A 230686-nucleotide genomic window follows, 5' to 3' on the forward strand; every position below is an offset into this window, starting at 1 on the left:
TCTCAATACTATTTGAGTGATATGTCGTTGTACCGTGAAAAACATTCATAGGATTTGACCAAATTTCTTGAGGTACAATCTCTAAATTAATATTGTCGAATTGATATGGGATTTGTTTCATAATTTATTTTTCCGTTACAAGCTGTAATAAAAATGTTTCCTAATTCAGTTAAGATTAACTCACCTTTTTTAAAATATAAAATATCTTGTCTCATTGTTGCGGGCAAGGATTGCAAATCCGCGCTATCGAACGTGAAGATATATCCGCGCGATCTTGGTTAAAGAGTTTCCAATATATTGCCAATTGAATATTTTTCCATTCTGTTAAATATTACTAGTCACAAGATTTATTATTTCTTCAATTGTTTGTTTTTTTACAGTTTTTTTTTCTTCTTTTTTAGGACTAAATTTTGACCAAACTTCTTTCAAAATTGGATTTTGTTTAGCAAAATTCGTTATTATCATTTTATAGCTGGAACCATCAACATTTCTACTTCTCGCACAACATATAATAATATCAATGTTAATTTGAATAAAAATGCTTAATTGTGCTTTCAAATCTTCAGCTACGTCACCCGCGCTAACTATTCCTATGGTTTTTCCTTTGATTTTTATGACAGCATTAAAATCAATTAAATCTCCAGTTTCATTGTCATAAGTTAAACTGTTTTTGGTGACGTCTTTATTGTTGAATTTATGCTTTATTTCAGAAATTTTTAATAATTCACTATAAACCAATCCTGTAGTTGTAGTTTTTCCTGAATTTCTTTCGCCTCGAATTAATATTATTTTTGCCATTATATTTTTTCTTTTATTTGGTAAATACTGAAATGAGCTAGTTTTATATAAAAACAAACATCGTCTTTATTTTAAATTAACAACCAAGTAAAAACACCTGATTTTATTGAAATTAGTTTTACCAAAAATAAAACCTTTCACTTCAACAATTTTAAGGAAATCCATAAAAGCAAATTAAAACTCCAAAAGTCCTAGCCCTGATAGAAGCGGTATCCTTTTACTGGCTTCTTTTCCCAGAAAAAGATACAAGCGGATAGCAGGAAACAGCTTCTAAAAATCATTACAATTCCACTAAATATTGAACGTAATTTACCTAAAAAATAACCACTAGAATTTTCCACAAAAATTTTGTAATTTTGCCGTCCAATAAAAGGAATTAGAAAATGTTAGATAGACTTCAATATGTAAAGCAGCGTTTCGATGAGATTTCGGATTTGATTATTCAGCCGGATGTTATTTCTGATCAAAAACGTTACAAGTCGCTTAACCAGGAATATAAAGGCATAAAAGCGCTTGTTGAAAAGAGAGAAGAATACATTATAGTTTTAGCAAACATCGACGAAGCAAACGAAATCATTGCTGACGGAAGCGATGCTGAAATGGTAGAAATGGCCAAAATGCAGTTGGATGAAGCAAAAGAACGTTTGCCGGAACTGGAGGAGGAAATCAAATTTATGCTGATTCCTAAAGATCCAGAAGATGCGAAAAACGTTATGGTGGAGATCCGCGCCGGAACGGGTGGGGACGAAGCGAGTATTTTTGCTGGTGACTTGTTTAGAATGTATACAAAATACTGCGAAACAATGGGATGGAGAACCTCTGTTGTTGATATGAACGAAGGAACTTCTGGAGGTTTCAAAGAGGTTATTTTTGAAGTTACAGGAGAAGATGTTTACGGAACTCTGAAATTTGAAGCAGGTGTTCACCGTGTACAGCGTGTTCCGCAAACAGAAACTCAGGGACGTGTACATACATCGGCTGCAACGGTTATGGTTTTGCCAGAAGCTGAGGAGTTTGATGTTCAGGTAGATATGAACGATGTTCGTGTAGATTTCTTCTGTTCGTCTGGACCTGGAGGACAGTCGGTAAATACAACGAAATCGGCTGTACGTTTAACGCACATTCCAACTGGATTAGTTGCGCAGTGTCAGGATGAGAAATCACAGCACAAGAATAAAGATAAAGCTTTAATGGTATTGCGTTCTCGTTTATACGAAATGGAATTGGCTAAAAAGCAGGAAGAAGATGCTAAAAAACGTAGTTCTCAGGTAAGTTCTGGAGACCGTTCGGCTAAAATTCGTACGTACAACTATGCACAAGGCCGTGTAACGGATCACCGTGTTGGTTTAACGCTTTACGATTTAGGAAACATCATGAACGGTGATATTCAGAAAATCGTTTCTGAACTTCAGCTGGTTAATAACATGGAGAAATTGAAGGAAGCTTCGGAAGTGTATTAATCTGAGGTTCTGAGATACTAAGATGCTAAGGTTCTAAGATTTTTCTTTGAACATAAATTATATTTAAAGCCGGACATTTGTTCGGCTTTTTTTTAATGAAAATTTAATATCTGTAAAAGTGAGAGTTTTACAGGTTCTTTTTAAAATAATAACGCTAAATTAAGACCAATACTACAATAATAATCTTGCGGAGTAGGATTTATAATACTGTTGGTAAAGATTAGAATTTCAGTGTTTTATGGTTTTGGTATCTCACAAAAAATAAGTTTTTTATTGGCTTTTTTTACCTCATATTTGTGTGTCTTAATCAGGAAAAGACAAATATGCTAATCAACCAATTCAAACTATTTTATGAAGAGAACTTTACTTTTATGCATCCTTTTTGGGAGCTTTTTTTACTGTCAGGGTCAGTCCTACTTTGGGTTTCGGGATGATAATTATGCCGGAATACAAGGCGTTTTGTTTAATCCGTCGTCAATTGTAGATTCTAAGTACAGAGCTGACGTTACCGTTTTTTCGGCAAGCGGTACACTTCAAAACGATTTATACGGCGTAAATATCATGGACGCTTTAGACGGCAGTTACGATCTGGCAAAAGATGCCAGTAAAAACTTTAAATCAAACAACAGAGGAAATTTTAATGTCGATATTCTAGGTCCTTCGTTTATGCTGAATATTACGCCGGAGCATAGTATTGGGCTTTATTCGCGCGTGCGAAGCATAACCAATCTTGTTGGGGTAAACGGAGAACTTATTGATGAGGTAAATAAAGAAACAGATGTTTCAAACAGTTTTTTATTTTCGGGCGGAAATCCAAATGGTATAACCAATTCCTGGGCAGAAATTGGCGCGAGCTACGGAACGGTATTGTTAGACCGCGACGATCATTTTATTAAAGGCGGTATTACGGTAAAGTATGTAATGGCAGGAGTAAACGGTTATATTAACGGAAGTGATTTAAGCGTGGCTTTTACCAAAAATAATGCTGATCCAGCTTTGAGTCAGTACACTTCGACTGGAACGCTGAAAACGGCTGCAAGTTATGATTATGAAAACGGAAAAGATCCTAAGTTTGATATGACATCGGCTGGTGTGGGTGTCGATTTGGGTTTTACTTATGAATATCGTACCAATTGTCATACTTGTATGGGAAACCGATATAAATTTAAAGTTGCGGCATCGGTAACCGATATTGGAAAAATCAATTATAAAGATCTTACTGAAAACACTTATAACTTAACCGGAAGCGTAAGTCAGGCGGATATAGATGATGCCGATGATATTTTCGAATTCTTTGATTCTAATTACACTAAAATTTCATCAAGAAAAGGAGTGAAAGCAAATTTACCAACGGCTCTGCACACTAATTTTGACTGGAATATTGACCAAAAGTTTTATTTAAATCTAAGCACAGACTTTAGTTTGGTTGATGCTAAAAAAGTCAACGGAACTGCCATTGCTAATTCGGTTACTTTTACGCCCAGATATGAAACAAGACAATTTAGTTTTTATATTCCGGTAACGTATATGGAATACAGCGGTACTCAGGTAGGAACAGGCTTTAGAGCTGGCCCGTTGTTTATTGGTTCAGGGTCTCTTGTTTCGAATTTATTTTCAAACAAATCTAAAGCTTGTAATATTTACGTAGGTTTAAAACTTCCTATTTATCAGGATTACAGATAGGTTTTTTTTAAAGGTACTGAGGTTCTAAGGTTCTGAGGGATTAAGTAACTATAAGTCTAAAATAAAAACTTAGTCCCTCAGAACCTTAGAACCTCAGAACCTAAAAAAAAAAGAGATTGTTTCACTTGTGCGAAACAATCTCTTTTTGGTTTGAGATTTTACTTAGAAACTCTGCATCTAAGAACCTTAGTAACTTAGTAGCTTAGCATCTTAGCCCTCAGAACCTTAAAATATAATGAAGTATTAACTGTTTAATCGTTTGTTAAATCAGAAACGTATAAACGAGTTAGATACCGAAAAATACTCGTGTGTATTCGAAACATTTATATAGATTAGAGTACATGTACACACCGTTTTTTAATACTATGTGGCTTAATTTTTCCATGATGTAAAATTTAAGTTTAACAATTACTCTCTAGATGGTTCATATTGTAATGATTCTTCTTCATCTTCAGAAGCATCATTTGAAGATTCGCTTGGTTTTGAAACCATATTGGTAACAATAAGCTGTACGATTGATCCTAAGATTCCTTTAAACATCGAATCGCCTTTACCCACAATAAATCGTTTGGCAACATAACCAATGGCAATACTAATGGCAGATTGTGCCAGGTGGCTTTTAAAACCAACAGTTTCGTTGATTTCTTCAACCGTATTCCTGATTAGGTTAATAGGCTTTAAATTCTCTTTAAGATCGTCTATATGGTCTTTAATCGCGCACCATTCTGTATCCTGGCGGTCTTCTAACAGTTTTATTCTCTGATTTAATTCATCAATAGTGTAAATAGGCTCCATAATAGTCTGGTTAGTTATTAATTGGTTTTAAATCAGTTTTTATTTTTCTTTTAGAATGCTCGATATAATCGAATTTCCAATAGGAGTTTTTATAAGCCTGTGATGCGATTTGTGCACTATAATGGCAACAATTAAATAGAAAAGCGCCATGATAAAAAAGCCGAAATAATATTCTCCCAGTTCTTTCCCTATCCATAAACTTAAACCAATATTAAGGAATAAGGTAAAAAATGCAACAACAATACCGACTGCTACCTTTGATGCTAATGATGATACACCATCAGCAACTGAACATACGGTTTTAAGTTTTAGTAATTCTAAACTTGTTTTTGTATAGTTTTCAGCTTTTTCATAAAGATTCAAATTCTCGTTTGTTGTTGCATTTGGTTCCATGATATTGGTATTTATGGTTTGAAAAAATCACTTTGTATTTTAGTAGTTCGATTTTACAGTTTTAGCTTCATCTTTAACTGTATTGAAATCATCTTTTACCTGATTGAATTTTGCTTTTCCTTCTTCGATGATTTCTTTACCATTTGAAGTGATTGTGCTTACAATACCATCAAATTTAGTTTTGATATTATCTCCGTAATCTTTCGATTTATCTTTGATTTTTTTTCTTGTGTTTGAACCTTTATCTGGTGCGAATAATACTCCTAATAATGCTCCTGCTGCAGCCGCTGCTGCAAAACCTAAAATTGTGCTAGATGCTTTCATAATATTTGATTTTTAATAGATTAATATATTTATTTAATGTTGATTCGATTTTTTAAACTTCTCGTCCTTTGATTAGTCTTAGTAATACTGCAATTATGGCAATTACCAGCAGAATGTGAATAATACTTCCAAAACTGTAAACAAAGAATCCAAGAGCCCACAGAATAACAAGTATCACTGCGATGGTATACAATAAGTTTGACATGGTTTTTTATTTAGTGGGTTAGTAATTCAGTTTTTTTTAGTTTAGCTTATACGAAAGGTATATTGACAAGTTGCTGTTTTTTGCATCTGGAACAGTATAAGTAGTTCCTAAAACAGTTCTTTCTTTTCCAACAGTAGTAAGACCGTAGTTATAACGTACTCCAATGCTTATTGGGTCAAAATCTACACCTACACCGGCAGCAATACCAGCATCAAATTTGTTAAGATCGTCTCTGTCAATTTCCTGATCAAAACTAACATCACCGTCTCCGGTTACTTTAGAGCTTACCAGGTAAGAAGCATATCCACCGGCATGAATATTAAAGTTTTTAGTAATGTTAACTCTTACTAAAAGAGGAACTTCGATGTAATTTAATTTGAATTTAGTCGATCCGCTTGCAAAAGCATTGTTGTATTCAAATTCAGCACCTTTTGTTGTAAATAAAACCTCTGGCTGAATGGCAACAAAATCAGAAATTGGTAATGTTGCATAAACACCGGCATTAAATCCGTATAAGATATTATTGTCATCTACATCATCACCGCTTCCGTATAGATTAGACATATTAAATCCTCCTTTTACACCAAACTCGGTATTTACATTATTGTCCTGAGCGTGCAGCATTCCAAATGAAGCTGAGATAAAAAGTGTTAAGGCGCATAAAAAATTTGTTTGCATTTTCATAATAAAATAATTTAGTTAGTAATCTGGGCTTTTAAATAATTCTCTTTTTTAATTTTTTTTAATTTTATTTTTGATTTGTGCTTCGGTTTCCCTTAGTAAATCAAACTGTTCAGGTAAATACTTCAATACTAATTTTAAAATTATTTTATCGTTGGTTTCTTTCGAAACGTTTTCTAATAACTTAATCTGCTCTTCGAGGCATTTTTTCATTGAATTCAAATAAACCCGATCAAAATTTGACGAATTAGCGGTAATCAATTCGTAAGTATCTCTTCTGTGTGATGCATTTATTTCAGAAATGATAAGCAGTTTTTTGTTTGCTAATTCTGTTATTTCCTGCAGCAGGCGATTTTGATTGTTTTCGATTTTTTTACCTAAAATCACTATTGAATTTTCTGAACTTTTTTGTTGTGCAATTTGACTTTTTGAAATAATAGTTTTTCCAATATTTGCCGTTTCAATAAAAAAGAAGGCTATTGTTTCTTCTTCTTCATTTTTTGTAAAAGCTTCGTTTTTCTTAAATGTATTTTCTATCGAATTATTTTTTTTGCATGATGAAACACAAATTATAATTAATAAAAAGAGTACTTTGAAGATTACTTTTAGTACGGGTCTTGCTTTCATTATTACTTCATAAAGTATTACATTACAAAGATGCTAACGAATGAAACATTTTGCTTTACAGCATAAAAAAGAAACGTTATATAATTCCCATAAAGAATTTATATAACGTTTTAAGATGTAGTGTTTTAAGGGCTTTCCGCAGTTTAATCAGGAAGAAATATGGTAAAAACCGATCCTTTTTCCGGTTCACTATCGGCCATAATATAGCCTTTATGGTTGTCTACGATTTTCTTACAAATCGCCAGTCCAATTCCGGTTCCCGGATAATCAGTTTTAGAATGCAGACGCTGAAACAAAATAAAGATCGTTTCCTTAAACTGAGGATCAAATCCCATTCCGTTGTCTGTAAAAGTTATTTTATGAAACTTCTTAATATTCTGGTCTAAAATTTCCGGATAATCTTCGGCATTTACTTTTACACTGTCAATAGAAATGGCAGGTATAGTATTAGGTTTGCTGTATTTTAATGAATTTCCAATCAGGTTGATGAAAAGCTGTTCTATTTGATACGGAATAACCGAAAGCTTAGGAAGTTTTGTTGCCATGATTACGGCGCTTTTTTCTTCGATAATTTCTGTTAGTTCAGATTCTGCATTTTCCAGTAATTCATTTAAATTGGTTTTAATGAATTCCTTTTTCGTGGTATTGGTTCTCGAAAACAAAAGTAAATCATCAATCAGCACACGCATTCTTTTTGCCGAAACTTCAATTTTTGAAATGTAATCTCTTGCACTTTGTGACATAACTGCTTTATCGGCATCAGAAACTCTTGAAATAAAAGTCTGAATTTTTCTAAGCGGTTCCTGTAAATCATGACTCGCAACGTGGTTAAAAGAAGCCAGTTCTTTATTGCTTTTTTCAAGTTCTTTATTACGTTCCTGCAATTCGATATTCAACAAATGTTCATCAGTAATATCAAAATTGATTCCCAGTAAAATTTTACTTCCCTGCTGATCTGTCAATAATTTCCCTGTTGATTTAAAATATCTGATTTGATGATTAGGAAGCAGTATTTTATAATACACAAACGGAAGCTGTCTGTTATTGATTATTCCTTCAATGGAATTTGAAACTGTTTCTTTATCATCCGGATGAACAAAATCTAAAAAAGTTTCTTTTACAGGAACAAATGCTCCCGGTTCATGACCCAGTAAACGAAATTGATTGTCTGAATAATCGATTTTATTGGCGTCTAAATCCCATTGCCAGGTACTGAATTTACCAATCGCTTCCGATTCGGCAATTAATCCGTTTGAAATTAAAAGTTTTTTATTGAAGACTTTTAAACGCTGGAAATCTTTACTGATTTGTCTGTAAGCCAGTAAAATAAAAAATAATGCGGTTAAGAATAAGGAAATCGAAAATAACGGACTTAATGAAATTTCGTCATCATAAATTTTAAGCCTGTTTTTAAGATACGTTTTTTCGATATCGTTCATTTCGTCTACTTTAAAACGAATGTTTTCCATCAAAATTCGTCCCCCAAACATATGATTGTCTAGTTTTCGTTTATCATATGTTTTGGGATCGCTGTATTTTAGGCAATTTTCAAAAGAAACAAAACGCTGGATAATGAGTTTAAATAACTTTCGAAGATTTTCCTGCTGTACGGGATTGTCAGCAGTTAGTTTTTTTAATGTTATAAACGACGTATTTACTTTGTCTCTCGAATAAATATACGGAGTTAAAAAACGTGCGTTTCGTGTAATAATATAACCTCTCTGACCGGTTTCAGCATCTTTTATTGCCGACATTAAACGTTCGAGCTGAATGTTTATTTCGTAAGTATGCATAACCAGCTTACTCGATTCGTTCAAGTCCTGATTATGTTTATAGGCAATAGAAGAAAGAAATAACAGAATGAAAACTGCGATTACAAAAATAACTCTCAAAGAGTTTGAAGAATTAAAATTTGGTATCCATTTCATTGGTATACTATTATTTTTATTTTAGTCGGAGCAAGAAATTATCACGGTTTAAACCAGAAGTGTGATAGTGCCAGTTTACGGTCACGACTTCATTAATTATTTTTTTAAGCGTATTAAAATCGCTTGGCTTTTTGATATAAATATTAGCTCCCTGAATAAAGGTGTCTTCAATATCTTCCTCAGATGAAGAAGTAGAGTAAATTGCAATAATTATATTTTTAAGATGCTCCGTTTTTTTTATTTCAATTAAACATTCTTTACCGGTTTTCTTTGGCATATTTAAATCCAGAAACAAAATATCCGGCAGTTTATTGTCAGAATTCATTAAATGATCCATTAACTGCATTCCATCGTGAACAAATTCTACGTTGGTTTGTATTTTAATTTCTTCAAAAGCATCCTTAAAAAAAAGACGATCGTCTTCATCATCATCAGCCAGTAATATATTTAATGCGTTTTTTTGCATTTTAGTGTGGTATTTGGGTTTTTATTTTAAATTTTCTCTTCGTTTCTTAATTATTCTCTGAAATGCCGACGGCGTGATTCCGGTCGTATTTTTAAATTGTGTACTTAAATGTGCAACACTAGAATAATTTAGTAAGAATGCGATTTCAGTTAAACTCATTTCGTTGATAATAATTAATTGTTTTGCTCTCTCGATTTTCTGTAAAATGATGAAATTTTCGATGGAAGAATAGGTAACTTCTGAAAACACATTCGATAAATAACCATAACTATGGTTTAGTTTTTCGGCAAGAAATACAGAACTTTTGTAATTGTTGCTGTCTTCCATAAAAACAAGTTCGATTATGGCGTCTTTTATTTTTTGAACTAATACACTTTTCTGATTTTCAACTATTTCAAATCCACAGGGACTTAGATTATTTTTTAAAGTTTCGAGTGCTTCAGCATCAATATTATCATCAATTTCAATTTCTCCAAAACCCAGACTGGTAAAATTTATATTATTTTGTTCCAGATTTTGTTTTAGATAAAGTGAGCAAATGGTGTTAATGTCAAACTTTATAAATAGTTTCATTTTATAGAAAATTTTGGTTAAAGATAATTAATTTATTTGTGGTTACCGCGTTTAATGTTTTTAAAATATATGTTAAACAGAATAGAAAATACTTATTTTTTCAAAAAAATACCGTCTAATATTTTGTTACTAGACGGTATTTCCCTGATTGAGTCATAAGAACTACAAATCTGATAGAATCTGATGAAATTCCTCTTTCGTTTTTCCCAGTTTTTGCTGAAGTCTTCCGTACATTTCGTCTTCTTTTCCTTCAGCAAACATTAAATCATCATCTGTCAGTTCAGCATATTTTTGCTTAAGTTTTCCTTTTAACTCATTCCAGTTTCCTTTTATCTCTGTAGTATTCATGATCGTGTTTTTTGTTTGTTATTAATAATAATGTAAAATTGCAATTTGTATTTTGATTACGTTTTACATCAATTTTCACTAACGCTGCATAATTCACATTTTGTTATTTTTTATACCTGATAACGGCGTAAAACCCATGCCATTTTTTCGTGTTCCTGTAATAAACCCGTAACAAAATCAGCAGAACCTGCATCGTTTGTTTCATTTTCAAAAACCGGAATATAGTCTCTAAATTCAGTAACCAGCTGCTCGTGGTTTTTTAAAAGTTCTTCCAGCATATGTTTTTGTGAAGCATATTCTTTTGGAGATTCTTTAAGAGTCGAATTTTCGATAAACTCTTTCATTGTGCCAATAGTTTTTTCGCCAAGCTGGCTGATTCTTTCGGCAACTTCATCAATATTTGCTTCTAAAATTCGGTATTGATCTTCAAACAATTTATGTAATTCCATAAAGCTGTTTCCGGAAATATTCCAGTGAAACTTTCTCGTTTTTACATAAAGTGTCATTTCGTTAGATAAAATAGTGGCTAATATGGCAGAACTCTTTTTTAAGTTAGCGGCAGATATTCCGATATTTGGAGTCATAATTGTGTTTTTTTGGGTTCATATCAAAATTATAAATACAAAAAAGTTTTTTTCTTACACAATTTTTGAAAGATGTTACATCAATTCTATGTTTCCGTAAAGTTTAATGATTTCAATATTGTAGTTTTGCCGCCAGTTCAAACTCAAAACTCAAATTTTAATGAAAAAACAATTACTTATTTTATTCTTATTTATTACCTCTTTACAAGCCGATGCACAATCCTATATGGGATATTTTCATGACAATTACGCAGGAGTTCAGAGTGTACTTTTTAACCCGGCTTCTATTGCCGATTCTCGTTTTAAAACAGATATTAATTTGTTTTCTATAAGTGGTTCTGTTCAGAACGATTTATACGGTGTAAAACTTTTTGATGTTTACAAAGACGGATATGATTTTGACACGCAGTCAAAAATGAGTCCAAAGAATGCTAACAACGGTCTGGTAAATTTTGATATTATGGGACCGTCGTTTATGTTTAACATTGCGCCAAAACACACTTTGGCAGTATTTACAAGAGCAAGATCAATTGCTAATGTAAACAAACTTAACGGGTTTCTTGTAGATCAGGTAAAAGACGGTTTAGACCAGTCGAGTAACTTTAATTACAATTTAGGAAGTCCAAACGCAGCAGCAAATGCGTGGGGAGAAGTTGGTATTTCTTATGCAGCAGTTCTATACCAAAACAACCAGCATTTTTTAAAAGGAGGTTTAACTGCAAAATATCTTCAGGGCGGCGCAAATGCTTATGTTAAAGGAAATAATGTAAGTGTGGCTTATCTTGAAAATAAGGCAAATCCTAAAGCAGGATCTTTAATTTCAACTGGAGAAATTTCGGTAGGAGGAAGCCAGGATTGGGAAAATAATGAAGATTATGATTTTGATGCAGCTTCACGCGGATTTGGTTTTGATTTTGGTTTGGTTTATGAATGGAGACCAGATTACGAAAAGTATGATGTTAGAAATGCAAAACCTGCAGATAACAACTTTAGAGATCTAAACAAATACAAATTACGTTTCGGGTTATCTGTAACTGATATTGGTTCTATCAACTACAAGAACTCAAAAATTGATACTTATAATGTAAATGGAGTTGTTACGCAGCAAATGATTGATGATGCTGATGATTTATATGAATTCTTAAACGATCATTACACTAAAGTTTCAAGCTCAAAAGGTGTAAAAACAAACTTGCCAACAGCTATTCATGCTGATGTTGACTGGAATATGCACAATAAATTCTATTTGAATCTTAACGGAGATATCAGCATGGTATCTGAAAATAAATTAAATTCATACGGAATTGCAGACAGAGTTACCTTAACGCCTCGTTACGAAAGCAGATGGTTTAGTTTTTATGTACCGGTGACGTACATGGAATACAGCGGTATGCAGGCAGGAGCAGGTTTACGTGCTGGAGTCTTCTTCATTGGTTCTGGATCTATTTTGAGCAATTTAGCTTCTAAAGATTCAAAAGGAGCAGATTTTCACTTAGGAATGAAAATTCCGGTTTACGAAAAACAATTTAAAGATACAGACGGAGACGGGGTAATTGACAAACAAGATGCTTGTAGAAAAGTTGCGGGTCCTGTAGAAAATAATGGATGCCCTTGGCCGGATACTGATAAAGACGGTGTTTTTGACAAAGACGATGCTTGCCCGGATGCAGCAGGTCCAAAAGAAAACAAAGGATGTCCGTGGAAAGATTCTGACGGAGATAGTTTATTAGACAATGTAGATGCATGTCCGGCCGTTGCAGGTCCTGTAGAAAATAAAGGATGTCCATGGCCTGATACAGACGGCGACGGAATTTTAGACAAAGATGATGCATGCCCTAATGAAGCAGGATTGGCAGAAAACAAAGGCTGTCCGAGTTTAGATGCTGATAAAGATGGTGTTTTAGACAAAGATGATGACTGCCCATTAGTATACGGACCAGCAGATAATAAAGGCTGTCCTAAAGTTACCAAAGAAACATTGGCACAATTGAAAATGGAAGCAAAATCAATTTTCTTTACAACAGGAAAAGCGACTTTGAGCGATGCTAAAATGGGAGAAACGTCTGGAAGATTAGACGCTATTAAAGAAATCCTGAAAAACTATCCAAATGCTAAATTTGCTATTAACGGACACACAGATAATGTAGGTAATGCAAAAGTAAACCAGAAATTGTCTGAGCAGAGAGCAAAAGTAGTAATGGATCTTTTAATAGAAAAAGGAGTAAATCCTGCTAACTTAACTTCAAAAGGTTACGGAGCTTCAAAACCAGTAAAATCAAATAAAACAGCTTCTGGCAGAGCAGAAAACAGAAGAACAGAAATTGTTTATTTAGGCAATTTATAATCTGTACATAATATATACCCAAAAAGCCATTCTTAATTGAGTGGCTTTTTTTATTTTTGCATACTTTTTAAAAAGAATTATTTCTTTGAAACAGAAGTTCTAAAAAAATAATATGACAACACAACAACTACACGAACAAATTCTTCAAAAAAAATCATTTTTATGCGTTGGCTTAGATCCTGATTTAAGCAAAATTCCAGCCCATTTATTAGAAACCGAAGATCCTATTTTCGAATTCAACAAAGCTATAATCGATGCTACTCACGATTTAACAGTTGGCTACAAACCTAATACAGCTTTCTTTGAAGCTTATGGAATAAAAGGATGGATGTCTCTGCAAAAAACGATCAATTACATCAACGAAAATTATCCTGATATTTTTACGATTGCCGATGCAAAACGCGGTGATATTGGAAATACTTCAAGTATGTATGCAAAAGCTTTTTTTGAAGATTTAAATTTTGACAGTGTAACCGTTGCTCCTTATATGGGAAAAGATTCTGTTGAACCTTTTCTTGCTTTCGAAAACAAACATACCATAATGTTGGCACTGACTTCTAACGAAGGCGCTTTCGATTTTCAGACTTTAAATACAAACGGAACAGAATTATACAAACAAGTTTTGGAAACTTCTAAAACTTGGAAAAACAGCCAAAATTTAATGTATGTAGTGGGTGCTACAAAAGCAGAATATTTTGCTGACATAAGAAAAATTGTTCCGGACAGTTTTTTATTAGTTCCGGGAATTGGCGCTCAGGGCGGAAGTTTGTCTGAAGTATGCAAATATGGAATGAATGATAAAATTGGACTTTTAGTAAATTCTGCGAGAGCTATTATCTACGCTTCAAAAGGTACTGACTTTGCTGAAAAGGCTAGGGAAGAAGCTTTGAAAGTACAGCAGGAAATGGCTGAGATTATTGGTTTAAAGTTTCAGGTTTAAAGTTTCAAGTTTACTTTGAACATAATTTAACCGCAAAGTTCGCTAAGATTTACGCCATGAACGCAGAGTTATTTTCTTTGCGTGCCTTTGCGAAAAACCTTTGCGAACTTTGCGGTTAAATACACAACAATAACTTTAAACGTAAAACCTGAAACAAATAAAAAATGAAACAGTTAAAAGATCAAATAGGAAACGTTCATTCTTTTGAAACTGCTCCAAAACGAATTATTTCGCTTGTTCCTTCCCAAACCGAATTATTATATGATTTAGGCTTAGAAGAGAAAATCATCGGAATTACGAAGTTTTGCGTTCATCCGTTTCATTTTAAATCTACCAAAAAGATTGTAGGCGGAACGAAGAAAATTCACTTCGAAAAAATAAAACTTCTTGAACCGGATATTATTATTTGCAATAAAGAAGAAAACACAGAAGAAATTGTAAACCAATTAAAGGAAATTTGTCCGGTTTGGGTTACGAATATTGTTTCTATAGAAGATAATTTTCAGATGATTTCAGATTTCGGCCAGTTGTTCAATTGCAGAACTGAAGCCCAAAAATGGAATGATAAACTGACTTTCGCCTTGAGCGATTTCAAAAAATACATTCAGGATATTGAAATCAAAAAGGCAGCTTATTTTATTTGGAAAGATCCGTATATGGTTGCAGGAAATGATACTTATATAAATGAATTATTAAAGCTGAATCATTTTAAAAATATCTACGAAGATAAAGGACGTTATCCTGAAATTGAACTCAAAAAATTGCGTTTAGAAGGTGATCCTGATATTGTTTTTCTTTCGTCAGAACCGTATCCTTTTAAAGAAGAAGATGCTTTTGAAATAGGAAGATTTACGCATCACGCCAAAACCATTTTCGTCGATGGTGAAATGTTTTCCTGGCACGGCAGCCGATTGTTAAAGGCTTTCTCGTATTTTAAATTACTTCACGAGAGACTAAAAAATTAATTAAATGAATTTCTAAACTCTAAAGGAGAAACTGTGGTTTTACTTTTAAAAAGCTTATTAAAAGATTGCGGATATTCAAAACCTAATTTATAAGCAGTTTCACTTACACTCAGGGTAGTTGTGGTAAGAAGTTCTTTGGCCTTTTCAATAATTTTATTGTGAATATGATGCTGTGTACTTTGTCCGGTAAGTGAACGCAGCATATCGCTGAGATAATTTGGCGTAACATTTAATTGTTCTGAAATATACGCGACAGTTGGTAATCCTAATTTCTCAACTTTGTCACTTTCAAAATATTCAGAAAGAAGAATTTCCAGCTTATTTAAAAGAGTATTGTTTGCATTTTTTCGGGTAATAAACTGTCGGTTATAAAAACGATTGCAATAATTAAGAAGCAGTTCAATATGCGAAATCATTACATCTTGGCTGAAAGCATCAATAGAAGACAGATATTCTTGTTCGATATTCTGCATAATTCCTGTAATCATTGTTTCTTCTTTTTCTGAAAGATGCAAAGCTTCATTAACAGCATAAGAAAAATAACCGTACTCTTTTATTTTTTTTGACAAAGCATAATTCTGAATAAAATCAGGATGAATTACTAACATTGAGCCATATACAGAAGAATCCATTGGCACTTCTGTCGAAATAATCTGGCCCGGCCCCATAAATGTCATGACTCCTTCATCAAAATCATAATAATTTTGGCCGTATCTCATTTTTCCCTTAAATCCTCTTTTGATCGAAATCGTATAGAAGTTATAAATCACACTCTTTAGATTATTATCAAAATGACAACTTATGTCTCTCAGATTTACAAAACTTACCAAAGGATGATCTGGTTTTGGAATTCGTAATAATTGATGTAATTCTGAAATAGAGGTAATGTTATACGGAGTATGATCTTCTTTCTTCATGGCTTTAGGTTTAATACAGGAAAAGCTGTCATAAAGATAACTTTTCCTGTAGATTTTTTTTCTGATTTTTTATAGATTAACAGATTTCATTCCAGATTCATCATAACGATTTCCGGTAATTGTTCCAAGAGGAATAATGTTTTCTAATCTGTTCAATTCTTCAGTAGTCAGGACAAGCTGAGCGGCCTCGATATTTTGCTCTACATATTTTACTCGCTTTGTACCTGGAATGGCTAAAAATCCTTTAGAGGCAACCCATGCCAAAGCCAATTGCGAAGCAGTAATTTTTCTTTCGTCGGCGATAAGTTTTATTTCATTCAAAAGTTCAATGTTTTTATAAAATTGTTCTCCTTGAAAACGAGGAATTGTTCGTCTAAAATCATTTTCGGCTAAGTCTTGCGGATGTTGTATTTCTCCCGAAATAAAGCCTCTTCCCAAAGGTGAATAAGCTACTACACCAATTTGAAGTTCTTCTAATGTTTTTATAATTCCGTCTTCTTCAATGCTTCTTTCAAAAAGGGAATATTCACTTTGAACTGCCGTTAGAGGGTGAATGTTGTGTGCTTTTCTAATGGTTTCAGAAGAAACTTCAGAAAGACCAATATAACCAACCTTTCCTTCTTTTACCAAATCAGACATTGCTTGAACTGTTTCTTCTATTGGAGTATTAGGATCAACACGGTGCAGGTAATATAAATCGATATAATCTGTTCCAAGATTTTTAAGAGAACGTTCTACGGCTTTTTTTACATATTCTTTTTTGCCATTAAACTGCCAGGTAAGTTCTTCATTGTCATTAATCTCAAAACCAAATTTTGTAGCAATGATGTAAGCGTCACGATTTCCTTTTATAGCTTTAGAAATCAATCTTTCATTTGCCAGCGGACCATACAAATCTGCTGTATCTAAAAAATTACCCCCTAATTCAAGTGAGCGATGTATTGTTTGTATAGATTCAGTTTCGTCTGCTTTACCATAAATATCATTTCCTGCAATCTGACTCATTCCCATGCAGCCTAAACCAATATTGGGCACAACAAGTCCCTGATTTCCTAAATTAACTTTTTTGATAGTACTCATAATTACTGTTTTAATTTTAAATCAAAATTGATTTAGCAAAGATCCATCAGTATTGCTTTTATAAAGTATCTAAATCTCGTGTAGTTGTATCCAAAATGAGCCAATGTTTAAAAGATTGTGTTTTTTACCGCAAAGAGCGCAATCCCGATAGCTATCGGGAACGCAAAGTTCGCAAAGTTTTTTACACAAAGCTTTGCGAACTTTGCGTTTTATACTAAACCTCTTGAGTAAAAAAGCTTTGCGCTCTTTGCGTTAAAATATGCTCAAAGTAAAGCAACCTGAAACAAAGAAAACATGAAACCTGAAACTAAACTTATATAAAAAAAGAATGCCGACATCTCGAAGACGCCGGCATTATTTAACTAACCAAAACCAAAATAATAAATAACCAGTTTATTACATTACAAATGTCCGACATATATCAATCTTATGCTGTTAAGATCTTGTTATTACTTTGTTGGATATAAGTTAATGTTGAAAAGATTGATTTTTTTTACCGCAAAGAGCGCAATCCCGATAGCTATCGGGAACGCAAAGTTCACAAAGTTTTTAAGGCAAAGCTCTGCGAACTTTGCGTTTACACAAAACCTCTTGAGTAAAAAAACTTTGCGTTCTTTGCGTTTTATACAAAAACTCTAAAGTAAAAAAACTTTGCGCTCTTTGCGGTAAAATATGCTCACAGTAAAGCAGCCTGAAACAAAGAAAACATGAAACTAAACTTATATAAAAAAAGAATGCCGGCATCTCGAAGACGCCGGCATCATTTAACTAACCAAAACCAAAATAATAAATAACCAGTTTATTACATTACAAATGTCCGACATATATCAATCTTATGCTGTTAAGGTTTTGTTATTACTTTGTTGACCATAAGTTAAGATTTTTGGTTTTAGAAAGATGGCGCATTTTGACCTTGAAGTAATTCCAGAAAGAAGAATGCATAATGTATGGTGTTCATGAAGTAAATGCTTTTAATGACTCTGGATTGGCAATTGCAGCCAGATAAAAAGGTGCAAAGGTTCTGAGATGCTAAGGGACTAAGTTTCAGAATTATTTAAATAATAAACCCGAAAGGTTTTTAAAACCTGTCGGGTTTGCTTTTTATATTGAATTAGCTTAGAGGGACGTTTAAAGAAAACCTTAGAAACTTAGTATCTTAGAACCTCGGCAGCTTAAGAAAAAACAACTGTCTTATTACTGTAAACCATAGTTTTTCTTTCTGAATGTAATTTTATAGCTCTTGCCAGAACAATGCGTTCTAAGTCACGGCCTTTCATGATAAAATCTTCAACAGAGTGAATATGAGAAACTCTGGCAATATCCTGTTCAATAATCGGACCTTCGTCTAATTCTTCGGTTACGTAGTGGCTTGTTGCCCCAATAATTTTTACTCCGCGTTTAAAAGCTGAGTGATAGGGTTTAGCGCCCGGAAAAGCAGGTAAAAATGAATGGTGGATATTGATAATTCTATTTTCATAAAGTTCAATCAATTTTGGTGTAATAATCTGCATATAGCGCGCCAGAACAATAAAGTTGATTTCATATCGCTTTAATAGTTCAATTTGTTTGGCTTCGCCTTCTTCCTTATTGTCTTTTGTAAAAGGCACACAATGAAACGGAATATCAAAACGTTCTGCAATCGATCTTAAATCATTGTGGTTGCTAATGATAACCGGAATTTCTACGTTTAATTCGCCCGCGCTGTATCTTCCTAAAATATCAAACAAGCAATGATCGTATTTAGAAACAAACAAAGCCATTTTTGGTTTTTGTTCCTGATTGTACAAATCCCATGACATATTAAAATCAGCAGCCAGGGTTTTATCAAATTCTTCTTTTAAGCTTTCAATGGTAATTTTATGATTGGCGAATTCGCATTCCAATCGCATAAAAAATACATTTTGCTCCACATCAACGTGCTGGTCGATGTACGTAATATTTCCTTCTACTCTTGCAATAAAAGTCGTCACTGCAGCAATAATACCTTTTTGGTCTTTACAGTGAATAAGAATGGTTATTTTTTGCATTTTTGGTTATTGATTAATCGGTTAATCGTTGATTTGTTTAACCGTTTAATTGTTAATCATAAAATCCGATTACACAATTAAACGATTAAACAGTTAAACAACAAAAACTATTTTCCGTCCTGCATTGCAAAAACGCTTTTTAATAAAGGCGTTGTTCTTGCACTGATATTGTTACGGATTTCTTTTTCTTCAACAGCAATCATTTTAAAAACACCAGATAAAGCCTGAGTTGTTGTGTAATCAGTTAAATCTGGATTTACTTTTTTAACTAATGGAATTGTGTTGTATTTGTTTATGATTTTTGTCCAGACTACATCTGCACCTACTTTTTCAAATGAACTTTTAATTACCGGATTAAATTTTCCGTATAAAGCAGTTGTGGTGCTTCCTTGTAAATAAGTTGTTGCAGCACTGTCGTTTCCTAATAAGATATTTTTAGCATCTGTAAACGACATATTTTTTACAGCCGAAACAAATATTGGAGTTGCTTCTTTTACCGCATCTTCGGCAGCGCGGTTCAGCATTTTAATTCCTTCATCAGCAAGAGAACTCAAACCTACTTTACGTAAAGTGGCATCAACTTTTTGTAATTCTTCCGGCATTAAAATCTTTACAGCTTCATTTTTATAAAAGCCGTCTACAGCTGTTAATTTACTCACTTGTACAGTAATTCCTTTGTTAAGGGCTTCTTTTAGTCCAGAAGCAATATCAACGCCTCCAACTCCCGGAATCTGAGATGAAAGCTGAGGTAATTGATTTAGAGTTTGTTGTACCTGCGCACAAGAAGTAAGTGAAAATGTTACGGCTAATAGTAAAATCTTTTTCATTAGTAGGGGATTTGTTTAAGTTTCAAAAATACTACTTATTCAAAAACAAAGCCACAATTTTATTTAAAGCGAACTAACATTTTGTTGTAAACTTAACATCACAAGTTTTAGCCGCTTAGAATTTCAATTTCTTGACAACTTATCTAGGGCCAAGCCATTCGAATAGTATAATCCCAATACGTTTTGCTTGAAATGTATTCAGGCTGTAACTGCATTATTGGTCTATTAGCAGCATCAAAATATCGAACACGAATAATTTTTTCTTTCGAATCATCTTTCATTTTGATATTTCCTTCGGCATCATCAATTAGTTTCTTTTTCTTTAAGTACAAATCAGGTTTTTCAATTGTGAATTCTGTTACGGCTTCTCCTTTTAGTTTTAGATTACAGCCAATTAAATCGCCATTGCTGTCAAGAGATTCAATTCTTCTTAAATAATTATTTTCATAATAATAGATTTCAAAAGCAATGCTGCATACTCCTTTTTGAAGTTTGTTATCAGACAATCTAAAACGAAGTATTTGATTTTTTTGATTTGTAAATTCAATAGAACCATTTCCCTGAGCATCCACATCGTTGCGCAAAACTCTTACAGGTTTTGAGAATTGTTTAATTTGATCAATATAAACTTGGTAATTTCCCGCAGATTGTGCAAATGAAGAAACGCACAGGAAAAGCCCGGCTAATAAAAAGAAAAGGGATTTCATGAGATTTTGATGATTTTTTCGAATTGATAATTTAATCAACTTTCTGTAACGTCCCTAGCAATAGCGGCCAATTTATCTGCCGAGTATAGAATTTTCTGTCGCATTTCACCTTCATGTTTGTATGCACAGCTTTCTATAGAGCTATATAAATCAATAAAGACATTGGCCAGATTTAGAGGGACAGATTTACTCTCTTGAATTATTGGCTTTAGATCACTTAATAATGAACATGTTTTTTCGAATTTGTTTTTATCAAAACCTTTGTTGCTACATGTTGTTTCGTTAAAGTCTAAGAAAGCCTCAATAAATGATTCATATTTATTCATACACAATTTTAAAATCTATTTCTGCAGTAAATCTATTTCTTCTTCGGTTTTTTCAATGTAAACAGTTAGTTCACTGTATTTCCATTTTCCTCTTTTTTCTGCTGTAACAAATAAAGTTCCTTTTCCTTTTGGGCCCTTCAGCGGAATTTGTAAATCGCATTCGCCTGTACTATTGCTTGTGCTGATATTGCCAGAAACCATTCCGTCAGTTTCTATTGGACTTCCCAGTTTTTCAATTACTAGTTTATTGTTTTGAGCTGCTGCCATAGATTCTTTATAAGCATCAGAATCTTTCATCATTGAAGTAACGCCAAAAAATATTCCGGCAATGAAAAGGCCAAAAAGAGTAAGAAGACCTAAACATCCGGTTGGAACGAACCATTTCCAGTTTCTGTCCCACCAATTTTTTTGAGGCTGATGATCGTTTTGCATAGTTAAAAAGGCTTAGTTTAGAAAATTTTATAAGCCCGAAATATACAATTATTCTTCTTAATCTTAGAAGTTAATTATCTGATAAAAAAAGATTTTAATTGTATTTTAAAAATTCTATATCAGGATTGTAAGCGGGCTTATTCTGGTTTAATTCATCAAGAATAGCCTCTGTGTAATCTTTTCCGCCTTTTATTAAATAATACAAAGATTTCACGACATAGACTGGCCCTAATGGGAACATTTTCCAGCTGACGGTTAAATTTAAAAAGAAGTGTTTTAAGGCATATTTAAACGTATTTTCTTCGGGACGAACAAAATAAATATTAGAACGTTTAAATTTTTTAAAAAGTTTTGAAATAGTATTCGGAAAAACTACAAATCGTCCGCCCTGTTGTACTAATACGTTTATTTCAAACATTGTTAGACCTTCTGTATTATTGGTTTTCATGGCTAAAATTTTTGCAAAGTTCTAAAAAAGTAAACCATTTTTTTGCTCCTAAAAGTTTTAAAAATAATAAATTAAGGTTAATTTTTAGGAGAAAAAAAATCGGAAACCCAACTAAATGAGTTCCCGATTTATTCTGTATTCTGAATAAATTAATTGGCCGTAAGAGCAGTCTGCGGAGTTAACTCAGCATCTTTTTCATAAACATCCTGAAAGAAACCAATTTCACCGTTTTCATTTACCAAAGAGGTAAAATAAGTGATATAGATTGGCACTTTTTTAGAAAGTTTAAAACTGCTTTCTACTTTACCTTCCATAGCTTTATCAATTTTTGCCTGAGTCCATTCAGGATAATCTTTCAGCATGGCAACGGCTAATTCTTTTGCCATTTTTACGTTAATACAACCGTGGCTGAAAGTTCTTTTTTCGAAATCGAATAAAGTTTTAGATGGCGTATCGTGCATGTAAATATCGTCTGAGTTTGGAAACATAAATTTAACCAAACCTAAAGAGTTATCCGGACCTGGTTTTTGTCTTACCTGACCATTTACCATTTCCATATTTTTTTCTGCAAGGTAATTTGGATCTGCAGCGATTTTAGATCTTAACTCATTTTGAACAATACTCTGCGGTACTGTCCAGTACGGACTAAAAACGATTCTGTCAATCTGCCCGTTAAAAATGGTAGTTTTAGTTAAAGGAGAACCAACAAAAACGCTTGATGTTAATTCTATTTTTCCGTTTTTAACATAGATCAATTCATACGAAGGCACATTTACCAGAACATATTCGTCATTGTTGACTAATTCTGGAGAAATAGCACGTATTCTTTCCATGTTTAGCATTAAAGTTTTTACTTTATCCGAAACCGGAATATTCATTTCTTTAATATGTTCTTCAGCTAAAATATAATTTGGTTTAAAACCGTTACGAACTTTGTATTTCATAACGCCGTCCATTAGTTCACGATCATAAAAATCGCTTTTAGAATCTTGTTTTAAATCGCCCAATAAATACAAACGGGTTCTAACCTGTGCGATAGTAGGTGAAACAGCATCAGGTCGCAAATCTTTATAAGGAGTTTCGGCTACAATAGGTTTCCATTTACTTGATTTTTCAAGTTTTTTGTATTGTTTTAAAACACCTTGCAGTTTGTAATATTGGTCATAAAGATTACCATCGTCTTCAACTTTTGCAGTAGCTTCTTCAATTGTACTGTAGTTTAAAAAATCTTTCAGCATGGCATCATAAGGCAATTTTTTCTTATCTGAATTGCTTTTTTTGGCGTATAGAACATACAAGGAGCTTAAAAGCATATCAGCATCAGTTTTAGAAATGTTATTTTCTGATGAAGAATCAAAAAGCTGGTCGATTTCTTTTTGGTATGGAATAACCAAATCATTTGTTTTTTTTGCTTTTTCATACAATACAGAACCAAATTCGTTGATTTCGTCTTCATCAAACCAAATAGTTCCCAGAGTTCTGTTTTTGTATAATGACATTACTTCAGATTTATACTTTTTTAAATCAGTATATTTTTTGAAGAATTCATTTGAAACGCTTTCTTTTACAGCATCATTATCAGAATTGTAAAAGATTGAGGTGTTAGATGTATGCTCTTTAGTATCGGTGCTTTCATATTTACTAAAAGATACGACGCTAAAACTTAGAGCTAAAATAATGCTTAGTGAATATAAAGTTTTCATTTTCATTTAAATTTTTACGTTACTACTTAGATTTCAAGTTTTGGGTAAAAATCTGGGGCCTTTTCTACATTGCTAAATTACTTTAGGAAGCGGCGAAACATGTTTATTGATTTTATTTAAATGTTGCGAAATTGCCATGTCTTTAAGCTTTCTTTAACTATATCAGCTAGTTAGCGAAATTGTTACCCTATAAGTCAACGAAATCGATATATTTTGGAAAACATAAATAGAGAAGTATAAACAAATATTAAAATATTTTGTAAATTGGTCGCTTAAAATTATCATATTCATAAAATGGAACAGCAAATACCATATATTCCTAAAAATAAAGTAAGAATTGTCACAGCAGCTTCGCTTTTTGACGGACATGATGCAGCCATTAATATCATGCGCCGTATCATTCAGTCAACAGGTGTAGAGGTAATACATTTGGGGCATGACCGAAGTGTAGAAGAAGTTGTAAATACCGCAATTCAGGAAGATGCCAATGCAATTGCAATGACCTCTTACCAAGGCGGACACAATGAATACTTTAAATATATGTATGATCTGCTTCGCGAAAAAGGAGCGGGACATATTAAAATCTTCGGAGGCGGAGGCGGTGTAATTCTGCCAAGCGAAATCGAAGAATTACATGAATATGGTATTACAAGAATTTATTCTCCAGATGACGGACGTTCTTTAGGACTTCAGGGAATGATTAATGATTTAGTACAGCGTGCTGATTTTCCTATTGGAGATAAACTAAACGGAGAAATTGATCATATCGAAAATAAAATTCCAACAGCAATTGCACGTTTGATTTCTTCTGCAGAGAATTTTCCTGAAATTGCAAAACCTGTTTTTGATAAAATTCACGAAAGCAATGCGAGTTCTAAAATTCCGGTTTTGGGAATTACAGGAACAGGAGGAGCAGGGAAATCATCTTTGGTGGACGAATTGGTTCGCCGTTTTTTAATTGATTTTCCAGAAAAAACAATCGGATTAGTTTCTGTCGATCCTTCAAAAAGAAAAACGGGAGGAGCGCTTTTAGGAGACAGAATCCGTATGAATGCCATAAATAATCCTCGTGTATATATGCGTTCGCTGGCGACACGTCAGTCAAATTTGGCTTTATCTAAATATGTAGCTGAGGCGATTCAGGTTTTAAAAGCCGCAAAATACGATTTGATTATTCTGGAAACTTCAGGAATTGGTCAGTCTGATACCGAAATTATGGATCATTCTGATGTATCCTTATATGTAATGACACCAGAATTTGGAGCAGCAACGCAATTGGAAAAAATCGACATGCTTGATTTTGCCGATTTAGTAGCTTTAAATAAATTTGATAAACGCGGCGCACTTGACGCCCTGCGCGATGTAAAAAAACAATATCAGAGAAACCATAATCTTTGGGATAAAAATCCTGATGAAATGCCGGTTTTCGGAACGATTGCTTCGCAGTTTAACGATCCTGGAATGAACACGCTTTATAAAGCGATTATGGATAAAGTGGTTGAAAAAACCGATTCTGATTTGAAATCGACTTTTGAAATCACTAAAGAAATGAGCGAGAAAATCTTCGTAATTCCGCCGGGAAGAACGCGTTATTTATCTGAAATTGCAGAGAATAACAGATCTTATGACGAAATAGCACTTTCGCAGCAAAAAGTAGCACAGAAATTATACGGAATTTTCAAAACCATAGAATCGGTTTCTGGGAAAGTTCCGCAAATTAATAAAGCTGGAATTGACGATTCCACAGTTTTACCAAGCGGAATTGCTGAACATGACGAGAACAGAATCTTTTTAAATCTTTTACTGAATCAATTCGATAAAGTAAAAATGGACTTAGATCCATACAATTGGGAAATTATCCTGAATTGGGATGAAAAAGTAGCGAAATATAAAAATCCGGTTTACTCGTTTAAAGTTCGTGATAAAGAAATCAAGATTGCAACGCATTCTGAAAGTTTATCGCATTTACAGATTCCGAAAATTGCTTTGCCTAAATATGAAGGTTGGGGCGATATCTTGCGTTGGAATTTACAGGAAAATGTTCCTGGCGAATTTCCGTTTGCCTCGGGATTATATCCGTTTAAACGCGAAGGCGAAGATCCGTCGAGAATGTTTGCGGGCGAGGGCGGACCAGAAAGAACCAACAAACGTTTTCATTATGTAAGTGCAGGAATGCCTGCAAAACGTCTTTCGACCGCTTTTGACAGTGTAACTTTATACGGAAACGATCCAGATTTACGTCCGGATATTTACGGAAAAATTGGAAATGCGGGAGTTTCAATCTGCTGTCTGAATGATGCTAAAAAACTATATTCAGGTTTCGATTTGGTTCATGCTTTAACTTCGGTAAGTATGACCATTAATGGGCCTGCGCCAATGCTGCTAGGTTTCTTTATGAATGCCGCAATCGATCAGCAATGTGAGATTTACATCAAAGCCAACGAATTAGAAAAAGAAGTTGAAGCCAAAATCAACCAATTATACAAAGAAAAAGGAATCGAAAGACCGAAATACCAAGGCGAACTTCCTGCTGGTAACAACGGTTTAGGATTAATGCTTTTGGGTGTTACCGGAGATCAGGTTTTACCTCAGGAAGTGTATAATGATATAAAAGCCAAAACGTTATCGCAAGTTCGTGGAACGGTTCAGGCCGATATTTTAAAAGAAGATCAGGCGCAGAATACTTGTATTTTTTCAACCGAATTTGCTTTGCGATTAATGGGCGACGTTCAGGAATATTTTATTACTAAAAACGTTCGTAATTTCTATTCGGTTTCGATTTCAGGATATCATATTGCCGAGGCGGGAGCAAATCCAATTACGCAATTGGCATTTACGCTTTCAAATGGTTTCACTTACGTGGAATATTATTTGAGCCGAGGCATGAACATCAACGATTTTGGTCCGAATTTATCGTTTTTCTTCTCCAACGGAGTAGATCCAGAATATTCGGTTATTGGTCGTGTGGCACGTAAAATTTGGGCAAAAGCCATGAAAAATAAATACGGAGCCAACGAAAGAGCACAAATGCTGAAATATCATATTCAGACATCTGGACGTTCGTTACACGCGCAGGAAATTGATTTCAACGATATTAGAACAACTTTACAGGCTTTGTATGCGATTTACGATAACTGTAATTCATTGCATACCAATGCTTACGACGAAGCGATTACAACGCCAACAGAAGAATCTGTACGTCGTGCTATGGCAATTCAGCTGATTATCAATAAAGAATTAGGTTTGGCGAAAAACGAAAACCCAATTCAAGGTTCATTCATCATCGAAGAACTGACTGATTTAGTTGAAGCTGCGGTTCTTCAGGAATTCGACAGAATTACAGAAAGGGGAGGAGTTCTTGGCGCAATGGAGACCATGTACCAGCGTTCTAAAATTCAGGAAGAAAGTTTGTATTACGAAACTTTAAAACACAACGGCGATTTCCCAATTGTAGGTGTAAATACGTTCCTGAGTTCAAAAGGTTCGCCAACCGTAATTCCGGCTGAGGTTATTCGTGCAACCGAAGAGGAAAAACAATATCAAATTACAATGCTGGATAATCTGCATCAATTTCACGAAGCAAAAGTAAACGAGCATTTAAATACGTTACAGCAAGCCGCTATTAAAAACGAAAACTTATTCGATCATTTAATGGAAGCGACAAAGGTTTGTTCTTTAGGTCAGATTACTTCGGCGTTGTTTGAGGTTGGTGGGCAGTATAGAAGGAATATGTAATTTTTTTGATTTTTAATGATATGGAAAACCTCTCAAGATTTTGGGAGGTTTTTTTTTGGTCTCATATTTTTATAATCTGATTTTATTTGTTGGTAATTACGGAAAACCGTAATTTTTTAGTTAAAAAAAAATAATTATTTTAAATTATTTGTGTTTTTATTGATAATTTAATTGTTTGTCTGCGCATTAAATAGTATGTTTGATTTTAATAATCACAGAAATACTTTTATATATTAAATTATGAGTACAAAACTTGATCAATTATATTCTCTAAGAAAGAATTTTACAATTATTGGATTAACAGGAAGAACAGGTAGTGGTTGTTCAGATTTAGCATTAGCATTATCAAAAAGATTTGATGAAATTAAAACTATCAGAGATCCTAATGATATTGACGAATCTGTTTTTCAAAAAAAGTACGAAATAACTTATAATTATACTAAAGAAAATTGGAAACAATATAAAATCATTGAATATAAAAAGGTTATTTTTTTATTGTTATTACCCTTATTGTACAAGAATTCTAAAAATAAACATTTATTCGATTATTACAGATATTTTCTTGCTAAAGAAACTTCAGTAGAAAAGATTACATCGGTTAAAGATCAAATAAAAAACTTGATAGTAGAAAACGATAATTTAATTAAACAAATTGATGAAGTAGGTGATTTAACTAAAGTTCGCATCAAGAAAAAACTAACATTACTAAATCGAGTATTTTGGGGACCAGATTTTAATAAATTAGCAGACAAGGTAAATGATATACTTATCAAAGAAGGATTCATAGAAAGAATTATGTTGCTACATCATACAGCTAATAATTTAAGAAAATCAGGAAAACCATTTAAAACTTATAAATCCGATCCAACAAATATTTATACAATAGCAAAAGTTATTAATAGAATAATAAAAGCTACTAAACAAGAATCTTTAAACGATGAATGCCATATAGTTATTGATTCATTAAGAAATTCTTTAGAAATAAATTTTTTCAAGGAACGTTTTTCTGCGTTTTATTTAATCGCAGTAAAAAATGACGCAAGAAAAACCAAACTTATTGATTTGTATGGAAAAGATAAGACAAATACTATTGATAGATTGTTACAAATTGATGAAGTTGAATATAAATGTACTGATTATCAAAAAGGTATATTTTATACCCCCGATGTTCAAAATTGTATACAAATTGCAGATTTTCATATAAATAATAATATTTTGCAATCAGATATAACTTCTAAGATTGATAATTTTAGAAGTATGTTTAGTTTTTTTTCAATTGAGGAACAATTGATGAAATTACAAGCATTGATTCAACAACCTGGAATAATTACTCCAGATCCTACAGAAAGAATTATGCAAATTGCCTTTACAGCTAAATTAAATTCGGGATGTATCTCTCGACAGGTTGGAGCTGTTGTTACTGATGATGAGTTTTCAACTAAAGCAATTGGTTGGAATGATGTTCCTAAAGGTTCTATTCCTTGCTCAGTGAGAAATGTAAAAGAAATTTCAAATAATGATAAAGAGTTTGGTTTTACTAAGTTTGAGCTTGGAGTAGGTTTAAAAGAAACTGAACAAATAAATACAGAGCAAGCTGATAATTTGTTAGATAATGAATCTAAAAAGTTCAATGAATATATTAAAAAGAATTATAATGAAGAAACATTGCCGACTGAAAAATTAGGTGGAAGAAATTGCCCATATTGTTTTAAACAAGCGTACAATAGTTTTTCAGGAGAAAAAAATCAGGTTCATACAAGGTCATTGCACGCAGAAGAAAATGCAATGATGCAGATATCAAGAAGTGGAGGGCAAGGTTTGAAAAATGGATTTTTATTTACGACGGCAAGCCCTTGTGAGTTATGCGCAAAAAAAGCTTATCAATTAGGAGTAACAACAATATATTATATAGATCCATATCCAGGTATATCTCGGAATCATATCTTAAAAAGTAACTCTAAAACGGATCCTAAAATGATTTTATTTTCTGGAGCAGTTGGAAAGTCTTATCATAAACTGTATGAACCATTTTTATCGCAAAAAGATGAATTAGCATTATTGACTGATTTTAAATTAGAATCTCCTCAAAATGTAAAAGTGAAATCTTTAAAAGCCATTTTAAAGGAAAAATTTGCAGATAAAAAAGATTTAGCAGAAAAATTAGATGAGATGTTAGGAAGCGATGAAAAGGCTTTTGATAATCTCATGCAAATTATTGAAAAAGGTTTAGAATGACCCCATAATAAAAAATAAAAGTGCCTAACCCTCGCTAACGTTCCGCTCGTGAGCGCAAAGAAATGCACGAGCGAGACGCTCGCGCCAGCGGAAGATAACATTGTCGAGTTTCTTGCGCAGATTTCTCCTTCGTCGAAATGACAATATTGGGGTTATAATTCTGTAAAGAGTTCCGAAGAAACAAAGCATATTGTAGGGATGGATTTTAATCCATCCAAGACAAAGAAATTCCGTAACCAAAATGCATTAGCATAAGCAACAAAAATCCAATTGTCAAATATAGCCCGTGGTTTCAACCACGGGTACACAATACGAGCAAGACAAATATTACGTTCCCGTGGTTGAAACCACGGGCTATGTTTATATCGTTTTGAAATAACAAAAAAGAAAATCATTCTCCGGCAATTTCTCCAACATACCCCAAAAACTCCATTTCGTCTAAAGGAAATAGTTGCAGAACAGTTTCTAAAATAAGGCTTACGTTTATAGATTGGTTTTTCTTTTCGGGAACGTTGTGCATATCATGATCGAGAGCGAGAATGCAGAGTTTTAGCATATCGGTTATAATGCAGCCGAGTTCAAAATGGTTTTGAATTTTAATTTGAGCCAAATATTCGTTTGAGTTGTCAGTTCTGAGTTTTAGGGTTTTGAAATAAAGAGTAGTTAAGCGTTTTAGGTTTTTTACAATTTCAGATTCATTTGTTTCCATAAGGCGTATATTTAGTTTTGTTTGATAATTAGTTTACGATTTGGCTTTTATAAAATTATTATAAGAAAAATTGTACTTTTGTTTTGGTTCGGCGAAGGAAGAAATAGATTTTTATGTAACCTATCAATTTTATGTGTTTGGTACACGATTAAATATGTTTTTTACATCTCGCAGATTCTTACACTAAATTATTATCTTTGAATTATGAGCACACTAACAAAACCAAATCATATAGGGCGAAAAATAAGCCGTATTCGTGAACTTCGTAATATGAAGCAGGAAGCTTTGGCGCAGGCTTTAGGAACAAATCAGCAGGCGATTTCAATTTTAGAAAATAGTGAAACGATTGATGAAGATAAACTTATCGCAATTGCAAAAGCACTTGGTGTGACAGCAGAAGCAATTAAAAACTTTTCAGAGGAAGGTATGATTAATTATTTTAATACTTTTAATGAAGCTGTATCAGATAGTAGTTTTGGAAGTATTCATAATAACAAATGTACTTTCAATCCATTAGATAAATTAATGGAATCTGTAGAAGAAAATAAAAAGCTTTACGAGCGTTTGCTTCAGGCAGAAAAAGATAAAATAGAATATTTAGAGAAATTACTAAATCAGAAATAGTAAATCTTTTTAAGAATATAGAAAACCTCTCAGAAATGGGAGGTTTTTATTTTTGATAGAGAGTTAAAGAATAAAATTCTATACAGTTTGTCATTTCGACGAAGGAGAAATCTTCGTAAGTAACTCCGCAGCGAAGAGTTCAATCTTTGTCGAGCTTCTTACGGAGATTTCTCCTTCGTCGAAATGACAATATTGGGGGTTATACAGTTCTAAGGAAGTTCCGAAGGAACGATGCATATTGTAGAGATGGATTTTAATCCATCATAAATAAAAAAAAGCAGCTCCATCTTATAGAGCTGCTTTTCTAATTTTTTTGTGGGGCAAAAAAAGTGGTTAACGACGAAATCCTGGACTATGGTTTACAGTTTCGTCTAATTTTACAGTTTTTGCCTTTTTAGCAGCAACTTTAATCTCGTGTTTCGCAACTTTGTCGTTTGCTGTTACTTCAAGTAAATAAGTTCCGGCAGGAAAACCTTCCAGGCTTATTGTTTTTGAAACTTCTAATTTGTTTGCTGCAGATTCTCCCGCATAAAGTAAGTTGTGGTTTTCGTCGTAGATAGAAAAAGATGATTTTTCAACTGTGTCTAAAGTAAAGCTGACTACTTTTCCGTTTCCAGTTTGAATGTTTAAAATGTAATCGCCTTTTCCATCAATGGCGTAAGTAAATACTGTTGCTAAAAAAAAGGCAGCAACTAAACCTGTCTTGGTAAATTTTGTCATGTTTTTTTTAAATTATTATTTTTATTACTTAATGTGGAACGGTCAAAACTACAAATAGAATTTTAATTTTTTATCAAAAAAACTGTCTTTTTTGAGGTTTAAAATGCTGAATTAAAACCTTTTCTGTGTTTTGTCTACGCTATGTACGTAAATACGGGACTTGCGGTTTTATCTTTTTTAAAATTATTTTTTAACAAAAAAAAGCGGCTTTAATAATTATTAAGAATAATTTTTCAAAAAAGTTAAAGTGAGTTTTTTTCTTCGGTTAAAAGCATAAAAAAACAGCTCAATAACCACAAAGAGCTGTTTTTAAAACAATCACAGTTTTAACTTTACTAACTATCTAACCTTATTTATACTTTATGAGAAGTATAACTTTTTTAGCGCACTGCTACGCTTGTATTTTTAGCAGCATATCCTGCTTTATAAACTGTCGAAATTGCTTTTGCAGATAAAACTGTAGCATCATCTGTAATTTTAATTTCGTGTCTAACTTTTTTTACATTGTCTTCTGCCTCTAAAAAGTAAGTTCCTTCCGGAAATTCTTCTAAGCTGAAGGTTCTTAATATTCCATCTTTACCTGAAGCAGTTTCAGAATAAATTAGAGATCCGTCTTTGTCGTAAATTGCAAGGTTTGCTTTTTGTACTCTGTTAAGAGCAAATGTTATAAGCTTTCCGTTTGCTTTTATTACATGAAGATTAAAATCTTCGTTCCCATCAATTGCATACGTACTTCCTGTAAAAAGTACAGCACATACTAAACTCAATTTTAAAATCTTTTTCATAGTTCTTAGTTTTTAAATTATTAGTTTAATTCTCTGATGTAAAATTACTTAAGGACTACAAAAAAAGTATCTGCTCTATTTTCCAATTTCGATGCTGTATTCTCATTTACGAAACCGTTATAGGTTAAAATTTGAATTATATTTATCGTTTTGGTTAATTCGGTTATTATTTTTCAACGTTTTTGCAAAAATGTAAATTTACCTTTATCTTACAATTTCGTAATATTTGATGTAAAAAACAGGTTGTTTTATTAATTGATTTTTACCGAAAAGTAAAGCACAAAAAAAAACAGCTCAATAACCACAAAGAGCTGTTTCTAAAACTTTCGTTTTTAAACTTTACTAACTATCTAACCTCATTTTTATACTGTATGCGAGTATAAATTTTTACAACGCATGAGTGCGTTTATATTGTTTGCAGAAATCTGCTTATTAAAGTGCTTTTGAAGACAAAACAGAAGTTTCGTTTGTAATTTTAATTTCGTGTCTTGCTTTTTTATTGTTGTTTTCGATTTCAAGGAAATAAGTTCCTTCTGGAAATTCTTCTAAACTGAAAGTTCTTAAAATACCTTCTTTTCCAGAAGCATTTTCAGAATAAATTAAACTTCCGTTTTTGTCATATATGCTAATGCTTGCTTTTTGAACCTGGTTTAAAGCAAAAGTGATCATTTTACCATTTGCTTTCATAACGTGCATATTAAAAACGTTACCTCCGTCTATTGCATAAGTACTTAATCCTGATAAAAGTACAGCACATACTAAACTCAATTTTAAATTCTTTTTCATACTATTTTATTTTAATGTTTTTATCTCTAATTCTCTGATGTAAAATTACTTTAGATGTATGTGTTTTTTATCATCTCTATTTTCCAATTTCTATGCTGTATTCTCATTTACGAAACCGTTATAGGTTAAAATTTGAATTATCTTTATCGTTTTCGTTAATTCAGTTGTTATTTTTCAAGGTTTTTAGATAAAGGTTCTGAGGATCTAAGTTTCTAAGATTCTAAGTTTTTTAAAATCTGAAACAAGAAAATAAAGCCGAGGTTTCAATTGCCGGAAACGTAATATAAATCACAATGCAGTATTCTAATCTTTGTCTCTGTGGTAAAAAAAAAACACAGGGAGTATTTGAAATTGGATTTATTTAAATGAGGAGTGTGTTATTTTCAATATTAGCGCAGTCAAAAGAAATATAGCCAGCGGTTTTAACCGGTGGAACACATATAATAAGAATGTAGATTTTGTATTTGAAAAACAATGAGAATTATAGATATCTGCAAAAAATCCAAAATTCAGAAAAGTTTAGAGCAAAAAAAAAAACAGCCCAATAACCACAAAGAGCTGTTTTAAAACTTACGTTTTTAACTTTACTAACTATCTAACCTTAGTTTTATACTTATGAGAAGTATAACTTGTTTAGCGTACTGCTACGCTTGTATTTTTTTCAGTTGTTTTGTAAACTGATGATATTGCTTTTGAAGATAAAGTTGTAACTTCATTATTTACGTTGATTTCGTATCTTACTTTTTTAGCATTGTCTTCAACTTCTAAAAAGTAAACTCCATCAGGAAAATCCTGTAAGTTGAAAGTTCTTAAAATTCCATCTTTACCTGAAGCAATTTCAGAATAGAATAATGTACCTTCTTTATCGTATATAGCCAATTTTGCTCTTTGTACTTGATTAAGACCAAAAGTGATATTTTTTCCGTTTTTTAATACATGAAGATTAAAGTCCTCATTTCCATCAATCGCATAAGTACTGAAACCTGATAAAAGCACCGCACATACTAAACTTAATTTTACAATCTTTTTCATAGTATTTGTTTTTAAAATTATATCTCTAATTCTCTGATGTAAAATTACTATGACTGTATTGTTTTTATATCAACTCTATTTTCCAATTTATGTGCTATATTCTCATTTACGAAACCGTTATAGGTTAAAATTTGATTTTTTTTAGGTGTTTTTGTTAATTCAGCTATTATTTTTCAAATATTTTTAAATGTTAAGTTTTTTAAAAACTTCTAATATTCTTACAGAAATAATAAATGTCTATAAAAATGGTCGATTTAATACGATATATTAAAAAAATCAGGAAAAAAAATATTGGTCGTTTAAAAAACGGGCATTTTGCGATTGATTAAAGTTTGTCTTTTTGCTTATTATGATGAAAAATTCTCATTTGCGAAACCGTTGTAGGTTAATTTTTAAATTATATTAGGTATTTTTGTTAAATTTGCTATTATTTTTTAAAAGGATTTTATCATGAAAACAATTGCCCCAGCTCTTGAAGTGATAACTAACTCATATGGAAGTTCTTTTACCTACACGAAACACGCCGAAAAGACCAATAGCAAAGCTCATTTATGGCATTATCATCCTGAGATTGAGTTGGTTTATATAAACGGCGGGGCAGGAAAAAGACAAATAGGAAGCCATGTTTCCTATTACACAAATGGTAGTTTGATCTTGATAGGCTCTAATTTGCCGCACTGCGGTTTTACGAATGAACAAACGGGAAACGTAAACGAAACGGTTATTCATATTAAACCTGAGTTTTTGGGGAATGGCTTTTTTGGAGTACCGGAAATGAGAAAGATTCAAAATGTTTTGAGTCAGTCAAAAGGCGGAATTGCTTTTGGAGGCGAAACAAAAAAACAAATTGGAAAGAAAATAGAAATGATGGAGCATCAGCTTCCGTTCGAACGTCTGCTTACACTTTTGAGTATTCTGGATGAGTTAGATTCGTCTGAAGAATACACAATGCTGAATGCAGATGGTTTTGCAATGGAGCTTCAAACTCAGGATAACGATCGTATGAATGTTGTTTTTAATTATGTAAAAGATAATTTTCAGCAGTCTATCGCTATCGACGAAGTTTCGAGTCTGGTAAGTATGACAACTCCTTCGTTTTGTCGTTATTTTAAAAAAATATCTAATAAAACATTTACTGAATTTGTAAACGAATACCGTTTGGTACATGCTTCAAAACTTTTGGCCGAAAAACCAATAAGTATTAACGAGGTTTGCTACGAAAGCGGTTTTAATAATTTCAGCCACTTTAGTAAATCGTTTAAACAATATACCGGAAAAAGCGCGTCGCAATACCGCCACGAACACAAAATTATAATTAGTTAGTATTTTTTGAAGGTTAAAATTTAAAAGCCTCGAATTCATGAATTTAATTCTTGAATTCGAGGCTTTTTTTTGAAGTAAAAGAAAAATCATTTCAATCTGTCTAATCTGTGGCAAAAAAATCAGAGGCTTTGTTCTTAGAAAATCAGTGAGATTTTTCATATAGTTATTCGGAAAAAAGTATATTTACATTCCTTTTAATCGAAAAAAAAACTATCAAAAATGAAAAACCTTAAAATTTTACTATTCGCCGTTTTTCTGTGTCTTTCGTCAATGTCATACGCAGCAAAAGTAGACACTTTGCAAATTGCAAGTGCAGCCATGAGTAAAACTTACAAAGCTGCAGTTGTTTTGCCAAATTCTTATTCTAAAGGTAAAACCGCTTTTCCGGTAATGTATTTGCTTCACGGGGCATACGGACACTTTAGTGATTGGCTGAAAAATACGCCCAACAAAAAACTCGTTCAAAATTTATCAGATCAATACAATCTTATTATTGTAATGCCAGAAGGCGAGACCTTTAGTTTTTATCTGGATAGTCCGGTAAACAAAGAGAGTCAGTTTGAAACTTTTATTACACAGGAAGTAATTCAAAAAGTAGATAAAACCTACCGAACAATAAGTAATAGAAACGGAAGAGTAATTACAGGTTTATCGATGGGAGGGCATGGTGCTTTGTATCTTTCGACCAGACATCCTGATTTATTTTGCGCGGCAGGAAGTATGAGCGGTGCAGTAGATATGGGTACAATGCTTAATCGTGAATCATCGGCTCAGGTTGTAAAATTAATGCAGCCGGTTTTTGGGGATAAAAGTGATAGTTCTGAAATGTACGCACAGCATGCTGTTATGGGAATGCTCGATAAAATAAAAGCAAACAAACTGCCTTTAGTTATAGATTGCGGTGTAGACGATTTCCTGATAGAACCAAACAGAGAATTACACCGCCGATTAGTATATAATAAAGTAGAACATGATTATACTGAACGTCCGGGTGCGCATACTTGGGACTACTGGGAAAATTCACTGCCATATCACGTTTTGTTCTTCAATAAAATTTTGCTTAAAAATCAAGTAGTTACTAAGAAATAGGTAAAAAATATCGAATTTTTAAACCTTAAGATTTTTTTTGGTTTGATTTTTGGAATACCTTTATAGTACAAACCTTAAAAAAGATAATATTATGAAAAAGATACTTACACTATTCGCAGTTGTTGGGTTAATTGCATTTACAAGCTGTGAAGGGCCGGAAGGGCCTCCGGGACCTCCGGGAGATAATTCTTTATCGCCTGAGGCATTTGAAATTAAAAATGTAAATTTAGGTAGAGTTGCAGATAATGAGTATAATTTAAAAAGTACTTTTCAATTTGAAGTTGGAGGTAATTTATATGACGACGAAACTGTTTTAATTTATAGATTGACAGGTGTTATTAATTCTAATACTCCGGTTTGGCAATTGTTGCCTAGAACAATTTATCTTAGTGATGGCAATGAGTTAGATTATGATTATGATTTCAGTAAAATTGATTTTATTATTACTGCTCGAGGAACTTATAATTTGCTTAGCAAGCCTGAATATATTCAAAATCAAACTTTTAGAGTTGTTATTATTCCTTCTAATTTAGCTAAAACAATAAATACAAATAACTTTTCAGAAGTGATGTCGGCAGCTAATTTAAAAGAGAGTCAAATTCAAGATATTAAATTGTAATTATCATTTTGATTATAAAAAAAAAGGAAATCGTAAGATTTCCTTTTTTTTATACCTAATATATTAGAACTATTAATGCTGATCTAAATCAGAATCAGTTAATACTTTTTCTTTTCCGAATTTAAGCGAAACCAGGATTCCTACTAAAAGTGAAAGTGCAATAAATCCTAAAGATGCCCATTCTGGAACGTGTATCCAATCGTGTAAAAGCATTTTTAAACCAACAAAAGCTAAAATAGCAACTAAACTGTATTCTAAATAACTGAATTTTGCCAGCATATTTGCCAGGAAAAAATACATAGAACGCAATCCAAGAATAGCAAAAATATTAGAACTGAATACTAAAAACGGATCTTTAGTAATAGCAAGAATTGCAGGAACGCTGTCTACAGCAAATAAAACGTCCATTACCTCAATTACAATCAAAGCTACGAAAAGCGGGGTAGCGGCTTTTTTTCCTTTTTCGGTTAAAATGAAAAATTTCTCACCATCCATTTCTGATGTAATAGGAATAATTTTTCCTAAAGCTTTGTAAACAAAAGAGTCTTTTGGGTGAAAGTCTTCTTCTTCGCCGGAAAATAACATTTTTACGGCTGTAAATATTAAGAAGATTCCAAAGATATAAGTAGTCCACGCAAACTTATTAATAAGCATTACTCCGAAGAAAATCATTAATCCGCGGAATACAATTGCGCCCAGAATTCCCCAGAATAAAACACGGTGCTGGTACTTTTGCGGAATTTTAAACGATGCAAAAATAATGGCAATTACAAAAATGTTATCGACACTTAAGGATAACTCGATTAAATAACCGGTAATAAACTTCATTGAAGCTACTGCAGGTTTTAAAGCGTCAGGATTTTCAATATAATCTGTGGTGTAAAGCCAATAAATTACTCCTGAAAAAAGAAAGGATAAAGTAACCCAAATTAAGGTCCATTTGCTGGCTTCTTTGGTGCTTATAATATGCGGTGTTTTGTTAAATACACCTAAATCTAAAGCAAGAATAAAAACTACGGCTAGCAAAAAGAGAGTCCAGACTATCATGTTGATTTTTTTAAATGATTTACAAAGATAAGTTTTGATGTTTAACTTAAAAATTAAATTTAGTCCTAAAATTAAGGAATATTTGTTATTTGTAAAATGTTAATTATTATAGAGTTATGAGGTTTTTGTGTATGTAAAATTCAAAATGTTTTTAAAACCCGCAGAGTTTAATGCATAAAAAATGCCAGCAGTAATGCCGGCATTTTTAGAATATATTGTAAGCTTTGAATTATAGAGCTGATTTAACAGTTTTGATAATTCTTGCAGCAATTTTGTAAGGGTCTCCGTTTGAAGCTGGTCTTCTGTCTTCCAACCATCCTTTCCATCCTTTTTGAACAGTCATTAAAGGAATTCTGATAGAACATCCTCTGTCTGAAACTCCATAAGAGAAATCGTGGATAGAAGCAGTTTCGTGTTTACCAGTTAAACGTTGGTCATTGTAAGCTCCGTAAACTGCGATGTGCTCAGCAGTAACAGGACGGAAAGCTTCACAAATTCTTTCGTAAGTAGCTTGGTCTCCACATGTTCTTAATACTTCGTTAGAGAAGTTAGCGTGCATTCCAGAACCATTCCAGTCTGTATCTCCGAGAGGTTTTGGGTGATATTCAATATAGTAACCATATTTCTCAGTTAAACGGTCTAATAAGTAACGAGCAACCCAGATTTCGTCTCCTGCTTTTTTAGCTCCTTTAGCGAATAATTGGAATTCCCATTGTCCGCAGGCAACCTCTTGGTTGATTCCTTCAAAGTTGATTCCTGCAGCGATACATAAATCAGCGTGTTCTTCAACTAATTTTCTACCGTGAGTGTTTTTTCCACCTACTGAACAGTAGTACATCCCTTGTGGAGCAGGGTATCCTCCAACTGGGAAACCAAGTGGAAGCTGTGTTTTAGTATCCATGATGAAATACTCTTGTTCGAAACCAAACCAAAAATCATCATTATCATCATCAATTGTGGCTCTTCCGTTAGATGGGTGCGGAGTTCCATCAGCATACATAACTTCAGACATTACTAACCATCCGTTAATACGAGTTGGATCTGGATAGATTGCAACTGGAACTAATAAACAGTCAGAAGATCCACCTTCAGCTTGTTTTGTTGACGAACCGTCAAATGACCAATTTCCAAGTTCTTCTAATGTTCCTTTGAAATTTTCGTGCTCTTCAACTTTAGTTTTACTTCTAAGATTTTGAGTTGGTTCATATCCGTCTAACCAAATGTACTCTAACTTAATTTTAGCCATAATAATATAAATTTATTTTTTTTGTTTTTTCGCTGGGTCAAATATAGATTTATTTTTTTAGTCCTAAAAATTAGGGGGCTATTTTGTTTTACGAAGTACTATTTTTTTGAGAAGCGCAATTTTGATAGGGGTATATTTTAAAAAAAGTAATTTTTAACACTATAAAAAAATAAATTCGTAAAAATATGGTGTTGTTTTTGAATTTTAGGGTTAAGAAATTATGAAAAAATGTTTATTTAATGAATAATATTGAGGTTTTTTGTTATATTTCTTTACATCATCTTTATTATTCTTTAAAAAAAGCTTCATCTGTTGAAAAATCCTCGTATAAAAATCTCGAATTTAAGTTTAAAACAGGGTTATTTATTGTTTATATTTGTCGATCATTTTTCAATGAAAATTATTACGAATTTTTAAAATTATAGACATGTCAACATTACGTTTCCAAGCGCTAAAAGAAGCTTCTACCAGAAAGCCGGTGCATTTTGAAGAAATTGATAGAAAATCTAATCTTTTTGGTTCAAATGTGTTTAATGAAAAAGCAATGAAGCAGTATTTAACTTCTGATGCTTTAAAAGGAGTAAGAGATGCCATTCAACATGGAACGAAGATAGAACGAAAACTGGCAGATTATATCGCCATGGGAATGAAAGAATGGGCATTATCAAAAGGTGTTACACATTATACACACTGGTTTCAGCCGCTTACAGGAACAACAGCAGAAAAACATGATGCTTTTTTTGAAACGTCTTATGACGGCAATGAGTCTGTAGAAAAATTTGGCGGTGCACAATTAGTACAGCAGGAACCAGATGCATCTAGTTTCCCAAATGGTGGAATTAGAAATACATTTGAAGCAAGAGGTTATACAGCCTGGGATCCAACTTCGCCTGCTTTTATATATGGTACAACTTTATGTATTCCAACTGTATTCATTGCTTATACAGGTGAAGCTTTAGATAATAAAATACCTTTATTAAGAGCATTATCTGCAATTGACGAAGCTGCTACAGAAGTTTGTAAATATTTTGACAAAAACGTAAAAAAAGTAACGGCAACTTTAGGATGGGAGCAGGAATATTTCTTGATTGACAAAGCTTTGGCAAATTCTCGCCCTGACTTAATGATGACAGGAAGAACTTTATTAGGTCATACTTCTGCAAAAGGACAGCAGTTAGACGATCACTATTTTGGATCTATCCCAACCCGCGCGCTTACTTATATGAGAGATTTAGAGCAGGAATGTATGTTATTGGGAATTCCGGTAAAAACGCGTCATAATGAGGTTGCGCCAAATCAGTTTGAGTTAGCACCAATTTTTGAAGAAACCAATCTTGCTGTAGATCATAACTCTTTATTAATGGATGTAATGCAGAGAGTAGCAGAACGTCACGATTTTAAAGTATTATTTCACGAAAAACCATTTAAAGGAGTAAACGGTTCTGGAAAACACAATAACTGGTCATTGGCAACAGATACAGGAGTTAATTTATTGAGTCCGAGCAAAACGCCAATGAGCAATTTACAGTTTTTGACTTTCTTTATAAATACTATAAAAGCCGTAAACGACAACGAAACTTTATTAAGAGCTTCTATCGCAACGGCAAGCAACGACCACAGGTTAGGAGCAAACGAAGCACCGCCGGCAATTATGTCTGTGTTTATTGGAGCTCAATTGACTAAGGTTTTATCTGAATTAGAAAGTGTAACAACAGGAAAACTTTCTCCAGAAGAAAAAACAGATCTTAAATTAAACGTTGTTGGGAAAATTCCAGACGTATTATTAGACAATACAGATCGTAACAGAACTTCGCCTTTTGCTTTTACAGGAAATAAATTTGAGTTTAGAGCTGTAGGTTCAAATTCAAACTGTTCAAACGCAATGACCACTTTAAATGCGATTGTAGCAAAACAATTAATAGACTTTAAAAATGAAGTAGAGAACCTAATCGAGTCGAAAGACATGAAAAAGGACGATGCTATTTTTAATGTTTTAAGAGAATACATCAAACAATCTAAAAAAATCCTTTTTGAAGGAGACGGTTACAGCGAAGCTTGGGAAAAAGAAGCAGCAAAAAGAGGTTTAAGCAACTTTAAAACTACTCCGGAAGCTATTAAGGCTAAAGTTTCAAAACAAGCTTTGGAGTTATTTGCTGAACTTGGAATTTTTAACCACGTTGAAGCCGAAGCCCGCTACGAAATTGAATTGGAAGAATACACAAAGAAAATCCAGATTGAAGGAAGAGTTCTAGGAGATATTGCCAGAAATCATGTAATTCCAACAGCAATTCGTTATCAGAATACTTTAATTGAAAATGTAAAAGGTTTAAAAGAAATCTTTGGAAAAGAATTTGAAACCATTGCAAAAGAGCAGATTACTTTAATAAAAGAAATTTCAGGTCATATTGAAGGAATCAATTCTAAAGTATTGGCAATGACTAATGAAAGAAAAAAAGCAAACCAATTGACTGATGCTCAAAAAATGGCCGAAGCATATTGCAATAAAGTAAAACCTTATTTTGATGAAATTCGTAATCACTGCGATAAATTAGAATTATTAGTTGATGACGAAAGCTGGACACTAACAAAATATAGAGAATTACTGTTCACGAAATAAGTTTATGTACTTAGAAATGTTAAAAACCTGTCTCGATAAAGACAGGTTTTTTTTATGATAAAATGAAAAATTGGTCTAATTGATACTCATTTTAATAAATGTTAACCCTTAAATGTAAATAAATTGTAATAATAAAGTAATTTCCTACTTAAATTTTTCATCGTTTTAGTAGTTCATCGAGATAGTTTTACATTTCATCGAAAAGAAGTTAAGTAATTGGAAAATAGCTAATTCTACATGAATTGTTTATCAATAAGTTTTCTAATTTTGGTCAAGAGAAAAGGAAATAAAGATTCAATTTTTGTTTTCAAATGAAGATGTAAAGCCCCCAGACTTTCCCCCAAATCAAAACCTGCATAATAAGTTGTATTAATAACCAATTAAATATATTTATTATGAAAAAAGTAATTTTAAGCATCTCAGCGATGCTGTTTGTGGGAGTAGCGGCAATCGCTCAAGGTAACACTTCATCAGTGAACCAGATCGGAAATTCTGACACCGGTATTGTGAATCAAAACGGACAAACAAATGATTCTAAAATTGACCAGTTAGGAGATTCAAACAAATCAGAAGTTTATCAGGGAATTCAACCGGCAACTTACAATGCAGTAAGCAATAAAGCTGATGTAAAACAAGACGGTAACAGCAATGGAGCATTTATTTCTCAAAGCAACCATGACAACCAAGCTTATCAAACTCAAAAAGGAAACAGCAACTCTGCTACAATCTGGCAAGATCAAATTGTTAATGCACCAAGCTCAACTGGTGGATTTGACAAAGCCTGGCAGACACAAACTGGTAACAACAACACTGCAACTGTAGATCAAGGTACTACTGGTAACGAAAAACCAACGGGAGCTCCTTTTACAGCTGCTCAAATTGGACATGTTAATGGTGTAGCTGTTCCGGTTGGTCCTCACAGCAAAAATGAGGCTACTCAAACTCAAAAAGGAGATAATAACGTAGCTTATGCCAGTCAAGGTGGTGTTTCTAATAAATCATGGCAGACACAAACTTCTCCTAGCGGTACTACTGCAGCAAACAAAAATGTTTCAAACCACTATCAATATGGTGATGAAAACCAAGCTACATCTGTACAAAACGGTACTAAGTTAACTGAAAACACATTACAGATTGGAAACAAAAATACAGCAACTGTAACTCAAACTGGTGCAGCACACAGCAGTATTGCTTTCTCTAAAGGAAACATGAACGTGATCACTGTTACTCAAAGCAACTAAGGGTTAAAATGTAAATGTGATAGTCGTAGAACGACTATCACATTTTTTAATTTTAAATGTATCAAGATGAAAACTTTCATTCTCTCTATACTATTATTAATTCTTTATTGTCCTGCCTTTTACGGCCAGAATAATAAAGAAGACAATTCACAATTCAGCCATTACAGTTCCTCACTTTTTAATTCAAAAGAAACCGCAATGAGCGTAGTTTCGGTTTTAGATAAAAAGGAACAAAATGAGCTAAATTCAAAAATCCAGCCTGGGGTTCAAATTCAGCAGATTGGAGATTTAAACAAAGTAAAAGCCAATTTACAATCAAATGAAACCAAAGTTTCTGTTGACCAAAAAGGGAATGTAAACGAATTGCTTTTGGATAAAAAAGCCAAAACGATTACACAAAATGTGGTTCAAAAAGGAAACAATAATACAATTTCTGATTTTACATTAAACACAAATTATAATGTAAATATGGAAATGATTCAAAAAGGCGATAATCAAAACATTCAAAATATTGGAACCAATTCCCTTTCAAAAAACATGAAAATTACACAAACAGGAAATGGAGCTTCAATAATTCTTATTAATAAATAAATTGAAACATGCGTTTTTTAAACAGACATACTATAACCTTAATCCTTTTTTATACTACTATGACTTTCTTCGGACAAGTGCCGCAGGATAAAATAAAAGCTAAAATTGAAGTAGAAAATATTGAAGGAAATGTAAAAATTACTGGTACAGCCGAGAATCTCACCGATGTTATGAGAAGTGCGGCATACAGGTTGTCTGTTATAAAAAATAATAATAAAAGTAATAATCAGTCAAATAATGACCAGGTTGGAATATTTACCCTGCAGCCAAATGAAATACAAAAACTGTCAACCTCTCAAATCAATCTTCTTGAAGATGATGAAGTAATTGTACTGCTTTTGTTTTATGACGAAAACAAGCAGATAATTGCGAAAGACCGCGTGGTTTTGGGTGAAGAAAAAAAAAAGAAGATCCAATAATTCTTCCTGCTGACGGATTTGTTTTACGGGGAATTATTACAGATGATACCAAAACCAAAATGGGAAAAGATTTTTATGACAGGTATTATTACAAGTACAATGATATTGGAATCAACGCTGATAAAATAGTCACAATAGGTGAAGAATATAGTTTTGCGAGAAACACCGCTATAACCGTTTCTATAGACAACGAAGTTATATACGAGTTTCTGGCCAGACCAGACGACGAATTCTTAGACGCTGTTGCAGAAGAATCTGTAAATGCAACCTTCACTTATTTGAAAGAAAAAGAAAAAGAGCGCAAATATTTCACTCAGTATTAATTTTATTATTAACGACATGAAATTTATAACCATCCTCGCAGTATTCCTGCTTATTTCTCCATTTATAAATGCGCAGGCCTTAGTTTATAAACCTGTAAATCCTGCATTTGGCGGAGACACTTTTAATTATCAATGGCTTTTGAGCAGTGCCGAGGCTCAAAATAAGCAAAAGGATAAAACAGCCGAAACAAAAGAACAAACAGATTTAGAACGGTTTAAAGCCAATTTAAATTCGCAGCTCCTAAGTCAGATTTCGAGTACGCTTTATAAACAGCAATTTGGCACTGACGGTATTAAAGAAGGTTCTTATACCTTCGGAAGTTATTCTGTCGACGTTTATCCATCAGCAGATGGACTCACACTTAATATTTTAGATACCAATACCGGCGAACAAACTCAGGTAATCATCCCAAATCAATAACATGAGATTACATTACTACTTATTTATTCTGATCGCATTTCTTTTTGCGGGCTGCGGTGCTTATTACAATCAGCCGACGGGAGTACAAAAAGCAATTTTGGGAGAAAGCACTCCTGCGACATCTTTATTAAAAGACCTGCCAAAACCAAAAGAGCAGGTTGTAGTTGGGGTTTATAAATTCCGTGACCAAACAGGACAATATAAACCACAGGAAAACGGAAGCAGTTTTAGTACAGCCGTAACCCAGGGAGCAACTTCAATTTTAATAAAAGCTTTAGAAGATTCAAAATGGTTTATCCCAATTGAACGCGAAAACATTGGAAACCTGCTTCAGGAACGAAACCTTATTCGTGCCACAAGACAGGAATATGTAAAAAATGCCAATCCAAACGAACCACAGTTAACCCCATTATTATATGCCGGAGTTTTGCTCGAAGGAGGTATCGTTTCATACGATTCTAATATTATTACCGGAGGTTTTGGCGCTAGATATTTTGGTGCCGGAGCATCTGTAAAATACCGTCAGGATCGTGTTACCATTTATTTAAGGATGATTTCAACATCAAACGGAAAAATTTTAAAATCGGTTTATATCTCGAAAACCATTTTATCGCAGGCAATTGATGAAAGTTTGTTTCGATATGTAAATTTTAAAAGACTTTTAGAAGTTGAAACAGGTTATACAACAAATGAGCCCGTACACATGGCGGTTACCGAAGCCATAGAAAAAGCTGTAGAATCTTTAGTCTTAGAAGGACTTCAGAATAATATTTGGGAAGCAGATGCACCAAAATGGCAGGTCGATAATTTGATAAAAGCTTATAATGAAGAAAATAAAACTGCCGATGTAACAGGACTTTATGGAAGAGTTTTAGAAAACAGAAGAGGCAAATATGCTATAGAAGTTTCAGGAGGAGCTGCTTTAATGGACGGAGATTATCGTGATCCGCTTTTAAGGCCTTTTGGACGCGGTGCACTAAAATTCTTTTTAACACCTTCCTTTAATATAAGTGCTTCTACAAATGTTGTAAATCTGGCCAACAAAAATTTGCTCGATGTAGGATATATAACATACGATCTTAATCTGGAATGGATTTTACTTCCAAAAGACCGATTAACACCGTATTTATATGGAGGAGGCGGACTTGCGATGAATCGGAAATTTGAAAACACATACGGAAAACTGCAGTATGGAGCAGGACTCGAATATTTGGTTTCAGACCAAATTGGACTAAAATTATTTGCTGAACAAAACATCAACTTTAGTGATAATGTCGATTATATAAAAGCCGGAACCAGAGACGATTATTATTACAAGTTTGGTTTTGGACTTACTTATTATTTTGGTAAAAAGAAGAACAAGTAAGGAGATCAAATCTGAAATATAAAATGAAATTTAAATTTAAAAAAAAGGAATAATGAAGTATTTATACAAAATAGCAAGTGTACTTTTTTTATTGTTTTTGGTTTCGTGCAGTGAAGAAAAAATAGGAGAGTCGGAGTTTGGAACCGTTACCGGAAAAGTAGTTTCGGCAGATACTTTTGAGCCGATGGAAAACGTAAAAATATTATCCAGCCCAACATCAAGTACCGTATTTACAGATGAAAGCGGAAAATTTACAGTTTCAAATGTAAAAGTGGGCGAATATTCTTTTCAGGCTCAAAAAGACGGATATGTTGCAAAATTTGAAGCCGTAACTATTACAGCAAATAATACATCTGAAATTGTTTTTGAACTCAGTAAATCGACGGCAAATAATAAACCGCCAACAGTTCCGGTATTAGTCAGTCCAATTGATAACAGTACAGCACAAGCTGTTTCGCTGGATTTAACCTGGACTGCGACAGATCCTAATAATGATGTGCTGACCTTTAAAGTAACGCTTAGAAATGACAGTAACAGCGATGTAAAAATTTTTGAAAATATAAAAGAGAAAAAACTAACCTTAACAGATCTTTTATTCGGAACAAAATATTACTGGCAGGTTGAGGTTAATGACGGTATAAATACACCTGTTTTAAGTACTATCAGCGCTTTTACAACTTTACAATTTCCAACAACACGTTATTTGTTTGTAAAAAAGATAAGTGATAACAATGTAATTTTTGCCGCAGATGACACCGGAAAACAATACCAGTTAACCAGTACTGATAAAAATTCCTGGCGTCCGAGGAGAAATAATCAGGCGCAAAAAATCGCTTTTATTGCCACAAACGGTTCGCAAAATGATATTTACACGATGAATTTTGATGGAACAGGAATAAAAAAAGTAACCAGTTCAGTGCCAATTGCAGGTTTCAACTCAGATTATATAGGTTATTCGTGGAATGCTTCGGGAAGTGAATTTATTTATCCGAGTTTTGATAAACTGTACAGAATTAACAGTGATGGAAGTGGTTTAACCAAAATATTCCAAACTCCAAACGGCAAATTTATATCAGAATGCGACTGGAGTGCCGACGGAACTAAAATTGCATTAAAAGTAAATGATGCCAATGGTTATAATGCAGAGGTGTATGTTATTGATACTTCGGGTACGATAACAGCTTCAATACTTTCCGGACAACCAGGCGCAGTTGGCGGTTTAAATTTCTCTGTTACCGGATTAAAATTAATTTACACCAGAGATGTAACCGGTTTTGAAAATTCGACTTACCGCCAGCTGGATACCAGAATTTTTGAATATAGTTTTGTAACATCATCGTCTTATCAAATTGTAACCGAGAAAATTTCGGGGACCAACGATCTCGATGTACGATATGCTCCAAACGAATCAGAATTAATTTTTACCAATACATCAAATGATGGTATTTCGGCAAAAAATATTCTAAAAACCAGTATAGGAGTTGCAAATTCCAGAGTTGTATTATTCTCCGGAACTTCAATGCCAGACTGGGAATAAAGAGAAAATTCCATAATAACCAACATAATTTAATCGGAGAAAATCGGCAGTATTCAAAATCTGCCGATTTTTTTATGAATCATACAGACGAATCAATCGAAGAATTTAAAAAAAGGGATTATCTTTGCAGCACATCAACACAAACTAATTTTCATGAGTTCAGATTCTAGCAAAAGATATGCACAAAGAGGTGTTTCGGCATCAAAAGAAGACGTACATAACGCTATAAAAAATATTGACAAAGGTTTATTTCCGCAGGCATTCTGTAAAATTGTTCCAGATTATTTAACTCAGGACAATGAGCACTGCTTAATTATGCATGCTGACGGAGCGGGTACAAAATCATCTTTAGCTTATATGTACTGGAAAGAAACCGGAGATCTTTCGGTTTGGAAAGGAATTGCTCAGGATGCCTTAATCATGAATATTGACGATTTATTATGTGTTGGCGCAACAGATAATATCTTGCTTTCTTCAACTATTGGAAGAAATAAAAACTTAATTCCTGCTGAAGTTATCTCAGCAATAATTAACGGAACAGAGGAATTAATAAACGAATTAAAATCATTTGGTGTAACGATTCATTCAACAGGAGGAGAAACTGCTGACGTTGGAGATGTTGTTCGTACCATTATTGTAGATTCAACTGTTACCGCTCGTATGAAACGTGCAGATGTTGTAGACAATGCTAATATTCAGGCTGGAGATGTAATTGTTGGTTTGGCTTCTTTTGGTCAGGCTTCTTATGAAAAAGGATATAACGGAGGAATGGGTAGTAACGGATTAACTTCTGCCCGTCATGATGTTTTTGGCAAATATTTAGCAAAAAAATACCCTGAAAGTTACGATGCTGCTGTTCCGGAAGAATTAATTTATTCAGGACAAGTAAACTTGACAGATGAAGTTGAAAACAGTCCAATAAACGCAGGTCAGCTGGTACTTTCACCAACAAGAACTTACGCACCAATTATCAAGAAAATTTTAGACAAATACACACCAAGTGAGATTCATGGAATGGTGCATTGCAGCGGTGGTGCGCAGACTAAAATTTTACATTTCGTAAAAGACTTACACGTTATAAAAGACAATTTATTTCCGGTGCCGCCATTGTTCAAGTTAATTCAGGAACAATCAAAAACAGATTGGAAAGAAATGTATCAGGTTTTTAACTGCGGTCACAGAATGGAGCTTTACGTTCCGGAAAATATCGCACAGGATATTATCGAAATTTCAAAATCATTCAATGTTGATGCACAAATAGTAGGTAGAGTAGAAGCTTCAGATTCTAAAAAACTAACGATTACCAGCGAATACGGAACATTCGAATATTAATTTTTAAAGTTACAAAGGTTCAAAGGTTCAAAGGTTTAGAGTTGCAAAGACTTTGAAACTTTTAAAATAATTATTAAATTTAGAGATGCATAATTGTGCATCTCTATGTTTTTTTAACACATTATATTATGTACGAATTACTTTTCTGGAAATATCTGGACGAAATTTACCTGAACAATCAGGAAGTTTATGAAGCGCTTGTAGAAAAACAAGAAGTTGAAGGTCTTGCAGTACTTCAAATTGAAGTAATCGTAAACAGAATTAATTCTGTCTTTTCAGATTGGGAAAGAGTTGACGATAACAGCTGGAAAAATCCAAAAGGAAAAGGCGCATTTCAAGTTATTACAACACCGCAGAGTATAAAAATTGACTGCTACGGAACAGAAGGTAAAACCATGAATAAATTAGTAGATATCATGGAAGAATTTAAATGTCCGCTTTACGATCCGCAGGTTCCGGAACGTTATGATGAAATGAGTGAATAAGTTTTCTTAAAGATTTTCAAAAAATATAAGCCATGTCAAAATCAAATTTCAGTTTTTCAGATAACGTAATTTTAGAAGACGATTTTGTTTTATTACGTCCAATTCAGGAATCAGATGTTGAAAATCTTTTAGAAATTTCGATCAACGAACCAGAAACCTGGAAATATTCCTTAGTGGGTGCTGACGGAAAAGAAAATTTGATCCATTATATTCAATTGGCAGTTAAGGCAAGAGAAAACCAAAAAGAATTTCCGTTTATAGTTTTCGATAAAAAATCCCAAAAATACGCTGGTTCAACACGATTTTACGATATCAACCTTGAATTCAAAACTTTACAGTTAGGATATACCTGGTACGGATCTGCGTTTAGAGGAACCGGACTAAACAAACACTGCAAATATCTATTACTACAATTTGCTTTCGAAACCCTTGGAATGGAACGAGTAGAATTCCGCGCCGATAATAATAACGAACGAAGCATTGCCGCAATGAAAAGCATTGGCTGTAAAGTAGAAGGCGTTTTAAGAAGCCACATGCCAACCGCAAACGGCGATGTCCGTCGTGATTCTATTGTTTTAAGCATTCTAAAGAACGAATGGTTCAACGAAGTAAAAGAAAATTTAAAAAATAAGCTTTAACAGAACCATAGGTTCGACCCATTTTACAAGGCTACAATATGAACCGTTCCTACGGAACTCCGTAATGTGAAACATCGATTTTTTTGAACGGATTAATCCCGATAGCTATCGGGAGTTGCTGCAATATTTACTATTCCTACGGAATTCTTCAATTGGAATTCATAATTCACCATTAACAATTAACCATTAACCATTAACCATAACCATTAACAATAACCATTAACCATTAACAATTAACAATTAACAATTAATTCTTATCCGTCTTTCAATAACAAATTTTGTTCTTTTCTTAATTTGATCAGTAATTGATCGATATTTAATTTAATCTTTTGCGGTAAAGAGCTCCAATTTGCATCTTTTTTAAAACTTCTGCAATAGTCCAAATCACATTCTACAGCACGAATAACATATTTTTTGTTATTGTAAATTGTAATAATTTTTACTCTCCTAATTTCTCCATATTCCGTTTTTGTTCCGTAAACAATTACCGGATCAATATAACCATCGCCGTCAATATCTTTAGTGCTGCAGTATTTTGTCCAAAACCAGATATTAGTTTCTTTAGGTTCATAATCTTCAAGCAGATCATTTATTCTCCATTTTTCTAAAAAACCACCATGATCATTCATGACACAAATCGCCTGAATTTTAGTATTCAAAGTATCTTTTTTCGAAATATTTTTTTGATTTTCGGTTAAAATCAAATTCGTAACGCCGCCTTTATCGCTGTATTCAAAAGCTCGATAAATAGGAAAATCGGCAATCTCATTAAGTTCTCTTTGAGTGATTTGCTCTTTTGACAGTTTATAACTTTCAGTTTTTTGAGAAAAAGTAAATACAGAGTATAAGAGAAACAAAAACAGCGTTATTTTTTTCATTTGGGCATTTATTAGAACAATCAAAGATATTCAAATGTAAATTAGTTTAAAATTTAAATTTTTAAAAGGACTAATTTTATTGTAATTTTCTAGACTTAAAAAACTTAATAAAACCACATGAATATTCTGCTGCAATCTAATTTTCGTTTTATAATTGGAGTTTTACTATTTTCCTTTTCAGTAAACTGTAACGCGCAAAAAAAGACAGAAAATAAAAATTTAATTCAATATGTTGATCCAATGATTGGAACGGCAAAAATGGGACATACTTATCCTGGTGCAACAGTTCCGTTTGGCAGTGTGCAGTTAAGTCCGGAAACCGATACCATTGCTTACAGTTTAAACGGAAAATACAACGGGGAAGTTTATAAATACTGCGCCGGATATCAATATGAAGATAAAACTATTGTTGGATTCAGCCACACTCATTTTAGCGGAACTGGACATTCCGATTTAGGAGATTTTCTAATTATGCCAACCACAGGAAAACTGCAATTGAATCCGGGTGTGGCATCAAAACCGTTGTCTGGTTATAGATCAGCATTTTCTCATTCTACAGAAAAAGCAGAACCGGCTTATTACAGCGTTCTTCTGGAAGATCATAATATTAAAGCAGAACTTACTGCCACAACCAGAGTTGGAATGCATCAATATACTTTTCCAAAATCTAATGAAGCACATATCATTTTAGATTTAACTTCAGGAATTTACAACTACGATAAAAAGAATGTTTGGACTTTTGTGCGTGTAGAAAACGATACTCTGATTACAGGCTATCGCCAAACAAACGGCTGGGCAAGAACCAGAACGGTTTATTTTGCTATGGCATTTAGCAAACCAATAAAAAGCTACGGACAGGCCGCGCAGGAAAAAAGCGTTTACAGAGGTTTTTGGGGAAGATTTGATCAAACAAAAAATTTCCCTGAAATGGCAGGACAAAACCTGAAACTGTTTTTTGATTTTGATACCAATGAAGGTGAAAAAATTAAAATTAAAATGGCTTTATCGCCTGTAAGTTCTGCAGGAGCTTTAGAAAACATGAAAAAAGAAACTCCAAACTGGGATTTTGAACAAGTTAAAAAACAAAGTCAGGAAGTATGGAACAAAGAATTGAATAAAATTCAGGTTGAAACCATTCAAAAAGAAGATTTGGTAAACTTTTATACCGCAATGTATCATGCTTTTCTCGGTCCGACAGAATACATGGATTTAGACCGAAATTATAAAGGTTTGGATATGAATGTTCATAAAGCTGAAAGCTTTACCAATTATACCAGTTATTCACTTTGGGATACTTATAGAGCATTACATCCATTTTTCAATATTGTACAGCCTAAACGAAATGCCGATATGGTAAGTTCAATGCTGGCACATTCTGATCAAAGCGTACATAAAATGCTGCCAATTTGGTCACATTATGCTAACGAAAACTGGTGTATGATTGGGTATCATTCGGTTTCGGTTGTGGCAGATGCAATCGTAAAAGGTAATGTTAGTTTTGATGCCGAAAAAGCACTTCAGGCTTGTGTTAATACTGCAAAAGTACCTTATTATGACGGATTAGAATATTATATGAAAAAAGGATATGTTCCTGAAGATAAAAATGGTTCATCTGTTTCTAAAACCTTAGAATATGCTTATGACGACTGGGCAATTGCACAGGCAGCAAAGAAATTGGGCAAAACAGACGTTTATAACGAATTTATCGAAAGATCTAAAAATTATAAAAACGTTTACGATGAGAAAACCGGATTTATGCGTCCTAAATTAAATGACGGGACTTTTAAAAAAGAATTTGATCCGCTTGATACACACGGACAGGGATTTATTGAAGGAAACTCATGGAATTACAGTTTGTATGTACCGCAGGATCCGGCTGATATGATTAAAATGATGGGAGGAAATGAGAAATTTAAAATTCGTTTAGATTCACTTTTCAATATGCATTTACCAGATAAGTATTTCGAAAATACAGAAGATATTACAAGAGAAGGAATTATTGGAAATTATGTTCATGGAAACGAACCTTCGCATCATGTTGTTTATTTATACAACTGGACAGATTCGCCTTGGAAAGCGCAAGATAAAATAAGAATGATTTTGAAAAAAATGTATCGAAATGGCGCTGACGGTTTAGGCGGAAATGACGATTTCGGACAAATGAGTGCTTGGTATATTTTTAGCAGTTTAGGATTTTATCCAGTTGCTCCAGGTTCTGATGAATATGCACTGGGAAGTCCGTTGCTGAAAAATGCCGTTATGAATTTAGAAAACGGAAAAACTTTTGAAGTGGAAACTGTAAATCAATCTGATAAAAATGTATTTTTGAGTAAAGTTCTGCTGAACGGAAAACAATTGGAAAAACCATTTTTAAAACATGCCGATGTTATGAATGGCGGGAAAATTACGTTTTATATGAGTTCAAAACCCAATAAGAAACAATACTCAAATTAACTTCGTTCTAGACCTGACAGGTTTTAAAAACCTGTCAGGTCTAAGTTTGTCAGGTTCAGTCAGACAGTGCAATAGTAAAATTTGAGAAAATTTGTGCAATTCGCGGCGGAACAACAAAAAAACTTCCCGAAATTTGCACTTCAATAAAGATAATCAAATATGAAAATAAATTTAAAATCAGGAATTGATAAACTGCTTTTCGGAATGAAGCAGAACGATGTTACAGCTGTTTTAGGAAAACCTGATAAAAACTATAAAGATGAAGATGACAATGTGATTTTTGTATACAATGCACATAAAATCAGATTGACATTTTATGAAGAAGAAGATTTGAAATTAGGCTATCTTGTGGCTTCGAGCAATGATCTGGAAGTTTTCGGATTTAAATTAATTGGAAGAAAAATTGCCGATGTTAAAAAAGATTTTGCTGCAAAAGGAATCACAAAATACAATCAGGAAACTTTTGATACTTTCGAAAACTATTTCAATGAAGACAACTGGTTTATTCTTCAAACAGAATTTGATGAGGTTGTAAAATTTGAAATAGGAGCAATCATCAACAATAAAGATGAATTTGACTGGAAATTCCCTGTGAAGAAATAAACTATTTTTTGTCAGGCTGAGCCAAGTCGAAGCCCAACCCAATGCGATTTAACTTGCGAAGGCTTCGACTTCGCTCAGCCTGACAACCTTAACAAAGTTCCAGCATAAAAAAAACCGACAATCACTTGTCGGTTTTTTTATGGGTTAAAAAAGATTATCCTTTTAACCATGCATTTTTAATTTTGTCTTTTGAAGCATCAGTTGCTTTAAAAGTTTCAGTTTCTTCAAACGGAAGTTTAACGGTTCCTTTTATGGTTTCTTCTTTACCGCCGCGTTTTACTTTTAAAGTAATAGGATCATTTTCTTTCCAGTTTTCACTTTCAGTAATAAGATCATAAATGTTTTCTAAAGAATATGCTTTATTGTTTACTGCTAAAATTTTATCGCCTCCTTTTAAGTTAAGATTTTTAAAGAATGCACTTGGTTCAATATCAGAACGAACAGCAATTTCTTTTGTTTGTTTATCAATTGTGATGTATGGAGTTTGACCTTTTAAGAAAATTGGACCTGCCTTTTTTTCTTTTGATTTTGTTACTCCTGCTTTAGCCAGATAAAAATCGTAAGGAATTGGTGTAGTTCCTGCTACATATTTGTTTAGGAATTCGCCCACTTCAGGATAAGTTAAAGACGTTATTTTAGCAAAAAGCTCATCATCATTAAATGGTTTGTTAACGCCATATTCTTCAGAAAGTTTGTGCATTAAATCAAGAATTCCTCTTTCTCCATTGCTTTTTTCTCTAATGATAATATCAATACACATACCTATTAAAGCACCTTTTTGATATACATTTAAGTATTGATCTTTATACGGCTGCTCTAATACATTTTTACTCATTACAGTAAATGACATAGTATCGTCTAAAGTTTTTGCCTGCTCAATTTTATCAGCAATACGAGAGTAGAACTCAGCTTCATCAATTAATCCCTGATTAATTTGGAAAAGGTTGGCAAAATATTCTGTTACACCTTCATACATCCATAAATGTTCTGACATTTTTGGTGCGTTATAATCAAAATACTGAATTTCTTTTGAGTGAATGGTTAATGGAGTTACAATATGAAAGAATTCGTGAGAAACCACATCTTTCATAGATTCTACCAGTTTTTCTTTTGGCATAGTCTCAGGAAGTACTACTGTAGTTGCTGTTGGGTGTTCTAAAGCTCCAAAACCATGTGCATCGTCTTTTGCCATGCTTGATAAGTACAGTAAAACGGTGTATTTTTTAGTAGAATTTACTTTTCCTAAAAAGTTTTTCTGAGCCGTCATCATTGTTTTCATTTCCGGAGTGATGCTTTCTGCAGTAAATTTTCCAGTTGGAGAATAAACCGCAATTAAAATATCCATTCCGTTAACGTTAAACGTTGTATAATCTGGTTTAGAATACATAATTGGATTTTCTACCAATACCGCATAACGAGGTGTTGTAAAAACATCGCTTGTTTTGCTTGCATCTTCATCTGTCATTGAAGTTGCTCCCCAAAGTGTTTCAGGATGTGTAATGGTAACTTTGTAAGGAACTTCTAAATTATCTTTAAAATAACCTACAAAACCATGTGTGTTTACCATGAAATTTACACCTGCATTGATATTTGTTCCCGCTGGAGAGAAAACATCATCATTACCAAATCCGGTTCCTTTTTCAGTATCAAAAGTATCATTAACTAAATAGGTAATTTTTGCCAGCGCTTTTGCATTTGAAATAGACCATGAATTATCGTCAAGTCTTTTTACAGTTAAAGGATTTCCTTTAACATCAAATGCTTTAAAATCTTCAGAATATTTTCCGTAGTTGTCTGTAGAATACGTTCCTGGGACTGTTTTTGGAATGCTGTAAACGATTTCATCTGTTTTAATTTTTGGTGGTGTTACCGTTACTAAAACCTTATCATCTTTTACATCAGTTAAATTAATATTAACATCTACCACATTGCTTTTTCCAGCAGTGCTACCTGTTTTACAGCTCCAAAGCGTTACGGCAAGAGCTAATGTGTAAAGTATTTTTTTCATTTGTTTATGTTTAGTTATGTGTATTGGACTTAAAAATTGTTTAAAAGTTACAATAAATTTAAAAATATAAAAAAAACTCCCGAAATCAGGAGTTTTAATCTTAGTCAAATTTATTTTTTATATAATATTTTCCGTCCAAATCTTCGTCAAAATCATCAATTTTAATTGGTTTTGGTTTAGGTTTATTTGCAATAGCCTTCTTTTTCCACATCTCAAATTTTTCAAGAGGCATTTTCTTTTTCATGATTTCAAGAACTTCTTTTTCTGCCAATCCAAATTCTTTTTTTATAATTTCAAATGGATTTCTTTCTTCTAAGGCTAACGAAACAAGTTTTTCCGTTTGTTCCCAATTCAACTCTTTGCGGTTACTCTTTTTCATCTCGTGAAAATTAATTCAAAATAGAGGGTTAATGATTAATAGATTGATTTTCATTTTATATATCAATATTAATAAAAAAAATAATTAGTTGTTTCGATGGACTATAATTTTTTTTATTGATTTTTAGTGTTTTTAACAGATCTGGATTTTTGAAACGGAATTTGAAGTAAATTTTTTAATTCGTTGTTTTCTTCACGCTTCATGTGCGTATCTACGCCATAAATTAACTGATCTTTTGGTAAAGTGGTAAATGTGCCGAAAAGCCTGTCCCAAACTGAAAAAATATTACCATAATTACTGTCTGTATAAGGTAAAACATAATGATGATGTACTTTGTGCATATTAGGAGAAACAATAAAATAGCTCAGAAAAACATCTAATTTATGTGGCAGGGAAATATTAGCATGATTGAATTGTGAGGCAACCACAGAAAGTGACTGATAAAGAAAAACCATCCACATAGGGCTTCCTACAATTAAAACGCCAAGTGTAGTAAAAGCGAAACGTATTACGCTTTCGCCGGGATGATGCCGATTTGCTGTTGTGGTGTCAATCCAGGTATCGGTATGGTGTATAAGATGAAAACGCCATAAAAACTTTACTTTATGTTCGATTAAATGTACTAAATAAGCACCTATTAAATCCAATAAAAGCAAACCTATAATGGTATAGAGCCAAATTGGCATTTGAGGAAGCCATTGTAGAATTCCAAAATGATTTTCTGTTGTCCAGCCAGCCGTTTTTATTAAAATAAAAGCCAGAATGAAATTTACTATAATTGTGGTAATAGTAAAGAAAATATTGATTCCGGCATGATGCCATTTTCTGTATTGCATTTGAAACAGCGGAAATGTATTTTCAATTAACCAAAAAATAGTAATACCGCCCACTAAAATTAAGCTCCGGTGTGAAGACGGAATAGTGCTGAAGTAAGAAATAATTTCGTTCATAACAATTAGATTTGAGTTAGAAAGAAGTTTTCCTTTTCGATTTTATCTAAAGAAAAAGAGAAAACCTAATATAAATATATCTGATTTTCTCTTTAAAATTTTATAATTGGTGAAGTATTTTTATGTTTTTTTTATCAAACTGATAATAAACAATAATATCCAGGCGCCTCCTACAGCAACTAAAATCTGCCATAAAAGCCCACCGCCGCCAATACCAAGTTTGCCTGCCAGCCATCCTCCAAATATACCGCCAATTATTCCAACAATTATATTACCAATTAGTCCGAAACCTGCACCTTTCCAAATTTGGCCCGCCAGCCATCCTGAAATTGCTCCAATAAGTAAGAAATATAAAAAACTCATGATATAACAAATTTTGTTTTAGTTTGTATGATCTTGTGTATGATTTTGTAATAATGATTTGTAAATAAATCCGGCTGTAATTGCGCCTAAAATTGGAGCTGCCCAAAACAGCCAAACTTGGGTAAGAGGCGTTCCGCCTACAAATATGGCTTGAGATAATGATCTGGCAGGATTTACAGAAGTATTGGTAATAGGGATACTAATTAGGTGAATTAAGGTTAAGGCAAGACCTATTGCTATACCAGCAAATCTTCCGTTTGCAAACTTATCTGTTGCGCCTAAAATTACCAGTAAGAAAAATAAAGTCAATACAAATTCTGCGATAAAAGCGGCCTGAAATGAATATCCATCAGGAGAAAAAGCACCAAAACCATTTGAAGCAAAAGCTCCGGCTTTAGTATTATCAATAACAAACCCTGCTTTTCCAGATGCAATTGTATATAAGGTTCCTGCCGCTGCTATTGCACCAACACACTGGGCAGCAATATAGGGAAGAAGATCTTTGGCTGAAAATCGTCCGCCAGCCCATAAACCAAATGAAACAGCTGGATTAAAATGTCCGCCTGAGATGTGTCCAACAGCATAAGCCATTGTTAAAACTGTTAAACCAAATGCCAAGGCAACACCAGCAAACCCAATTCCCAGAGTAGGATATCCGGCAGCAAAGACTGCACTTCCGCATCCTCCAAAAACCAGCCAATAAGTTCCGAAGAACTCAGCAAATAATTTTTTCATGATAAAATAATTTTAGATTAATAGATTTGATTGTTAAAGGGTATATTGGAATGCCCAAATAATCAAAACTAATTGTAAGGGCAAACGTACAAATAAAATCCATTTTGGCAAGTTAAAACTCGCTTTTTCATTCTGAAACATATAAAGATTTGCAGGAAATATCGCGATTAAAAGCGCGATAATTCCCCATGCGGCATATTGTGTTGTAAGGGTAAACATCAGTAAGATGCCTAGTACAATTTCGGCAATACCGCTTACAGCATTTATTAATTTTGGGCTTTTAAAAAAAGGAGGAATGATTTTGATGTACATTCCGGGATTACGAAAATGATTGAATCCGGCAAGTATATAAAGTATCGCCATTAAATATAAATGCCAGGGTAAATTCATGATAGTTAATTATTTACGGCTAAATTATGGAAAAATTAACACTTATTACATTACAAGGCAGTTTTTTTTAATAAGGCGTAAAAAATCTTAAATTTTGCGTTTGAAATTTATATTCATGATAATGATTGCAAGAATGATTAGAATAATTCCAATCCATTGCGTAAGAATTACTTTTTCGTTCAAAAGAACAAATGCCATCATAACCGAGACCGGCAGTTCCAGAGCCGAAACAATACTTCCTAATCCAATTCCGGTTAACGGGAAACCTAAATTCATAAGTATTGGAGGAATTATAGTTCCAAACAAAGACAAAATAATTCCCCATTTTAAGAAAATTGCCAGATTGAAAGGTGTAACCTGAGTAATAAATCCAAATGTAAATACAATGATAGAACCTCCTAAAAGCATAAATAAGCTTCTTTGTGCTGGTGAAATTTCGGTTGCTACACGATTGGCAGTAAACATTGTTGTTGTAAAAGAAGCTGCAGCTAAAACACCCCAGACGATTCCTCTCCAGTCAAGCACAATATCATTTTTAAGAATATTTGTAGCTAAAACAGTTCCAAAAAGAACTATAAAAACTGCAATCACTTTTTGCTTTGAAGGTAATTTTTTTTCTAAAATCATTTCCAGTAAAACTCCCATCCAAACAGTCTGCATTAATAAAACGATTCCAATAGAAACCGGAATAAATTTTACTGCCAGATAATAAAACAAACTCGTCATTCCTAACGATGTTCCGGCAAGCATTAAACTGAAAATATTTTTTGGAGTAGCTTTTACTACTTTATCTTTATTTTTTAATTTTTGAAAGATATTAATAATCAAAACGCCGATAATTCCAAGTACAAATTGAGATGTTGTTACCTCTGCTGTAGTATATCCTTCTGTATAAGCCATTTTTACGAAAGTAGCTAACATTCCGTAAGTTGTAGCTCCTAAAGCGACTAAAATTACTCCTTTTAATACGTTATTTTTTGACATTTTGATTGTTTGTTTTAAAAAATTCAAGCCGGCAAAGGTAAGCTATTTTATTTAGGAATTAATAGAAAATATACGCAAACGTTATCATTGTGCCTGCTTAAAGTGTCATATTTGGTTTTACTTTGATGATTTAGCAGAATAGGAAATAAAAAAGCCGTCAACTTTTAATTGACGGCTTTTTATATATTTTAAGTAAAAGGATTATTTTACCGGTTGATTTTGATAAGTTTCGATTTCGAAAATCAAAGTTGCATTTGGCGGAATTACACCCCCGGCACCTTTTTCTCCATAAGCTAAATTAGAAGGCAGGAAGAAAATTGCTTTTTCTCCGTCTGTCATCATATCCAGAGCTTCAATAAATCCCGGAATCATACCGTCTTTTTTACCAACTGTAAAAGGAAAAGCTTTATATCCTCCTTGTGCATCTCTGTTTGGATCGTATTTTCCGTAAGCTTTTGCAACTTCGGCCATACTGCTGTCAAAAAGAGTTCCGTCTTCAAAATACCCAGCATAATGGAAATAGATTGTAGAACCTTCTGCACCTTTTACGCCAGTTCCTTTTTTAGTAATTACATATTTTAAGTTTGATGGTGTTGTAGTTGCTTTAGCTTTTGTTGCTGCAAAGTAAGCTGCTTTTGCGGCTACTACTTTTTTAGCTTCCTCTTTTTTAGCAGCTTCTTTTTTTACATCGTCGCTTAAAACTTTTAAAGCATCAAATTTCTTTGCTGCTGCACCTTTGCGTGTAATAACAATTTTTGTCATAACATCATCCTGAACAATTTTATTTACATTGTCCATTCCAGAAACTACATGTCCAAAAATGGTATGTTTTCCATTTAACCACGGAGTATCTTTATGTGTAATAAAAAATTGGCTTCCGTTTGTTGCAGGACCAGAATTAGCCATGGCTAAAACACCGCCTTTTTCGAATTTTAAATCGTCTACAAATTCATCTTTAAAAGAAAATCCTGGACCTCCGGAACCATTTCCGTCTGGATCACCTCCCTGAATCATGAAATCATTAATAACTCTGTGAAATTTTAACCCGTTATAAAATGGTTTTCCTTTAAGTGATGTCTTAACATTAGGATTTGTTCCTTCTGCCAAAGTAATAAAGTTTGCAACTGTTACCGGAGCTTTTACATATTCTAATGATAAAACAATATCTCCTTTTGTTGTAGAGATTGTAGCAAAAATACCATCGTTTGGATCTGTTGCTGCAACAGTTTTTGCAGGAGCTGCTTTTGCTGCCGTTTTTTTAGCTTGTGCCTGAATGTTTAGTACAGCCAGACAAAATAAAAATAGAAATTTAAATTTCATCGTATCTAGAATTTAAGTCTATAAATAATTACTAGTTATGTAGTAATTATGGTTTCTCTAATAATTGAACTTCAAAAATAATATTTGCATTTGGCGGGATAACTCCTCCTGCACCAGTTGCTCCATAAGCTAAATGAGATGGAATAAAAAGAACTGCTTTGTCTCCAAAAGAAAGTTTTTCGATACCCTCAATAAATCCAGGAATTAAACCGTCTTTGCGTCCTGCCTGAAATGGAATTGGCTGATAACCTTTTGCTTCGGCTCTGGCAGCGTCAAATTTTCCAAATGTTTTATTAACATCTTCTATACTTGAATCAAATAAAGTTCCGTCTTCAAGAAAACCAGCATAATGAATATAAACCTGAGCTCCCGTTGCTGGTTTTTTACCAGAACCTTTTTCAGTAATAACATATTCTAAACCGCTTGAAGTTTTTGTTGCTTTTGGTTTTATTGAAGCATAATAATCTACTTTTTCTTTTTGAGCCCCTGCAAATTTGCTTTTTTCTTTGGCAGCATCTGCAAAATAGTCGTGAAATACTTTTACAGCATCAAATTTTTTAGCAGCTTCACCATTTCTGATAATGCTTACTGAAACGATTGTATCACCCTGAACCACTTTATTTACAACTTCTTGTCCTTTTTCATCAACAACATGTCCAAATATAGTGTGTTTGTTGTCTAACCATGGAGTATCAACATGTGTAATAAAAAATTGGCTGCTGTTTGTTCCAGGACCATTATTTGCCATGGCTAAAATACCAGCTTTATCAAATTTTAAATCTGAAAATTCGTCTTTAAATTTGTATCCAGCATCTCCAGATCCTGTTCCTTCCGGATCTCCAGATTGAATCATGAAATTTTCAATAACTCTGTGAAATTTTAATCCGTTGTAAAAAGGTTTGCTTTTTAAATAATCTTTGGTAACAAATTCGTTTTTACCTTCGGCTAACGTTACAAAATTAGCTACAGTTATTGGGGCTTTTTTATAATCTAATTCAACAATAATATGTCCTTTATTAGTTTCGATATCAGCATATAAACCATCTGGCAGATTACTGTGTTCGTTCTTGCATGAATAAAACGAGCTAACGGCTAATAACAATAGAAAAATCTTCTTCATTTTTTAAAACGTTTTTTATGGGTTTAATGTATCTTTTTTAGTTTGAGCGGCAGGTTTTGAAACAGCAGGTTTTGCTGCTGCAGGTTTAGTTTGTGCAGCTGGAGCAGCAACAGTGTTTTGCGCCGGATCCGGAACAAAGTTTCTTAAGGTAACAGTACAAATCAAAGACTGATTAGGACCAATTTTTTTGTTATCTCCATGATATCCATAAGCCATATGTGATGGAAAAAGAAAAGTAACAGTTTCATTTTTTTTCATGTATTTAATCCCGTCACGTAATCCCATCATGATGTCTTGTTTGTCAACATAATAAGTCTGTGGACCAAGATCAGCTTCTGAATAAATTACTTTACCCTCAATATCTTTAACTTCTAAATTAAAGTAAGCGATGTCTCCTTTTCGTGGTGCAGTGGTTTCGGTGTTATTTTTTTCATCATAACTAAACCAATATCCTTTTTTTGTGGCGTAATATTTTACTTTCGGATTGCTTTTGATGATTTTTTTAATCACATCTTCTTCGCTGGCTACTAATTTTTTGTTTCTGTCGGCTGATTTTTTCATAAAAGTCCCCGAAGCTCTTGAAATTGGCCTGCGCGCTTCTTCATGATGCTTACAGCCCGCCAATAAAACTGCAAAAAGCAGTGAATAAATGCTGATTTTTAAGTAGTTCATATTGGTTTTATAATTTTAGTTTAGTTACTAAATCTTCGAATTTTTTAACCGTTTCTTCCATTGAAACTTCAGATCTTCCGCCAGCTGCATTTATGTGTCCGCCTCCTTTAAAATGGTCTCTTGCAAATTGGTTAACATCAAATCCCCCTTGAGAACGGAAAGAAATTTTAATTATTTTTTCGTCTCTATTTTCGATAAAGATAGCTGTAAAAACAATTCCGCGTATGCTTAAACCATAATTAACAATTCCTTCGGTATCGCCTTTTACATAATTAAAAGAATCTAACTCTTCCTGAGTCAAAGTCATGTAAGACGTTTTATGCTCTTCAAAAATTTTCATGTTTTGTAAAGCACGGCCTAATAACTGCAAACGGCTGAATGAACTGTTATCGTATAACAAAACCGGAATTTGAGTATTCTCAACCCCTAAGTCAATTAGTTCGGCAATAATTCGGTGTGTGTTTCCTGTAGTTCCCGGAAAGCGAAAAGAGCCGGAATCAGTTAAAATTCCAGTATATATGCAGGTTGCAATATTCTTGTCAATATCTTCCTTTTTATTCAGGAAAGTAATAAAGTTGTAAACCATTTCACAAGTCGATCCGTATGTTGGGTCAGAATATGTGTAAAGGGCATAATCATGTGGTTTTTCATGATGATCGATCATGATATATGGAGCCGTTAATCTGGCTAACGTATGTTCCATTTCGCCTGTTCGGTGAAACGCATTAAAATCAAGCGTAAAAATTAATTCGGCTTCTTCTAATATTTTGATGCAGTTTTCAGTGTCTTTTTCAAATATTTTGACCGTTTCAGAACCTGGAAGCCAAGCCAGAAAATCAGGAAAATCATTAGGAGCAATTACTGTTGCCTGATGATTGTTTTTTAATAAAAAATGGTATAATGCAAGAGTAGAACCCATAGCGTCGCCGTCTGGCCCTCTGTGCGGAATTATTACGATTTTCTTTGGAGCAGCAAGCAATAATTGAATTGCCTGAATATCTTGTATTTTCATAGTGTGCGAATTTACATTTTTTTAATGTAATGCTGAAAATAATTTTAGTTTTCAGTCACAGTCGCAGTAATCAGTTCAGTTTTTGAATTTAAAATTCAAAACTTGGAATTTATTTTACAAATTTTGAAGTTCTTTTTTCTGAAATCTTTGGTACAATTTATACTTCGCACCTTTAACTATTTGTGATTTGTAAATACCAACAGAACCTGAAGAAAAATACGCTATTGTACATCCTAGAGCAATGAAAATTCCGGGCTGAATGCCAAATAATTCCATTCCCATAATAGTACAGGCAATAGGAGTGTGGGTTGCACCAGAAAAAACAGACACGAAACCAACTCCGGCTAAAAGCGCAATAGGCATTGGGATAAATATTGATAATGCGCTTCCTAATGTGGCGCCGACAAAGAATAAAGGTGTTACTTCTCCGCCTTTAAAGCCTGCTCCTAAAGTGAATCCTGTAAATAGAATTTTGAGCAGAAAATCATACCATTCACTTGGATTTGAAAATGAGTCAACAATAACCGGTACACCAAGTCCTGAGAATTTAGTAAAACCTAAACCAGCAATAGCAGCAGCTAAAACGACACCGCCAATAACTGGACGAAGCGGCGGATATTTGATGTTTTTAGAGAAAAGTGAACCCCAGAAATGTGTGCTTCTCGAAAATAATAACGCAGCAAAGCCTGAAAGAAGTCCGAGTAATATGGTATAAAATATAGTGTCGAAATTAAGTTCGAGAACAACCGGAATACTGTAATGGGTGTGTTTTATTTTCCAGAATTCTACTGTAAAATAAGCCGTATAAGCAACTACAAAAGAAAGTAAAGCGCTTTTAAAATTGATTTTACTGAAGTACAAAACTTCTAAAGCAAAAACAGCGCCTGCTAACGGTGTTCCAAAAACAGAGGCAAAACCTGCGCTGATACCCAGAATAATAAGAATTCGGCGTTCTGCATTATCTAAGTTGAAAATTTTAGTGAATTGATCTGCGATTGCGCCTCCCATTTGTACGGCTGTACCTTCGCGTCCGGCAGAACCTCCAAATAAATGAGTAAGTAAAGTGCCTAAAAGGACCAAAGGTGCCATTTTAAACGGAATGACTTTTTTGGGTTTTTCGTATTCTTCAAGTAATAAATTGTTGCCTTTTACAACCGATTCTCCCCAGTAATAATAACTCAAACCAACCAGTAATCCGCCAAAAGGTAAAAGCCAGATAATCCAGTCGTGCTGAATTCTAAACTGTGTTACCCATTCTAAAGAAACAAGAAAAAAAGCAGATGCAGATCCTGATAAAATACCAATTAAAGCACAGATAAGAATCCATTTTGGAAGAGAAAGAAGGAATTGTTTAGTGTTTTGAGAAGTCATTCAAAGAATAAAATTATTTCAGCCACGAATTTCACGATTTTTCACGAATTATCTTTCTTTTGCCACATATTAAATGGATCAAAAATGATTTTTTTGAATTCGTGAATTTCGTGACTGCTAAAATTACTGAACTACAGCTGTAAATTCAATTTCAACTAAATATTCAGGAGCAACTAATTTACTGATTTCATAAAAACCTGTTGTTGGTTTTACATCTTTAAAAAAAGCAGAGTGCGCTCTTGCAACTTCCTCAAAAGTATCAACATTTGTTGTAAAAATGCGTGTTCTGATTACGTCTTTAATTCCAACATTTAAGTCTTGCAGTACTTTTTCAACGCGTTCAATTATATTATAAGTCTGAGCATAAGCATCGTCGGCTTTTACTTTATCGCCGTCAACAATTGCTACTGTGCCCGAAACTTCGATGATATTGCCAATTCTTACAGCGCGGCAGTATCCCATTTTGTCTTCCCACGGCGATCCTGTTAAGATGTTTTCTCTTTTCATTTTATGAGTTTTTTCGAATTGTTTTGTGAGGTTTTAAAAACAAATTCAGGTTAATTAATGCGCTGCAATTTATGAAATAAGCTTGGCAAAAAGAATTATAAAGACTTGAAATCATTTTGAAAATCGTGTTTTTTTGTGATATTTCAATACGCTTTAATCGGTTTGGTTTTCCTCGTAAATTCTAAGCTTATTTTGTGTATTGGTAAGATGCTGCTGTAGGGTTTCAATTTTATTCAACAAATGATAAATGGCATCAATACCTTCTAAATTGATATTGAGATCATAATGCATTCGAATCATTTTTTCCAGCGCAGGCAGTTGTTCCGGCTGTAAATATTCGTCATCTTTTTCAATGATAATTTCTACTAAACCGTAACTGTTAAGTTCTTTTATAAAGGTGTTTTCAATTTCATGATACACACAAAATTGTTTTATTTGGATTAGGTTTTTATTACTCATGATTTCTTAGTTTAGATAATTCTGTAAACAATTCTTTTTCTTTTTGAGATAATTGGGTTGGAATTTTCAAATTGTACGTTACATATAAATCCCCAAACTGATTGTCTTTTTTGTAAATCGGAAAACCTTTTCCTTTTAATTTGACTTTTGTTCCGGTTTGAGTTTCGGCAGGAACTTTAATTTTTACTTTTCCATCAAAAGTTTTGATATTGATTTCGCCTCCTAAAACAGCTGTATAAAGGTCTAAATCAACATTAGAATATAAATTGTTTCCTTCTCGTTTAAAATCAGAATTGTTTTCGATTATAAAAGTGATATACAAATCGCCGTTAGGTCCTCCGTTAGCTCCGGGGCCTCCATGACCCGGAATTTTAATTACCTGGCCGTTTTCTACTCCAGCAGGAATTGTAATTCGGATATTTTTGCCATTTACGGTTAAACTTTGTTTGTGTGTTGTATAAGCAGAAGCAAGATCTAATTGTAATTCGGCATTAAAATCCTGTCCTCTGTATTTCGACTGGCCTCGGCTGCTTCTGCCGGAACCGTACATCGAATTAAAAAAATCTGAAAAATCACTTCCTGAAAAATCTCCTCCGCCAAAACCAGAAAAATCCTGACCGCTGCTCTGTTGTCTTGAATATTGCTGCTGATTAGGATCGTAACCTGCTTTTTCAAATTCGTCAGCATGTTTCCAGTCTTTTCCGTATTTATCGTATTTTTTACGATTTTCGGGATTGCTTAAAACTTCGTTTGCTTCGTTTATTTCCTTGAATTTTTTCTCGGCTTCTTTATCATTCGGATTCAAATCGGGATGATATTTTCTGGCCAGTTTTCGATATGCTTTTTTAATCTCGGCTTCTGTTGCTGATTTTGAAACGTCTAATGTTTTATAATAGTCGATATAATCCATCTTTTTTGAAATTTAAGATAAAATAAAATGAGGTATTGAAGTTAATAATAAGTTGTTAACTATCAAAGTGGTGAAGGCTATTTTAGGAGAAATTTATTACTCTAAAAATTTTAAATATTTTACAGCATGGTATTTTTTTGGCAGGTTTTTTGATTCCAAAAATTAGCCTAATATATTGTTATAATAGTATTAAAGTTGTCGCGCCAAACTTATTTATGTTATTTTTGTGAAGCTATACTTTATTACAGATAAAAAATTTTTAAGCCGATTCGATAATCTCTTTTCAATGAAGCATATTTTATTTTTCATATTATTTTTTGCCGCTGTCAGTGTTTCAGCGCAAGAATTTGGTACAAAATACAAACCTATTCCTGCACCAAAGTTTAGCACCAAGAAAAAAACGCCGCTTCCGCAGGTTAAAGACCCGCAGGCAGAAACCGCTGATATTCCAGGAATAAAAACACCTAATGTTTTTGATAATACAGCCATAACTCCAAAATCTCAATTTCAGATTGGTGAAGAAAAAAGCAAATTTTCGATGTATCAGCAAAATGATTTTGCTAATCCTGGTGATTTGTATGTAGATAAAATGGAGAAAGATTTAAATAAAGCATTAAAAGATGCCGGTTTAAGAGAGGGAAGAGGAACATTGGTCAAGAAGAATATTTCACTGGGTGATTTTAAAACCAAATCAGAATATTTTATTGTCAAACTTCGTGACTTTGGTGCTATCGACGGAGATTTGGTCAAAGTTTCTTCAAATGAAGTAGTAATTGCAAGCCAGATATTATTAGATGCCAACTTTAAACAGGTAAAAATAAATCTTGCCGAAGGTTTTAATAAATTAGATTTTGAGGCTTTAAATATTGGTACTCTGGGAGGAAACACAGCCGAAATTCAGATTTATGATGATAAAGGCCAGTTAGTAACAAATGATTACTGGGATAATCTGGCAGCAGGATTTAAGGCTTCGGTAGTTGTTACGAAAGAGTGATTTTTTTAGCTTCTAAGAGGCTGAGAATCTAAGTTTCTGAGTTTTTACTTTGAAAGGGAAAAATATATAATAATAAATAAAAAAGAGGTTCTAATTTTAGAACCTCTTTTTTTATTGTGTCTAAATCTGTGTCTAAATCCTTTAAAAAAAAACTTAGCACCTTAGCATCAGCACCTTAGCACCTTAGATTAAAAAGGATCTGCAGTAACTTTAAACTTCATATCAGCTTTAACCGTTACATCTTTAGTAAGAGTTTCTTTAAGAGTAACCTTAGTTCTAATTTTATAGCTGTCAGCTTTAATGTACTGGTCTAATCTTGCATCAGTACAAATCAAATCAATTTCGCTGCTTGATGAGTTGATGTTATCCAGATAAGCCAATTCTATTTCGTCAGAATTAGTAGTGGATATGTATATGTGAACCGATTTTAAAAAAGTAAAAGTTTTATCTGAAGGATCAGAAATAGAAAGCTTAAGCGATTTGATATGTACATCTTTTACCAGATTAGCTTTGGTTTTGTTGTTTTCAAATTCAGCAGAAGAATTAGTAGTAACATCCGGAGTGATTATTTCCGACGGCAGATTAATTGGTGATGTGCTTTGAATTTTTATCGAAGTGTTATTCGATATAGTAAACGTCAATAAATCATCAACAGCATCACAAGAAGTAAAAAAGATTGATAAACAAGCTGTCAAGGCAATAAGTTTTGATTTCATAGTTTAATTTAAATAGGTTTTTCTACAGATACGAATTTTTGGATTGTTTGGATTTTTTTTTGCGAAGATACTAAGTTGCTAAGATTCTAAGCAGCTAAGGTTTTTCTTTTTGAAGTTGAAAAAATCTGTCTATATAGATGTCAGGATAGCATCTTAGAACCTGCACTGAAAAAAAATATTTTTTTTCATTGTTCCGATTTTTCAATTTCGAATATAAAAAGTATTTTTGCGCATGCAACACAACGTACTTATTTTAGATTTCGGATCGCAATATACTCAGCTTATTGCGCGTAGAGTTCGCGAATTAAATATATTCTGCGAAATTTTTCCTTACAATCACATTCCAAGTGATTTATCAAGTTATAAAGCCGTAATTTTAGGAGGAAGCCCTTTCTCTGTTAGAGGAGAAGATGCGCCGCATCCTGATTTATCACAAATTAGAGGTAAAATGCCTTTGCTTGCTGTTTGTTACGGAGCACAATATTTAGCTCATTTCAGCGGTGGAGAAGTGGCAGCTTCTAATACAAGAGAATACGGAAGAGCAAACTTGTCTTATATTAAAGAAGACGAAACTTTTTTTGAAGGAGTTTCAGAAAACAGTCAGGTTTGGATGAGCCACAGCGATAGTATCAAAGCGCTTCCAACAAATGCTGTAAAATTAGCAAGCACTCATGATGTAGAATACGCAGCTTATAAAATTGAAGGCGAAACTACTTATGCAATTCAATATCACCCAGAAGTTTATCATTCAACAGATGGTAAAAAAATGCTGGAAAACTTTTTGGTAAAAATTGCTGAAGTTCCTCAAAACTTTACTCCAAATGCTTTCGTTGACGAAATGGTGGCAGAATTAAAAGAAAAATTAGGAAACGATAAAGTTGTTCTTGGTTTATCTGGAGGAGTAGATTCTACTGTAGCAGCAGTTTTATTAAACAAAGCAATAGGTCAAAATTTATATTGCATCTTCGTTAATAACGGACTTTTGCGTAAAAACGAATTTCAAAATGTATTAGATCAATACAAAGGAATGGGATTAAACGTAAAAGGTGTAGATGCCGGAGATCGTTTCCTTGGCGAATTAGCAGGAATCAGCGATCCAGAAACAAAACGTAAAACAATTGGTCGTGTATTTATCGAAGTTTTTGATGATGAATCGCACTTGTTAGAAGACGTAAAATGGTTAGCACAGGGAACTATTTACCCAGATGTTATCGAGTCTGTTTCGGTAAAAGGACCATCTGCGACAATTAAATCGCACCACAATGTGGGTGGATTGCCGGATTATATGAAATTAAAAATTGTAGAACCACTTAGAATGTTGTTTAAAGACGAAGTTCGTAGAGTGGGTGCTACATTAGGAATAGATCCAGAATTGTTAGGAAGACATCCTTTCCCGGGACCTGGATTATCAATTAGAATTCTTGGAGATATTACGCCGGAGAAAGTACAGATTTTACAAGATGTTGATTCTGTATTTATCGAAGGATTAAAATCTTGGGGATTATACGACAAAGTTTGGCAGGCGGGAGCTATTTTGCTTCCTGTAAACAGTGTTGGAGTTATGGGCGATGAGCGTACTTACGAAAAAGTAGTAGCGCTTAGAGCAGTAGAATCAACAGATGGTATGACTGCTGACTGGGTTCACTTACCGTATGATTTCTTGATGAAAGTATCAAATGATATTATCAATAAGGTAAAAGGCGTGAATCGTGTAGTTTACGATATTAGTTCAAAACCACCTGCAACAATTGAGTGGGAATAGCAGCGTATTTTAAAATTAAGGTCTTACATTTGTAAGGCCTTAATTTTTTATAACCTACTATTTATGAGAGAACTTTTAACGATTTCTCTTGTGTTTATTTTGTCTTTTAACAAAATCACTGCACAAGATTCAATAATTGAGCACAAAATTCAAAAAGGAGAAACTGCTTATTTCATTGCCCAAAAATACAAGGTTTCTGTAGAGGAGATTTACAAACTCAACCCCGAATCGCAAAACGGAATCAAAGACAGTCAAATTATTAAGATTCCCGTTCATTCTTCAGAAAAAACAAATTCAGACCAGCAGATTACCCACATAGTTGGAGAAAAAGAAACGCTGTACGGTTTATCAAAACAATACCATGTTTCGGTAGAAGTTATTCAAAATGCCAATCAGGCGATTTTGGTAAACGGACTTCAAGTGGGACAGGAATTAAATATTCCAAATTCTTCAAATTTTTCTAAAACTGAAACAACAGGTTCATCGAAAATCACACATCAGGTTGTGGCAAAAGAATCTTTGTTTAGTATTGCCAGACAATACAATGTTTCGGTCCAGGATTTAGAAAATCTCAACAAAGATATTTTGGTTAACGGATTGCAGATTGGGCAGACAATCGCTATTCCGAATAAAAGAAAAACCTTAGACGGAAGAGTCCGCGTTATCAATCAGGAAACAGTTTTTCATGTAGTTGAACCAAAAGAAACTAAATTTTCGATTTCTAAAAAATACGGTATTTCAATAGAACAGTTAGAATCTCAAAATCCCGAAATTGTAAATGGATTAATTGTTGGAAACAAATTAGCCATCAATACAAAAGAAATAAAACCGGCAAACGAAAGCGAAGAATTAATGCTTGCCCTTGCCGAAAAACAAGTTGTAGTTGAGAAAACAAAAGCTAAAACGGTTGAAATAGAAGATTTAAAAGACAGATTGGTTGTTCAAAAAGAAATGAACCAGAAAATCATAAAGATTAATGATTTAAAAGTCAATCTGAATGATATGAATGGTTCTAAAGAAAACTCGGTAGAAAAACTGCGTTTGGTTTTAGAAGCCAATAAAAATGTTCAGGACGTTTTAATGGCCAAATTAGATTCATTGGTAAATACAATGAATAATGATTTGAAAGAATTAAAACGAATGGATATTTTAAATGTTGATGAATCGAAACGTTTAGAAAAGCAATCGTATGAAAGCATCGGAAAAACCAGCGAATTATCTTCTCAATTGAAAAAAGAACTTGCTGAAAACCGTAAGGTTTATGCAGGATTAATGAATAAAGTTGAGAAAATTGCCGTAGAAGAAAATCAGGAATACAAAAAGAAAATCCGCGAAAGCGAAAAAAATAATAATGTTACTTCAATTCAGCAGAGACTTTCTTTAGAAGAAATTAAACGTTATAAAATTGAACAGGAACAGGGTGATGCGAAAAATCAGCTGCTGATTTCTAAAATTGATTCGCTGGACACTCAAAAACAAATTGAAGTAAAACGTCATATCAGCAAAGCATCTTATTATAGTATGGAAGCCAGAAAATTTGATGATAAACTGGCTTTGGTAAAATTAAAGAAATACCAGGATGAAGCTGTTAAGAAATCAAATGGTGCAGAAACTTCAAAAATAGTTTCATTAGAAGAGATGCGTCGGGAGCTGAAAGAGAATCCTTTAAAGAATGAAAAAAATATAAAGATCGAAGTTTATGATAATCTTAAAGAAGTTTCGAACGGCTATTACTTAGTTTTAGGTATATTTACAGACGCAGTGCCAAGAGATAAGTTAATTATGCAGCTTATTGATTCTGGTAACTTTAACGCTGGTTTTTTCTTTAATATAAACAGCCTTTCTTATTATGTATATGCTGATAAGTTCCAAAATATGGACGAAGTTTTATATCAGTGCAAGAAAAAGGAAGAAGATGAGTTATATAAGAATATTGTTATTACGAAGTTAGAAATTGATCTTCGATAGTAATAAAAAAGATTAACAAATGGCGCGAATCTTGTATGCAGGAAATTAGTATCTTGTTTTTGAATTAGAAATTAAAATTGTTTTAAGCTTTATTATGAAATATTTTTCGACATTATTATTCTTTGTTTTTTTTATAACCTGTTCTGCTTTTTCGCAGGGAAAAGTAATTAAATATACTGTTTCCAGCGGAGAAACAATCAATCAGATTGCTCAAAAATTCAAAGTCACACCTTACGATATTTATGAATTAAATCCTGATGCACGCAGCGGAGTAAAGCCTAATACCGTTTTATTGATTCCGGCTGCGGCAAATAAAAATGCGGATAAAAAAGAAACAGCTGAGGCAAAATCGACAGGTAATTCTAAAGAAATTATTCACGAAGTACAGCCAAAAGAAACTTTTTACAGCATTGAAAAAAAATATGGCATTTCTGATGAAGCCTTAAAAGCGGCAAATCCAATTCTTGAAAAGAACGGGGTTCAGATTGGCCAGAAACTTGTGATTCCTGCAAAAGGCACTGCTCCTAAAAATACAGCTGCAGCAGAGAAAAAAACAAAAGAAAAAGGACCTGAAAAATATGTATACCATGAGGTTCAGGCAAAAGAAACGAAGTATTCGATTGCAAAACAATACAATACAACAGTTGAAGATTTAGAGAAAAGAAATCCCGAAATTGTTTCAAGTTTGCCGGTTGGATACAGAGTTACTATAAAAGGAACTGCTCCAAAAACCGAAACTGCGGCGCCGGTTTCTAAAGCTGAAGAACCTAAGAAAACTGAATCTAAAAAAGCAGTTTCTTATATGGAATATCAGGTAAAACCAAAAGAGACTTTTTATAGTTTAGGAAGAGTTTTTCATTTAACACAAGATGAGCTAGTTGCTTTAAATCCGTCATTATCAGAAGGAGTAAAAGAAGGAATGGTTCTTAAAGTTCCTGTGGGATATGTAGCACCGGCACCAATCGTGGCTCAATCTCAGCCAGCTGAAAGAGCAGTTGTTTCTACACCAGCAGTAGTTGAAAAACCTGCAGAAAATACAGGAGGCGGTATTAAAATTATAGATAAGGTAAAATCTGAAACTGTTTCGGCAGATCCTGAAATTGTTGAATTAACTAAGAAAAAAGGACAAAATGACCGCCAGAAATTAGTTTTATTACTTCCTTTTAATTTAGCAAAATTACAAACTGACACAACCGGAATGGCGGCACGTTTAAAAACAGATAAATTTTTAAACATGACACTTGATTTTTATTCTGGAGCAATGATGGCAATAGACTCTGCTAAAACATTAAAACTGCCAATTGATGTTTCAATTTACGATTCGCAGGAAACTAAAACTACATCGAATATTGCTTCTTTAATTGCGCAGAATAAATTGCAGGAAGCAGATGCAGTTGTTGGTCCGTTCTATCAAAATAATGCAGAATCTACTGCAAATTCGCTTCGTTTATACAATGTTCCTGTGATTTCGCCATTGTCAAAAGATGCAGCAAATCCTATCGATAATTTATATCAGACAGTTCCATCAAATGATGTAGTTCGAAATGCGATTTTTGATTATATGAGAGCTAAAAACGGAAACATTGTAGCTGTTGTAGACAAGAAAAAAGAATCGGTTATCAATTATATAAAACAAAATCAAAAAGGAGTTGTTTTTGCCGGATTAACAGAAACCGGAGGTTTAGATGCGGCCAATTTAAAAAGCCTTTTACTGCCAACACGTTTGAATTATGTGGTAATGGAAACAGGAAATACGGCGATGATAAAAGCAACCATAAAAGCTTTGATTGATTCTCAAAAAACATGTCAGGTGCAGTTGGTAATTCTAGAACCAAACAGTACGCTTGATACAGACGAGATTAGTTTTGATAATTTGGTTCAGTTGAAATTAATGTATCCTTCTGTAACTCGTGACAGTGACGAACAAGGAGCTGCAATTTTCAAAAAAGAATATAAACTGAAAAATAAAACCTATCCAAATACATACGCAACAAGAGGTTTTGATGTAACTTTTGATACCATGATGCGTTTGGTTCAGGGAAAAACGTATCAGGAAACAGCAGATTTAATGACAACACAACAGGTTGACAATAAATTTCAATTTTATAAAAAAGAAGATGGCGGACACGCAAATAAAGGTGTCTACATTTTATATTACGATTCAGATTTAACTTTAAAAGCAGCAAATTAATGACATCAAAAGTAACTTACTTAGGCGATTTAAGAACAAAATCAATTCATATACAATCAGGAAGCGAAATTATTTCTGATGCACCGCTTGATAATAACGGAAAAGGAGAAGCTTTTTCTCCAACAGATACAGTTGCAAATGCTTTGGCAAGCTGTATGATGACAATTATGGGGATTAAAGCTCGTGATTTAGAAGTAGATTTTACCGGTTCTACCGCCGAAGTAACAAAGATAATGAACGCTGAACCAAGAAGAATTGGTGCGATTGAAATTGTTTTTCAAATGAAAAGCAATGCCGATGAAAAGAGTAAAACGATTTTAGAACGTGCTGCAATGACTTGTCCGGTGTTTTTGAGTTTAAGTTCAGAAATTGAAAAAAATGTAACCTTTAATTGGGAATAATTTTTTTAGAATATAGTATAAAAAGCTGTCAATATTGGCGGCTTTTTTTATGCAATTCATATAAATGCAAAAATTAACAAAATATTCATGCCAAATTTTGGGTCTTAAAAATATATTGAAGTATCTTTGTCTTGCAAAAAATACGCATTTTAATGCAAAAATAACGCAGTCTTAAAAAGTGAAAACGAGAATCACTTTTTTAATATTATTTGGAATCTCTAAGTGAGATAAAAATGATATTCCAAATTCTACTCCAAATCAATAATTTAAATTTTGTTGTATTCCATTTATAAAGGTTTTATCTTTATATGGTATTGATTGCTATTGTTTTAGCAATGATTTGACTTGCGTTTTTTCAATTGAAAAATGAAATTTTAGGGTTTTAACCCAGCACACATAATCTGAAGAATAAAAAAAAATATATCATGTTAAAAAGTAAAATAGACAAAGCAACCGGTTTTGAAAAACGCTTCGAAAACATCAATACCGTTGTTTTTGAAAATTCAAACGAAGCTTCAAAAGCAGTTGCACAAGAAATCGCAGCTTTAATTCAATCAAAACAAAAAGAAAACAAACCTTGTATTTTAGGTTTGGCTACAGGTTCTTCTCCAAAAGGTTTGTATGCTGAATTAGTGCGTCTGCATAAAGAAGAAGGTTTGAGTTTTAAAAACGTAATCAGTTTTAATCTTGACGAATATTACCCGATGGAGCCCAATTCTATCAATAGTTATGTTCGTTTTATGAAAGAATTATTGTTTGATCATGTGGATATTTTACCTGAAAACGCTCATGTTCCAGATGGACTTTTAACTAAAGAACAAATTGCAGACTACTGTCACGAATACGAAGCTAAAATCGAAGCTCTGGGCGGTATTGATTTACAGATTCTTGGAATTGGAGGAAACGGACATATTGGTTTTAACGAATCTGGATCGCTTCAAAACTCAAAAACACGTTTAGTAGCTTTGGATCATATTACAAGAGTTGCGGCAAGTAAAGATTTCTTCGGCTTAAATAATACGCCAAGAACAGCAATTACACTTGGGGTTAAAAAAATCATGGAAGCTAAAAGAGTCATTTTATTAGCTTGGGGTGAAGGAAAAGCAAATATTGTAAAAAAGTCGGTTGAAGACGAAGTTACAAACCGAGTTCCGGCTTCATTCCTGCAAGAACACGATAATGCTGTTTTTATTTTAGATAAAGAAGCTTCTTCAAAACTTACAAGAATCAACAAACCATGGCTTGTAGAGAAAATTGTCTGGACAGATAAATTAACTCGTAAAGCAGTTTTAGGATTAGCTTTAGATCTTAAAAAACCAATTTTAATGCTTACTGATGCTGATTATATCGAAAACGGAATGAGCGATTTATTAGCAGATTCTGGTCCGGCATATGACATCAATATCAAGATATTCAATAAATTACAAAATACAATTACAGGCTGGCCGGGCGGAAAACCAAATGCAGAAGATGCAAATCGTCCTGAAAGAGCTGAGCCTGCTAAAAAGCGCGTATTGATTTTTAGTCCGCACCCGGATGATGATATTATTAGTATGGGAGGAACTTTTATGCGTTTGCAGGAGCAGGGGCATGAAGTGCACGTAGCTTACCAGACATCAGGGAATATTGCAGTTGCCGATGATGAAGCATTGCGTTTTGCCAGATTCGTAATTGATTACAATGAAAAATTCGGAATTAAAAGCGAAGAAGCTGATAACATTTATCAAAAAGCACAAACCTTTTTAGAGAATAAAAAGAACAGTGAAATTGATATTCCTGAAGTTCGTTACATAAAAGGATTAATTAGAAAAGGAGAAGCAAGAGCAACAAGTCATTTTGTTGGTCTGACAGACAGCCAGATTCATTTTATGGAACTTCCTTTCTATGAAACCGGAACCATTGAGAAAAAACCAATTGGACCAGAAGATATTCAGTTAACAGTAGATTTAATTGAAAAAATTAAACCGCACCAAATCTACGCAGCAGGAGATTTAGCAGATCCGCACGGAACACACAAAGTTTGTCTGGATGCAATTTTTGAAGCTGTAAAAGTTTTAAAGCCAAAAGAGTTTATGAACGACTGCTGGTTATGGCTATACCGCGGTGCTTGGCAGGAATGGGGAATTGACGAAGTAGAAATGGCAGTACCAATGAGCCCTGATCAGGTTTTGGCGAAACGTCACGGAATCTTCAAGCACCAGTCACAAAAAGACGGTGTTGTTTTCCAAGGAACTGATGCAAGAGAGTTTTGGCAGAGAGCCGAAGACCGAAACAGCGAAACAGCAGCTTTGTATCAGCAATTAGGTTTGGCAAGTTATGCAGCAATGGAAGCTTTTGTGAGATGGCACTACTAAGATGCTAAGGTTCTAAGGGACTAAGTTTTTATATTCGCCACGAATTCACGAATTATATTTAAATCAATTCGTGAATTCGTGGCGAAAATCTTTTTAAATCCTTTTAATCTGTGGTAAAAGAAAAAATAAATGATAGTTTTGCACGCAACTAAATAAGCTGAACAATCTATTTTCTTTCTTCTAGCTTCTTTTTTCTTAAAAAAATGGAACAAGACAAAAAACTTCTCATAAAATTAGCACATACCAAAATGCCTTTCGGGAAATACGAAGGACGTTTTTTAATTGATTTACCAGAATATTATGTGGTTTGGTATCATAATAAAGGTTTTCCAAAAGGAGAATTAGGCCAGCAGTTACAGCTTATTTATGAGTTAAAACTTAATGGTTTAGAAGAATTAATACGAAATATTAAGAAACAATATCCTAAACCTGTAAAATAGTAAGAAAAATCTTTTGTTGTTTGGTTTTTTTTATATAAGTTTGAAATACAAAATATTATAATTTCTAAAAACAAAGTGATACCACAGAATTCAAGACTGAATTCATATAATGTGTACAAGTCAGTGTTTTTTAAATTATAATATTTTTTTGTTTTAAAACCTTTCTAATCACCTTCATTATTCTTTAAACGAATATCCAATAAATTAGCCTTATTTTTTAAGTTTCTCAAAAACATTTTTCAATCAGAAATAAGGATATTCTTTAAAAAAATCTCTAATTAAAAGTTAAAATTATCGATTACAAAACCAAGTAATCAATCTGTTTAAAAATTTGCAAATTATCTCATTATCGAATTGATAAATTGTCTAATTAAATTTGTACTTTTGCCAAGTTTTTTACACAACTACTTACAAACAACAACAGAATGAATCAAACAAAATATATTTTTGTTACAGGCGGTGTGACTTCTTCATTAGGAAAAGGGATCATTGCAGCATCTTTAGCAAAATTGTTACAAGGAAGAGGATACCGTACAACTATTCAAAAATTTGATCCGTATATTAATGTGGATCCGGGAACACTAAACCCGTATGAGCACGGAGAATGTTATGTAACAGATGATGGTGCAGAAACAGATTTAGATTTAGGTCATTATGAGCGTTTCCTTAATGTTCCTACTTCTCAGGCCAATAACGTTACTACAGGAAGAGTTTATCTTTCGGTTATTGAAAAAGAAAGAAGAGGAGAGTTTTTAGGAAAAACAGTTCAGGTTGTTCCTCACATCACAAACGAAATCAAAGACAGAATGCAGCTGCTGGGTAAATCTGGCGATTATGATATTGTAATTACGGAAATTGGTGGAACAGTGGGTGATATTGAATCATTACCTTATATAGAGTCTGTTCGTCAGTTAGTTTGGGAATTAGGAGAAAATAACGGAATTGTTATTCATTTAACTTTAGTTCCTTATTTGGCTGCAGCAGGTGAGTTGAAAACAAAACCAACACAGCACTCTGTAAAAACTTTAATGGAAAGCGGAATCAAAGCTGATATTTTGGTTTGTAGAACTGAGCACGAGTTATCTCAGGAATTACGTCAAAAACTTGCTTTGTTTTGTAATGTTAAAAAAGAAGCAGTTATTCAGTCTATTGATGCTTCTACTATATATGAAGTTCCAAATTTAATGCTTGAAGAAGGATTAGATGTTGTAGCTTTAAAGAAATTAGATCTGCCTAAGAAAGCATCTCCGGATCTTAAAAACTGGAATACTTTCTTAAAAAGATTAAAAAGTCCAAAACAGACTGTAAATATTGGTTTGGTTGGAAAATATGTAGAAATGCAGGATTGTTACAAATCTATTTTGGAGGCGTTCATTCATGCAGGTGCTGCAAATGAAACTAAAGTAAATGTAATTTCAATTCACTCAGAGCATATTAATGCTGATAACGTAGAAGAGAAATTGGGAACTCTTGATGGAGTTTTAGTTGCTCCAGGATTTGGAGAAAGAGGTATTGAAGGGAAAATCGAAGCAGTTCGTTATGTTCGTGAAAACAATATTCCGTTTTTCGGAATTTGTTTAGGAATGCAGATGTCTGTTATCGAGTATTCTAGAAATATATTAGGTTATGCCGATGCCAATTCTACAGAAATGAACGAGAAAACGCCTCATCCGGTTGTGAATTTAATGGAAGAGCAAAAAAATATTACAGACAAAGGCGGAACAATGCGTTTAGGAGCTTGGAAATGTGATATTAAACCAAATACACTTGCACACAGAATTTACGGTGAAAAAACAATTTCAGAACGTCACCGCCACCGTTATGAGTACAATAATAAATATGCTGATGAATTACAGAAAGCAGGTTTAAAAGCTTCTGGAGTAAACCCGGATACCGGATTAGTTGAAATCGTAGAGCTTGAAAACCACCCGTTCTTTATTGGTGTACAATACCACCCAGAATACAAAAGTACAGTTGCAAATCCGCACCCAATATTTGTAAACTTTGTGGCAGCTGCTGTAAATGCGCATAAAAAATAATAATTAATATTCTGAGAAGAATGTAACTTTTGAGATCAACTCATTACTAATAAGCTTCAACGAATAACTTTTTTAAATTAATAATGGAAGAAAAAAAATTAGACCTTAATTCAATCATTGGTTTTGTATTGATATTCGGAATTTTGATTTGGATCATGTATCAAAATCAGCCTTCTGAGAAAGAAATTGCTGCTGAAAAAGCCAAGAAAGAATTAGTAGCTAAACAAGAAGCTCAGGCAAAAGCTGATAAAGCTAAAACAGCTGTTGCTCCAACTGCAGTAACACCAGGTGATACAGTTCAATTGGCACAATTGCAAAAAACTTTAGGTGGTTTTGCATATTCTGCTGCGCTTCCTTCTGCAAAAGAAGCTTTTACAACTATTGAAAATGAAAAGATCAAACTTAAAATCGCTAATAAAGGTGGTTATATAGTTGAAGCTACTTTAAAAGAATTTAAAAAGTTTGAAAAAAATTCAGGGCAGTTAGTTGAATTGATTAAAGACAATAATGCTCATTTAAACATTCAGCTGCAAACAGTCGATAACAGAACTTTAAATACTAAAGATTTGTTTTTCGAACCAACTTTAGAAAAAATTGGTGCAGATCAGGTTTTATCTATGCGTTTAAAAGCTGGGGCTAATGAATTTTTAGAATATAAATATGTATTAAAACCAAATGATTACTTAGTTGGTTTTGATGTTCGTTCTCAAGGATTAAACAAAGTTTTAAATTCGGCTAAACCATTAGATTTACAATGGGATTTAAAAACTTACAGAAACGAAAAAAGTATTTCTTATGAAAACCGTTATGCTGAAATTTATTATGAGCACGAAGATGGGAAGATAAATTATGCAGGTTTAGGAAAACATGAAGAAGAAACAGTTGATAAAGTTAGTTTTATAGCTTACAAACAACACTTCTTTACTTCTATTTTAGTAACAGATAAACCATTTGAAACTACTAAATTAGAGTCAATTAATTTAGTAAATGACGAAAAAATTGACACTGTTTTTACTAAACAGTTCAAAGCAAACGTTCCATTAGCATTTTCAAATGGCGAAATTGATTATAAAATGCAATGGTATTTTGGACCTGCAGATTATAAAGTTTTAAAATCATATGATAAGAATTTCCAAAAAATTATCCCGCTGGGATGGGGAATCTTTGGATGGATTAATAAATTGATATTTGTACCATTATTTGGATTCTTAAGTTCAACAATTGGATTATCATTAGGAATTGCAATTATCATTTTTACCATTATTATCAAATTGGCAATGTCGCCAATTACCTATAAATCGTTCCTGTCTCAGGCTAAAATGAAAGTTTTACGTCCTGATATTGCAGAGTTGGGAGAAAAATTTAAAAAAGACCCAATGAAAAAACAACAGGAAACAATGAAACTGTACAACAAAGCAGGAGTAAATCCTATGGCAGGATGTATTCCGGCATTGATTCAGCTTCCTTTTATGTATGCTTCGTTCCAGTTTTTCCCTGCTGCTTTTGAATTAAGACAGAAAGGGTTCCTATGGGCAGACGATTTATCATCTTTTGACTCAGTTGTAAAATTACCATTCCATATTCCATTGTACGGAGATCATATTAGTTTGTTTCCAATTTTGGCAGCAATTGCGATTTTCTTCTACATGAAAATGACTTCTGGAGATCAGCAAATGGCTGCGCCTCAGCAGGAAGGTATGCCGGATATGGCAAAAATGATGAAAATCATGATTTATGTTTCGCCATTAATGATGTTAATTTTCTTCAATAGTTATGGAGCTGGATTGAGTTTGTATAACTTTATTTCAAACTTAATTACTATTGGAATTATGTTTGTAATCAAAAATTATATTGTAGACAGTGATAAAATTCACGCTCAAATTCAGGAAAACAAACAAAGAGAACCTAAAAAGCCAAGCAAATTCCAACAGCGTCTTCAGGAAGTAATGGAACAACAAGAAGCGGCGAAGAAAAATCAAAACAAAAAGAAATAATTAAATAATAAAAAAATCTCGATTCAATCGGGATTTTTTTATTTTAGAGAGTTGGTTTTCAGGAAAAATAATCAAAATTTTATTTTTTGAGAAACACCAATTATACTTTGTGAAACGATTTTTCGTTTAACTTAAAAATTGAATAAAACATGATTTCTAAAAAACTAGCAATTGGACTGACATTATTAAATGTTTTTATTTTAAGCGCTCAAACGGAGTTTAATAAATTAGATGCAAACGGTAAAAAAGACGGTGTCTGGAAAGGAGTTTATGAATCTAAACGTCCTCGTTATGAAGGAACTTTCAGTCACGGAAAAGAAACCGGAATTTTTAATTTTTTTGATGACACACAAAAAGGCGACATAATTGCAACGCGTGATTTTACGGCTAATGATGGAAGTTCATACACTATTTTTTACGATCAGAAAAAAAACAAAGTAAGCGAAGGAAAAGAAATAGGAAAGGAGAGAGAGGGAGAATGGAAATATTATCACAAAGCTTCTAAAGTTTTAATGAGTACTGAAAACTATAAAAACGGCAAACTTCACGGATTAAAAACAGTTTATTATCCAAATGCTAAAGTTGCCGAAGAAATGACGTATCAGAATGGTTCAAGAGAAGGGAATTATAAAAAATACGGACAAAACGGAACACTTTTAGAAGATGCGACATATAAAAATAATGAGTTTAATGGTGATGCTGTTTTTTATGACGCAGACGGAGCTATAGCATCTAAGGGGAAATTTGTAAACGGAAAAAAAGCCGGAATGTGGCAGTTTTATACTAAAGGCAAATTGACTAAAGAAGTAAATATGAGCGACCCAAAAGCAAGCTATAAAGCCGATTCTAAACCTAAAATGAGCAATTAAAGAGTTTAAAATATTTAAAATTTTCAGCCGCAAATTCACAAATTTGTTATAAAACTAAAATTTGTGAATTTGCGGCTCTTTTTTTTGTCTAATTGTTTAAATTTGATTTGCTAATAATTTGATTCAATGGATTTAAACGAACTTGCAGGACGATTTTTGTTATTGTTTCTTTCGATACTGGTTCTGTATTTTTTCTCTAATAGAAAAGATAATGAAACCATAAATCCATTAATGGTAATTGTGGGACTTTGCACATTTTCGCTTTGCTATTTGTTTACAAAAATTGAAATCGGTGTTGGAATTGGTTTTGGCTTATTCGCCATTTTTTCGATTCTGAGATTTAGAACACAATCCTTTACAGTAAACGCTATAATTTTTCTTTTTGCGACAATTACACTTTCTATTTTAGATATTATGTATCCTTTTGAAAAAATTGAAATATTGCTCTTTTTTCAGGTTATCATAATTGGTTTTTATATTGCGGCCTCGGTTATTGTCAATAAAAAAGCTTCCAGCTATTTAAATGCAATCGATATGAAAATTCCTTTAGTAAGTGATTTTTCTTTAGAAAATGGAAACATCCGCAAAGCAATTCAGGAAAAAATAAATATTAAACATTTCGATTTTAAAATCGTTTTGGTAAATATGGTTACAAACGAAATAGATCTTTTGGTTTTTTATTAAGGTTAATTCAAAAGCTCCGGAGAAGTTATTTATAGAAAAGCGATTATTCGCACCAAATAAAGCTTCAGAGGAGCGAAATTACCATATGCCACCCCGTTGGCGCTCTGTTTATACACAAAATCATTTTATTCTATAAATATGCAATCCCTCTGGGATTATTAATAAAGTTTCCCGAAGAATAATCTGCTAGATCTGTAGAATCTGAGAGAGTTTGCCAGCATATTTTTAAATCATTTAATCCTTTAATCTGTGGCAGAATAAATTATTCTTCGCAACCAATGGCCTAAATGTCAAATTGTTTCTAATCATTAAAAGGCCGAACCTGTTTGATGTATAAATCCCGATTTTCTCCCACAATTTTAAACTCAATATCTACAGGATGAAATAAGCTTTTTCGCCAGTAACGATACATTTTTTCCTCAATTTTTTTACTGACCATAAAAAGCCTGCTCATTTCTTTTCTGCTTAGCAAAGGTTCATTGTCATTTAGATTTGAGTTTGAAGTATAATCAACATCAAAATCATCATCGTTAGTTCCGGAATTAAAGTGATAAGCCACAAACTGCTCGCAGATTTCACCTTTTTCCGGCTTTACAACCGAGTTTTCTCCTTTTTGAACATTTACTGTAATTCCTGAAAAATTTTGCCTGAAAATATTCTTTGTAATCACGACGCCATTTGCCAGTTCATCTGGAAAAGAACGGTGAACCAAAACTCCCATTGCAATATTCTGCTGATCAATTCCAAATAGTTCTCTTTCATTATATGAAGCTTCATTCCAGACACTTGCCCAGACTTGTTTAATTGCTTTTTCAAATGTTTTAATACTGTCGCCTAAAATTCCGGTTTTAGAATCATATAAACCAGCCCCGTTAAAATCATCCAAATCTTCGGCATTTGTTGACGAGCGGAATCTGAAATTTTTGAATTTAGCATTTTTAAAAGCCATATTCAGTTTAGAAATTAATTCAGGATCTACAGGTTCTTTTTTAATTGCATCGCGTATTTTTTTTAACTGCTGATTAATCCAAACGGTAGAATCTTTCTTAGGAAATGCCAAAAGCTGATTTATTAGAGGCAAAATAGATTCTTTTTGAATATGTTTTGTATAAAAATAAAACGGAATGGCATGTGCGTCTTCTGGAGTTCTAAACGGAATTTCTTTAGAAATCGCAATTAAATACGCCATGTTCTGCGCTTTAGATCCAATATAATTCACTCCTTTTTTTGGAATTTTAGATAAATCTACTAAATCTGTAACCGTGTTGTCGATAGTGAGCTTTTTCTTTTTTGAATTTGTTTTAATGACTATTTTTTTATCAGTTTCTTTAATAAAAAAAGTATCAGACTTGATTTTTAATTCTACTTTTTTAGAAATTAGTTTCTTTATGTTTTCATCTTTTAAGGCCATTGTATAGGCCATAATTGGGATTTTTCTGTTTTTGCCTAAAAGCACCAAATGACTTAGCGGCGTTTGGAGTTCGTTGACTATAATTCCTCTTACGTTTGGCAAAATATCCGGCGTTCCGTCTAAAACAACAATTTCATCCGGATTAGGTTTTACTTTTTCTAAATCCTTGATTTTGTATTGTCTTAAAATACCAATATTAGTTCCGGAAACGACTTCCTGATATTGTATTTCATTAAAAATATAATCTGATTTTACACAAGGTATTTTAAACTGTTCCAAACGAAACCATTCCATTTGTTCTGGATTATTGAGATAAAACTTTAGGTTTTCACCAATAAAAGTTGATTTTTTGACCAAGTTGAAAAATCGTTCTATAATTTCAATAGGCATGTGATCTGAAGCTGCCAATTCAAAAATCCATTTATCAGTTCCTTTAATATGATTTAGATTTCCAAGTAAAAAATCGCGGTTTTTTTGAGTATTGCTGTAATTATCATTATTAAAAACTTCTAAATCGTGATTGTAATGCAGATAATTAATTACGAAATCATAGTGAAGTGGAATCAAGGTGCTGTTGAAATAATACATTTTCTGTTTTCGTAAATCATAAATTACTTTCACAGATTCGATATTCGAAAATTTATCAGACAAAGGTTTTCCTCTAAATGCCTTATATGCTTCGTAATTTTCTAATGATGAAGAATATCTCTGCGCACTTAAAGACATAAAAATGAGAAAGAAAAACAAGCTGTAAATGTATTTTTTCATGACAATTTTATTGAATATTAAAAGTAAGTATTTAAACCATAAGTTTTATCTACTAGCAGATTATATAAACCAATCAAAACCATTACGATTTTCTAAAATATGGCGTATCTTTGCACCCTTGTAAAAATAAATATTTTAAAATGAAACGAGTAGTAGTTGGTCTTTCTGGTGGAGTAGATTCTAGTGTTGCAGCTTATTTATTGCAGCAGCAAGGATACGAAGTTATTGGCCTTTTTATGAAGAACTGGCACGATGATTCGGTTACTATTTCTAACGAATGTCCTTGGTTAGAAGATAGTAACGATGCTTTATTGGTTGCAGAAAAACTTGGAATACCGTTTCAGACAGTTGATTTAAGCGAAGAATACAAAGAAAAAATCGTTGATTACATGTTCAACGAATATGAAAAAGGAAGAACTCCAAATCCTGACGTGCTTTGTAACCGCGAAATCAAATTTGATGTTTTTATGAAAATCGCTCTAAGTCTTGGAGCTGATTATGTTGCAACTGGACATTACTGCCAAAAAAGCGAAATTGAAGTTGACGGAAAAACGGTTTATCAATTAATTGCTGGAAATGATGTTAACAAAGATCAGTCGTATTTTTTATGCCAGTTATCTCAGGAACAATTATCAAAAGCATTGTTTCCAATTGGGGCTTTGACAAAACCAGAAGTTCGCGAAATTGCTGCAGAAATGGAATTGGTTACTGCAGAAAAGAAAGATTCGCAAGGACTTTGCTTTATTGGAAAAGTGCGTTTACCTGAATTTTTACAACAGAAATTACAGCCAAAAGAAGGTACAATTGTTCAGATTGATAAAAATGATCCTATTTACAATGTTGAAAAACAAGCTGGATTGTCTTTAGAAGAAGAATTAAAAATCGAATCTCAAAAACTGAACTATAGTCCGGAAATGGGTAAAGTTATGGGTAAACATCAGGGAGCACATTATTTTACTGTTGGACAAAGAAAAGGATTAAATGTTGGAGGTACTACAGACCCATTATTTGTAATTGCTACCGATGTTGATACTAATACAATTTATACTGGTTTAACGAGCAATCATCCTGGGTTGTTTAAAAAAGCTTTATTTGTTGGTAATTCTGAGGTACACTGGGTTCGTGAAGATTTGAAACTGAAAGAAGGCGAACAGATGGAAGTAATGGCAAGAATTCGTTACCGTCAGCCATTGCAAAAAGCAACTTTACATCAGTTTGCAAACGGAATGTATGTTCATTTTGATGAGCCTCAGTCTGCTATTACAGAAGGACAATTTGTTGCCTGGTATTTAGAAAATGAATTAGTTGGTTCGGGAGTAATTTCTTAGCTTTATACTTTCTTAGGAAGAAATTCCATAAAAAGTATACTATGAGATATAACTTTACTTTTCTTTTATTATTTCTTTCGTTTGCAGTATTTGCTCAAGAAGATGCCTGGGTTTATTTTAATGCAAAACCCAATGCTCAGGCATTCTTTAGTAATCCTTTATCAGAACTATCACAAAGAGCATTAGACCGAAGAACAAATCAAAATATAGTTTTAGATTTAACAGATGCACCGTTAGAAACTTCATTTGTAAACCAAATTAAATCTAGTACAGGAATAACAGTGATGGCACAGTCTAAGTGGCTTAATGCACTTCACATTCGCGGTACACAAGCTAATATCAATGCTTTAAAAGGATTATCTTTTGTAACAAAAGTTGAGTTTGCAGATAAAAGTTTAAATACCACTGCGAAAAAAGTCTCAGAAGCAAAAACAAGTGAAACACTGGATAAGTTAAAAACTACTGTTGATTATTCGTATGGTAATTCTGCCAATCAAATTCAGATGTTAAACGGTGAGGTTTTGCATCAGCAGAATTTTACCGGAGAAGGAAAAATTATAGCCGTTTTAGATGCCGGTTTTCCAGGTGTAAATACAGCCCAGCCTTTTGAAAATCTTAGAAATAACAACCGAATTCTGGGAGGTTACGACTTTACTACCCGAAATGACAATTTTTATACGGGAGACGATCACGGAACTTTAGTACTCTCAACTATGGGAGGTTATAAAGAAAATGCTTTGGTTGGAACAGCTCCAAATGCATCATATTATCTTTTTATTACAGAAATTGATGCCGTAGAAAATCCTGTAGAAGAATCTTTATGGGTTGAAGCTGCCGAAAGAGCTGATGCTTTGGGGGTTGATATAATAACTACTTCATTAGGATATTTTGGCGATCGCACAGAGCCGAGATATAATCACACCTACAGCGACATGAACGGAATAACAACTTTTATTTCGCGAGGTGCAGAAATAGCTTTTAGCAAAGGAATATTAGTTTTGGCTTCTGCCGGAAATGAAGGAAATACGACAGAAAAACATATTGGTTCTCCGGCCGATGCTGTATCAGTTTTGGCAATTGGTGCGGTTACAGCAGCTAAAGTAAAATCGAGTTTCAGTTCGATTGGACCAAGTTATGATGGAAGAATAAAACCAGATGTAATGGCACAGGGATCTGCGGCAACAGTAGCTAATGTAAACGGAAGTATAGGAATTGCCGATGGAACTTCTTTTTCATGCCCAATTATGGCTGGAATGGCAGCTTCTTTATGGCAGGCTTTTCCAACCAAAACCAATAAAGAAATCAGGCAAATGATTTTGGCTTCTGCCGACAGATATACTACTCCTGATACTAATTATGGATACGGAATACCAAATTTTGGCTCTACTCTAGGAACTCAAACTTTCCAGTCAACTTCAGATTTTTTGGTCTATCCAAATCCAACAAAATCAAATATTTCATTTTTGTTTGGTAACGAAACCGCTTCTGTTTCTATCTATTCATTATTAGGACAAAAGCTGATTGAGAAACAAATCACAAATCAAAATCCGGTGCTTTCTGTAGAAGGTTTAACAAACGGACTTTATTTTTATACTTTCGATGCAGGAAGCTTACATAAAACAGGAAAAATAATAAAACAATAATAGTTTTAATGAATAGAATTACAACGCTTTTCAATATAAAATACCCAATTATTCAAGGCGGCATGATCTGGAATAGCGGTTATAAATTAGCATCGGCAGTGAGTAATGCCGGAGGATTAGGTCTAATTGGCGCAGGATCTATGTATCCTGATGTTTTGAGAGAGCATATCCAGAAATGTAAAAAAGCTACCGATAAGCCATTTGGAGTTAATATTCCGATGTTATATCCTAATATTGAAGAGATCATGAATATCGTGGTTGAAGAAGGCGTTAAAATCGTTTTCACTTCCGCAGGAAATCCAAAAACATGGACTTCATTTTTAAAAGAAAAAGGAATAACAGTAGTACATGTAGTCAGCAGCAGTATTTTTGCCTTAAAGGCGCAAGATGCTGGCGTAGATGCTATTGTGGCCGAAGGTTTTGAAGCGGGCGGACATAACGGACGTGATGAAACTACTACTTTGACTTTGATTCCGATGGTAAAGGAAAAAATCCAAATTCCAATTATTGCTGCCGGCGGAATTGCAACCGGAAGGGGAATGCTTGCAGTAATGGTTTTAGGTGCCGATGGTGTTCAGGTTGGAAGCCGTTTTGCTGCATCGATAGAATCATCTGCCCACAATAATTTTAAACAAACAATAGTTAATATAAAAGAAGGAGATACTCAATTGACTTTAAAAGAATTAGCTCCGGTTCGATTGGTTAAAAATAAGTTTTATAATGATGTTCAGGCTCTATATGAAAAATGTCCTTCTAAAGAAGATTTGATCGAATTATTAGGAAGAGCCAGAGCCAAAAAAGGAATGTTTGAAGGTGACTTGGAAGAAGGTGAACTCGAAATAGGACAAATCGCCGGACTGATTCATGAAATTTTACCTGTCGAACAAATTGTTCAAGAAATGATAGCTGATTTTAAAGCTGCTCGCGAAGAAAAAGCTACATTTGATTTTTAATTATCCGCAAGAAATATTTATGAATTCTATTCGCACTTATATAATTATATTGTTTTTAGCTTTTGGACTGCAGCAAGTTCAAAGTCAATCCTATCATTTTAAAACTTCAGGTTTCAGCGTACTGCAAAAAAATGAGAGAGGAAAATGGGGCGAATGGTCGAACCTTGATTTGGTAAATCTTTCGGTTGTATTAGATACAGATAAACACCGTATTGTTGTGTACTCTCAGGAAATCCAGCTTTTTAATATTTTGGATTATATAGAAAGAGAAGAAAATGATACTGATATTGTGTATTCTTTCTTGTGTAAAGATAACGACGGAAAAGAATGTAAACTTTCAATTATTACCAGAAAGAAACAGGATTTCCGTAAACAGCTTTATATCAATTACGATGACCATATTATCGTTTATAATATTTTTACGGTTTAAAATAAGCTTCTAAGGTTCTGAGCTTCTAAGATACTAAGTACTTTAGCTTTAATAATAAAATAAAAACCTCAGTAACTTAGAAGCTCAGAATCTTAGAGTCTATAAAGAGTCAATTTCCTTAATAAACTCATCATATTCCAGATAAAACATTTCTAGAGCATGCATTTTTTCGTTGAAAAAATCAAAAATTGCATCCCAGTTATTGCGGTTGCTAAAACCAACACCAAGTTTTTCAACCCAGATTCGGCTTATGTTTTTACCGCTTTCAAGAGTATAGTTTTTTTCAAAAACCAAATCTTTAATGAATTCTTCTTCCAGAATATTCTTTAAAGCTTCCAGTTTTTCGAAATAAGCATATCGTTTTTCGTCGCTTCGGTGTTCAATGTCAATTAAAACCTGAGCTTTTTTATTGTCTACATAAAATTTAAAAGAGAAATCTTTTATTTTGGTATCATAAAGAACCCATTTTCTAGGATACTTTTCTGCAAAAGCTACCCAAAATTCCCTTTTCATTCTTTGTGATTCTTCTCTGCTGTACATTTTTATGGCTTTGTTTTAGAAAACTTGTAGAACCGCATTTTCTAGAGTATATTTATATTTTAATTGAAAGTACAAAAATAAACTTTGAATATGGATTTTCAACAATTTTTACAATATGTTCCTAATTTAATTCCAGTTGAACTTCCGGCAGAAACGGCACACGCTAAAATGGCACCTCTAGAACGCATTCAGGCATTGAAAAATTTAGATATTAATGCAAAGAATCCGCGAATTGCTGCAGTTATGATGCTGTTTTATCCTAAAAACGAAAAAACACATCTTATTTTAATTGTCCGAAATGCTTACAACGGAGTTCATTCCTCACAAATAGCATTTCCGGGAGGTAAATATGAACTTACAGATCGGGATTATCAGGAAACAGCTCTGCGTGAAACAAGCGAAGAAATTGGTGTTCTTCCTGAGAAAATAGAAATTATAAAGCATTTTACACCCATGTATATTCCGCCAAGTAACTTCTTGGTTCATCCATATTTGGGAATTGCAAAAGAAGAACTTTCATTTTATCCGGATGCGCGTGAAGTAGCTTCGATTATCGAACTGCCGCTGTCTGTTTTTTTAGATGATGAAATTATGATCGAAACCACATTATCAACTTCTTACGGAAATGATATTCTGGTTCCGGCATTCTATATTCAAAATCATATTGTATGGGGAGCAACAGCGATGATTTTAAGCGAATTGAGAGATGTTTTAAAAACAACTTTTGCGGAAAATTCGTAATAGAATAAAATTAACAATTTGATATTCATGATAATAGTGTTTTATTCTGTAAATTGTATAAAACTACTGCTAAAAGAATAATTTTTGTATGTTTGCGACTTAACCTAAAATAACATAAAAAGCATTATGGGATTGTTTAAGCGAAATCCTTTCGGTCATATATTATTCATCAAGAAATGGTTAATCCGTATTTTGGGTGCCATGACACATAGAAGATATAGAGGTTTTAATGAATTGCAGATTGAAGGATCTGAAATTATTAAAACGCTTCCGGATACAAATGTTTTGTTTATATCAAATCACCAAACTTATTTTGCTGATGTTGTGGCTATGTTTCATGTGTTTAACGCAAGTTTAAGCGGACGTCAAGATACTATTAAGAACATTGGTTATTTATGGCAGCCAAAAATGAATATTTATTATGTTGCTGCAAAAGAAACTATGCAGGCGGGATTGTTGCCAAGGATTTTGGCTTATGTTGGGGCTATTACAGTTGAAAGAACATGGAGATCAAAAGGAGTCGACGTTACAGAAAAACGTGATGTAAACCCAAATGATACCGAAAATATTAGAATTGCTCTTGAAGACGGCTGGGTTATTACTTTTCCGCAGGGAACAACAAAATCTTTCAAGCCCGTTCGTAAAGGAACAGCACATATTATCAAACAGCATAAACCTATCGTAATTCCTATTGTAATTGACGGTTTCCGTCGTTCTTTTGATAAAAAAGGACTTCGTATGAAAAAGAAAAATATACTTCAGTCTTTTATAATTAAAGAGCCTCTTGAAATCGATTATGAAAACGATACTATCGAGCAGATCGTAGAAAAAGTAGAATACGCAATCGAACAGCATCCATCATTTTTAAAAGTTATTCCTGCTGAAGAAATAAAAGCACAAGAAGAACTTAACAAAATGAGACAATGGGATTATTAGAATTTTAGGTTATTTTTTTGTTTCAGGTTTCAAGTTTCAAGTTTCAAGTTGGAAAACTAGCATCTTTGAGCCTTTGAACCTCAATTAAAAATCAATCTTCTTCAACTCCTTGTAATTCAAATACAATCTGCGTAAAAGAGTTCCGTACAATAATCTGTAGAAACACCAGAACACTCCAAAGAAACCTAGGATTACCAGAATTAAAATTCCAATTGTGGTAAACATTGCTTTTCCGTTTACGGCTAATTTTTCTCTTAAAAAAGCCATATCAGGATTGTAGACAAAAGCGATAAAAAAGCTTAAAATAGACGTAACCACAATCATTCCTAAGTTGTACCACACATAATACTGAACCGTTTTTCTGGTTCTTAAAATAGCGCTCATTAAAGATTTTGTAGCAACAGTTGTAGAAATCGTAGTGTAATTTTTGTAGAAAATAAAAACAAAAATTAATCCCACCAGATAATTCAAATAAGTTAAATATTCAAGGGTAACAACAATCTCAGGATGATTTATTTTTCTTAAAACATCATCTGTATTGATAAACAAATTTGAGAAAGTCCAAAATGAAATTTCCAGAATACTAATAATCAAAATCCATTTTACAATAGAAGATGATTTTTTGTGAATCATTCTGTAGATTTCTGTTTCAGAAATTTGTTGAAAAGAATCAGAGTTCTTTTTCCAGTCTTTTTTTAATAAATCCAGTTCTTTCATAATAATTTTTAAGGATTTAGTATTTTTTTAAGTTTCCCTTTAATTCTGTTCATTTTCACACGCGCATTCACTTCGCTGATTCCTAAGGTTTCGGCTATTTCTTGATAATCTTTGTCTTCTAAATACATAAAAACTAATGCTTTTTCGATGTCATTAAGCTGATAAACTGCTTTATACATCAATTTTATCTGTTCTTCCTCTTCATAATTGTAATCAACATCTTTTACAAAGTGCTGATGACTTTCATAATCTACGGTAGATATGGTCCTTTTGGTTTTTCGGTATAATGTAATTGCTGTATTTAAAGCAACACGATACGTCCAGGTCGAAAATTTACTGTCGCCTCTAAATTTTGGATAAGCTTTCCAGAGCTGAATGGTGATTTCCTGAAATAAATCTTTATGAGCGTCTTCGCCATCAGTATACAACCTACAAATCTTGTGGATTATATTCTGATTTGCCTGCAATTGTGCAACAAATGACTGTTCTAGATTTTCGCTCATAAAAGTATTAGTAGTTATGAAATCATTTTTGTTACAGTTAAATTTATTTTTTTTGACGCACGTTAAAAGATTATAATTTCTTTTAGTTGTTTAATACAAAATAAAAATCCTTTTACTCTGTGCGATCTGTGGCAGAAAAATCTAAAATTTTCTCGTTTTATAATAATTAATCATCAAATCTATAAACTTGCTGTAGCTTTCCATTCCGTCTTTTTGATTGTTCGATTTCAGGAAATTATCATACAGAAAGTGAAAACCTTTATCTATAAAGGTGTCGTATTTTTTCCAGAAATCCTGGCTTTCCTGATAGTTTTTTAAAATTCCGGGATTTATCTCTTTTTTTAATTTTTCAAAAACTTTTTCATTTTTAAACTTCCAGATTCCAAGACAATAACGCAATGCAAAGCTGTATCCTGAATATTGAAAATATAAATTATCATTTTTCACACATGCCAAAACGCCGATAAAATTACATTCATTTTCACTCGCAAAACCAATTTGATGAGCCATTTCATGTGAAGCCGTGAGCGGGAAAGAATACATAGGCAGTAAATCATTTACCTGTGCTTCATTGGTAAACGGATTTAAATAACCGCCAAATCCCATATAAGTTAATGGAACGCTGAATAGTGATTTTTTAACGCTTAATGTGTTGTATTTAAAATATGGATGCTCTTGTGCTAAATTGTTATATCCGCTTAAATTCATTTTAAAAACTTCTTCCTGTGAATACGGAAGTTGAATTTTCTCGTTCTTATTTTTTGTGATCTTAAACTGGATTTCATTTGTTTTGACAATCAGTTTTTTTGTGAACGCTAATAAATCAGCATCGCTGTATTCTCTTTTAATTTCCATTTTCTGGAAAAGAGGTTCACGATAATAATTAAAAGCCCAAAGCACATGAAACAGAAAATAATAAACGGAAATTTTGCCTAAAATTTTTAAGATATGATCTTTCCATTCGGTTTTCCATGTTTTTCTAATTTTCCAGAACCAGCTGATAATTGATATAATCAAAATACCGTAAATGCAGTCGCCCACAGAAAAAGGAATTTTACCTAAAACTATTCGTAAGAAATGAGAAATTCTAATGTATAAATTGTTGCTGTAAAAGCCTTCAACAAAGTCAGGAAAAAACGGAAGAACTTTTAAAAAGATAATCTGAATTAAAAGAAATAGGGGAAGGATATGTTTTCTTGTCACGGTTATTGCGTTTGTATAAAAATAATAATTAAAAGATAGTTAGTGTTATTTTTTGTAAATTTGTTATTCAATAATAAGGAAAAAATGACACAAATCACTTTAAATATTCCAGATAATGAATTGTCATTCTTTATGCAGTTAATAGAAAAATTCAATTATGAAACTGTAATAAATGAATTTTCAGTGACTGAAGAAATGAAAAATTTGTTAGACGAAAGAAGATCAACTTCAAAAACAGATGAGTTTCTTCCTTGGAATGAAGCAAAAAAGGAATTGCGTTTTAAATAAGGCAAATGATTTTTAATGTTGTTATTGAGTCAAGAGCGCTCGTTGATATACAAAATGCTATTGATTATTATGAATCTAAGCAAAGCGGTTTAGGTGAATATTTTTATAAAGTGATTGACGAACATTTAGATACATTATCTAAAAATCCTTTTTTTTGAAATCAGATATAAAGATTATCGTGGTCTTCCCACTAAAAAATTTTCATTTATCATTTTTTATTTCATCGATGAGAAATTAAAAACAGTATATATTTTATCTGTTTTTAATACTTCAATGAATCCTGCAAAATATCCTCTTTAAGAAAATTAAATTTACTTTCGTATTACTTGCTTTAAATAGAATATTCGTGTAATTCTATTTTAAAGTCGTTTTAATTTGCGCTAATTCGTGAAATTCGAGGCGGAAAAAGCATTTAAACTTTGTAACTTTGAGGCTCTTAATTGTTAAACATCAAACAAAATATAATGAGTCAGGAAATAAGAAATCTGGAACCAAAAGCACTTTGGAATAAATTTGCAGATTTAAACGCTGTTCCGCGTCCTTCAAAGAAAGAAGAGCGAGTAATCGAGTTTATGAAAAACTTTGGAAACAGCTTGGGTTTAGAAACTTTTGAAGATGAAATCCGAAATGTAATCATCAGAAAACCGGCAACTCCGGGAATGGAAAACCGCAAGCCAATAGTAATGCAGGGACATCTTGATATGGTGCACCAAAAAAATGCCGATACCGTTTTTGATTTTGATACACAAGGAATTGATATGTATGTTGATGGTGACTGGGTTCGTGCGCGTGGTACAACATTAGGAGCTGACAATGGGTTAGGAGTGGCAACTATTATGGCTGTTTTGGAAAGCAAAGATATTCCGCATCCTGCAATCGAGGCTTTATTTACTGTTGATGAAGAAACAGGAATGACTGGAGCTTTAAATCTAAAGGGAGGAATTCTACAAGGTCAGATTTTGTTGAATCTTGATACAGAGGAAGATGATGAAATTGATATTGGATGTGCTGGTGGAATCGATGTAACGGCAACAAGAACTTATAATGAAGAAGAGGTTTCTGAAGCTTCAGTTGGTTATACTATTACGGTAAAAGGCTTAAATGGAGGACATTCTGGAATGGATATTCATAAAGGTTTAGGAAACGCAAACAAAATTATGAACCGTTTATTATTTGATGGTTTTGAAAATTTTGGACTGCAGGTTTCTGAAATTAACGGAGGAAGTCTTAGAAATGCAATTCCGAGGGAAAGTGTTGCGAAAGTAATTATTTCTCAAATGTTTGATGAAGCGTATGTGTATGACATGCAGGAAATTATTTCTGATATTAAAGCAGAATACAAAACAACGGAACCTAACTTAACGATTGAAATCGTAAAATCTGATTTGCCTGAAAAAATAATGGATTTAGGCGTTCAGGAAGGTATTATAAGAGCGATTTATGCTGCACAAAACGGAGTTTACAGAATGAGTCCTGATATGGCTGATTTAGTTGAAACTTCAAATAATATTGCCCGCGTTGTTGTAAAAGACGGAGAAATTTTAGTGGGATGTTTAACACGTTCTTCTGTAGAATCTTCAAAATTTGATTTAGCTAATTCGTTACGTTCTGCATTTGAATTAGTAGGATGTGAAGTTGAACTTTCTGGTTCTTATCCGGGATGGACTCCAAATGTAAACTCTGAAATATTAGAAGTTTTAAAAGATATTTACGAAAAACAAAATGGCGAACAGCCAAAAGTTGTAGCTTGTCACGCTGGTTTAGAATGTGGAATTTTAGGAACAAATTATCCTGGAATGGATATGATTTCTTTTGGACCCACAATTCACGGAGCGCACTCTCCAGACGAAAGAGCGAGTATTTCATCTGCACAGAAATATTGGAAATTTGTATTAGAGATTCTTTCAAATATACCGGTTAAATAGTCTCAGTATTCAGTCACGGTTTTCAGTTTCCTTAGAGACTGAAAACTGCGGCTGAAAACTTAATCCCTTTTTGGAGCGTTTTTCTTCTCTCTTTTTTCTTCTTTCTTTTCTTTAGCCGTTTTTAACGGTTCTTTTTTTTGCTGTTTTTTAGCATCCTGACTTTTTGCCATTGATATTTGTTTTAATTGTTTTAAATTGATTATTAAGTAAATATAGCTTTTTTAAATCCTAAAAGGCATAAAAAAATCCCCAATTTTTAAAATTGAGGATTTGTATGATAAGAGTAAAGCTTTAATTCCTTTTTAATACTTTGTATTGCTCGTAACAACCGCTTATGGCATCTAAGATCTGTAAGTCATTTGCTGATTGAATAAAAGCATCAGAATAGTTGCAGCGATGCATAATTTCAGGGATTTCGTCTTTGCTTATTCCTAATAAAACAGCAATAGTTTCACGGTCGTATTTGGTTTCTAAAAGATTTCTAATTGTATCGTCCTTTTTCATATCCTTAAGCTTTTTAAGCTCCCTGCTGTTTTTTCCGAAGAAATTATAAAGCATATCGGCAGGGTTAAAAATAGAGCCCAATACTTTTCCAAAAGCATTTGGAGAGTATTCTCCTGCTTCATAACCTTGTGTAAGACCAGAAATACTATAACGGTAGTTTTCTTTTGTAGGGATCAGTTTAGAGTCAATTTCAAGATAGCCCGTTAAACTGAAAGGGGCAATGATAACTTCTTCAAGAGCAATAGCTTTTTCAGTAAGCTGAATTCGAGTTACTTTGTTTTTTATCCAGTCATTTGTTACTCTGATTCTAAGAGATTGAAATCCTAAAAGAGAGAAATGAATAGTATCATTAGGCTGTACATCAATTTCAAAATATCCTTTTGAATCTGATTTTGCACCGCGTACTTTGTTTGTGTTAATGATATTTACATTTGGAAGAGGCTGTTTACTATCGTCGTTTATAATGTAACCTGAAACTCTTTGCGGGGTTGATGAGTCAACATCTTGCGCAAAACTAACAGCCGAGAATAGTAAAAAAAAGAAAACTGCGAAATATTTCATATCCTGATTTAAAGCACTAAAAGTAGTAAATCGAGATTAAATATTTCGTAGTCTTGGAATATAATTATAAGAAAATTAACAATGGCATCAGTATAGCTTTTAGTATTTTAATAAAAAGCGGTATAGATGATAAATTAAAATACTTCGAATTAGAAAGCTTATTTTATAGAGTAAGATTCTTAATATAAAAAAATCCCAAATTCCAATTATGTCTGGAATTTGGGATTTTGTATTTTAAGATATTAAATAATTAATCTCTTCTTGGTCTTCTTGGTCTTGATGAATCACCAAAACTTTCAGAACGTCTTGGAGCTCTGTCAGAACCACCTTCGTTTCTTCTAAAACCTCCTTCTCTTGGAGCAGAGTTTCTGTCGCTTCTAAAACCTCCGCCAGAACCTTCACGTCTTGGAGCAGAATTTCTGTCGCTTCTAAAACCTCCGCCAGAACCTTCACGTCTTGGAGCGAAGTTTCCTTCTCTTCTTTGTCCGCCAGAATTTCTTCCGCCGCCACGATTGTTGTGGTCACGTCTTCCGCCTCCGTCATTTTTAGAAATTTCAACATTAATACGACGTCCTTCTAATTGAACGTTGTTTAAAATATCCATTACTTTATCAGTGTGCTCAGGATCAGTGTTAAAGAAAGAGAAACCTTCTTTTACATCTACTTTGAAAACGTCATCACGACCTAAGTCTAATGTTTCTTTCAAGTAATCTTTTAAAGACATCCAGTCAAAATTGTCTCTAGAACCAATGTTTACAAAATAACGAACAGCTCCGTTGTTGTTGAATTCTCTTGGCTCAGAATCACCTCTTTCACGTCTTTCTCCAGAAGATTGAGTAGAGATATCTCTATTCTTTTTGTAGTAAGTAATGAAACGGTTAAATTCTACAGATACCATTTTCTTAATCAATTCTTCTTTAGATAAATCTTCAAGAACATTGTTAATTGCTGGTAAATAGTTGTCAATTTCGTGATCAACCTCAGTATCTTTAATTTTGTTTGCTAAGTGTAATAACTGAATTTCGCAGATTTCGATTCCAGATGGAATAGCTTTTTCTTCGAATTTTTGTTTAATGATTCTCTCGATAGAAGAAATTTTACGTAACTCACTTTTTGTAACGATTACAATAGAAGTTCCTAATTTTCCTGCTCTACCAGTACGTCCAGAACGGTGGTTGTAAGTTTCAATCTCATCAGGTAATTGGTAGTTCACAACGTGAGTTACGTTATCAACGTCAATACCACGTGCAGCAACGTCAGTAGCAACAAGCATCTGAATTTGTCTTCCACGGAAAGATTTCATTACCCCGTCACGTTGTGCCTGAGATAAATCTCCGTGTAACGCAGCGGCGCTATATCCATCTTCAATTAATTTTTCAGCTACAGCCTGTGTATCTCTTTTTGTACGACAGAAAACTACAGAGAAAATATCCGGGTTAGCATCTGCTAAACGTTTTAGAGCTTCGTAACGATCACGAGCATTTACTAAGTAAAATTCGTGAGAAACTGTTGCAGAACCTGAGTTCTTAGCACCAACAGTAATTTCAACTGGTTCGCTCATGAATTGTTTTGCAATTCTGGCAACCTCTTGCGGCATAGTTGCAGAGAACAACCATGTGTTTTTTTGATCTGGTGTATCTGATAAAATAGATACGATGTCTTCATAGAATCCCATGTTCAACATCTCATCAGCTTCATCAAGAATACAGTAATCTATATTTTTAATGTTAACTAAACCTCTGTTAATCATGTCTTGCATTCTTCCTGGAGTAGCCACAATAATTTGTGCGCCTCTTTTAATCTCTCTAGCTTGCTCTGTAATACTAGCCCCGCCGTAAACTGCTACCACATTAATACCTTTTTCGTATTTTGAGTAGTTTTTAAGTTCGTTGGTAATCTGTAAACAAAGTTCTCGTGTTGGCGATAAAACTAATGCTTGTGTGTTTCTATTGTCAGCATCAATTTTTTGAATTAGCGGAAAACCGAAAGCTGCCGTTTTCCCTGTCCCTGTCTGAGCCAACGCAACCATATCTGTGTCTTTTTCCAATAATAGGGGAATCGCCTTTTCCTGTACCTCTGACGGATTTTCAAATCCTAGATCTAAAATCGCCTTCAGTAACGATTCATTCAATCCTAATTGTTCAAATTTATTCATATATGTATTTAAAATAGGGTGCAAAATTACTGTTAATTATTCACATAAACTAATGCAATTTCAAGAATTATGCATTTGTTATGATTTGATTATCAAAAAGTTACGATTTTGGTAAAATGATTTTTTGCAAAAAATCCAGAATTTGCCCCAAAAACACGTCTGAAAATGTAAAATTTGAGCTTTAAAATGTTGTATTTGAAACAATTATTTTGTGGTAGACAGGAAATCAATTAGTTGCTGAACTGCTTTTCCACGATGTCCAATGGTGTTTTTTATTTCCAAAGGCAGTTCTGCAAAGGTTTTGTCAAAATTTTCAGGTTTGAAAATTGGGTCGTATCCAAAACCATTTGTACCTGTTTTGGTCTCTGTAATTTCTCCTTTTGCAATTCCAGTAAATAAATATTGCTTTCCTTCCAGGTTTAAAGTGATAACGGTTTTAAACTGAGCGCTTCGATTTTTGTTGTTTTCTAATGCCTTTAAAAGTTTATTCATGTTATCGTCGGCATTTTTTTGCTCGCCGGCGTAACGTGCAGAATACACTCCGGGTTCACCATTTAAAGCATCTACTTCCAGTCCAGTATCATCTGCAAAACAATCGTAGCCATACTTTTGTGTTACGTAATCCGCTTTCAAAATAGCATTTCCCTCAATTGTATCTGCAGTTTCAGGAATATCTTCAAAACAATTAATATCTTCTAAACTTAATATTGTAATACTTTCAGGAAGCATGCTTTGTATTTCTGCAATTTTATTTTTGTTGTTTGAAGCGAAAACGAGTTTCATAGAATTAAGTGTTTAAATGATTTTCAACACAAATTTAGAATTCTTATATTTGATATACTGCCTAAAAATAAAATAAATGCAATTATCTGTTTTATATAAAAAAATCCTGCCGTTTGTAAAACCTTACAAAAAAATGGTAATTGCAACTTTACTCCTTACTTTCTTAGGATCGTTTGCGGCGCAGGTAAACGCTGTAATTTTAAAATATACTGTCGATACTATAAATAATTTAATGGTTGCCCACGAACCATTATCCAAAGGGTTTCATTTACTCGGTATTATTAGTGTTGTATTATTAACTAAAGAATTGGTTAATTCAGTGGTTCAGTTTGGGCAGAAATTCTATGGAGAAAAACTCCGTATTTTCATCACAAGAGATATATCACAGACAATTGTAGAAAAAATTCTAAGTTATAGAATGGAATTTTATACTTCAGATGAAAATGAAAGTGGAAAACTTCAAACAAGAATCGATCTCGGAATTAGCAGTTTAACACGACTGGTTCAAAACTTTTTTATTGATATCCTGCCTTTGTTTGCCAATGCTTTTGTGGCTTTGGTAATTATGTTTTATGCCAATGTTTATGTTGGATTGGTAAGTTTGTGCATTATTCCTATTTATTTTTATATCAGCCAATTGCAAGCCACAAAACTAAGTGGTTTTAGAAGAAGAATGCGTAATTATCGTGAAACTAAAAATAACGGAATTATTAGCTTAATTGAATCTATCACGGTAATTAAATCTTTTGTTCGCGAATCGACCGAAGCAGATCGCCATGAAAAAATTCAGTATGAAATGACCGAAAATCAGCTGCAAACCAGAAAAACCAGTTTTATTTTTGAAAGTATTAAAAGTTTTGTCGAGCAGATAGGTGTCGTGATTATCATTATTCTGACGGCTTATTTTGTGCTGAATAATCAAATGACAATTGGTGCGATAATGTTTCATATTATGTTGTTTAATAATGTTTCGTCCCCAATCAGGCAATTGCACCGAATTTATGACGAGGTAAATGATGCTTTAATTTATTCAGAAGGTTTCTTCGATATTTTAGAATCAGATAAGGAAATTGAAACCAGCGGTAATTATATGCCTGAAAAAATTTCAGGATTGATCGAAGTTAAAAATGTAGACTTTGTTTACCCAAACGGCACTCAGGCACTTTATGATATTAATTTTACGGTAAAACCTAATGAAACTACTGCTTTGGTAGGATTAAGCGGAGCCGGAAAAAGTACTATTATTAATTTATTGGATAAATTTTACCTGCCATCATCAGGGCAAATATTTTTAGATGGAGTTGATTTAGTCGATTATGATACAGACTTTCTGCGTAAAAACATTGGTTTGGTTTTGCAGAAGAATCATATTTTTAAGGGAACTATTGCAGAAAATATTTTATACGGAAATCCCGAAGCTTCTCACCCAGAAATTATCGAAGCTGCAAAACAAGCTTATATTCATGAACAGGTAATACAACTGCCAAAAGGTTATGATTCTGATGCGCATTTGCTTTCGGGCGGGCAGCAGCAACGAATTGCGATTGCAAGACTTTTTCTTAAAAATCCGCCAATTATTTTTCTGGATGAACCAACTGCCAGTTTAGATGCCATTGCAACAGAACAAATAAAAAAATCTCTCGATGCTATTAAAAAAGACCGAACTGTAATTATAATTTCGCACAGCATTTCTCAAATTATAGATGCGGCGAATATTATTGTTTTAGAAAAAGGACGATGCGTCGAAAAGGGAACCCATGATGAATTGTATGATAATAAAGGAACGTATCATCAAATATTTATGGCAATGGCAAACAGTTTGAACATCGAAAAAATCACACAGACTTTTGACTGAAATAATTGAAAGTTATTTTTTCAAAAACAAAAACCGTAATAATTCCAAAAGTATAAGCCAAAATATCTTCCCAAAGAAATCCCTGTCCTAAAACATATCTGCCAAAAAGTGTTTTTCTAAGTTCAATCATCCATTCGCCTTGATACAATTGTAAAAACTCAATGCAATAGCAGGTAATAAGGGAAAGTAATATTATGATGTAATATTTTTGAAAAGGAAAAAATATTCTAGCCAGAAAATAAATCATCACAGCGTACAAAAAGTCTCCTATCCATAATGGGACAAATGTTGTTTTTCTGGAGCAGATTCCAAGAAAAATGATGAATAGAAAAAGGGAGAAATAATAGATTCTGGATTTCAAGTTTACACTGGTTTTGTTCAAACAAATTTATATTAAACAGCACACAGATGAAACTGATTTAACAGGTTTATTATTTGTTTACTTCGTTAGTTAAGACAAACTCAGATAAAAGGAGTTTAATAGTACATTTTTAGGGAACGAAAAATACAAACCTTAAATGATTTTACTTTATTTCATAAATTTATCGGTTAATAAACTTTCTATCAAAAACAACCACATGAATTCAAAACTTTTCACGCTGATTACGGCTTTGTTTCTTATCGGAAACCAAACCTATGCTCAAAAAAACAATTCGTTTAATGTTCAAAAACAATTAGAGTATTGCGCAGAACAGGCATCCAAAACTTTAAAAGTAATTCCAGATGACGGAACTTCACCAAGAACGGTCCCAAATGGAAGCAAAGACTGGAAATTTGTTAGTTACAAAGACTGGACAAGCGGATTTTGGCCTGGTGAATTGTGGTATTTATATGAAGCAACAAAGGATAAAAAATGGGAAAAAGAAGCAGATAAATTCAGTCGTTTCTTAACGCCTTTATCTGTCAGCAAAGCAGCTGACCACGATTTGGGTTTTCAGATTTTTAATAGTTTTGGAAACGGATATCGATTGACAAAAAATCCGGAATACAAAGAAATTATCCTTAAAACAGCCGACACTCTGGCAGCACTTTTTAATCCAAAAGTAGGAACGATTCAGTCCTGGCCTCATAATAAAATGGGCGGTCATAATACAATTATTGATAATATGATGAATCTGGAACTTCTGTTTTGGGCATCTAAAAATGGAGGAAACAAAAAGCTGTATGATATTGCTGTAAAACATGCCGAAACGACAATGGCAAATCATTTCAGACCAGATAATACTTCGTATCATGTTATTATTTATGATTATGAAACCGGTAAGAAAATAAAAGGAAGAACGGCTCAGGGGTACAGTGATGACAGTATATGGGCGCGTGGTCAGGCTTGGGCAATTTATGGTTTTACAATGACTTACAGAGAAACAAAAGATCCTAAGTTTTTAGATTTTGCACATAAACTAACACGAGTTTATTTAGATAAACTTACAACAGAAGATTTAATTCCGTATTGGGATTTTAATGCGCCTGATATTCCAAATGCTCCAAGAGATGCTTCGGCAGCGGCAATTGTTTCTTCGGCACTTTTACAGTTGAGTTCTTACACAAAAGATAAAAACCTGAAAAACGAATATCTGACAAAGTCTAAAAAGATGATTGTTTCACTTTCAGATCATTACCAGAGTCGAGATGTAAATTCAGCCTTTTTACTTCATTCAACCGGACACAAACCTGCAGGAAGTGAAATAGATTGTTCTATAAATTACGCAGATTATTATTATCTTGAAGCACTTTTAAGACTTCAAAAAATAAAATAAAAAATTATGGTAAAGAAAATAAGCCAGATTTCGTTTGTAATTATCATGGTATTGATGCTCTCAGGCTGTAAAAATACCAAACAAAAACTTCAGGAATTTGTAGTGAAATACAATGCAACTGCTTCTAGTTTTAAGGCTGAAAATGTAACACTTACTACAGCAAGAGGTTATATAAACGACAATAAAATTGAATTGCGTTTTGAAACTGATTTAGAACAGAATGATGCTAATAAAACTGCGGCAAATATATCGTTTCCCAAGCTGTTAAAAGATATGTTCGATAAAAATCAAATTCCGGAAGAATTGGTTAACGAGGGTGTGCAGTTTGATGCTTATTTTTTAGCAGATGATAATACTGTTTTTGTAAAAGAAGTGATTACAAAAGAATCACTGCCTGAATTATTGAAAGAATAATTGAGCTGTAAAAATACTCAAAACAGAAAGCCTCTTTAATTATTTAAAGAGGCTTTTTTAGTTTATCTAAGTTTAATCCTTTCTATTTTAAACTTTGTGTAATTGACTTGTAGTTAAATAATTACATTTTTTAAAATTATTATTTGATGTTGTTTTTTTATTTTAATTTCATTATGTTTGAGTTAAAAATTAACTAATAAACCAAAAAATTATGAAAAAAATTACCCAAATCGTATTTATTTTTGCAACAATGTTAGTGTTGGTAAGCTGTAAAAATACCAAACAAAAAATTCAGGAGCACGTAAGTACTTATAATAATTCATCAACAATAAAAGGACACGGAATTACAAGTACAGCGGCTAAGGCATTTTTAAATGACAACAAAATCGAGATTAGAATTGAAACTAATTTAGAAGAAAATGATTCTAACAAAGCGGCCTACAAAGAGTCATTCCCTGATTTATTAAAAGAAATGATTCAAAACAATCAGATTTCGACAGAACTAATCGACGAAGGAGTAAAATTTGACGTATATTTCCTGGCTTATAACAATGCAATATTAGCCCAGCAATTAGTTGATAAAGAAGAATTAGCTGTTTTAGAAAACGGAGCGGCCGCAGATAATAAAGAAACTGCAAAACTCTAAGATTTCATATAAAAAATAAAAGCCTCTTTGGAAATTCAAAGAGGCTTTTATTTTTAGTTACGTTTGGTAACGTTCGTTAAATTATCAGGGAAATACAATTCTGATAGATTTGTAAACTCGTCACCTCGCATAAAGATATTGATATCAACGTCTGCAAAAGATGTTTTTCCGGCTGCAGCCAAAAGTTCATTTGCAGAATGAAGTGTATTTTTATGGAAATGATACACACGGTCTGATTTATCGGTTACAACCAGACCTTTCATCAGCATTTTGTTTTGAGTGGCAACTCCGGTTGGACATTCATTATTATGACAGCGTAAAGCCTGAATACAACCTAATGAAAACATAAAACCTCTCGCGCTGTTACACATATCTGCACCCAAAGCAACGGCATGAAGAATGGAATATCCTGAAATAATTTTCCCGCTTCCTATAATGCGTATTTTGTCACGAATATTTAATCCAATTAATGTTTTATTGACGAAAATTAAAGCCGGTTCAAACGGCATTCCAACACCATCTGCAAATTCTAACGGAGCAGCTCCGGTTCCGCCTTCGGCACCATCAATTGTAATAAAATCAGGATAAGTATCTTCGGCGATCATTTCATGGCAGATAGCTTCAAACTCAGCGGTATTTCCAATACATAATTTAAAACCTATTGGTTTTCCATTCGATAATTCGCGTAATTGTTTAATAAACTGAATTAATCCTTTTGTATCAGAAAAAGCAGTGTGTCCGGGAGGAGAAAGAATCATGGTATGCGGTACAACTCCTCTAATTTTAGCAATCTGCTCTGTGTTCTTTGCAGCCGGAAGCACGCCTCCATGACCTGGTTTTGCACCTTGCGAAAGCTTAATTTCGATCATTTTTACATTTGGAAGATTTGCCTTTTCTGAGAATTTTTCAGGGCTAAAATTTCCTTCGGCATCACGGCATCCAAAATAACCCGTTCCAATCTGCCAGGTAATATCACCGCCGCCTTCAAGATGAAAATCGGTTAAACCTCCTTCGCCTGTGTTTTGGTAAAAATTCCCTTTTTTGGCACCAATATTAATGGCGCGTACTGCATGTTCACTCAAAGAACCAAAACTCATAGCCGAAACATTAAATAAAGAAGCAGAATAAGGCTGTTTACAATCTTTTCCTCCCACTAAAACCCTTGGAAGTTCTTCGTTTACTTTTGCAGGGAAAATAGAATGTTTTATTCCTTCGTAGCTTTCAGTATTTAAGTTTTGCTGTGTTCCAAAAGGTGTACTTGAGTCAATATTTTTTGCCCTTTGATACACTAAAGAACGCTGGTTTCTTGAAAAAGGTTTTCCATCTGTAGATCTTTCAATAAAATACTGCTGAATTTCGGGCGCAATCATTTCAAATAAATATCTAAAATAACCCAAAACCGGGAAGTTCCTTAAAATGGCATGTTTTTTTTGAGAAGCATTATAAGCTCCAATAATCAATAAAAGAGGGATAATGAAAACGAGTAAGTAACCTCGTCCGGTGTAATAATAAATTGCAGCAACAATTAGAAACAATAAGAATCCGTAAATAAAGAATTTCTTTCTCATGTTTTTAAATAATAATAGGGTAATAAATTAATTAGTTGAATCGTAAACGCACATAAACGTGTTTTATGCCTTTTTTATCCGATTCTCTTTCGTCGATTTCCAAAATATCCGTCAATGATTTCAGCATTGGCGTAAGCTTAGAATAACCATAATTTCTTGGGTCAAATTCTGGTTTTTTCTTTACAATCAGATTCCCGACATCACCTAGAAATGCCCAGCCGTCATCATCTTCAATATCTTCAATTGTAGCTTCAATAAGCTCAATGGTTTGTTTATCTACTTTGTGAAGTGCTTTTTCAGCAGGTTTTTCCACAGGTTTTTTGGTGTCGGCTGTGTTTACTTTTGGTTTTTTCTTCTGAATTGCACCATCCAAAACCTCAATATAAATAAAACGGTCGCAGGCTACGATAAAAGAACTTGGGGTTTTCTTTTCGCCAATACCAATTACTTTCATGCCGGATTCTCTTAATCGAACTGCTAATCGGGTAAAATCGCTGTCGCTGGAAACGATGCAGAAACCATCTAATTTCCCGGAATACAGCAAATCCATAGCATCAATAATCAACGCAGAATCTGATGAATTTTTTCCAACCGTGTAACTATATTGCTGTATAGGAGTAATGGCATGTTCTAGTAAAACGGCTTTCCATCCATTTGCATTCGGCTTTGTCCAGTCTGCATAAATTCTTTTGGTAGTTGGTGTTCCAAATTTTGCAATTTCCTCCATCATACCTTTCACATTACTGTATGGCACATTATCGGCATCAATCAGGACTGCCAGTTTTAAATCTTTTGAGTTGCTTAAAGGCATATTTAGATATTAGAAAATTAAATACTCTCAAAGTTAAAATTAAAATTGGTTTTTATAGAAAGTCAAAGCCGAATAAGTAGTTTTTTAAGTACTAATTAGTTTCATTATAAATAAGGATTTTCTCTAGTAAAATTAATTAAGGATAAATTTGTCTTTTATTTTAAACTTTAATACATTTGCAGGGAATTAATCCAACAGTTTATGTTTTCAAAAGCGTGTGAATACGGAATCAGAGCTTCTATTTTTATTGCCACCAAATCGTCAAAAGGGATTCGGGTGGGAATAAAAGATGTTGCCAAAGAAATTGATTCGCCGGAACCATTTACTGCCAAGATTATGCAGATTTTAACCAAAAACGGCATTATTCATTCGGCAAAAGGAGTGGGAGGAGGTTTTGAAGTTTCGAAGGAAGCATTAAAGTCAATAAAACTAATTCAGATTGTTGATGCAATCGACGGTGATAAAATTTATAGAGGATGCGGTATTGGTTTAAAAGAATGTTCAGAAGAACATCCATGTCCTGTGCATTTCGAATTTAAAAAAATAAGAGGTCTTCTTTTACAAATGCTTTCAACAACAACTTTAGAACAGCTTGCTTTGGGAGTAAAATCAGGAGACTTTTTTCTAAAAACATTAAATACAAACGATTAACATTAAATAAATTTCTTAAAAATGAATACAAAAACCAAAATTTCACTATTGATCCTAATGGGATTTTTAACTATAACTTCTTGCGGTAAAAAAGAAACAGCTCCGGTTGAAGAACAAACAGAAACTTCTACAGAAGGCGAACAAGCTCCAGCAGCTGCGCCAGCTGAAGAAAATGTATTGGTTATTGAAGGAAACGACCAAATGCAGTTTAATACAAATGAATTAAAAGCAGTTGCCGGAAAAACAATTAAATTGACTTTAAAACACGTTGGTAAAATTCCAAAAGAAGCAATGGGCCACAATTTAGTAATTCTTCAGGAAGGAACAGACCAGAGTGCATTTGCTTTAAAAGCTAATGATGCAAAAGCGACTGATTATATTCCTGAATCTGAAAAAGCTTCTATCATTGCACATACTAAATTATTAGGCGGCGGAGAAGAAGATACAATCGAATTTACAATTGATAAAAAAGGATCATATCCGTTTATCTGTTCTTTCCCTGGCCACGTAGCCATGATGAAAGGTGTATTAATTGTTGAGTAAATAATATAGACTCCAAATGCTGAAAATAGGTTTGGAGTTTTTTTTAAAACCAATAAAAGATAATTTTGTCTTTTATTAATAAATTTCCCCCCAAGAGAAATGAAAAGAGAAAAAAAATTATGGCTCGTTTTTGCATTGGTAATGAGCATATCATTTGCTGTGCTAGGTTATTATGGTTATGAAATTTATCAGCAGGCGCCTCCGGTTCCTAAAGAAATTATAACCGATTCAGGAAAAGTGGTTTTTACTGAAACCGAAATTAAAGACGGGCAGAATATCTGGCAGAGTATAGGAGGCCAGGAGGCAGGATCTATCTGGGGACACGGTGCTTACGTTGCCCCGGACTGGACTGCTGATTGGCTGCACAGAGAAGCACTTTTTATACTGGATAAATTTGCCAAAGAAGATTTTAATAAAAAGTTTGACGATTTGGATGCCGAAAAACAGTCGGCTTTAAAAATTCGTCTGCAAAAAGATCTTAGAACTAATCGTTATGAGGCCAATACAGGAGTTCTTACAATATCTGAAAATCGTTTAGCAGCTATTGAGAGTTTAAGCGAATACTACAAAGGACTTTTTACAAACGATCCTAAGTTTGATAAACTGAGAGAAGAATATGCAATTCCGAAAAACTCAATAAAAGATGATGCGAGAATGCACAAAATGAACGCATTTTTCTTTTGGGCTACCTGGGCAACAGTTACTAATCGTCCGGATTCTGATATTTCGTATACACACAATTGGCCTTCAGATGAATTGGTTGGAAACAAAGCAACCAAAGAACTTTTGGCATGGTCTGGAGTCAGTATTATTCTGCTGATTTTAAGTATTGGAATTTTAGTTTTCTATCATGCAAAATCAGGTGAAGAAGAAGAATTTCCGCTTCCAAAAGAAGATCCAATCATCAATCAGGGCAAAACACCTTCGATGAAACTGGTTGTAAAATACTTTTGGATTGTAAGTTTACTGATGATTTTACAAATGGCTTTTGGAATCATAACAGCCCATTACGGAGTAGAAGGAAACGGCTTATACGGAATTCCAATTGATCAGATTCTGCCTTACGCCGTTACACGTACATGGCATACGCAATTGGCAATTTTTTGGATTGCGACGGCATGGCTGGCAACGGGATTGTATATTGCTCCGGCGGTTTCGGGTAAAGATCCTAAATTTCAATGTTTTGGTATTAACTTCTTGTTTATCGCCCTGCTGATTATTGTTTTGGGCTCAATGGCCGGACAATGGTTTGGTGTAATGCAGAAATTAGATTTGGTACAAAACTTCTGGTTTGGTCATCAAGGTTACGAATATGTTGATTTAGGGCGATTCTGGCAGATTTTCCTTTTAGTTGGATTGTTTTTATGGCTTGCCTTAATGATTCGCCCTTTAATCCCAATTTTAAAGAAAAAAACACAAGAGAAAAACCTGATTATTTTATTCCTGATTTCTTGTACGGCAATTGCCATGTTTTACGGCGCAGGATTAATGTGGGGAAGACAAACCAACTTAGCCGTTGCTGAATATTGGAGATGGTGGGTAGTTCACCTTTGGGTTGAAGGTTTCTTCGAAGTTTTTGCAACCGTTGTTATGGCTTTCTTATTTGTTCGTTTAGGATTGCTGAAAACCAAAACAGCTACTTTAAATGTATTGTTTGCGACCATTATTTTCATGTCGGGAGGGATTTTAGGAACCTTCCATCACTTGTATTTCTCAGGAACGCCAACCGCGATTATGGCTCTTGGAGCGACTTTCAGCGCACTAGAAGTTGTGCCTTTAACTTTAATAGGATTTGAAGCCTATCAAAACTATAAAATCTCAAAATCAACCCAATGGATTGCCGATTACAAATGGCCGATTTATTTTATGATTTCTGTTGCGTTTTGGAATTTCCTTGGAGCCGGAATTTTTGGATTCATTATTAATCCGCCAATTGCGCTTTATTATATACAAGGCTTAAATACAACGCCATTACACGGACATACGGCTTTATTTGGAGTTTACGGAATGCTGGGAATTGGACTGGTATTGTTTGTATTAAGAAGTTTATACAGAAATGTAAACTGGAATACAAAACTGCTGAAAATTACTTTCTGGTCGCTGAATATTGGTTTGTTTTTAATGGCAGTATTGAGTTTACTTCCAATTGGAGTGTGGCAGGCAATTGAAAGTATCGATCACGGAATGTGGTACGCACGTTCATCAGAATTGATGCAACAGCCGGCAATGATTACCTTAAAATGGCTTCGTGCGATAGGAGATTCTATTTTCGGAATTGGATTTATAACAATGGCATGGTTTGTATTTGACCTGACCTTAAAAAACAAAAAATAAAAACAAATTTAAAAATTGAGTATCATGGAAAATTTAAAAAACAAAACAATAGGATCATTCGTAGCTCAGGATTATAGAACTGCTGCGGTTTTCTCTAAATACAGAATTGATTTTTGCTGCAAAGGAAACAGGACCGTAGACGAAGTCTGCGAAAAACAAAATATTGACGCCGATGTTTTATTGCAAAACATTCAAGAGGTTATTCAGTCTGAAAACAATGGTTCGATTGATTTTAACTCATGGCCTTTGGATTTGCTGGCAGATTATATCGAAAAAACACATCATCGTTATGTTGAAGATAAGACACATACACTGCTTGCTTTTTTAGATAAGTTATGTAAAGTTCACGGAGCCAATCATCCTGAGTTATTTAAGATAAACGAATTGTTTATTGGCTGTGCCGGCGAATTATCACAGCACATGAAAAAAGAGGAATTAATTTTATTCCCTTTTGTGAAAAGAATGACCAAAACCAAAGAATCTGACGGGATTTTATCTCAGCCTTCGTTTGGTTCAGTTTCAAATCCAATCGCGATGATGATGCACGAACACGATAATGAGGGGGAGCGTTTTAGAGAAATTGCTGCTTTAACAGATCATTACACGCCGCCTGCAGATGCTTGTACAACGTATAAAGTAACTTTTGCAATGCTTAAGGAATTTGAAGAAGATTTGCATAAACACATTCATTTAGAAAATAATATCCTGTTTCCCAAAGCAGTTCTTCTAGAAAAAGATTTTGTTGAAGTAGAATAAAAATAAATTTAATAGTTTGAAAAGCACCGATAGCACATTTAAAAATGATATTTATCGGTGTTTTTTTATTTGAAGAAATGTTATTTTTAACGAATTGAGTACTAAAAAAAATAAACACATAGAAACATAGACTTTAACAAACTTAAAAGAAGATTGGAGAAAATCTAGATTTTTACACATAGTCCCGAAGCTTCGGGATGTATTCATACAAGTGAAACGCCTTTTAAACGCTTGCAAAATCTATGTTTCTATGTGTTTAAAAATCAATATTATGAATTCTCAAAAAGCCTGGATACTCTGCTGTTTTTTTAATTTTCTGATTGCTTGTGTATTCGGATTAGTAATGCGGCTGGTGTATTTTTTTCCTTTAGATTTTATAAACTACAGTTTTCTGCTTCACGCACATTCTCATGCTGCAATGCTGGGCTGGGTATATATGATGATTTACGTTCTAATTGTCTGCTTTTTTATTCCGAAGGAGAAAAGACAAAATCGAATTTATAATCGTTTATTCTGGCTTACTCAATTTTCGGTTATCGGAATGATGATTGCTTTTCCTATTCAGGGTTATGCCTTGTTTTCTATTGTTTTTTCGACGATGCATATTTTGCTGAGTTATATTTTTTGCAGATTGGTGTGGAAAGATACTTCTAAAGAAAAAACACCGCAGCAAAGACTTTTACAGGCTTCTGTTTTGTTTATGATTTTGTCGACTTTTGGAGTTTGGTGTTTAGGCCCGGCTGTAAGTACACTTGGAAAGCAAAGTGCTTTTTATCAAATTGCGATTCAGTTTTTTCTTCATTTTCAGTTTAACGGCTGGTTTATACTCGCAATTTTAGCGTTGTTTTTAAAACAATTTCAAAATAAAATAGATGAGGTGAATTTTAGAAAATTTTATCTTTTAATTATTATTTCAACTCTTTTAACGGTTTCTTTTCCAATACGATGGTTTGTAGAAAATAATATATTGAATTGCATTAGTGTTCTGGGAGTTTTGGTTCAACTGCTGGCTTTTGTTTATTTCTATAAAATGCTGCAGCCACAAATTCATCATTTTAAAAATTCTTTGGATAAAATGACTAAAACAGTTTATGGTTTGGCTTTATGTTCATTGTTTCTCAAAGCAGGAATTCAGTTATTGACGATTTTTCCCAATTTAGCCGAAGTTTCGCATCAAATCCGAAATTTTGTAATTGGATTTATTCATTTAACAACTTTAGGGATTATAACTGGATTTTTGTTTGGAATATTACTGCAGAATAAAATGCTTTCTGCTGATTCAAGAGTATTAAAAATAGGAGTAAAAGCTTTTATAATAGGTTATCTAGCAACCGAAATTCTGCTTTTTCTTCAGGGTGCGCTTCTTTATTTTGGTAAAGCAATACTTGCAGGATATTATGAAAGTATTTTTGTTTTTAGCATGCTTTTGGTGTTTGGATTAATTTTAATGATAGTATCATGTAATAAATTTAGAATATGTTCCTCTGGAGCTTAAAACTGAACAGAGTTAAAACAAAAAACAAGAGTCGATCCATTCCTAAAAATCTCCTCTTGTTTTTCTCCTAAATCAAAATGTGTAATCTTTATATTTTTTGTGCTTCCCTATTTATTGCTTCAATTGTTTTTTCATTGTTTACGCCCAAGCCTTCTTGTTGAAACACTAATTCTCCTGCCTCATTAAATACACTTATAATATTTGAGTGCGAAAAATCTACCGGAGATATTTGTTTGTAATTAACAGCCAAAACAGCAGCAAATTCGCGTGTATTTTCTTCAGATGAACGAAGAAAAAGCCAGGGTTCCTGATTCATTTTATTTTCAATTGCAAAAGATTTTAGTCTTTCCGGAGTATCGATTTTTGGATCTATGCTTACCAAAATCAGTTTTACATTCTTTTTTATTTTCTTGTCGAGTTTCGATTCAATATCTCGCATATCAGCAACTAATCTTGGGCAGGCTGCTTTACAGCTTGTATAAATCATAACCATTACCAAAACATTTCCTTTAAGACTTTTTAATTCTATCTCTTTATTGTTCTGAGTAGTCCATTTTGACGGAAGGTTGTAAATTGACAAATCGCTGATGTCTTTACTTTTTTCTGCGGGAATATCTTTTTTATCAGCTTCTTTACAGCTTTGCAAAGAAAATGAGAAGATTAAAAGAGCAATTATTATTTTTTTCATTTCAAATAAATTAAAATTAGAGTTTTGGTTTTGTGCTGGATGCACATCTAAAACCAAGATTTCGGGTTGAATATTGGGCCTTAAGGCTTCCTCTAAAAGCATATCGCATAAAAGCCGCATAATCCATTAAATCGGTGGCATTTACAGAAGCGCTTCCGCAGAATAAATTCTTATCACTGCTTTTGTCTTTTCTTGATTCTCCCGATAAAAAAATGCTGTTAAAGTCAGACGTCCATTCCCAGACTAAACCGTGCATATCATAAACACCCCAATAATTTTTAAAAGTCTGCCCAATTTTATTTTCATAAGTTTTGGACTTTTCATACCAGGATAAAATATATTCGTTAAACTCTTTTTTGGTTCTGGCATCTACTTTTTTTTCATCGGCCATAGCCGCGTATTCCCATTCATCCATTGTGGGTAAACGCTTTCCCTGACATTCACAGTATTTTTTTGCAGCAAACCATGAAACACTAGTTACAGGCGATTTAGAGGCAACATTTCCAAAATCAAAATCACTTTTCCAATACGACAGATAACTTTTGTCTGCAAAAATTCCTTTTATTTTTGATTTACTGTACTGCTGATTTTTTTTAATAAAATTTAAAAATTCTGCATTTGTAACTGGGTAAACATCCATATAAAAAGATTTTACAAGTACAGGCTTTTTGGAAGAGGCTCCGTAAAGAGGGACAAAAGAGCCCTCTTTTACCGGAACCATTCCATTTTCCTGAGCTCTTGAAAACTCTGAGAGCATCAAAAAAAAGGTGATAATGAAAAAGTGTATTTTCATGCTAAAGAATTGCTGTTATCTTAATGCTTTTACCATTTCTGGAGTAATGTCTGTTTTATTATTGCCCCAGCTGTTGTAGATATAAGTTAGAACGTTTGCTATTTCATCATCAGATAAATTTTGAGCAGGCATTACGTTGTTGTATTTTTTTCCGTTTACAGTTACTTCGCCAGTTAAACCGTGTAATATTGTTGTAATAGCACGTTTAGAATCGGCATTCAAGTAATCTGATTTGGCAAGAGGAGGGAAAGTACTTGGAATTCCCTGTCCTTCAGATTGATGACAGGCAAAGCAGGTTGTGCCAAAGATTTCTTTTCCAATTTTAATTTTCTCTTCAACTGTACGTTTCGGAACGGCAGTTTTTGCTGCTGAACCTCCCGGCATTTTTTGAATTGTTCCTCCTTCCGGCAGGTAAATACCTTCCTGAATTGTTCCAGAGTAGATGTTTTTGTTTTCTTTCCCTTCAACTTTCAGCATTCCCAAAGCACCTTTATTAAATGCTCTAAAAATCGAGTGGTCAACCAAAATAAAAGTTCCCGGAGTTTCTACTTTAAAATCTACAATTGCGGCACCGCCGGCAGGAATTAAAGTAGTTTGTACATTTTTATTGATAGTGCTTCCGCCTTCTATATGAACACTATCGAAGATTTCGCCAATTACGTGGAAAGAAGAAACCAAATTTGGTCCGCCGTTTCCAACAAACAAACGTACAGTTTCTCCCACTTTTGCTGTCAATTCACCGCCATTTGTTAAAGAGCCTACTTTTCCGTTAAAAACTACATAATCAGGAGTTTCTTTTACAGCTTTGTTCATATCAAAAGGCTGTAGACCTTTTTCTCCATATTCGCCCTGAGTATAAAAATCTCCCTGCATAACATAGTATTCCTTATCAACAGGAGGGAGTCCGCCTTCTGGTTCAACCAAAATCAAACCATACATACCGTTTGCAATATGCATTCCAACCGGTGCAGTAGCACAATGATAAACATAGAGCCCGGGATTAATTACTTTAAAGCTGAATACTTTTTCATGCCCCGGAGCGACTAATGATGAAGTAGCCCCGCCGCCCGGACCTGTTACGGCGTGTAAATCAATATTATGAGGCAGTTTATTGTCAGGGTGGTTTTTTAGGTGAAATTCTACTTCGTCGCCCACACGGGTTCTGATAAAACTTCCTGGAACAGATCCGCCAAATGTCCAATAAGTATATTTTACACCATCAGTCATTGTGCCTTCCTGTTCTTTGATTTCCATGTTTAGTTTTAGTTTCATGGCCGTTCTGTTACCTACTGGTTTTGGCACATGAGGCGGAGAAGTAAGTTCTGCTTCCATTTCTCCTTCAGTCATTATATCAGCATAGTTTTTTGATTCTTCCTTTTTACAGCTTCCTAAAAACAGGACAGCAAAAAGAGAATAAACCAATAATTTCATTAAAATGCAGTTATTCTTTTTCATAAGAGTTGGTTTTTATTTTTCAGGTTTAAAATTTTTTATCAAAAATAAAAGACTAATTTGTCTTTTATTATGATAAAAATCATACTTTAGTGAGAAAGAAAAAAATAATCTGCTAATTATAAAACTGAAAAAGCCAGAGTTAAATCTTGTTAAAAAATGGATGTTGATTATTTTTTAATAAAAATAAATGACTGTCTGAATTTTAGAATAATAATGATTATTTTTGCTCGCTGATTAAGTTAAAAAAATTACTACACTATATTATGGTAAAAGATTTATTCGAAAGAATTCAGGACAATAAGGGACCTTTAGGAAAATGGGCTTCTCAGGCAGAAGGCTATTACGTTTTCCCAAAGTTAGAAGGAGAGTTGGGTCCTAGAATGCAATTTCATGGAAAAAATATCCTAAACTGGAGTTTAAATGATTATTTAGGTTTAGCTAATCATCCAGAAGTTCGTAAGGCTGATACAGATGCAGCAGCTCAGTTTGGTGCAGCTTACCCAATGGGTGCTCGTATGATGTCTGGACACACTACTTATCATGAGCAATTAGAAAATGAACTGGCTTCTTTTGTAATGAAAGAATCAGCTTATTTATTGAATTTTGGTTACCAGGGAATGGTTTCTATTATTGATGCTTTGGTTACAAAAAATGATATCATTGTTTATGATGTAGATTCACATGCTTGTATTATTGATGGTGTTCGTTTGCACATGGGTAAACGTTTTACTTACAAACACAATGATCTTGAAAGTATGGAAAAAAACCTGCAGCGTGCTACTAAAATGGCCGAAGAAACAGGCGGAGGTATTTTATTTATTACCGAAGGTGTTTTTGGAATGCGCGGACAGCAGGGAAAATTAAAAGAAATTGTTGCGTTAAAACAAAAATACAATTTCCGTTTATTAGTTGATGATGCACACGGTTTTGGTACACTTGGTAAAACAGGAGCTGGAGCAGGTGAGGAGCAGGGAGTTCAGGCAGATATTGATGTTTATTTCTCTACTTTTGCAAAATCTATGGCTAATATTGGTGCTTTCGTAGCAGCAGATAAAACAGTTATTGATTACTTAAAATATAACTTACGTTCTCAGATGTTTGCAAAAGCATTACCAATGATTCAAACAATTGGTTCTTTGAAACGTTTAGAGTTATTACGCCAGTCTTCTGCAATTAAAGATAAACTTTGGGAAAACGTAAATGCTTTACAAAGCGGTCTTAAAGAAAGAGGATTTAATATTGGAGATACAAATACTTGTATTACACCAGTTTACTTAGAAGGAAGTATTCCAGAAGCAATGGTAATGGTTAACGATTTAAGAGAAAATTACGGTATTTTCCTTTCTATTGTTGTATATCCGGTTATTCCAAAAGGAATTATTTTGTTAAGAATGATTCCAACAGCTTCTCATACATTAGAAGATATCAAAGAAACATTAGCAGCTTTTGAAGCAATTCGTGAGAAACTGGTAAACGGAACGTATAAAGAAATTGCAGAACGTACAACAGTAGACGTTTCGTAATTGATTTAAAAATAAATTCTCACATGGGAATTATGTAAAAAAATCCATTCGTTATGCGAATGGATTTTTTTTATTTGAGGTAACTTTATTTCATAATCACAAAATAAAAACAGCATTATGAAAAAAGTACTAACACTAACGGCCCTTGTTTTTACGGTTCTTATTTCTTGTAAAAAAGCAACCGAAACAGAGCCAATACAAATTACTCCAAGCCCGCCAAAAAAGGCCGAAATTGTAGAACCAGCCGGAGATCAATGTTATGAATGGAGATCAAACGGAAGCATTATGGAGATGAGTTTTAATGTAAACTCTCATCAGGAAGTAAATGGAAAATTAAAAGTTGATATAGTAGGAAAAGATAAAAATGAAGGAACTCTGATTGGTAATATGAAAGGTGATACTTTAATTGCTGATTATACTTTTAATTCTGAAGGAGTTTCATCAGTAAGAGAGGTTGCTTTTTTAAAAAGAGAAAATACCTTTATTGAAGGATATGGAGATGTAGTTACAGCAAATGACAAAGTAACTTTTAAAGACAAAACAAAATTGAAATTTGATCCAAAAAATACACTTACTAAAGTAGATTGTAAAGTAGAATAAATGAAGTGTTTATAAAGTGAAAAATCCATTCGTTTTGGGGGCGAATGGATTTTTTTTATGTTATAACAAAATGTTTATTGTTCACGTAAGTTAAACAGAAAACTTTTTTAAAGATTCTTCAAATAAGTCTTTCTCTGGCAGTGAATTGTAGGGTCAAAGTTTTTCCAAAGTAAGTGAATGGCATTGTTTTCAAGTAATTCTGGAGTTCTAATACAATTTTGAATTCCCTTTTGAGAAAAAGTTTTATAATATTCATCAAAAATAATAGCGGTAACACCTTTATTTTGATATTCCGGACGAACTCCAATTAAATAAAAAACTACGTCTTTGCTGTGTTTTTTTGCTTTTAACAGCTTTAAAAAACCAAAAGGAAATAATTTGCCTCTTATTTTTTGTAATGCCTCTGTAAAACTTGGCATTACGATACTGAAAGCTACTAAATTATCATCTTTATCAACTACAAATTTTATGTATTCCGGATTGATAAAACTGATATATTTCTTTTTAAAATATTCTTTTTGAATATCAGAAATCGCTACAAACGAAGCCAGTTTTTCATACGATTCATTAAACAAATCAAACATTTTGTCTACATGAGGCATAATGTCTTTGGTTTTTGTAAAATTAAGCGCTTTTAGTCCGTAACGTTTTTTAATTAATTCCTGGGCTTTTTGGAAAAATTCAGGTTTAACATTCGAAAAAGGAAATATGCTTTCGATGTATTGTTTTTCTACTGCAAATCCTAATTGTTCTAAATGTGTTACATAATATGGGTGGTTGTACCACGTAATCATAGTTCCAACCTGATCATATCCTTCTGTAAGAACTCCCACTTTATCCAGATTCGAAAATCCCATTGGACCTTCTGCATGTTCCAGATTGTGTTTTCTTCCTAATTCAAATACTTTGTCGAGAAGCGCTTTTGTTACCTCAATATCATCAATAACATCAAACCATCCAAAACGAACTTTTCGCTTGTGCTGATTGTTTACTTCTGCCCAATTTATGATTGCTGTTATTCTTCCAACAATTTGATTGTCTTTGTAGGCAAGGTAAAAATAAGCTTCGGCGTTATCAAAAGCAGGATTTTTAGTTTTATCAAATGATTCTAATTCATCAGCAATAATAGGAGGAACCCAATATGGGTTGTCTTTGTAAAGTGAAAACGGAAATTTGATATACTCAGTTAATTCCTTTTTGGTTTTGGCTTCTTTAATTGTAATCATTAAGTTGGTATTTGCTCTTGTTACAGAGGTATTTGATTGTTTATTTTATTCGTATTTAGCTTTACGTTTTCTTTCTTTTTCCTGATAATCGATAGGTTTTTTATTATCGATATTCTTTTTAGCTCTTTCCTTGTTTTTATATTCAATAACTTTCTCTTTATACCATCCGTCATAACGCCAAGAGAATCCAACTCCGCCATATAAAACAGAAGGAGTATTCTTGAAATTGGTGCTTATTGAGGCATCAACCTGCATATTTGATGATAAAAGAAAAGCTGCACCGCCGCGAATAATTGCGTCACTGTAAAAATCACTTTTAAATCCTTGGTTTTCAATAAAACCAGACCATCTGTCATTAAATCCGTGCGTTAAAGTTAAGATATAACCATAACTTGGATAATCTGTACTTATATAATCAGCAAAAATATTTGTTACAAAAACCCATGACCCTCCTCCTAATAAGTTTTGTGTAATTAAAGAAACTTTTGGTGAAATGGCACCATCAGGAGAAAAATAATACGGATTATCAGCTCCAACAAAGTTAGCTCCAGCAAAAACAGAAACGGCTGGAATCAATTCGCGCCACTGAAAATTACGATTGGCTTTGTAGCTGTAAATATTAGCTTCTCTTTTGTAGTTTTTGTACGGATCGTAAATAAGATATTTTGCTCCTAAAAGGGTTTGTCTGAAATTGTTTTTTTTGTAGCTGGTATAAGGTGTGTCAAAATTTTCCATTTGATATTGAACATCCAGAACAAATTCCAGCTGTTCCAGAAAAGCACCGTATCTAATGCTTAAATCTGTACCAAAACCAGAGGCGTCATAATCTAGTAAATTGTGTTTTTCTTTAATGCCATAAACACCTATTTCACCTTGAATAACTGATTTTCCAACTGAATAAGCAGACATACTTTCGCCGGGGCGGTTTGAATTAATGACGTCTGTGTATTGTGCAAAGAAAATTTGCGGAGTAAAAAAAAGTGCGGTAAAAAGTAATTTTTTAATTTTCAACATAATTATTTGGGGATTAGAAAAATAATAACGCAATTCAAATGTACTATATTTTATTATTTATTTAAGATTGATATTTTAATTTTAAACAACGGATTTACTAATTTTGGAAAAAAATTATATGATCATGCAAGAAGCATCTTTTACAAATTTGTTTAAAACGATAATGTGGATTATTGCGTTTTATTATATTTTTAAATTTTTGGCTCGAATCTTTTTGCCTGTATTGGTAAAAAAAGCAGTCGAAAAGGCAGGAGAAAACTTCCAAAGACAACAGCAATACAGCCAGGATAATTCATGGCAGCAAACCCGCAATAACAACAATGACGAAATAATCATAAATACCGCTAATGCTAAAAAGCCGCGCGAGACCAAAAAAGTGGGGGATTATGTTGATTACGAAGAAATAGATTAAGTTTGCATCCTGACAAATAAGGATTCATCATTTAACCAAACCAGCCCAAAATTGAAAATAGTAAATAAATTCTATCCGCATGCCCTTGTAGTACTGGGCTTTATTCTCGTTTCATTAATTTATTTTTATCCGGTTCTGCAGGGAAAACAAATCTTCCAGTCAGATATTGCTCAATACACCGGAATGGCCAAAGAGCAAAATGATTTTAGAGCAGCAGAACACGCTGAGCCATACTGGACAAACTCTGCTTTTGGAGGAATGCCGACTTACCAGTTAGGAGCTAATTATCCAAACGATTTTGTAGGTAAAATAGATGACATGCTTCGTTTTCTGCCACGTCCTGCAGATTATTTATTTCTATATTTCTTAGGTTTTTATGGTTTGTTATTGGTTTTAAAAACAGATCCGTTAAAAGCTTTTATTGGCGCGATTGCGTTTGGATTTTCTACTTATTTAATTATTATTCTTGGAGTTGGGCACAATGCAAAGGCACATGCTATTGCGTATATGCCATTGGTTATTGCCGGATTTATACTCGTTTTTCAGAAAAAATACATTTGGGGAGGTTTGCTTACCATGTTTGCGGTTGCGTTAGAAGTTAATGCCAACCACTTTCAAATGACCTATTATTTATTGATTTTCTTATTGATATTATCAGGTTATTTTACCTTCAATTTTATAAAAGATAAAGAATATAAACCGCTTTTAATTGCGATTGGAACTTTGGCCGTTGCCGGAATTTTTGCTATTGGTGCCAATGCAGCCAATTTAATGGCAACAAGTGAGTATGCTAAATTTAGTACACGAAGCAATAGTGAATTGACTTTTAATCCGGACGGAACAAGAAAGACAAATGAAAATGCTTTAAGCCGCGAGTATATTACTGAGTACAGTTACGGAATAGCTGAAAGTTTTAACCTTATTGCTCCAAGACTTTTTGGAGGTTCTAATCACGAAAATATAGGAACTGACAGCAGTATGTACTCTTTTATGATGGAGCAGGGAGTACCGGCAAGTCAGGCAGAAGATTTTGTATCAGGAATGCCTACATATTGGGGAGATCAGCCAATAGTTGCTGCACCCGCTTACATTGGTGTAGTAGTTTTTTTCCTGGCAGTATTGGCATTATTTATTGATGAAAGAAAAATAAAATACGTATTTCTTTCAGGAGCATTGTTTTCATTAGTGCTTTCTTGGGGAAAAAATTTCTCGCTTTTAACTGATTTCTTCATTGATTATGTGCCAATGTATGATAAGTTTAGAGCAGTCTCATCTATTCAGGTCATTTTAGAATTGTGTTTTCCAGTATTAGCAGTAATGGGAATTCAATCGTTTTTTAAAGCAAAAGAAGAACCTAAATTACAGCAAAAAGCTCTTATACAAACAGGAGTTTTTGGCATAGGAGTTATTTTGATTTTAGTTTTTGCAAAAGGTTTTTTCCACTTTACAGGAAGCAATGATAATTATTTCCTTCAAAGTTATGGAGCAGCGTTTGTAGATGCATTAAAAGAAGACAGAAAATCTTTATACTTAGCAGATTTACTTCGTTCAGGATTTTTTATAGTCGTGACTTTTGGAGCTTTATGGCTGTTTATTAAAAATAAGTTTTCGCAGACAACTACTTTGGTAATTGTAGCTCTTTTAATGATTTTTGATTTGTTTTTTGTTGACAAAAAATATGTTTCTGCGAAAGATTTTGTGAGTCCGGTTCAAATTGCGGCTCCGTTTCAGGAAACACCTGCTGATGCAAAAATTTTAGAAGATACAACGCATTATAGAGTTTTTGAAGTAAACGGTAATATGTCAAGCGCAAGAGCTTCCTTTTTTCACCATTCTATTGGAGGTTATCATGCTGCAAAACCTAGAAGAATGCAGCAGTTGTTTGATTATCAGATTGCTAAAAATAATCTGGAAGTACTTAATATGTTAAATGTTAAGTATGTGATTCAAACCGATAAAGAAGGAAAAGAAATTCCAACAATCAATCCTGATGCAAATGGGAATGCATGGTTTGTAAGCTCAGTTAAGCTGGTTAATAAAGCAGATGAAGTTATGAAAGCTTTAGACCATCTTGATACTAAAAAAGTGGCTGTTTTCAATGTTCATGAGCATGAAGGCAAGTTTAGAAATGCCCGCATGAAAAAGCAATGGGATACAACCGGAACAATAAAACTAGTTCAATACAAACCAAACTACATTAAATACCAATCTGATAATGGAAAAGACGGATTGGCTGTTTTCTCTGAAATCTATTATAAAAACGGCTGGAACGCTTATATTGACGGACAATTAACAGATCATTTTCCTGTTGATTATGTTTTAAGAGCTATGGAAATTCCGGGTGGAAAGCATACAATCGAATTTAAGTTTGAGCCAAATGTTATTAAAACAGGAGGTACAATTAACTTGGTTAGTTCTATTGGAATGTTTGTACTTTTAATTGGAGGAATATATTTTGAAAGAAAAAAACAGAATACAAATAAGAGCGAGTTTAAAGTCTAACCATTAGATGCTGATTTCAAAGATTCTTAAAATTGTTGTTTTTACCATTTTTGATTTATTCGTATTTATTTTTTGCGGGATTTACATGATGGGATATGATGACTTTTATGATGAAAGTCAAGGAGAATATTTTAGTTTTTCTAGTATGAAAGATGAATATAAAATTGTCTGGGGTTTTTATAATTTTTGGATTTTCTTAAACTGTTTACTCCTAATTTATTTCATATATAGAATATATAAGAGATTTATTTTGAAATAACTTTAACTTTACACTTTTAAAATAATAATCGATTTTCATTGGAACAAAAAAAGCTCTTAATTATTACGTATTACTTTCCTCCGGCTGGCGGACCGGGAGTACAGCGCTGGTTGAAATTTGTAAAATATTTGCCGGATTTTGGTGTTCAGCCTATTGTTTATGTTCCAGAAAATCCAACATATCCAATTGTTGATGAAGGTTTGGTAAGCGAAATATCAGATAAAGCAATTGTTCTAAAAAATAAAATTTGGGAGCCCTACCAGCTGGCTTCTGTGTTTTCAAAAAATAAAACTAAGAAAATCAGTTCCGGAATTTTTCCGCATAAAAAAAAGCAGACTTTTTTAGATAAAACATTTCTTTGGGTGCGTGGTAATTTATTCATTCCGGATGCACGCGTTTTTTGGGTAAAACCTTCTGTTGCTTACCTTGAGAAATATATCAAAGAAAACAATATTGATACTATTGTAACTTCTGGACCGCCGCATAGTCTGCATTTGATAGGTTTAGAATTAAAAGAAAAACTAAATGTAAAATGGTTTGCCGATTTCCGCGATCCGTGGACAACTATTGGCTATCATAAAGCACTTCGTTTATCTGGCTATGCAGCTAAAAAACATAAAAATTTAGAACACAAAGTTCTGAATTCTGCTGATACTATTATTGTAACGAGTAAAACAACAAAAACAGAATTTGAAGCGATTACTAATAAGCCAATTTCTGTAATTACAAACGGATACGATATTGAAAAGGTTGAAAAACACCCTTTAGACGAAAAATTCACTCTTGCGCATATTGGTTCATTTTTATCAGACCGAAATCCTAAATTCTTATGGGAGTGTCTGGTTGAACTGCTTCAGGAAATTCCAGATTTTAAGTCTCATTTAGAAATTAAACTAATTGGAGCCGTAAGTCAGGAAGTTTTAGATTCTATAAACGATTTTAAATTAAATGACTATTTAAATCTTTTAGGATATGTTTCGCACAATGAAGCGATTGCACATCAAAAAAAATCTCAGGTTCTGCTTTTAATCGAAATTAATTCAGAAGATACCAAAAGCATTATTCCGGGTAAATTGTTTGAATATATGGTCTCAAACCGCCCAATAATTGCGATTGGACCAAATGGTTCTGATTTTGCCGATATTATAAAAGAAACAAATACAGGAGTATTTTTTGATTATTCAGAAAAAGCGAAGTTAAAAAGTGTAATTTTGGACTTTTATAATCAATTTTTGGAAGAAAAGTTACAAGCTAATGGTGTTGGTTTACAGCAGTATTCACGAAAAAACCTGACAAAGCAATTAGTACAATTGATAAATTAAAACAACAATTTCAAAAATAAAAAGAGAGCAGAAAATCAAAAATCTTAACTCTACAATCTAAACTCTGCAATCAAAAAATGGGTATTGTCTTAAACCAGTCTTTTAAAAACACCATAATTACATATATAGGCTTTGGAATTGGAGCCATTAATACGCTTTATTTATATCCTGTTTTTTTAGGCGCAACTTTTTATGGTTTAACGAATTATATCACATCTGCCGCAAATGTTATTATGCCTTTGTTTGCCATTGGAATGCAAAATACTTTGGTTAAATTTTATTCGCAGTACCAAACAGATGAAGAAAAATCCCGTTTTTTATCCTTTACGGTTTTATTTCCGCTGTTATTAATAATTCCACTTTTGCTTATTGGTCTTGTTTTTTACGATGAGATTATATTCTTTGTATCAAAAAAGAATGCGATTGTAAAAAGTTATATCTGGTTAATACCATTTATAGGATTATGCATGGCTTATTTTGAAATTTTTTATGCCTGGCTGCGAGTAAATATGCATTCCGTTTTTGGAAACTTTATTAAAGAAGTAGGTTTACGATTGTTTTCATTATTTCTATTGATAGGCGTTTATTACGATTGGCTCAGCGTAGAAGGTTTTGTATATGCAACAGCTGTTTTATACTTTTTGGCATTTCTGGTAACAATGTTATACGCGTTCAGTATTCAAAAACCAACTTTTCAGTTTACAATACCAGTAAATACAAAAGACATATTGATATATACATTTTATATTATTTTATCAGGAAGCGTTGCCAATTTGCTTTTAGATGGAGATAAAATGATATTGAATCAGTACATGCAGATTGAAAATATTGCCTTCTATTCTGTAGCAACTTATATTGCTTTGGTAATTTCGGTTCCCAGTCGTGCCATGCACCAAATTGTATATCCCATTACGGCAAAATTAATGCATGAAAATAAACATGACGAACTGAATCAGCTTTATAAAAAGACTTCTATAAACCTGCAGATTGTGGGCGGTTTTGTAATGCTATGCATATTCGTAAACATTAATCAGTTGTATGAGTTGGTTCCAAAAGAATACAGCGGCGGAATTGCAGTTGTATTTATGATTGGTTTATCTAAGTACTTTGATTTGATTTTAGGAAACAATAACGCTATCATTTTTAATACTAAATATTACCGAATGGTGCTTTATTTAGGATTAATGCTGGTTGTACTAACAGTTGTTTTAAACATGATCTTTATTCCAATTTTCGGAATATTCGGGTCTGCTTTTGCCACTTTATTATCTATTACATTATACAGTTTAGCTAAACTGCTTTTTGTGGTTAAAAAACTTAATTTATATCCTTTTACAAAAGAAACAATCTCGTCAATGCTATTAACATTTGCTTTGTTTTTAGTATTTTATTTCTGGGAGTTTCCGTTTTTTCAGCTTATCAGTATTGCTTTAAAATCTATTTTGGTAACCATTGTATATGTTTACCTGAATTACAGATTTAATATTTCTCCAGATATTAATAAAGTCATAGACAACATTCTTAGAAAAATAGGAATTAAAATTTAGTACGATTTTATTTCGAAATAAGGAGGTAATTTAAATTCGAATCTATTTTGTTTTTATATTTGTTAGTAGTAACTAACTAATTATAAATGAAATATGAAGAATAAATTACTTTTGTTTTTAGCTGTTTTCACTGTTTCGTTTTATTCGGCTTCATTTGCTCAAAACAGCAGCCGCGATACTTTACATAAAATTGAAGTTAAGTCGAAATTAAAACCATATCCGGTTGCTCCATTTAAGGATACACTTTTCTATATTTATAACAAAGTTGGTTCATTTTCTGCCGAAAACAGGGCACATGCCATTACAGAAAAAATTAGAAAGCTTTATGAAGATTCTTTTTTTGAAAAAGATTCTATTTTAGTTGTTCCTTCAGATCTGTCACAAGATATCATTTATAAAAATGATTTTATTATCATGTCGGTTCTTAAAGCCGATGCAAAAGCAGAAAATCAAACAACCGCTTTTATTGCAAAACGGAATTTAAACTTAATAAAGAAAGCAGTAATTTATCAAAACGAAAATCATTCACTGCTTCCAAAAAGGCTTGGATATACGGCATTGTTGATTTTAATTATTGGTATAATTTTATATGTAGTCGGGAAAATCTTTAACAGAATAAAATTATACATCTTAAAAAACAGCGACAAGTATTTTAAGGGTGTCAGTTATAATAATATAAATTTTTTATCGCCTCAAAGACAGCAGTCATTATTAATGCGATTGTATGGCTTTATAAAAATTGCAGCCTTAATTTTTATCGTTTATCTTTCGCTTCCTGCCTTATTCAGTATTTTTCCTGCTACTGAAAATTATACCAAAACATTGCTGCACTGGATTCTTTCGCCTGCAAAATCGGCTTTAATGGGCTTTATTCGATTTTTACCAAGTTTAGTAACTATAATCGTTATCATCTTCATTTTTAAGTATGCAATAAAAGTCATCAAGTTCTTTTTTGACGAAATAAAACAAGAGAATATTAAAATTGATGGTTTTTACAGCGATTGGGCAATGCCTACATTTAATATTATTCGGTTTTTGCTTCTGGCTTTTATGATCGTAGTTATATTTCCCTATCTTCCCGGTTCAGATTCTCCTATTTTTAAAGGTGTTTCAGTGTTTGTTGGAGTTCTGTTTTCTTTAGGTTCATCAAACGCAATAGCTAATATGGTAGCTGGATTAGTTATTACTTATATGCGTCCGTTTAAAATAGGTGATTTTATAAAAATTGGCGATGTAAGCGGTGAAGTAATAGAAAAAACAGCTTTAGTAACCCGAATCAGGACTCCAAAATTTGAAGACATTACCATTCCCAATTCGACTGTTTTATCTAGTACTTCAACTAACTTTTCTGCTAATACGAAACAAAACAATAATGGTTTATTGATACATACAACAGTTACAATTGGTTATGATGTTCCGTGGAAAGACATTCATAAAGCATTAATAGATGCCGCTCTAAAAACAGAAATGACTGAAAAAGAACCAATTCCTTTTGTTCTCCAGACAAGTTTGGATGATTTTTATGTTTCGTATCAAATCAATGTTTATACAAAAGAACCAACAAAACAGCCCAGAATTTATTCGTCACTTCACCAAAACATTCAGGATTCTTTTAATGCTGCCGGAATAGAGATTATGTCGCCTCATTACAGTGCTTTAAGAGATGGAAACACTACTACAATACCGCCTGATTATCTAAATGATGATTATGAACCTTCATTTTTTAATATTAAGAATAAAAGTTAGTGTCTTTTTGTAAGATATTTAAAATGTGAAGATAATCTTAAACTTTTTGACTCATTTCTTTGAAATTCAATTTATTAAAATTAATTTTATGTTCATTTTTTGGACACTCTTACATTTTTATTGTAGAAAATGTTTTATAAAATGCAATAAAAGAGGTAGATAAGTGTTTTATTAAATTGAAATACCCATTCAACATTATTAATTTTTTAAGTATCACGACAGACAAACCAAAACAGATGATTATGAAAAGCAATAAGCTAAGTCAGGAACAAAGTGTACAGGTGTTTTCTAATATGATATCTAATAAAGTTCATAACGGATTCACACTAGAAGAGAGAAATGATGAGTTACTTTTTGCTGTTCTTTCCAAAGGAGGAAAAGTAGTTAACCACAGTTTAAATTTTATTATTTTTTGTTTAACTCTCGGATTATGGTCATTCGCGTGGCTTTATCTAACATTTGAGGCTTCAAAACAAAAAAAGGTATTAGTTGCCATTGACGAAGATGGTTTCCCTTTCGAAGAAAAATGTTTAGTTGCTTAATGCTAAAGTCAATAAGCAAAACATCTTAAAATTAAAAGCGGTCTATATACATAGACCGCTTTTTTTTAGCGTTTTATATTGATTTGCTTTTAGAATAAATGCTTAATGCCTAAAGTTATTGCCTGCAGCCTTTTTAGAGCTTATCCTTTAAATAAATTCCAGTAACCGATTCTTTAACCTTAACAATATCTTCAGGAGTTCCGGCTGCTAATAAATGACCGCCGTTTTCACCGCCTTCCGGGCCTAAATCTATAATCCAGTCGGCACATTTAATCAGGTCAAGATTATGCTCAATTACGATTATCGAATGTCCTTTTTCGATTAAAGCATCAAATGAAGCTAAAAGCTTTTTAATATCATGAAAATGCAGACCCGTTGTCGGCTCATCAAAAACAAATAAAGCTTTATCTTTTGTGGCACCTTTTACTAAAAATGAAGCCAGTTTAATACGCTGTGCTTCACCGCCTGAAAGGGTAGAAGAAGATTGTCCTAATTGTACGTATCCTAAACCAACATCTTGTAAAGGCTGTAATTTTTGTGTGATTTTAGATTGTTTGTTTTTTTCAAAAAAAGCAATTGCATCATCAATTGTCATGGTAAGGACATCGTTGATGTTTTGATTATCAAAAGTCACTTCCAGAATCTCTTTTTTAAATCGTTTCCCGCCGCAAGTTTCACAAGGCAGCGAAACATCGGCCATAAAGACCATTTCAACGTTTATAGAGCCTTCTCCTTTACAAGTTTCGCATCGGCCGCCATCAACATTAAAAGAGAAATGTTTTGCCTGATAACCTCTTATTTTGGATAATTTTTCTTTGGCATACAAATCACGGATATCATCATAAGCTTTTATGTAAGTAACAGGATTCGATCTGGAGCTTCTTCCAATAGGATTTTGATCTACATATTCAATATGTTTAATCTGCGAAAAAGAACCTGAAAGTTCACTGAACTGCCCTGCTTTTTCGGCTGCATTCTCCAGTTTTTTCTGCATGGCAGGAAATAAGATCTTTTTAATCAAAGTACTTTTTCCGCTTCCTGAAACTCCGGTTACAACTGTTAAAATATCAAGAGGAAAAGTAACATTTATATTTTTCAGGTTGTTTTCTCGGGCGCCAATTATATCAATGTGATTTTTGAATTTTCGTCTTTTCTTTGGAACAGAAATTTCAAGATCGCCGTTCAGGTATTTTGATGTAAGTGAATCTGATTTTAAAATTTCCGGATAAGTTCCCTGAGCAACCAGTTGTCCTCCAAAAGTTCCGGCTTCCGGGCCAATATCAATAATCATGTCGGCTGCTTTCATGATGTCTTCATCATGTTCTACCACAATTACGGTATTTCCTAAATCACGAAGTGAAAGGAGAACTTTTATCAATCGCTCTGAATCTTTTGGATGCAGACCAATACTTGGTTCATCCAGAATATACATTGAACCTACTAAACTGCTTCCTAAAGAAGTTGCAAGGTTAATACGCTGTGATTCTCCTCCGGAAAGTGTAGAAGAATTTCTATTTAAGGTTAAATAATCTAAACCAACTTCGGTTAGAAATGACAAACGATTGTTGATTTCTACCATTAAACGCTTTGCGATCTGCTGTTCGTATGGGTTTAATTCAAGATTTTTAAAAAACGTAACCAAATGCTTAATAGGAAGATCTACTAAATCTGAAACTGTTTTTCCTCCAATTTTTACGTACGAAGCTTCTTCACGTAGACGTTTCCCACGGCAGGCGTGGCATTTGGTTTTCCCGCGGTAACGAGAAAGCATCACGCGATTTTGTATTTTGTAATTTTTTTCTTCTAATTCTCTAAAGAAATCATTTAATCCCTGAAAATATTGATTTCCAGTCCAGATTAAATCTTTTTGACTTTCTGAAAGTTCAAAATAAGGTTTGTGAATTGGGAAATCGAATTTATAAGCGTGTTTAACCAATTCGTCTTTATACCAGCTCATACTGTCGCCGCGCCAAGGATAAATAGCACTTTCAAAAACAGATAAAGAAGTGTTTGGAACTACAAGATCAGCATCAATACCAATAATATTTCCATAACCTTCACAAACAGGACAGGCTCCGTAAGGATTATTAAAGCTGAACAAATGTACGTTTGGTTCCAGAAACGAAATTCCGTCTAATTCAAAATTGTTAGAATAAGAAAATCTTTTGTCTGTACCCACTTCTTGAAGGTAACAAATTCCTTTTCCTTCAAAAAATGCTGTCTGTACAGCATCTGAAAGACGGTTGTAAAATTCTTCTTCTTCCTTAACTACAATACGGTCAATAATTAAGAGAATATCCTTATTGTCTAATTCATGAATATTTTCTGTAGAAAATTCATCTAAACGAACCATTTCATTTCCAACCAAAATACGTGCGAAACCCTGCTGTAAAAGTATTTTTAGTTTATCTTCAAGCTGGCGTCCTTCTTCTAAATGAATAGGAGCAAGAAGAAGCCATCTGCTGTCAATTTCGAGTGTTTTTACATCAGAAACAACATCTGTTACAGTATTTTTTTTGACTTCCTGACCTGAAATTGGCGAATAAGTTCTTCCAATTCTGGCAAATAAAAGTTTAATGTAATCGTATATTTCTGTAGAAGTTCCAACCGTTGAACGAGCATTGGTTGTATTTACTTTTTGCTCAATAGCAATTGCAGGGGCAATCCCTTTTATATATTCAACTTTTGGTTTATCTAAACGTCCAAGGAACTGACGTGCGTATGATGACAAACTTTCAACATAACGACGCTGTCCTTCGGCATATAAAGTATCAAAAGCCAAACTTGATTTTCCCGATCCGGAAAGCCCTGTAATAACAACAAGTTTGTTTCGCGGAATGGCAACATCTACATTTTTTAAATTATGTACTTGTGCGCCCTTTATTATAATATTTTGCTTTGGGTCGAGTGTAGAAAGATCAATTTGCATAAAAAAAGTCAATTTTTACAAAAGTAATCAATTTTAAGCAGAGTTTTGTTAAGGATATTGTTCCAAATCTTAACAGAATTACCATGTTAACATCTGATTATAAGCAGACTTTTTTTTATTTAAAATTTGTTATTTCATTGTAAAAATATCCTACTTTAGAACTGTTTTAGTACTATTTTAATATCCTGACCAAATTTTGAAAACTAAACTATCTACCTTACTGTTTTTAATGCATTTCCTGATATTCTCTCAGGAATTTCCACCCATCGTAAAATATTCTCCTTCTGTTTATGGAGCCGGAAATCAGAGCTGGATGATTTCGCAGGATCATAATAATTATTTGTATTTCGCTAATAATGACGGATTGTTAGAATATAACGGAACAAGCTGGCAGTTATATCCGGGGCCAAACGAAACCATTATTCGATCTGTAAAAGTGATTGGCAATAAAGTGTATACGGGCAGTTATATGAATTTTGGTTTCTGGACGAGACAAGCAGATGGAAAACTAAAATATACTTCGCTGAGTGACAGTATAAAAAATAAGATTTTAGATGATGAACAGTTTTGGAATATCCTAAAATATGATCATTGGATATTGTTTCAGTCTTTAAACCGAATTTATATTTATGATACCAAAACAATGCAGTTTAAAATAATTGCACCCAAAAATGGTGTTGTAAAATCGTTTGCTTCGACCAATGCGATTTATTTTCAGACTTTAAAAGAAGGACTTTTTGAAATAGAAAGCGGTAAAGCCAAATTAGTTTCAGATGATCCGATTTTGAAAAAATTTACCGTTGCCAATGTTTTTGCAGCAGATGAAGGCTTGATAATCCAAACACAGTTAGATGGAATACATAAACTTACCGGAAACGCATTAAGCCGTATAGTGACAGATGTTGATGCCGAATTAAAAGCAAGTTTTGTTTACAGCAGCCAGCGTTTACAGGACGGCAGTTTTGCTTTGGGAACTGTTTCCAACGGGATTTTTATTTTATCTGATAAAGGGAAACTGAAATATCACCTGACACAGAGCAAAGGTTTAAGCAATAATACTGCTTTATCTCTTTTTGAAGATAAAGACCAAAATTTATGGACGGGACTCGATAACGGAATAAACTGTATCAATATGCAGTCGCCGGTGCGCAGTTTTACCGATGATTCGGGTGTTTTAGGAACCGTTTACGCATCTGCAATTCATAACGGAATGCTGTATATTGGAACCAATCAGGGATTGTTTTGTAAACCAAGTCAAAGTAATTCTGATTTTAAATTTATAAACGGCACAAAAGGGCAGGTCTGGTCTTTAGCAGTTTATGATGATACGCTTTTCTGCGGACATGATTCGGGAACTTTTGTAGTGGTAAATGATATTGCCAAAAGTATATTTTCGGCTTCAGGAACCTGGAAATTTGAACCGGTTTCGGGAAATAAAAACCAATTACTTCAGGGAAATTATTATGGTATTTCGGTTTTAGAAAAATCAGGAAATCAGTGGATTTTTAAAAATAAAGTACAGGGATTTGATTATTCATCACGTTATTTTGAAATAGGTGATAATCTCGAAGTATATGTAAGTCATGAATACAAAGGGATTTTTAGATTAAAACTGGATTCATCATTATCAAAAACACAAGGATTCTATGCGTATAAAAGTCCCGATAAAGGAAAATATGCCAGCTTAACAAAATTCAATAATTCGATTTATTACGCTTATAAAGGCGGTATTTTTAAACTAAACCCAAAAACAAAACAGTTTGTAAAAGACAATGTATTAAGCTCTATTTTTGAAAAAGACGAATATACATCGGGTAAATTAATTGTTGATAATTCAAACAAAATCTGGCTGTTCTCTAAAAACTACATTCATTATTTCTCAGCCAGTAAATTGAGCAGTCAGTTAAAAGAAAATATAATACCAATTCCGTCTTCGCTGACCAATTCGATGTTAGGATATGAAAATATCACCCAAATTTCAAAATCGACTTATTTAATAGGAACTACAGACGGATATTATACGCTTAATATTGATGATCTGAGTTTTAAAAATTACAATGTTTTTATTACTGATATTACGACTAATAAACAAAATGAAACCTTTAGAAATGCTGCGATTTTTAACGAAGGGAGTTTTAAGTCTGATGAAAATAACATTACCCTGAATTATACAGTTCCGGAATACAATAAATACATCAATTCTGAATATCAATATCTGCTGGAAGGTTTTCAGAATGAATGGAGCGAATGGAGTACAAAAGCAACTGTGAATTTTAAAAATCTTCCTCCTGGAAAATATACTTTTAGAGTCAGGGCAAAATATGCCAATGTAATTTTGCAAAATCCGGCCTCATATACATTTGTGGTTTTAAAACCATGGTATTTAACTAATCTGGCTTATTTTATTTATTTTCTTTTGATGCTTGCAGTGGCTTATTTTATTAATAAAGCGTATCGAAACTATTATCAAAAGCAAAAAGAAAAGCTTATTGAAGAAAATAACCTTTTGTTAGAGATTAAAGAGCTTGAAAACGAGCAGCAGTTAATGAAACTTCGAAACGAACAGCTTTCTCAGGATGTAGATAACAAAAACCGTGAATTGGCAGTTTCTACGATGAGTTTAAACAGTAAGAACGAATTACTGGCTTTTATTAAAGAAGACTTGAAAAAAACAGCTCAAAATGACAGTTCAAATATTAAATCTGTAATTAGTACCATTAATAAAAATATTACAGAAGAAGATTCGTGGAATGTATTTAAAGAAGCTTTTGATAATGCCGATAAAGATTTCCTTAAACGAATAAAACAAATGCATCCGGCCTTAACGCCAAATGATCTTCGTTTGTGTGCTTATCTCAGATTGAATCTTTCATCTAAAGAAATTGCTCCAATGTTTAATATTTCAGTACGAAGCGTTGAAATAAAACGATACCGTTTGCGAAAAAAGATGGATTTACAACACGAAATCGGTTTAGTAGAATATATTCTGGCTGTATAGTAATCCCAAAATCACCGTAAATTACCTATACATTACCACAACATTATGGTTTTATTAGGAATTCAGGAAGCAAATGTTAATAAAATTAACATTCTGCAATTGTAGTTATTTGGTGCTTTATTTTGTCATATCCTGAATTTAGGCTTTGTTTTTTTATGATGTATGTTTTTTGTTGAGGTTAATTTTATCGTTTTAATAAGAGGAACAAATAAATTTAACTTTCAATAAAAACTAACTAATTATGAAATCCAAATTATTACTAACAGTACTATTACTGTTTACATCTTTTGCATTCTCGCAGAACTTAGATGTATCAGGAACGGTATTAGATGCTTCTGGTTTATCATTGCCAGGTGTAAATGTAAAAGTTAAAAATTCGTCTAAAAGTACAACCACGGACTTCGACGGATCTTTTAAACTAACCGATGTTCCAAAAGGAACTGTAATTGTTTTTAGTTATATTGGTTACAGAACGCAGGAAGCCGCTGTTTCTGGAACTAAAATGACAGTTAAAATGAGCGACGATGCTAAGTCACTTGACGAGGTCGTTGTTATTGGTTACGGTACTCAGAAAAAAAGAGAAGTTACCGGAGCTGTAGCAGTTTTAGACAGTAAAACTCTAGATGTCTTGAAACCAGCAAGAATCGAACAGGCTTTACAGGGAACAATTTCAGGGGTGAATGTAACGACGCAGTCAGGAGCGCCGGGAGCACCGCTTGATATTCGTATTCGTGGTATAGCCACAAATGGTGAAAACAAACCAACCGTTATTATTGATGGTTATGTTGGAGATTTAGGAGTACTGAATCCAAATGATATTGAAACCATTACAGTTTTAAAAGATGCTCAGGCAGCAATCTACGGAACGATTGGTGCAAACGGAATTATCCTGGTTACTACTAAAATGGGTAAAAAGAATTCTAAAACCAGAGTTTCATTTAATAGTTATGCAGGTTTTCAGCAGACTTCAAGAAAACTGCCTACTTTAAACGCTACGGAATATGCACTGCTTTTAAATGAGAGTTATGCAAATGGAGGAAGACCATTGCCTTATCCAAATGTGAGTTCACTTGGAAAAGGAACAAACTGGCAGGATGAAGTTTTCGAAAATGCTCCAATTATCAATAATGATTTAACAATTTCTGGAGGATCTGATAAAATTACTTATTCTATCAGTGGTTCTCATTTAGATCAGGAAGGTATTGTGGGAGGCGATAAATCTGGATATTTAAGAAATACAGCCAGAATTGCTCTTGGTGCAGATTTAAGTGATAAAATCAAATTAAAGACTAACGTTATTTATACGTATTTTACAAGAAAAACATTAAATGAAAACGGATTAGGTTCTGTACTTTTTAATGCCTTAAACGTTCCGGCTGCATTAAGTCCGTATGATGCAAACGGCGATTTTACTTTAGTGCCAAGCACAACAGGTTTAGGAACAGAAATTATCAACCCGTTAGCACAGATTGCAAATACGTACAACGATTATAACTATAAAAAACTGAACGGAAATTTTGGTTTAGATTATAAAATCTTCAAAGGATTTACATTATCAGCTTCGATAGGTTTTAATACTTCAAACAGCGAATCTAAAGATTTTGCTAAGCAGATTAGTTACGGAGGAAAAGTATTTGATGTGCAGAGAAGTTCTGTAACTCAGAGAGCTGTAAATGATAATGATTATTCATTTGACCTTTTTGCAAACTACAATACTAAAATTGCGGAAAGCCACAATATTACAGGAACTTTAGGAACGACTATTTACAAACAATGGGGTAACGGACTTACTGCAACTGGTTTTGATGTGCCAAATAACGTTTGGGAAAATGCAGATATTTCTTTAACAAAAGGAACTTCAGAAACGCTTACTAATAGTGCTTATGTTTACGATCAAAGAAGACTTTCTTATTTTGGAAGACTCCAGTATGATTATAAAGGAAAATACCTTCTTTCTGGTATGATAAGACGTGATGCTTCAACTAGATTTGGTCCAGGAAACAAAGTAGGTTATTTTCCTTCTTTTACAGCTGGATGGGTAGTTTCTGATGAAAGTTTCTTTGGACAGCCTAAATTTGTAAACTTCTTAAAATTCAGAGCGAGTTACGGAACTTTAGGAAATGACCAAATTCCTAATTACGGATATTTAGGATTATTAAATGGAGAAGCTACTTATGTATTTAATGGTACTTTAGTAAATGGTACAGGACAAGGGCAGGTTCCAAATCCGGATTTAAAATGGGAAGATGCTCAAAAGTTTGACGTTGGTTTAGACTTAAAAATATTAAACGACAAAGTTTTCATCGTTGCTGATTATTTTATTGATACCAGAAAAGATTTATTGATTCCTAATATTCCGGTTTCAGGTATCAACGGTACTGGTGCACCTGGTGCAAGTGCGCCGACTTTAAATGCTGGAACGGTTAAAAATTCAGGTTTTGAATTTGCGATCGATTATAAAGATAAATTTTCTGATGCTTTCACTTTCAGTGTAGGTTACAATGTTACTTTCCTTAAAAACAAAGTTACTGAAGTAAATAACGGAACAGGATTTATTGAAGGCGGTGCTTTTGGTGTTGGTCAGCCTGCTCCATCAAGAATGGAAATTGGTAAACCAATGGGATACTTTTATGGATACAAAACGGATGGAATTTTCCAAAGCCAAGCCGAAGTTGATGCACATCCATCACAGTTAGCTTTAGGAGCAAATGCTGCGCCTGGAGACATACGTTATGTTGATTTAAATGGAGATGGTGTAATTGATACAAAAGATAAAACCAACATTGGAGATCCAATTCCAGATGCTACAATGGGTTTCAATTTACAATTAAATTACAAAGCTCTTGATTTTGCTGTATTTACATTTGCATCAGTAGGAAACGATATGGTTCGTAACTACGAAAGAACACTTTCTGATGCTAATCGTATTAATTATGTTTTAGACAGATGGACAGGACCGGGCACAAGTAATTCGACACCAAGAGTAACAACAGGAGCTACATCAAATAATGTTTTCTCAAATTATTATGTTGAAGATGCTTCTTATGTAAGAATTCAAAATATACAGCTTGGTTATACACTAAATCCAGAAATCTCAAAAAGAGCAGGAGTATCAAAATTAAGACTTTATGCAGGAGTAAATAACCTTTACACATTTACAAAATACAAAGGTTTTGATCCGGGAGCTTCTTTTGGTCCAGGCAATCGCGACAACGTTTCTCAATCTCCAATCGGAGCAGGAATTGATTACGGATTTTATCCAATCCCAAGGACGTATCTATTGGGCTTAAACCTTAATTTTTAATTTGAATTAAAATGAAAAAGTATTTATTTATATCCACTATAACACTGGTTTTGTTTTCGACCGCACTAACATCATGTTCGGATGAGTTTGTAGATCCAAAACCAGAGTATTCTATCGACGCTGAGAATTACTTTAATTCTAAAGAAGAATATGACAATGCATTAATTGCAGCTTACGATTTACTGCAGTCTTCTTATGTAAATGTTTTATTAGGAGAAATTGCTTCAGATAATACACTTTGCGGAGGAGAAAGCCCAACCGATGTAATTGGTTTCCAGCAGATCGATGATATGATTCATACACCTGTAAACAGTAATTTAAGAGATATCTGGAATTGGATGTTTGCTGGTGTTCAAAGAGCAAATTATATCCTTGAATTTCAAAATAAAACAGATTTTCCGGGAAGAACCCAAGTCATAGCAGAAGCACGTTTTTTAAGAGCGTATTATCAGTTTGAGTTAGTAAAATGGTTTGGAGGTATCCCGATGAAAGGAGATGCGAGATTTAAAATTGGAGATGAAAAAATAATTCCCCGCTCATCAGTTCAGGAAGTGTACGCTTCTATAGAAGCCGATTTGATTTTCGCATCTGCTAATCTGTCTCCAAATGCAGCACAGCAGGGACGCATAACAAAAGGCGCTGCTCAGGCATTATTAGGAAAAGCCTATTTGTATCAAAATAAATTTGCCCAGGCTGCAGCTTCACTTGATGCTGTAATTACTTCTGGAAAATACAAATTGGTAACAGATTATAATGCAATGTTTGAAGCAGAAGGAGAAAACGGAACAGAATCTGTTTTTGAAGTGCAGTATACAGATGTTGAAGGAGCAGGATTTGGATGTTTACAATGCAGTGAAGGAAACGTAGCCGTTGGTTTTAATGGTATTCGTAACTATTCTGGGCCTTTATTCTCTTCTGGATACAGCTTTAATATTCCAACTCAGGAATCGTATGATGCATTTAAAAGCGGAGATAAACGTAAAGATGTAGCTATTTTAGATATTAATGCATGGGCATTAGCAAATGCTTCTTATGATAACGGAAACGGTATCACATTCGGAAAAGGGAATGAAGATACAGGTTTCTTCAATAGAAAATATCTTCCAAGAAAAAGAAGCAAAGATGCTGCAGGAGATTTGAACTTAACAAATCCAAACAACTACAGAGCGATTCGTTATGCAGATGTACTTTTAATGGCTGCAGAAGCATATAACAGAGGAGGAATTGATGACGGAAAAGCAAGAACGTATTTAAATGAAGTAAGAAGACGTGCTTTTGGAGATACAAATCATGATATTGCAACTTCGGGAGCAGCTTTGACTGATAATATTTTAGACGAAAGAAGAGTTGAACTTTTTGGCGAAGGACATCGTTTCTTTGACTTGGTTAGAACTGGTAAAGCTGCCGGAACTATCCCTGGCTTTAAAGCGAATAAAAACGAATTATTTCCACTTCCAATTGAAGAAATTCAATTTGCTAACGGAAACTGGGCACAAAATCCTGGATACTAAAAAACATCAATTATGAAAAAAATACATTTTATTATAAATTTTTTCGTTTTGGCAGTACTCATAGGCTGTGCAAACGATGACTTAGATATTGATTTAGACGGAATAGCTTCTCCGGCAAATATTTCTGTCTTAACTACAGTTACGCAGGATAATACCGGAAAAGTTACCTTCCTGCCAAAAGGTGAAGGTGCAACACAGTACAAAATTAGTTTTGGCGACGGAACACCAGATTCTGATTACATAGGAGTTGGATCGACAGTTTCTCACGTTTACAAAGAAGGCGTCTATAAGTCGAAAATTATTGCGTCAGGACTTAGCGGCAAAACAGCTGAAATAGAAAAAGAAGTTGTTGTTTCTTTTAGAGCTCCGGAAAATTTACAAGTTGTGGTAACAAATGATAAATTGGTTTCTAATAAAATAACCGTTACAGCAACCGCTGATTTTGCCTTGTTTTATGATGTGTATTTTGGAGAAGCAGGACATCCTGATCCAATTTCAGCTAATAATGGAGAACCAGTTTCGTACACTTATCAGGCTGCAGGAGTTTATACAATTAAAGTTGTTTCTAAAAGTGCAGCTATTAAAACAACTGAACATACAGAAGAAGTTACGGCAAAATTAGTATTGAACCCAACTACATCTGCACCGGCACAGCCAGGCAGACAAGCAGGAGATGTTATTTCAATTTTCAGTTCTAAATACACAGATATTGCAGGAACTAATTTTTATCCAAACTGGGGGCAGTCAACAGGATTTGCTGAGTTTGATTTAGATGGAGATAAAATGTTGAACTATACAAATCTAAATTATCAGGGAATTGCGCTGGCAGATAATGTTACGATTGATGTTTCAGGAATGGAATATCTTCACATGGATATCTGGACAGCAGATTTAGATAAACTGGCAATTTTCCCAATTAGTAAATCAAATGGAGAAAGAAAGGTTGTAAAAGATCTTACAGCAAACCAATGGACTAGTATAGATATTCCAATTTCAGACTTTACAAGTCAGTCTGGTTTTACAGTTGCTGATATTTTCCAATTAAAATTAGATGCTGTTACGGCAGGAAAAAGCGTTTATATTGATAATATTTATTTCTATAAAACAGCTTCTCAATCAATAGGGTTGCCAATTGATTTCGAATCAACTTTAACTTACGCTTGGGGCGGATTTGGAAATGTAGATGCTTCAGTAGTTACAAATCCTAATAAAACAGGAGTTAATGTTTCTAATAAAGTGGTAAAGCTGGACAAAAAGACAGGGGCTGAAACCTGGGGAGGAGCAAGTTTAAATCTTGAAAATCCATTTGATGCTTCAAAAGGAACTAAAGTAAAAGTAACAGTTTGGTCGCCAAAAGCAGGTGCTGCAATATTATACAAAATGGAACTTTCGACTTCACCAAAAGACGGTAACGGAAATCCAAGTGTTAATTTAGAAGTACAGGCATTAACAACAGTTGCTAATGGATGGGAAGTATTGACATTCGACCTTACAACTGCAGCTTCTTTCAACAGCAGTATAAAATACGACAGAGTAATTCTATTCCCTGATTTCGGCAAAAACGGACTAGGAGAAACGTATTACTTTGATGATATTAAACAATCCAATTAAAACAAGAAATCATGAGCAAGAAATTAATTATAAAGATAGTATCCCTATTTACGATTCTCTTGATGACGGGTTGTCAGAAAGACGATTTTACATTCGGATCAATAACTACACCATCTAATTTAAAGGTAACAGCCGAAATTGTTGGTAAAACGGCCGATGCTCCTTATGGAGACGGATCTGGAATAGTAAAGTTTGCTGCAACTGCAGATAATGCTATTTCGTATAAATATGTATATCCAGACGGAACTTCTGATAATGCTCCAAGCGGAAAAATTTCTAAAAGATTTACCAAAACAGGAGTTAACACCTATACCGTAACTGTTGTAGCAACAGGAGCAGGAGGAGTAGCAGCAAATACAACAATCGATGTTGAAGTAAAAAGTGATTTTAGCGATGATCAGGCCGTTCAATTGCTTACCGGAGGATCTTCTAAAAAATGGTATTGGGCTGCCGGAGAACCAGGACATCTTGGTGTAGGTCAGAACGATGGCGATGCAGAGAAAAACTTCTTCCCTAATTACTACAGTGCAGGAGCATTTGAAAAAGCAAATTCACCAAACAGCAGCTGTTTATACGATAACATATTGACATTCTCTCTTGATGGAGATCAGCTTAAATTCCAATTAGATAACGGCGGAGCAACATTCTTCAATAAAGATTTTGGAAGCGTTGCTGGAGCATCTGGTTTATCAGAAGACATGTGTTTAAGCTATAACACTGGTGCTGCAAAAACAGTTTCATTAAGCCCTTCTGAATCTGTGATAATGAATAACCCAAAACATGCAGAGCAGACAAGAGGTACAACAATGAACTTTTCAGACAATGGATTTATGGGTTACTATATTGGTCAAAATTCTTATGAGATTTTATCACTTACGGCTAACCGTATGGTAGTGAGAGCGGTAATGGGCGGAAATCCGGCATTGGCATGGTACCATACCTTTACAACTACGCCTCCAAATCAAAATCCAAATCCATCAACAGATTATACAAATCTTGTATGGCAGGACGAATTTAATACAGACGGAGCGCCAGATCCTGCAAAATGGGTTTATGATTTAGGAAGAGGCGATAACGGCTGGGGAAATAATGAAAAACAAAATTATACCAGTTCAGCTTCAAACATAAAAGTACAAGGCGGAAGCTTAATTATTACAGCTAAAAAAGAAGCTTCTGGCGGAGCAGATTATTCTTCGGCAAGACTTAAATCAGATGGAAAATATTCTTTTACATATGGTAAAGTTGAGGTTAGAGCAAAACTTCCTTCTGGCGGCGGAACCTGGCCGGCTATCTGGATGCTTGGGCAGAATTATGCAACAAAACCGTGGCCTGCCTGCGGAGAAATTGATATTATGGAACACGTAGGAAACAATCAGAACGTGATTCACGGTACATTTCATTATCCGGCACGTTTTGGCGGGAACGCAGATACAGCATCGAAAACAATTCCAAATGTATCTACAGAGTTTCATGTTTATAAAACAATCTGGAGTCCGGAATCTATCTCAATTTATGTTGATGATACACTGATTCATACACTGGCAAATACTGCATCATTACCTTTTAACAGCAGCTTTTTCTTGATTTTAAATGTTGCAATGGGAGGTAATTTGGGAGGAGCTATTGATGGTGCTTTTTCACAATCTTCTATGGAAGTTGATTATGTTAGAGTATATCAATAAGTTGAGTTAATTAATTAGTAATTCTGAGAAGGTCAGTTTAGGCTGGCCTTCTTAATTAAAAAAAGAATATGAATAAAATAGTTTTACTGCTGTTAATCTGTAGTTTTTCGTATGCACAGGAAACAAAAAGAAAATTAGTCTGGGAAGAAAATTTCAGTAAAAAAAATATAAACGAAAAAGACTGGAATTTTGAACTTGGCGACGGCTGTCCAGATTTATGTGGTTACGGAAATAATGAAAGACAGATTTATACCAAAACAAACCACGAAATAAAAGATGGAAATTTAGTTATTGAAGCCAGAAAAGAAGGAAATACATATACTTCGACCAAAATTACTACAAAAGGCAAAAAGGAGTTTAAATACGGTAGAATTGAAGCAAGGGCAAAACTTCCAGTTGGACACGGTTTATGGCCGGCATTTTGGATGCTTGGAGCTAATATTGATGAGGTAAAATGGCCAAAAACAGGTGAAATTGATATCTTAGAATATATAGGCAGAGATCCTCATATGGTTTACACAACCCTGCATACGCAAGACAGCCACGGAAATACAATCAATACAAAACGTACAGAATTTCCAAATATTGAAGAAGGTTATCATGTATATGCCATTGAGTGGAACAAAGACAAAATTGATTTTTTTGTTGATACAAATTTAGTTTACACCTTCAATCCACAAGTGAAAAATGAAGACACATGGCCTTTTGATAAACCATTTTATATCATTGTAAATTTGGCAATTGGAGGCAATTTTGGAGGCCCTGAAGTAGATGATTCAGTGTTACCGCAAAAATATTACGTAGATTATGTACGGGTTTACCAATAAAAAATAACACTTTAAAATTTCAGTATTAAAACAGGTGTAAGTTGTTTAAGTGATTAATTGTAAGTTATTTACATCTGTTTTTTTAATATCGAAAATAGTTTTTTTTAATCCATTTTTTTAACTATTTTTAATGAAATAAAACATTGCAGTAAAAACTTAACGATTTATTGTTAATTATTATTGTTTTTGTTTGCTTTTTAAAATAAATATTTGTTAAATTTGGTCACAATATTAACATAACTCCAAAAAAAAGATACGCCTATAAAATAAAATTACTTTTTAGAATTACTCCAAATTATTAAAACTAAAAAAGTAGTATTATGGCTGATCTGCATACTCCAGACGCTCTATTAGTAAAAAATTATGTTGAAGGCAGTGAAGCTGCTCTTGCAACATTAATAAAAAGGCACGAATCTAAGATATATGGTTTTATATATTCTAAGATTGCTGATAGAGATATTTCAAATGATATTTTCCAAGACACTTTTATTAAAGTGATAAAAACATTAAAAAGCAATTCTTATAACGAAGAAGGTAAATTTCTTCCGTGGGTAATGCGTATTTCACACAACTTAATTGTGGATCACTTTCGCAAAACCAAAAAAATGCCGATGTACAGAGAAACCGAAGAGTTTTCAATATTTTCAATTATGTCTGATGATTCTTTAAACATCGAAAGCAGAATGATTGTAGATCAGGTTGAGGTGGATTTAAAAAGACTAATCGAAGAACTTCCGGAAGACCAAAAAGAAGTTTTGATAATGAGAATGTATCAAGACATGAGTTTTAAAGAAATTTCAGAATTAACTGATGTAAGTATCAATACAGCATTAGGAAGAATGCGTTATGCGTTGATGAATTTGAGAAAAATTATCGACAAACATCAAATTATTTTGACCAACTAATACTATTTTGAAAATTAGCCCGTTATACTATAATAAAAACACTAACATAGTATGGCGAAAATTTACTCAAAAAAAGCATTAGCTTCTAAAGATTTAAAACCTAAAAAAGAAGTAGTTTCTTTTTTATTAAGTTATTCACAAGCTTTAAAAGTTGTGAAAATCGAAGATAAAAGTTTTGAAATCGTAGCTAATTAAACAGCCCGCTGCTTTGGTCGGATGTTTATTTCGAAAGAAAAACCAAATGGTCGTTTTGGTTAAAAAGCTCACTATTTGTATGCAGATACAGATAGTGAGTTTTTTTATGCAGCAAAGTTGATGAAATTCAAATAATGTAAGGTTTTTGGTGGTTTTTTATTCTTATTTGTTAAAGTTTTTAATTTTTACTCTTATTTGTTAGTTTTTTCGATTATTAATTTTATTTTAGTTAAAAAGTAATTTTTATTTCAGTAAAAATGAGTAATGTTTACTTTTAATATAAATCAACTAACCAACCAGTAATAAATGTTTAATTTAATACCAGTAATTGTATGGCGAAAAACTACTCAGCTTCATTTTAGTTTTGTTTTAGACCTTAATATTTATTAAGAGCAGGATTTTATAAAACGTAAAATCTTTTAAAACCCCAGTCTATTTAATAACAAAACTTTACAAGAAATGAAAAATAACCTAATTGTGTTATCAATATTTCTATTGGTAACAGTAGGAGCATTTGCTCAAAAAGACCAGATAAAAGAAGCTCAGTCTTTGTATGATAAAGGGAAAAACGAAGAGGCATTAGCTGTTTTAAAAAAAACAGAATATTTGATCATCAATGCATCAGATTCAGATAAATCGGATTTCTTCTATTTAAAAGGAAATATCTGCAAAGATTTAGCAGCAAAGAATATAGATGCGATAAATAATTTTGCTCAGGCTTCCAGTGCTTATCAGGATGTTCTTCTGTATGAAAACGATTCACGTAATTACAAATATGCTTTCAAAGCCAATTTAGCTTTAAAAGGTATGAAATCTACATTGGTAGACGGAGCATTTAGTGATTACAAAGCAGGAAAGTTTAAAGAAAGCGCCGCTAAAAGTTATGAAGTGTATCTGATAGATAAAAAAGATACTTTAAACCTTTTCAATGCAGCAGGGTCTTCATTAAATGGAAAAGATTATGTATCAGCAATTAAGTATTATGAAGAGCTTAGAAAAATAAATTATACCGGTAAAGGAATGGTTTATTATGCTATAAATAAAAAAACAAAAACAGAAGAAGCTTTTATTTCAAGAAGTGCGCGAGAATCAAATATTCAGGCCGGACTTTATGAAAAACCCAGAGATTTTCTGCCTCCGTCTAAAAAAGAAGATATTCTTATATCATTAGGATATTGCTACTTAGAAAGAAATGATTATGTCAATGCAGCAAAATATTACGAAAGCGATCTTCAGTTAAATCCAAATTGTCTGGATTGCTGTATTAACCTTGCTTACGTAAAAATGCAGTTAAAAAAAGAAATACTGGATCAGATGAATCAATTGGGTAATAGTCCAAAAGAAATGAAAGAGTATGACAAACTAAGTGCACAAAAAGATGAAATTGTAAAAAGTGCCATTCCTTATCTTAAAAAAGCATTGACAATTGAGCCTAAAAATGAAGAAGCTACAAAAACACTTTTAGGCGTATATCGATCACTTGATATGACAAATGAATACAATGCGTTAAAAAACGGGATGTAAAAAAAACAGAAGCTGCTAAACTTTCTTTTTAGCAGCTTCTTCTAATATTGATTTTTTGCCGATAGTTCTGGTAATAATATCTTTTTCAAGACTCCATCCACGGGCAGGAGAGTATTCTCGTCCGTACCAAATGATCTGCAAATGCAAATCGTTCCATAAATCTCTTGGAAATAATCGTTTAGCATCTTTTTCAGTCTGAGCTACACTTTTACCGTTCGACAAATTCCATCTGTGCATCAATCTATGAATATGTGTATCAACCGGAAATGCAGGAACGCCAAAAGCCTGAGACATTACAACACTTGCTGTTTTGTGTCCTACAGCTGGTAATTCTTCAAGCGCTTCAAAACTCTGCGGTACTTCTCCATTATGTTTTTCAATTAAAATTTCAGATAAACCATGAATTCCTTTTGATTTCATTGGTGATAAACCACACGGACGAATAATTTCCTTAATTTCTTCAATCGACATCTTCACCATATCATACGGATTATCTGCTTTTGCAAACAAAAGGGGTGTAATCTGGTTTACACGTACATCTGTACATTGTGCAGAAAGCAATACGGCAATCAAAAGCGTGTAAGGATCTTTATGGTCAAGCGGAACAGGTATAGTAGGGTAGAGTTCTTTTAAGGTATTTATAACAAATTGTACGCGGGCTTCTTTATTCATTTCCGTATTTTTAATGTTGTAAAAATAGTGTATTTTTGATGATGTGCCTAATCCAGCTTTCCGTTTCAACTCCTCATTGTGTTAGTAACATTTTTAAGTATTTAAAAGAGCTTCCGTTGGTCGCTTTTTAAATACAAAAAATGTAAACTACCACAACTCCGGGGTTTTTACTGCAATCTGGGGCATGAAAATAATTATGAGTTATGAGTTTTGAATTATCTTTATTCTTTGCTCTTATTCTAAAATCAACAATCTAAAATCTAAAATAAAAATATGACAACATTAAAAGCCGGAGATAAAGCACCAAACTTTTCAGGAACAGATCAAGACGGAAAAACGCATAAACTAGCAGATTATTCTGGAAAAAAACTCGTAGTATTTTTTTATCCAAAAGCAAGCACGCCCGGATGTACAGCCGAAGCCTGCGATTTGAGAGATAATTTTGAGCGCTTTAAAGCAAATAATTACGAACTTTTAGGAGTAAGTGCAGACAGCCAGAAAGCGCAGTCAAAATTTAAAGACAAATACGAATTTCCTTTTTCGTTAATTGCAGATGAAGATAAAGCTGTTATTAATGCTTTTGGAGTTTGGGGACCAAAGAAATTTATGGGAAAAGAATACGACGGAATTCACAGAACTACTTTTGTAATCGACGAAAAAGGAATCATCGAAGAAGTAATTGAAAAAGTAAAAACAAAAGAACACGCTTCGCAGATTTTGAAATAGAGTTTTTTGTTTCAAGTTTCATGTTTCAAGTTGTTTTACTTAACGCTTAGTTTTACCGCAAAGCACGCTAAGTTTTTTTGCTTGAGCTTGAGCTGAAACCCGCAAAGTTCGCAAAGCTAAATCTATATAAAGCTATGCGAACTTTGCGCATTTATTAAGTTTGGCCCATAAAAAAATTAGCGTGCTTTGCGGTAAAAAAATACCCGCTCCAACAATAACTTGAAACAAAGAAAAACTCAAACTTAAAACAAAAAAAAGTCCCAATAAAGGGACTTTTTTTATTACGTATTTTGTTCTAATTCTTTCTGAGGATGATATCCGAAAAGATGATGTTCTTTTATAATCTCTGAAATACCGGTTGGAAGCATAGGTTCCCAGCCTTTTTTACCCTGATTGATCATTTTTAGAACTTCACGAGAGAATACTGATAAATTATCCGGATCGTAATCTTCAATATCAACAACTTTTCCGTTAAACTTAAAGAATTTGTAAAGTTCTTTCATTCTTGGATGTACTTTTAAGTTGTTTGAATTCATCAATACACCATCTTCATCTAACATTGGATATAAAAATACTTTCATATCACGATAGAATAATTTTCCAAACGCTTCGAGAATTCCTCCGCTCAAATGGCGATAGTATTTCTCGTCAAAAATATCAACAAGGTTGTTTACACCCATTGCCAGTCCCATACGGGCTTTAGTATAATTAGCGAAATATTCTACTACTTTGTAATACTCCTGGAAATTTGAGATCATAACCGTTTGTCCTAATGAACAAAGCAGTTCGGCTCTATCCATAAAGTCTCTCTCGTCAATCTCACCATCAGAACGTAAATTTGAAAGTGTGATTTCAAAAACAACAAGAGTGTTGCTTTTTTCTACTTTATTTTCTTTAAGGAACATTTCTAATGATTTCTCATACATGTCCATGTTTACTTTTGTAACCGGGCGGAAACTTCCTCTTAAAGCTAAAAGGTTCTTTTTGTAAAGAATAGCAGCAGGCAGAATGTTTTTTCCCTCAGGGTTAAACATCACCGCATCAGTCATTCCGTTTTTAACCAGTTGTAAACTCATTAAACGATTATCAACATCAGCAAAACGAGGTCCGGAGAAGTTAATAGTGTCAATTTCTAACTGATCTTTATCTAAGTGATCATATAAGTAACGAAGTAATCGCTTTGGATCGTTGTATTTGTAAAAAGCACCGTAAATTAAGTTAACACCTAAAATTCCAAGTGTTTCTTGTTGTAGTCTTGCATCAGTCTCTTTAAAACGAATATGAAGAATAATTTCGTTGTAAGCTTCGTCTGGTTCAATTTGGTATCGAATTCCAACCCATCCGTGACCTTTAAATTGTTTAGCAAAATCTATTGTAGCAACCGTATTGGCGTAACTGAAAAAAAGTTTGGTTGGATGTTTTTCGCGGCTTAAACGCTCTTCAATGATCTGTCCTTCATGGGTAAGCATTTTTTTTAAACGCTCTTCAGTAACATATCTTCCGTCGTTTTCAGCACCATAAACGGCGTCGCTAAAATCTTTGTCATAGGCAGACATCGCTTTTGCAATAGTTCCTGATGAACCTCCGGATCTGAAAAAATGTCTAACTGTCTCTTGTCCAGCTCCAATTTCAGCAAATGTTCCGTAAATATTCTCGTTTAAATTAATGCGTAATGCTTTGTCTTTTATAGAAGGAATCTGTTCGATGACTTTGTCACCTTTGAGTTTTATTTCTGTACCCATTTTATTTTAAATAGATTTGTTACAAAGTTAGTAAATTAGGCTTTTAATGAAAGGAAATAATCCTATTTTTGTAAAAAAAATAAGTTCAATTGAAGGTCTATTTTTTAGGTACTGGTACTTCTCAAGGCATTCCTATCATCGGAATCGATCATCCCGTTTGTAAAAGCACTGATGCTAAGGACAAAAGACTCCGTGTATCCATCTGGATTACATGGGAGGAGCATTCGTATGTAATCGATTGCGGTCCCGATTTCAGGCAGCAAATGCTTTCCTGCGGATGCCGTAAACTCGATGCTATTTTATTTACTCACGAACATTCAGATCACACAGCTGGTTTAGATGATATACGTCCGTTTAATTTCCGTCAGGGAGAAATTCCAATCTATGGGCATAAACGCGTTCTCGATAATTTAAGACGTCGTTTTGATTATGTTTTTGAAACCGTAAATAAATATCCCGGAGCGCCAAGCGTAAAAACTATTGAAGTTAAAAACAACGAATCCTTTGCTGTTGGAGATAAAACAGCAATCCCAATAAACGCGATGCATGGTGATTTACAGGTTTTTGGATACCGCATTCAGGATTTTGCGTATTTAACCGATGTAAAAACGATTGAACAAGCTGAAATTGATAAACTAAAAGGTTTAAAAGTTTTAGTGGTAAATGCCTTACGTGTAGAACCTCACGACACTCACTTTAACCTTCAGGAAGCACTGGATTTTATTAATTTGGTAAAACCAGAAAAAGCGTATTTAACACATATCAGCCACGTATTAGGTTTTCATGAAGAAGTGCAGAAACAACTTCCGGAAAATGTTTTTCTGGCTTACGATAATTTAGAAATTACAATTTAATTATACCACAAAAATGAAAAAATCCTTAATGCTTTACCTTTTTATCCTTGCGATATTAATGAATGTTTTTACATACATGTTTTATAGCCGCGAAGTTAAATTTGGTGAAGAGAGATATGAGAAAACAACTAAAAAGCTAAGAGACAGCATAAATTTGGTTTCAGCTAAATTAGCCGAAGCACATTATTTTTCTTTGGAACACAACGAAAATGCACAAAACTATTTTGATAACAGCGCATCTGGTGGAAAAGTAATTTTATTTGAAAAGCTGATTCCGGTTGTAACAGAGAAATTATTAGATTTTAATGCAAATCCAAAAGGAAATCCGTATACAGGACAAGACCAAATAGGTCCAAATAAATTTATCATTAACAAAGTAAAACTTTTAAACCACCGTTGGATCATTGCAGATTACAGTAATGGTGAATTATGGGGAGAAGTCTTGTTAAAATACTTTGTTGATAATGATGATAACATTACCTTTGAAGTAAATCAAACTTGGTTATATCAAAAATAGGATTTTTTAATCCTATTTTTTTTGACCCAATAAAATAGATAGGATTATGAAAAAGATGTTTTTGTTAACGATTATTGCAATTGCGGGATTTTCTTGTGCTAAAAAAGTTTCCGCGGAAAATACTGTTGCAAAAGAACCGCAGGAAAAGAAATTAGTTGGAGGAGATTCTGATGAACACGGATGCAAGGGCTCTGCCGGCTATACCTGGTCAACACTTAAAAAAGAATGTATTAGAGTTTTTGAAGGAACAAAACTGTCGCATTATGATGATGGTAAAACCTATACTACAGTTTCTTACGTAATCTTCGAAGGAAATAAAGCAGAACTTTTCTTAGATACTCAAAAAGAATCAATCATTTTAGAAAGAAAATCAGAAGGAGATTCTTGGATTAATGGCGATTGGCAGTTAATTCCATGGAAAGGATATGTCTTGAAAAAATCAGGGAAGATTCTTTATACAGGGGAATAAAGTTTTTAGTCGCAGTCTCAGTTTTCAGTCTTGACTTAAAAAACTTTTATAAAGTTCTAAACTGAAACTGAGACTGAGACTGAATACTAAACAGAAAGCCAGTTCTTAAAATCAAAGAAATTCTGCGGTGCAACGCCGTGACCAACTGGATATTCTTTGTACGTAACCGGAATATTTAATTTTTCTAGAATTGCCGGGGTTTTTCTAGCCCATTCAATTGGAATAACCTGATCTACAGTTCCGTGTGAAGCAAAAAACTTTAGGTTTTTGAAATCATTATTTTCAAAACCTTCTTTTATAATTTCTTCATTAAAATAACCGCTCATTGCTACAACTCTCTGAATTTTTTCAGGATAAGAAAGAGCAGCTGCATAGCTTAAAATTGACCCCTGGCTGAAACCAATCAAAGTCACATTATTGGCATCAATAGGGTAATTTGCCACTAATTCATCAATAAAACCAGCAATTACATCTCTTGAAGTTCTGGCTTGCTCATTGTCTGAAAATTTATTCTGATCAGCATCAAAATTAATTGCGTACCAGGCATAAGCTCCATATTGTAAATCATAAGGCGCTCTTGCAGAAATTATATAGTAATTATCAGGAAGTTCAGATGCAAATGAGAATAAATCAGCCTCATTGCTTCCATATCCGTGCAATAAAAGCAATAACGGATTTTTATCTAAAATTACTTTTGGTTCTCTTATTTTGTATTCTAAAGATAGACTCATATTTTAATTGTGAATTGTAAATTGTGAATTTTAAATTTTACCCAATAGATTTAAACCATTTTTGAAATACATTTCCAACTAAAGGAATTGGTCTCATCTGGCCTTGAATTGCGCTGAAAATCCCATATGTCCATAGAATCGAAATACAGATCCACATTGGAAAAGTAATGTAAAAGCTGTCAAAGTTGCTGATGATCGCTCCAAAAGAAATAAAAGTCAGTGATAAACCCAAAGCCTGGCGTATATGAAAAGACGCAAAACTGTTTTTGTTTTCAGAATTCATAGACATTGCAATCAAAACACCAATAATTAAAATATAACTGGTAATAGCGATTGATTTTCCCTCTTCGATTGTATTGTTCATTGTATTATTTTGTAACAAGTTGATTTTGATTTAAAATTCCGTAAACAGAACCTTTAAGTTCAGTTCCTAAAAAAGCAGAATTTTTAGATTTTGAAAGAATATTTTCTTTCGTAAAAGTTGACTTACCTTCGGTTGTAAATAAAGTGATATTTGCTTTTGCTCCTTCTTGAATAGTATGATTTTCAAGACCAAAAACCGTTCTTGCTGCAGTTAGTTTTGCAACTATAGTTTCAACTGGTAAAACGGTTAATAATGCTCCAAAAGCACTTTCTAAACCAATTGTTCCGTTTTTGGCCGTATCAAATTCCATTTTTTTGAATTCAATATCAATTGGGTTGTGGTCAGAAGTAATCATATCGATAGTTCCATCGGCGATTCCGTTTAGTAATGCCTGTCTGTCAACCTCAGTTCTTAACGGCGGCGTAACTTTAAAACGAGTATCAAAACCGTCTAGTTTTTCATCGGTTAAAACTAAATGATGTACAGATGCACTTGCTGTTACATTTAAGCCTTTAGCTTTTGCTTCTCTAATTAATTCTAGCGATTTTGCTGTTGAAATAGTTGGAATATGAAGCTTTCCGCCTGTATATTCTAATAAAAATAAGTTTCTTGAAATTTGCAGTTCTTCGGCTAGATTTGGAATTCCTTTTAAACCTAATCTTGTCGAAACGATTCCTTCGTTTGCAACGCCGTTTCCTTTAATATTCGGATCTTGCGAATAAGCAATTACCAATCCGTCAAAATCTTGTACATACTGCAAAGCGATCTTTAAGATATTAGCGTTGTCGATACTTTTGTTATAATCTCCAAAAGCGATTGCGCCGGCGTTTTTCATATCAAAAAGTTCTGCCATATCTTTTCCTTCGCTTGCTTTAGTTAAAGCTCCAATTGGGAAAATTTCTGTCGCAAAACCATTTCCTTTGTTTTTTACAAAACTTACCTGCGACTGGTTGTCGATAACAGGTAAGGAGTTTGGCTGTAAACCAATTGCTGTAAAACCGCTTTTTGCGGCAACGGTTAGCCCGTTTGCAATGGTTTCTCTGTCTTCGTAACCAGGTTCTCCAAGAGAAACACTGCTGTCAAACCATCCCTGAGAAACATACAGATCATCAAATCGAACTATTTCGGCACCATCATCCGGAAGAGAAACTCCTATTTTTTCTATTAAACCATCTGCAATTAAAAGATCAACGGTCTGGTTGTGAAACGGACTTTTTGAGTCGATAATTTTGGCGCTTTTGATGATTATTTTCATATGTAGATATTTTTTTGTCGTAAAATGATTTCTGTAAAAAGTAAAATTATTTTTAAAATATTAGTGCTTAATTTTTTTGAACCATGAAGAAATTAAGTTAATAAAGGAAAAGCTTAATTTTTTTAATGTCTTAATGGTGAAAAAATTATTTTACAAATTTTATAATTGCCATTTCTAATGCTAAAAATAACAGTGCAAAGATAACAAACCATTTCCAAATTTGACTGTCGGTACGCTCAGTTTGTAAGGTGTTAAAAATGGTCGAAATCGTATCCGCAGTTTTAAAGTCAGAAACTACATTTGTGTTTACTTTACTCAAATCACTTTCGGTTCTTTTATAATTGAAACTCAAATTTTCAACCCATTCTTTTTTATCAAAAATGCTGTAATTTCCAGCTGTTTCAGGGAAATCATTAAACGTTAATTTGACTTTGTTATTCAAAATCTGCTGAATCGGAATAAACGAATCTTCAGTTCCTTTTACTTCCAAAATAGCATCTTTAGTCAATAAGACATCCACAAAATAAGGCTGGTTATTTCCAATTGTTAAGGCATTTACACCTGTTTTTTGATTGTGCTGTGCTATTTTATAAAACAACGGTACAATTAGAGGCGATTGCTGAAAATTTGAATTTGAGGCATTTATAGGAGCCGAAAAAACTGTAATTCCAGCCGTAGGATTTTGAACTGCCGTTACAAATGCACTTTGATCTTCATAAGATAAAACAGCCGGATATGGGCTTGAAATATCAAATGAACTGTTTGTTTTTGGATATTGAAAATTTGTGATTTTATTTTCGAAAACACCAGAAAATAACGGATGATCAAAATTAATTTTGGTAATGAGTTTACTTTCTGTTTTTAAGTTGTTAAACTGAACTTTTCCAAAATTCCCTAAAAACGAATTTAGATTTGAAACTGAAGTTTTTTCAGAAGGAATTACAACTAAATTACCGCCTTTTGATACAAATGCTTTTAAAGTGGTCTGCAAAGCCTGTGGAATTTCAGCTAATTCGTTTAAGATTATCGTATTTTGTTTCTCTAAACTGTTATAATCCAGAGAGCTGATAGAGTAATTATTGTAATTGAATTCGGCAGAAGTATAAATTCTTGATAAGAAATTACTTTTTTCGGGTTCGCCAATGCTGATTACATTTGTTTTTTTGTTTTTAGAAATGCTGAAAAACAATTTATTATCGTAAGTCAAACCATTGTCTTCTATTGAAACATAACCATGAAAAGCTTCTTTTGGAATCGTGAAGCTGATTTTCTTTTTCTTTGTATCAAAATTGATGATTGTTTTGGCAATCAGTTTGTTTTGATTGTATAATGCTGTAGAAATGGGTTTGAAATCTTCTCCGTAACCTGATAAATCAACGCCAATTTCGTAGAAATTTTCTAAAGTCTGATTAATGTAAACGCTGTCAATAGACACATTGTTTTTTTGCTCAGCTTCGGAAATTATGAAATAAGGTTTTTCTCCAGTATCAATGTTTTTAATATCATTTTCAGTTAAGCCAACAGCATCCGAAATAATTACAATATCTTTATTATATGCAGATTTGTGCGCTTTTACTTTTGCCATAATCGACGAAAGTTCAAATGGCGTGGCGCTGTACTTTAAATTCTGTAAGGAACTTTTTATTGATTTAATGTCTGTATTCCAGTAGTTTTCGGTATTTGTAAGTAATGAAAACTGAGCAGTTTCTGGTGTGTTTTCCAATAATTCCTGAACGGCGCGTTTTAATAATTCTCCTTTTTTGCCTTTTGCCTGCATGCTGAACGAATTGTCTAAAATAATGTACATTTCGTTTGAGGCATTTTTGCTGTCTTTCGCCTCAAAAAATGGCTGTGCAAAAGCGATTATAGCACAAGTAAGCAGTAAAATACGAGTGGCAAGCAATAAACGTTTTTTGATTTTAGAACTTTTACGGGTTTGTATTGCAAGTTCTTTTAAGAAACGAACATTTGTAAAATAAGAAGTTTTAAAACGTCGTAATTGAAATAAATGAACCAAAATTGGTACAATCAATAAAAACAGAAAGTATAGAATTTCGGGGTGTTTAAAGTGCATTCTGGCTTCGATTTACTTCGCTACGTTTTATTTTTCGCGAAGATGCAGGTCAAAAATACAAATTAAAAATTATTTAAACCATATAAGTTTATATAAGAGAGTAAGGAAAGTTTAGAATGAAATTAAAATAGGTTTATATAACTTGTACGTTGAAAAAAAGTGCAGAAATGTAACTTTTGTAATTTCTTTTGTAACAAAGAAACTATTTCTAAAAGATTTTAATGTGTATTTTAGCTATTCAAAAAAACAAACTATGAAAAAAATATATCTTGTATTATTTTCTGCTTTTGCTTTCACAACAGCAAAAGCGCAGAATAAATTTAACCTGTTGGTTGGAACCTACACCAATACATGCCAGAGCAACGGAATTTACGTTTACGAATTTGATGCTTCATCTGGTGATTTTAAATTGAAGAAATCTTCAGAGAATGTGGTAAGCCCAAGTTATTTATCAGTATCAGCAGATAATAAATTTATTTATGCTGTAAACGAAAACGGAAGCCATAGTACTGTAAGTGCATTTAGTTATGATTCTGCTTCGGGAAAAATTAGTTTATTAAATAAAAATGATGCTTTAGGAGCAGATCCGTGTCATTTAATTAATGACGATAAAAATGTAATTGCAGCCAATTATTCCGGCGGAAGTATTGTTGTTTATAAAAAGAATGCAGACGGAAGTATTTCAGAGGTACAGCAGCTGATTCAGCATGAAGGAAAAGGTCCAAATGCTGCACGTCAGGAAAAAGCACACGTACACATGGTTACTTTTTCTCCAGATAAAAAGTTTGTTTTGGTAAATGATTTAGGATTGGATAAAATTTTTATTTATAAATATAATCCAGCTTCTAAAAATGAAATTCTGACTTTAAAAAGCAGTGTTGATGTAAAACCTGGAAGCGGTCCAAGACATTTGACTTTTAGTAAGGACGGGAAATTTGTTTATCTGGTTCAGGAACTAGATGGAACGCTTACTTCTTTTAGCTACGATAAAACCGGAAGTTTAAAGCAAATTGCAGAAACAAGTATTCTTCCAAAAGATTTTAAAGGAGGAACGGGAGCGGCAGCGATAAAAATTTCTCCTGACGGAAACTTTTTATATGTTTCTGATCGTGTAGATGCAAATTCGATTACAGTTTATAAAATTCTTAAAAACGGAAGTATTGAAAAGGTAGAGCAGCAAAGTAGTCTAGGAAAAGGCCCAAGAGATTTTGCTATTGATCCAACTGGAAATTATCTTTTAGTGGGACATCAATACACAAACGATATTGTAATTTTTAAAAGAGATATCGCAACAGGAAAACTTACTGATACAGGAAAAAGAATTCAATTGTGTTCGCCGGTTGGATTGGTTTTTACGAAAATATAGTTTTGAAGGTGCTGAGATGCTAAGTTACTAAGTATCTAAGCTAAAAAAGGGTAAAGATTTTTTTTAAATCTTTACCCTTTTTTAGTGTTATGAAAAAACTTAGAACCTTAGTAATTTAGCAGCTCAGCACCTTAAAAAGATTACTTGTTATTTTTTTTCTTCTTCTCATTTCTCGTTTTCAGCATATTTCTATTAACTGATCCGTGTGTTTTCTTTTTGGTTTTTGAAGGACCGCCCAGATTAATTTTTTGATTCTTTTTAGATTTTTCGTGAAAAGCACCGTCACCTTCAAGTTTAGGTTTTTTCAATAAAAACTTTCTTGGCAGTTTATCTTTTTCAGCTTCAATCAATTTTTCAGAAATTTCTACTTCTTCAGGAAAATCAGAAATTTTAAGTTCCTGATCCATTAAAAGTTCAGTTTCAATTTTGAATTCTTCTTCTCTTGGAGTAACAAAACTAATAGCTGTTCCAGTTGCATCTGCACGACCTGTACGACCAATTCTGTGCATATACAATTCAGGTTCTTCCGGAAGTTCGAAGTTAATTACGTGAGTGATATTCGAAATATCCAAACCTCTTGCCATAACGTCGGTTGTGATTAAACCGCGAAGATTTCCTTCCTGAAATTCAGCCATGGTGCTCAAACGGTAATTTTGAGATTTATTAGAGTGAATAACACCAAACTGACCTTCAAAAAGCTCATCAATACGATTGAAAAGCATATCCGAAATCTTTTTGTTGTTTACGAAAACCAAAATACGATTCATGCTTTCGTCGGTTTCTAATAAATGTTTCAGCAGATTTACTTTTGTATTGAAGTTTGGTACATTATAAGTAAACTGTGTAATTTTTTCAAGCGGTGTACCAGATGGTGCTAATGTTACTTCTTCCGGGAAATCAAAATAATCATTTAAGATATCATCAACTTCATCTGTCATCGTTGCCGAGAACAGAATGTTTTGACGTTTGGTTTTCATCATTGCAAAAAGTGCAGTCAGCTGTGGTCTGAAACCTAAATTCAACATTTCGTCAAACTCGTCGATTACTAATTTTTGAGTTTCATCAAAACGTACGACAGCATCAAGTGCTAAATCCATTGTACGTCCTGGTGTTCCAACCAAAATGTCGACACCTTCGTAAACGGCTTTTTTTTGTGTATTGATATTTACGCCTCCATAGATACCTAAAGTTTTAACCGACATATATTTAGTCAGCTTTTCTACTTCTTCAACCACCTGAACTACTAATTCGCGGGTTGGCACAAGCACTACGATTTTTGGCGTATTGGTATGGGTAAACTTATATAGTTTTAAAAGAGGCAGTAAATAAGCAAAAGTTTTACCGGTTCCGGTTTGTGCAATTCCCATCATATCGCGTCCAGACATGATTACAGAAAAAGATTTTTCCTGAATAGGAGTAGGCGTAACAAACCCTAATTCGTCAACTGCTTTTTGTAATGATTTTGGAAGATTGAATTTTTCGAAAGTGCTCATTTGCATTAAATTTTGTGCAAATGTACATTAAAATGGCGGTTAGATCACTAAAATTTTCGAATCATCTAATAATTTGTAATGATAATTATTTGATTTTCAATTTTAAAACCCTTCAAAAACACCTAAACCAAACAAAGCAAAATCATACTTTACAGGATCTGCAGCGTCCATTTTACGTAGTTTTTTGTCTAATTCTGCCAAAGCTTTTGCGTCGTTTTGTTTTCGTTCTAAAATGCCCAGTTTTCTTGCTACATTTCCGGAATGTACATCAAGCGGACATGATAAAACTGCTGGTGAAATGCTTTTCCAGATTCCCAAATCGACTCCTTTTGTGTCCTGTCGAACCATCCAGCGCAGGTACATGTTAATGCGTTTTGCTGCCGAATTATTCAGGGGATCTGAAATGTGTTTTTGAGTTCGGGCTAAATGATCTGTTTCAAAAAATATTTTTTTGAATTCGCTGATGCTTTTCTGCAGACTGTCTTTTTCCTGATTTTTAGCAAAAACAGCTTCAAGTCCGTTGTGGTTTTGGTAAATATGCTTTAAGCCTTTTATAAATCCGCCGAAATCTTTTCCGTTGAAAGTACGGTGAACAAACGTTTCTAAATCGGCTAAATTATCTTCAGAATGTGACATAACGAAATCGTAAGGCGTATTGCCCATTAATTCCATCATTTTATGCGAATTCTTGATGATCATTTTGCGGTTTCCCCAAGCGATTGAAGCACTTAGAAAACCTGCAATTTCAATGTCTTCTTTTTGAGAAAATAAATGCGGAATCTGGACAGGATCACTTTCTATAAAATCCTGATTGTTATATTGTATGACTTTCTCGTCGAGAAATTCTTTGAGTTCTTTTTGATTCATTTTGAAGGGAATGCTTAATTGCTAATCTGGCCGTCGACCATGATTAATTTTCTATCAGCCATATTGGCTAATTCCTCATTGTGGGTTACGATTACAAACGTTTGTCCGAATTCGTCACGAAGCTGAAAAAACAACTGATGTAAATTTTCTGCAGAATGGGTATCCAGATTTCCAGACGGCTCATCGGCAAAAATAACATCGGGTTTGTTAATTAAGGCTCTTGCAACAGCTACACGCTGCTGTTCTCCGCCCGAAAGTTCGTTTGGTTTATGGTTTATTCGGTGTGACAAGCCTAAATATTCTAAGATTTTTTTCGCTTCTTTTTCGGTTTCTGCTTTTGGTTTATTGGCCATAAAAGCAGGAATACAAACGTTTTCTAAGGCAGTAAATTCAGGCAGTAACTGGTGAAACTGGAAAATGAATCCGAGGTTTAAATTTCTAAAATCAGATAGTATTTTGTCTTGCTTGCTTTTCTTTTTAAAATATCTGTTATAGTAAACAAGCATTGAAATTATAGGTAAAAATAAAGCAGTAACTACTACTATGCGTAAGGTATCGTCGAAAATTTTAGTTTTAAAAAACAATAAATAAACAGCCAGAATAACGATATAAAGAGAACCTGCCCAGGTTATGATTTTAAAAGTTTTTTCTTGTTTTGAATTATCGTTTTCAATATCCTGCAGTTTTAAAATGTTTTCTCCATTTATGGTTAACGATGAACCTGGATTTCTTTCAGGTTTATCAAGTGTTCCTAAAATTTGCAGTAAAGTTGTTTTTCCGGCTCCGGAAGCGCCGACAATCGAAACAATTTCGCCTTTTTTTATATGTAAATCAACTCCTTTTAAAACCTCAAGTTTGTCGTAGAATTTATGTATGTTTTTTGCGTGTATCATTTAGTGAAACTGTTTTTACAAAGAAACGAAGATTATAATTATAATCAAATTGCAATATTTTAAATTCCAAAACTTTGGCTTTGTTTGAATTTAAATTTAAAATCAGAAATCTGTATTCAAAAAAAAGGTACGTTTATTGTATGGGAATTTAGAAATTAAATTTAATAATGAAATAAAACACTTTTCGTGAATTATTTTTAATTTCGAATAAACTCAAATAAGACTTAAAATGCAGGACTTAAAGGTTGTAGAAGATAACAGAATGTCAAAATTAATTATTGGTTTAATTTTGGACGGAATTGGTATGATTTCTTTTTCGATTCCGCTTCTTGGTGAATTTTCAGATGTAATCTGGGCACCTATTGCAGGTATTATTATGGCCAAAATGTATAGAGGCAGAGTAGGGAAAGTAGCCGGAGTTTTAACTTTTCTTGAAGAGATACTTCCGTTTACGGATATAATTCCTTCTTTTACCCTGACATGGATTTATACTTATTTTTTTCAAAGAGAAAACAATGACTCATTTTAGAGTTTGAATATAAAAAAGGCCTTTTCAATTGAAAAGGCCTTTTTGTTTTTACTGTACTATAATTTTTTTAACGTGTAGTACTTTTTTATTATTTGGATTGGAAACTTTTAAGATATAAACACCTTTTTCCCGAAGATGAATATTTTCTGTTGTTTTTCCATTTATGTTGCGTTTTTGAACTTCTTTTCCTAAAACATCATAAATTTTAAGATCTGCTTTTTCAATTTCATTATCTAGTAAAACAGAAAAATTCCCGTTAGTTGGCACCGGCCAGACTTTAAAACTGTCGGCAGTTTCTTTATTATTTTCTTTTACAGATAAAGTAGAATACCCGCTTAGGATATTTACTTTTCTGGTCATTGTACCGCCTTCAGAATCGATTACTGTAAAGTTAAAAGAAGCTAATCCTTTGGCAGATGGGGTAAATGCAACACTATCTATATTTAATACGGCATTTCCGTTTACTATATCTGAAATGCTGTATGAAACACCGCTGGTAAATCCTCTTGATAGTTTTTGTATGTTAATATCAATTTTATTTCCGTCTGGCGATTCGTAATGAGGCAGCGACATCCATTGTAAATAATTGTCAAGGTTGGTATAACCGTCCTGATCAGCATCGGCATTTGAATCTGAGAAATCACCTGCGGCAGAGTTTACATTGGTGCCAATGATGTTTTCCCACCAGTTTGGCAGTCCGTCCTGATCAGTGTCCCAATCTTCATTTCTATTTACTACAGGGTAATCTTCATAACCGCCAACATCTGCTTCATTATCCGGAAATCCGGGTTTATTAGTTACGCTTCCTTTTATTGAATATGTTCCGTTTAAGGTTTCAGAGATTATTCTTTGATCGTGTTCGTCAAATTCAGGCTGAACACATCCTACATCTGAAAGAACAATTTTATAGGCATTTTTAGCTGATTGGGTAGTTACATAAGAAGGAAAAAACGGTGTGTTTACAAAATTTTCGTAAGAAACCGTTATTCCGGAAGCTTTTCTTCCTGCAGTCTGACTGCTTTCATCAAAATAGCCTGGCATTACATTACCGTTAAAATAACATTGCTGCATTCCGGTTCCTACACCTTCATTTTGCTGATTAAATGCTACAAATATTTTTGATCCTGCACCAGGTTTATAATAGTTGTTTACAAAATTTACTTCTTTAGTACCGCCGTCAGTTGTTCTGCTTCCCCAATTATAGACAACATTGTTTGTAATGTCCATTTTTCCAGTATAAGCACCGCTTCCGTCAAGTCCGCCTCCTAAACTCCAATTACGGCCGTAGCAGTGTGCTAAAAGATTATGATGAAAACTTCCAATGTCACCTCCTATGGTAGCGGCATAACCATGTTCTGTTCCGGCAGGATAATTTTGATGACCAGCGGCATTTAATGCTTCAGATATTAAAGTTCTTTGCAAAGTAATGTTTTTGCCAGAGCGGGAACTGAAAGCTTCGTCGATTGTCCAGCTTATTGAGCAGTGATCTATTATACTGTGATCTGCTCCGGTTAAACCCATTCCGTCAAAAGTAGGGCCGCCCCCAACACGAACACGAATATTTTGAACTACTGCATCATTTCCGGTCACGCCAAAAGGAGCTGATTTTATACAAATACCTTTACCCGGAGCAGTCTGACCGGCAACCGTAACATAAGGCTGGCTTAAAATCAAACGTGAAGTAAGCTGAATAATTCCCGAAGTACTAAATACAATTGTTCTTGGACCAATGTCATTGGTTACGGCTTCACGTAAACTTCCCGGACCGCTGTCGTTTAAATTGGTTACGACAACAACCTTTCCGCCTCTTCCGCCTCGTGCAAAACGACCGTAACCTTCTGCATCAGGAAAAGCAAGCTGTGCAGGACGAAAACGCCATAAATTGCCTTTTTCTACTGCATTGTTTGCTAAAACTTCGTCAATTCTCCAATAATAGGTTGTTCCGGTATAAAGTCCGTTAACCTGAAAAGTGGTATTGGCTAAACTTTGATTTCCTTTATATTCTGGTGATGATGTTGTGGCGGCCTCAACAGCTGCAGGATCTGTTCCGAAATAAACATTGTGCGATAAAGCATTTGCAGCAGCTGTCCATCCTAAAACCCGATTTTTTGAAGTTAATTCAACATGCTCATCGTTATGTTTTGGCGAAGGATTTGTTGCCTGATAAAAAATGTTTGGAGTATTTAATTCGAAACCATTTAAAATAAAGTTTTTTACATTTTCAGTTCCTGAAGTTTCAGCAGCAAATAAGAAAACTACATCGGTATCCTGATTAGCCTGAAATTTCAAATAGGTAGATTTAGCATCGGCTGTTTTTGTGGCTCTTACGCTAGGAATTAAATTATTGACTACTAAGCTGCCATCTATAGAAATGTCAATTGGGCTAAAGGTGTTGGTCGTTGGACTGTCTACAGCATTAAAAAAAGTTAATAAAGTGTGTTGTCCTGGAGCTAGTCCTGATATTCTAAGTTCAATCTGAGCACCAAGATTTGCGGTGTTTCCTTTTACAGTAAGTCCGTCGCAGACTAATCTGGCATAATAAGGTGCCTGTATCCCGGCTTTATACCAGTTGGTTCCCAGAGCATCTCCGTTATTTCCGACTCTCGTAACGGTAAAGGTTACTCCATTTTCAGTATAAGTGCTGGTGTTTCCTGATCCTATTACCCAAGCGGTGTAATCAGGTTCGTTGACTTCGGCTTTTGGTCGGCCGGATTGGTCAAAATCAATTTTTACTACAGGATTTTGTGCAAAAAGTGCAGTAAATGTCATTGTAATGCAGGCTAATGCCATTACATAACGTAATTTCATAGAGCTTTTAGACATAATGTTTTAGGTTAGTTAAGTAAAATCTAGGTTACTCTTTGTCATAAAATTATTTGTTTTCTAAATGCTGAAAATGGTAATATTGGTCAGATATTACGTGTTGATTTAGAAATAACTCTATGATTATGAGTAATGTAAATATTAGAAATACTTAAAATAAAACTATCCTGCACTATCCTGTAAAAATGTGTTTTTTACACTTAATTACATTTGTTTTTTAGTAAAGTGTAATTTTTATCTTAATTTTTTGCTTATTTATTTTTAGAAATCAAATTGAGAGAAAAGCAGAAAAGGGTAGGAGTGAAAAGGTATTCTGTATACAATTGGGGACGAAAAAAGAAATAGGAAATGAAAAAACAGGAAATTAGAAATGAAAAATGATTTTAATTTTTAGGGATATCATTTTTAAATAAAAATCCTAATCCCATATTTTTGAGCATTTTCTTTTCAAAGTTCCAAAAGAATTTAAACTGCCCAAAAACGGTTCCAATTGCAACCAGTAAAACCTGATAAATAGGGAAAATAATTATTAAACGAATTAAGGTAAACCAGCCTCCAAAATCTTCTTTAGTAATACCCAGCCAAACGCAGAATGGTTTAGACAGCCAGGCAGAAGCTGATCCAGTGATAGCAAAAACGGTAAGTATAATAATGGCTTGTAAATTTGAGGTAATTCCCCAGCGTTCTTTTAATCTATTCATCGTTATTTGTAATGATTACAAATATAGTATATTATCTTGAAGGAACGTTACCCCAAAGCTTTTGTTTGTAAGTATTTTGAAAATAAATCATGTAATTATAAATTAGATAATTTACTTCATATCCGTAATGAATGTCTGGTCTGTAGTTTATTGACATTTCGTATAAATTTGGATTGTAACGCTGCGGCTGTAAGACACGATTATTCCATTCTGTTATGTACAAATAGTTTTTATTTTCAAGGTATTGCAAAGAATAATAATTTCTAGGGTATGCTCTTGATGCAAGCCAGGTGCTAAAGCCATTATCGATAATTATTACTTCATATTCAAGAGAATCATTTGCAATTCTAACCGTATCGTTTATTTTTTTTGCCGAAGCAGCATCACTACTGGCAATAGTCTGCGAGGTTGTCGAACACGCAATTATAATAAGCAGAAGGATTAATATGGAAATATATTTTTTCATAACTTTTCTTGAAGATTTAAAGTTACGATTTATTGAGGAAAGAGAAATGTTATTTAACAGTTTGTAAAGAGGTTAGCTTATATAATCAAAAAAGCTGTTTGGTTTACAAACAGCTTTTTTAATTATTTATAAATGAGGCTGAACACTCAGTATTTTAGAATCTCAGCACCTTAGCTGCTTTATTTACTTCCAAACAATTTACCAATAAATCCTGCAATACCGCCTTTGCTTTTGGTAACTACAAGAACATCGGCAACGTCTAGTTTTCCGTCGTTGTTTTGGTCAAGTCCAAATTGAACTCCATATTTTGAAATTGTATCCATAATTCCAGATGCTTGCGTACTGTTTCCTGAAATAGAATTGATTATATCTGAAATTTGAAAACTGCTGTCGTTTGGATCTTTTGCTTTATTAACCAGCGAGCCTAAAATCTGCGGAATTAAACTTGAAGCTACACCTGATGAAGCAGTACTGCTTAAACCAAATTTTTCTCCTAAATTTCCGGATAATTGTTGTGTGATCTGCTGTACAACCGGATTTGAACTGTCAATAGGTGAATTTCCATGAAATAATCCGGCAAGCTGTTCGCCCCCGCCTTCAGAAGCAATTTTTTTTAAGCTTTCAAAAATAGAACTGCTGGTTTCGTTTATAACGGCTTCATTATGTTCATTTGGGACAGCGGTATTGTTTACAACAGAATCGCCTCCATATTGTTGTACTAATTGGGTTAATTGTTCAAACATGATATATATGAGTTTAAAATTACACGCCAAAAATAATAAAAAAAGAAAGGTATTTACTACAAATTTCTAATAAATGCATTTAAAGGTAATCTATTTTTTGCTTACTCGGTTCGATAAATTCAAGAAATTCTGCAAAAACAAATTTATATTGTCTTAAATTAAAATCAGTGTTAAGATTCAGTACTTTAGAACCTTTACTTTGCACCAGGTTGTAACATCTTCAGGATTAATCCAGGACAATTGTTAATGTTTTTTTTAGGAAAAAAAAGGACATCGTTATCAAATGTGCTTAGATTATAATAATAGTTGCTGTAATCTTCTCCATACCTCCAGACATCGCTTGAGCCTTCATTACCAATTGTTTCATTAAAAGTGAAAATAGAAGATTGCTTAGGAATAAAATATTCTTTTTCGATAATAAGCGAAAATACATTGCCAAAGATAGAGGTGCAGAACAAAGTAATTGCAGTTATAAATAGAATCACGCCCACAATCCACTTGCGTTTAGAGTTTTTTTTTGTATTCATTGTATACTTTTAAGTATTCGCGAAAGTATAAAAAAAGAAAAGGGATTTACTACTTATTTGCAGTAAATCCCCTTAGTAAATCTATTTGATTTTTGATATTTAACTCAACAAAGTAATAATTTGTGAAGCTAATTCAGTACCAATTCTGTCTTGTGCTTCTCCTGTTGCAGCTCCAATGTGAGGAGTTAAAGAGATTTTAGAATGCATTAAGATTGCCATTTCTGGTTTTGGCTCGCTTTCAAAAACGTCTAAACCAGCGAAAGCTACTTTTCCTGAATCTAAAGCTTTTACTAAAGCTACTTCATCAATAACACCGCCGCGAGCACAGTTTACAATTCCAACACCATCTTTCATGATTGCAAGTTCTTTTTCTCCAATGATGTAACCATCTTGTGCAGGAACGTGTAATGTAATGAAATCAGCTTCTTTAAATAAAGATTCTAAAGATTGAGAAACGATTGTAGTGGTGATAGACTGTCCGTCGAAAAATTCAACTTTTATGTCTACTTGAGGAATAAAGCTGTCAGCAGCGATAACTTTCATACCAAGACCAAGCGCCATTTTTGCAGTAGCTTGTCCGATACGTCCAATACCAACAATTCCAAGAGTTTTTCCTCTTAATTCAACTCCGTTTGCATACGCTTTTTTCAAACCGTCAAAGTTAGAATCTCCTTCAAGAGGCATGTTTCTGTTTGAATCATGCAAGAAACGAACACCAGAAAATAAGTGTCCAAATACCAATTCAGCAACAGATTCTGAAGATGAAGCCGGAGTGTTAATTACATGAATTCCTTTGCTTTTAGCATAATCAACATCGATGTTATCCATACCAACACCACCACGTCCGATGATTTTGATACCAGGACAAGAGTCGATAATATCTTTACGAACTTTAGTTGCACTGCGCACTAAAATTACGTCTACATTATTTTCATTAATAAAGTTAGCTACTTGTTCCTGAGCTACTTTTGTAGTTATAACTTCAAATCCGCCTTTTTCTAAGGCTAGAATTCCACTTTTAGAAATTCCGTCATTTGCTAATACTTTCATTGTGTGTTTATTGTTTATTTGGTTAATCGTATAAACGTTTAACTGTTTATTCGTTTAATTGTTTAATCGATGAACCAAGTATTATATTTTTTTGATTTAGGAGCTAATCCCGCTATTCGTTACAATCTTTTTTGTTTTTAAAGAAAAAACAAAAAAGGATTTCCACTTCTATCGGGGCTGAAATTTAAAGTTTCAATAAGTATTTTCGATTAAACAATTAACCGAATAACCGATTAAACCTTTTTAAACTTTAGTTTCAAGTGCTTTCATTACATCAACTAAAACCTGAACACTTTCGATAGGCATAGCGTTGTAAATAGAAGCTCTGTAACCGCCAACAGAACGGTGTCCCGGCAATCCAGAAATTCCTGCAGCTTTCCATAAAGCATCAAAAGTTTCAGTATGCTCAGGGTTGTTTAATAAGAAAGTAACGTTCATTTTAGAACGATCTTCTACATTAGCAGCACCTTTAAATAATGGGTTTCTGTCGATTTCAGCGTAAAGTAAATCTGCTTTTGCATTGTTTAATTTTTCAACAGCAGCAATTCCGCCTTTAGCTTTAATCCATTGTAATGTCAGTAATGAAACGTATACAGCAAATACAGAAGGAGTATTGTACATACTTTCTGCTTTGATATGCTTAACATAATCTAACATACTAGGAATTGTTCTTCCGTTTTTGCCTAAAATTTCTTCTTTAACCACAACAAGAGTTGTTCCTGCAGGTCCCATGTTTTTTTGAGCTCCGGCATAGATTAAATCGAATTTAGAAAAATCCAATTCACGAGAAAAAATATCAGAACTCATATCGCACACTACTGGAATGTTAGTCGATGGGAATTCGTGCATTTGAGTTCCAAAAATTGTATTGTTGCTTGTACAGTGAAAATAATCAGCATCGGCTGGTATTTCGTATCCTTTTGGAATATAAGTATAATTGTCATCTTTTGAAGAGCCTACGATAACAGTTTCTCCAAAAAGTTTAGCTTCTTTAATAGCCGCAGTTGCCCACGTTCCTGAATCTAAATAAGCTGCTTTTCCGTTTTCTTTCATTAAGTTATAAGGAGCCATCAAGAATGCAGTACTTGCACCACCTTGTAAAAACAAAGCCTGATATCCTTTTCCCTGAAGTCCTAATAATTCTAAAGCCAGCGAACGAGCTTCATCCATAACAGCCACAAAATCTTTGCTTCGGTGCGAAATTTCAAGAATAGATAATCCTGAATCATTAAAATTTAAAACTGCTTTTGATGCTTTTTCAAAAACTTCCTGAGGTAAAATACTAGGTCCTGCGCTGTAGTTGTGTTTTTTCATGGTTGTTGTTAATAGTCGAAAAATTTGTCGAAAAATTTAAAGATGCAAATTTCGGTAATAGGAGCTGAAAAAGCGATAAATAATTCGAAATAATTAAACATTTTTTTACTTTGTTGTTAACAAAAACGTTATAGTATCAACGTTATCTGCATAATCCCACAATTGAGGATTTTGGGTCTGCCCAAACGAAACACTATTTTCGATTAAATTATTGCTTACGATGCATTGAATTTGTTCTTCCTCTGCTTTAAGGCGGGATTTTAAATCTTCAAGATTTTCGTAGTATTCAAAGAAAACGCTCGAAATAGGCGAGGCGTAACTTGAATCTTCTTTTAAGGTAAGGAAACCGTTATCTGTCAGTTTAAAATTACTCATTAAGAAAACCGCTTTGTTATAATCGTAATTATTAGCGTATTTTTCATAATGTATAACGTCCTGATATTTAAAAACAGCCTGAAAGAAATTTTCAAAAGAATAGTCTTTAGGAACAAAAAGTTTAGAAACATTTCGGCATCCTAAACCAAAATATCTAAAAATATCTTCACCCAAAGCTTCTAAATCTTCTTTGGTTTCTTTTCCGTTTAAAACAGCTGCCGAATTTCTGTTTTTTCGAATAATCGAAGGTTTATCTTTAAAATAATATTCAAAATAACGAGCGGTATTGTTGCTTCCGGTAGCGATTACAGTATCAAAATTTTCAAGTTTACCTTCTGCGAAAGTGATTTTATCTTTTAAATTTTCATCAACAGCGATTAAATACTTAGCTAAAAACGGCAGTAAATGCTGATCATTTGAAGAAGTTTTTACTAATGCTTTGTTTCCGGTAATTAAAACAGATAAAAAATCATGAAAACCAACTAACGGAATATTTCCGGCCAAAATCAAAGCAACAGTCTTTTCTTTTTGATTGGCGCTAAAATCATATTTAGAAATCCATTTGGTAATGTTTTCGTCTGTTAGAGCATCTGCCCATGATTTTACGGCAAAATAAACCTGCTCCGGTGTGTACCAGCCGTTATGGGACTGTGATAAATGTATAAGTTTTTCAAAATCATCAAAAAAGATATCATTGTATAAAACGTCAGACTTTCTTGCAGAAGCACCTTCAGAAAACTGACTTAAAAATTTTCCTAATTCAACAAAAACACTTTTTTTTGTTTCTAATGTCATAATGTTTGTTTATGAATTGTTTTGATTGTAATTTTGCACAAAAATAAGCATAATTAAGTCGAAAGTCAAAAGTCATAAAGTCAAAAGCTATGCTTGTCTTTATTTTGACTTTAGAACTTTAAGACTTTTAACCTTAAGATTAATAAACGATGGCAATTATTATAACTGACGAATGCATAAACTGCGGGGCCTGCGAACCAGAATGCCCAAATACTGCAATATATGAAGGAGCGGATGACTGGAGATATAAAGACGGAACAAGTCTTTCTGGAACTGTAATTTTACCTGACGGAACAGAGGTTGATGCAGATGATGCACAAACTCCAATTTCTGATGAAATTTATTATATCGTTCCGGGAAAATGTACAGAATGTAAAGGTTTTCATGATGAACCTCAATGTGCGGCTGTATGTCCTGTTGATTGTTGTGTGCCAGATGACAATCACGTAGAAGATGACGAAACTTTGTTAAACAGACAAGCGTTTCTACACGGTGAATAATAAATCTTTTTGATTTAATGATATAGAAATCCTGAGTTTTGCTCAGGATTTTTTTTACCCTGATATCAGGTATTTGTAAAAGTTAGTTTATTGATAACGAATGTTTTATTTTTCAGGGTGTTGCTTTAATGTTAAAAAAACAATACTTTAGTTGAAAATTTAACAAGCTTATGAGGAAAAGTATACTTTTATTTTTTGTTTTATTTAGTGTTGGTGTTTTCTCACAAAATGAAGAGTACTCTATTTTTGTGCGAGATATAGAAACGTTACTGCCTATCGAAAATGCTGCTGTTGTAATCATGAAAACCAAACAGATTTTATTAAGCAATGAAGAAGGTAAGGTAACTTTTATGCTTACGGGCGGTTCTAATGTTCAGGTTTCTCAAACTGATTATGAAGATGCGACTGTACGCTGGACATCATTAAATGGAGATCAAAAATTTGTTATTTATTTAAAGAGTAAAAACAATAAACTGGACGAAGTGGTTTTGTCTAGAGAAGATCCGGAAAAAATACTGCAGAAATTAGTTTCAAATTCTACCAAAAAAATCAGCATTTCGCATAGACAAAAAGTATATGTAAGAGAGTTTTTTATGCTCAATAATCAGTATTCTTATTATAATGACGGATTGGTTAATTTTCAATTCGATAAAAATAATAATGCAACCACTTTGCTTGTTGAACAAAACAGGTCATACGGATTGTTGGAAACTGATATAAGTGCTGACTTGAGAGGATATGATTTGAATAATATTATGAAAAATTATTCTGATTTTAAATATTTTGATCCGTTATTGGATTCAAAAACAAAAAAAGGATATGATTTTGTTATTAGAGGACACGCTAAAAATAAAGATTATTATGTAATGTATGTTACACCTCTTGATAAAGCTAAGGAAGCTGTAGATAATTTTGAGATTGTTTACGATCCTGTAAAAAAGCTTATTATGGGTTTTACAATAGATATTACGCCTCAAAATCTTGATAAAATTGAAGAGAAAACAACGGTAAATTCAAAAAATATTACAAAGTCTTCTGTAAAAGTCGATTATAGATTTGACGGACAAGATTATTATCTGCTGAATTCAAATGAAGAAATTGCCTATAATCTTATGTTAAAAGACGAGGTTAAGAAAATTCAGGTAAGAAATAGCTTTGTAACCACGAGCTTTAACAGACAGAATTTTACTTATAGTGAAAGCGATGTTTTTAAAGAGAAATCACTCTTTAATAAAAAGAATAAAATCTTGACAAATTATTGGGATATTTCAGGTTTTACGGCAACTGACGAAGAAAAAGCAATTATAAACTCGTTAGAATTTAAGTTGTAACTGCAAGTTGTTTTTTTTGTGAAATGTGAAATATGAAATGCCTTTTTGGATATAAAAAAATCCTGAACTATTGTTCAGGATTTTTTGTTTTCTAGTTTATGTAAAATGTATTTCAGGTTGAGCAATTCCTAAGCTTTGTGAGAAACTTAGAAATTAAATCCAAGTCTGGCATAGTAATATGCACCGCTGAAACCCATTTGTACAGCATCCCAATAACCTCCGGCTTCAGTATTTCCTTGTTCATCTTGTTTTGTTGGGTACACGTTAAATAAGTTGTTGCTTCCAATGCTTAGTTTTAAACTTTTGCTTAGTTGATAACCCAAAGTTAAATCTGTAACCAATCTTGGATTGTAAACATCATCTTCATCGGCATAATCAACTAAAACTACTTTGCTGAAACGGGTAAAAGCTAATCCTGCATCGAATTTATTTTTGGCATAATTTAAATTTAAAGCAAATTTGTTATCAGGTGCAGAGGCTAGTAAAAAGGCTTTTTCTCTTTTTCCAAAGAAAGTAGCTTCGTCCAGAGGACCATTTTTTACTTTGTCAATTTTCATGTCATTTATATTTCCTACCAATGTGGCGTTCAATTGACCAAAGTCAAATGCTTTTTTCCAGGAGAAAACTAAATCTAAACCATGAGTGCTTGTGTCAACTCCGTTAGCAAAAAACTGTGCTTCTGAAACACCTAAGTTTAAAGATTCGGCATCAAAATATCCAGTAAGTACAATACGGTCTTTTACCTTAATATAATAACCGTCTACAGTTGCAGTAAAATCTCCAAAAGAAGCTGTAAAGCCTAAAGATGCATTGACTGCTTTTTCTTCGTTTAACTTGCTGATTCCAAAAGCTCTTGTAACCTCGCTGTCATTTGGAGCCAGTAAAACTTCGGTTGCACCGCTTGCGTTAAAGTTCGTGAAACGTAAATTGTAATAAATCTGCGCTAATGAAGGTGCACGGAAACCAGTGCTTACAGATCCTCTTAAGTTAATATGCTTGTTTATTTTTAATCTTGATGCTAATTTTCCGTTTACAGTGCTTCCAAAATCGCTGTAATTTTCAAAACGAACTGCTCCGCTCACCATTAAAGCCTCTGTAATATCCAATTCTCCATCTGCATACAAAGAGAAGTTTGTACGGTTTTTATTAACCTCGTTGGCAGGACTGTATCCTGGAAAACCTTGCGAACCGCCTGGTCTTGGTATTGTTGGTGAAGAAGTAGGATCTGAAGGATCGTAATCTGGATTAGGAACCGTTGGCGGACTTTGAGTCGCTGGGTCGGTTATAGGCTGGCCATTTGTGTCATAAGTAGCATAAGAACCTTCTTCGCCGGCAAAAATCTTAAACTGTTCAACTCTAAATTCGGTTCCAAATGCGATATTAAAACCGCTAAGAACACTGTCGTAGTTTTTAGAAATGTCAAAATTAGTCGTGTTTTGAAGTAAACTATGACCTCCGGCGTCAAATTCGTGAGGAGATTTTTCTTCAAGAGAAGCATTTATAGTTCCTTTAATATCGTATTGAAATTTATTTTTTCCAAAAGTGTTGCTTAAATCAAATTTCCATCCTCCGTCAGATTCAGTTCTAATTCCTGCAGCAACCGAGTTGTCATTAATTTTTGAAGTAATTCTTGGTGTGTAACCTCCCGGATAAACTGATTCTACAACTCTTTCGCCGTCATTTCTGGTAAAAGCATACGCATCAGTATCTCTAAAATTACTTCCTCCAAAAGCATAAAATTCAGTTTTGTCAGCAATTGGAACAGCAAGATTAACAAAGAGATTAACGCCCTGCATTTCGGCATCGCCAAAACCTTTTCTAAAATCGTAGGAAGGTCTTAGGGTTTTATTTTTGTTTAAAAATTCTCCCGTAAAATTGGCATAACCGCCTTTTGTTCCTAATGCAACACCATAATTGGCGGCAACTCTTACAGAACCTCCATCAAAATCCTGATCTTTTCCGTATGAATTTCCGTTTCCATGCTGATCTAATCTGTATCCTTTTGTGTTTGGAGTTCCCGGCAGGAAATCGCCTTTTGCATTTGTGTTAAAAACTCCATACGTAACAGAACCCGTAAGTTCGTTTACATTATCATTGGTGACAATATTGATAACACCTGCAATTGCATCAGAACCGTATTGAGCCGCTGCGCCGTCACGCAGAATTTCGATTCTTTTAATAGAAGCTGCCGGAATTGCATTTAAGTCAGTTCCAGTATTTCCACGTCCGCGGGTTCCAAATAAATTAATTAAAGACGATTGGTGTCTTCTTTTTCCGTTAATTAAAACTAAAGTCTGGTCAGGTCCCATTCCTCTTAATGAAGCAGGATCTACGTGGTCGGCACCATCAGAACCGGATTGTTTATTCGCATTAAATGAAGGTGCTACATACTGCAGTAATTGATTGATTTCGATTTTCCCGCTTTGTGTTGTAACCTCTTTTACGTTAATGACATCAATAGGAACGGCAGAGTTTACAACAGTTCTTTTGGTATTTCTGGAACCTACTACTACAACGTCACTCAAAACCTGTCCGCCGCTTTCATCTAAAGTTATATTCATTTTATCTGAAGCTGCTTTTTCGATTGAAGCAAAACCAACATAACTGAAAATTAATACTGCTCCTTCTTTTACTTTAATTTTAAATCCTCCTTCAAAATCGGTTGAGACGCCATTTGAAGTTCCTTTTTCAACAATATTAACTCCAGGAAGCGGTGTGCCTGCTTTGTCTCTAACGACACCCGATACTTCTTTCTGTGCAAAAAGAAATGCTGAATTCAGCATCAATAAAAATAATGCAATCTTTTTCATGGTTATTGGTTTTTTGGTTTGTTTTTTGTTGTAAATTTTTATAAAATTACTATTATTTAACAAAAACTTAATAAAAAGTTTAAAAATTTTTAAGAATAGCCTTAAAATTATATTAATGCACATTTTTACTTCGGTTAAGAGGTATTAAATCTTATATTTGCAAAATTTTAAAGCCAAAAAATATCATTTTGGCATAAACGAAAAATAAAAACGTAAATCATAAATCATTACAATACAATTGTTAATGACCAGACCTGATAGTTCAGTGTCGAATAAAATAAACAGAAACAAGAAATGAAAGCAGGAATTGTAGGATTGCCAAATGTTGGAAAATCAACATTATTTAATTGTTTATCTAATGCAAAAGCGCAGAGTGCGAACTTCCCATTTTGTACTATCGAACCTAATATTGGTGTTGTAAACGTTCCAGATCCAAGAATCAATAAGTTAGAGGAATTGGTAAAACCAGAACGCGTTCAAATGGCAACTGTAGATATCGTAGATATTGCAGGTTTGGTAAAAGGAGCAAGTAAAGGAGAAGGTCTTGGAAACCAGTTTTTAGGAAACATTAGAGAGTGTAATGCTATCATTCACGTTTTACGTTGTTTTGATAATGACAATATTGTACACGTTGACGGAAACGTAAACCCAATTCGTGACAAAGAAACAATTGATATCGAATTGCAGTTAAAAGATTTGGAAACAGTCGAAAAACGTTTAGAAAAAGTAAAACGTGCTGCAAAAACCGGAAATAAAGAAGCTCAGGCAGAAGAAGCTTTATTAAACAGAATTAGAGAAGCTCTTTTACAGGCAAAATCTGCAAGAACAATTGTTCCTCAAAATAATGATGAAGAAGTTCTTATGGAAGCTTTCCAATTAATTACAGCAAAACCAGTTTTATACGTTTGTAACGTTGACGAAAGCTCTGCTGTAAACGGAAACAAATATGTTGATCAGGTTCGTGAATTAGTAAAAGATGAAGAAGCTGAAGTGATTGTACTTTCAGTAGGAGCAGAAGCTGATATTACAGAATTAGAAAGCTATGAAGAGCGTCAGGTTTTCTTAGAAGACATGGGATTAGAAGAGCCGGGAGCATCTGTTTTAATTCGTGCAGCTTATAAATTATTAAAACAGCAGACTTACTTTACAGCTGGTGTAAAAGAAGTTCGTGCCTGGACAATCAATATTGGAGCAACTGCACCGCAAGCGGCTGGAGTTATTCATACTGATTTTGAAAAAGGATTTATCCGTGCAGAGGTAATTTCATACGATGATTATGTTCAGTATGGTTCAGAAGCAAAAGCAAAAGAAGCTGGAAAATTCAGAGTTGAAGGAAAAGAATATATCGTAAAAGATGGTGATGTAATGCACTTCCGTTTTAACGTTTAATCTTTTTTTGAGAGAAGAAGAAAGAACAAAGAGAATAGACTAAAACTGCTGGAGGAATTCAGCAGTTTTTTTGTTTTTATTATTTAGGTTTTTATTATCAGGCTGAGCGAAGTCGAAGCTCACGCAAAGATTGTCGATTCTCTTTGTTGCTTTTCGTAGTGTGATTGCTTCGTTCCTCGCAATGACAAAAAATCCGTGTCTCATTTTGCAAACAAATTAACTGTTTAAAAATTTTTGGCTCAAAAATTGGTTAGTAAAAAATTAACCAATTACTAATCTAAAATCAACCAATTAAAATGCTGAAAAAATCATTTAAAATTCTAGGCTGGACGCTTTTCGGAATCTTTAGTTTTCTTGCTTTGTATGTTACATATGTTTTAATTATTTCTAAAATTACAGTCAATTCAGATGTTTCAAAAGTTGAAGAACAAGACGCAGTTCCAATTTACATTCTTTCCAACGGAGTCCATACTGATATTGTGGTTCCAATAAAAAATGAGATAAAAGACTGGCGAAGCGAAATTCAGTTCAATCAAACCCAATCAAAAGATTCTTTAATGAATTATATCGCTTTTGGCTGGGGTGATAAAGGCTTTTATCTTGAAACTCCAGAATGGGCAGATTTAAAAGCAAGCACAGCGTTTAAAGCCGCGTTTGGAATCAGTTCATCGGCTGTACATGCTACATTTTTTAAGCAGTTGAGAGAAGGTGATGATTGTAAACGTATTTTAGTTTCAAAAGAGAATTATCAAAAGTTAGTGAACTATATTTCAGATAGTTTTAGTGATCCAGTTCATCCAGAATGGATTCAGGGACACAGCTACGGAAAAAAAGATGCTTTTTATGAAGCCAAAGGAAGTTATAGTCTTTTCTATACCTGCAATACTTGGGCAAATAACGCGCTAAAAGCGGCGAACCAAAAAGCCAGCTTATGGACCGTTTATGATAAAGGGATTTTCTATCATTATAAATAATGTATAAATAAAGTCCCTGTGACATTCTTCAGATGTTAGTTTTTTAGTTGCCAATGTTGAATCTCTACGAGATTATTTCATGATGTATATTGTTAATTCAAATTGTGGAATTAAATGTTGGTAACTAAAATATGTTTCCAGTACAGTTATTCAGCTGGGAATTAAATATCGACAGATGGAAAAAATATAAAATTCCATTAAAAAACGAGAATTCAAGATTTTTTATTATTGCGTAAATTTGAGAGAATATCAAATTAATCAGCAGATGAAAATCAAAAATATCTTAAAAAAAATATGGTTTCTATTAAAGAATACTTTTTTAGAATTTAATGATGACAACGCTATTAAGCTCAGCGCGGCATTATCGTATTATACGATATTTGCACTGCCTCCGCTGTTAATTATTATCATTACTATTTGTGGTTTCTTTTTTGGAGAAGATGCAGTAACTGGCCAGCTGTATGGTCAAATTAACGGAATGGTAGGAAATAGTGCTGCAATTCAAATTCAGGAAGCTATAAAAAATGTGCAATTGTCTGGAGATAATATGTTTGCAACTGTATTTGGAATCGTAATGCTGTTAATTGGAGCATCTGGAGTTTTTGCTGAAATACAAAGTTCTATTAATTTTATTTGGGGATTACGCGCCAAACCAGATAAAGGTATTAAGAAATTCATTCAGAATCGATTAATGTCCTTTTCAATGATAGCATCTGTAGGCTTTTTAATGCTGGTGAGTTTACTCGTAAATACAACATTAGATTTAGTGAGTTCACGATTAAAAATCTACTTTCCGGAAAGTACCGTTTATTTGTTTTATGTTGTTAATGTAGTGATTGTACTGGCAAGTATAACACTGCTTTTTACTATAATTTTCAGAACTTTACCAGATGGAAAAATAAGATGGAAAGATGCTTTTATAGGATCAGGGGTTACTGCGGTATTATTTATGATTGGGAAGTTTGCGATAGGTTTTTATTTAGGAAGTTCAACTGTGGCTTCTGTTTATGGAGCGGCGGGATCTGTAATAATTATTTTAGTTTGGGTTTATTATTCGGCAATTATTCTGTATTTTGGAGCAGAATTTACTAAAGTATATGCAAAGGCTTACGGCGGTAAAATTTACCCAAATGAATATTCAGTTGAAATTCAAAAAGAAATTTTTGAAATAGAAAACAATTAAAGAACCGCAGCAGATTAAAAAATCATTTTAATCCTCTTAATCTGTGGCAAAAAACAAATACCACATATGAAAATAATAGCTTTTGGAGGAAGTAACAGTAAGCAGTCAATCAACAAACGTTTAGCGGCTTACGCTTCAAGTTTATTTGAAAATGCAGAAGTTGAGATTTTAGATCTTAATGATTTTGCAATGCCTGTATTCAGTGTAGATCTTGAAAAAGAAATAGGTCAGCATGAAGTGGCGAAGGCGTTTCTGAATAAACTTAAAGAAGCTGATATTCTGGTTGTTTCAATGGCAGAAAATAACGGGAATTATTCTGTTGCTTTCAAGAATGTTTTCGATTGGAGTTCAAGAATCGAAAAAGATGTTTTTCAGCATAAACCAATGTTATTATTAGCAACTTCTCCAGGAGGCAGAGGAGGTGCATCTGTTTTGGGAATTGCCCAGACTCTTTTCCCTCGTTATGGGGCAGAAATTAAAGGAAGTTTCTCATTACCAGCATTTGGCTCGAATTTTGATTTACAGGAAAATAAAATTTCTAACGTTGAGTTAGATAATGAACTGAAAAACATTATTAAATCAAATTTTTAAATGCCACAAAAAAAGTTTGCCCTTATTTTCCTTTTATTAAATAGCATTTTTATCAATTTTACGTTTTCTCAAAAGATTAGCGAAGTCGATAAAATAGTTGCAAAATATCCTAAAAGTTTTGACAGCACGGAACAGTTAGCAGAAAGAATCGAAAAAGATTTTGATTCAGATGCTGAGCGCGCACGCGCTATTTACGGCTGGATTGCCTTTAACATAAGATACGATTATAATGCGTATTTGAATCCGCCGAGAGTGCAGGGATTTAGTTATTCTACAGAAGCAGAAAAACAGCGTAAAATCAAACAATTAAATGATAACCTCATTCAGAAAGCTTTCAAATCAAAGAAAGCAGTTTGTGAAGGTTTTACGGCTTTATATCAGCATTTGGCTTCTCTAATGGGAATTAAATGCGAAATAATCCGCGGTGATTCTAAAATTTCAGTTAGAGATATCGGAAGAAAAACGACTTCATCCAATCATGCCTGGAATATGGTTTTGATCGATAAAAAATGGCGCTTAATTGATGTAACCTGGGGACAGGGGTATTATGACAGCAGCAAAGGCAGAATGGTAAACGATTTTAATCCCGTTTATTTTGACACAGATCCAGATTACTTTTTTGCCAAACATTTTCCGGATTCCGGAACTTATTTAGGTGAAAGATTAAGTAAAGAAGATTTTCTGAACGGTCCATTGATTTACAATACCACAATCGAAAAAGATTATAAAATTAAATCACCGGATTCTGGTATAGTTGAAGCCAGAAATGGAGATAAGATTACGGTAGAAATCAAAAATCTCTCAAAATCCAATCAGGTTTTTTATTTAAATAAAAAGAATCAGCCGGTTAAAGTTCAAAACCCGAAAGAAAAAAGAGGAGGGTTAGAATTTCAAATTACTATAGATAATAATATTGGAGATTATATCACTGTTTTTGCAGATACTAACAGTGTTGTTTCTTTTAAAGTAGTTTCAAAATAATATTTAAGGATTATACAAATTTTCATCTTTTCTGAAATTGCCGTATCTTAGCAAGAATGATCCGAATTTGAACACTATGGAAGCGACTTTTCTGAAATCGATCTTAGATAATGATTTCTACAAATTTACAATGCAGCATGCTGTAATTAAACTTTTTCCAAAAGCAAAAGTTCGTTACGGATTTATAAATCGTGGTAAACATATCTTTCCGGAAGGATTTGCAGATTTACTTCGACGTTCAGTAGATGCATTGTCTGAACTTCGTTTAACAAAAGAAGAGAAAAGTTATTTAGCTCATTATTGCCCTTATCTTGACCCAACCTATTTAGATTTTCTGCAAGGATTTAGTTTTGATCCGTCTGAAGTTCATATTAGTCAGGAAGGTTCTGAAATTTCAGTAACCGTAGAAGGATATTGGTACAGAACCATTTTATGGGAAGTTCCTTTGATGGCTTTGATTTCGGAACTTTTTTATAAATCAAACCATTTAATTCGTTTAAATGATGAAGCCATAAAAGAGCTGACAAAAGAGAAAATCGATAATTATAATAAATTAGGAGTTTCGATTTTAGAATTTGGAACAAGAAGACGTCATTCTTACGATGTTCATGATTTAGTAAATGAAACTTTAAGAACCTACGGCGGAAACAGTTTTATTGGAACGAGCAACGTACACTTTGCAATGGTTAACAATAGAAGGCCTTTGGGAACTCACGCTCATGAATGGTTTATGTTTCATGCCGCGCAGTATGGCTTTCAGGTAGCGAATTTTATAAGCCTCGAAAACTGGACAAAAGTTTACGGCGGTGACCTTGGAATTGCTTTAACGGATACTTATACTACAGAAATATTTTTCAACCAATTCGATAAAAAATATTCTAAGCTTTTTGACGGCGTTCGACATGACAGCGGTGATCCAATTGAGTTTGCCCAAAAAGTAATTTCTCATTATACCAAAATGGGAATTGATCCAAAATCAAAAGTTATTGTTTTTTCAGATTCACTTAATTATGATAAAGTAAAAAAGATTGTTGATTTCTGTCAGGACAAAATAAAAATGTCATTTGGAATAGGGACAAATTTCACCAACGATGTTGGACTTCCAGCAATGAATATGGTTATAAAATTAACGGATACAAAACCTGATAATGTACATTGGCAAGGCGTTGTTAAACTTTCTGACGAGAAAAATAAAAACACAGGAACGCCCGAAATGATTGCTCTGGCAAAAGAAGTACTGGGAATCAAATAGTGTTTTTTTTTGATAAAAAAGCAGTTTTTTATAATTTTACCGCCCATTTTATTTTAAAATCAATTTAAATAGATTTTAAACTGTTATTATTCATAACAAAAAGAAAATACGCTTTCATTTTTTGCTAAGAAATGGTACATTAGCAAAAAATCCTAAATTCATATATGCTAGAGCAAAATCAATATACCGAAGATAATATTCGTTCACTTGATTGGAAAGAACATATCCGTATGCGTCCGGGAATGTATATCGGAAAACTTGGAGACGGTTCTTCTCCAGATGATGGTATTTATATTCTATTAAAAGAGGTTTTAGATAACTGTATCGATGAGTTCGTAATGGGCTCTGGAAAAACTATTGAGGTAACGATAAAAGATAAAACGGTTTCGGTTCGTGATTACGGACGTGGAATTCCGTTGGGGAAAGTGGTCGATGTAGTTTCGAAAATGAACACAGGAGGAAAGTACGATTCTAAAGCTTTCCAGAAATCAGTTGGTTTGAATGGTGTCGGAACAAAAGCGGTAAATGCGCTTTCTACTTATTTCCGTGTAGAATCGGTTCGTGATGATAAACAAAAAGCGGCAGAGTTTTCCGGCGGGAATTTAGTTTCAGAAGAAGATGTAATCGATACTACAAAACGTAAAGGAACAAAAGTAACTTTTACGCCAGACGAAACGATTTTCAAGAACTATAAATTCCGTTTAGAATACGTTATCAAAATGGTTAAAAACTATTGTTACTTAAACAATGGTTTGACAATTATTTTCAATGGAGAAAAATATTATTCAGAAAACGGACTTCGTGATTTATTAGAAGAAACAATCAGCGAAGAAGATTTAGAATATCCAATTATTCACTTAAAAGAGCATGATATCGAGGTTGCGCTTACACACAGTAAAACGCAGTACAGCGAAGAATATCACTCTTTTGTGAACGGTCAGAACACAACGCAGGGTGGAACGCACTTAGCGGCCTATCGTGAAGCGGTTGTAAAAACGATTCGTGAGTTTTATAATAAGAATTTCGAAGCATCAGACGTTCGTAAATCGATTGTAAGTGCGATTAGTATTAAAGTAATGGAACCGGTTTTTGAGTCTCAGACCAAAACAAAATTAGGTTCTACAGATATGGGTTCTGATGATGGAACACCAGCAGTTTCTGTTCGTACTTTCGTAAACGATTTTATCAAAACCAAGTTAGATAATTATCTGCATAAAAATCCAACAACTGCGGATGCTTTATTGCGTAAAATTCTGCAGGCAGAACGTGAGCGTAAAGAATTATCGGGAATTAGAAAACTGGCGACAGATCGTGCTAAAAAAGCGAATCTTCACAATAAAAAATTAAGAGACTGCCGCGCGCATCTTCCTGATACCAAAAACCCAAGAAACTTAGAAAGCACACTTTTTATTACCGAGGGAGATTCGGCTTCCGGATCAATTACAAAGTCGCGTGACGTGAATACACAAGCAGTTTTCAGTTTACGTGGTAAACCTTTGAACTCATACGGAATGACGAAGAAAATCGTGTATGAAAACGAAGAATTCAATTTATTGCAGGCAGCGCTTGATATCGAAGACGGATTAGAAAAATTACGTTACAATAATATCGTAATTGCAACCGATGCCGATGTCGACGGAATGCACATTCGCTTGCTTTTAATTACTTTCTTTTTACAGTTTTTTCCAGAATTAATCAAAGAAGGGCATTTGTATATTTTACAGACACCGCTTTTCAGGGTTCGAAACAAAAAAGAAACGATTTACTGTTATTCTGATGAAGAAAGAAAAGACGCCATCGAGAAATTAAAACCAAAACCGGAAATCACCCGATTTAAAGGTTTGGGAGAGATTTCGCCAGACGAGTTTAAAAACTTTATTGGCGACACTATCCGTCTTGATCCGGTTATGATGGATAAAAATACTTCTATCGAGCAGTTGTTATCGTTCTACATGGGTAAAAATACGCCAGATAGACAAGAGTTTATTATTAAGAACCTGAAGGTTGAGATTGATGAATTGGAGGAGGTTTAAGAATTTTTAGAATAGCAAATAGTGTCAGACGGTCTTCAAAATAAAGTTATTTTCCAGCAAGTATCGGAGTTATTACAAAATGCCCGACAACAGGTTTTGCGTACTGTAAATTCAACAATGACAATTACCTATTTTGAAATAGGAAGAATAATTGTTGAAGAAGAACAAAATGGAAAAGATAGGGCTGAATATGGAAAACAACTCTTAAAAGACCTTTCAAAGCAATTGACGAAAGAATTCGGGAGAGGCTTTTCTATTGATAATTTGGAAAATATGAGGAAGCTCTTTTTGACTTTCTCAAAATCCGAGACACTGTCTCGGATTTTACAAAATCAAAAAAACCAGTCAGTAACTGCGGAATTTAATAAAGTAGATTATCAAACTTTATCTTCATTTTTTAAATTGACTTTTAGCCATTATATTTTTCTAATGCGAATTGAAGATGAAAAAGAAAGAAGGTTTTACAAAATTGAATCTGAAAAACATAATTGGAGTGTTCGGGAATTAAAACGTCAATACAATACAGCGCTTTATACACGATTGGCTTTAAGCAGAGATAAAGAAGGAATTTTAAAGCTTTCAGAGAAAGGTCAGATTATCGAGAAACCGAAAGATATTATTAAAGATCCTTATATTCTGGAGTTTTTAGGATTACCAGAATTGAATCAATATTCTGAATCGCAGTTAGAAGAAGAAATTATCAGTAAACTAGAGCAGTTTTTATTAGAATTAGGTCATGGTTTTACTTTTGTTGCAAGACAGGAAAGAATTACTTTTGATGATAAACATTTTAGAATTGATTTAGTTTTTTACAATAGAATACTGCGGTGTTTTGTGCTTATAGATCTGAAAATAGGCGAATTAAAACATCAGGATTTAGGTCAGATGCAAATGTATGTCAATTATTACGATAGAGAAATGCGATTGGAAGATGAAAATAAAACTATCGGAATTGTACTTTGTCAGACCAAAAGTGAAGCTGTAGTAAAATATACTTTACCAGAAAATAATGAGCAAATATTTGCCAGTAAATATAAGACCGTTTTACCAAGTGTTGAAGCTTTAAAACAACTACTCGAAAACAAATAGAATTATAATTAGAATATAATTAAATGAAAGACGAAGAAGACGATAACATAATTCCAAACGACGACGAGAATAATCAAGATGAAAACCTGATGGATGACAATCAGGATGGAGATGACGAGGATATTATAAACGTAGATGCGAAGCATTTCGAGGGACAGCATTTTTACGAAAATCAGGAAGAAGAAGGTGAGGACGTTATTACTAAAGTAACGGGAATGTACAAGGACTGGTTTTTGGATTATGCTTCGTATGTGATTCTGGAACGTGCAGTTCCTGCTATCGAGGACGGATTTAAGCCTGTTCAGCGTCGTATTATGCACTCTTTAAAAGAGCTGGACGATGGTCGTTATAATAAAGTTGCCAATGTTGTAGGTCACACCATGCAGTATCACCCACACGGAGATGCAAGTATTGGTGACGCAATGGTGCAGATTGGTCAGAAAGATTTATTAATTGACTGTCAGGGTAACTGGGGAAATATTTTAACGGGCGATGGTGCAGCTGCACCCCGTTATATTGAGGCACGTTTATCTAAGTTTGCTTTAGAGGTTTTATATTCTCCAAAAATTACAGAATGGGGACTATCGTATGACGGTAGAAAAGCCGAACCGATTAATCTTCCGGTAAAATTTCCATTGCTTTTAGCGCAGGGAGCAGAAGGTATTGCGGTGGGACTTTCAACAAAAGTACTGCCTCATAACTTTAACGAATTAATTGATGCTTCGATTAAAATCTTAAAAGGAAAGCCCTTTACGCTTTATCCTGATTTTATGACGCAGGGTATTGCCGACGTCTCGAATTACAACGACGGAATGCGCGGCGGACGTGTGCGTGTGCGTGCTAAAATTTCGCAATTAGACAAAAATACATTGGTAATTACACAGATTCCGTTTTCTACCAATACATCGAGTTTAATTGACAGTATTTTGAAAGCCAATGATAAAGGTAAAATCAAAATCAAGAAAATTGAAGATAATACGGCTGCTGATGTTGAGATTTTAATCCATCTTTTCCCGGGTGTTTCTCCAGATAAAACAATTGATGCATTATTTGCATTTACAGCCTGCGAAACTTCTGTAGCGCCTTTAGGATGTGTTATCGAAGACAATAAGCCGTTGTTTATTGGTGTTTCTCATATGTTGAAGATTTCAACACACAGAACAGTTGATTTACTTCGTCAGGAATTAGAAATTCAGTTAGAAGAATTAAAAAATAAGTGGCACTTTTCTACTTTGGAGAAAATCTTCATTCGTGAAGAAATGTATATCGACTTCAAATTATATGGAGACAGAGAATCACTTTACAAATATTTATACGATCGTTTTGAGCCTTTCAAAAAATCATTCGTTAGAGAAATTAATGACGACGATTTACAGCGTTTGACTCAAATCCCGATGATTCGTATTACGCGTTTCGACTCTGATAAAGCCGATGATTTAATCGCGAAGTTAGAAGACGAAATGAAAGAAGTTGAGCATAATCTGGAACATTTAACAGATTTTGCAATTGCTTACTTTACTAAATTAAAAGAGAAATACGGAAAAGGACGCGAACGTCAGACAGAGCTTCGTGTTTTTGATAACGTTGAAGCTACAAAAGTAGTTTTGCGTAACACAAAACTTTACGTAAACCGCGAAGAAGGTTTCGTAGGAACGAGTTTAAAGAAAGATGAATACGTAGGTGATTGTTCGGATATTGATGATGTTATCGTTTTTTTACGAGACGGAACATTGATGATAACCAAAGTCGACGCCAAAACTTTTATTGGAAAAGACATTATACACGTCGCAGTTTTTGATAAAAACGACAAGCGCACCATTTATAACATGATGTACCGCGATGGTAAATCAGGGCCGTCTTATATAAAACGTTTCAATGTTACAGGAGTAACCCGTGATAAAGCTTACGATTTAACAAATGGTACAAACGGTTCTCAGGTGGTTTATTTTTCACATAATCCAAATGGTGAAGCTGAGGTAGTTACTATCTTACTGCGTCAGGTTGGAACGATTAAGAAACTGAAATTCGATATTGATTTTGCTAAGTTAGCCATTAAAGGACGTGGTTCTAAAGGAAACTTAGTGACCAAATATCCAATCAAGAAAATCGAATTAAAAGAAAAAGGAATTTCGACATTACTGCCAAGAAAAGTTTGGTTTGACGATACTGTAAAACGTTTAAATGTAGATGCAAGAGGAGAGTTGTTAGGTGAATTTAAACCAACAGACAAAATCTTAATAATTAATCAGTCAGGTAAATTAAAAGTAATAATCCCTGAATTATCGACTCATTTTGATGAAGACATGATTGTTCTGGAAAAATGGAAACCTAAAAAACCAATTTCTGCGATTTATTATGATGGAGAAAAAGAGCGTTATTTCTTAAAACGTTTCCTTGTTGAAAATGAAGGAAAAGAAGAAAGCTTTATTACAGACCATCCAAATTCGCAGTTAGAGATTGTTTCGACCGATTATCGTCCGGTAGCACAATTGGTTTTTGCCAAAGTAAAAGGCGTTCAAAAAGACGATTTACATATTGATGTAGAAGACTTTATAGCTGTAAAAGGTTTTAAAGCTCTAGGAAATCAATTAACAACAGATAAATTAAAACAAGTAAATCTCTTAGATCCGCTTCCTTACGAAGAACCAATTGAAGAAATTCCTGAAAAACCGGAAATTTCAGAAGATGATCCTGTAGAAACAGAATTAGACGACGACGGCCAAATAGGATTGGTTTTAGAATAAAAATATAAAAACCGCTAGGAAGAAATTCTTAGCGGTTTTTATATTTTAGTTATAACTGCAAAATTAGTCAGCCCTATATTGTTATAATTTAAACTTCTAGTGGAGGTTTGCTCATATTTTGATATCTAAATTCGCAAATTAATTTAAAATCAAAATCATGAAAAAAATTTTATGTTTAGTAAGTGTCATTGCATTTACATTTACTTCTTGTTCAAAAGATGATAATGACTCATCTGATTCAACTTCTTCAATTTTAGTAAAAAAGATAACGACCACAGATAATAATGGACATTCTTCAAGTGAAAGTTATGTTTATAATGGCAATAAAATTGTTAGCATGACCGAAGATAATGGCTCTGTAACTAAGTATACTTATACAGGTGATTTAATAACAAAAATCGAAGAGTTTGATATGAATGGCACTTTGAATTTAACAACTGACTATAATTACATTAATGGTAAGTTAGATAATTCTATAGATAAACATCCAGCTGAGTCTTATTATTACAAGACTAAATATACACATAATGAAGATGGAACAATTTCTTACGATCAGTTTAGAGGTATTCCTGCAACAGGTGCTGAAGAAGAATACGGAGCAACTGGAAAATATACATATAAAGATGGTAATGTTGTTAAACTTGAAGTTTCATATTATGGTGCAGAATATTCATATATTTATGAATATGATACTCAAAATAATCCATTTAAAAATGTTTTAGGTTATAACTTATTATTAGATTCAGATAATACATCAGCTAATAACATAACTAAGCAAACTTCTACTTATGAGCAAGTCAATACATATAAATATAATGATAATAATTTTCCAATAGAGAAAATAACAAACTTTTCTACTGGTAATGAAACTGTTGAGTACGCTTACTAATTATAAAATGTAAAAAAAGCAGAAATTTCAATCTAATATTGAAATTTCTGCTTTTTTATTACTGAAAAAATTACATCAACGTAAAGAAAAATGAAGTGTATGCCTATTAGATTAATGTTTTATATACAAGTAAAGAGTAATAATAATTTTAGGTAATGAAGTTGAAGTTCAAATATATTTTTCTGATAATATTACTATCCAGCTGTACTAATAATAATTTTTTTGGTTATGTATATGACTATGATACAGAAAAACCAATAAAAGACGTACAGGTCAATATAAATGGTATAACAACCCAAACAGACAGTACTGGTTATTTTTCTGCTAAAATAAAATCCAATAAAGATTGTATAATATTATTGCAGAAAGAAGAATATGAAGTAAAAAAAGTATATCGAAGACCAGATTCTCCGGGAATGTTTAGTAAGATAAATCTTAAAAAGAACAAAATTTATTTATTTAAAGAAGAGAGTGAATTTTTAAAATAATTAAAAGCCGGATTGCTTATTTTCCGGCTTTTTTGGGTTAAAAAATTATTTTGGTTTTATTGATATTTTTTATCTGTAAGTGTCTTCATAAAAGCAACAAGCGCCTGTTCTTCTTTTACAGTCAAATTTAGTTTGTCGAAGGGAAGTGTTTGGTTTTCTACTTCATAACCTAAACCAATTCCACCGCCTTTATTGTAAAAAGAAACTACTTCTTCAAGGGTTTTGAAAACTCCGTTGTGCATATACGGTGCTGTAACTGCAGTATTTCTAACTGTAGGAGTTTTAAAAGCACCAACTAATTGAGGCATTTGATTGTATATGTAACGCCCTTTATCCGGGCTTATGGATTTTCCGGAAGGTTCATTTGGAGTTCCAATAACTTCGTGTTCGGTTTTAGAATAACTTGGCGGAACCGTTCCATTAAACAATGGAGTAAAATGGCAGGTCGCACATTTGGCTTTTCCCATAAACAAGTTCATTCCTTCGATTTCTTCATTATTTAACGCATTTTTCTTTCCTCTCATATATTCGTCAAATCTCGAATCAAAAGAGTTTAGAGAACGTACATAACTTGCAATAGCGTTTTGAATCTGCCAGGCTTCAGGTTTCGAATTTCCTGGATAGGCTTTTTTGAAAAGATCGATATATTCTTTGTCTAATTGAATTTTAGCATGAATATTTTCCATTGAGCCGTGCATTTCATCTTTATTCTGTATTACATCTACACTTTGTTTTTCTAAATCCAGCTGACGCATATCCCAAAACTGGGCATTTTGTAACGAAGCATAGGTTAGAGTAGGAGTATTTCGGGGTAAATTTATTCCGGTTAATGAAACATTGGTTTTTAACCCGTCTGTAAAAGCCTTCTCAGGATTATGACAGGTTGCACAGCTTCGGTCGTTATTTTTAGAAAGGCTTTTATCATAGAATAGTTTTTCGCCTAAAATCGCTTTTTCTTTCGTGAAATTATATTCTTTAGAAAGCACAAAAGCATTTACATCAAAAGCATCTTTATCAAATAAAGTTTCAATTGTTGGTTTTAGCGGACTGTTTTTCTTTACGTTTTTAATGTTTTCTTCTTTCTGGAAAGCTTTTAGCTTTTTCGAAATAGGGTTTAAATATTCACTTATAAAAACAGCTCTGTTAAAGGCATTGAAATTATTATTAGCGGCACAATATTTTTGAGCTTTTTCAGTCAGATTTTTTAATTCTGCTAATGATTTATTGTTTGAATTAATTCTTGAAAGAGATTCAGGAATCGAAATTAAACTTTCTCCTGCTTCGGGAATGGAAGATTGTAAAATTGGACTGTCAAAACCTGTAATTCCCAGAGCAATCACACGAAATACATTTTGCTGAACAGCATCCAGAACATAATCATCACTTACTGTAATAACTTCAAAAGTACTTTTTAACTGTTTAATATTCGCCAGGAAAATATTCAGTTCCCGAATTAAATCTTCTTTACTTTCAGAATTATATTCTGGAAAAATCATTTCTTCCATAACCTGAAAACCGTGAGGTTCAAAAGATCTGTTTTCTTCCAGTTCCATTTCGTCAAGAGCTGGACCGTTCATAAATCGGGCAGTTTCGGGAACAAAATATTCAATTGCCCATTCGACTTTTTTATAAACCAGACGCGATTTTTTAAACTGTTCTACAATTTCTTTTTGAGAAGAATTGTTATTTACAAGTTTTTGAAATTGAGCAATTTCATTATTTAGTTTACTTAAATCAATAAGTAAATCTTGTTGTATTGTTGCTTTTGATTTTTCATTCTTCTGACATGAAAATAAAAAACAAAGTAGTAAAATCAGGAAAGTAAAATGTTTTAATTTCATAATAGTATTGTAATAGAAACAACCCTTATTGAAAAATAAGGGTTGTTTTATGATTTAAACGAAATTATTATCGTTGTACGTTTCTGATAATTACAGTTTGACCTCCCTCTTTATTAGTTTGAGTACCAGAACCGTCTGCATTTTTAAATGCATCACTCTGCCAGGTATGAGGGTGAATATTTACCGTAAAAGTATCCGGAACACCAATGATATCTGAAATGTCTTCCATAGCACCAAATTCCCAGCTTCCAAATCTCATTTCGCCAGTTTGGTTGTAAAGTCCATTCCATGCAGCATCAGTTCTTTTATGGTTCATGTTTAACCACGGTTTATTTTGTTTTGTCGCGATGCTGTACTGCCAGATATATGAATCGTGTTTTGCATCAGCATAATAACTGTCACCATCTTCCTGAATGTAAACGTAGTTTTCAGTTACACATAAATTGTCTGGATTGATAATTCCGGTTCCTGGAGTACTGTCACCTTCAACAGCTAATTCTAAAGTTCCTTTTAATGGGTTAGAAGCATCCAATTTCAATTTATAAACTCTTCCCCACATTGTATATCCTTCAACAGGAGCGTTGTTTGTTGCCTGACCAGTCGCTGTAAAATAGATTTCTCTATTATTGCTTGCGCTTCCTTTTCTGTAATCAACATCTTCAACTCTTGATAAACGAATGGCTTTTAAGTCGTTTACAGTAGTATTAATAACAGCTCCAGTTAGGTTTTTAGCATTTGGAATTTCAACAAATTCAACTGGATATGAATTATTTAAAGTCATAGAAGTTTCAACCTGATTTCCATCTGTTCTTTTTAAAGCATATAGTTTTCCGTTTGATAAGTCACCAACAGAAGAACCGATGTACATGATTAATTGTCCGGCACTTACGTGAGAAGTTGCATACGATTGATCTTCTCCAATTAAAATAACTGTTTTTCCAGGATATGCTTCTTTTGTAAGTGGAACAGCGTTTTCCATACTTGCTTTTCCTAAAGCTGGCAAAACTCTGTCTGTTCTTGCTTTATCAGAAGATAATCCAAGCGGATTAATTCCGTGAACCATACTTTCCTGACCGCTTTCTCCGGCAGTTAAAAAGATTGGTCCAAAGCCGTGGATTTCAGGAGTAGCCAAAGTCGCAGAACATAAACGTGTTAAACCTCCAACGCCGTCAACTATATAATCTCCTTTTACAGGTTTGAAAGTTTTATCTAAATAAACTCTTGAAACTGATTGAAGGATTTCGTGATTTGTAATCATGATGTAACCTTCACCATTTGGATTTCTCATTAATCCTGCACCATCTGGCTGTGCACCATAAACAAATGAAGGTGATTCTGGTAAAACATCAGAACTTGCGATTAAAGTGCTGATTTTTAAGTTTTCAAAACCTGTCATTGGATAAACAAAAGCAGGAACTTTTGAATGTGAAGTAAAATCGATGCTTGAATTTACATCGTTTGAAGAATCTTTGTCATCATTCTGACAGCTTATTACAGAGAAACCTGTAATACCAAGCAGTGCAATTGATTTTAGAAAATTTAATTTCATAACTGTGTTTTTATTTTTTTGATTAAGCAAAGCTATCCTTCAAAAATAAAATACATGTTACGTGAATTTTTTCTTATTGCTAACAAATAATAAGTCTTGTATTACTAAAACGTAAAATTTTCAGCCAAATGTAAATTTAAGTTTCATAAAAATATCTTAATTTTTAAAAAGCTGATTTAACGAAACGGCCTTTTTCTCTCGTAATTTTTTTACAATTTTAAGAAAAGCAATAGCAGTTATATAAGCATCTCCCAAAGCAGTGTGCCTGTCTTTTTTAGAAATGTCGAATTTATCTGCCAGATCATCTAATGTATAATGATCCTTTCGCTCAAATAAATGTGACTGAATCAGAGTTTTTTTGTACAAATAAGCCGTATCTAAAGTTTTATTTGTGAGTTGAGGCAGTCCGTTTCTTTCGAGAGCTTTATTAATCATAGTAACATCAAAAATGGTATGATGAGCTATGATTATTGAATCGCCTAAAAAATCTAAAAACTGTTGTAAAGCTTCTAATTCTGTTGGACGTTTAACAAGCAGATCTTTTAAAATTCCGTGAATCTGTGCTGTCGATTTATCATAATGATCCTGATGTAAATATATTTCAAAACTATCCTGAACCGAAATTACGCCGTTTTGTAATGCCAAAGCGCCAATGCATAAAATTCGGTCATTTTCATAATCAAAACCAGTAGTTTCGGTATCTAAAACCACAAACCTGGTTTCTTCTATAGTGATACTTTCATCGAAGAGATTTTCTTCTTTTTTCCAAAAACTGAATAATCCCATTTTATACCAGGTTTGAAATATTAAAACGAACAGAAATTAATTCCTGAAGCTCTTTAATGGTTTTAAAAGTGCGTTTCAGTTTAATTTTTTCCATTTTGGTTAGAGATTCAAGTTCAATAAACTGACCCGAATCATGATGTAAAAGACCTTGTTTGGTCCTGAATTTCAGTAAAGCTTTAAAAGAATATGAACATGATAAATACAATTCACGATTATTTGGTTCGAGTTCGGCTAGTTTTTCAAAACGTTCTGCTGTATTGCTGATTGACTTTACAGAATGTGATAAAATTAAAACACGCGCAGCATCTGTCAACGGCATTAAAGCTCTTCGTTTAATATCAAAATTATCTTTATTGGCACCGTCTTGTTCTACTAAAAATTGTCTGAAGAAACCAGTAGGAGATGGGCTTTGTAAAGCACCGCTCACTAAATGCATATAAAAAATAGGGTTTGCTTTTATGGTTTCAAAAATATATTCTGATAATTGATCTACAGTTGCAGCGTCGCCGTATGTCATGCTGTAATCAAAGAAAATGAACGACAATAAAACCTCATTTTTCCCCGGATTGGTAATCCAATGGTGTACCTGATTTTTCCATTCATCCAGACTCATACACCATTTTGGACTCGATGCCATCATATCTGCAGGGCAATAATCGTAACCAATTTCAAAAAGACCTTTATTAACAAGTCCTGCAAATTTCAGGAAATAAATTTTCGTTTCTTCCCTAAAAACTTCGTTTACATTTTCGTAAACAATCGCATTATCCTGATCTGTATGAAGCATTTGTTCACCGCGTCCCTGACTTCCCATTGCCAGCCATGCAAATTTTACCGGCGGCGGACTGCTCATTTTTTCTAAACAGATTTCAATAACACGAGTCGTACATGCCTCATTGAGTTCTGTTATGATTTTAGAAATTAAAGTCATCGGAATATTTTGATCTAAATATCCCTGAAGCAGCTGCATGATTTGGTTTCGAATAGGTTTTATTTCCTTTGTTTTTTTGGCTCTTTTTAAAGCTTTAATTAAAACGGCTGGATTATTTCCTAAAGCGACCATTACATCGTGTTTCGACAAAATCCCGACAGCTTTGGTATTAACTGTACCATCTTTAGTAAGGCATAAATGGCTGATGTTGCTTTTCATCATGGCCATTTGAGCTTCTGTAACAGTCATTTTTTTGGGATACGTAATAACAGGTTTTGTCATTATCGTTTCAGCCGTTGTGGTTATCGGAAAATCTCCTGTTACAATTTTATTGCGGAGATCTTTATCTGTCAAAATCCCTATTGGCAGCATTTCGTCTACAATTAAAATCGCTCCGACTTTCTTTTTATTCATTATCCTCGCAATTTCTTTAACGGTAGTTGACGGACTGCAGGTTACTATTTTTTTTGAATATTTTATTGGCGCTAAATCAAAAGAATGATTGCTGGAATGCAGGTTTTCATTTAAGAGATCATCACCATATAATTTGTCTTTATGAATGTCAGAATATGGATTTCTTGTGTTAGAAGCATAACTTTCGATCAGGAAATTACCAACATTTCTGTTTTCAAGTGCGTAAGGTTTAAAAATGGCAATAGGAATGGCGTAAAGAATGCTTTCTTCATGTGCCACCGCTTCCATAATGTAATTTTCTTGTGCCAAAAGCGGACGAAGTCCAAATATATCGCCTTCGTCGCACATATCTAAAACTGAGTTTTTGGTGTTTTTTTTGAGTGCCACCGCACCTTTATGAACCACATAAAAAGAATCATGTGTTTTATCATTTTCGGCAAAAATTACGGCATCTTTATCTTTATAAACAATAGAAATTTGTTCCGAAAGCTTTTCAAGATCCATTGGATGCAGGAAATTAAAAGGCGGATAATTTTTTAAAAAGTCGGCAACTCTTTGCGAAATGGTATTTTTCATTGGGTTAGATTAGAGTTCTAATGTACTATTTAAAATAGAAATGTAAAAGAAACACGTTTATTTTTTAGTTGCAAAGGGCAAAGATGCAGAGCTGCAAGGTTTTTAAAAAAGGGAATGCAAAAAACTTAGCGGTTTCACGGCATAAAAAAAGCCCCATAAGGAGCTTTGATAGTATAAAATAAGATTTAATCAACTTTGTGAACAGTGCCTCGTTGTTTCTCTTCAGAACCAACCATTCCAAATTCAAAAGTATAAGAATCTTTTGCTGTTGTTAAAATTTTCATGCTTATGGCTTTTTCTTCAGCCATGTTTTTTGGATGTTTCTTTTGCAGTACATATTCGCAGTCACTTACCCAGCGAATGGTTGCAGTATCTGTTTTTCCTTCAAAAGTTTCAATTTCGATGCTGTCCTTGCGTTCAAAAAAAGTCACCTTTTTTACGCCGTTTACTTCAAATTCAAATTTAAATTTTCCGTTTTTGAAATCTTTGCAATTGTGTTCGGCATTATAACAGGAAACTAAAGCCAGTACCGGAAATAAGAATAGTATTTTTTTCATTTTTTTATGCTTTAAGCCTATGGCTTTTATCATTTCAATCTCTTTAATTCATCATCGGTAAAGTTCTTGATTTCTTTTTCTTTGGCAAACTTTTCGGCGTTATAATTTCCTGATTTATTTTTCGGAATTGATAAACTTTCCCATGAACTCTTTTTCAATTGTTTGGCATAAAAAACGATTTGTCCCACATGATACGGATAATGCGCTAATTGACGATTTATGGCTTCGATGACCGTATGGCCTTCATTTCTAATATAAATAATATCTGAAAGCTGTTCTGGTTTTAAACTCTCTAAAGCATTTCCGAGACAATTCCAGCCTTTATTCCAAATCTCTAAAACTTCTTCTTTTGACTGTAAATCATTTTCAAATTCTGCATCGCGGTTTCGCCATTCTTTCTCACCGTCTGAAGTTAAAAAATCGGTCCAGCGCGAAAGCATATTACCTGAAATGTGTTTTACAATAGCAGCAATACTGTTCGTATCTTCATTTATGGCCGTAAAAAGCTGTTCTGGCTCTAATTGATTCATTGCCTTTTCTCCAAGCATTTTGTAATACAGAAACTGCTTTTTAACGCTTTCCAGATAAGATTCATCAGTTTTCATGATTGAAATGTTTTAAGATTGGAGTTCGGTTTTGTTTTCAGAAATCAGTGTTTTTCCCCAGTCATTTAGTTTCCAAAGTATTTCGACTAATTGTTTTCCTGTTTCGGTCAAAGTGTATTCAACCCGCGGAGGCAGTTCGTTAAAAGAATGTTTGATTAATATGCCATCTTCAACCATTTCATTTAACTGCTGGTTTAAAACACGTCTGTCTACCTTAGCAATACCGCGTAAAAATTCGCTTGGTCTTTTTTTTCCATCATTAATCTGCCAGACAATGGGGATTTTCCATTTTCCGCTGATAGTATTTACAGCAATTTCTAATGGGCAGATTTTATTTTCTGTGCTTCGTTCCTTTGTTTGCATAAAATTGACTTTTATATCCCTATGAGACAAAAATATGCGGTATTGCCAGACCTATCCGGCTTTCCGATCTTTGCAAAAATAATCAAAAATTAAAGTAGAATGAATGATTTAGCCCATCAAATTGAAACATTGAATATCGAACTTTTAAAACAAGTTCCAGAAGAAATACTGGCAGCTTTCCAAAAATCAATACAAGATTTGAAAAGTCTGAATATAGAAATTAATAGTTTAAAAGTTGGAGATAAAATTCCAGATTTTTCTTTACCAAATGCAGTAAATGATACCATTACATCTGAAAGTATTTTGAGGAATGGAAAAATGATAATCGCGTTTTACAGAGGGAGCTGGTGTCCTTATTGCAATTTGGAGTTAAGAGCATTACAAGAAAATCTTTTGAGAATTACGGCAAAAAATACGACTTTAGTTGCAATTTCACCGCAGAGTTCAGATAATAGTTTAACACTTAAAGAAAAACACAATTTACAGTTTGAAGTGCTTACAGATTTACATAATGCTTATGCAAAACAGTTAGGGATTACTTTTCAGCTGCAGGATTTTGTTATACCGCATTATCAAACTCTTGGTATTAATCTTGAAGATTTTAATAAAGATCGAGAAAATACATTGCCGGTTCCTGCTGTTTTTGCAGTAAACGAAAACGGAATTATAATTTATAAATTCCTGAATGTAAATTATATGAATAGGATTGATGTTGAAGAATTAATTAACGTATTATGAAGGAAGTAAAACGTAAAGGGGCGCGATCTACAAAAGATATTCCGGTCTCTATTTTAGAACAGCTTAATAAAGGTGAAATTGAATCAGCAAATTTGGTTGAATGGCTGGCAGTAGATCAAATTGTGCTTCTTGAGAATGTATTAAATGAATTGAATAGAATTGAATATCTAGAACCTGTTTTAATAGATGCTAGGAGTTTAAAAAAGCAAACAGTAAATACAATAAACGAAGCAATTGGAATAGGAATATTAAAACAGTCAGTTTTAAATAATGATTTAAAAATAGTATCAATTATTTCTAAGCATAAATCAGATTTAGTTCGATGCTGGTCAGCATATGCAATTGGCAGAAATCCCAAATTTACAATTGAAGAAATGTTAGAGCAGATTCAGTTTTTGGCTGCCGATAAACATTTTGGAGTTCGGGAAATTTCATGGTTAGCTGTCCGCCAAAATATTACAAATAATTTAGACAAAAGCCTGGAAATTTTATTAAAATGGGCTTCATCTGAAGATGAAAATATCCGACGTTTTGCAACTGAAGCAATAAGACCAAGAGGTGTTTGGTGTGAACATGTCGAAGAACTTAAGAAAAAACCAGAATCAGCTTTGAAAATTTTAGATTTACTGAAATCGGATTCTTCTAAATATGTTCAGGATAGTGTAGGTAACTGGCTCAATGATGCAAGCAAATCGCGGCCGGATTTTGTTAAAGATTTATGTCAAAAATGGCAGACAGAAAGTCCAACAAAAGAAACTGCCTATATTATAAAGAAAGCACTGAGAACAATTGAAAAGTAAAATTTATGCTGTTTAAAATTATTTATACGATCTTAATATCGTATTTATCTAAAAGTCCAACAATTCCCTCTGTAGAAAATTGTGCTTTTCTCATTGGGTTGAATTCTGGATCGATTTTATAATTATAAGCTGTTTTAAAATTGACACCTGCCAATTGGGTTTCATTAAAAATAGCGCCGTCAAGATTACAATTGTCAAAAACTGAACTTGTTAAATTAGTACCAATAAAAGTCACTTCACGCACCGAAGAATTGATGAATTTTGTTTTTGGCATTTTTTTATTTGAAAAAACAGCATAATCTAAAGTGCAGTCTTCAAAATGAACCTGAAATAAGAAATCATCACATTCATTAAAAGCAATTCCCAGAAGTTTACAGTTTCTAAAACTCACATTTTTTAAACTCGTTCCGGCTAGAGTTGTCATAGATAAGTTACAGTCAATAAATTCACAATCCAAAAATGTATTAGAGCCGAAATTACTATTCGAAAAATCACAGTTTTTAAACACACAGTCTTCAAATTCCCTGTTGTTTATTCTTTTATCAATATAAACAACTTTCTCAAATGTTTTCTGAATTTGAATTATTTCTTCCATGTTTGGGGTTTCTGTGCATTGTGACGAACTCGAAGAATATAGATGTTTTCTTCTGTTACTTGATATGAAACAGCATAGTTATAAACGAAATAAACTCTAAAACTACCGTCGTTTTTATTTTTTTGTTTGTCTAACTTATAAACTTCCGGCTGTGTTTTCAGTATATCTGTGCTGTCAAAAATTGTATTGACAACCTTGTCTGCAATTTTAATTGATTTACTTTCGAAGAAAATGTAAAAATGAATGTCTTCTAATTGATCTAAAGCATCGCTTGACCAAATTATTTTCTTCCCCATTTTTTTGCAATCTCTTTTGCTTCGTCTTCAGTATAAAAATTACCTTTTTTTATATTGTTTAAGGCATTTTCGATGTCTAAATTATAAGACGCATCTGAGTCAACTGAGGTATTATTAATTGATTGTAAAAGATGTTTTAGTTTTTCTACAAAAGAAGGATCTTTTACTTTATCAATTTCCTGATGAATCCAATTTATTTCTGCCTGTATATCCATAATAAAGAATTTTAGTAAAGATACAAATTAGTCATTAAAAATTCCCTTCATAATGATTTTCAATCCTAAGAAAATCAAAACCATAGAACTCAGACAAGCCGCAATTCCAATCCCTAAAACTAAGTAATGCCAATTTGTATGCTGATTCATAAAAGCATTATAAATCAATGACGGCCCAATAAACATTAAAGGCAGAGCGCCTGTTAGATATTTAATTCCTTTGCCTAATAATTGTTTGTTTGTTGCCATTTTATTTTTTTTGTTTCAAGTTTCAGGTCTGCTTTGTTTCAAGTTTAAAACTTTGACAAAGATTATTAATTTAAACTTTGCGTACTTTGCGAAAAAACCTTTGCGCGCTTTGCGGTTAAATAATTACGCAGAAAACCTTTTACTTTATATAATTGTCAACAGCGTTTCTTACACTGCCGTATTTTTTTAATAATTCTGAAGCTTCTTCGTACGAAACCGGAATTTCTCCCATAATCATTTTTACGCCGCGATCAACCAGTTTTATGTTGCTTAGCTGCATATCGACCATTTTGTTGCCCTTTACTTTTCCAAGCTGAATCATCGAAGCAGTCGAAATCATATTTAAAACCAGTTTTTGAGCTGTTCCGGCTTTCATTCTTGAACTTCCGGTAACAAATTCAGGTCCCACTACAACTTCAATAGGAAATTTTGCCGTTAACGCCAGCGGACTTCCGGCATTGTTTGTAATACAGCCTGTAACTATATTATTTTGATTGCAAGTCTCTAATCCGCCAATAACGTACGGAGTTGTTCCAGAAGCCGCAATTCCTATAACCACATCATTTTCGCCAATATTATGCGCTTGCAAATCAATCCAGGCTTGTGCTGCATTGTCTTCGGCATTTTCTACTGCACGACGAATAGCAGTGTCGCCGCCGGCAATTATGCCATTTACTAAATCAAACGGAACACCAAAAGTTGGAGGACATTCAGATGCATCTACCACACCAAGTCTGCCAGAAGTACCTGCTCCTATATAAAATAATCTTCCGCCAAGCTTTAATTTTGCCACGATTTGCGGTACTAAAGCTTCTATTTGCGGAAGAGCTTTTTCTACTGCATAAGGAACAGTTTTGTCTTCCTGATTAATATTTGATAACAATTCATGAACAGACATTTTTTCTAAATGCTCGTATTTTGATGATTGTTCAGTGGTTTTCGTAAATGTCATTTTAGTGTTATTTAGACCAGTCAAAATTAATATTTTTTATCTCAATCTTGCAAAGTCTCAAAGATTTATACTCTTTTTTTTCTTCTTATTTTTCTGTATAAAGACTACTCACAAGCCGTTTTGTTACAAGAACTAAAATATTATATTTGTTTAATATTAATTGACAAATGGATAAACTAAGTTTTTTGAATGGTATTGCCTGGATTGCTGTTTTTGTTTCTATGCTTCTGGCTTTCTTTTTATTTACGGTAAAAACTCAAAATAAACTTGCTAATCGTTTATTTGCTTTCTTTTTTATTTTATCTGCGATTGATCTAAGCGGATTTTTTTTCTATGAATTTATTGACAGACAATTTGATCTTGAGGTTTTTAGATGGACAACCTGTCTGCTAGGAATGCCTTTGTTTTATTTATTTGTTCTTGCTGTATGTTATTCTGATTTTAGATTACAGTGGAAACATTTATGGCATCTCCTTCCGTTTTTGGCTGTTAATTTAATTTTTGTTCCAAGGTTTTATCTGGCAGGTGAAGTAGAGAAAATACAGTTTTTTAGAATACACAATCAAATGCCCGAAATGTTGATTTTTCGTTCAATTGTTGAGTTTCAGTATGTATATTATATTGTGGGTGTATTTTTAATTTTAAAGAAATACAAAAAACTTTATTTAGAGAATTACGCCAATACAGGTTTTTCAACTTATATGTGGCTTTTTCAAATGACAACCGTTTTCCTGATCGCACATATTATTGTAGTATTAAAAACGTTATTGCGATATACAGATTTAAACGAAACCTTTCTCTGGGCCAATGTTTTGGTAGGAAGCATTGCGTTATTGATTACCTGCTGGTTTATAATGAAAGCCCTGAATCATCCGGAACTTTTCAGGGGAATCAACTCTAAGCTGAAACTCACAAAAGATATTATGCCACAAGGCGAAATAAAATCAGAAACCGCAAACTCTCAAAACGATGTAATTACTGCTCAAATCGAGACTTTAAGAGACTATATGACTGATAAAGAACCTTATCTCGATCCGTCACTAACGATACAGGAATTGGCAAACCAAATCAATATTCCCGTTCGGGATTTATCAGTTTTGATAAATCATCATATCGATCAGCATTTTTTTGATTTTGTAAACGAATACCGCATTCAAAAAGCCATGAGTATTTTGAAAAATCCATCAAAAAAAGAGCTTACAGTTTTAGAAATTTTATACGAAGTAGGTTTTAATTCAAAATCTTCGTTTAATACTTCTTTTAAAAAATATACCAATTTAACGCCAACGGCTTATAGAAACAGTTGAAAATAAACGTTTTGTAAAAAGTCGTACTTCATAACAAATAAAGTCGAACCAATTTTTGAATTAGAAAATGGTTCGACTTTTTTTTGTCGGTCGCGCAGGGAGATTTTCTAACGCAGCTTTGCTTCAAATTAATCGAACAAGTTAAAATTAGAAATTATGAAAAAGTCAAATCTCCTTATCTTTTTATTATTGCCTTTGTTTTGTTTAGCGCAGTCAACTTTAAAATTAAAAGGAAAAGTGTCAAATGAAACTGCAGGGTTAGAATGGGCAGATGTTTCTGTATCCAATTCAGAAGGGAAAATTATTGATGGAACGACAACGAAACAAGACGGAAGTTTTGAAATCAATCTTAAAAAAGGAACTTATAAAATTACAATCAGTCTTTTGGGATTTTCAGAATATGAAAAAGAAATTTCAATAGAAAAAGAAACAGATTTAGGAATCATTATTTTGAAAGAAACCACAACCAATTTGGGAGAAGTTGTAATTCAAACCAAAAAGAAAACAATAGAACAAAAAATAGATCGTGTAGTTTATAATGTCGAAAATAATATTTCAGTAACTGGCGGAGATGCGCTTACGGCCATAAATACGGCTCCGGGCGTTGTGGTGCATAACAATGTTATCAATATTTTAGGAAAAGGTGCGTCGAGAGTGATGATCGATGGCAGAATGATTGAATTATCGGGCGAAGAATTAAATAGTTATTTAAAATCTATTTCTGCCAATGATATTAAAAGTATCGAAGTTATTGCGAATCCGCCGGCAAAATATGAAGCAAATGGAACAGGCGGCATCATCAATATCATTTTGAAAAAAGGAATGCGCGATTCATGGAAAAATGCGACTACAATCTCTTACGACCAAAATAAGTACGGAATTTATACTTTGAGAAACAGTTTTTTCTACAACAAAAATAAATTTAGATTTGCTTTCAGCGGAAATGGAAGAATTGGAAACACCAATAATACGGAAGATTTAGATATTTATTATCCAACAGGGCTTTGGGAATTAAGAGACGTTTCTAAGCAAAAAGAAAACAGTATTTCGGGACGTTTTTCTTTAGATTATGATGTTTCAGATAAAACTACAATTGGTTTTCAGTATTTAAACGAAAGTTATAATCCTGATATGAATTCGAATACAGTTATTTCCATTTTTAATAATTCAAATTCAATAGATTCTGTCCTTATAAATAAAGGTTTTAATAATAAATATTCAGGAAGCCAGACTTATAACACACATTTGATTTCGAAACTGGATTCTATTGGCAGAAAAGTAAGTGTTGATCTGGACTATTTTACTTACGACTCAAAATTTGATAAAAATTTCACAGCCAAATCGTATCTGCCAGACGGAACGTATCAAAATACGAATCAGGCAGCACGAAACAACTCTAACCAGAATATTGATAATTTTAGTTTAAAAGCTGATTTTGAACATCCAATGCAAGCTGTTAATTTGTCTTACGGAGGAAAAGTAAGTTTTGTAAAAAGTAACAGCGATGTGTTTTATTACAATACCATTTCTGGAAGCGAAGTTTTGGATCCCAATCAGTCGAACGTATTTGAATACAAAGAAAATAATCAGGCAGTTTATTTGAATGGAAATAAAAAAATCAATGATAAATTCTCTGTTCAGCTTGGTTTCCGATTAGAAAATACGCAGACAAACGGTTATTCTGCAACTTTAGATCAAGAAGTAAAAAATGATTATTTAAAACTGTTTACGAGTTTGTATCTAGATTATCAGTTAAATGACAATCATGGTTTTAATTTTACTTACGGAAAACGTATTAACCGTCCGGGATTTGGATTATTAAACCCGTTTCGATCTTATATTAACAGTAACAGTTATTCAGAAGGAAATCCGTTTTTAAGACCATCTTTCAGTAATAATTTCGATTTTACATATTCGTTTAAAAAGAATTTAAGAACTAATCTTTTCTTTAATAAAACTACTAATGGTTACGGCGTTGTTTTTACTTCAAATCCTGAAATCAATACGCAGATTGTAACGAGAGAGAATTATTTTGACGAAAGTTCTTTTGGAATTGGTGAAAGCTATTCGGCAGAAGTTACAAACTGGTTTGAAACACAGACTTCGGTTTATCTTTTAGGTTCAAAAACTTCATTTATTTCAAATATAAATGCGGTTCCGTCAAATAGTGCACAGCTTTATTTTACAACCGAAAATTCTTTTTCACTGAGTGAAACTACGAAACTGCAATTGGAATATTTTTACAGTTCACCTTTCAAAAAAGGTTTATATGAAATTGGTTATATGGCGGGATTGAATATTGCAATTAGACAAAGTTTCATGAAAAACAATCTGCAATTGACTTTTTTGGTGAATGATATTTTTAATACTTCTTATTTAAAAGATTATAAATCGATTGTAAATGGAGTAGTGCAGGTTTACAGCCAAAATGAAAGTAACCGATTTGTGAGATTGTCTGCAACGTATAATTTTGGAAATAAGAAAATTAAAGTTCAGGAACGTGATTTTGGAAATAAAGAGGAGAAAAAACGAACAGGTAAGTAATTAGATAATTAGATAATGTGTCAATTAGAAAATTATCTTATTATATAATTGACACATTATCTAAATTAATTTATTATAAAAATGATGCCAATATAATTCCGAGAACGATCATCGAAACTTTGGCGATATTAAATTTATGTCCTTCGCTGCTTTCAAAAATAATGGTCGAAGAAATATGGAATAAAATACCAATTACAATGGCTGTTATTTCGGTATAATAATCGTTTAAGAATTGTAAATATTGAGAAGCAATAGTTCCAAGCGGTGTCATGAGGGCAAAAGTCAGCATAAAAGCAAAAATGGCTTTTTTGTTAAGATCGGCATTAATGAAAAATGTCGTTAGAATCACGGCAATTGGTAAATGATGAATGGCAATTCCAACCGCCAGATCATGATGATGACTTACCGGAAATCCTTCTAAAAAGGCATGAATGCACAAACTGATGAAAAGCAGCCACGGAATCTGTGACATTTTTGCATGACCATGAACATGTCCGTGTTCGGCTCCTTTTGAGAAAAATTCCAAAACAATCTGAAATAAAATCCCAATCATTATAAATATTCCAATTTTATGATTGTGAGTACTGTAAACTTCCGGCAGAAGATGCATTACAGTTAACGATAACAAAAATGAACCGCTGAATGCCAGAAGCAATTTTAAATTGGTTTTGTTTTCGGGTTTTATAAACAAAGCCACACTATATCCTAAAAGTACAGAAAATAAGGGTAGTAGATAATTCATTTTTGTTTAATCGTTTTTTTGTTTAATCGTTTAATCGGTTTTTTGGGTCAACTTGTTCAAGCGATTAAACAAATTAACAGTAAACGATTAAACCTACTTAAAAATCATGATTAATCTTTCGCTTTCGGTTTTATGGAATTTTTTAAGCTTATAATCTCCAAAGATATCTAAAAGATAGATTCCGGCTTCATCCATTAAATCCTGAAAATCTTTTAAAGTTAAGGCTTTTACTTTTTCTGTAAAATGGTATTTACTGCCTTGGTCTTCAAAATCAATTTCTTTTAAAATATGCCCGTTTTCCACATATCTTTTGATGTGAAAATCAATTCCGTCAACAGTTTTAACTTCTTGAGGAACGAGAGTTTCAATTACCTGATTTACATTCATAAAATCGATAACGGCAAAACCATATTCAGATAAGCTTTCTTTTATGGCTTTTAGTGTTGTCAGGTTATCATCATCATTTTCGAAGTAACCAAAGCTAGTAAAAAGATTAAAAATGGCATCGAATTTTTCCTCAAAAGGTTCGCGCATATCGTGCACTTTAAAATGAAGATGTTCGTTGCTGTTTTTATTGGCTTCGGCGATGCTGTTTTCAGATAAATCTGCGCCTAAAACATTATAACCTAATTGGTTTAAGTAAATAGAATGGCGTCCTTTTCCGCAGGCTAAGTCAAGAACTTTAGCTTTTTCGGGAAGATTTAAATAATGCGTTAAATTATCCATGAAAATCTGAGCTTCTCTATAGTTTCTATCCTTATACAGAATATGATAATATGGAGTATCAAACCATGATGTAAACCAGTTTTCAGTGTTTCTTTCCTGATTTGGTGTTGATGAGTTCGGTGCGTCAGACATTTATTCTATTTCAATTAATTCAAAGTCCGGCAAATTTAGTGTATTTTTGCCGAAAAATAACTATTTCGCGGCATCTGTCTGCGATTGGGGTTGTTTTTAATACAAAAAGTAAAAATGGAAGAAAATTTTAGAATGATAGCCAAATGTTTTTTTGGCTTCGAGGAAATATTAGAGAAAGAATTGCGTACGCTTGGGGCTCAGGATGTTGAAAAAGGAGTGCGTATGGTAAGTTTTAAAGGTGATAAAGGTTTTATGTACAAAGCCAATTTGTCGCTTAGAACAGCATTAAAAATCCTGAAACCAATTTATTCTTTCAGAGCTAACAATGAACAGGCTTTGTATAAAGGAATTTCGGGTATTAACTGGTCGAAGTTGTTAAACGCTAATCAGACTTTTGTAATCGATTCAACAGTTCATTCTACTTATTTTAATCATTCTGAGTTTGTTTCTCAAAAATGTAAAGATGCTATTGTTGACCAGTTTAGAGAAAGAACAGGACAACGACCAAGTATTGACAAACAATATCCGGATTTAAGAATTAATGTTCATATAGATAAAGATCAGGTTTCTGTTTCTTTAGATACTTCCGGAAGTTCACTTCATCAGCGTGGTTACAGAACTGCGACTAATATTGCACCTATAAACGAGGTTTTAGCAGCTGGAATTCTTTTATTATCAGGCTGGGACGGACAAACACATTTTTTAGATCCAATGTGCGGATCTGGAACTTTTCTTGCCGAAGCAGCTATGATTGCCTGCAATATTCCGGCAAATATTAATCGTAAAGAATTTGCTTTTGAGAAATGGAAAGACTGGGACAACGATTTGTTTGATACTATCGTTGACAGTTTGATGAAAAAAACAAGAGAGTTTCATTACACCATAAAAGGTTTTGATAAAGCGCCAAGTGCTGTAAGCAAAGCGAAAGACAATATTAGAAATGCGAATCTCGAAGATTATATAACAATTCATGAAGATAACTTTTTTGATACTGAAAAAGAAGTAGAAGGAAAACTGCATATTGTTTTTAATCCGCCGTATGATGAGCGTCTGGATATTCACATGGAGCAGTTCTACAAAAATATCGGTGATACTTTAAAGAAAAATTATCCGGGAACAAATGCCTGGTTTATAACTGCAAACCTTGAAGCTTTAAAATTCGTTGGATTAAAACCGTCAAGAAAAATTAAACTTTTTAACGGAAGTCTTGAAGCACGTTTGGTAAAATACGAAATGTACGAAGGAAGTAAGAGAACGAAGTTTCAGGTTTCTGAATAAAGCTTCTAAGATGCTAAGTTTCTAAGTTACTAAGGGATTTGGCTTGTAAATTAAATAATAAGATAATTTTAGGTTCAAGATTTAAGTTCTAAAATAAAAACCTTAGAAGCTTAGCATCTCAAAACCTTAGCAACTTTAAAAAAATGACAAAACTACAAGTAAGAGCATTTCTATATCAATTAGGATGTTTCGCAATTCTATTTATTTTAGGAAGATTTTTGGTGGCAATGTACACGGGGCTAACGGGACTTTGGATTCCTATGACTGCTTTTATCGCGGCTACTTTGATTTCTCCTAAATTTCAGGCCGTGAAAACAAAAGACGGCGAAAAGCTTTTTATGAAATGGATTTTTATAAAAGGAATTAGAGAAATTGGATAAAATTTTTAAATCAGCAATATGAAAAAAATTGGACTTATTGGCGGTATAAGCTGGGTTTCGACTACAGATTATTACAAACTTATAAATCTTGGAATAAACGAAAAACTGGGAGGTTTAAACTTTTCTGAATGTTTAGTTTACTCTTTCAATTATGCTGATATTAAAAAGAATAACGATAACAACGATTGGGATTCTACTTTTAAGATGCTTTTTAAAGGATGTGAATTCTTAAAATCGGGCGGGGCAGAAGCTATTGTTTTATGCGCCAATACGATGCATTTAATTGCAGATAAACTTCAGGAGGCAATTGGTCTTCCGGTCATTCATATTGCTGCAGAAACAGCGATTGAGATTCAAAAACAGAATCTTAAAAAAGTAGGTTTATTGGGAACCAAGTTTACAATGGAACTTGATTTCTTTAAAGACAAATTAAAAGAGAAAGGAATTGAAGCTGTAATTCCAGCCAGTCAGGAAGATAAAGATTTTGTTCATTATACTATTTTTGAAGAACTGGGAAGAGGAATTGTAACAGATGAAACAAAGAAACGTTATCTTGAAATTGCAGACGAATTAATTAAAAACGGAGCAGAAGGTATTATTTTAGGATGTACAGAAATTCCGCTAGTAATAAAAGAAGGCGATTTATCTGTTCCTATTTTTGATACGACTTTAATACACGCAAAAGCGGCTGTTGAATTTCAGCTGTCTTAAATAAAAATAAAAAAAGCCCTGAATTTATAAATTCAGGGCTTTTTTTATTTTATATGAATTAAAACGCTACTTTTTTGGAGCTTGGTTTATGATTTCAGGTACAATTGTTTTTTTCTTGTAGATAGGAATGAAATACGAAACAGTATAATTGAATCCTACTCCAAAACTTCCGTCATACGTTCTATTGAACCCCGGAATGTAAAGATTGTCAAATCCTGAAGGTTTGTTATTCATTGCCAAAAGTTTAAGCTGTACACCAAATCCAACAAAGATATTATTGAAAACTTTGGCTTTAACTCCTAATGCTACTTCTAACCAGGCAGCAGATAATCCGTTGTATTTTTGATTTGCTGCTATTGCGGGCTGTTCTCCCCAATACGGATTTGGATTGTAAATTTTATAACTGTTTAAATCCTGGCTGAAAGAACTGAAACCTCCTCTTAAACCAATCGTAATGAGGTTTTCCATGTCTAGCCAGTTATCATATAAATTATAATCAAAACCTCCTTTTATGTACGTTCCTGTAGCTGTAGAATTTAATCTATCGTCGTCTGTTGTTTTATCTTCAAAACCTAATTCGGCTGCGATGTAATACTTTTTAGTTAAACGCCAGTCTGCTGTAAACTCAATTCCTTTATAATCTTTATCATAAAAGCCTCTGGTTAGTTTATATAGATCGACACCCACTCTTAAACCATAACGATCAGTTTTTATAGAAATACTGTCTTTTTTAATTTCTTTGACTGCAGGTTTTGCCGCAACTTCAGTTTTCGGTTTTTGATCATCGAGATCTCTTACTGTAACGGTATCTTTTATTACCACCTGAGAATATCCCAAGAACATTGATAAAAGAAAACAAAGACTAAAAGTATACTTTAACGTGTGTTTCATTTTCAAGTTCGATATTAGAATTAACTACATTTATATTCAGCATCCAAAGGCCGTCACCAGCGGGATCTGTTCTTATCAATCCTGAATTGGCTGTATTATCACGAGGATTTAGTGTAAAAGTGGTTTTAAAACCGCAGGCTCTCGAAACATAAACACTTTGAGTTTCATAATTAAACGTCAAAACATCAATATTTGGAGCTGCGCTTGTTGCATTGTAAATAAACTTGTAAGTCGTTGTTTTTGCATCTGTTTTTAACGGAATTGAAATAGTATTTGCATTTGTTAAATACTTAGTTACCGAAGTTCCGGTTTCGTTAAAAATAATTGCATCTGTATCCTCTTTACCTTCGCCGACTACTTTTAAATTGGTAACCGTTTTAAGAGTTGTTGGAGCTGCGTTATCATAAAATGTAATTACAAGTCTGGGAGTTGTAGGCGTATTTGCGTCGCAAATATCATCTTTCTCACAGCTGGACAAGCCAAAAGTAAAAAGTAATAAAAGAGAGATTATTTTTTTCATTTACAGTTTTATAATTATCGAAGTTCTAAAAGTACAACATTTTCAACATGATGCGTTTGAGGGAACATATCAACCGGACGTACACGTGTTACTGTGTATTTCTCGTCCATTAAAGCTAAATCACGTGCCTGTGTTGCAGAGTTACAGCTTACATAAACTACTTTTTTAGGAGCAATTTTTAAAATCTGATCGATAACCGCAGCGTGCATTCCGTCTCTTGGAGGATCTGTAATAATAACATCTGGTTTTCCGTGCTGTGCAATAAAAGCTTCGTTGAATACGACTTTCATGTCTCCAACAAAAAACTCACAATTGGTAATATTATTGCGTTCTGCATTTGCTTTAGCATCTAAAATTGCCTCAGGAACACTTTCTACACCAATTACTTTTTTTGCCTTTTTAGAAACGAACTGTGCAATAGTTCCTGTTCCTGTATACAAGTCATAAACAGTTTCTTCTCCTGTTAATCCTGCATAATCACGTGTAATTTTGTATAATTCGTACGCCTGATCAGAGTTGGTTTGGTAAAAAGATTTAGCATTAATGCTGAATTTTAAGCCTTCCATTTCTTCTAAGATATAATTTCTTCCTTTGTAAAGTTTTATATCCTGATCGTAAATAGTATCGTTTTGTTTGGCATTTACCACATATTGTAAAGAGGTAATCTGCGGGAATTTCTCGTATAAATGATCTAAAACCAATTCGCGGTTTGCTTTATCATCTTCAAAAAACTGGATCAAAACCATAATTTCGCCGGTTGAAGCCGTACGTATCATTAAAGTTCTTAAAAGACCAGAATGTTCTCTTGGATTAAAAAAAGCTAAATTATGCTCGTTGGCAAAAGCTCTGATTTCGTTTCTAATAGCATTTGACGGATCTTCCTGTAAATGACATTTTTCGATGTCCAGAATTTTATCCCACATTTTTGGAATATGAAATCCTAATGCATTTCTGTTTCCTAAATCTTCAGTGCTTCCTATTTCTTTTTCGGTTAACCAACGGCTGTTAGAAAACGAAAATTCCATTTTATTTCTGTAAAAAAACTGCTTTTCCGAACCCAAAATAGTTTCAAATTCCGGCAATTCAACTTTTCCAATACGCTGTAAATGATTTTTTACTTCGTTTTGTTTGTAATACAGCTGCTGGCTGTATTTCATATTCTGCCATTTGCATCCGCCGCAAACACCAAAATGTTCGCAGATAGGATCTACACGATGTTCTGATAATTCGTGAAATTTTACGGCTTTTCCTTCGTAATATGCTTTTCTTTTTTTGAATGTTTGTACATCAACAACATCTCCAGGAACGACATTTGGAATAAAGATAACTTTTCCGTCAGGAGCTTTTGCTACTGATACTCCCTTGGCTCCGGCATCAAGAACCTGAATTTGATGAAAGACAACTTTGTCTGTATTTTTTCTTCCCATAGCGCAAAAATAAGCCTTTGTAAACTTTTACAAATTTTATTTTCATAATATTTTATCAAATTATGTAATTTGCTAGTTTAATTAACTTTAAAAGTTAACTTTGTTTCTGCTATTGAGCCCCAAGCTGCAGTATATAACCTATAGTTTTGTTATGTTTTATGAAATTATATCATAACCTTTCGCAAATTAGCTTTTTGAAAAAAAGTTATGCGTTTAAATTTTTGTTTGTTGCTTTTATAGGAATACATATTCCGCTAATAGGAATCCTTTTTTTTGTCCTTTTTTTTGAGCACACTATTTCTCCTGCATCAATCTTGTTTTTTTCATTAATAATGACATTGCTGGCGACAGCAATAACTCTAATGGTTTTAAAACAGCTTATTAAACCCATTTCTATTGCATCAAAATCTTTAGACGATTACAGAAACAGCCGTAAATTGTCTATTCTTCCAACCGAATATACCGATGAAGCAGGTTTGCTGATGTGCAATATTCAGGAATCGATTTATGAGTCTGAAAGTTTTATAAATGAAAAGCAGGATTTGATTTATATGCTTTCGCATGATTTGAAAAATTTTGCCGGAAATCCTCAGGGACTGGCGAAACTAATTTTAAGTGAAAATCCATCTGAATCTGTAAAACATTTAGCCGATTTAATTTGCGAATCGACTAATTTACAGTTTCGCTACATCGAAAACTTCATAAAATTATTAAAAGAGCAGGATCAGATTTCAAAAATAACATCTGAATCCAGAATCATTAATTTCCAAAATATTCTGCCTTTTATAAATGAGCAGGTCGAACAGCGGTTATTAGACAAAAATATAATACTTAATTTAAGTCTTGAAATAGATGAAGCTAAACTTAGAATAGATGAAGGTCTCTTAGTTCAGGTGATTGTGAATTTGATTAGCAATGCTGTAAAATTTTCTTATTTTGACAGTGAAATTAAAGTCAGAATTTATAAAGAACAATCCGATTTAATTATAACAGTTGCCGACAGGGGAATTGGTTTTGATAAACATCAGATAGAAGAGTTATTTAAGAAGTTTACCAAAATGAGCCGATTGGGAACTGCAAATGAATCATCAACCGGAATTGGACTTTATTTATGTAAAAAAATCATCGAAAAAAACAAAGGCCGATTAAGTGCTTTAAGCGAAGGTAAGAATAAAGGCGCCGAGTTTAAAATTGAGTTCGATATCAATTAAAAAAATAAGGTCATTAAGAGCAAAGATCTTAATGGCCTTATTTTTTTGCAGAAAATTGAATTAAACAATAATTCGTTTATAAGGGATTTTGAAAAACAAGTTTTGCTTTTCCATCAACGCAGTTAATGCTGGTTGGCGCATTAGCAGGAGCACAATCGCCAAGAACATTCCATTTTGTTACATAATCTGATTTTGTTTTGATGTACTCTTTTATTTTTGCATCTAATTTAGCTTTGTCAGCTTTTTTAGAATATAAAATATAACCTCTATTGGTACCGCATCCTGACGAGCTTAGAAGTTCAAACCCCCATTCTTCCGGATTTGTGCAAGTTTGGGAGTTAATCAAGGAAAGTTCGATAATTTCATTATACATCTTGTCTAATCTTTTTGATGTTTCTTCGGCAGATTCTTCATTATCACTGCTGCAAGAAGCAAATGTCAGGCAGATAGAAAACAAAATAAAACTTAATTTTTTCATGGTTAGTCAATTTTAGGGTTAGTTTTATTAGTAAGATGTTTCTTTAGTAAAATGGTTGCGTCAGGAAGAAAAATTAAAGCTGAGTTTCTAAGTCTGGAAAAACTTAGAAACTCAGCCGTTTAGTATCTTAGAAGCATAAAGCTACCAAAGATGATGCACTGAAGGTTTAATATACTCTTCGTAAATTTTATTCATAGCCGAAATTTTCTCAGGAGATAATTTTGGCAGATCATAAACAGATAAATTAGAAAGCACATGACTTTCTTTTGAAGCTCCCGGAATAATACAGCTTATTTCGTTAAAACTTAAAATCCATTGCAGCGCAATAGGAGCGAGATTTGTAGTTTCAGGGAAAATTGCTTTTAATTCTTCAACAGCTTTTAAACCTAAATCATAATCGATTCCTGAAAAAGTTTCGCCTTTATCAAAAGCATCGCCGTTTCTGTTGAAATTACGATGATCCTGAGCATCAAAAGTAGTTTTAGCATCAAATTTACCCGTTAAAAGTCCGCTGGCAAGAGGAACACGCGCAATTATTCCGATATCTTTCTTTTTGGCTTCTGAGAAGAATAATTGTGACGGACGCTGACGAAACAGGTTAAAAATAATCTGAACAGTCGTTACATTCGAATATTCGATTGCTTTTAAAGCTTCTTCAACTTTTTCGACACTTACTCCTAAATTTTGAATTTTACCCTGATCTTTTAAACGATCAAACATTTCAAAGATTTCAGGACGGTAATATACTTCTGTTGGCGGACAGTGCAGCTGAATTAAATCTAAAGTTTCTAATCCGGTTCTTTTTAAACTGTCTTCAACAAACTTTTGAAGTACTTTTGGCTGATAGCCTTCATTCACATGCGGATTAATCTGGCGTCCGCATTTTGTGGCAACATAAATACGTTCAGATCGTGAACGAACTACTCGTCCAACAGCAGTTTCACTTAATCCGTTTTCGTAAACATCGGCCGTATCAATAAAATTTACGCCATTATCTATGGCAGTATTTATTAATTCGTCGGCTGTTTTATCATTAAATCCTGATCCCCATTTACGCCAACCTGCCAGGTTCCCAGAGAGATTTCAGAGATATTAAAATTGGTTTTTCCTAGTTTTCTGTAATTCATTTTTTTGAGGTTCTAAGGTTATAAGGTACTGATTTACTGAGGTTTTAAGATTTTTAGCTTTGAAAAGCTAACGTTTTAAGATTTCTAAGTCTTAGCATCTTAGAAGCTTAGAACCTTAGCAGCTTTTTTTAGTCAAATAAATCCGATGACAAATATCTGTCGCCGCGGTCGCAGATAACGGCAACTATAACTCCTGATTCTAATTGTTCAGCGATTTTAAGGGCAACAGCTACAGAACCTCCGCTGCTCATTCCGGCAAAAACACCTTCTTCAAGAGCCAGTCTTTTGGTCATTTCTCGGGCTTCTTCTTCGCTTACATCTACAACAGTATCTACTTTCGAAGCATCAAAAATTTTAGGTAAATATTCCTGAGGCCATTTGCGGATTCCCGGTATTTGAGATCCGTCGCTTGGCTGTGCGCCAATAATTTGAACAGCCGGATTCTTTTCTTTTAAATAAGTCGAAGTTCCAATGATAGTTCCGGTTGTTCCCATTGCCGAAACGAAATGTGTTACGGTTCCTTCTGTGTCATTCCATATCTCTGGTCCGGTTGTTTTGTAATGTGCTTTCCAGTTGTCATCATTAGCAAACTGATTCAGCATAAGATATCCGCCTTGTGCTACTTTTTTATCAGCATAATCCCTTGAACCAATAATTCCTTCTTCAGCAGGCGTTAAAATAACCGTAGCGCCATAAGCACGCATGGTTTGTGTTCTTTCTTTTGTTGAATCTTCCGGCAGAACCAATTCTATTTCTATTCCAAACAATTGTGCAATCATAGCAAGGGCAATTCCTGTATTACCGCTTGTTGCTTCAATTAATTTGTCTCCTTTTTTAATTTCGCCTCTTTCAAGAGCAGCTGCAATCATGTTATGTGCTGCTCTGTCTTTTACGCTTCCTCCCGGATTGTTTCCTTCAAGTTTCAGTAAAAGTTTTACGTTTTTATTTTTAACCAAATTGACCGTTTCCATTAATGGAGTATTTCCAATTAGGTTTAGCAGTTTCTGTGGACCCATTTTATTTTTTTTCTTTTATTTTGACTTCTGTTGTAGTGGTGTTTAATACGATAGAATCTTCGGGAATAGATTTAGTAACCCATGAATTTCCTCCAATAACACTATTTTTTCCTATAATTGTGCCTCCGCCCAAAATGGTGGCATTGGCATAAATACAGACATTTGCTTCAACGGTTGGATGTCTTTTGGCATTTTTCATGTCTTTGCTTACGCTTAAAGCTCCTAAAGTAACTCCTTGATAAATCTTGACATGCTTTTTAATAACGGTAGTTTCGCCAATAACGATTCCTGTGGCGTGATCTATAAAAAATGGCGAAGCAATATCAGCACCAGCGTGAATATCTGTTCCGGTAATTCTATGCGCATATTCGCTCATTAATCTCGAAAACAACAATAAATCCAGTTTGTATAATTCATGGCTAAGTCTGTAAATTGCAATGGCATAAAAACCAGGATATCCTAGATAAACTTCATCGATGCTGTTTGATGCAGGATCATTTTCAAGAATATAAGAAGCATCTTCATTTAATTTTTCTAAAACGCCCGGAAGTTTTTCTACAAAACGATCCCAGATTGATTCACAAAGATTTTCGGGTTTTTTGCAGGCTAAAACAGCAATTTCTTTAAAACGAATTTCAAGTTCGTCAATGCTTTCGTCAAGTGCTGCATTCGAATCAAAAAGAGTATAGAAAAGCTTCTCGGTAAAATCTTCAGTTTTGGTTTTGATACCGTAATTTATATTAGAATGGCTCTTTAAAGCCTTAATATTTTGTATGATATTGTCTTTTGTCACAATAATAAAATTGAGTGGATATTTTAAAACGTTAAAAGTAAGGTGTTTTTTGTAAATAAGGACACGAATTAACTAAAGAAATTTTGTTTTAAAAATCCTATTTGTGATAAATCAAGCACTTATAAATGGTTATATTTTATATGATTCTTAAGAAGTTAATTGTGTAAATTAGCAGATAAAATTTGCAAAAATGAAAAACAATTCAACTTTTAAAAGTGCGATTTCTAGTATTTCTTTTCCCGAAAACGAGAAAATTTACGGTAAATCGATTCATGATCCAATTTTAAGCCTTATTGTAAAAGATCATCCTTCTTTTTGTGATGATGATTCTATTTCGGTTCAGGAATTAAATGAATACCGTCAAAAATATGTTTCGAATTATTTGTCTACCGAAATAGGAATGCTTTCTGATCTTGAGAAAAATGTTATTTCGTCTTTAAAAGAAGATAAATCGATTGTAAGCATTGTTGAAGATGAAGATGAAACGAGAAGTTTTGGTCAAAAAATAGCCGATAAAGTGGCAGATTTTGGCGGAAGCTGGACGTTTATAATTTCTTTTGTTGTTTTTATTGTCATTTGGATTGGGTCAAATGTTTATATTTTGGTTAACAAAGGTTTTGATCCGTATCCGTTTATTTTATTGAATTTGATTTTATCATGTATTGCGGCACTTCAGGCTCCGGTAATCATGATGAGTCAAAACCGTCAGGAAGAAAAAGACCGAAACCGCGCTAAAAAAGATTATATGATTAACCTGAAATCTGAATTAGAAATTAGAATGATTCACGATAAAATTGATCATCTTATTATGCATCAGCAGCAAGAATTAATTGAAATTCAAAAAGTGCAGATTGAGATGATGAATGATATTTTGAACCAGGTTAAGAAGTAAAACTGCTGTGTCAAAAATTAAATATAAAAGTGTTTATAGATGTAACCAATGCACATAAAAATGATATTCAGGGTTGCCGCTTTCCAGATTACTTTGTGATAATTTCTGGATTTATCCAAAAAATATAAACCAACTAAAATTAAAAAAAGAAGGGTTGTATAAATTGCCGGATACATATAAAACGCAGCCGAAAATTCGCCTTTAAAAAGTAAGAATAAAGAGCGTTGAAAACCACAGCCCAGACACTCAAAACCAAAGAGTTTTTTAAACGGGCAGGGGATCATATATTTCTCTAAATTCACGGGGTGATTTTTTTACAATTTTACAAAAAAATATTGGATAACATTTTAAAAGAAAAACAACAGCTAATTTAAAGTTTTATACTTTTGAAATCTCAAACTCAAAAAAATGAAAACGTTTAAAATTATAATCATGATTCTTGCTATTTCAGTTGCTTTGTATGAGCAGGTTTCAGATCAAAAAAATATTTATGTAATGGTTATTGCAATTGCAGTTTTCATGTATGGAATGATGCAGCTGAGTGCAAAAACACCAAGTAAGAATCAAGAAAAAGAAGAGCAGGATGTTGACTAAAGGAGATAAAGTTTCGGTTTTAGACGAAGCAATAAACGGAACTGTGGTTTCGGTTAAAAACAATGAAGTTTTAATAGAAACTGAAGACGGATTTATGATGACATTTTTTGTCAATGAATTGGTTAAAATACAAGATTCCAGTGATTTAATGAATTCTATTAAAAGGATTAATTTAGAAGAAGTTACAAAAGAGAAAACTGAGCCAAAACCGAGAAGTTTTGTAAAAGAAAAGAAGGACAAACGCGATGTTGCAGTTCCGGAATTTGATTTACATATCGAAAAACTGGTTCCAAATAAACGAGGAATGTCAAATTATGATATCCTGACTCTGCAGACTGAAACTGCAAAAAGACATATTGAATTTGCGATACGAAACCGCATTCCAAAAATTGTTTTTATTCACGGTGTCGGCGAAGGAATTTTAAAGGCCGAACTTGATTTTTTATTAGGCCGTTATGACGGAATTGATTTTCAGGATGCGAATTATCAGAAATACGGCTTAGGTGCAACCGAAGTTTATATTCGTCAGAGTAATAAATAAAATTGTTTTTATAGTTTAAAATCATTCATTTTAGAGCATAAAAAAACGTCCGTTTTTCAGTATTGATTTAATTTAAAAATCAAATTAAAAACGGACGTTTTTTTGTAAGAATAAAAAGCTGTGAATTCTTTTGTTTTTACTATAAGTTTACTGTTATTTTACCCAAAGTAAAAGTGTTTCCTAGCTGAAAGTAACTGCTGTCTTTTGTTAGTTTTACATTTTTTAGTACAACTGTGTGGATAAATGTTTTGTCTCCAATTTTTTCTGTAGTTACTTCTATAGTTGCTTTTTTCGCTTCACTCGTATCAGTACCAATCCAGGTTTGATTTAGTAATGGTAAGCTTGGAATTTGAGCTGCGCAAAAATCATATGTAGAAGTAATACTTCCGGACCCGTTTACAAAATTTCGATAAACAACTTTATTGGTCGTTGCAGTAATTGCTTGAGATCTTGGCTGATTCGGTGCAGTTGCTTCATTAGTAAGTAAAGCCGGATCTAAATTTTCTACTGTTAAAGTAAATGAAGCATTGTAATTATAGATTTTTTTATTGTCAGGACAGTTAAAAGCTTCTCCAGTATCTGTATTTTGAAATGTTAAATCAGCTGGCGTAACAGTTGTTTTAAAAGTACCAAACTCAAATAATTGTTGAACCTGAGGACCGGATGGTTTTTGAAAAGTAATGTTTTCAAATGTAATAACATGATTATATGCCTCGATTCGAAATGAATCATTTGCATCAGTCGTTGTAGGAACCTGAGAAGAAACAATTTTTATTTTTCCAGAAGCTCCAACCCATTCTTCAGTAACATTTGGAGAACTAGGCGGAATAGTACCGCAGATATTATCTTTTGCAACCGCTCCGTTATAAGCTCTGTATAAAACTCGGTATGTTGAGTTATCAATGTCATACGTTACAGTTCCATTGTTATTTACAAGTCCATTGGTTTGAGGAAGCTGTAAAACAAACGCTTCCTGAGTTTTTAACTTATATATTATCGTAGGATCAGTACTAAGTGAGTTTTCTGTAAATGTAGTACAGCTTACAGGAGTTACAGAATCAAAATTGATTTCGTCTACGGTTAGATCACCATCGTCGCAGCCGTTTAACAAAAACGCCAGAAATATAAGGCTTGCATATTTTTTCATTGTAGTTTTATTTGTGCCAAAAATAGTGAAAAATTTGGCAAATGATATTTAAGATTAGACAATTGATATTTTATAACTTTGCATTAATGAAAAAAGTATATCTCGATAACGCCTCAACTACTGCGATGCGTCCTGAAGTTGTTCAGGAAATGACTAAAATTATGAGCGAAGATTTTGGAAATCCATCATCTACACATAGTTTTGGACGTAATGCAAAAACTATTTTAGAACTTTCAAGAAAAACTATTGCTAAATATTTAAATTGTTCTGCACAGGAAATTCTTTTTACTTCGGGCGGGACTGAAGCTGATAACTGGATTTTAAGATCGGCAGTTGAAGATCTTAAGGTAGAACGTATTATTACTTCAAGAATTGAACATCATGCCGTTTTATACACTGTTTTGGCCTTACAGTCTGATTATAATATTCAGGTTGATTATGTAAATGTAAATACAGACGGAAGCATTGATTTAACGCATCTGTCTAATTTATTATCTGACGAAAAGAAAACAATCGTTAGTTTAATGCATGTAAACAACGAAACAGGAACTGTTTTAGATTTAGAAAGAGCAGGAGTCATTTGTAAGCAATATAATGCCTTATTTCATTCAGATACCGTTCAGTCGGTTGGTAAAACAGAAATCGATCTTCAAAAAACTCCGGTAGATTTTATTTTAGCAAGCGCACATAAATTTCACGGTCCAAAAGGTGTTGGTTTTGCTTTTATTAGAAAAAATACTGGTTTACAGCCTTTAATTTTTGGCGGTGAGCAGGAAAAAGGATTGCGTGCGGGAACAGAAGCAGTGCATCAAATTGCCGGAATGGCTAAAGCGCTGTCTCTTTCTTATGAAAATTTAGATCAGGAGAGAAATTATATTTCTGATTTAAAGAAATATCTAATAGAACAATTAGAAATTGAATTTCCGGGTTTTAGAATAAACGGAAAAAAGGATGATTTTTATAATATTATAAATATTACACTGCCATTTTCTTCAGATAAAACTTCTATGCTTTTGTTTAGTTTAGACATGAAGGGGATTGCTGTTTCTAGAGGAAGTGCCTGTCAGTCAGGAAGTATAAAACCTTCGCATGTTTTAAAAGAAATGCTTTCAGAAGCTGATTTAAAACTGCCCAATCTCAGAATTTCATTTAGTCATTACAATACAAAAGAAGATATCGACTGGCTGATTGAGAGTTTAAAAAGTGTTTAAAAAAGAAGCAAAACTCTGAGTTTGCATTTTTTTTAAATAATAAAAAGCCGAATCAAATTTGTTTTTGATCCGGCTTTTTAATTTAAGTTCTATTTTCGAATAATTTTTACCTGAGAATCATTTGTCAGTTTTATAATCGTCGAAGGTTTTCCGGCAACTTTATCCTGATTTAGTTTTACGACATAATCGACTCCATTAATAATTTCAGGACTGATCTCTTTAAAAGACATTGGTGTTGGCTGTCCGGAAATATTTGCCGATGTCGAAACCAAAGGTTTTTTCATTCTTTCCATTAGTTTGTAACAAAAAGGCTCTTTTACTAATCTAACTCCAAGTGATTTATCTGCCGAAATAACATTGTGAGCTACATTTCTGGCATCATCCAGGATCAATGTTGTTGGTTTTTCAGATAAATCTAAAATCTGCCATGCAACTTCGGGAATATTCTTAAAAACATTGTACATCATTTTTTCTCCATTCATTAAAACGATCATGCTTTGTGTTTCGGCACGCTGTTTTAACTTGTATATTTTTGCAACAGCTTCCGGATTCGTCGCATCACAGCCAATTCCCCAAACGGTATCAGTTGGATAAAGTATGATTCCGCCTTCTTTTATAACTTCGTAAGCGTTGATTATTTCTTCATTCATGATTTATGATATTAAATTCTGTTTTAGTTTTTAATTTTTAATTGAGTAAAAACTAAATGCCATTTCTTATTTGAAGTGACTTTTTAAATGCCAAAAATAAACTATTTTTGGGGTTTAATAAAATCGTAAAAATGTTCAAATCAATAAAATTATACTTTAGGTTAAAATCATTAGCAAGAAGACTTCAAAAACAAAAAAAAGAAATTGATTTTACGAGTAATTTAAAATTTAATAAAAATGTTATTATAGTTGATGTTAAACTTCCGGAATATGATAAAGATTCTGGATCGAGACGATTAACAGAAATTATAAAACTGCTTCTTTCTAATAATATCGGGGTTTTTTTGTTGCCAGATTTTAGAGAGCATCGTTTTACAGCTGATTATGTTCAGTACTTTAAGGATTTAGGAGCTGTAGTTTACGAGCCGGCTGTAGATGGAACCGGGAAATTAATTATGAAAAATGATTTTTTAGAACAGGTTCTTCCTTTTGCAGATTTTGCCTGGCTGCACAGACCTGAAATTTTTGCAAAGTATTACCCAATTGTCAAAAAGTATAAACCAAATGTAAAGGTGTTTTTTGATATGGTAGACTTTCATTATTTGAGATTTAAAAGAGAGTCAGAACTTTTGGGTAATTCTGAAATCATGAAAACTGCTAATGAGTATTTGCAATTGGAAATAGAAAATTGTAAAAAAGCAGATAAAGTTATTGTAATTTCAGATGTTGAAAAACAAACTCTTCAGGAACATTATAAAGAAGATTCTAAAATAATAAGCATTAGCAATATTCATCAATTTATTGAAAATGAAAATTCGGTTCCTTTTGAGAAACGAAAAGGTTTATTATTTATTGGCGGCTTTGATCATAAACCAAATGTTGACGCTGTAAATTATCTGGCAGAAGAAATTATGCCTTTATTATGGAAATCATACCCAGAAATTTCTATTTCTATAATTGGCAGTAATCCGCCGGAATCTATTGTTAGTTTGAATTCTGAAAATTTTAAAGTTTTAGGCTATGCTGAAAATGTTTCCCCTTATTTTTTAGAGTCTAAAATTTTTGCAGCACCTCTTCGATACGGTGCAGGAATTAAAGGTAAAATAGGGCAGAGTCTGGAGTTTGGTCTTCCGTTAGTTACAACAGATGTTGGTGCAGAAGGATTTGATTTTGGAGAATGTAAGGATGTTATGGTTGGTAATTCAACTCAGGAAATAGTTGATAATATTATACTTCTTTATCAAAATAGAGAAGTGTGGGAAAAGGTAAGTTTGAACTCGAAAAATGTAATAGAACCTTTTTCAACTTCTGCAATTGAACAAAAAATACTGAGTTTGGTTAAGTAAATCCTATATTTTAAAAACTGTTTTTACCCAATTTTCGATAGTATATTTATTATATGTTTCATCGCTCAATGGTTCATAAGGTGTATTGAAGAAATCAGGATTTATGTTTATAGGTTCGTTTTCATCAAGAATCAAAATATTATTTGGATTATAAAAGTCATATTGGCTTATAGACTGATTTGTTGTTATTATTTTTCTCTGCATAGCTAAAGCTTCAAATATTCTGAAACTTAATCCGTTATGGCCATGTCTTATTAGATCCAAAAATATTTTTGAGTTTTCTAAATCTTCTTGTATATCTTGCGGTAAAAGTGTTTTTTCTAAATGAATAATATTTTTATTCATATTGTTAGGAGTTTTTTTACCGACTGCTATAAATTTAAATTTGACAGCATGATTTGTAAAATACTCTGCAAGTCTATTTAGAAAATCAAAGCGCTCGTCAATTGATATTACGATAAAAACATTCTCATTTATTTTTGAATCTAAATGTCTTTTATCAAGATAGATATAATTTGAAATAAAGTTGAAATTGTATTTTTTTACATCAATTAAATCGAAAGAATAAATTTCATCAAATATTCCATCCAGCAGATGGTCAATTGGAAAACGTCGACAACTGTCGTAGATGTATGTGATGTATTTATTGCTTTGCTTTTTTATTTCTAAATGCGTTTTTTTACTCACTCTGTCTGGACGAATAAACATGATAATGTCCTGATGTCCTAATTTTTTAACCTCAGTTAGTACATAATGTTCTAAGGCTTCTTGTTTTATATTAGCATTAAAAAGATTTTTTTTTATTGAATTGCTTATTTTTTCAAAAACTGATTTGTATTTATATCTGAATTTTGAAGCGTCAATATGATGAGCATCAATATTTTTTCTTTTTAATTCAAGAATAATATTGTGATCAAAATAAGTTGAATCGAAACTAATTAAACAGATTTTCATAAATATCTTTTTAATGCTTTAAAAATGAATTTTGCGGGTAATTTGATTGCTGCTGGATTTGTTTCTAAGAAAAAAGCTTCTTCACATTTTCGATCATATTGTTTTTTTCATTCACGACAAATGATCTGAAATCAGCAAATTCAAGTGAAACAGTTTCATAATTATCCATAAGATGATTAATAAGTTTTATTATTTTATCATCTTGCATTTCATTTTCATGTAGTTTATATTGTTCAGGAATTCCAAGATCCTCTTTAAAAGCAGAAGTTCCATCACGTCCTGTTAAAAGACAAACGCCAGAAACTAAAGCTTCTCTTGGAATTTTATCCCTTCCTGGAAAATAACCAAAATCAATATGAAGTTTAGCTCTTCTTAAAGTGTCACGCATTTCTTCTCTTGTCATTCCTGTTAATGGAACCCATTGATATTGAGGAAGAAGCTGCATGTATTTTTCAATTTTCTCAAGTCCTTTTTTAGGGTTGTATGTTATTATGTTTTCTTTCGTAAATGAATCCGGAAAATTTTCAAAAAATAATTCTGTTACATAATCGCATAAATAGGCTATTTCGTTATCCAGCTTTTTAGTCATTAAGAACTCTTTAGTTCGTTGTGACTGATACCAATGTGTAACGGTCTTATTAGGTTCAAAACGATATTCAGTGTGTTTGTAAGGAACAATTAATTTTCTCAGCCAGTTTTTTTTCTTTTCACGGCTGTTCATTAAAACTTCATAAAAATCAAGACTCAGCCACCATACTTTTTTTTCTGCCAAAGGATATTTAGCAATTAAATTAGTCATTGATTCTGGAATTATAATAATGTTTTCAGAGCTGTCCTTTACATTCATTACATAAGGTACATTGTAATTTTTGTAAAATGGATGAACAGGATCTTTTTTATATTTTGAATATAGCATTTTAGCATTATATCCAAGAGTATTTAAGATGTAACCCAATTGATGTAAAGCTTCTGGTCCTCCGGTTGCTTTTTTTGGCGGACAGATAATGTATATGTTTTTAGACATTTTTATTAATTAATTTTTTGGCTGTTAAAAACTACGTGTTCTATCCAGCCTTGAATGGTGTATTTTTTGAAAATTTCTTCAGGTATTTTTTCGTATTCTTTGTCGAAAAAAGTAACAGGTATTTCTGGATTTTTTTCGTCTATTACTAGAATATTATTTGGATTGTAAAAATCATAATTTACAATATCTTTATTAGTTGTGATTAATTTTTTATGTAATCCAATGCTTTCAAAGACCCTGAATGTTAAGCCGGTTTGTCCTTTTCGGTTGATATCTAATAATACCTGCGAATTGTTTATATAATCATTAATTTCTGATAAGGAAACATATTCTGTAATAAATTCAATAGAAGAGTTTTTTTCTATATGTTTTTTATTATGAACAATTATTTTATGGCTAATATTTTTTGCCTCAAGATTATTAGCAATTTTAGAGAGTGTTTTAAGTCTCTTGTCTTTTGAAATAATGTTAAAAACCTTGTATTTGTAATTTTTGTTTGGATCTGTAGAAGGAGAATTATAAATCCAGTTTGTAGCAAATTTTAAATTATATTTTTGACAGTCTTCTTTTTCAAATGAATATACTTCATCAAAAAATGGAAGTACTCTTGTTATCTTAGGACATCTTTGTGTGTTGTCGTTAAAATAAGCAATCGTTTTTTTACTATATTTTTTTAATTCAACAATACTTTTAGGGTCAATAAAATCACCTTTAATAACAAGTATGACATCTTGAATTTCGTTTAGTTTATTTATATTTTCAATTATTTTTTTTCCATAGTGGATTGTTTTCAAATTTCTTTTAAAAAAGGTTTTTAGAAAAAAATTATAAATTCTATAAAGGGAATTCTGATACTTATATTCGTACTCGTCAAAATTTAAGTGCTGCACATTATGTCCGCTTTCTTTTAAAGCAGTAGCTATATAGTTATTGAATCCCCAATTATCAAGACTTACAAGGGTAATACGCATAATGTATGTTAATTCTGTTAGGGTAAAATTAAGAAAATTTTAACGATTTAATTTAAATTTAAGTTAGTGATAAATAAATATTATTATTTTATTTTTTAAACATAAAATAGAGAGAAATATTGTTTAGTAATTTAGGATAAAATTTTTGTATAAACATCAAAATAATCAGCAGCTGTTCTTTTCCAATCAAAGTCGGCTGCTCGTTTTTTTATCATTGCTTCTTTTTCAGCTTTATTTGTTTCATAATCATGCAGACCTTCAATTAAAACATTTGTCATGTATTCAGGATCAAAATTATCCCAGTAAATTGATGCGTTACCTCCAATTTCAGGCAGAGATGTTTTATTTGATAAAAAAGTAGGTTTTCCAAAACTCATTGCTTCAATTGGCGGAAGTCCAAAACCTTCTCTAATTGAAGGGAAAAGAAATGCAGTACAATTTTTCATAAAAAACTGTTTGCCTTCTTCACTTACTTTTCCGGTCAAAAAAACTCGCTTTGTTAATCCGTTATCAGCAATTAACTGCTTTATTTTGTCGCCGTATTTTTTATCATTATTTCCGGAAATAATTAAATTGAAGTCTTTTACATGTATCATCATATTAACAATTGACTGATAATTTTTTCTTTCAAGAAAATCTCCAATAGCATAGAAAAATGGCTTGTCAACCGGAATATTTGTAACATATTTAGATGTATCTAATACTGTAGAAATCGGGTTTCCATTATGAATTACATATTCTGGAACATCTGGCACATTAAAATTTTTATGAGTTTCAGACTTTGCAAACTCTGAAATATAAGTTATGGCAGTTGATTTTTCAAGTTTAGCCCTAAATAATCGATTCAGTCTATGATTAGGATCTGGAGAAACTTCTTCAATAAAATGAACATCATGAATAGTTAATAGATATTTATTACAAGAAAAAGGTTCGACTTTAGTATTTTGATTTACAGAGTGCCATAAATCGTGTTTTTTACGAACTCTAAATAACGGATGTCTTGATAAGCTACTGTATTTATGATATTTAAATTTAGCTTTAAATTCCTCTTTTAGAATATCAGGCTCAGGAGTGTTTAAAATTAATTCATAATCTTTAAAATCTAAAGCAGATAAACCTTTTACCAGTTCATAATTGAAAGTTCCTAAGCCAGCTGCCCGATTGCTTATATTATGTGTTTCCAGAAAAATCTTAGGTGGCATTTTTTTTCTTTTTTTTACGAAAATACAATAATAATTTGAAGTCTTAGATCGTATACGTATTTTTGTTGTTTATAAAAAAAAGCTGATGAATTTTAAAGTAAATCCAATTTTCGAAAATAGCACTGAGTCGATACTTAATACAATCAAAATGTTCAGTTCTACAGGTGAACTTTTTGGAAATGGAGATCGTAATAAGATAAAATTATTTGATTTTAACGAAAAAAAAATCAATATAAAGTCATTTAAAATTCCCAATTTAATTAACAAGATTGCTTATCGATATTTTAGAAAATCAAAAGCAAGACGTTCATTTGAATATGCGACTATTTTATTAGAAAAAGGAATTGGAACGCCAGAACCAATTGCATTTCTTGAAAATTTTAATATTCTCGGATTAAAAGACAGCTATTATGTAAGTGAGCATTTAAATGCTGATTTGACATATAGAGAACTGGTAGAAATTCCAAATTATCCAGATAATGAAAATATATTAAGACAGTTTACCAGATTTAGTTTTGGACTACACGAAAAAGGAATTGAATTTTTAGACCATTCTCCAGGGAATACCCTGATTAAAAAGAATAACGAAGGCACTTATGATTTTTTTCTTGTTGATTTAAACAGAATGGAATTTCATGAATCGATGACTTTTGAAAAGCGAATGAAAAACTTATGCCGTTTAACTCCTTTAAAAGAAATGGTTGCAGTTATGAGTAATGAATATTCAAAACTGTATAAAAAAGAATCTGAGGAAAAGATTTTTGAAACTTTGTGGAAATATACAGCCGATTTTCAGGAGCAGTTTTATAGAAAGAAACGCCTAAAAAAGAAGCTTAAATTTTGGAAGAAGTAAGACGGAAAAACTCTTTATAACGGACATAAATGCTGTAAGCATTTAAATAACATATTGTAATTCCATTTATGCCGTCTAAAAAACCAAGTCTTATTAAATATTGATACAAAAAAGTATAAAGAGGATGGAAAATCAGTAATATTCGAACTGGTTTTTGTCCTTTTTTTATTTTTTCATTCGCCTTTAAAATTCCGTACTTATACATTTTTACTTTATATTCCTGATATGAAGTATAAGAAAAGTGAATGATTTTATTTTTTAAGACACCGATTTTTCCGTTTACGATAAGTTTTTCGTGTACCATCCTGTCTTCGGTGTACCTGCAGTAAATTTTATTAAAAAGCCTGAAAATCTTATCAGTCTGCCAGCCGCTAAAACGTAATTTACTGTTTTTAAACATAAAAATTCTGTAAACAAGATAAGCACTTACAGCATCTTTATTGTGTATTGTCGAAATAATTTCAGTTTTCAGTTCTGGAGTTAAACGTTCATCGGCATCAATAAATAATATCCAATCGTTTTTTACCTGATCTATTGCAAAATTTCTTTGAGAAGTATAGTCAACAAATTTCTTTTCAATTAAAGTAACATTTGGAAAAGATTGCACTATTTTTATTGTAGAATCGGTACTGTAAGAATCAACAACGATGATTTCATCTGCAAAATCAACATCTTCGAGCAGTGATTTTATGTATCGTTCTTCATTAAAAGTTATAATTAAAACCGACAGCTTTTGTTTTTCAATAGTATTCATCCGATGCTTATACTTTTCTCAATTTTTATACTCTCGAAAATAAGCTTCTAATTTTTCCAGTATTAAAGACAGAGGATATTCAGCATAATATTCAAAAGTATGTTCTTTAATATATTGCTCAGTATGCTGTTTGTATATTTCTGGTTTTAAGTCTTTTAAATGAATAGAGAAGTTTTTTGCTTCATTTTCGAATATCTGCCATGTTTCTTTTCTAACAGAAGGTGTAAAGATTGAAAAAGTTGGAATTTCAAGCGCTTTGGCCATATTTACGGCACCGCCTTCATTTCCAATTAACATTTCGCATTGTGAAAGTAAAGCCAAAAACGGACGAAGTTCTGTACAGTACAAATCGAAAACAATATGTTTTTTTGTCTCTTCACTGCAATAGTTATATACTTCTAATGCCAGATCTTTTTGATATGGAACGTAATTAAAAATTATGGTTGCATTAGTTTTTGCTACTGTAAAATCTATAATTTTTGCCATTCCTTCAAGAGGATAGGTTTTATAAACTTCGCTTCCTAAAATACCAAACATAATAAGCGGTTTTTCGCTGTCTATGTTATAACTTTTTAAAAGTTGTTTAGCTTCGTTAATCTCAGAGTCTTTTAAAAATATTTTAGGTTTAACATTTGTAATTTTTTCTGAAATAAAGGGTTTTAGAAGTAATAATCGGTTTTCAATTGCTAAACCATGCTCAGATTCTACGGCATCAAAACGTTCGTATGTATAATTGTAGAATATTTTAGTATACCATTTATGGTACGAAACTTTATATTTTGCCCCAGAAAATAAGGTAATCAGGTTTGTTTCTAATTTTGAATACACATCAATTACCGCATCGTATTTTTTTCTGCGAATTTGAAAAATGAATTTAAAAAGAGAAGGAATAGATTTTCTAACTTCGTTTGACAACGGAATTATGTTGTCAATGTTTGGATTTTCTTTTAGTACATCTATAGAATTTGGATAACACATATAGTCGATTACCGAATCTGGAAACTTAGTCTTTAAGTTGTTACAAATTATTGTACTCGTTAGTACGTCTCCAATCCTTTTTTGTTGAATAACTAATATCCTCATTTTTTTCAATTCAATTTGAAGGCTAAATTACAAACTATTTTATGAAGTGTGCAACCATTCCAGGTATTAAAAATGAATTAAAATAAAATGTGTTATTTTTGTAAAAATCAAATTAAAATTTAGAATGAAAATTAGCGGTCTCGTCATTACGTTCAACGAAGAAAAGAACATTGGAAAATGTATTGATGCTTTATTGAAAGTATGCAATGAAGTTATTATTGTAGATTCTTTCAGCAAGGATCGTACAGTTGAAATTGCAAAAGAAAAGGGTGCAATAGTTATTGAGCAGGCTTTTTTAGGAGATGGCCCACAACGAACACATGGTTTGCCTTATTGCAAAAATGATTGGATTTTAAATCTTGATGCCGATGAGTTTTTGGATAAAGACGCAGAGCAGTTTATCCTTAATGGAAAATATTTGGAAGGTAATTATGATGCTTTTAGTTTTAGAGTGAAAAACTTTTTAGCAGATAAACTAATTGATTTTTCAGGCTGGTATCCAGATCATAAAGTTCGTTTTTTCAATAAGAAAACCGCTCATCCGTCTGATTCTAAAGTGCATCAGAAAATAATTACTCAAAATGAAAAGAAAGTTGCCGTGCATATTTTGCACTATGGCTGGGATTCTTTAGATCAGATTATTTCTAAAAAAAATCAATACTCTGGCTGGCATGCACAGCAATTATTTGATCAGGGGAGAAGAATTAATGCTTTAAAACCTGTAATTCATGGTACAGTATCTTTTATACGCTGTTACTTTTTCAAAAAAGGAGTCTTTAATGGCATCGAGGGATTGTCAATCGCAATGATCCAAAGCTTTTTCTCTTATATGAAATATGCTAAACTTTTAAAACTTCAAAAAAAGCTGAAATAAAATTTCAGCTTTTTTTTTAAATAATAGTGCTCTAAACCTGCTGAGTGATCTATTAAAACCATCTTATAAACAACAAAGTCTTTTGGTTGTATTAATTGTATTTATATTCTTATATATTGCTCAATTATGCATTTCTAAGTGAATTAAGAAAATGATTCGTAATTCTTACAATAATAGGCTTGAAATATGTGAAATATTATTTTTTGTTTAATTTTTCCTTTTTTTTGTTAATCAATTCTATAAATATATAGATTTGCACAAAAAAGTACATGTCAAAGTTACCCATTTTAATGTACCACAATGTTGTTGTGGATGAAGCTAAATCTTTGAATTTAAGTATTTCTATTTCTAAGCTGGAATCTCAATTAAAGTTTCTGCATGATAATAATTATACAGCATTTCACTTTAAAGATTTAGAGAATTTAAAAGAGCTGCCTTCAAAAAGTATTATCATCACTTTTGATGATGTTACAGAATGCCAGCTTTTGTATGCGGTGCCTTTGCTTGAGAAATACCAATTAAAAGCTTCTTTTTTTATACCATTTTCTTTTGTTGGTAATTTTGATTATTGGATTGAAGGAAAAGAAAAAATAATGAGTGTTGACCAATTAAAAGGATTAAACAGTAATCTTATTGAATTAGGGTATCATTCTTTTGAGCATAAAAGATACAGTTCATTATCAAAAGAAGAATTAGAAGCTGATTTCATTAAGTCAAATGATTTTATAAAAAAGAATCAATTAGATATAAAACCAGTTTTAGCATATCCTTTTGGTAATTACGCTAAAAAAGAGGCTCAATTTGCTGTTTTTGAAAAAATTATGCGCGATAATGGCATAAAATATGGTTTGAGAATTGGAAACAGAGTAAATAAATTT

At 33.1% G+C, this 230686-nt stretch carries 214 protein-coding genes and 3 pseudogenes (2 of these 217 only partly in view); 105 read left to right on the forward strand and 112 right to left on the reverse strand.

What is annotated here, in order from left to right; genetic code table 11:
* Positions 1 to 121, reverse strand: the 5' end (the start) of a protein-coding gene (locus PQ462_RS06620) for a hypothetical protein (RefSeq protein WP_274252837.1). Its footprint begins 620 nt before the window's first position; 121 of the gene's 741 nt are visible here — the first part of the coding sequence; its start codon is at positions 119 to 121; the stop codon falls past the left edge of the window.
* A gap of 203 nt (positions 122 to 324) precedes the next feature.
* Positions 325 to 798, reverse strand: coding sequence for a hypothetical protein (locus PQ462_RS06625; RefSeq protein ID WP_274252838.1), 474 nt, complete (start codon positions 796 to 798; stop codon positions 325 to 327).
* A gap of 383 nt (positions 799 to 1181) precedes the next feature.
* Between PQ462_RS06625 and prfA the strand changes: the two genes are divergently transcribed.
* Both prfA and PQ462_RS06635 read left to right on the forward strand, forming a co-directional pair.
* Complete coding sequence (gene prfA / locus PQ462_RS06630) at positions 1182 to 2258, forward strand: peptide chain release factor 1 (RefSeq protein ID WP_073409594.1); 1077 nt, start codon at positions 1182 to 1184, stop codon at positions 2256 to 2258.
* 351 nt (positions 2259 to 2609) lie between these two features.
* Entirely contained in the window at positions 2610 to 3941 is a 1332-nt protein-coding gene (locus PQ462_RS06635) for a DUF5723 family protein (protein WP_274252839.1), read from the forward strand.
* Positions 3942 to 4349: 408 nt separating this feature from the next.
* Here the strand turns inward: PQ462_RS06635 and PQ462_RS06640 are convergent, their stop codons facing one another.
* The 11 genes from PQ462_RS06640 to PQ462_RS06690 all read right to left on the reverse strand — a co-directional run bounded on the left by PQ462_RS06640 (position 4350) and on the right by PQ462_RS06690 (position 10865).
* Positions 4350 to 4736 (reverse strand): hypothetical protein, encoded by a 387-nt coding sequence (locus tag PQ462_RS06640; protein ID WP_012024377.1) that lies wholly within the window; start codon positions 4734 to 4736, stop codon positions 4350 to 4352.
* A 39-nt stretch (positions 4737 to 4775) separates the two neighbouring features.
* Positions 4776 to 5129 (reverse strand): hypothetical protein, encoded by a 354-nt coding sequence (locus tag PQ462_RS06645; protein ID WP_274252840.1) that lies wholly within the window; start codon positions 5127 to 5129, stop codon positions 4776 to 4778.
* A gap of 39 nt (positions 5130 to 5168) precedes the next feature.
* Positions 5169 to 5453 carry a YtxH domain-containing protein gene (locus PQ462_RS06650; RefSeq protein ID WP_012024379.1) on the reverse strand — a complete coding sequence of 95 codons (285 nt, stop codon included), beginning with the start codon at positions 5451 to 5453 and terminating at the stop codon, positions 5169 to 5171.
* A gap of 52 nt (positions 5454 to 5505) precedes the next feature.
* Positions 5506 to 5658 carry a lmo0937 family membrane protein gene (locus PQ462_RS06655; protein WP_111365189.1) on the reverse strand — a complete coding sequence of 51 codons (153 nt, stop codon included), beginning with the start codon at positions 5656 to 5658 and terminating at the stop codon, positions 5506 to 5508.
* Positions 5659 to 5694: 36 nt separating this feature from the next.
* Entirely contained in the window at positions 5695 to 6342 is a 648-nt protein-coding gene (locus PQ462_RS06660) for a porin family protein (RefSeq protein ID WP_274252841.1), read from the reverse strand.
* A 48-nt stretch (positions 6343 to 6390) separates the two neighbouring features.
* Positions 6391 to 6966, reverse strand: a complete 576-nt coding sequence (locus PQ462_RS06665) for a DUF4142 domain-containing protein (protein ID WP_012024381.1) — start codon at positions 6964 to 6966, stop codon at positions 6391 to 6393.
* A 143-nt stretch (positions 6967 to 7109) separates the two neighbouring features.
* Positions 7110 to 8894, reverse strand: a complete 1785-nt coding sequence (locus PQ462_RS06670) for a sensor histidine kinase (RefSeq protein WP_012024382.1) — start codon at positions 8892 to 8894, stop codon at positions 7110 to 7112.
* Positions 8895 to 8910: 16 nt separating this feature from the next.
* Positions 8911 to 9360 carry a response regulator gene (locus PQ462_RS06675; RefSeq protein ID WP_012024383.1) on the reverse strand — a complete coding sequence of 150 codons (450 nt, stop codon included), beginning with the start codon at positions 9358 to 9360 and terminating at the stop codon, positions 8911 to 8913.
* 21 nt (positions 9361 to 9381) lie between these two features.
* Positions 9382 to 9933 (reverse strand): helix-turn-helix domain-containing protein, encoded by a 552-nt coding sequence (locus PQ462_RS06680; protein ID WP_012024384.1) that lies wholly within the window; start codon positions 9931 to 9933, stop codon positions 9382 to 9384.
* Positions 9934 to 10095: 162 nt separating this feature from the next.
* Complete coding sequence (locus tag PQ462_RS06685; protein WP_012024385.1) at positions 10096 to 10281, reverse strand: CsbD family protein; 186 nt, start codon at positions 10279 to 10281, stop codon at positions 10096 to 10098.
* 110 nt (positions 10282 to 10391) lie between these two features.
* Positions 10392 to 10865, reverse strand: coding sequence for a Dps family protein (locus PQ462_RS06690; RefSeq protein WP_121361819.1), 474 nt, complete (start codon positions 10863 to 10865; stop codon positions 10392 to 10394).
* Between the two features lie 160 nt (positions 10866 to 11025).
* On the opposite strand from PQ462_RS06690, the gene PQ462_RS06695 reads away from it, so the two are divergent.
* The 3 genes from PQ462_RS06695 (at position 11026) to PQ462_RS06705 (ending at position 15114) form a co-directional block, all read left to right on the forward strand.
* Complete coding sequence (locus PQ462_RS06695; RefSeq protein WP_274252842.1) at positions 11026 to 13209, forward strand: DUF5723 family protein; 2184 nt, start codon at positions 11026 to 11028, stop codon at positions 13207 to 13209.
* 112 nt (positions 13210 to 13321) lie between these two features.
* Positions 13322 to 14149, forward strand: coding sequence for an orotidine-5'-phosphate decarboxylase (gene pyrF / locus PQ462_RS06700; protein WP_274252843.1), 828 nt, complete (start codon positions 13322 to 13324; stop codon positions 14147 to 14149).
* 164 nt (positions 14150 to 14313) lie between these two features.
* The gene (locus PQ462_RS06705) at positions 14314 to 15114 is read left to right on the forward strand and encodes an ABC transporter substrate-binding protein (RefSeq protein WP_274252844.1); all 801 of its coding nucleotides are present in this window, start codon (positions 14314 to 14316) and stop codon (positions 15112 to 15114) included.
* Here PQ462_RS06705 and PQ462_RS06710 read toward each other — a convergent pair.
* From PQ462_RS06710 to PQ462_RS06750, 9 genes are all read right to left on the reverse strand, one after another.
* Positions 15111 to 16031 carry a helix-turn-helix domain-containing protein gene (locus tag PQ462_RS06710; protein WP_274252845.1) on the reverse strand — a complete coding sequence of 307 codons (921 nt, stop codon included), beginning with the start codon at positions 16029 to 16031 and terminating at the stop codon, positions 15111 to 15113. The two genes, PQ462_RS06705 and PQ462_RS06710, sit on opposite strands and share 4 nt — an antisense overlap.
* 69 nt (positions 16032 to 16100) lie before the next feature.
* Entirely contained in the window at positions 16101 to 17111 is a 1011-nt protein-coding gene (locus tag PQ462_RS06715; protein ID WP_274252846.1) for an aldo/keto reductase, read from the reverse strand.
* 1172 nt (positions 17112 to 18283) lie between these two features.
* Positions 18284 to 19138 (reverse strand): formyltetrahydrofolate deformylase, encoded by an 855-nt coding sequence (gene purU, locus PQ462_RS06720; RefSeq protein ID WP_073409610.1) that lies wholly within the window; start codon positions 19136 to 19138, stop codon positions 18284 to 18286.
* A 107-nt stretch (positions 19139 to 19245) separates the two neighbouring features.
* Positions 19246 to 19965 carry a DUF4197 domain-containing protein gene (locus PQ462_RS06725; protein ID WP_274252847.1) on the reverse strand — a complete coding sequence of 240 codons (720 nt, stop codon included), beginning with the start codon at positions 19963 to 19965 and terminating at the stop codon, positions 19246 to 19248.
* A gap of 143 nt (positions 19966 to 20108) precedes the next feature.
* Positions 20109 to 20672, reverse strand: coding sequence for a hypothetical protein (locus tag PQ462_RS06730; RefSeq protein WP_274252848.1), 564 nt, complete (start codon positions 20670 to 20672; stop codon positions 20109 to 20111).
* A gap of 35 nt (positions 20673 to 20707) precedes the next feature.
* Positions 20708 to 20998 (reverse strand): hypothetical protein, encoded by a 291-nt coding sequence (locus PQ462_RS06735; protein ID WP_274252849.1) that lies wholly within the window; start codon positions 20996 to 20998, stop codon positions 20708 to 20710.
* Positions 20999 to 21013: 15 nt separating this feature from the next.
* Positions 21014 to 21430: a cytochrome c oxidase assembly factor Coa1 family protein gene (locus PQ462_RS06740; RefSeq protein ID WP_274252850.1), complete on the reverse strand. Its 417-nt coding sequence runs from the start codon at positions 21428 to 21430 to the stop codon at positions 21014 to 21016.
* Positions 21431 to 21524: 94 nt separating this feature from the next.
* Positions 21525 to 21878 (reverse strand): hypothetical protein, encoded by a 354-nt coding sequence (locus PQ462_RS06745; RefSeq protein ID WP_274252851.1) that lies wholly within the window; start codon positions 21876 to 21878, stop codon positions 21525 to 21527.
* Positions 21879 to 22027: 149 nt separating this feature from the next.
* Complete coding sequence (locus PQ462_RS06750; protein ID WP_274252852.1) at positions 22028 to 23581, reverse strand: L,D-transpeptidase family protein; 1554 nt, start codon at positions 23579 to 23581, stop codon at positions 22028 to 22030.
* A gap of 294 nt (positions 23582 to 23875) precedes the next feature.
* Here PQ462_RS06750 and PQ462_RS06755 point away from each other — a divergent pair, with 294 nt between their 5' ends.
* A complete protein-coding gene (locus PQ462_RS06755; protein ID WP_274252853.1) occupies positions 23876 to 27316 on the forward strand; it encodes a methylmalonyl-CoA mutase family protein in 3441 nt (1146 codons plus the stop codon).
* 240 nt (positions 27317 to 27556) lie between these two features.
* Entirely contained in the window at positions 27557 to 29551 is a 1995-nt protein-coding gene (locus PQ462_RS06760; protein ID WP_274252854.1) for a hypothetical protein, read from the forward strand.
* A 391-nt stretch (positions 29552 to 29942) separates the two neighbouring features.
* On the opposite strand, the gene PQ462_RS06765 is transcribed toward PQ462_RS06760, so the two are convergent.
* Positions 29943 to 30260: a hypothetical protein gene (locus tag PQ462_RS06765; RefSeq protein ID WP_274252855.1), complete on the reverse strand. Its 318-nt coding sequence runs from the start codon at positions 30258 to 30260 to the stop codon at positions 29943 to 29945.
* Between the two features lie 204 nt (positions 30261 to 30464).
* Here PQ462_RS06765 and PQ462_RS06770 point away from each other — a divergent pair, with 204 nt between their 5' ends.
* Positions 30465 to 30884: a helix-turn-helix domain-containing protein gene (locus tag PQ462_RS06770; protein ID WP_274252856.1), complete on the forward strand. Its 420-nt coding sequence runs from the start codon at positions 30465 to 30467 to the stop codon at positions 30882 to 30884.
* Between the two features lie 333 nt (positions 30885 to 31217).
* On the opposite strand, the gene PQ462_RS06775 is transcribed toward PQ462_RS06770, so the two are convergent.
* The 4 genes from PQ462_RS06775 to PQ462_RS06790 all read right to left on the reverse strand — a co-directional run bounded on the left by PQ462_RS06775 (position 31218) and on the right by PQ462_RS06790 (position 34207).
* A complete protein-coding gene (locus PQ462_RS06775) occupies positions 31218 to 31604 on the reverse strand; it encodes a secretion protein (protein WP_274252857.1) in 387 nt (128 codons plus the stop codon).
* Between the two features lie 380 nt (positions 31605 to 31984).
* A complete protein-coding gene (locus PQ462_RS06780; protein WP_121361786.1) occupies positions 31985 to 32389 on the reverse strand; it encodes a secretion protein in 405 nt (134 codons plus the stop codon).
* A gap of 432 nt (positions 32390 to 32821) precedes the next feature.
* The gene (locus tag PQ462_RS06785; protein ID WP_121361785.1) at positions 32822 to 33175 is read right to left on the reverse strand and encodes a T9SS type A sorting domain-containing protein; all 354 of its coding nucleotides are present in this window, start codon (positions 33173 to 33175) and stop codon (positions 32822 to 32824) included.
* 633 nt (positions 33176 to 33808) lie between these two features.
* Complete coding sequence (locus PQ462_RS06790) at positions 33809 to 34207, reverse strand: T9SS type A sorting domain-containing protein (protein ID WP_012024405.1); 399 nt, start codon at positions 34205 to 34207, stop codon at positions 33809 to 33811.
* A gap of 450 nt (positions 34208 to 34657) precedes the next feature.
* Here PQ462_RS06790 and PQ462_RS06795 point away from each other — a divergent pair, with 450 nt between their 5' ends.
* The 3 genes from PQ462_RS06795 to PQ462_RS06805 all read left to right on the forward strand — a co-directional run bounded on the left by PQ462_RS06795 (position 34658) and on the right by PQ462_RS06805 (position 37238).
* Entirely contained in the window at positions 34658 to 35530 is an 873-nt protein-coding gene (locus PQ462_RS06795; RefSeq protein WP_012024406.1) for an AraC family transcriptional regulator, read from the forward strand.
* Positions 35531 to 35749: 219 nt separating this feature from the next.
* Positions 35750 to 36619 (forward strand): alpha/beta hydrolase, encoded by an 870-nt coding sequence (locus PQ462_RS06800; protein WP_121361784.1) that lies wholly within the window; start codon positions 35750 to 35752, stop codon positions 36617 to 36619.
* Positions 36620 to 36710: 91 nt separating this feature from the next.
* On the forward strand, positions 36711 to 37238 hold the full coding sequence (locus PQ462_RS06805; RefSeq protein ID WP_274252858.1) for a hypothetical protein: 528 nt from the start codon (positions 36711 to 36713) through the stop codon (positions 37236 to 37238).
* 72 nt (positions 37239 to 37310) lie between these two features.
* Here PQ462_RS06805 and PQ462_RS06810 read toward each other — a convergent pair whose 3' ends face one another.
* On the reverse strand, positions 37311 to 38285 hold the full coding sequence (locus PQ462_RS06810) for a TerC family protein (RefSeq protein WP_121946351.1): 975 nt from the start codon (positions 38283 to 38285) through the stop codon (positions 37311 to 37313).
* A gap of 229 nt (positions 38286 to 38514) precedes the next feature.
* Positions 38515 to 39531, reverse strand: a complete 1017-nt coding sequence (locus PQ462_RS06815; protein ID WP_012024410.1) for a glutamine synthetase beta-grasp domain-containing protein — start codon at positions 39529 to 39531, stop codon at positions 38515 to 38517.
* 427 nt (positions 39532 to 39958) lie between these two features.
* Between PQ462_RS06815 and PQ462_RS06820 the strand changes: the two genes are divergently transcribed.
* The 12 genes and pseudogenes from PQ462_RS06820 to PQ462_RS06870 all read left to right on the forward strand — a co-directional run bounded on the left by PQ462_RS06820 (position 39959) and on the right by PQ462_RS06870 (position 50501).
* The gene (locus tag PQ462_RS06820) at positions 39959 to 42148 is read left to right on the forward strand and encodes a glutamine synthetase III family protein (RefSeq protein WP_012024411.1); all 2190 of its coding nucleotides are present in this window, start codon (positions 39959 to 39961) and stop codon (positions 42146 to 42148) included.
* Between the two features lie 395 nt (positions 42149 to 42543).
* A complete protein-coding gene (locus tag PQ462_RS06825) occupies positions 42544 to 43389 on the forward strand; it encodes a hypothetical protein (RefSeq protein ID WP_149208030.1) in 846 nt (281 codons plus the stop codon).
* Between the two features lie 66 nt (positions 43390 to 43455).
* On the forward strand, positions 43456 to 43980 hold the full coding sequence (locus PQ462_RS06830; protein WP_274252859.1) for a hypothetical protein: 525 nt from the start codon (positions 43456 to 43458) through the stop codon (positions 43978 to 43980).
* Positions 43981 to 43988: 8 nt separating this feature from the next.
* The gene (locus tag PQ462_RS06835; RefSeq protein ID WP_274252860.1) at positions 43989 to 44399 is read left to right on the forward strand and encodes a hypothetical protein; all 411 of its coding nucleotides are present in this window, start codon (positions 43989 to 43991) and stop codon (positions 44397 to 44399) included.
* A 35-nt stretch (positions 44400 to 44434) separates the two neighbouring features.
* Positions 44435 to 44722 carry a CsgE family curli-type amyloid fiber assembly protein gene (locus PQ462_RS06840; protein ID WP_274253715.1) on the forward strand — a complete coding sequence of 96 codons (288 nt, stop codon included), beginning with the start codon at positions 44435 to 44437 and terminating at the stop codon, positions 44720 to 44722.
* Positions 44723 to 44738: 16 nt separating this feature from the next.
* Entirely contained in the window at positions 44739 to 45143 is a 405-nt protein-coding gene (locus PQ462_RS06845; protein WP_274252861.1) for a curli production assembly/transport component CsgF, read from the forward strand.
* Between the two features lies 1 nt (position 45144).
* A pseudogene (locus PQ462_RS24025) lies at positions 45145 to 45912 on the forward strand (CsgG/HfaB family protein); the annotation flags it as partial.
* Positions 45913 to 46462: 550 nt separating this feature from the next.
* On the forward strand, positions 46463 to 46531 hold the full coding sequence (locus PQ462_RS24030) for a hypothetical protein (RefSeq protein ID WP_354017283.1): 69 nt from the start codon (positions 46463 to 46465) through the stop codon (positions 46529 to 46531).
* A 30-nt stretch (positions 46532 to 46561) separates the two neighbouring features.
* The gene (locus tag PQ462_RS06855) at positions 46562 to 48046 is read left to right on the forward strand and encodes a carboxypeptidase regulatory-like domain-containing protein (protein ID WP_274252863.1); all 1485 of its coding nucleotides are present in this window, start codon (positions 46562 to 46564) and stop codon (positions 48044 to 48046) included.
* Positions 48047 to 48199: 153 nt separating this feature from the next.
* Complete coding sequence (locus PQ462_RS06860) at positions 48200 to 49378, forward strand: AIR synthase related protein (protein ID WP_274252864.1); 1179 nt, start codon at positions 48200 to 48202, stop codon at positions 49376 to 49378.
* A gap of 128 nt (positions 49379 to 49506) precedes the next feature.
* Positions 49507 to 49863, forward strand: coding sequence for a hypothetical protein (locus PQ462_RS06865; RefSeq protein ID WP_274252865.1), 357 nt, complete (start codon positions 49507 to 49509; stop codon positions 49861 to 49863).
* A 32-nt stretch (positions 49864 to 49895) separates the two neighbouring features.
* Positions 49896 to 50501 carry a GNAT family N-acetyltransferase gene (locus PQ462_RS06870; RefSeq protein ID WP_274252866.1) on the forward strand — a complete coding sequence of 202 codons (606 nt, stop codon included), beginning with the start codon at positions 49896 to 49898 and terminating at the stop codon, positions 50499 to 50501.
* 254 nt (positions 50502 to 50755) lie between these two features.
* On the opposite strand, the gene PQ462_RS06875 is transcribed toward PQ462_RS06870, so the two are convergent.
* On the reverse strand, positions 50756 to 51379 hold the full coding sequence (locus PQ462_RS06875; RefSeq protein ID WP_274252867.1) for a M949_RS01915 family surface polysaccharide biosynthesis protein: 624 nt from the start codon (positions 51377 to 51379) through the stop codon (positions 50756 to 50758).
* A gap of 117 nt (positions 51380 to 51496) precedes the next feature.
* Here PQ462_RS06875 and PQ462_RS06880 point away from each other — a divergent pair, with 117 nt between their 5' ends.
* Positions 51497 to 53833, forward strand: a complete 2337-nt coding sequence (locus PQ462_RS06880; RefSeq protein WP_274252868.1) for a GH92 family glycosyl hydrolase — start codon at positions 51497 to 51499, stop codon at positions 53831 to 53833.
* Positions 53834 to 53992: 159 nt separating this feature from the next.
* Positions 53993 to 54436 carry a hypothetical protein gene (locus tag PQ462_RS06885; protein WP_012024425.1) on the forward strand — a complete coding sequence of 148 codons (444 nt, stop codon included), beginning with the start codon at positions 53993 to 53995 and terminating at the stop codon, positions 54434 to 54436.
* 154 nt (positions 54437 to 54590) lie between these two features.
* On the opposite strand, the gene PQ462_RS06890 is transcribed toward PQ462_RS06885, so the two are convergent.
* The 15 genes from PQ462_RS06890 to PQ462_RS06960 form a co-directional block, all read right to left on the reverse strand.
* Positions 54591 to 56444, reverse strand: coding sequence for a M61 family metallopeptidase (locus PQ462_RS06890; protein ID WP_012024426.1), 1854 nt, complete (start codon positions 56442 to 56444; stop codon positions 54591 to 54593).
* A gap of 100 nt (positions 56445 to 56544) precedes the next feature.
* Positions 56545 to 56823 (reverse strand): DUF2805 domain-containing protein, encoded by a 279-nt coding sequence (locus PQ462_RS06895; RefSeq protein WP_012024427.1) that lies wholly within the window; start codon positions 56821 to 56823, stop codon positions 56545 to 56547.
* 113 nt (positions 56824 to 56936) lie between these two features.
* On the reverse strand, positions 56937 to 57773 hold the full coding sequence (locus PQ462_RS06900) for a sterol desaturase family protein (protein ID WP_274252869.1): 837 nt from the start codon (positions 57771 to 57773) through the stop codon (positions 56937 to 56939).
* A gap of 120 nt (positions 57774 to 57893) precedes the next feature.
* Positions 57894 to 58136, reverse strand: coding sequence for a GlsB/YeaQ/YmgE family stress response membrane protein (locus PQ462_RS06905; protein WP_274252870.1), 243 nt, complete (start codon positions 58134 to 58136; stop codon positions 57894 to 57896).
* A gap of 18 nt (positions 58137 to 58154) precedes the next feature.
* Positions 58155 to 58871 carry an aquaporin Z gene (gene aqpZ, locus PQ462_RS06910; RefSeq protein WP_274252871.1) on the reverse strand — a complete coding sequence of 239 codons (717 nt, stop codon included), beginning with the start codon at positions 58869 to 58871 and terminating at the stop codon, positions 58155 to 58157.
* A 33-nt stretch (positions 58872 to 58904) separates the two neighbouring features.
* Positions 58905 to 59261 carry a DoxX family protein gene (locus tag PQ462_RS06915; protein WP_274252872.1) on the reverse strand — a complete coding sequence of 119 codons (357 nt, stop codon included), beginning with the start codon at positions 59259 to 59261 and terminating at the stop codon, positions 58905 to 58907.
* Positions 59262 to 59348: 87 nt separating this feature from the next.
* Complete coding sequence (locus tag PQ462_RS06920; RefSeq protein WP_274252873.1) at positions 59349 to 60245, reverse strand: EamA family transporter; 897 nt, start codon at positions 60243 to 60245, stop codon at positions 59349 to 59351.
* A 201-nt stretch (positions 60246 to 60446) separates the two neighbouring features.
* Positions 60447 to 61565 (reverse strand): peptidylprolyl isomerase, encoded by a 1119-nt coding sequence (locus PQ462_RS06925; RefSeq protein ID WP_274252874.1) that lies wholly within the window; start codon positions 61563 to 61565, stop codon positions 60447 to 60449.
* 46 nt (positions 61566 to 61611) lie between these two features.
* Positions 61612 to 62685 carry a peptidylprolyl isomerase gene (locus PQ462_RS06930; RefSeq protein WP_274252875.1) on the reverse strand — a complete coding sequence of 358 codons (1074 nt, stop codon included), beginning with the start codon at positions 62683 to 62685 and terminating at the stop codon, positions 61612 to 61614.
* Between the two features lie 15 nt (positions 62686 to 62700).
* Complete coding sequence (gldI, locus tag PQ462_RS06935; RefSeq protein ID WP_274252876.1) at positions 62701 to 63357, reverse strand: gliding motility-associated peptidyl-prolyl isomerase GldI; 657 nt, start codon at positions 63355 to 63357, stop codon at positions 62701 to 62703.
* 7 nt (positions 63358 to 63364) lie between these two features.
* Positions 63365 to 64369 carry a DHH family phosphoesterase gene (locus tag PQ462_RS06940; protein ID WP_274252877.1) on the reverse strand — a complete coding sequence of 335 codons (1005 nt, stop codon included), beginning with the start codon at positions 64367 to 64369 and terminating at the stop codon, positions 63365 to 63367.
* 114 nt (positions 64370 to 64483) lie between these two features.
* On the reverse strand, positions 64484 to 65740 hold the full coding sequence (locus PQ462_RS06945; RefSeq protein ID WP_274252878.1) for a voltage-gated chloride channel family protein: 1257 nt from the start codon (positions 65738 to 65740) through the stop codon (positions 64484 to 64486).
* 123 nt (positions 65741 to 65863) lie between these two features.
* Positions 65864 to 66247: a RidA family protein gene (locus PQ462_RS06950; RefSeq protein ID WP_012024438.1), complete on the reverse strand. Its 384-nt coding sequence runs from the start codon at positions 66245 to 66247 to the stop codon at positions 65864 to 65866.
* Between the two features lie 153 nt (positions 66248 to 66400).
* Positions 66401 to 66706: a chaperone modulator CbpM gene (locus PQ462_RS06955; protein WP_012024439.1), complete on the reverse strand. Its 306-nt coding sequence runs from the start codon at positions 66704 to 66706 to the stop codon at positions 66401 to 66403.
* Positions 66699 to 67616, reverse strand: coding sequence for a J domain-containing protein (locus PQ462_RS06960; protein WP_274252880.1), 918 nt, complete (start codon positions 67614 to 67616; stop codon positions 66699 to 66701). The genes PQ462_RS06955 and PQ462_RS06960 overlap by 8 nt, the downstream gene beginning before the upstream one ends.
* Before the next feature lie 286 nt (positions 67617 to 67902).
* Between PQ462_RS06960 and PQ462_RS06965 the strand changes: the two genes are divergently transcribed.
* Positions 67903 to 68610 carry a hypothetical protein gene (locus tag PQ462_RS06965; RefSeq protein WP_274252881.1) on the forward strand — a complete coding sequence of 236 codons (708 nt, stop codon included), beginning with the start codon at positions 67903 to 67905 and terminating at the stop codon, positions 68608 to 68610.
* A 188-nt stretch (positions 68611 to 68798) separates the two neighbouring features.
* On the opposite strand, the gene PQ462_RS06970 is transcribed toward PQ462_RS06965, so the two are convergent.
* Entirely contained in the window at positions 68799 to 69326 is a 528-nt protein-coding gene (locus PQ462_RS06970) for a hypothetical protein (RefSeq protein ID WP_274252882.1), read from the reverse strand.
* A 232-nt stretch (positions 69327 to 69558) separates the two neighbouring features.
* Between PQ462_RS06970 and guaA the strand changes: the two genes are divergently transcribed.
* The 10 genes from guaA to PQ462_RS07020 all read left to right on the forward strand — a co-directional run bounded on the left by guaA (position 69559) and on the right by PQ462_RS07020 (position 84028).
* Positions 69559 to 71088: a glutamine-hydrolyzing GMP synthase gene (gene guaA / locus PQ462_RS06975; RefSeq protein ID WP_274252883.1), complete on the forward strand. Its 1530-nt coding sequence runs from the start codon at positions 69559 to 69561 to the stop codon at positions 71086 to 71088.
* 63 nt (positions 71089 to 71151) lie between these two features.
* Positions 71152 to 73056, forward strand: a complete 1905-nt coding sequence (locus PQ462_RS06980) for a lytic transglycosylase (RefSeq protein WP_274252884.1) — start codon at positions 71152 to 71154, stop codon at positions 73054 to 73056.
* Between the two features lie 94 nt (positions 73057 to 73150).
* Positions 73151 to 75247 carry a PBP1 and LysM peptidoglycan-binding domain-containing protein gene (locus tag PQ462_RS06985; protein WP_274252885.1) on the forward strand — a complete coding sequence of 699 codons (2097 nt, stop codon included), beginning with the start codon at positions 73151 to 73153 and terminating at the stop codon, positions 75245 to 75247.
* Positions 75247 to 75648 carry an OsmC family protein gene (locus PQ462_RS06990; RefSeq protein ID WP_012024446.1) on the forward strand — a complete coding sequence of 134 codons (402 nt, stop codon included), beginning with the start codon at positions 75247 to 75249 and terminating at the stop codon, positions 75646 to 75648. Before PQ462_RS06985 ends, PQ462_RS06990 begins: the two co-directional genes overlap by 1 nt.
* A gap of 401 nt (positions 75649 to 76049) precedes the next feature.
* Positions 76050 to 78002, forward strand: coding sequence for a glucosamine-6-phosphate deaminase (gene nagB, locus PQ462_RS06995; RefSeq protein ID WP_274253716.1), 1953 nt, complete (start codon positions 76050 to 76052; stop codon positions 78000 to 78002).
* Positions 78003 to 78205: 203 nt separating this feature from the next.
* Complete coding sequence (locus PQ462_RS07000; protein ID WP_012024448.1) at positions 78206 to 78442, forward strand: DUF3820 family protein; 237 nt, start codon at positions 78206 to 78208, stop codon at positions 78440 to 78442.
* A gap of 425 nt (positions 78443 to 78867) precedes the next feature.
* Complete coding sequence (locus PQ462_RS07005; protein ID WP_012024449.1) at positions 78868 to 80481, forward strand: CTP synthase; 1614 nt, start codon at positions 78868 to 78870, stop codon at positions 80479 to 80481.
* Between the two features lie 83 nt (positions 80482 to 80564).
* The gene (gene yidC, locus PQ462_RS07010; protein ID WP_274252888.1) at positions 80565 to 82475 is read left to right on the forward strand and encodes a membrane protein insertase YidC; all 1911 of its coding nucleotides are present in this window, start codon (positions 80565 to 80567) and stop codon (positions 82473 to 82475) included.
* A 149-nt stretch (positions 82476 to 82624) separates the two neighbouring features.
* Entirely contained in the window at positions 82625 to 83344 is a 720-nt protein-coding gene (locus PQ462_RS07015; RefSeq protein WP_274252889.1) for a toxin-antitoxin system YwqK family antitoxin, read from the forward strand.
* Between the two features lie 126 nt (positions 83345 to 83470).
* Entirely contained in the window at positions 83471 to 84028 is a 558-nt protein-coding gene (locus tag PQ462_RS07020; RefSeq protein WP_274252890.1) for a DUF4956 domain-containing protein, read from the forward strand.
* A gap of 301 nt (positions 84029 to 84329) precedes the next feature.
* On the opposite strand, the gene PQ462_RS07025 is transcribed toward PQ462_RS07020, so the two are convergent.
* Positions 84330 to 86207: a PEP/pyruvate-binding domain-containing protein gene (locus tag PQ462_RS07025; RefSeq protein ID WP_274252891.1), complete on the reverse strand. Its 1878-nt coding sequence runs from the start codon at positions 86205 to 86207 to the stop codon at positions 84330 to 84332.
* A gap of 140 nt (positions 86208 to 86347) precedes the next feature.
* On the opposite strand from PQ462_RS07025, the gene mnmA reads away from it, so the two are divergent.
* Genes mnmA through PQ462_RS07045 form a run of 4 tightly spaced genes read left to right on the forward strand, consistent with a single transcriptional unit; the run spans position 86348 to position 90561 of the window.
* Positions 86348 to 87535 carry a tRNA 2-thiouridine(34) synthase MnmA gene (gene mnmA, locus PQ462_RS07030; RefSeq protein WP_149207985.1) on the forward strand — a complete coding sequence of 396 codons (1188 nt, stop codon included), beginning with the start codon at positions 86348 to 86350 and terminating at the stop codon, positions 87533 to 87535.
* 41 nt (positions 87536 to 87576) lie between these two features.
* Entirely contained in the window at positions 87577 to 89178 is a 1602-nt protein-coding gene (locus PQ462_RS07035) for a S8 family serine peptidase (RefSeq protein WP_274252892.1), read from the forward strand.
* A gap of 8 nt (positions 89179 to 89186) precedes the next feature.
* Complete coding sequence (locus tag PQ462_RS07040; protein ID WP_274252893.1) at positions 89187 to 90131, forward strand: NAD(P)H-dependent flavin oxidoreductase; 945 nt, start codon at positions 89187 to 89189, stop codon at positions 90129 to 90131.
* 19 nt (positions 90132 to 90150) lie between these two features.
* Entirely contained in the window at positions 90151 to 90561 is a 411-nt protein-coding gene (locus PQ462_RS07045; protein ID WP_121362893.1) for a hypothetical protein, read from the forward strand.
* 99 nt (positions 90562 to 90660) lie between these two features.
* Here the strand turns inward: PQ462_RS07045 and PQ462_RS07050 are convergent, their stop codons facing one another.
* Positions 90661 to 91101: a DUF4268 domain-containing protein gene (locus PQ462_RS07050; protein ID WP_012024458.1), complete on the reverse strand. Its 441-nt coding sequence runs from the start codon at positions 91099 to 91101 to the stop codon at positions 90661 to 90663.
* Between the two features lie 90 nt (positions 91102 to 91191).
* On the opposite strand from PQ462_RS07050, the gene PQ462_RS07055 reads away from it, so the two are divergent.
* Together PQ462_RS07055 and PQ462_RS07060 are read left to right on the forward strand one after the other, a co-directional pair.
* Positions 91192 to 91842, forward strand: a complete 651-nt coding sequence (locus PQ462_RS07055; RefSeq protein WP_149207982.1) for an NUDIX hydrolase — start codon at positions 91192 to 91194, stop codon at positions 91840 to 91842.
* Between the two features lie 126 nt (positions 91843 to 91968).
* Complete coding sequence (locus PQ462_RS07060; protein ID WP_274252894.1) at positions 91969 to 92778, forward strand: lysophospholipid acyltransferase family protein; 810 nt, start codon at positions 91969 to 91971, stop codon at positions 92776 to 92778.
* Positions 92779 to 92862: 84 nt separating this feature from the next.
* Here the strand turns inward: PQ462_RS07060 and PQ462_RS07065 are convergent, their stop codons facing one another.
* The 3 genes from PQ462_RS07065 to PQ462_RS07075 all read right to left on the reverse strand — a co-directional run bounded on the left by PQ462_RS07065 (position 92863) and on the right by PQ462_RS07075 (position 95201).
* Positions 92863 to 93495, reverse strand: coding sequence for a hypothetical protein (locus PQ462_RS07065; protein WP_274252895.1), 633 nt, complete (start codon positions 93493 to 93495; stop codon positions 92863 to 92865).
* Positions 93496 to 93503: 8 nt separating this feature from the next.
* The gene (locus PQ462_RS07070) at positions 93504 to 93998 is read right to left on the reverse strand and encodes an RNA polymerase sigma factor (protein WP_012024462.1); all 495 of its coding nucleotides are present in this window, start codon (positions 93996 to 93998) and stop codon (positions 93504 to 93506) included.
* A 141-nt stretch (positions 93999 to 94139) separates the two neighbouring features.
* On the reverse strand, positions 94140 to 95201 hold the full coding sequence (locus tag PQ462_RS07075; protein WP_274252896.1) for a DUF3810 domain-containing protein: 1062 nt from the start codon (positions 95199 to 95201) through the stop codon (positions 94140 to 94142).
* Positions 95202 to 95285: 84 nt separating this feature from the next.
* Here PQ462_RS07075 and PQ462_RS07080 point away from each other — a divergent pair, with 84 nt between their 5' ends.
* The gene (locus PQ462_RS07080) at positions 95286 to 95489 is read left to right on the forward strand and encodes a hypothetical protein (RefSeq protein WP_274252897.1); all 204 of its coding nucleotides are present in this window, start codon (positions 95286 to 95288) and stop codon (positions 95487 to 95489) included.
* Between the two features lie 464 nt (positions 95490 to 95953).
* On the forward strand, positions 95954 to 97414 hold the full coding sequence (locus tag PQ462_RS07085) for an aminoacyl-histidine dipeptidase (RefSeq protein ID WP_274252898.1): 1461 nt from the start codon (positions 95954 to 95956) through the stop codon (positions 97412 to 97414).
* A gap of 291 nt (positions 97415 to 97705) precedes the next feature.
* Here PQ462_RS07085 and PQ462_RS07090 read toward each other — a convergent pair whose 3' ends face one another.
* The 3 genes from PQ462_RS07090 to PQ462_RS07100 form a co-directional block, all read right to left on the reverse strand.
* Positions 97706 to 98479: a carboxypeptidase-like regulatory domain-containing protein gene (locus PQ462_RS07090; protein ID WP_012024467.1), complete on the reverse strand. Its 774-nt coding sequence runs from the start codon at positions 98477 to 98479 to the stop codon at positions 97706 to 97708.
* A gap of 250 nt (positions 98480 to 98729) precedes the next feature.
* Complete coding sequence (locus PQ462_RS07095) at positions 98730 to 100634, reverse strand: DEAD/DEAH box helicase (protein WP_012024468.1); 1905 nt, start codon at positions 100632 to 100634, stop codon at positions 98730 to 98732.
* 204 nt (positions 100635 to 100838) lie between these two features.
* Positions 100839 to 101417 (reverse strand): non-canonical purine NTP diphosphatase, encoded by a 579-nt coding sequence (locus tag PQ462_RS07100; RefSeq protein WP_274252900.1) that lies wholly within the window; start codon positions 101415 to 101417, stop codon positions 100839 to 100841.
* Between the two features lie 76 nt (positions 101418 to 101493).
* Here PQ462_RS07100 and PQ462_RS07105 point away from each other — a divergent pair, with 76 nt between their 5' ends.
* Positions 101494 to 103272 (forward strand): ABC transporter ATP-binding protein, encoded by a 1779-nt coding sequence (locus PQ462_RS07105; RefSeq protein WP_274252901.1) that lies wholly within the window; start codon positions 101494 to 101496, stop codon positions 103270 to 103272.
* On the opposite strand, the gene PQ462_RS07110 is transcribed toward PQ462_RS07105, so the two are convergent.
* The gene (locus tag PQ462_RS07110) at positions 103253 to 103633 is read right to left on the reverse strand and encodes a ribosomal maturation YjgA family protein (protein WP_274252902.1); all 381 of its coding nucleotides are present in this window, start codon (positions 103631 to 103633) and stop codon (positions 103253 to 103255) included. The genes PQ462_RS07105 and PQ462_RS07110 overlap by 20 nt on opposite strands.
* A 217-nt stretch (positions 103634 to 103850) precedes the next feature.
* On the opposite strand from PQ462_RS07110, the gene PQ462_RS07115 reads away from it, so the two are divergent.
* From PQ462_RS07115 to PQ462_RS07125, 3 genes are all read left to right on the forward strand, one after another.
* Positions 103851 to 105029, forward strand: a complete 1179-nt coding sequence (locus PQ462_RS07115; RefSeq protein WP_274252904.1) for a glycoside hydrolase family 88 protein — start codon at positions 103851 to 103853, stop codon at positions 105027 to 105029.
* Positions 105030 to 105035: 6 nt separating this feature from the next.
* Positions 105036 to 105443 carry a hypothetical protein gene (locus tag PQ462_RS07120; RefSeq protein ID WP_274252905.1) on the forward strand — a complete coding sequence of 136 codons (408 nt, stop codon included), beginning with the start codon at positions 105036 to 105038 and terminating at the stop codon, positions 105441 to 105443.
* A 211-nt stretch (positions 105444 to 105654) separates the two neighbouring features.
* Positions 105655 to 106089, forward strand: a complete 435-nt coding sequence (locus PQ462_RS07125) for a hypothetical protein (protein ID WP_274252906.1) — start codon at positions 105655 to 105657, stop codon at positions 106087 to 106089.
* Between the two features lie 53 nt (positions 106090 to 106142).
* Here the strand turns inward: PQ462_RS07125 and PQ462_RS07130 are convergent, their stop codons facing one another.
* Both PQ462_RS07130 and PQ462_RS07135 read right to left on the reverse strand, forming a co-directional pair.
* Positions 106143 to 107657 (reverse strand): FMN-binding glutamate synthase family protein, encoded by a 1515-nt coding sequence (locus PQ462_RS07130; protein ID WP_274252907.1) that lies wholly within the window; start codon positions 107655 to 107657, stop codon positions 106143 to 106145.
* 31 nt (positions 107658 to 107688) lie between these two features.
* Positions 107689 to 108468, reverse strand: a complete 780-nt coding sequence (locus tag PQ462_RS07135) for an NYN domain-containing protein (RefSeq protein ID WP_012024476.1) — start codon at positions 108466 to 108468, stop codon at positions 107689 to 107691.
* A gap of 201 nt (positions 108469 to 108669) precedes the next feature.
* On the opposite strand from PQ462_RS07135, the gene PQ462_RS07140 reads away from it, so the two are divergent.
* The 5 genes from PQ462_RS07140 (at position 108670) to PQ462_RS07160 (ending at position 114247) form a co-directional block, all read left to right on the forward strand.
* Positions 108670 to 109119 carry an RrF2 family transcriptional regulator gene (locus tag PQ462_RS07140; RefSeq protein WP_274252908.1) on the forward strand — a complete coding sequence of 150 codons (450 nt, stop codon included), beginning with the start codon at positions 108670 to 108672 and terminating at the stop codon, positions 109117 to 109119.
* A 21-nt stretch (positions 109120 to 109140) separates the two neighbouring features.
* The gene (gene azu / locus PQ462_RS07145; protein ID WP_274252909.1) at positions 109141 to 109662 is read left to right on the forward strand and encodes an azurin; all 522 of its coding nucleotides are present in this window, start codon (positions 109141 to 109143) and stop codon (positions 109660 to 109662) included.
* A 99-nt stretch (positions 109663 to 109761) separates the two neighbouring features.
* Positions 109762 to 111996 (forward strand): nitric-oxide reductase large subunit, encoded by a 2235-nt coding sequence (locus PQ462_RS07150; RefSeq protein WP_274252910.1) that lies wholly within the window; start codon positions 109762 to 109764, stop codon positions 111994 to 111996.
* A gap of 24 nt (positions 111997 to 112020) precedes the next feature.
* Entirely contained in the window at positions 112021 to 112752 is a 732-nt protein-coding gene (gene ric / locus PQ462_RS07155) for an iron-sulfur cluster repair di-iron protein (protein ID WP_274252911.1), read from the forward strand.
* Between the two features lie 271 nt (positions 112753 to 113023).
* A complete protein-coding gene (locus PQ462_RS07160; protein ID WP_274252912.1) occupies positions 113024 to 114247 on the forward strand; it encodes a hypothetical protein in 1224 nt (407 codons plus the stop codon).
* A gap of 88 nt (positions 114248 to 114335) precedes the next feature.
* On the opposite strand, the gene PQ462_RS07165 is transcribed toward PQ462_RS07160, so the two are convergent.
* From PQ462_RS07165 to nirK, 3 genes are read right to left on the reverse strand one after another with little or no spacing between them, the layout of a single operon-like run.
* A complete protein-coding gene (locus PQ462_RS07165; protein ID WP_274252913.1) occupies positions 114336 to 114935 on the reverse strand; it encodes an SCO family protein in 600 nt (199 codons plus the stop codon).
* 16 nt (positions 114936 to 114951) lie between these two features.
* A complete protein-coding gene (locus PQ462_RS07170; RefSeq protein WP_274252914.1) occupies positions 114952 to 115728 on the reverse strand; it encodes a formylglycine-generating enzyme family protein in 777 nt (258 codons plus the stop codon).
* Between the two features lie 15 nt (positions 115729 to 115743).
* Complete coding sequence (gene nirK / locus PQ462_RS07175) at positions 115744 to 117183, reverse strand: copper-containing nitrite reductase (RefSeq protein WP_274252915.1); 1440 nt, start codon at positions 117181 to 117183, stop codon at positions 115744 to 115746.
* A gap of 263 nt (positions 117184 to 117446) precedes the next feature.
* On the opposite strand from nirK, the gene PQ462_RS07180 reads away from it, so the two are divergent.
* Complete coding sequence (locus tag PQ462_RS07180; RefSeq protein ID WP_012024485.1) at positions 117447 to 118706, forward strand: aminotransferase class I/II-fold pyridoxal phosphate-dependent enzyme; 1260 nt, start codon at positions 117447 to 117449, stop codon at positions 118704 to 118706.
* 117 nt (positions 118707 to 118823) lie between these two features.
* On the forward strand, positions 118824 to 119306 hold the full coding sequence (locus tag PQ462_RS07185; protein ID WP_274252916.1) for a hypothetical protein: 483 nt from the start codon (positions 118824 to 118826) through the stop codon (positions 119304 to 119306).
* 107 nt (positions 119307 to 119413) lie between these two features.
* Here PQ462_RS07185 and PQ462_RS07190 read toward each other — a convergent pair whose 3' ends face one another.
* Together PQ462_RS07190 and PQ462_RS07195 are read right to left on the reverse strand one after the other, a co-directional pair.
* Complete coding sequence (locus tag PQ462_RS07190) at positions 119414 to 120532, reverse strand: GTP cyclohydrolase (protein ID WP_274252917.1); 1119 nt, start codon at positions 120530 to 120532, stop codon at positions 119414 to 119416.
* Positions 120533 to 120577: 45 nt separating this feature from the next.
* Positions 120578 to 121546 (reverse strand): transporter, encoded by a 969-nt coding sequence (locus PQ462_RS07195; protein WP_274252918.1) that lies wholly within the window; start codon positions 121544 to 121546, stop codon positions 120578 to 120580.
* A 124-nt stretch (positions 121547 to 121670) separates the two neighbouring features.
* Between PQ462_RS07195 and PQ462_RS07200 the strand changes: the two genes are divergently transcribed.
* From PQ462_RS07200 to PQ462_RS07225, 6 genes are all read left to right on the forward strand, one after another.
* Positions 121671 to 121958, forward strand: coding sequence for a DUF4834 family protein (locus PQ462_RS07200; protein WP_044048302.1), 288 nt, complete (start codon positions 121671 to 121673; stop codon positions 121956 to 121958).
* 51 nt (positions 121959 to 122009) lie between these two features.
* Positions 122010 to 124460, forward strand: a complete 2451-nt coding sequence (locus PQ462_RS07205) for a YfhO family protein (RefSeq protein ID WP_274252919.1) — start codon at positions 122010 to 122012, stop codon at positions 124458 to 124460.
* Positions 124461 to 124757: 297 nt separating this feature from the next.
* Entirely contained in the window at positions 124758 to 126041 is a 1284-nt protein-coding gene (locus PQ462_RS07210; RefSeq protein WP_274252920.1) for a glycosyltransferase family 4 protein, read from the forward strand.
* Between the two features lie 77 nt (positions 126042 to 126118).
* Complete coding sequence (locus tag PQ462_RS07215; RefSeq protein ID WP_121361739.1) at positions 126119 to 127588, forward strand: oligosaccharide flippase family protein; 1470 nt, start codon at positions 126119 to 126121, stop codon at positions 127586 to 127588.
* Positions 127589 to 127681: 93 nt separating this feature from the next.
* On the forward strand, positions 127682 to 129334 hold the full coding sequence (locus PQ462_RS07220; RefSeq protein WP_274252921.1) for a mechanosensitive ion channel family protein: 1653 nt from the start codon (positions 127682 to 127684) through the stop codon (positions 129332 to 129334).
* Positions 129335 to 129576: 242 nt separating this feature from the next.
* The gene (locus PQ462_RS07225; RefSeq protein ID WP_274252922.1) at positions 129577 to 129876 is read left to right on the forward strand and encodes a hypothetical protein; all 300 of its coding nucleotides are present in this window, start codon (positions 129577 to 129579) and stop codon (positions 129874 to 129876) included.
* Between the two features lie 133 nt (positions 129877 to 130009).
* On the opposite strand, the gene uvrA is transcribed toward PQ462_RS07225, so the two are convergent.
* Positions 130010 to 132805 carry an excinuclease ABC subunit UvrA gene (uvrA, locus tag PQ462_RS07230; RefSeq protein ID WP_274252923.1) on the reverse strand — a complete coding sequence of 932 codons (2796 nt, stop codon included), beginning with the start codon at positions 132803 to 132805 and terminating at the stop codon, positions 130010 to 130012.
* A gap of 196 nt (positions 132806 to 133001) precedes the next feature.
* Here uvrA and PQ462_RS07235 point away from each other — a divergent pair, with 196 nt between their 5' ends.
* The 9 genes from PQ462_RS07235 to PQ462_RS07275 all read left to right on the forward strand — a co-directional run bounded on the left by PQ462_RS07235 (position 133002) and on the right by PQ462_RS07275 (position 147362).
* On the forward strand, positions 133002 to 135803 hold the full coding sequence (locus PQ462_RS07235; protein WP_274252924.1) for a triple tyrosine motif-containing protein: 2802 nt from the start codon (positions 133002 to 133004) through the stop codon (positions 135801 to 135803).
* Positions 135804 to 136044: 241 nt separating this feature from the next.
* On the forward strand, positions 136045 to 139107 hold the full coding sequence (locus PQ462_RS07240) for a SusC/RagA family TonB-linked outer membrane protein (RefSeq protein ID WP_274252925.1): 3063 nt from the start codon (positions 136045 to 136047) through the stop codon (positions 139105 to 139107).
* A gap of 11 nt (positions 139108 to 139118) precedes the next feature.
* Positions 139119 to 140618, forward strand: coding sequence for a RagB/SusD family nutrient uptake outer membrane protein (locus PQ462_RS07245; protein ID WP_073409678.1), 1500 nt, complete (start codon positions 139119 to 139121; stop codon positions 140616 to 140618).
* 12 nt (positions 140619 to 140630) lie between these two features.
* Entirely contained in the window at positions 140631 to 142229 is a 1599-nt protein-coding gene (locus PQ462_RS07250) for a hypothetical protein (RefSeq protein WP_274252926.1), read from the forward strand.
* Positions 142230 to 142240: 11 nt separating this feature from the next.
* Positions 142241 to 143911 carry a family 16 glycosylhydrolase gene (locus tag PQ462_RS07255; protein ID WP_274252927.1) on the forward strand — a complete coding sequence of 557 codons (1671 nt, stop codon included), beginning with the start codon at positions 142241 to 142243 and terminating at the stop codon, positions 143909 to 143911.
* Positions 143912 to 143979: 68 nt separating this feature from the next.
* Positions 143980 to 144738, forward strand: a complete 759-nt coding sequence (locus tag PQ462_RS07260; RefSeq protein ID WP_274252929.1) for a glycoside hydrolase family 16 protein — start codon at positions 143980 to 143982, stop codon at positions 144736 to 144738.
* Positions 144739 to 145058: 320 nt separating this feature from the next.
* Complete coding sequence (locus tag PQ462_RS07265; RefSeq protein ID WP_274252931.1) at positions 145059 to 145643, forward strand: RNA polymerase sigma factor; 585 nt, start codon at positions 145059 to 145061, stop codon at positions 145641 to 145643.
* A 51-nt stretch (positions 145644 to 145694) separates the two neighbouring features.
* Positions 145695 to 145838, forward strand: a complete 144-nt coding sequence (locus PQ462_RS07270) for a hypothetical protein (protein ID WP_274252932.1) — start codon at positions 145695 to 145697, stop codon at positions 145836 to 145838.
* A 459-nt stretch (positions 145839 to 146297) separates the two neighbouring features.
* Positions 146298 to 147362: a tetratricopeptide repeat protein gene (locus PQ462_RS07275; RefSeq protein ID WP_149207958.1), complete on the forward strand. Its 1065-nt coding sequence runs from the start codon at positions 146298 to 146300 to the stop codon at positions 147360 to 147362.
* A gap of 15 nt (positions 147363 to 147377) precedes the next feature.
* On the opposite strand, the gene PQ462_RS07280 is transcribed toward PQ462_RS07275, so the two are convergent.
* Positions 147378 to 148034, reverse strand: a complete 657-nt coding sequence (locus tag PQ462_RS07280; protein ID WP_274252933.1) for an endonuclease III domain-containing protein — start codon at positions 148032 to 148034, stop codon at positions 147378 to 147380.
* A 273-nt stretch (positions 148035 to 148307) separates the two neighbouring features.
* Between PQ462_RS07280 and bcp the strand changes: the two genes are divergently transcribed.
* Complete coding sequence (gene bcp, locus PQ462_RS07285; protein WP_274252934.1) at positions 148308 to 148760, forward strand: thioredoxin-dependent thiol peroxidase; 453 nt, start codon at positions 148308 to 148310, stop codon at positions 148758 to 148760.
* Positions 148761 to 149041: 281 nt separating this feature from the next.
* Here bcp and PQ462_RS07290 read toward each other — a convergent pair whose 3' ends face one another.
* On the reverse strand, positions 149042 to 150502 hold the full coding sequence (locus PQ462_RS07290; protein ID WP_274252935.1) for a TonB-dependent receptor: 1461 nt from the start codon (positions 150500 to 150502) through the stop codon (positions 149042 to 149044).
* A gap of 89 nt (positions 150503 to 150591) precedes the next feature.
* Here PQ462_RS07290 and PQ462_RS07295 point away from each other — a divergent pair, with 89 nt between their 5' ends.
* The 3 genes from PQ462_RS07295 to PQ462_RS07305 are packed head-to-tail and all read left to right on the forward strand — an operon-like array spanning position 150592 to position 152342.
* Positions 150592 to 151356 carry an MBL fold metallo-hydrolase gene (locus PQ462_RS07295; RefSeq protein WP_073409683.1) on the forward strand — a complete coding sequence of 255 codons (765 nt, stop codon included), beginning with the start codon at positions 150592 to 150594 and terminating at the stop codon, positions 151354 to 151356.
* A gap of 13 nt (positions 151357 to 151369) precedes the next feature.
* Positions 151370 to 151873, forward strand: coding sequence for a hypothetical protein (locus tag PQ462_RS07300; protein ID WP_274252936.1), 504 nt, complete (start codon positions 151370 to 151372; stop codon positions 151871 to 151873).
* Positions 151874 to 151919: 46 nt separating this feature from the next.
* A complete protein-coding gene (locus PQ462_RS07305) occupies positions 151920 to 152342 on the forward strand; it encodes a hypothetical protein (protein ID WP_274252937.1) in 423 nt (140 codons plus the stop codon).
* A gap of 86 nt (positions 152343 to 152428) precedes the next feature.
* Here PQ462_RS07305 and PQ462_RS07310 read toward each other — a convergent pair whose 3' ends face one another.
* From PQ462_RS07310 to PQ462_RS07325, 4 genes are all read right to left on the reverse strand, one after another.
* Positions 152429 to 153073, reverse strand: coding sequence for an alpha/beta hydrolase (locus PQ462_RS07310; protein ID WP_274252938.1), 645 nt, complete (start codon positions 153071 to 153073; stop codon positions 152429 to 152431).
* A gap of 37 nt (positions 153074 to 153110) precedes the next feature.
* A complete protein-coding gene (locus tag PQ462_RS07315) occupies positions 153111 to 153437 on the reverse strand; it encodes a membrane protein (RefSeq protein ID WP_012024514.1) in 327 nt (108 codons plus the stop codon).
* A gap of 4 nt (positions 153438 to 153441) precedes the next feature.
* Positions 153442 to 154692 carry a dihydroorotase gene (locus PQ462_RS07320; protein WP_274252939.1) on the reverse strand — a complete coding sequence of 417 codons (1251 nt, stop codon included), beginning with the start codon at positions 154690 to 154692 and terminating at the stop codon, positions 153442 to 153444.
* A gap of 145 nt (positions 154693 to 154837) precedes the next feature.
* The gene (locus PQ462_RS07325) at positions 154838 to 156766 is read right to left on the reverse strand and encodes a vWA domain-containing protein (protein ID WP_274252940.1); all 1929 of its coding nucleotides are present in this window, start codon (positions 156764 to 156766) and stop codon (positions 154838 to 154840) included.
* A 253-nt stretch (positions 156767 to 157019) separates the two neighbouring features.
* On the opposite strand from PQ462_RS07325, the gene PQ462_RS07330 reads away from it, so the two are divergent.
* Positions 157020 to 158132, forward strand: coding sequence for a lactonase family protein (locus PQ462_RS07330; RefSeq protein WP_274252941.1), 1113 nt, complete (start codon positions 157020 to 157022; stop codon positions 158130 to 158132).
* 140 nt (positions 158133 to 158272) lie between these two features.
* Here PQ462_RS07330 and PQ462_RS07335 read toward each other — a convergent pair whose 3' ends face one another.
* The 4 genes and pseudogenes from PQ462_RS07335 to PQ462_RS07350 all read right to left on the reverse strand — a co-directional run.
* Positions 158273 to 159625, reverse strand: a complete 1353-nt coding sequence (locus tag PQ462_RS07335) for a DEAD/DEAH box helicase (RefSeq protein ID WP_274252942.1) — start codon at positions 159623 to 159625, stop codon at positions 158273 to 158275.
* A 102-nt stretch (positions 159626 to 159727) separates the two neighbouring features.
* Positions 159728 to 160492 carry a TIGR02757 family protein gene (locus PQ462_RS07340; protein WP_012024519.1) on the reverse strand — a complete coding sequence of 255 codons (765 nt, stop codon included), beginning with the start codon at positions 160490 to 160492 and terminating at the stop codon, positions 159728 to 159730.
* A 14-nt stretch (positions 160493 to 160506) separates the two neighbouring features.
* A pseudogene (locus PQ462_RS07345) lies at positions 160507 to 160956 on the reverse strand (ABC transporter ATP-binding protein); the annotation flags it as partial.
* Positions 160957 to 161172: 216 nt separating this feature from the next.
* A pseudogene (locus PQ462_RS07350) lies at positions 161173 to 161385 on the reverse strand (ATP-binding cassette domain-containing protein); the annotation flags it as partial.
* A gap of 229 nt (positions 161386 to 161614) precedes the next feature.
* On the opposite strand from PQ462_RS07350, the gene PQ462_RS07355 reads away from it, so the two are divergent.
* The gene (locus tag PQ462_RS07355; protein ID WP_012024521.1) at positions 161615 to 161914 is read left to right on the forward strand and encodes a hypothetical protein; all 300 of its coding nucleotides are present in this window, start codon (positions 161615 to 161617) and stop codon (positions 161912 to 161914) included.
* A gap of 48 nt (positions 161915 to 161962) precedes the next feature.
* Here the strand turns inward: PQ462_RS07355 and PQ462_RS07360 are convergent, their stop codons facing one another.
* From PQ462_RS07360 to PQ462_RS07395, 8 genes are all read right to left on the reverse strand, one after another.
* A complete protein-coding gene (locus tag PQ462_RS07360) occupies positions 161963 to 164722 on the reverse strand; it encodes a T9SS type A sorting domain-containing protein (RefSeq protein ID WP_274252943.1) in 2760 nt (919 codons plus the stop codon).
* Between the two features lie 398 nt (positions 164723 to 165120).
* Positions 165121 to 165438 (reverse strand): DUF6787 family protein, encoded by a 318-nt coding sequence (locus PQ462_RS07365; protein ID WP_149207947.1) that lies wholly within the window; start codon positions 165436 to 165438, stop codon positions 165121 to 165123.
* Between the two features lie 31 nt (positions 165439 to 165469).
* A complete protein-coding gene (locus PQ462_RS07370) occupies positions 165470 to 165904 on the reverse strand; it encodes a DUF6146 family protein (protein ID WP_274252944.1) in 435 nt (144 codons plus the stop codon).
* A 179-nt stretch (positions 165905 to 166083) separates the two neighbouring features.
* Positions 166084 to 166647 (reverse strand): hypothetical protein, encoded by a 564-nt coding sequence (locus PQ462_RS07375; RefSeq protein ID WP_274252945.1) that lies wholly within the window; start codon positions 166645 to 166647, stop codon positions 166084 to 166086.
* 194 nt (positions 166648 to 166841) lie between these two features.
* A complete protein-coding gene (locus PQ462_RS07380; RefSeq protein ID WP_274252946.1) occupies positions 166842 to 167174 on the reverse strand; it encodes a hypothetical protein in 333 nt (110 codons plus the stop codon).
* A gap of 99 nt (positions 167175 to 167273) precedes the next feature.
* A complete protein-coding gene (locus PQ462_RS07385) occupies positions 167274 to 168224 on the reverse strand; it encodes a D-2-hydroxyacid dehydrogenase (RefSeq protein ID WP_274252947.1) in 951 nt (316 codons plus the stop codon).
* 243 nt (positions 168225 to 168467) lie between these two features.
* Positions 168468 to 169538, reverse strand: a complete 1071-nt coding sequence (gene serC, locus PQ462_RS07390) for a 3-phosphoserine/phosphohydroxythreonine transaminase (protein WP_274252948.1) — start codon at positions 169536 to 169538, stop codon at positions 168468 to 168470.
* A 105-nt stretch (positions 169539 to 169643) separates the two neighbouring features.
* Positions 169644 to 170708, reverse strand: a complete 1065-nt coding sequence (locus tag PQ462_RS07395; protein WP_274252949.1) for an acyl-CoA reductase — start codon at positions 170706 to 170708, stop codon at positions 169644 to 169646.
* A 149-nt stretch (positions 170709 to 170857) separates the two neighbouring features.
* Here PQ462_RS07395 and PQ462_RS07400 point away from each other — a divergent pair, with 149 nt between their 5' ends.
* Both PQ462_RS07400 and PQ462_RS07405 read left to right on the forward strand, forming a co-directional pair.
* Positions 170858 to 171208 carry a 4Fe-4S dicluster domain-containing protein gene (locus tag PQ462_RS07400; RefSeq protein WP_012024530.1) on the forward strand — a complete coding sequence of 117 codons (351 nt, stop codon included), beginning with the start codon at positions 170858 to 170860 and terminating at the stop codon, positions 171206 to 171208.
* A 170-nt stretch (positions 171209 to 171378) separates the two neighbouring features.
* Positions 171379 to 172539 (forward strand): hypothetical protein, encoded by a 1161-nt coding sequence (locus tag PQ462_RS07405; RefSeq protein WP_274252950.1) that lies wholly within the window; start codon positions 171379 to 171381, stop codon positions 172537 to 172539.
* A 146-nt stretch (positions 172540 to 172685) separates the two neighbouring features.
* Here PQ462_RS07405 and PQ462_RS07410 read toward each other — a convergent pair whose 3' ends face one another.
* Entirely contained in the window at positions 172686 to 175349 is a 2664-nt protein-coding gene (locus PQ462_RS07410) for a TonB-dependent receptor (protein ID WP_274252951.1), read from the reverse strand.
* Between the two features lie 294 nt (positions 175350 to 175643).
* On the opposite strand from PQ462_RS07410, the gene ychF reads away from it, so the two are divergent.
* From ychF to PQ462_RS07465, 11 genes are all read left to right on the forward strand, one after another.
* Positions 175644 to 176738, forward strand: coding sequence for a redox-regulated ATPase YchF (gene ychF / locus PQ462_RS07415; RefSeq protein ID WP_012024533.1), 1095 nt, complete (start codon positions 175644 to 175646; stop codon positions 176736 to 176738).
* Between the two features lie 296 nt (positions 176739 to 177034).
* The gene (locus tag PQ462_RS07420) at positions 177035 to 177712 is read left to right on the forward strand and encodes a TIGR02117 family protein (protein WP_274252952.1); all 678 of its coding nucleotides are present in this window, start codon (positions 177035 to 177037) and stop codon (positions 177710 to 177712) included.
* 265 nt (positions 177713 to 177977) lie between these two features.
* Positions 177978 to 178895 carry a YihY/virulence factor BrkB family protein gene (locus tag PQ462_RS07425; RefSeq protein WP_274252953.1) on the forward strand — a complete coding sequence of 306 codons (918 nt, stop codon included), beginning with the start codon at positions 177978 to 177980 and terminating at the stop codon, positions 178893 to 178895.
* A gap of 66 nt (positions 178896 to 178961) precedes the next feature.
* A complete protein-coding gene (locus PQ462_RS07430) occupies positions 178962 to 179486 on the forward strand; it encodes an NADPH-dependent FMN reductase (protein ID WP_274252955.1) in 525 nt (174 codons plus the stop codon).
* Positions 179487 to 180467 (forward strand): transglutaminase domain-containing protein, encoded by a 981-nt coding sequence (locus PQ462_RS07435; RefSeq protein ID WP_274252956.1) that lies wholly within the window; start codon positions 179487 to 179489, stop codon positions 180465 to 180467.
* A gap of 76 nt (positions 180468 to 180543) precedes the next feature.
* Entirely contained in the window at positions 180544 to 181719 is a 1176-nt protein-coding gene (gene pncB, locus PQ462_RS07440; protein WP_274252957.1) for a nicotinate phosphoribosyltransferase, read from the forward strand.
* Between the two features lie 164 nt (positions 181720 to 181883).
* Positions 181884 to 183752 carry a DNA topoisomerase IV subunit B gene (locus PQ462_RS07445; RefSeq protein ID WP_274252958.1) on the forward strand — a complete coding sequence of 623 codons (1869 nt, stop codon included), beginning with the start codon at positions 181884 to 181886 and terminating at the stop codon, positions 183750 to 183752.
* 21 nt (positions 183753 to 183773) lie between these two features.
* On the forward strand, positions 183774 to 184841 hold the full coding sequence (locus tag PQ462_RS07450) for a PDDEXK nuclease domain-containing protein (protein ID WP_274252959.1): 1068 nt from the start codon (positions 183774 to 183776) through the stop codon (positions 184839 to 184841).
* A gap of 23 nt (positions 184842 to 184864) precedes the next feature.
* Positions 184865 to 187585, forward strand: coding sequence for a DNA gyrase/topoisomerase IV subunit A (locus PQ462_RS07455; protein WP_274252960.1), 2721 nt, complete (start codon positions 184865 to 184867; stop codon positions 187583 to 187585).
* Positions 187586 to 187742: 157 nt separating this feature from the next.
* Positions 187743 to 188474: a hypothetical protein gene (locus PQ462_RS07460; protein ID WP_274252961.1), complete on the forward strand. Its 732-nt coding sequence runs from the start codon at positions 187743 to 187745 to the stop codon at positions 188472 to 188474.
* Positions 188475 to 188629: 155 nt separating this feature from the next.
* Complete coding sequence (locus PQ462_RS07465) at positions 188630 to 188962, forward strand: hypothetical protein (protein WP_274252962.1); 333 nt, start codon at positions 188630 to 188632, stop codon at positions 188960 to 188962.
* A 56-nt stretch (positions 188963 to 189018) separates the two neighbouring features.
* Here PQ462_RS07465 and PQ462_RS07470 read toward each other — a convergent pair whose 3' ends face one another.
* The 7 genes from PQ462_RS07470 to PQ462_RS07500 form a co-directional block, all read right to left on the reverse strand.
* Positions 189019 to 190803, reverse strand: coding sequence for a cytochrome-c peroxidase (locus PQ462_RS07470; RefSeq protein WP_274252963.1), 1785 nt, complete (start codon positions 190801 to 190803; stop codon positions 189019 to 189021).
* A gap of 67 nt (positions 190804 to 190870) precedes the next feature.
* Positions 190871 to 192352: a hypothetical protein gene (locus tag PQ462_RS07475; RefSeq protein WP_274252964.1), complete on the reverse strand. Its 1482-nt coding sequence runs from the start codon at positions 192350 to 192352 to the stop codon at positions 190871 to 190873.
* A 156-nt stretch (positions 192353 to 192508) separates the two neighbouring features.
* Positions 192509 to 193138: a 3'-5' exonuclease gene (locus PQ462_RS07480; RefSeq protein ID WP_149207932.1), complete on the reverse strand. Its 630-nt coding sequence runs from the start codon at positions 193136 to 193138 to the stop codon at positions 192509 to 192511.
* 1 nt (position 193139) lies between these two features.
* Positions 193140 to 195059: a DUF294 nucleotidyltransferase-like domain-containing protein gene (locus PQ462_RS07485; RefSeq protein WP_274252966.1), complete on the reverse strand. Its 1920-nt coding sequence runs from the start codon at positions 195057 to 195059 to the stop codon at positions 193140 to 193142.
* A gap of 185 nt (positions 195060 to 195244) precedes the next feature.
* Positions 195245 to 195616: a hypothetical protein gene (locus PQ462_RS07490; protein WP_044048306.1), complete on the reverse strand. Its 372-nt coding sequence runs from the start codon at positions 195614 to 195616 to the stop codon at positions 195245 to 195247.
* A gap of 29 nt (positions 195617 to 195645) precedes the next feature.
* Entirely contained in the window at positions 195646 to 196221 is a 576-nt protein-coding gene (locus PQ462_RS07495) for a DUF1572 family protein (protein WP_274252967.1), read from the reverse strand.
* Between the two features lie 12 nt (positions 196222 to 196233).
* Positions 196234 to 196584, reverse strand: a complete 351-nt coding sequence (locus PQ462_RS07500; protein ID WP_012024549.1) for a winged helix-turn-helix transcriptional regulator — start codon at positions 196582 to 196584, stop codon at positions 196234 to 196236.
* 99 nt (positions 196585 to 196683) lie between these two features.
* On the opposite strand from PQ462_RS07500, the gene PQ462_RS07505 reads away from it, so the two are divergent.
* Together PQ462_RS07505 and PQ462_RS07510 are read left to right on the forward strand one after the other, a co-directional pair.
* Entirely contained in the window at positions 196684 to 197322 is a 639-nt protein-coding gene (locus PQ462_RS07505) for a peroxiredoxin-like family protein (protein WP_274252968.1), read from the forward strand.
* Positions 197319 to 198122: a DNA alkylation repair protein gene (locus PQ462_RS07510; RefSeq protein ID WP_274252969.1), complete on the forward strand. Its 804-nt coding sequence runs from the start codon at positions 197319 to 197321 to the stop codon at positions 198120 to 198122. Before PQ462_RS07505 ends, PQ462_RS07510 begins: the two co-directional genes overlap by 4 nt.
* Positions 198123 to 198144: 22 nt before the next feature.
* On the opposite strand, the gene PQ462_RS07515 is transcribed toward PQ462_RS07510, so the two are convergent.
* The 5 genes from PQ462_RS07515 to murQ form a co-directional block, all read right to left on the reverse strand.
* The gene (locus PQ462_RS07515; RefSeq protein WP_274252970.1) at positions 198145 to 198717 is read right to left on the reverse strand and encodes a pentapeptide repeat-containing protein; all 573 of its coding nucleotides are present in this window, start codon (positions 198715 to 198717) and stop codon (positions 198145 to 198147) included.
* Positions 198705 to 199013, reverse strand: coding sequence for a type II toxin-antitoxin system RelE/ParE family toxin (locus PQ462_RS07520; RefSeq protein ID WP_274252971.1), 309 nt, complete (start codon positions 199011 to 199013; stop codon positions 198705 to 198707). Before PQ462_RS07520 ends, PQ462_RS07515 begins: the two co-directional genes overlap by 13 nt.
* Positions 198998 to 199228: a hypothetical protein gene (locus PQ462_RS07525; protein ID WP_012024554.1), complete on the reverse strand. Its 231-nt coding sequence runs from the start codon at positions 199226 to 199228 to the stop codon at positions 198998 to 199000. Before PQ462_RS07525 ends, PQ462_RS07520 begins: the two co-directional genes overlap by 16 nt.
* Positions 199229 to 199255: 27 nt before the next feature.
* On the reverse strand, positions 199256 to 199477 hold the full coding sequence (locus PQ462_RS07530; RefSeq protein ID WP_073409714.1) for a DUF6095 family protein: 222 nt from the start codon (positions 199475 to 199477) through the stop codon (positions 199256 to 199258).
* Between the two features lie 139 nt (positions 199478 to 199616).
* Positions 199617 to 200429 carry an N-acetylmuramic acid 6-phosphate etherase gene (gene murQ, locus PQ462_RS07535; RefSeq protein WP_012024556.1) on the reverse strand — a complete coding sequence of 271 codons (813 nt, stop codon included), beginning with the start codon at positions 200427 to 200429 and terminating at the stop codon, positions 199617 to 199619.
* Positions 200430 to 200596: 167 nt separating this feature from the next.
* Here murQ and PQ462_RS07540 point away from each other — a divergent pair, with 167 nt between their 5' ends.
* A complete protein-coding gene (locus tag PQ462_RS07540) occupies positions 200597 to 201736 on the forward strand; it encodes a helix-turn-helix domain-containing protein (RefSeq protein ID WP_274252973.1) in 1140 nt (379 codons plus the stop codon).
* Positions 201737 to 201892: 156 nt separating this feature from the next.
* On the forward strand, positions 201893 to 204280 hold the full coding sequence (locus PQ462_RS07545) for a TonB-dependent receptor domain-containing protein (RefSeq protein WP_274252974.1): 2388 nt from the start codon (positions 201893 to 201895) through the stop codon (positions 204278 to 204280).
* 73 nt (positions 204281 to 204353) lie between these two features.
* Here the strand turns inward: PQ462_RS07545 and PQ462_RS07550 are convergent, their stop codons facing one another.
* Together PQ462_RS07550 and PQ462_RS07555 are read right to left on the reverse strand one after the other, a co-directional pair.
* Complete coding sequence (locus tag PQ462_RS07550; protein WP_073409717.1) at positions 204354 to 205022, reverse strand: ZIP family metal transporter; 669 nt, start codon at positions 205020 to 205022, stop codon at positions 204354 to 204356.
* Positions 205023 to 205115: 93 nt separating this feature from the next.
* Complete coding sequence (locus PQ462_RS07555; RefSeq protein ID WP_274252975.1) at positions 205116 to 205880, reverse strand: class I SAM-dependent methyltransferase; 765 nt, start codon at positions 205878 to 205880, stop codon at positions 205116 to 205118.
* 114 nt (positions 205881 to 205994) lie between these two features.
* Between PQ462_RS07555 and PQ462_RS07560 the strand changes: the two genes are divergently transcribed.
* The 3 genes from PQ462_RS07560 to PQ462_RS07570 all read left to right on the forward strand — a co-directional run bounded on the left by PQ462_RS07560 (position 205995) and on the right by PQ462_RS07570 (position 208249).
* Positions 205995 to 207158, forward strand: coding sequence for a THUMP domain-containing class I SAM-dependent RNA methyltransferase (locus PQ462_RS07560; protein WP_012024561.1), 1164 nt, complete (start codon positions 205995 to 205997; stop codon positions 207156 to 207158).
* Between the two features lie 143 nt (positions 207159 to 207301).
* Positions 207302 to 207538, forward strand: a complete 237-nt coding sequence (locus PQ462_RS07565) for a hypothetical protein (RefSeq protein ID WP_012024562.1) — start codon at positions 207302 to 207304, stop codon at positions 207536 to 207538.
* Positions 207539 to 207556: 18 nt separating this feature from the next.
* Positions 207557 to 208249: an aspartate/glutamate racemase family protein gene (locus PQ462_RS07570; RefSeq protein WP_274252976.1), complete on the forward strand. Its 693-nt coding sequence runs from the start codon at positions 207557 to 207559 to the stop codon at positions 208247 to 208249.
* Between the two features lie 66 nt (positions 208250 to 208315).
* On the opposite strand, the gene PQ462_RS07575 is transcribed toward PQ462_RS07570, so the two are convergent.
* From PQ462_RS07575 to rlmD, 3 genes are read right to left on the reverse strand one after another with little or no spacing between them, the layout of a single operon-like run.
* Positions 208316 to 209140 carry a DUF6048 family protein gene (locus PQ462_RS07575; protein ID WP_274252977.1) on the reverse strand — a complete coding sequence of 275 codons (825 nt, stop codon included), beginning with the start codon at positions 209138 to 209140 and terminating at the stop codon, positions 208316 to 208318.
* Positions 209112 to 209660: a DUF6452 family protein gene (locus tag PQ462_RS07580; protein ID WP_274252978.1), complete on the reverse strand. Its 549-nt coding sequence runs from the start codon at positions 209658 to 209660 to the stop codon at positions 209112 to 209114. Before PQ462_RS07580 ends, PQ462_RS07575 begins: the two co-directional genes overlap by 29 nt.
* A 14-nt stretch (positions 209661 to 209674) precedes the next feature.
* The gene (gene rlmD / locus PQ462_RS07585) at positions 209675 to 211087 is read right to left on the reverse strand and encodes a 23S rRNA (uracil(1939)-C(5))-methyltransferase RlmD (RefSeq protein ID WP_274252979.1); all 1413 of its coding nucleotides are present in this window, start codon (positions 211085 to 211087) and stop codon (positions 209675 to 209677) included.
* 332 nt (positions 211088 to 211419) lie between these two features.
* Between rlmD and PQ462_RS07590 the strand changes: the two genes are divergently transcribed.
* Entirely contained in the window at positions 211420 to 212298 is an 879-nt protein-coding gene (locus tag PQ462_RS07590; RefSeq protein ID WP_274252980.1) for a sensor histidine kinase, read from the forward strand.
* Between the two features lie 76 nt (positions 212299 to 212374).
* Here PQ462_RS07590 and PQ462_RS07595 read toward each other — a convergent pair whose 3' ends face one another.
* The 4 genes from PQ462_RS07595 to epsC all read right to left on the reverse strand — a co-directional run bounded on the left by PQ462_RS07595 (position 212375) and on the right by epsC (position 215712).
* Complete coding sequence (locus PQ462_RS07595; protein WP_274252981.1) at positions 212375 to 212776, reverse strand: hypothetical protein; 402 nt, start codon at positions 212774 to 212776, stop codon at positions 212375 to 212377.
* A gap of 141 nt (positions 212777 to 212917) precedes the next feature.
* Positions 212918 to 213787, reverse strand: a complete 870-nt coding sequence (locus PQ462_RS07600) for an aldo/keto reductase (protein ID WP_337992974.1) — start codon at positions 213785 to 213787, stop codon at positions 212918 to 212920.
* A 244-nt stretch (positions 213788 to 214031) separates the two neighbouring features.
* Positions 214032 to 214919: a cysteine synthase CysM gene (gene cysM, locus PQ462_RS07605; protein ID WP_274252982.1), complete on the reverse strand. Its 888-nt coding sequence runs from the start codon at positions 214917 to 214919 to the stop codon at positions 214032 to 214034.
* A gap of 1 nt (position 214920) precedes the next feature.
* Positions 214921 to 215712 (reverse strand): serine O-acetyltransferase EpsC, encoded by a 792-nt coding sequence (gene epsC, locus PQ462_RS07610; protein WP_274252983.1) that lies wholly within the window; start codon positions 215710 to 215712, stop codon positions 214921 to 214923.
* Between the two features lie 190 nt (positions 215713 to 215902).
* Here epsC and PQ462_RS07615 point away from each other — a divergent pair, with 190 nt between their 5' ends.
* Entirely contained in the window at positions 215903 to 216604 is a 702-nt protein-coding gene (locus PQ462_RS07615; protein WP_274252984.1) for a DUF1003 domain-containing protein, read from the forward strand.
* Between the two features lie 17 nt (positions 216605 to 216621).
* Here the strand turns inward: PQ462_RS07615 and PQ462_RS07620 are convergent, their stop codons facing one another.
* A complete protein-coding gene (locus tag PQ462_RS07620; protein WP_337992975.1) occupies positions 216622 to 216888 on the reverse strand; it encodes a DUF2752 domain-containing protein in 267 nt (88 codons plus the stop codon).
* A 124-nt stretch (positions 216889 to 217012) separates the two neighbouring features.
* Here PQ462_RS07620 and PQ462_RS07625 point away from each other — a divergent pair, with 124 nt between their 5' ends.
* Positions 217013 to 217198: a hypothetical protein gene (locus tag PQ462_RS07625; protein ID WP_012024574.1), complete on the forward strand. Its 186-nt coding sequence runs from the start codon at positions 217013 to 217015 to the stop codon at positions 217196 to 217198.
* On the forward strand, positions 217188 to 217739 hold the full coding sequence (locus PQ462_RS07630) for a Smr/MutS family protein (RefSeq protein WP_274252986.1): 552 nt from the start codon (positions 217188 to 217190) through the stop codon (positions 217737 to 217739). The genes PQ462_RS07625 and PQ462_RS07630 overlap by 11 nt, the downstream gene beginning before the upstream one ends.
* Before the next feature lie 139 nt (positions 217740 to 217878).
* Here PQ462_RS07630 and PQ462_RS07635 read toward each other — a convergent pair whose 3' ends face one another.
* Positions 217879 to 218886, reverse strand: a complete 1008-nt coding sequence (locus PQ462_RS07635; protein WP_274252987.1) for a hypothetical protein — start codon at positions 218884 to 218886, stop codon at positions 217879 to 217881.
* Between the two features lie 86 nt (positions 218887 to 218972).
* Between PQ462_RS07635 and PQ462_RS07640 the strand changes: the two genes are divergently transcribed.
* Positions 218973 to 220097: a cysteine desulfurase family protein gene (locus PQ462_RS07640; protein ID WP_274252988.1), complete on the forward strand. Its 1125-nt coding sequence runs from the start codon at positions 218973 to 218975 to the stop codon at positions 220095 to 220097.
* An 89-nt stretch (positions 220098 to 220186) separates the two neighbouring features.
* Here the strand turns inward: PQ462_RS07640 and PQ462_RS07645 are convergent, their stop codons facing one another.
* Entirely contained in the window at positions 220187 to 220747 is a 561-nt protein-coding gene (locus tag PQ462_RS07645) for an L-threonylcarbamoyladenylate synthase (RefSeq protein ID WP_274252989.1), read from the reverse strand.
* Positions 220748 to 220878: 131 nt separating this feature from the next.
* Between PQ462_RS07645 and PQ462_RS07650 the strand changes: the two genes are divergently transcribed.
* Positions 220879 to 222093, forward strand: a complete 1215-nt coding sequence (locus PQ462_RS07650; protein WP_121361692.1) for a glycosyltransferase — start codon at positions 220879 to 220881, stop codon at positions 222091 to 222093.
* A gap of 3 nt (positions 222094 to 222096) precedes the next feature.
* Here PQ462_RS07650 and PQ462_RS07655 read toward each other — a convergent pair whose 3' ends face one another.
* The 4 genes from PQ462_RS07655 to PQ462_RS07670 form a co-directional block, all read right to left on the reverse strand.
* Positions 222097 to 223047 carry a hypothetical protein gene (locus PQ462_RS07655; protein ID WP_274252990.1) on the reverse strand — a complete coding sequence of 317 codons (951 nt, stop codon included), beginning with the start codon at positions 223045 to 223047 and terminating at the stop codon, positions 222097 to 222099.
* Between the two features lie 64 nt (positions 223048 to 223111).
* On the reverse strand, positions 223112 to 224071 hold the full coding sequence (locus PQ462_RS07660) for a hypothetical protein (protein ID WP_274252991.1): 960 nt from the start codon (positions 224069 to 224071) through the stop codon (positions 223112 to 223114).
* Between the two features lie 5 nt (positions 224072 to 224076).
* A complete protein-coding gene (locus PQ462_RS07665) occupies positions 224077 to 225042 on the reverse strand; it encodes a hypothetical protein (protein ID WP_274252992.1) in 966 nt (321 codons plus the stop codon).
* A gap of 131 nt (positions 225043 to 225173) precedes the next feature.
* On the reverse strand, positions 225174 to 226244 hold the full coding sequence (locus PQ462_RS07670; RefSeq protein WP_274252993.1) for a glycosyltransferase family 4 protein: 1071 nt from the start codon (positions 226242 to 226244) through the stop codon (positions 225174 to 225176).
* A gap of 85 nt (positions 226245 to 226329) precedes the next feature.
* On the opposite strand from PQ462_RS07670, the gene PQ462_RS07675 reads away from it, so the two are divergent.
* Positions 226330 to 227097, forward strand: coding sequence for a Kdo domain containing protein (locus PQ462_RS07675; protein WP_274252994.1), 768 nt, complete (start codon positions 226330 to 226332; stop codon positions 227095 to 227097).
* On the opposite strand, the gene PQ462_RS07680 is transcribed toward PQ462_RS07675, so the two are convergent.
* Entirely contained in the window at positions 227078 to 227851 is a 774-nt protein-coding gene (locus PQ462_RS07680) for a glycosyltransferase family 2 protein (protein WP_274252995.1), read from the reverse strand. The two genes, PQ462_RS07675 and PQ462_RS07680, sit on opposite strands and share 20 nt — an antisense overlap.
* 18 nt (positions 227852 to 227869) lie before the next feature.
* Positions 227870 to 228934 carry a glycosyltransferase family 9 protein gene (locus PQ462_RS07685; protein WP_274252996.1) on the reverse strand — a complete coding sequence of 355 codons (1065 nt, stop codon included), beginning with the start codon at positions 228932 to 228934 and terminating at the stop codon, positions 227870 to 227872.
* Positions 228935 to 229058: 124 nt separating this feature from the next.
* Here PQ462_RS07685 and PQ462_RS07690 point away from each other — a divergent pair, with 124 nt between their 5' ends.
* Both PQ462_RS07690 and PQ462_RS07695 read left to right on the forward strand, forming a co-directional pair.
* Positions 229059 to 229808 carry a glycosyltransferase family 2 protein gene (locus PQ462_RS07690; RefSeq protein ID WP_274252997.1) on the forward strand — a complete coding sequence of 250 codons (750 nt, stop codon included), beginning with the start codon at positions 229059 to 229061 and terminating at the stop codon, positions 229806 to 229808.
* A 269-nt stretch (positions 229809 to 230077) separates the two neighbouring features.
* Positions 230078 to 230686: the 5' portion of a polysaccharide deacetylase family protein gene (locus PQ462_RS07695; protein WP_274252998.1), read on the forward strand. It continues 105 nt past the right edge of the window; 609 of the gene's 714 nt are visible here — the first part of the coding sequence; its start codon is at positions 230078 to 230080; its stop codon lies off the right edge, out of view.

The sequence above is a fragment of the Flavobacterium sp. KACC 22758 genome, assembly GCF_028736135.1.
In the GTDB taxonomy this organism is placed as follows: Bacteria; Bacteroidota; Bacteroidia; order Flavobacteriales; family Flavobacteriaceae; genus Flavobacterium; species Flavobacterium johnsoniae.

What these genes read in the sequence shown, in the direction of transcription:
- PQ462_RS06710 (WP_274252845.1), bottom strand. Translation starts at nt 16,031, where the DNA reads ATGAAGAAAGAAGATCATACTCCGTATAACATTACCTCTATTTCAGAA.
- PQ462_RS07315 (WP_012024514.1), bottom strand. Translation starts at nt 153,437, where the DNA reads ATGAACAATACAATCGAAGAGGGAAAATCAATCGCTATTACCAGTTAT.
- PQ462_RS07660 (WP_274252991.1), bottom strand. Translation starts at nt 224,071, where the DNA reads ATGTCTAAAAACATATACATTATCTGTCCGCCAAAAAAAGCAACCGGA.
- guaA (WP_274252883.1), top strand. Translation starts at nt 69,559, where the DNA reads ATGCAACACAACGTACTTATTTTAGATTTCGGATCGCAATATACTCAG.
- PQ462_RS07485 (WP_274252966.1), bottom strand. Translation starts at nt 195,059, where the DNA reads ATGAAAAATACCATTTCGCAAAGAGTTGCCGACTTTTTAAAAAATTAT.
- PQ462_RS07490 (WP_044048306.1), bottom strand. Translation starts at nt 195,616, where the DNA reads ATGAAAAAAATACTATTCTTATTTCCGGTACTGGCTTTAGTTTCCTGT.
- PQ462_RS07670 (WP_274252993.1), bottom strand. Translation starts at nt 226,244, where the DNA reads ATGCCACCTAAGATTTTTCTGGAAACACATAATATAAGCAATCGGGCA.
- PQ462_RS07165 (WP_274252913.1), bottom strand. Translation starts at nt 114,935, where the DNA reads ATGAAAAAAATAATAATTGCTCTTTTAATCTTCTCATTTTCTTTGCAA.
- PQ462_RS06705 (WP_274252844.1), top strand. Translation starts at nt 14,314, where the DNA reads ATGAAACAGTTAAAAGATCAAATAGGAAACGTTCATTCTTTTGAAACT.
- PQ462_RS07130 (WP_274252907.1), bottom strand. Translation starts at nt 107,657, where the DNA reads ATGAGAAAGAAATTCTTTATTTACGGATTCTTATTGTTTCTAATTGTT.
- PQ462_RS06790 (WP_012024405.1), bottom strand. Translation starts at nt 34,207, where the DNA reads ATGAAAAAGATTGTAAAATTAAGTTTAGTATGTGCGGTGCTTTTATCA.
- PQ462_RS07120 (WP_274252905.1), top strand. Translation starts at nt 105,036, where the DNA reads ATGGTAAAGAAAATAAGCCAGATTTCGTTTGTAATTATCATGGTATTG.
- PQ462_RS07275 (WP_149207958.1), top strand. Translation starts at nt 146,298, where the DNA reads ATGAAAAATAACCTAATTGTGTTATCAATATTTCTATTGGTAACAGTA.
- PQ462_RS07125 (WP_274252906.1), top strand. Translation starts at nt 105,655, where the DNA reads ATGAAAAAAATTACCCAAATCGTATTTATTTTTGCAACAATGTTAGTG.
- PQ462_RS07680 (WP_274252995.1), bottom strand. Translation starts at nt 227,851, where the DNA reads ATGAATACTATTGAAAAACAAAAGCTGTCGGTTTTAATTATAACTTTT.
- PQ462_RS07640 (WP_274252988.1), top strand. Translation starts at nt 218,973, where the DNA reads ATGAAAAAAGTATATCTCGATAACGCCTCAACTACTGCGATGCGTCCT.
- PQ462_RS07655 (WP_274252990.1), bottom strand. Translation starts at nt 223,047, where the DNA reads ATGAAAATCTGTTTAATTAGTTTCGATTCAACTTATTTTGATCACAAT.
- PQ462_RS06695 (WP_274252842.1), top strand. Translation starts at nt 11,026, where the DNA reads ATGAAAAAACAATTACTTATTTTATTCTTATTTATTACCTCTTTACAA.
- PQ462_RS07135 (WP_012024476.1), bottom strand. Translation starts at nt 108,468, where the DNA reads ATGCCTTTAAGCAACTCAAAAGATTTAAAACTGGCAGTCCTGATTGAT.
- PQ462_RS07370 (WP_274252944.1), bottom strand. Translation starts at nt 165,904, where the DNA reads ATGAAAAAATATATTTCCATATTAATCCTTCTGCTTATTATAATTGCG.
- PQ462_RS07580 (WP_274252978.1), bottom strand. Translation starts at nt 209,660, where the DNA reads ATGAAAAAAATAATCTCTCTTTTATTACTTTTTACTTTTGGCTTGTCC.
- PQ462_RS07245 (WP_073409678.1), top strand. Translation starts at nt 139,119, where the DNA reads ATGAAAAAGTATTTATTTATATCCACTATAACACTGGTTTTGTTTTCG.
- PQ462_RS07180 (WP_012024485.1), top strand. Translation starts at nt 117,447, where the DNA reads ATGGTAAAAGATTTATTCGAAAGAATTCAGGACAATAAGGGACCTTTA.
- PQ462_RS07280 (WP_274252933.1), bottom strand. Translation starts at nt 148,034, where the DNA reads ATGAATAAAGAAGCCCGCGTACAATTTGTTATAAATACCTTAAAAGAA.
- PQ462_RS06860 (WP_274252864.1), top strand. Translation starts at nt 48,200, where the DNA reads ATGAGTTCAGATTCTAGCAAAAGATATGCACAAAGAGGTGTTTCGGCA.
- PQ462_RS06775 (WP_274252857.1), bottom strand. Translation starts at nt 31,604, where the DNA reads ATGACAAAATTTACCAAGACAGGTTTAGTTGCTGCCTTTTTTTTAGCA.
- PQ462_RS07475 (WP_274252964.1), bottom strand. Translation starts at nt 192,352, where the DNA reads ATGAAATTAAATTTTCTAAAATCAATTGCACTGCTTGGTATTACAGGT.
- PQ462_RS06715 (WP_274252846.1), bottom strand. Translation starts at nt 17,111, where the DNA reads ATGAGTACTATCAAAAAAGTTAATTTAGGAAATCAGGGACTTGTTGTG.
- PQ462_RS07050 (WP_012024458.1), bottom strand. Translation starts at nt 91,101, where the DNA reads ATGTACAGCAGAGAAGAATCACAAAGAATGAAAAGGGAATTTTGGGTA.
- PQ462_RS07115 (WP_274252904.1), top strand. Translation starts at nt 103,851, where the DNA reads ATGAATTCAAAACTTTTCACGCTGATTACGGCTTTGTTTCTTATCGGA.
- PQ462_RS07650 (WP_121361692.1), top strand. Translation starts at nt 220,879, where the DNA reads ATGTTCAAATCAATAAAATTATACTTTAGGTTAAAATCATTAGCAAGA.
- PQ462_RS06655 (WP_111365189.1), bottom strand. Translation starts at nt 5,658, where the DNA reads ATGTCAAACTTATTGTATACCATCGCAGTGATACTTGTTATTCTGTGG.
- PQ462_RS07615 (WP_274252984.1), top strand. Translation starts at nt 215,903, where the DNA reads ATGAAAAACAATTCAACTTTTAAAAGTGCGATTTCTAGTATTTCTTTT.
- PQ462_RS06785 (WP_121361785.1), bottom strand. Translation starts at nt 33,175, where the DNA reads ATGAAAAAGAATTTAAAATTGAGTTTAGTATGTGCTGTACTTTTATCA.
- PQ462_RS06765 (WP_274252855.1), bottom strand. Translation starts at nt 30,260, where the DNA reads ATGGAAACAAATGAATCTGAAATTGTAAAAAACCTAAAACGCTTAACT.
- PQ462_RS07335 (WP_274252942.1), bottom strand. Translation starts at nt 159,625, where the DNA reads ATGAGCACTTTCGAAAAATTCAATCTTCCAAAATCATTACAAAAAGCA.
- PQ462_RS07455 (WP_274252960.1), top strand. Translation starts at nt 184,865, where the DNA reads ATGAAAGACGAAGAAGACGATAACATAATTCCAAACGACGACGAGAAT.
- PQ462_RS06670 (WP_012024382.1), bottom strand. Translation starts at nt 8,894, where the DNA reads ATGAAATGGATACCAAATTTTAATTCTTCAAACTCTTTGAGAGTTATT.
- PQ462_RS07410 (WP_274252951.1), bottom strand. Translation starts at nt 175,349, where the DNA reads ATGAAAAAGATTGCATTATTTTTATTGATGCTGAATTCAGCATTTCTT.
- PQ462_RS06745 (WP_274252851.1), bottom strand. Translation starts at nt 21,878, where the DNA reads ATGAAAACCAATAATACAGAAGGTCTAACAATGTTTGAAATAAACGTA.
- PQ462_RS06665 (WP_012024381.1), bottom strand. Translation starts at nt 6,966, where the DNA reads ATGAAAGCAAGACCCGTACTAAAAGTAATCTTCAAAGTACTCTTTTTA.
- PQ462_RS06960 (WP_274252880.1), bottom strand. Translation starts at nt 67,616, where the DNA reads ATGGATTATATCGACTATTATAAAACATTAGACGTTTCAAAATCAGCA.
- PQ462_RS07685 (WP_274252996.1), bottom strand. Translation starts at nt 228,934, where the DNA reads ATGAGGATATTAGTTATTCAACAAAAAAGGATTGGAGACGTACTAACG.
- PQ462_RS07240 (WP_274252925.1), top strand. Translation starts at nt 136,045, where the DNA reads ATGAAATCCAAATTATTACTAACAGTACTATTACTGTTTACATCTTTT.
- PQ462_RS07215 (WP_121361739.1), top strand. Translation starts at nt 126,119, where the DNA reads ATGGGTATTGTCTTAAACCAGTCTTTTAAAAACACCATAATTACATAT.
- PQ462_RS07635 (WP_274252987.1), bottom strand. Translation starts at nt 218,886, where the DNA reads ATGAAAAAATATGCAAGCCTTATATTTCTGGCGTTTTTGTTAAACGGC.
- PQ462_RS07225 (WP_274252922.1), top strand. Translation starts at nt 129,577, where the DNA reads ATGAAAAGCAATAAGCTAAGTCAGGAACAAAGTGTACAGGTGTTTTCT.
- PQ462_RS07465 (WP_274252962.1), top strand. Translation starts at nt 188,630, where the DNA reads ATGAAGTTGAAGTTCAAATATATTTTTCTGATAATATTACTATCCAGC.
- PQ462_RS06725 (WP_274252847.1), bottom strand. Translation starts at nt 19,965, where the DNA reads ATGAAAAAGATTTTACTATTAGCCGTAACATTTTCACTTACTTCTTGT.
- PQ462_RS06930 (WP_274252875.1), bottom strand. Translation starts at nt 62,685, where the DNA reads ATGAAGAAGATTTTTCTATTGTTATTAGCCGTTAGCTCGTTTTATTCA.
- PQ462_RS07480 (WP_149207932.1), bottom strand. Translation starts at nt 193,138, where the DNA reads ATGGGATTATTCAGTTTTTGGAAAAAAGAAGAAAATCTCTTCGATGAA.
- PQ462_RS07100 (WP_274252900.1), bottom strand. Translation starts at nt 101,417, where the DNA reads ATGAAACTCGTTTTCGCTTCAAACAACAAAAATAAAATTGCAGAAATA.
- murQ (WP_012024556.1), bottom strand. Translation starts at nt 200,429, where the DNA reads ATGACATTTACGAAAACCACTGAACAATCATCAAAATACGAGCATTTA.
- mnmA (WP_149207985.1), top strand. Translation starts at nt 86,348, where the DNA reads ATGAAACGAGTAGTAGTTGGTCTTTCTGGTGGAGTAGATTCTAGTGTT.
- PQ462_RS07570 (WP_274252976.1), top strand. Translation starts at nt 207,557, where the DNA reads ATGAAAAAAATTGGACTTATTGGCGGTATAAGCTGGGTTTCGACTACA.
- PQ462_RS07140 (WP_274252908.1), top strand. Translation starts at nt 108,670, where the DNA reads ATGTTTTCAAAAGCGTGTGAATACGGAATCAGAGCTTCTATTTTTATT.
- PQ462_RS06855 (WP_274252863.1), top strand. Translation starts at nt 46,562, where the DNA reads ATGAAGTATTTATACAAAATAGCAAGTGTACTTTTTTTATTGTTTTTG.
- PQ462_RS06780 (WP_121361786.1), bottom strand. Translation starts at nt 32,389, where the DNA reads ATGAAAAAGATTTTAAAATTGAGTTTAGTATGTGCTGTACTTTTTACA.
- azu (WP_274252909.1), top strand. Translation starts at nt 109,141, where the DNA reads ATGAATACAAAAACCAAAATTTCACTATTGATCCTAATGGGATTTTTA.
- PQ462_RS07595 (WP_274252981.1), bottom strand. Translation starts at nt 212,776, where the DNA reads ATGAAAAAATTAAGTTTTATTTTGTTTTCTATCTGCCTGACATTTGCT.
- PQ462_RS06865 (WP_274252865.1), top strand. Translation starts at nt 49,507, where the DNA reads ATGTACGAATTACTTTTCTGGAAATATCTGGACGAAATTTACCTGAAC.
- PQ462_RS07625 (WP_012024574.1), top strand. Translation starts at nt 217,013, where the DNA reads ATGAAAACGTTTAAAATTATAATCATGATTCTTGCTATTTCAGTTGCT.
- PQ462_RS06650 (WP_012024379.1), bottom strand. Translation starts at nt 5,453, where the DNA reads ATGAAAGCATCTAGCACAATTTTAGGTTTTGCAGCAGCGGCTGCAGCA.
- PQ462_RS07310 (WP_274252938.1), bottom strand. Translation starts at nt 153,073, where the DNA reads ATGAGTCTATCTTTAGAATACAAAATAAGAGAACCAAAAGTAATTTTA.
- PQ462_RS06805 (WP_274252858.1), top strand. Translation starts at nt 36,711, where the DNA reads ATGAAAAAGATACTTACACTATTCGCAGTTGTTGGGTTAATTGCATTT.
- PQ462_RS07000 (WP_012024448.1), top strand. Translation starts at nt 78,206, where the DNA reads ATGGAACAAGACAAAAAACTTCTCATAAAATTAGCACATACCAAAATG.
- PQ462_RS07040 (WP_274252893.1), top strand. Translation starts at nt 89,187, where the DNA reads ATGAATAGAATTACAACGCTTTTCAATATAAAATACCCAATTATTCAA.
- PQ462_RS07405 (WP_274252950.1), top strand. Translation starts at nt 171,379, where the DNA reads ATGAGGAAAAGTATACTTTTATTTTTTGTTTTATTTAGTGTTGGTGTT.
- bcp (WP_274252934.1), top strand. Translation starts at nt 148,308, where the DNA reads ATGACAACATTAAAAGCCGGAGATAAAGCACCAAACTTTTCAGGAACA.
- PQ462_RS06845 (WP_274252861.1), top strand. Translation starts at nt 44,739, where the DNA reads ATGAAATTTATAACCATCCTCGCAGTATTCCTGCTTATTTCTCCATTT.
- PQ462_RS06950 (WP_012024438.1), bottom strand. Translation starts at nt 66,247, where the DNA reads ATGAAAAGAGAAAACATCTTAACAGGATCGCCGTGGGAAGACAAAATG.
- PQ462_RS07080 (WP_274252897.1), top strand. Translation starts at nt 95,286, where the DNA reads ATGACACAAATCACTTTAAATATTCCAGATAATGAATTGTCATTCTTT.
- PQ462_RS07495 (WP_274252967.1), bottom strand. Translation starts at nt 196,221, where the DNA reads ATGAAAACTGATGAATCTTATCTGGAAAGCGTTAAAAAGCAGTTTCTG.
- PQ462_RS07520 (WP_274252971.1), bottom strand. Translation starts at nt 199,013, where the DNA reads ATGGGGAAGAAAATAATTTGGTCAAGCGATGCTTTAGATCAATTAGAA.
- PQ462_RS06735 (WP_274252849.1), bottom strand. Translation starts at nt 20,998, where the DNA reads ATGAATAAATATGAATCATTTATTGAGGCTTTCTTAGACTTTAACGAA.
- PQ462_RS06730 (WP_274252848.1), bottom strand. Translation starts at nt 20,672, where the DNA reads ATGAAATCCCTTTTCTTTTTATTAGCCGGGCTTTTCCTGTGCGTTTCT.
- PQ462_RS07545 (WP_274252974.1), top strand. Translation starts at nt 201,893, where the DNA reads ATGAAAAAGTCAAATCTCCTTATCTTTTTATTATTGCCTTTGTTTTGT.
- PQ462_RS07575 (WP_274252977.1), bottom strand. Translation starts at nt 209,140, where the DNA reads ATGAAACACACGTTAAAGTATACTTTTAGTCTTTGTTTTCTTTTATCA.
- yidC (WP_274252888.1), top strand. Translation starts at nt 80,565, where the DNA reads ATGGAAGAAAAAAAATTAGACCTTAATTCAATCATTGGTTTTGTATTG.
- PQ462_RS06760 (WP_274252854.1), top strand. Translation starts at nt 27,557, where the DNA reads ATGAGTACAAAACTTGATCAATTATATTCTCTAAGAAAGAATTTTACA.
- serC (WP_274252948.1), bottom strand. Translation starts at nt 169,538, where the DNA reads ATGAAAAAACACAACTACAGCGCAGGACCTAGTATTTTACCTCAGGAA.
- PQ462_RS07260 (WP_274252929.1), top strand. Translation starts at nt 143,980, where the DNA reads ATGAATAAAATAGTTTTACTGCTGTTAATCTGTAGTTTTTCGTATGCA.
- aqpZ (WP_274252871.1), bottom strand. Translation starts at nt 58,871, where the DNA reads ATGAAAAAATTATTTGCTGAGTTCTTCGGAACTTATTGGCTGGTTTTT.
- PQ462_RS06900 (WP_274252869.1), bottom strand. Translation starts at nt 57,773, where the DNA reads ATGAACGAAATTATTTCTTACTTCAGCACTATTCCGTCTTCACACCGG.
- ychF (WP_012024533.1), top strand. Translation starts at nt 175,644, where the DNA reads ATGAAAGCAGGAATTGTAGGATTGCCAAATGTTGGAAAATCAACATTA.
- PQ462_RS06880 (WP_274252868.1), top strand. Translation starts at nt 51,497, where the DNA reads ATGAATATTCTGCTGCAATCTAATTTTCGTTTTATAATTGGAGTTTTA.
- PQ462_RS06750 (WP_274252852.1), bottom strand. Translation starts at nt 23,581, where the DNA reads ATGAAAACTTTATATTCACTAAGCATTATTTTAGCTCTAAGTTTTAGC.
- PQ462_RS06820 (WP_012024411.1), top strand. Translation starts at nt 39,959, where the DNA reads ATGTCAACATTACGTTTCCAAGCGCTAAAAGAAGCTTCTACCAGAAAG.
- PQ462_RS06660 (WP_274252841.1), bottom strand. Translation starts at nt 6,342, where the DNA reads ATGAAAATGCAAACAAATTTTTTATGCGCCTTAACACTTTTTATCTCA.
- PQ462_RS07470 (WP_274252963.1), bottom strand. Translation starts at nt 190,803, where the DNA reads ATGAAATTAAAACATTTTACTTTCCTGATTTTACTACTTTGTTTTTTA.
- PQ462_RS07500 (WP_012024549.1), bottom strand. Translation starts at nt 196,584, where the DNA reads ATGCAAACAAAGGAACGAAGCACAGAAAATAAAATCTGCCCATTAGAA.
- PQ462_RS07185 (WP_274252916.1), top strand. Translation starts at nt 118,824, where the DNA reads ATGAAAAAAGTACTAACACTAACGGCCCTTGTTTTTACGGTTCTTATT.
- PQ462_RS07385 (WP_274252947.1), bottom strand. Translation starts at nt 168,224, where the DNA reads ATGAAAGTATTAGCAAATGACGGAATTTCTAAAAGTGGAATTCTAGCC.
- PQ462_RS07355 (WP_012024521.1), top strand. Translation starts at nt 161,615, where the DNA reads ATGCAGGACTTAAAGGTTGTAGAAGATAACAGAATGTCAAAATTAATT.
- PQ462_RS07195 (WP_274252918.1), bottom strand. Translation starts at nt 121,546, where the DNA reads ATGTTGAAAATTAAAAAATTACTTTTTACCGCACTTTTTTTTACTCCG.
- PQ462_RS06980 (WP_274252884.1), top strand. Translation starts at nt 71,152, where the DNA reads ATGAGAGAACTTTTAACGATTTCTCTTGTGTTTATTTTGTCTTTTAAC.
- PQ462_RS06905 (WP_274252870.1), bottom strand. Translation starts at nt 58,136, where the DNA reads ATGAGTTTTTTATATTTCTTACTTATTGGAGCAATTTCAGGATGGCTG.
- PQ462_RS07690 (WP_274252997.1), top strand. Translation starts at nt 229,059, where the DNA reads ATGAAAATTAGCGGTCTCGTCATTACGTTCAACGAAGAAAAGAACATT.
- PQ462_RS06800 (WP_121361784.1), top strand. Translation starts at nt 35,750, where the DNA reads ATGAAAAACCTTAAAATTTTACTATTCGCCGTTTTTCTGTGTCTTTCG.
- PQ462_RS06955 (WP_012024439.1), bottom strand. Translation starts at nt 66,706, where the DNA reads ATGAGTAATAAAAACCTAATCCAAATAAAACAATTTTGTGTGTATCAT.
- PQ462_RS07055 (WP_149207982.1), top strand. Translation starts at nt 91,192, where the DNA reads ATGGATTTTCAACAATTTTTACAATATGTTCCTAATTTAATTCCAGTT.
- PQ462_RS06740 (WP_274252850.1), bottom strand. Translation starts at nt 21,430, where the DNA reads ATGCAAAACGATCATCAGCCTCAAAAAAATTGGTGGGACAGAAACTGG.
- PQ462_RS07065 (WP_274252895.1), bottom strand. Translation starts at nt 93,495, where the DNA reads ATGAAAGAACTGGATTTATTAAAAAAAGACTGGAAAAAGAACTCTGAT.
- PQ462_RS07095 (WP_012024468.1), bottom strand. Translation starts at nt 100,634, where the DNA reads ATGAATAAATTTGAACAATTAGGATTGAATGAATCGTTACTGAAGGCG.
- PQ462_RS06755 (WP_274252853.1), top strand. Translation starts at nt 23,876, where the DNA reads ATGGAACAGCAAATACCATATATTCCTAAAAATAAAGTAAGAATTGTC.
- PQ462_RS07015 (WP_274252889.1), top strand. Translation starts at nt 82,625, where the DNA reads ATGATTTCTAAAAAACTAGCAATTGGACTGACATTATTAAATGTTTTT.
- PQ462_RS06795 (WP_012024406.1), top strand. Translation starts at nt 34,658, where the DNA reads ATGAAAACAATTGCCCCAGCTCTTGAAGTGATAACTAACTCATATGGA.
- PQ462_RS07420 (WP_274252952.1), top strand. Translation starts at nt 177,035, where the DNA reads ATGCTGAAAAAATCATTTAAAATTCTAGGCTGGACGCTTTTCGGAATC.
- PQ462_RS06810 (WP_121946351.1), bottom strand. Translation starts at nt 38,285, where the DNA reads ATGATAGTCTGGACTCTCTTTTTGCTAGCCGTAGTTTTTATTCTTGCT.
- PQ462_RS06985 (WP_274252885.1), top strand. Translation starts at nt 73,151, where the DNA reads ATGAAATATTTTTCGACATTATTATTCTTTGTTTTTTTTATAACCTGT.
- uvrA (WP_274252923.1), bottom strand. Translation starts at nt 132,805, where the DNA reads ATGCAAATTGATCTTTCTACACTCGACCCAAAGCAAAATATTATAATA.
- purU (WP_073409610.1), bottom strand. Translation starts at nt 19,138, where the DNA reads ATGCAAAAAATAACCATTCTTATTCACTGTAAAGACCAAAAAGGTATT.
- PQ462_RS06825 (WP_149208030.1), top strand. Translation starts at nt 42,544, where the DNA reads ATGAAAAAAGTAATTTTAAGCATCTCAGCGATGCTGTTTGTGGGAGTA.
- PQ462_RS06970 (WP_274252882.1), bottom strand. Translation starts at nt 69,326, where the DNA reads ATGAAATCAAAACTTATTGCCTTGACAGCTTGTTTATCAATCTTTTTT.
- PQ462_RS07395 (WP_274252949.1), bottom strand. Translation starts at nt 170,708, where the DNA reads ATGACATTAGAAACAAAAAAAAGTGTTTTTGTTGAATTAGGAAAATTT.
- PQ462_RS07435 (WP_274252956.1), top strand. Translation starts at nt 179,487, where the DNA reads ATGCCACAAAAAAAGTTTGCCCTTATTTTCCTTTTATTAAATAGCATT.
- PQ462_RS06945 (WP_274252878.1), bottom strand. Translation starts at nt 65,740, where the DNA reads ATGACTTCTCAAAACACTAAACAATTCCTTCTTTCTCTTCCAAAATGG.
- PQ462_RS07200 (WP_044048302.1), top strand. Translation starts at nt 121,671, where the DNA reads ATGCAAGAAGCATCTTTTACAAATTTGTTTAAAACGATAATGTGGATT.
- nirK (WP_274252915.1), bottom strand. Translation starts at nt 117,183, where the DNA reads ATGAAAAAGAATAACTGCATTTTAATGAAATTATTGGTTTATTCTCTT.
- PQ462_RS07445 (WP_274252958.1), top strand. Translation starts at nt 181,884, where the DNA reads ATGCTAGAGCAAAATCAATATACCGAAGATAATATTCGTTCACTTGAT.
- PQ462_RS07220 (WP_274252921.1), top strand. Translation starts at nt 127,682, where the DNA reads ATGAAGAATAAATTACTTTTGTTTTTAGCTGTTTTCACTGTTTCGTTT.
- PQ462_RS07250 (WP_274252926.1), top strand. Translation starts at nt 140,631, where the DNA reads ATGAAAAAAATACATTTTATTATAAATTTTTTCGTTTTGGCAGTACTC.
- PQ462_RS07400 (WP_012024530.1), top strand. Translation starts at nt 170,858, where the DNA reads ATGGCAATTATTATAACTGACGAATGCATAAACTGCGGGGCCTGCGAA.
- PQ462_RS07330 (WP_274252941.1), top strand. Translation starts at nt 157,020, where the DNA reads ATGAAAAAAATATATCTTGTATTATTTTCTGCTTTTGCTTTCACAACA.
- PQ462_RS07190 (WP_274252917.1), bottom strand. Translation starts at nt 120,532, where the DNA reads ATGATTACAATTAAAGAAGCCAAAACCAAAAAGGAATTAACTGAGTAT.
- PQ462_RS06990 (WP_012024446.1), top strand. Translation starts at nt 75,247, where the DNA reads ATGACATCAAAAGTAACTTACTTAGGCGATTTAAGAACAAAATCAATT.
- PQ462_RS06875 (WP_274252867.1), bottom strand. Translation starts at nt 51,379, where the DNA reads ATGAAAAAAATAACGCTGTTTTTGTTTCTCTTATACTCTGTATTTACT.
- PQ462_RS06830 (WP_274252859.1), top strand. Translation starts at nt 43,456, where the DNA reads ATGAAAACTTTCATTCTCTCTATACTATTATTAATTCTTTATTGTCCT.
- PQ462_RS06925 (WP_274252874.1), bottom strand. Translation starts at nt 61,565, where the DNA reads ATGAAATTTAAATTTCTATTTTTATTTTGTCTGGCTGTACTAAACATT.
- PQ462_RS07090 (WP_012024467.1), bottom strand. Translation starts at nt 98,479, where the DNA reads ATGAAATATTTCGCAGTTTTCTTTTTTTTACTATTCTCGGCTGTTAGT.
- PQ462_RS07540 (WP_274252973.1), top strand. Translation starts at nt 200,597, where the DNA reads ATGGATAAACTAAGTTTTTTGAATGGTATTGCCTGGATTGCTGTTTTT.
- PQ462_RS07325 (WP_274252940.1), bottom strand. Translation starts at nt 156,766, where the DNA reads ATGCACTTTAAACACCCCGAAATTCTATACTTTCTGTTTTTATTGATT.
- PQ462_RS06940 (WP_274252877.1), bottom strand. Translation starts at nt 64,369, where the DNA reads ATGAAAATACAAGATATTCAGGCAATTCAATTATTGCTTGCTGCTCCA.
- PQ462_RS06635 (WP_274252839.1), top strand. Translation starts at nt 2,610, where the DNA reads ATGAAGAGAACTTTACTTTTATGCATCCTTTTTGGGAGCTTTTTTTAC.
- PQ462_RS07160 (WP_274252912.1), top strand. Translation starts at nt 113,024, where the DNA reads ATGAATTCTCAAAAAGCCTGGATACTCTGCTGTTTTTTTAATTTTCTG.
- PQ462_RS06685 (WP_012024385.1), bottom strand. Translation starts at nt 10,281, where the DNA reads ATGAATACTACAGAGATAAAAGGAAACTGGAATGAGTTAAAAGGAAAA.
- PQ462_RS07460 (WP_274252961.1), top strand. Translation starts at nt 187,743, where the DNA reads ATGAAAAAAATTTTATGTTTAGTAAGTGTCATTGCATTTACATTTACT.
- ric (WP_274252911.1), top strand. Translation starts at nt 112,021, where the DNA reads ATGGAAAATTTAAAAAACAAAACAATAGGATCATTCGTAGCTCAGGAT.
- PQ462_RS06915 (WP_274252872.1), bottom strand. Translation starts at nt 59,261, where the DNA reads ATGAATTTACCCTGGCATTTATATTTAATGGCGATACTTTATATACTT.
- PQ462_RS06625 (WP_274252838.1), bottom strand. Translation starts at nt 798, where the DNA reads ATGGCAAAAATAATATTAATTCGAGGCGAAAGAAATTCAGGAAAAACT.
- PQ462_RS07525 (WP_012024554.1), bottom strand. Translation starts at nt 199,228, where the DNA reads ATGGATATACAGGCAGAAATAAATTGGATTCATCAGGAAATTGATAAA.
- PQ462_RS07105 (WP_274252901.1), top strand. Translation starts at nt 101,494, where the DNA reads ATGCAATTATCTGTTTTATATAAAAAAATCCTGCCGTTTGTAAAACCT.
- PQ462_RS06895 (WP_012024427.1), bottom strand. Translation starts at nt 56,823, where the DNA reads ATGAAAAAGAGTAACCGCAAAGAGTTGAATTGGGAACAAACGGAAAAA.
- PQ462_RS07265 (WP_274252931.1), top strand. Translation starts at nt 145,059, where the DNA reads ATGGCTGATCTGCATACTCCAGACGCTCTATTAGTAAAAAATTATGTT.
- PQ462_RS07505 (WP_274252968.1), top strand. Translation starts at nt 196,684, where the DNA reads ATGAATGATTTAGCCCATCAAATTGAAACATTGAATATCGAACTTTTA.
- PQ462_RS07665 (WP_274252992.1), bottom strand. Translation starts at nt 225,042, where the DNA reads ATGCGTATTACCCTTGTAAGTCTTGATAATTGGGGATTCAATAACTAT.
- PQ462_RS07005 (WP_012024449.1), top strand. Translation starts at nt 78,868, where the DNA reads ATGAATCAAACAAAATATATTTTTGTTACAGGCGGTGTGACTTCTTCA.
- PQ462_RS07070 (WP_012024462.1), bottom strand. Translation starts at nt 93,998, where the DNA reads ATGAGCGAAAATCTAGAACAGTCATTTGTTGCACAATTGCAGGCAAAT.
- PQ462_RS07270 (WP_274252932.1), top strand. Translation starts at nt 145,695, where the DNA reads ATGGCGAAAATTTACTCAAAAAAAGCATTAGCTTCTAAAGATTTAAAA.
- PQ462_RS06890 (WP_012024426.1), bottom strand. Translation starts at nt 56,444, where the DNA reads ATGAAAAAAATACTTTACACATTAGCTCTTGCCGTAACGCTTTGGAGC.
- PQ462_RS06770 (WP_274252856.1), top strand. Translation starts at nt 30,465, where the DNA reads ATGAGCACACTAACAAAACCAAATCATATAGGGCGAAAAATAAGCCGT.
- PQ462_RS06690 (WP_121361819.1), bottom strand. Translation starts at nt 10,865, where the DNA reads ATGACTCCAAATATCGGAATATCTGCCGCTAACTTAAAAAAGAGTTCT.
- rlmD (WP_274252979.1), bottom strand. Translation starts at nt 211,087, where the DNA reads ATGGGAAGAAAAAATACAGACAAAGTTGTCTTTCATCAAATTCAGGTT.
- cysM (WP_274252982.1), bottom strand. Translation starts at nt 214,919, where the DNA reads ATGGGTCCACAGAAACTGCTAAACCTAATTGGAAATACTCCATTAATG.
- pncB (WP_274252957.1), top strand. Translation starts at nt 180,544, where the DNA reads ATGGAAGCGACTTTTCTGAAATCGATCTTAGATAATGATTTCTACAAA.
- PQ462_RS07675 (WP_274252994.1), top strand. Translation starts at nt 226,330, where the DNA reads ATGAATTTTAAAGTAAATCCAATTTTCGAAAATAGCACTGAGTCGATA.
- PQ462_RS07170 (WP_274252914.1), bottom strand. Translation starts at nt 115,728, where the DNA reads ATGAAAATACACTTTTTCATTATCACCTTTTTTTTGATGCTCTCAGAG.
- PQ462_RS06815 (WP_012024410.1), bottom strand. Translation starts at nt 39,531, where the DNA reads ATGGCTAAAATTAAGTTAGAGTACATTTGGTTAGACGGATATGAACCA.
- PQ462_RS07630 (WP_274252986.1), top strand. Translation starts at nt 217,188, where the DNA reads ATGTTGACTAAAGGAGATAAAGTTTCGGTTTTAGACGAAGCAATAAAC.
- PQ462_RS07550 (WP_073409717.1), bottom strand. Translation starts at nt 205,022, where the DNA reads ATGAATTATCTACTACCCTTATTTTCTGTACTTTTAGGATATAGTGTG.
- PQ462_RS07375 (WP_274252945.1), bottom strand. Translation starts at nt 166,647, where the DNA reads ATGTTTGAACAATTAACCCAATTAGTACAACAATATGGAGGCGATTCT.
- PQ462_RS07060 (WP_274252894.1), top strand. Translation starts at nt 91,969, where the DNA reads ATGGGATTGTTTAAGCGAAATCCTTTCGGTCATATATTATTCATCAAG.
- PQ462_RS07515 (WP_274252970.1), bottom strand. Translation starts at nt 198,717, where the DNA reads ATGGAAGAAATAATTCAAATTCAGAAAACATTTGAGAAAGTTGTTTAT.
- PQ462_RS07510 (WP_274252969.1), top strand. Translation starts at nt 197,319, where the DNA reads ATGAAGGAAGTAAAACGTAAAGGGGCGCGATCTACAAAAGATATTCCG.
- PQ462_RS07025 (WP_274252891.1), bottom strand. Translation starts at nt 86,207, where the DNA reads ATGAAAAAATACATTTACAGCTTGTTTTTCTTTCTCATTTTTATGTCT.
- PQ462_RS07300 (WP_274252936.1), top strand. Translation starts at nt 151,370, where the DNA reads ATGAAAAAATCCTTAATGCTTTACCTTTTTATCCTTGCGATATTAATG.
- PQ462_RS07560 (WP_012024561.1), top strand. Translation starts at nt 205,995, where the DNA reads ATGGAAGAAAATTTTAGAATGATAGCCAAATGTTTTTTTGGCTTCGAG.
- PQ462_RS07645 (WP_274252989.1), bottom strand. Translation starts at nt 220,747, where the DNA reads ATGAATGAAGAAATAATCAACGCTTACGAAGTTATAAAAGAAGGCGGA.
- PQ462_RS07255 (WP_274252927.1), top strand. Translation starts at nt 142,241, where the DNA reads ATGAGCAAGAAATTAATTATAAAGATAGTATCCCTATTTACGATTCTC.
- PQ462_RS07035 (WP_274252892.1), top strand. Translation starts at nt 87,577, where the DNA reads ATGAGATATAACTTTACTTTTCTTTTATTATTTCTTTCGTTTGCAGTA.
- PQ462_RS07565 (WP_012024562.1), top strand. Translation starts at nt 207,302, where the DNA reads ATGACAAAACTACAAGTAAGAGCATTTCTATATCAATTAGGATGTTTC.
- PQ462_RS06645 (WP_274252840.1), bottom strand. Translation starts at nt 5,129, where the DNA reads ATGGAACCAAATGCAACAACAAACGAGAATTTGAATCTTTATGAAAAA.
- PQ462_RS07020 (WP_274252890.1), top strand. Translation starts at nt 83,471, where the DNA reads ATGGATTTAAACGAACTTGCAGGACGATTTTTGTTATTGTTTCTTTCG.
- PQ462_RS07430 (WP_274252955.1), top strand. Translation starts at nt 178,962, where the DNA reads ATGAAAATAATAGCTTTTGGAGGAAGTAACAGTAAGCAGTCAATCAAC.
- pyrF (WP_274252843.1), top strand. Translation starts at nt 13,322, where the DNA reads ATGACAACACAACAACTACACGAACAAATTCTTCAAAAAAAATCATTT.
- PQ462_RS07380 (WP_274252946.1), bottom strand. Translation starts at nt 167,174, where the DNA reads ATGAATACAAAAAAAAACTCTAAACGCAAGTGGATTGTGGGCGTGATT.
- PQ462_RS06870 (WP_274252866.1), top strand. Translation starts at nt 49,896, where the DNA reads ATGTCAAAATCAAATTTCAGTTTTTCAGATAACGTAATTTTAGAAGAC.
- PQ462_RS07555 (WP_274252975.1), bottom strand. Translation starts at nt 205,880, where the DNA reads ATGTCTGACGCACCGAACTCATCAACACCAAATCAGGAAAGAAACACT.
- PQ462_RS07150 (WP_274252910.1), top strand. Translation starts at nt 109,762, where the DNA reads ATGAAAAGAGAAAAAAAATTATGGCTCGTTTTTGCATTGGTAATGAGC.
- PQ462_RS07620 (WP_337992975.1), bottom strand. Translation starts at nt 216,888, where the DNA reads ATGATCCCCTGCCCGTTTAAAAAACTCTTTGGTTTTGAGTGTCTGGGC.
- PQ462_RS07590 (WP_274252980.1), top strand. Translation starts at nt 211,420, where the DNA reads ATGACATTGCTGGCGACAGCAATAACTCTAATGGTTTTAAAACAGCTT.
- PQ462_RS07305 (WP_274252937.1), top strand. Translation starts at nt 151,920, where the DNA reads ATGAAAAAGATGTTTTTGTTAACGATTATTGCAATTGCGGGATTTTCT.
- PQ462_RS07085 (WP_274252898.1), top strand. Translation starts at nt 95,954, where the DNA reads ATGAGTCAGGAAATAAGAAATCTGGAACCAAAAGCACTTTGGAATAAA.
- gldI (WP_274252876.1), bottom strand. Translation starts at nt 63,357, where the DNA reads ATGAACTACTTAAAAATCAGCATTTATTCACTGCTTTTTGCAGTTTTA.
- PQ462_RS07365 (WP_149207947.1), bottom strand. Translation starts at nt 165,438, where the DNA reads ATGAATAGATTAAAAGAACGCTGGGGAATTACCTCAAATTTACAAGCC.
- PQ462_RS07530 (WP_073409714.1), bottom strand. Translation starts at nt 199,477, where the DNA reads ATGGCAACAAACAAACAATTATTAGGCAAAGGAATTAAATATCTAACA.
- PQ462_RS07045 (WP_121362893.1), top strand. Translation starts at nt 90,151, where the DNA reads ATGAATTCTATTCGCACTTATATAATTATATTGTTTTTAGCTTTTGGA.
- PQ462_RS06680 (WP_012024384.1), bottom strand. Translation starts at nt 9,933, where the DNA reads ATGAAACTATTTATAAAGTTTGACATTAACACCATTTGCTCACTTTAT.
- PQ462_RS06965 (WP_274252881.1), top strand. Translation starts at nt 67,903, where the DNA reads ATGAAGCATATTTTATTTTTCATATTATTTTTTGCCGCTGTCAGTGTT.
- PQ462_RS06675 (WP_012024383.1), bottom strand. Translation starts at nt 9,360, where the DNA reads ATGCAAAAAAACGCATTAAATATATTACTGGCTGATGATGATGAAGAC.
- PQ462_RS06920 (WP_274252873.1), bottom strand. Translation starts at nt 60,245, where the DNA reads ATGTCAAAAAATAACGTATTAAAAGGAGTAATTTTAGTCGCTTTAGGA.
- PQ462_RS07425 (WP_274252953.1), top strand. Translation starts at nt 177,978, where the DNA reads ATGAAAATCAAAAATATCTTAAAAAAAATATGGTTTCTATTAAAGAAT.
- PQ462_RS06885 (WP_012024425.1), top strand. Translation starts at nt 53,993, where the DNA reads ATGAAAATAAATTTAAAATCAGGAATTGATAAACTGCTTTTCGGAATG.
- PQ462_RS07340 (WP_012024519.1), bottom strand. Translation starts at nt 160,492, where the DNA reads ATGAATCAAAAAGAACTCAAAGAATTTCTCGACGAGAAAGTCATACAA.
- PQ462_RS06640 (WP_012024377.1), bottom strand. Translation starts at nt 4,736, where the DNA reads ATGGAGCCTATTTACACTATTGATGAATTAAATCAGAGAATAAAACTG.
- PQ462_RS07360 (WP_274252943.1), bottom strand. Translation starts at nt 164,722, where the DNA reads ATGAAATTACGTTATGTAATGGCATTAGCCTGCATTACAATGACATTT.
- prfA (WP_073409594.1), top strand. Translation starts at nt 1,182, where the DNA reads ATGTTAGATAGACTTCAATATGTAAAGCAGCGTTTCGATGAGATTTCG.
- PQ462_RS07320 (WP_274252939.1), bottom strand. Translation starts at nt 154,692, where the DNA reads ATGAAAATAATCATCAAAAGCGCCAAAATTATCGACTCAAAAAGTCCG.
- PQ462_RS07290 (WP_274252935.1), bottom strand. Translation starts at nt 150,502, where the DNA reads ATGGGTACAGAAATAAAACTCAAAGGTGACAAAGTCATCGAACAGATT.
- PQ462_RS06835 (WP_274252860.1), top strand. Translation starts at nt 43,989, where the DNA reads ATGCGTTTTTTAAACAGACATACTATAACCTTAATCCTTTTTTATACT.